Consider the following 230,686-nt stretch of genomic DNA (forward strand, 5'->3'; position numbering starts at 1 on the left):
GCCAACGACTACCCGACCTATGGCGAGCTGATCTTGATGCCGCGCTCCACCCTGACCCGCTACCCGGACGTGTTGTCTGCGGTCGAGGCCAGCGTGCATTACACGCCGCTGCTGATTGCCTATTTTGCCTATGTCGACCTGGCGCAGGCCAAGCCCGGGCAGAGCGTGCTGATTACCGATGCCAGCCACTGTGCCGGGCCTTCCTTCGTGCAATTGGGCAAGGCCCTGGGCCTGAAGGTGATTGCCGCGACCAAGGATGCCAGCGAACGCGAGTGCCTGCTGACCCTGGGTGCCGACCATGTGATTGTCACCGAAGAGCAAGACCTGCTGATGCAGATCAACAAGATCACCGACAGCAAGGGCGTGGATGTAGTGCTCGATGGTCTGGGCGGTCCGCAAATGTCGGTGCTGGGTGATGTGCTGGCACCGCGTGGCAGCCTGGTGCTGTATGGCTTGCAGGGCGGCAACCAAACGGGGTTCCCGGGCTGCGCGTGCTTCCAGAAGAACATCAAGTTTTTCGTCCACTGCATCGGCAACTTCACCGGCAAACCCGAGCTGGGCATCGCCCAGGACGAAGAAGCGATGAAACGTGCCTTGCGTGATATCAACCAGCTCACCGCCGACGGGGTGCTGACGCCGCTGGAGATCAAGGTTTTTCCATTTGAAAACTTTGTTGAAGCCCATCGCTATATGGACGATTGCCCTTGTCGCGGTCGGGTGGCCTTGCAGTTGGCTGCGGTCTGACAAGTACACGGTAATAAACGCGCCCCTGAACGCAGTGTTCAGGGGCGTTTTTTTTGTGCTGGCGAAAGTTGTATTTTTTTCCCTGTGTTGCGCTCAGCAGGCCAGGGCGAATACATGCATTTTAGTGTGGAAAGAAAGGGCAAAAGTAATTCATAAAGTTGTCATGTAGCACAATATGTATTTTTTCGAAGGTTTCCTTGTAGGGTTATTCCTGTGCGTATGTGCGCCTAGTCTGTTCTGACCAGCAGGGTTGATGTAAATGTGGGCGCGTCAAATCGGGCTGCCGATAATAAGACCCTCGATATGGAGGGATAGCCCATGAATAACTTTCATGAACAAGCCATGAGTTTTGTCTATCAACAAGTCCTGCACCGACTCCTGGGTTTTTTCAGCCGCCCCGAGCGCATTGCCTTGCAGTTGTTGATTCAACGTTTAATGGTGGCAGCCGGGGGGCTTGAGCGAATAGGGCGCTATCGGGTGATGGTTGTTCATGAAGGCGGCAAGGAGTGCGCTTATACCCTGGCGTTTTTGCGCGCGGCACAACTTAGTATTGCCGGGCGCTCGCCGCACACCTTTATATTGCGCATTGCAATACTGCGTCAGCCGCGGATGACGGCCAATGTGATGGAGCGCATCCAGACCCAATGCAGTGAGTTGTTTATTTATGACGATGATCGCGTGGAGTTATTGCTGGTCGATGAAAAGGGCCTTGGCAGGTTGCATAAGCCGGGTGCTTTTCAGAGCCAGGCATCGGAGCTGAACCGAACCCAGGTATTGATGTCGGGGCATTTGACCCAAGGCGACGCCCGGGCAACGTTCTTTTATGCCGACCTGCTGGGGCGCGCCAAGTTATATCGGCATGCCTGCGAGTGGGGAGGCAAGGTCGACGCGTTGATTGACCGCCGCCCGCCCAGCCATCTGGGCCAGTATGTAACCTGGATTCTGGAGGTCGCCCACCGACAGGGACACTGGCCAAAGGGAGGCGGGCGTGATGGCTTTGAAATGGCAGTCAAGTTGTGCAGCCAGCTGGATGATGACTACAAGCAGTTGTTGCATCTGGCCCCGGCGCACAGTGGCGAAGTGACGGTTGCCGGTGTCGGCACGGATATCAATGTGATCAATATATTTGATTGCCTGTGCCATGAAGTGGATGTGTTGCACTCGCAAGTGCTGATGTTTGTAGAGGGACCGTGGAATATCAAAGCGTTTGATATCGAAGAACCCCAGGCTGCCGTCGTATTATTGGCCGCCCATGTCCACGGTTTGCGCGGTACTTATCAATATGGTGTGGAATACAGCGTGGGGGCGGATGCGTATTTGCGCCGCGCTTCCCAGGAAAACAAGGCCAATGATCGCTTTAAAGGGCAGTTGATCAAGCAGTTGGGAGCAACCTTCAATACCCCCAAACGAATCCAAAAACTGCACGGGGTGGCCACGCAATATCTGAGCGAGTTGCACGGTGTCAATGATGAACAACTGGGTTGTTTTATCTGCTCGCCGTTTGTCAATCAGGCCCGTGGGCTGGAAGCCTTTTTACATAATTGTTACCCCGACAAACTGCGTTTTCTCCAGGACTTCCGTCAGTTGTTAATGGCGGCCGGCACCACGACGCAGGTGGATGCCGGTTGGCTCGAGTCCGTCAGCGGTTTGTCGCTGGCGTCGTTGCAGGCGCTGTATCAGATGCAAAGAATCGACTTCAAGCAATGCGATTCGTTGATCGCCAACCTGTCGGCACACGATCCGGGCAAGAAACCCTGGCAGACGGCACCGAAGGGTTGATACCCGCGTTCAGCAGGCCCGTTAGCCAGCCTGACGGGCTGCCCGCCTGTAAGCCGCTCATCCAATAGGATTTGCCAGAGTGCCGGGCAAGCTGGTATCTGTACGCATATCCAGTATTCAAAGCCAGTGGTCCGTTTTGCCCGTGATTTCCAATCCCCTCGAAGACCCGTTTTATTACCTGAAGAACTTCCAGCATGTTCTCGACTGGATCGCCGCCCGTTATGACGATGTCCTGAGCGTCGACGAGCAGTGTTTTATCGCGGGTTTTGCCCAGCTGCCCGTGGCCTCGCAGGCGTTGTGGGTGCGCATGGTGATGCGCAAGGGCGTGCATTTTCGGGCCAGCAAGCTCAATTACCCGGAGATCGGCGAGCCGTCACGGGCCGCAACGGCGTTGCTGGCGTTGGGCTGGCTGGACGAGCAGGCGCCCCTGGGGTTGGCCGAGGTGTTTGAACTGCTGCAAAAACCGGAGATCCTCGGCCGTTTCAGCGCACATATCACTCGGCCCAAGGCCAGGAAATCGGACTGGCTCGAGGAACTGGCCGGCGTTTTTCCACAGCAGCAGAGCCTGGGGCAATGGCATCCCGGGCTTGGCGAAGCACTTTATACCCTCAACCACCGGGCGCTGTGCGATCGCCTGCGGTTGATGTTCTTTGGCAACCTGGGGCAGAGCTGGTCGGACCTGGTGCTGGCAGACCTGGGCCTGTTCAGCTATGAAAGGGTCGAGTTCAGCCCTGAATCCCGGGCGTTGCGCTGTCGGGCCGATATTGAAGGTTACTTGCACCTTTACGCCTGTCGCGAGCAGTTTGAGCTCAGCGGCGATGCCGAGGCCGTGCTGCAACAGGTGCTGGACTACGAGGCGGATAACCGCTGGTTGCAGCGCCGGCGTGCACGTTTGCTGTTTCAGCTCGGCCAGCATCTGGAGCGGGCAGGGGAGCTGGACCGGGCATTGCAGTTGTACCAGCACAGCCAGCACCCTGAGGCACGCCAGCGCAGTATCCGCGTGCTTGAGCGCCAGGAGCTCTACCAGGCCGCGTTAAGCCTGGCGCAAGTTGCGCAACAGGGGCCAGTCAACGACGCAGAGCATCAGCATCTGTTGCGGATTATCCCGCGGTTGCGGCGCAAATTGGGGCTGGCAGCCCTGGCGGTGGTCAAATCGACAGCCCCGGATCGCCTCGACCTGTGCCTGCCACGGGACACTGCCAGCAGCGTGGAACAGCAGGTGGTGGCGCATCTTCATACTGGCCAGGCACCGGTGCATTATGTGGAGAACACCCTGATCAACGGCCTGTTCGGCTTGCTGTGCTGGCCAGCCATTTTTGCGCCGCTGCCGGGGGCATTTTTTCACCCGTATCAGGTCGGCCCCGCAGACTTGCACGAAGACGATTTTTATCATCAGCGTACCGAGTTGTTCGAGCGCTGCCTGGCGCAGCTCGATGATGGTCGTTATCGGGCCACGATTGGCGAGACCTATGCCGCCAAAAAGGGCCTGCAATCGCCTTTTGTCGCCTGGAATCACCTGCCCCCCGACCTGCTCGCAGAGGCGCTGGAGTGCCTGCCTGCGGCGCACTTGAAACTGTGGTTCCTGCGTTTGTTGCTGGATATAAGGGCCAATCGCACAGGTATGCCTGACCTGATCCAGCTGTACCCTGAGCAAAAAACCTACCGCATGATTGAGGTCAAGGGCCCGGGTGATCGCCTGCAAGACAACCAGTTGCGCTGGCTGGCCTTTTGCCAAGCGCATCAGATGCCGGTGACAGTGTGCTATGTGCAATGGCAGGAGCCAGCGCAGTGAGTTATCGCGTTGCAGTGCGTGCCCTGTGCGAATTCACGGCCAAGGCGGGTGACCTGGATTTGCGCTTTACCCCCTCACCTACGGCGCAACAGGGGATTGCCGGGCATCGCACGGTGGCTGCACGGCGCCATGCACAGTATCAGGCCGAGCTGAGCCTTGAAGGCCAGTTTGGTGCCTTGACCGTGCGTGGCAGGGCAGACGGCTACGACCCGGTGGCCAATGTGCTGGAGGAGGTGAAGACTTTTCGTGGTGAATTCACCGCGATCCCGGCCAACCATCGCCAATTGCACTGGGCACAGGCCCGGGTCTATGGCTGGTTGCTGTGCCAGAGCCTGCAACTGGCGCAGGTCGATCTGGCGCTGGTGTACTTTGATATCGTCAGCGAAAAGGAAACCCGCCTGCAGGAAACCTGGTCAGCAACGGCTCTGCAGCAGTTTTTCGAGCAGCAATGCGGACTGTTTCTGGCCTGGGCCGAACAAGAAATGGCCCATCGGCAGGCGCGGGATGATGCGGCCCGCACACTGGCCTTTCCCCATCAACACTTTCGTACCGGGCAACGGGCACTCGCCGAGGCCGTGTACAAAACAGCTAGTACCGGGCGCTGCCTGATGGCCCAGGCGCCGACCGGGATTGGCAAAACCATCGGCACCCTGTTTCCGCTGCTCAAGGCCATGCCGGGCCAGCAGCTCGACAAGCTGTTGTTCCTGACTGCCAAGACCCCGGGGCGCAAACTGGCGCTCGATGCAGCGCAGGTGCTCTATCCTCCCGGGCAACCGGTGCCCTTGCGGGTACTGGAACTGGTCGCGCGGGACAAGGCTTGCGAATATCCCGAAAACGCCTGCAATGGCGACGCCTGTCCGCTGGCCAGAGGCTTTTATGATCGCTTGCCCGCAGCGCGCATGGCCGCAGTGGCCCGCTCGCCGCTCGATCAACAGACCTTGCGCAGCGTCGCCCTGGCCCATGAAGTGTGCCCCTACTACCTGAGCCAGGAGATGGCACGCTGGGCAGATGTGGTGATTGCCGATTACAACTATTACTTCGATTTCACGGCGTTGCTCTACGGCCTGGGCCAGGCCAACCAATGGCGGCTGGCGACCCTGGTGGACGAAGCGCACAACCTGGTGGAGCGGGCACGGCAGATGTACAGCGCAAGCCTGGACCAGCAAACCTTGAACACTGTGCGGTACTCGGCCCCGGCGCCGCTGGACAAGCCCTTCAAGCGCCTGAACCGTGAATGGAATGCCCTGCACAAGGAACAGGTAGGTCCGTATCAGGTTCATTCGCACTTGCCTGGCAAATGGCTGGCGGCCTTGTCGCTGTGCATTACCGCCATTGGCGATTACCTCAACGATCACCCTCAGGGGCTGAGCGGCAATCTGCAGGCGTTCTACTTCGAAGCGCTGCAATTCAACCGGGTGGCGGAGTTGTTCGACGGGCATTTCCTGTTTGATATCAGCCTGCGCGAAGACGGCAAGCGGCGCCTGTCGCAACTGAACCTGCGCAATATCGTGCCCGCCGGTTTTATCGGGCCACGGCTGGCCAGCGCGCAGAGCAATGTGTTGTTCTCGGCCACCCTGAGCCCGCAAACCTATTACGCTAACCTGCTCGGCTTGCCTGCGGATACGGTGTGGATGGATGTGGAGTCGCCGTTTCAGGCCGAGCAATTGAAGGTACAGGTGGTGAGCCAGATATCCACCCGTTTTGTCCATCGCCAGGCTTCACTGGGGCCGATTGTGGAGTTGATTGCCCGCCAGTTCGAACAGCGCCCGGGCAATTACCTGGCGTTTTTCAGTAGCTTTGATTACCTGCAACAGGTGGCCGGGTTGCTCGCCGAACGCTACCCGCAGGTCACCCAGTGGGCGCAGGCGCGGCGCATGGACGAAAGCGCCCGCCAAGGTTTTCTTGAGCAGTTCACCCTGTCGAGCCAGGGCGTCGGTTTTGCCGTGTTGGGCGGGGCATTTGGCGAGGGCATTGATTTGCCCGGCGCGCGGCTGATTGGCGCGTTTGTCGCGACCCTGGGGCTGGCGCAGTTGAATCCGGTCAATGAGCAGATCAAACAGCGCATGGCCGCCCTGTTTGGGGCAGGTTATGACTACACCTACCTGTACCCCGGCGTGCAAAAAGTGGTGCAGGCTGCCGGGCGGGTGATTCGCACCCAGAGCGATGAGGGCACGCTGTTTCTGATCGATGACCGTTTTGCCGAGCCCAAGGTGCAGCAGTTGCTGCCGCGTTGGTGGCGATTGGGGTGAAATCGGTTGTCGGGGTTAACTTGGGTACCGGGTACTTGGCCGGCATTGGCGTTTGACTGGTAGCTGGGTAACGCCATGTTTTCTCTGTGGGAGCCGGGCTTGCCCGCGATGCAGGCACCTCGTTCTATATGGATGATCGAAGTGCTGCTATCGCGGGCAAGCCCGCTCCCACAGGGGGGGAGGTGTGTTGTTTCGGGCTTTTTGCTTTTGCTGCGCTTTAGTCGCGGTAAAACACCTGAACCAGGTGATAGCCGAACTTGCTCTTGACCGGGCCATGTACCACCCGCAGCGGCTTTTTAAAGATGATCTGGTCGATGATCCCGACCATTTGCCCCGGCCGCACTTCGCCCAGGTCACCGCCGCGCTTGCCCGAAGGGCAGGTGGAGAATTTTTTCGCCAGCACATCGAAGGCTTCGCCCTTGGCGATGCGTTGCTTGAGCGATTCGGCCTCTTCGGCGGTTTTCACCAGGATATGGCGGGCTTGAGCTTTCATGGGTCTTTACCTTGGAACTGTGGGGCATAGTGCGCGGGCGCGGATTATGCCTGAGTTTTCGCCTCGAAGTGGTGATGGCGCGGCAGGTACAGGCACACCCGGGTGCCACAGCCGCTCTTGCTGCTGATACTGACATGCCCACCCGACTGCTGGGCAAAGCCGTAAATCATCGACAGCCCGAGCCCGGTACCCTGGCCCACCGGCTTGGTGGTGAAAAACGGGTCAAAGGCCTTGGCCAGAATCTGCGGGCTCATGCCGGTGCCGTTGTCGCTGACCTCCAGCATGACGTAGTCCCCCGAACTGACTGACTCCAGCGTGCCCAGGTCAGTGGCATCGAGGTAGTGATTGGCGGTCCTGACCCGCAGTGTGCCGCCGTCGGGCATCGCGTCACGCGCATTGATCATCAGGTTGAGTAGGGCACTTTCCAGCTGGCCGGTGTCGGTGTTGACCGACCAGATGTGTTGCCCCAGCTCCAGGATCAGCTCGATATGCGCGCCTTTGGTGCTGCTGAACAACGCCAGCAGCGACTTGACCAACTGGTTGGGGTCCAGTGGCTTGCGGTCCAGTGACTGGCGCCGGGAGAAGGTCAGCAGGCGGTTGGTCAGCGCGGCGGCGCGCTGCGCTGAGTTGACGGCGGCATCGGCAAAACGCTCGACCTCGTCAATGCGGCCTGCGGCGATATAACGCTTCATCAAGTCCAGGCTGGCAATGATCCCGGTGAGCATATTGTTGAAGTCGTGGGCGATGCCACCGGTAAGCTGACCCACGGCCTCCATTTTCTGCCCGTGGCGCAGGGCCTCTTCGGCCCGTGCCCGCTCGAGGATCTCGCACTGCAATTGCAGGTTGGCCTCGGCCAGCGCCCGGGTGCGTTCGGCCACGCGCTGCTCAAGGGTTTCGTTAAGCTCAAGCAAGGCTTGTTCGGTGGCAGTGGCCTGCAGACGCTGGCGGCGCCTAGAACTCTTGATTGCCATGGTCGTTCCCGGGTTTGAATCTGTTAGTCAGTGTATGTAATGCCGGATACCGGCTCAAGGCTATAAACCTTGCTGCAAGGTGCAGTCTTGACCGTTCGACTAAGGTCGAATGAGGCTGGAGCTTAGCCTTTCGTACAATTGCGCCCCTTTTTTTGATTGCGCACGCCGAGTGTAATGCCGGGCGTGCCTGCGATCGTTTTCACCTTGCCAATGATTGGCTGCTGGAGCTTGTACATGGTTGTTCCTTTTTCATTGTTGGCGCAGAGCCGGGTAACACGCTTGGGCGCGCTGGCAGTGTGTGCCGGTTTTGCCGCACCGTCACAGGCCGGCGGTTTTTTTGAAGACAGCAGCGCCAAACTGGAAGCGCGTACGGTGTACTTCAACCGCGATTTTCGCGATGGCTCAAGCTCAAACCCCCAGGGCGCGTCCAAGCGCGATGAAACCGCGCAGGGTTTTATCCTCAATCTGCAATCGGGCTACACCGAAGGCACCGTGGGTTTTGGCCTCGATGCCCTGGGTATGTTGGGCCTGAAGCTGGATTCCAGCCCTGCCGACAGCAACAGCGGCCTGTTGCCTTCGACCGGTAACGATCCCCGTCGTTCCAAGGACCAATACGCCAAGTTCGGCCTGACGGCCAAGATGCGCGTGTCCGACACCGTGCTCAAGTACGGCGCGTTGCTGCCCGACCTGCCTTTGCTCAAGTACAACGATGGCCGTTTGCTGCCGAACATGTTCAACGGCGCGATGCTGGTGTCCCAGGAAATCAAGGACCTCAAGTTCATGGCCTCGCGCCTTGATCGCTATACCGCCCGGGATTCCACGGACTCCCAGGACCTGCGCCTTAACTGCAAGAACAAGCGCTATGGATGCAACATCACTGCCGATCACTTCACCATGTACGGCCTGGACTACAAGGTCAACGAGCGCCTGACCGCGCAGTATCATTATGGCGAGTTGCAGGACATCTACCGTCAGCAGTTTGTCGGTTTGCTGGCCACGCAGCCGGTGGGCCCGGGCGTGCTGTCAGCGGACGTGCGCTTGCTCAAAAGTGACGATTCGGGTTCGGCCAGGGCCGGGAATATCGACAACCGTGCCCTGGGGGCCATGCTCGGTTACTCCCTGGCCGGGCACAAGCTCAGTGCCGGCTGGCAGCGCATGAACGGCGACACCTCGATGCCGTACCTGGATGGCAGCAACCCGTACCTGGTCAACTACCTGCAGGTGAATGACTTCGCCAATGCCCAGGAACGTTCATGGCAGCTGCGTTACGACTATGACTTCAAGGCCATTGGCATTGACGGTTTGTCGTTCCTGACCCGCTATGTCAATGGCGACCATATCAAGGTGGTGGGCAGCACGCAGGAAGGCAAGGAGTGGGAACGTGACAGCGAGCTGAAGTACGTCGTGCAGAGTGGCACGTTCAAGGACGTCAGCCTGCGCTTGCGCAATGCCACCTACCGGACCAACTACGCCCAATTCGCCCGTGACGTGGACGAAACGCGCCTGATCGTGAGCTACAATCTGTCGATTTGGTAACCTCGCTGTGTAGTCGCTGACGAGTGCAGCGAGGCTCGTCAGCGGCTACAGACTGGGAAAAAGCGATCGCTGAAAGCCCCTCACCCCAACCCTCTCCCGGAGGGAGAGGGAGCTGATCAGTGGAGATATTGATTCCGCGTACGGTCAGTGCCCTCTCCCTCTGGGAGAGGGCTAGGGTGAGGGCTTTTGGGATGGACATATGAAAACACTCTTGCTGATTGGCATTGGCGCCGGCGACCCGGAACATATCACCGTGCAGGCCATCAACGCGCTCAACCGTGCCGATGTGCTGTTTGTGCTGGACAAGGGCCAGACCACCAACGACCTGGTACGCCTGCGCCTGGACATCTGCCAGCGCTATATCCGCGAACCGGGTTACCGGGTGGTGCAGGTCAGTGATCCGCAGCGTGACAGCTCGACGCCGTCCTACACCGAGGGTGTCGAGCATTGGCACGAGCAGCGGGCCGAGGTGTTCGCCCGTTTGATCGACGAGGAACTGGCTGACGGCGAATTCGGCGCATTTTTGCTGTGGGGCGACCCCGGGTTATACGACAGCACCCTGCGCATCCTTGACCGGGTGCGGGCCGGGGGCTGCGACGATTTCGACTATCAGGTGATCCCCGGTATCAGCAGTGTGCAGGCGCTGGCTGCGCGTCATCGGATTGCGCTCAACGGCATCGGCCAGCCGATCCGCATCACCACCGGGCGCCGGCTGCACGCCGGGGATCTGGACAATGTGGTGGTGATGCTCGATGCCCATTGCGCCTTCGCCGCGTATGTCGCCGAAAACGTGGATATCTACTGGGGCGCTTACCTCGGCACGGCGGACGAAATCCTGATTGCCGGCAAGCTGGCCGACGTGTGCGAGCAGATCAAGCAGGCCCGCGAAGCGGCGCGCCTGCGCAAGGGCTGGATCATGGATACCTATCTGTTGAGGCGCACCAGTCATTGACCCACCGGGCAAGTCCCGAGTGGTTCAAAGAGTGTGCGGGCGGTTCTTGGCCTCGATCCATTGCGCCATGTACTGGGTGCTCTTGTGCTGGTGGTGGCGCAGCATCGCCCCGGTGAAGTTGTTGCGCCGGTGCTGTTCCAGCCCGGTGCGGCAACGTTCGATGCATTCAACCAGGGCCGGGCCGTGGCTGGCTTGCAGATAGCGTTGCGCCAGCAGGGTCTGCCCGTGTTGTTGGGCTTGATGCCAGGCTTCGGCGTTCTGGTACAGGTGTACAGCCGCCGCGGCAATCGCAGAGGCGCTCTGTTCGATGGCACCGGCCCACGGCAGTTCGCCATGCATGCCTTCGGCACCTACCGGCGTGGTGACGTTGGGTGTGCCGCAGAGCATGGCATCGGCGATCTTGCCCTTGATCCCGGCACCAAACCGCAACGGCGCCATGCAGATACGTGCATGGCTCATCACCTCAAGGGCATCTTCGGCCCAGTTGAGCACATGAAAACCCTGCGCCGGGTTGTGCAGCGCCGTGGCCTTGGGCGGGGTGTAGGCGCCGTAGACATGCAGTTGCGCGCCGGGCAGTTGCTGGCGAATCAGCGGCCAGACAGTGGTTTTCATCCAGAGCACGGCATCCCAGTTGGGCGCGTGGCGAAAGTTGCCGATGCTCAGAAAGTGCTGACGCTGCTCAAAAGGCACGAACGTGGCGGGCACGCTGTCGACCATCAGCGGGCACCAGTGCAGCAGGGCCCTGGGCACGTTGAAGTGCTCAACCAGCAGGTCGATTTCGTACTCGGAGATCATTAGGCTCAGGTCGCAGCGGTAGATCGCGGCGATTTCCCGCTGGGCCAGATCGGTGTCGGCCATCTGCTCGAACGTGTCGCGCCGGGCCGGAGCGAACAGGCTGCTGAAGTCATCCAGGTCGGCACTGCTTTTGAGGCGCGCCTTGAGCTGTTGCTGGCGGGCGTCGCGCAGGCTTTGCAGGTCGGAGGTTTCCAGTACGCGCAGGGCGGCGGGGCAGTGCTTCTCGACGCGCCAGCCGAACTGCTCTTCCATCATGAAACGGTCGAACAGCACGATATCGGGGGTCAGCTGGCTGATAAAGGTATCGAAACTGCTGTTATTGAGCTCGATTCCGACTTCGTCGATGCCCAGGCTGGCCAGGTCAGCCTTGTGTTCGCCAATTCCGGCCGGGCTGCTGAACGTGATATGCCAGCCGCGCTGCAAAAAACTCTCGATGATCTGCATCATGTGCCCGCCGGCCGCCGAAGAGCGTGGCTCGGGCCACACGTAGCCGATAATCAGGACGCGGGTGGGGCGGGTGGACGGCATGGGCAGATCCTTGAAGCACTGTGGCTGAAAAAAGGCAGCAATTAGAACACATGTGCAACGAAATTCCTGTGTGGGAGCGGGCTTGCTCGCGATACAGGCGACCCGGTTTTGCGGGCAGATCGCAGTGATGCCATCGCGAGCAAGCCCGCTCCCACAGTCGATGGGTCAAAGCTGCGCATTGACCTGTTACAAAGCACTGCGTAGCCTTGCGCGTTCGAGGTTCTTCGCAGCGCGAAGCTAAGAAGGGAACGCGGTATGCCGCGGCTGCCCCCGCAACTGTAAACGGTCATTGATCTTGCACTGCCACTGCCAAACAGGCGGGAAGGCGCAAGGTAGGTATCAGCCGTAAGCCAGGAGACCTGCCTCGTGACAGATTCTTACTTCAACCGGGCGGGGTGATCCGGTGGCGAAGACTGACCGCGCACTGCCTGCGGTCGTCGTCCCGTATGCCCGCCGTTTTGCCAAAGGGCATCCGATGAAAACACTGGCCAAAACCCCCGTCACCATCGTTACCGGCTTTCTTGGCTCGGGTAAAACCACCTTGCTGCGCCATATGCTGGACAACGCCCAGGGCCGCCGCATTGCCGTAATCGTCAACGAGTTCGGCGAGCTGGGCATCGACGGCGAAATCCTCAAGCAATGCTCCATCGGCTGCACCGAAGAAGAGGCCAATGGCCGCGTCTACGAGCTGGCCAATGGCTGCCTGTGCTGCACCGTGCAGGAAGAATTTTTCCCGGTGATGCGCGAGCTGGTGGCGCGCCGTGGCGATATCGACCATATCCTTATCGAAACCTCGGGCCTGGCCCTGCCAAAACCGCTGGTGCAAGCCTTCCAGTGGCCGGAAATCCGCAGCGCCTGTACGGTTGACGCGGTGATCACCGTAGTCGACAGCCCGGCCGTGGCCGCTGGCACCTTCGCTGCCTTCCCGGACCAGGTAGACGCCCAGCGCAAACTCGACCCCAACCTGGACCACGAATCGCCGCTGCACGAGCTGTTCGCTGACCAGTTGGCCAGTGCCGACCTGGTGATCCTCAATAAAACCGACCTGATCACCCCTGAAGACCTGGCCCGTGTACGTGCCGAAGTCGCCGAAGAGCTGCCGCCTGCGGTCAAGATCATCGAAGCCAGCAGCGGTCGCCTGCCGCTGGACGTGCTGCTGGGCCTGGAAGCAGGTTCGGAAGACCATATTGATGGCCGCCACAGCCACCACGACCATCACCACGATGGCGATGATGACCATGACCATGACGACCACGATCATGATGCCTTCGATTCGATTTCCATCGAACTGCCCCAGGCCGAAGAACGCGCCCTGATGGAGGCCCTGACCCAACTGGTGGTCAAGCACGGCATCCTGCGGGTCAAAGGCTTTGCCGCGATCCCGGGCAAGCCGATGCGCCTGCTGATCCAGGGCGTGGGCACACGCTTTGACAAGCACTTCGACCGCGCCTGGGGCAGCGACGAGGCACGCACCACCAAGCTGGTACTGATCGGCCAGGATCTGGACGCGGCCCTGCTCGAGTCCACCCTGCGTACAGCGTTGAGCGTCTAAACCATGCATTTGCTCAGGACCCAGCCCGGCGGCTTTGTAGCGGACGACAATATTGCCGACCTCGGCCAGACCCCCGCCGAGCTGGTGATCCTGTGCAGCGGTGATTCAAGCCTGGCGCTGCTGGCCGAAGCGGCGCAGCAGTTGCCTGACGATTATCCAAGCCTGCGTCTGGCCAACCCGATGCAGGTGCAAAACCACGGTTCGGTCGACCTCTATTTCGATGAGGTCTTGCAACACGCCAAGGTGATTCTGCTGTCGTTGCACGGTGGTATCGGCTACTGGCGCTACGGCATCGAGCGGCTGGTGCAACTGGCCGAGCGTGGCGTGACCCTGATCCTGGTGCCCGGTGATGACCGCCCCGACCCTGAGCTCAGCGCCCTGAGCACTGTGCCCGCGGGGCAGGCCGAGCGGCTCTGGCACTTTTTGCGCCAGGGCGGGCGGCATAACGCCCTGCAGCTTTATCGTTGCCTGGCAGGCCAATGGCTGGGCCGTGACTATGCCTGGGACGAACCGCAGATCCTGCCGCGTAGCGCGATTTATCATCCGGCTCATTCCAGCCCGGCACTCAAGGACTGGCAAGCCGACTGGCAGCCGGGGCAACCGGTGGCCGCGCTGTTGTTCTATCGCTCGCACCTGCAGGCGGCCAACACCGCGTTTGTCGATGTGTTCTGCCAGCGTCTGCAGGCGGCGGGGCTCAACCCCTTGCCGATTGCCGTGGCCAGCCTTAAAGAGCCAGGCTGCCTGACGATGGTGCAGGATTTGCTCGACGAGGTAGAGGCCGGGGTGATTCTCAATACCACCGGTTTTGCCCAATCCAGCCCCGAAGCTCCGCACTTGCGCCCGTTTCGCCGCAATATCCCGGTGATCCAGGCCATCTGTGCCCAGGATAACCAGCCCGGCTGGCAAGCCAGCGAGCAGGGCCTGGGGCCGCGCGATTTGGCCATGCACATTGCCTTGCCGGAGCTGGACGGGCGGATTATCAGCCGTCCGATCAGCTTCAAGGACCTGGCATGGCGCAGCGAGCGTAGCCAGTCCGATGTGGTGTGTTATCGCGCTCACCCCGAACGCATGGATTTTGTCGCCGAACTGGCGCGGCGCTGGGTCGAACTGGCCCGGGTGCCCAACCCGCAAAAGCGTATCGCCCTGATCCTGGCCAACTACCCGACCCGCGACGGCCGTATCGGCAACGGCGTGGGCCTGGACACCCCGGCCGCGGCGCTGAATATCCTGCGTGCCTTGCAGGCCGAAGGTTATCCGCTGGAAGGCGAGTTGCCCGACAGCGGCACCGGGCTGATTCAGGCGCTGCTGGGCGGGGTCAGCAACGACCTGGACAGCCTCGACCTGCGCCCGTGCATGCAAAGCCTGGCGCTGGAAGAGTACCTGACGATGTTCGATCGCCTGCCCGAGGCCAATCGCCAGGCCGTGATCGAGCGCTGGGGCGAACCGCAAAACGATCCCATGTTCCGCAGCGGCCGCCTGATGATCGCCGGCTTGCGTTTTGGCTTGACCTTTGTAGGCATCCAGCCGGCGCGGGGGTATCAGGTGGATGCCAGCGCGGTGTACCACGACCCGGATCTGGTGCCGCCCCACGGCTATCTGGCGTTCTACTTCTGGCTGCGCAACAGCTACGGTGCCCACGCGGTGGTGCATGTGGGCAAACATGGCAACCTGGAATGGCTGCCGGGCAAGGGCGTCGGGCTTTCCGAGCATTGCTGGCCGGACGCCATATTGGGCCCCATGCCCAATGTCTACCCCTTTATCGTCAACGACCCGGGGGAGGGCGCACAGGCCAAGCGCCGCACCCAGGCAGTGATCATTGACCACTTGATGCCGCCGCTGACCCGCGCAGAAACCTACGGCCCGTTGCGCGACCTGGAGCTGCTGGCCGACGAATACTACGAAGCGCAACTGCTCGATCCGCGCCGGGCGCGGGAGTTGCAGCGCGACATTCTCAAGCTGGTGCGCGAGACCCGCATCGACCGCGAACTGCAACTGGACGGTGCGCTGGACAGTGAAGCCGATGCCGCCATCTGGTTGCCCCGGCTGGATACCTATCTATGTGATCTCAAGGAATCGCAGATCCGCGACGGCCTGCATATCTTCGGCGAGTCACCGGCCGGGCGCCTGCGCATCGACACCCTGTTGGCGCTGTTGCGTATCCCCCGGGGCGACGGGCGGGGAGCACAATCGAGCCTGCTGCGGGCGCTGGCCAAGGCTTTCGAGCTGGGTTTCGACCCGCTGGACTGCGCCCTGGCCGAGCCCTGGACGGCGCGTCAGCCTGCGGCCTTGCGTGCGGTCAGCGATGAACTGTGGCGCACCGCTGGCGATACCCGTGAGCGCCTGGAGTTGTATGCCGCGCAGTTGATCGAGCAAGCGCTGCAGGGCACCTTGCAACTGCCGGACACTGCGCTGTGGGATGAAACACGGAGCATTTTTGCCGCGTTGCTGGAACAGGTGGCACCGCGCCTGGATGCCTGCGGCCCGGCGGAAATGCAAGGCTTGCTGGATGCCCTCGGTGGCCGCTTTGTGCCGGCTGGCCCCAGTGGCGCGCCGAGCCGCGGACGGCTGGATGTGCTGCCCACGGGGCGCAACTTTTTTTCCGTGGATGTGCGCAACCTGCCTACGACCACGGCCTGGCGCATCGGCTTTCAATCGGCCAACCTGATTCTTGAGCGGCATTTGCAGGATCACGGCGACCACCTGCGCCAGCTCGGCCTGTCGGTATGGGGCACGGCGACCATGCGCACCGGCGGTGACGATATCGCCCAGGCGATGGCGCTGATGGGCGTGCGTCCGGTGTGGGCCACGGGCAGCCAGCGGGTCGATGACTTTGAAATCCTCCCGGTGAGCTTGCTGGACCGTCCGCGGGTGGACGTGACCTTGCGCGTGTCGGGGTTCTTTCGGGATGCGTTCGCCAATCTGATCCGCCTGTTCGATGCCGCCGTGCAGGCGGTGGCGGCGCTGGATGAGCCGGATGACCTCAACCCGCTGGCGGCCAGGGTGCGCAGTGAGCGTGAGCAGCTGGAACGTGACGGACTTGCCCCGGAACTGGCGGCGCGCCAGGCCGGTTGGCGAGTGTTTGGTGCCAAGCCCGGGGCGTATGGCGCCGGGGTGCAGAACGCGATAGATGGCCGCCTGTGGGAAAGCCGCGACGATCTGGCCGAGGTGTACATGAATTGGGGCGGCTATGCCTATGGCGGCGCCGATGAAGGTACGGCGGCCCGTGGCCAGTTTGCGCAACGCCTGGGGCAGATGCAGGCGGTGGTGCAAAACCAGGACAACCGTGAGCATGACCTGCTGGACTCCAATGACTACTACCAGTTCCAGGGAGGCATGCTGGCAGCGGTCGAAAGCTTGCGCGGTGAGGCGGCGGCCAGTTACCACGGTGACCATAGCCAGCCCGACTTGCCGAAGATCCGTACCCTCAAGGAAGAGTTGAACCGGGTGATCCGCTCCCGTGCAGCCAACCCGAAATGGATAGAAGGGGTCAAGCGTCACGGGTATAAAGGCGCGTTCGAAATGGCCGCGACCCTGGACAACCTGTTTGCCTTTGATGCGACCACGCATCTGATTGACGATCATCAATATGCGTTGTTGGCGGATGCTTATTTGCTGGACCCGGATACCCGTGAGTTCGTGCGTGAGCATAACCCGCATGCCCTGCGCGACATGACCGAGCGCATGCTCGAAGCGCAGCAGCGCGGGCTGTGGAGCGAGCCGGGGGAGTATCAAGCGGCGCTGGAAAATCTGCTGCTGGATATAGAAGAAGAATAACCAAGCAACCCTCACCCTAACCCTCTCCCAAAGGGAGAGGGGACTGATCGGGGGATGTTCAGGATTTGCGCCTCACCACAAATCGGCCCCCCTCTCCCTTTGGGAGAGGGCTGGGGTGAGGGGCTTTTGAGGCCGATCAATATTCTAAAATCTGGAGCCCGAAAACATGACTGACACCCCGCATTTCCCGTTATCGGCGGTGGTCGGCGCGGACTCATTGAAACTGGCGCTGTGCCTGACCGCCATCGACCCGAAAATCGGCGGTGTGCTGATCGAAGGCCCGCGCGGCATGGCCAAGTCGACCCTGGCCCGCGGGCTAGCCGATTTGCTCGCCAGCGGTCAGTTTGTCACCTTGCCGTTGGGCGCAACCGAAGAACGCCTGGTCGGCACCCTCGACCTCGATGCTGCACTGGGGCAGGGCAAGGCGCAGTTCTCCCCGGGGGTGTTGGCCAAGGCCGACGGCGGGGTGCTGTATGTCGATGAAGTCAATCTGCTCGCCGACCATCTGGTGGATGTGCTACTGGACGTGGCGGCCAGCGGCACCAATGTGGTCGAGCGCGATGGCATCTCCCATCGCCACGCCGCCCGTTTTGTGCTGATCGGCACCATGAATCCGGAAGAAGGCGAGTTACGCCCGCAGTTGCTCGATCGCTTTGGCCTGAATGTGGCCATGAGCGGCTTGCCGCAACCTGCCGAGCGCGGTGAAATCATTCGTCGGCGCCTGGACTTTGACGCCGATCCGCAGGGCTTTTGCGCCCGTTGGGACGCCGCGCAAACGGCTTTGCGCGAGCGCTGCCAGCAGGCCCGTGAACGCTTGGCCAGCATCGCCCTGGATGATCAGTCGCTGGCCATGATTACCGAGCGCTGTTTTGCTGCCGCGGTGGATGGCATGCGCGCCGATCTGGTCTGGCTGCGCGCTGCGCGTGCCCATGCCGCATGGCGCGGGGCAACCGCGATCGAGCTGGAAGACATCGATGCCGTGGCCGAGTTTGCCTTGCGCCATCGACGCCGTGAGCTGCCGCCCCAGGCACCAGCGCCCGAGCCGCAACAGGCGCCGGCAGGGACCTCGACCACCAGCGCGCAATCAGGCCAGGGGCAGTGGGGTGAATTGCCTGCAGCGCCCCAGCCGATGGGTGTACGCCGTGAAGTGCCGAGCTGGCCAAAAAAGCTTTAGGCATCCGCCCTCAAACTGTTACGGGGGCGGATGCCATACCCCGCGCCGGTCAGCTCGCCACGGGCAGGCAGGGTGCCAGTCGCAGCGCTGGCGACGGCCTCGTCGACTGGGTGCAAACCCTGCTTGGTGGTCGCCCGCAGCGGCGTGCCGATCTGGCCTTTAAAACCCGGCAAAGTGCAGCGCAGACGTTGTGGCTGGTGGTGGTGGATGCCTCTGCTTCAACCCGTCGGCATCAAGCGTTGAGCGATGCCAAAGGCTTGTTGGCCCAGCTGTTCGAAGATGCCTACCGCCAGCGCGCGCGGGTGGCCGTGATGAAGGCCAGCGGCAGTTCGCCTGTGTGGCAGGTCAGCGGGGAAAAGGCTTCGGCAGCGCTCAATGACTGGCTGGAACAGCTGGGCGCCGGTGGCGGGACTCCCTTGCTGCAAGCCCTGGAAGAAGTCTCGACGTGGCTGGCCATGCGGCGCAAACGGTTCCCGCAGGAACAACAGCGTTTTTTACTGGTGACGGACGGACGCTTGAAAGCCTGGTCGGCTCTACCGGCAATCGACTGTCCGGGGCTGCTGATCGATATCGAGCGGGGCCCGATTCGCTTGGGGCGCGCGCCTCAATTGGCGGCAGACTTGAATGCAGATTACCTGCACATTGATGGCTAACGGCTAACTAAATAGCCCGTGGGAGCTGGTCCGCTCCCACAGGGGCACGCAAACGGCTTTATGCAGGCATGACCCAAGGCTGCAGGGCATAGCCTTCGCTGCTGATTTCGGCACGGGCCTGGGCCAGCAGGCTTTCGAGCTGGGCAGCGTCTGCGCAGGCGCTGCGCGGGATCTGTTTGCGGCCGATACGGGTATTGGTACGGTCGATGACCGTAAGGCTCAACTCGCCGTGGCCATCCTGTGCAGCCCAGGCAACGCATTGAAACGGTTCAAAGGCGTGACCGGCAATCAAAAGAGCTTCGTTGAAACGGAGCGGGGCGTTCATAGGGTGTTCTCTCAAGTATGCCCATCAAGTGATTAACCGTCGGCTGGGCTTACCGTTCGGTTGGTTACTTGTACTGATGACCTCAGACCGGTATCAGGTCACACACTTTGCTCATTTTTTTAAAAGTTTTTTTATATGACTGATCCAGATCAATTTTCAGAGAGTGTACCCAGCGTCTTTCTACTTTGATCGGCCCTGCACAGTTTGATTGGCTATTAGCGTTATAAGCAAACAATCGAGAAAGCCCCCACTGCCTTGCTAAGGTTACGCGTAGGTATAACAAGGGACTGTTTTGAATGCGGTTTTATGTTTTTCTGGCGCCAAGGAACAGTCATGCTTGCAATGTCCTCTCCCCGACGTCTACTGGTGGTTGATCCCTGTGAAAATTGTCACGAGTTGCTCCCGGGCCTGCGCACCATCGGCTGGGCGGTAGACAGCTGCACGCTGGCAACGGTGGTCGACCGTTCTTGCGACGTTGGCCTGTTGAGGTTGCAACCTTTTCATCTGGAACGCCCTGAAGCCGTAAAAGACATGATCAGTCGCAGTGGCACCGAGTGGATTGCGGCGCTGACCCCTGATGTCCTGAAAATGAGCAATGTCGGGAATTTTGTCTGTGAATGGTTTTTTGACTTTCACACGTTGCCATTCGATGTCTCCCGGGTGCAGGTCACACTCGGCCGGGCCTTTGGCATGGCGTGCTTGCGCGGACAGGCGACAACCGCGCCCGATATACCACAAGATGAGCTGCTGGGTGACAGCCGCTCGATGCGCGACCTGCGCACGATGGTGAGCAAATTTGCACCCACCCAGTCGCCCATTCTGATTCGTGGCGAGAGCGGTACGGGCAAGGAACTGGTCGCCCGCACACTGCACCGTCAATCCCAGCGCAACGGCAAACCCTTTATTGCCATCAATTGCGGCTCGATACCCGACCATTTGATCCAGTCTGAATTGTTCGGCCATGAAAAAGGTTCCTTTACCGGTGCCCATCAACGCCGGGTTGGACGAATTGAGGCGGCCAATGGCGGTACGCTGTTTCTGGATGAGGTCGGAGACCTGCCATTGGAGCTGCAAGCCAGCCTGTTGCGCTTTTTGCAGGAAAAACACATCGAGCGAGTTGGCGGCAACCAGCCGATCCCCATCGATGTGCGTGTCCTGGCGGCGACCCATGTCGATCTGGAGACCGCGGTTGCCAATGGTCAATTTCGCGAGGACCTGTACTACCGCCTCAATGTGTTGCAAGTCACCACCTCACCCTTGCGCGAGCGTCATGGTGACCTGGCCATGCTGGCCAGTCACTTTGCCCGCTTCTACAGCCTGGAAACCGGTCGCCGCCCGCGTACGTTCAGTGATGAGGCCCTGATTGCCCTGGGCAATCATGCCTGGCCCGGGAACGTGCGCGAACTGGCCAACCGCGTGCGCCGCGGGTTGGTGATGGCCGAAGGACGGCAGATCGAAGCACATGACCTGGGTCTGGAATTGCGCCCGTTGCTCGTCGCCACGATGAACACCCTGGAACAATACAAGGACCGCGCCGAACGCCAGGCGTTGTGCGAGGTGTTGAACCTGCACAGCGATAATCTGAGTCTGGCTGCCAAGGTACTCGGGGTGTCGCGGCCGACGTTTTATCGATTGTTGCACAAGCATCACATCCGCTGAGCGGCAAAAAGGCCCGCAGCATTGCCATGCTGCGGGCCTTTTTTGTGAGCTAGAAGTAGTAAGGGAATTTCAGGCTGAACGTGAAGTCCGGCGCATCGTCGGTCATGCCAATCGACAGGTTGGGTACGATGGTCAGGTTATCGGTGGCCGCCACGGTCATGCCGATGTTGAAGTAACCGGCGTTGGCATCACTGGTAGTGACAGTTTGCCAGTCACCGCCATCCTGCTTGAGCTTGCTCTTTTTCTGAATCAGGTCGGATACGGAAAACGACATGCTCATTTTTTCGTTGAGGGCAAAAGCCACGCCGGCCCCAATCTGGAAGCTGTCACCCAGTTTGACCTTGCCGGGCTGCTTGAGGTTTTGCGTGGAACTGATGTCGTCAAATGACTCTTCGAGGTTGTGGGTGTACGACAGGGTGCCAAACAACACGGCCGGGTCGAAGGTCTTGACCAGGGAAATGGCGGGGCTGATCGACCATACACCGTTACCGGTAGGCAGGTCTTCAGGGGTAAATACGTTGGTATTGTCAACCGATTGAACCAGCTTGATCCCGAACGGATCCTTGCCGGTGGGTGCCTTGACGCGCACGCTGAACACCGCGTCCGGGGTATTGACCGATTCATCGAGGAACTTGTAGGCCACGCCGAAGTTGATATCACCGATGGTCGGGTCACGGGTGACCGTTTGCTCGGAAGTGGCTTGTGCATCACCGCCGTTGGCCCCGCCGGACTGGTAAGTACTCTCGCGGTAAATGACTGGCACGTTGACGTCGAACTGCCAGCGGTTGTCCAGGTTATAGCGACCGGTGAGGTCCAGGGTCCAGTTGTCGGCCTTGATCCGGTCCAGGTTCAGGTTGCCCAGGAAGATCGAGTCCAGGGCCAGGAAACCATTGAGGATCAACTGGCGGGTGTCATAGCGCGAATAAGTGATGCCGGTTTCGAAGCTGAACTTGCCACCGCCGAAGAACCCGCTGGCCTCATCGTAGAGGTTGACCACGCTTTGCGCCGGTGCGGAGTCATCCTTGAGTGCTTGCCCGTAAGAGCTGCCTGATACCGCAGCAGCGCCCCCTGCAGCACCACTGCTGGCTGCGGCTGCGGCAATACCCTGGTTGCCTTTCATGTCGGCCGGGGACTTGGCCAGGCGCTTGGGAGGAGGAGCCGCAGGCTGGTCCTCCACTTGTCGAACACGCTGTTCAAGTACAGCCAAGGCTTTTTGTTGTTGATCGTAACGCTGGCGTAGCTCCATAAGTTCTTTTTTCAGTAGCTCTACATCACTATCAGGGGCTGCAAAAAGCAGGGCTGACGGGAAAAGAGTGCTTATACATACAACTGCGCGAAAGGTAAGCGTTCGATGCATGAAATAGGCCGTCCAAAATAACTCGAATTATAAGAATTTGAGCCTAGTTCAATATCCCATGTTGCGAAGACCTTTTAGCGGACTCAAATCACAGTCCAGTGCGCCTGTACTGGGCAAGTTGTTGCGCAGCACCACATTAAGTTGGGTGAGGTTGTTAACCATATTGCTGCCGCCCAGTAGCGTGGTGTTCTGCAACACGCCGCCTTGGGCGATTTGTTGCAATGAACTGCCCTGGTTGTTGTTCGCCTGGATCGCTACCTGCACGCCACCACCGGTTGCAGAAACGGTCAGGTTACCTGCACCGCCCGTTTGGGTAACGGGGTTGTTGGCGCTCAGCAAGGTGCCTTGCTGGCTGACCACAGGGGCCTGGTTGGCCTCGCTGACATTGATGTCGACATTGTTATAGGCGCTGTTATTGTCACCCGCAGCCCTGACGCTCTGGGTTACGCCCTGGCCGGTGGTCAGCCCTGCGCCGCCGGTGACCGAACCAGTGCCGGCAGCGACATGTGCGCCGTTGCCGGGCGTGCTGTAGGTAGACACATAGAAGCGCGGTTCAACCGTGCTTTGCACCGTCATGGAGGCTTTGGCGCCGATAACATCGCCATTGCTGCTGGTCCAGGTGCTGTTCATCACCACGCCAAAACTGATGATCCGTCCGGGCATGACATAGCGGCCACGCAACTCGGACATTTCCTGGTCTTTCAATTCGACCGGTTTAAAGGCCGAAGCTGCCTGGACGGGCAGGCTGGTCGCAAGGCAGGCGGCAATCAGCCAGATGGGCATTTTCATGTGCTGCTCCAGGAGCCCTGGGCTCCGTAGTCATGCTGCGCACCTAAAAAAAGTCGCTTTGGATAAATCCGAAGTCCATAAGTTCTGCATCCTTTACCGGGCTGAAACCATCGAGCTGGTTTTTCGCCGTCAGCGGAGCAGGGGGCGTCAGTAATGCATTGGTCTTGTCGTAGCCGGGGCCGATGATGGCGAACACAATGCCATTCCAGCCCTTGAGGAAATCTTCATGGGAGTAGCGTTTGTGACCGAGCACCGGGTCGCCGATATACACCCAGTCTTTTTGCGTGCGCTGCAAGACCACAAAGTGCTTGTAGCCGCGAATGTCCAGCAGCACCACAACCGGTATATTCACACTTTCCAGGCTTTGGGCCGGAATCCGGTAACCGCGGGCGCGCATGCCGATGCTTTCGACGTAGCGTTTCATGTCGAGCATGGAAAACCCCTGGGTGCGCACCAGATCCTGATCGGCGTTTTGCAGCATGCCCTTGATGATCTGGTCTTCGTTGACATCCAGCCAGTAGGCCTGGCGCAAAATCGTGGCCAATGCAGCTGCGCCACAACTGAAGTCAGTTTTTTGCTCGACGATATCCGCAAAACGCCGCTCACGAATGCTCTGTACGTGCTTGAACACCAGGTTGCCCCCGGGCATGGCGGCGATCGGCATTTGCGCGGCCTGGCTCATACCGGTCAGGCAGAACAACAGGCTGAGGGCGACAATACGCATGATTGATACGCCTGGCAGGGGAGTGAAAAGGGTCTCGTGAACGAGACCCTTCGTGTGCTGTCGCGATTACATGCAGACTTTGCAGCCTGCCGCGATGGACAGCGAGTTGCTTTGCTGGTTGCCCACACCCGCTGCGATGTTGGCACCGCCATTGCCCGAAATGCCATTGAACGAATGGTCCATGGTGGCATTGTTGACGACTGGCGTTTTGTTGTTGTTCCAGCTTGGCCCTTGCGACCAGGTATTCACATTGCTCAGATAAGAGGCACCGGCCTCGTTGATCACCGACAGGTTGTTCGAGGTTTGGCTGGCAGTTGCGCCAGCGGTGGCGATGCGGCCATTGGAAACGGCGATGGCCAGGTTGTTTTTCTGTTGGTTGAAGTCGCCGGCAGCCACGTTTATACCCACGTTGCCCGAACTGCCGTTGCCGGAGCTTTTGAGCAGGGCGTTGTTTTGTGTGCCGTAATTGTGGTCGTTGTTGTGGCTGTTGGTCTGGGTGACGCTGGTCAGGGACGCGGCGGTACCAAACACAAAGGTTTCATCTGAGGTGGCTATTGCCGCGGCATTGTCTTGTTGGTTGCCGGAACCGGCGGCGGCGTTGACGCCCATGTTGCCTTCAGCACCTTTGACCGAGTCTTTGACGGTCGCGGTGTTTTTGATCGCCTTGTTGGTCACTTTGTTGTTGTGACTGTTTTGCGAGTCGATCACAACTGCAGCCGCCGACGCATTAGGATCCAGCGTATAAGATGGCGGGTTGGATGGCGGTGGTGGGCCATCGTTGTGGGCCTGTGCTGCAACGGACAGAAGGGCGGCCATGGCGAATGCCAGAGGTTTCAAAGCGCTTGAAGGTTTCATGGTGATTCTCCGTGCTTCATTAGTTGTGTTAAGTGTTGGCACTTTCTAATTGCACTGCGTTGTTATCGGGTCAATCAGCAACCCGGATATTCAGGGTGTTAGCCATGCGGTTCCCCACCCCGGCACTCTGGTTCAACTGCACCACCCCTCGGCTGCCGGTGAAGGCCTGATCGCTGTTGACGATCTGGCGACTGCCGCTGGCGGGGAGTGCGGTACCCGAGTTTGGTAGCGCCACGTTCTGTTGGGACAGGGCGCTGTCGTCGATGCCTTGCGGCTGGGCACTGATGCCGACCCGTACTGCATTAACCATTTGATTGTTGGCCCCGGCGGACTGGTTGATACCAATCGCGCCGCTGCCGTTACTGAAAGAGTTGCCGCCAATCGCGGCCCTGGCATTGAGCGCGGGGTCGGTCGCCGTGGTGATTTTTTGACTGACCGCAGTACTGGCCTTGGCCGCGGTACCGATGGCCACGGCGCGTACGTTGACCTGTTGCTGCTGGTCGCCAGCTGCCTGGTTGAGAGTCACGTTGCCGTGGTAACCGGCGCCGGAATTGTCGATGGTGGCGTTGTTATCAGAAGCTGCCAGCGCGCTGGACGTGGCTATCAGCGCGGCAATCAGCACAGGCAGGCGGCAGGCAGTCATGTTATTTCCCCTGACTCAGTGCAGAGAGCGGCCGCATGCCCTGTTCGATGCTGTTACCTATGGTGTTGGACAGGGTGCCGCCGCTGCCGCCACCGTGGCCGTTGCTCATGCCTGGCAGGCCGTTGCTGGTGTTGAGCCCGGGCAATGTGTTGCCAGAAGGCATGATGCTACGGCTGAGTGCAGTACCACTGCTGACGCTGGCAAAATCACCATCACTCAGCTCGCGGGTGGCACCCATGACCTGGACCAAGGGGCTGGCATTGACGGTGAGCGGGTCGGGATCTGGGTGCATGGGCGGATTGCCCACTGCATGGGGCTGCACGGTACGGGTCAGGATAATTTCGCCGTTGCCAGCGGCCTGAACAACGCTGCACCAGCCCAGCAAGACGCCGATGCTGCACGCCATCAGCAGCTGACTATGACCACGACTTGTATGCCCCATGAAGTGTGCTCCCTTTGCGCCGCTGACCCAAGTCAGCGTGATAAGGAGAGAGCATTAGCTGTGCCACTTTTAATTTAATCTTTGGAAACAACAGCACGCAGCGCGATGACTGTCAGGGGCTTGATCAGCTGTAACGAACTTGAGAGGGCGGGCAGCAGGCCACACGCTTGCGCAATAAGGGCCCAACTGTTTTTTGCGTAAAATGAGGGGGTGTTTCAAGAACTTTACAAATTCGCAAGTTGTGCTTCAGGCCCGTATTTTAGCGGCTTCACGAAATTTTCATGTATCAGCAACGGACATGGGCAGCAAGCTGAAACCATTAAGTGGTTTGTGTGCCAGTTGTTTATTGTAAACAACACAACTTAATGACTAATACTTGCGCAATAAGTTTCTGCGCAACTCAATAATTGTTCGACGGCGGCACAGGCATGCTGTTGCCGGGCATGCCAGTTTCCGGTTATCACCTGTACGGGTTGTTGATGATCGGTGAGCCATTGAAGGCTGGCCGCAAAAAACGCCTGACGTTCCGTAAGCGAGGGTTGGCAGCGCTGGCCGTCAGCGGTCCACTCCACATCGTCAGGGGACAGCAGCAAATGCAGGTCGTAGTGACGTTTGAGCAATTCGGCTTCAAGCCAAGCGGGGCAGTCGCCAAACAGGGTCTGGCTCCAGAGGATATTGCTGAGCAAATGAGTATCCAGAATCAGCAGTCCGGGTTGTTTGGCGCGCGCCTCGTCTTCCCATCGAAGCTGCCCGCGAGCGATGTCCGGAATATCAGCCAGGCAGGTATCGCGTGGGTTCTGCTCGATAAAGTAGCGCACATACTCGCCCACCATGGTGCCGCCAAAGCGCTGCTGCAAAAGCGCGGCGAGCCAGCTCTTGCCGCTTGATTCCGGCCCCGCCAGTACCACCACCTTCATGTGCGCAGCGCCGGGTCGCGGCGCCAGTCACGCCAGCCCTGGATGGCAATCAGGGTAAACAGCGCGTACAGGCCGGCGGTGAAGTACAGGTCCTGCCAGGCGAAAAAACCGATATAGAGCACATCGATTACGCACCACAGTGCCCAGCACTGCAGGCGCTTTTGTGCCATCCACAATTGCGCAACCAGGCTGAAGGCGGTCAGCGTGGCATCTGACCAGGGAAATGTGGAGTCGGTCCAGTGAGCCATTGCTGCGCCGAGCGCCACGCTGCCGATGGCGCCTGCAACCACGCCGCCGAGCACTTGCAAGGTACTTAAACGGCTGACCATACGGCCTTCGTGCTGCGCTCCCGAGCGGGTCCACTGCCACCAGCCATAGACTTGCAGCAGGGCAAAAAACACCTGCAAAAGCATGCCGGAATACAGCTTGATCTCAAAAAATATCCAGCTGTAAAGCAGCACCATCACCAGGCCAATGGGCCAGCACCAGGGGTTCTGTTTGACTGTCAACCAGACGGCAATGACGCCGAGCGCGGCGGCAAACAGTTCGAGCCCTGACATTGGGATTCCTGGGATAAGAGAGAAGGGCGGGGATTGTAACCGCAGGCGCAATGTTTGTGGTCTGCCGTTTTGCTGTAGTTGTGGGAGCGGGCTTGCCCGCGATGATATCGACGCGCACTGCCTGACAGACCGCAGCGCTTGCATCGCGGGTAAGCCCGCTCCCACAGGGTCAAGGCAGATGCAGCAACACGTAGTCGTTCTTGTCGAAGCGCCCGCTCAGTGCCGGTGCCAGATTGCCCAACGCGGTGCCTTGCAGGGCTTGATAATCCTTGAGGTCCATGATGATCCAGGCCGGGGGCGGCAAGGCGGCAAGCTCTGTTGGCGACTGGGTGAACAGTGGCAGCAGGTCACGGTTGACGTTGACCATGAACTTGATCGCCTTGGCGTCCTTGCCCATGCCGTGCAGCACCACCGGCGCCGGGGCCTGGTCGATCAGTTGCAGCGCCTTGAGGGTAAAGGTACGGGTATCGTAGAGGCTGCGTTCGGCAGGTTCGAAGACCATGATGTAGCTGCTCCACAGCGCCAGTACTGCGCAGGCTGCCAGCCCGGCAACACGCCATTTGGCCTTGAGCAACAAGGCAATGGCCAGAACCTGCAGAACCACCAGCACGACGAAAATGACCGTCAAGGACGGAAGTTCATCGCCAAAACGCTTGCGTACCACCATCAGGCCAACTATCAGCAAACCCGGCAGCAGCAGCAACAACCCTTGAATCAAGCCGCGCAGGCCAGCAAACACTCGCCCGTTCACGACCTGGAACGGGTAGGCCGCAATAATCGCGGCCATCGGCAACATGGGCAGCAGGTAGCGGGCTTTTTTCGCCTGGGGAATCGACAGCCCGATCATCACGACCAAAGCCGCGGCAACGCAGTATTTGACCAGTTGCAAGGCCGGGCCAGAGTGATGGCGCCCGGTAATCAGGATTGCCAGCAGCACCGCCACGGCGAGCGGATACGCCAGCGCGTAGTTGCCCATGGAGCTGGTGAAGTAGTACAGCACGCTGCTGGCGCCTTCGGTGCCGTCCATGCGCCCGGTGACTTGCATGCGGATCACTTCGTGTACAAAGGCTTCGCCGCCACTGAGCCAGGCCAGCAGCAACAGGGTGCCTATGCACGCTATCAGCAATACCAGCGCTTGCAGCCCGAAGCTGATCAGGCGGCGCCACTGGCCATTGAGCAGGTAATAACTGCACAGGATACCGGTGGGGATCACCAGGCCGATCGGCCCGCGAATGGCGAAGCCCAGCACCAGCAGGGCCAGCAGCCAGAAATGTCGGCGCGGTGCAGCAAAGTGATCATGGGAGTAGGCCAGGTAAAAGGCACTGAAACTGACGGCGGCGAGCATCTGGTCCAACGATACCGCACGGGTTTCGGTGACAAAGGTCATGCTCAGCAACAGCAGCGCCACGCTGACCAGCGCCCAGGTTCGCGATTGCGCCGCAACCAGGCGATACATCAAGGTCACAATCGTAGCGCTGGCAAAGGCCGAGGGCAGCCATGCGGTGAGGCTGGTGACTTTGCCGAAGGGCAGCGACAGCAACCAGGTGATCACTGTCGAGGTGGCGCTGTAATCCGCATAGGGCTGGCCGTAGGTGGTCGGGAAAAAACCGGGGCCGTTGCGCAGCATTTCGTTGGCAAACATGACAAAGCGCGAATCAAAGCCGATCGCTGCCTCCTGATGGTTGCCCAGGATAAACAGCAGCAGGGCGAGCGCGCCCAGCATCAGCGATTGCCTGCGCAGGGTGAGCAGGGCTGGGGAGGTGAAAGCGGCAGGCATGTCGAGTCTCCTTGACTCATCGCAGCGCACATGAAAACGCCGCCATTGTTGCCAATGGCGGCGCTGCTAGATCATTAAAGGGCTGTCGAGCCTACCGGCAAGTTGCAGGACTCGCCTCGCCCCATCGGGAAGTACTGCAAGCCGATCTTGGCCAGGCGCTCGCCGTCATACAGGTTGCGCCCGTCAAAGATCACCGGAGTATTCAGGCGCTGCTTGATCAGGTCGAAGTCCGGCGCCTTGAATTGCTGCCACTCGGTACACACGATCAATGCGTCGGCGCCGTTGAGGGTCGACTCTGGCGTGCCCATCAGGCTCAGGCGCGGCTCGTCGCCGTACAGGCGCTGGGTTTCCTGCATGGCTTCGGGGTCGAAAGCGCGCACATTGGCCCCGGCAGCCCACAGGGCCTCCATCAATACGCGGCTGGGTGCGTCGCGCATATCATCGGTGTTGGGTTTGAACGCCAGGCCCCATAACGCAAAGGTCTTGCCTTCAAGGTTGCCCTTGAAGAACGCGTTGATGCGTTCGAACAGCTTGTGCTTCTGCCGCTCGTTGATCGCTTCGACTGCTTGCAGCAGATCGCTGGAGCAATTGACCTGCTGGGCACTGTGGATCAGCGCGCGCATGTCTTTGGGGAAACACGAGCCGCCATAGCCGCAGCCCGGGTAGATGAAGTGATAGCCAATGCGCTGGTCGGCGCCAATGCCCAGGCGCACGGCCTCGATGTCGGCGCCCAGGTGCTCGGCCAGTTCGGCAATCTGGTTGATAAAGCTGATCTTGGTTGCCAGCATGCAGTTGGCGGCGTATTTGGTCAGCTCGGCGCTGCGCAGGTCCATGAAAATGATGCGGTCATGGTTGCGGTTGAACGGGGCGTAGAGGTCACGCATGACCTCGCGCACTTCATCGCGGGCGCAACCAATGATGATACGGTCCGGGCGACGGCAGTCGGTGACGGCGGAGCCTTCCTTGAGAAATTCCGGGTTGGACACTACGTCAAATTGCAGCGTGCGCCCGGCCTGTTCCAGGGCCTTGTTGATATGGGCGGTGAGGGCATCGCCGGTGCCCACGGGCACGGTGGATTTCTCCACCAGGATCAGCGGCTCCTTGCGGTGGCGGGCAACGGCGTCACCAACGGAGAACACCTGGCCCAGGTCAGCCGAGCCATCTTCGCTTGGCGGCGTGCCCACGGCGATAAACAGTACCTGGCCGTGTTCGACGGCGGTTTTTTCGTCGCTGGTAAAACGCAGGCGCTTGCTTTCGAGGTTTTCGCGCACCAGGGCGGAGAGCCCCGGCTCGAAAATACTGACGTGGCCTTGTTGCAGTGACTCGACCTTTTTCTGGTCAATGTCCATGCAGATCACATCGTGGCCGACTTCCGCCAGAACCGTCGCCTGCACCAGGCCTACATAACCACTACCAAATACACTGATTTTCATGCGCAGTTCCTGCGGGTACGTCGAGAATTGATGGTCAGCACCCCCAGAATGACCAGTGTCACTCCAAGGGTTTTTGAAAGGGTGAAGCTTTCATGGAATACCGGCAGGCTCGCCGCCAGCAGGTACACCAATGCATAGCTGATACTCAGCAGCGAATAGGCGCGGCCCAGCGGCAAGTCGCGCAGGGCCAGCAACCAGCACAGCATCGACAGGGCATACGCAACGATCGCGGCAAACACCACGGCCAAAGCCATCAGCGAGACATCGCCCTGGCTGATGGCGGCCAGCCATTGAGCCGGCTCAGGCAGGCGCGTCATGCTCCAGCGCATGCCCAGTTGGGCACCACTGACCAGCAACACGCTGCCTGAAGCAAAAGCAAATCCACGGTACAGGCTCATGCGTGTTGCCCCAGCAAAACCACCCCGGCAATCACCAGCCCGACGCCCAACCAATGGCGCAGGTCGATGGTTTCCTTGAACAGGTAGCGGGCCACCAGGGTAATCAGTACAAAATTCAGGCTGAGCATCGGGTAGGCAACCCCGACCTCAAGCCGTTGCAGCACCAGCAACCACACCAGCAAGCCCAAGCCCAGGCACAGCAGTGCCAGCCATAACCAGGGTGAGCGCAGTTTTTGCCCCACTCCGGTGTCAACCCCGCGCCAGCCTTCGACCGCGTACTTCTGGGCGATCTGGCCGGCACAGGTCAACAGGCATGCCAACAGCAATAGCGTCAGGGTCATGGAGCAATCTGCGGGTAAATCAGAATCACCATATTGCCTTCGTCATAGCGTTTGGCATCTTTGGGCAGCTCGTCCATTTCATGGCTTTCATCGCTGTCCTTGACGCGCATCACCACGCCGACCGGGCCTTTGCGGCGGGCATCCGCCATCCACTGGCCCACTTCGGCCAGGCCAATGCTTTTGCCCTTGGCATCGTCGTAGGTCAGGCCGTACTTGACCTCACCCTGGGTGTTGTAGAGCGTCACGTCGGGGCGGCGCAGGCGCCAGGCCAGGGCAGAAGCGGCGCCCAGGTCGTTGCTGAGGAAGGTTTTGGCCTGGGACAGCTCATCCTTATGTTCAAGGACAAACTGGTCAGGCATTTTGTTGTGCACCACGCTGGTCGGCATGGCGGCTGGCAGCAGCAGTACCAGAACACCCATTGCCAGCGCCGGCGCAGCCCACATTTTCAACGGTTTGCTCAATGTCAGCAGGCCGGTGATGATCCACGTCAGCAGCACCACGACCAGCAGGGCCATATGCAGCGGTTCGTTGTCATAGAACGGCTGCTTGACCTGGAAGTACACCAGGGCCAGCAATGCCGCAATGCCGCCGATCAGGTTGAGCGCGCCATTAAAGCGCAGGGCGCTGGTTTTGGCCTGTTCAACCCGTTGTATCATCGCGTGGCCCAGCAGCAGCGCCAGCGGCAGCATGCACGGCATGATATAGGTCGGCAGCTTGCCCTTGCTCAGGCTGAACAAGCCCAACGGCAGCAGCAGCCACAGCAGCAGGAACACAATGCTTGCATGACGCTTGTTGTTCCAGGCGTCCTTGAAGGCAACCGGCAACAGGGCTGCCCAGGGCAGGCTGGAGACCACCAGCAGCGGCAGGTAGAACCACCACGGGCGACCGTGCTGGGCGTCGTCACCGGCAAAGCGGCGGATATGCTCGTGCCAGAAGAAGAAACGCCAGTAGTCAGGCTCCTGGGCGTGTACTGCCAGCACCCACGGCAGCGAGACAATGGCCGCTACCAGCATGGCCACCAGGCCGTATTTGACCAGCTCCAGGAAGCGCTTTTGCCACAGCATGTAGGGCAGGGCAATCAGTACCGGCAGCAGCAGGGCCAAGAAGCCCTTGGTCATAAAGCCCATGCCGCAGGCAAAACCCAGTACCGCCCAACTGATCAGGCGATCACGGCTGGAGCTGCTGTCGACGGCAAACCACAGCGCTACCATACTCAGGTTGACCCACAGGGTGAACTGCGGATCGAGGTTGGAATAACCCGCCTGGCCGGCAATCAGGCCAAAGGTCATGTACACCAGGGCACAGGCAAAGCTCTTGCGCGGGTCATTCCACAGGCGGCGGGCCACGGCATAGGCCAGGAACACGCTCAAGCCGGTGGCAATGGCCGAGGCAATACGCACACCGAACAGGTTTTCGCCAAAAATGGCCTGGCCGATGGCAATCATCCAGTAACCGGCAATCGGCTTCTCGAAGTAGCGCAGGTCCATGAAGTGCGGCGTGACCCAGTTGCCATCGATCAGGATTTGCTGGCCGATCTGTGCATAGCGCGTTTCGTCAGGGATCCACAGGCCGTGGGTACCCAGCGGCAACAGGTAAAAGGCGATAAAGGCCAGAACCAGCAGCGGTATTGTCCAGCGTGACGTCATGGCTTCTGCACTCCCAACCAGCCTTCTCGGCCTTCCAGTACGCCACGGCTCAACTGCCCGGCGGGCAGGCTGTCGAGGTCGGCGGGGAGCAGGTCGCGCAGGGGGTGAAAGTGAATGTCTCGCGCACGGGCTTGCGCCAGCAATTGACGGAAGTCGTTGGCCATTAGAATCCCTTCTACTTCAGCGTGAATGGTGTACGCATTCAGCTTTTGCGGGCTGAAGCGATCAAGAATGAATGAATTGAAGTCGGCGGCACTCAGCTCTGGCCCGACCACTTCATCGAACGTGGGTAAATCCACAGGGATTTGCGGCGCGCCCAGCCTGCCGTCGGCCAACCTTGGCCGAAACAGACTGTGCCCGCGGCAATCACTGTTGTAGCGAAAACCAAAGGTTTCCTTGGCCTGGACCACGCGTTCGTCAGCACGCCAACCGGCGGCGGCCGAGCATTCGACAGCCTCCCCGGTGATGTCGCTCAGGGTGTCGACACCCCGGCGGATCTGGTCGATCAGCTGCGCTTCGCTCCAGCGTGCGGTGTTGGCCTGCCAGCCGTGGTGATCCCAGGCGTGCAGGCCGACCTCATGGCCAGCGGCCAGGGTCTGGCGCATCAAGTGCCCCAGATCCTTGCCGATCGGTTTGCCCGGCCAGGCGGTGCCGGCGAGCAAAATATCCCAGCCATAAAGGCTGGCGGCCTTGGAGCGCATCATTTTCCAAAAGAACTGGGGCTTGATCAGCCGCCATAAATGGCGACCCATGTTGTCGGGCCCCACGCTGAAAAAAAACGTGGCCTTGATCTGGGCTTCGTCGAGCAGCTCGAGTAACCGCGGAACCCCCTCACGGGTTCCGCGGTATGTGTCGACATCAATGCGTAGTCCAGCTTGCATCAGCGTTTTTCCGCGATTTCTACCATGGCTTCACGCAGGAAGAAGTCCAGGGTCTTGCCAATGGTTTCGCTCAGTTCTGTGGTCGGCGTCCAGTCGATCAGGCGACGGGCGTTTTCCACGCTTGGCTTGCGATGGCTGACGTCCTGGTAGCCAGTGCCGTAGAACGACTGGCTTTCAACATCACGGAAACCGGCAAACGGCGGGAAGTTGTCACGCAGCGGGTGCGCTTCGAACTGACGCAGCAATTCTTCGCCCAGTTGACGAATGCTGGCTTCGTTGTCCGGGTTGCCGATGTTGATGATCTGGCCGTCGCACTTGCCACCCTTGTTGTCGATGATGCGTGCCAGGGCTTCGATGCCGTCGGCCACGTCGGTGAAGCAGCGTTTTTGTTCGCCGCCGTCTACCAGACGGATCGGGGTGCCTTCCACCAGGTGCAGGATCAATTGGGTGATGGCGCGCGAGCTGCCAACCCGTGCCGAGTCCAGGCGGTCAAGACGCGGGCCCATCCAGTTGAACGGACGGAACAGGGTGAACTTCAGGCCTTTCTGGCCGTAGGCCCAGATTACGCGGTCCAGCAGCTGCTTGGAGACCGAGTAGATCCAGCGTTGCTTGTTGATCGGGCCAACGATCAGGTTGGAGGTGTCTTCGTCGAAGTTCTTGTCCTGGCACATGCCATACACTTCGGATGTGGACGGGAAGATCACGCGCTTGTTGTACTTGACGCAGTAGCGCACCAGCTTGAGGTTTTCCTCGAAGTCCAGTTCGAATACGCGCAACGGGTTGCGGGTGTATTCGATTGGCGTGGCGATCGCCACCAGCGGCAGGACCACGTCGCACTTCTTGATGTGGTATTCGATCCACTCGGTGTGGATGCTGATGTCGCCTTCCACGAAGTGGAAGTTGGGGTGGCTGCGCAGGCGGTCGATGGCGTCGGAGCCGATGTCCAGGCCATACACTTCGTACTGGTCGTCCTGCAGCAGGCGCTCGGACAAGTGGTTACCGATAAAGCCGTTGACACCCAGGATCAGCACGCGGGTGCGGCGTGCCGGGCGGCCGGACTCAGCGCCACGCAGGCGCGAACCTTCCACCAGGCCCAGCTCGCGGGCCAGTTGCGGGCCGCTCAGATACAGGCCATTGTCATTGCGCTGGCCGGCAGTGATGACCAGCGAGTCTGTGCCGCAGGCAATGCGCAGCGGGTCGCAACTGATGACCTGGCCAGGTGCATGGCCCTGGTTGCCGGCAACCACTTCGGCGCCCCAGACGATCAGCTTGTGCTCGCCCACGGCGCAGAAGGCGCCCGGGTACGGTTGAGTGACAGCGCGCACCAGGTTGAACAGTTCTTCAGCCGGGCGGGTCCATTGCAGCAGGCCGTCAGCCGGAGTGCGGCGACCGAAATAGGTGGCCTTGGATTCGTCCTGCGGGGTTTCGGTCAGCTTGCCTTGCGGCAGCAGCGGCAGGGCCTCGGCCAGCAGTTGGGCAGCGGTTTCGCGCAGCTTGGCGTGCAGGGTCAGGGCGGTATCCGAGCGTTCGATGCTGATGCGCTGCTGGGCCAGGATGTCACCCGCGTCGGCGCGCTTGACCATGCGGTGCAGGGTAACGCCGGTTTCGGTTTCGCCGTTGACCAGCACCCAGTTGGCCGGTGCGCGGCCACGGTAGCGCGGCAGCAGCGAACCGTGCAGGTTGAAGGCGCCCTTGCTGACGCTGGCCAGCAGCTCTTCGCCCAGCAGGTTGCGGTAGTAGAACGAGAAAATGTAATCGGCGTTCAGTTTGCGGATACGTTCGATCCACAACGGGTGGTTGGCGTCTTCAGGGGCGTGGACCGGGATGCCTTTACGCGCACACAGTTGCGCGACGGAACCGTAGAAGTTGTTTTCCTTGGGGTCGTCAGCATGGGTGAACACAGCAGAAATTTCATAGCCTGCACTGAGCAAGGCTTCGATGCCTGTGCAGCCAATATCGTGATAGGCGAAAACAACGGCTTTCAAACTCATGATTGGACCTGTGTCGAAGTAGAAGAAGTCGGGGTGCTAGTTGTAACCGAAGAAGTTGCAGGTTCGGCGCGCACGATTTTCTCGATGAAGAACCGTGGCCGTGCGCGAACATCGCTGTACATGCGGCCCAGGTATTCACCCAGAAGGCCCATGCCGATAAATTGGCCACCGGTAAAAACGAAGAGCACCGCAAACAGCACGAAAGTGCCGTCGCCTGCCCAGCTTGCACCGAAGATCAGCCGCAACATGATCAGCGCGACAGCGAACAGCGCGCCCAGTGCAGCCATGCTGAAACCGATGATGCTCAGCAGGCGCAGGGGGGTGGTGGTCATGCAGGTGATCAGGTCGAACATCAGGTTGATCAGGCGCATGGCGCTGTACTTGGAGTCGCCGTGCTCACGCTCGGCGTGCTCGACCAGCACCTCGGTGGTGTGGCGGGCAAAGCTGTTGGCCAGGATCGGGATAAAGGTGCTGCGCTCGCGGCAGGCCAGCATGGCGTCGACGATGCTGCGGCGATAGGCGCGCAGCATGCAGCCGTAGTCGCTCATGGCAACCCCGGTGGAGCGCTGCACGGCCAGGTTGATCAGGCGTGAAGGCCAGCGGCGCCAGGCAGAGTCCTGACGGTTGTTACGTACCGTACCCACCACGTCGTAGCCCAGTGCAGCCTGTGCCACCAGCCGTGGAATTTCCTCCGGCGGGTTTTGCAGGTCGGCATCCAGGGTGATCACCACGTCGCCTTTGGAATGCTCAAAGCCGGCCATGATTGCGGCATGCTGGCCGTAGTTGCGGTTGAGGATCACGGCAACCACCGGGCTGCCTTCACGCGCGGCGGCGTCTTCGAGGATTTGCGCCGATTTGTCCCGGCTGCCATCGTCGACCAGGACGATTTCATAGGCCTGGCTCAATTGGGCGCAGGCGGCTTCGGTGCGGCGCAAGAGTTCGGGAAGGCTTTCTTCTTCGTTGTAGACCGGAATGACGATCGACACACACTGGATTGGGTAGGGTTTCAAGGTATTCGTTCCAGTCAGTTTCAATGGCACAAGACGACATGTCTTTGTTGACCAAACTCGGGGCACTGCAAAGACTCTGGCCCTTTACGAGTAAAGCCGTTTTTTAACAAAGGTAAAGTCGTTCTAAAGCGTTATCTACATGATTTTGTTGCAAACTCTTCGGGCTTTGCCTGATGGGCTGTTGCATACGTTAAACGCCTCCTTGTGAAAAACCTATGAAAGTTGGATCAACAGCGCGTCCTTTCTAAACGCTAGACAGGTGCTATTCAGGAAAGTAATTACAGTACCCAAAGTTTGCATGACAGTACGATAGTGGTTTTCATGAATCAGAAGATTCTTACATTGCTTGAACGATTTTGAACAGTGACCTGGCGCAGGTTTTAAACTCTGTGAGTAATAAATACGGGAATAATGGCACAGCGCCAACCTGCGGATATGTGACGTAAGTCACATCGGTTGGCGCTGTAAAAAGCCTTGAATCAGTTCAAGCCAAGCTTGCCGCGCAGGGTCGACAGGTCTTCAGCCAGGGTATTGACCGGTCCGACAAGGGCCTTGCGGTCGTTTTCCTTGACCTTGTCGTAGGTCTCAAAACCGCCATCGGCGGTTTTGTATTTGGCCAGGATGGAGTTCACCGTGGCGAAGTTTTTATCCACCTTGGCAGCAAAAGCCTTGTCGCTTTGCTCGATTTGCGTGCGGAACAGGTCAAAGATTTTTTTCGCGCCGTCGACGTTGCCCTGGAAGTCATACAGGTCGGTGTGGCTGTAACGGTCTTCCTCGCCGGAAATCTTGGTAGCGGCCACTTCTTCCATCAGCGCAGCGGCACCGCCCACGACTTTCTCTGGCGGGAAGGTCAGCCCGGCCACGCGGGCTTGCAGGTCCTTGACGTCGCTGTTCAGGCCGTCCGCGAGCTTGTCGAGGCCCTGGGTGCTGTTCTGCGCGAACAAACTGTATTCGATGCGGTGAAAACCGGTGAAATCGAGTGCGGTGACGCCTTTTTCGTGGTCATCGACCCGTGAGTCTATCGAGGCGTCAAGGTCGCTGAACAGCTCGGCAATTGGCTCGATCGACTCGTAGTACACCCGGGTTGGCGCATAGAGTTTCTTCGCCGTGGCCAGGTCACCTTTTTTCACTGCATCGGTGAATTTTTGCGTGTTGCTGGCCAGTTCATCCAGTTGTTCGGTGACGTAGATCTTGTAGTCCGACACAGGTTGCACCAGGTCCAGTGGCGCAGTGGCGGCCAATGCCGAGAGCGGGGTGTGGAGCAAGCCCAGGGCCAGGAACAGCGCGAGCGGGGTCTTCTTCATGGGACTTTTTCCGGTGAGGTTAAGGTTCAGGTGCGTGTTGCAGCTTCAAGCAGCGAGCGGCCGATAAAATCCTGCCCGTCGCGTACACCCGGCAGGGTGAAGAAATAGCCGCCCCCTACAGGCTTGAGGTATTCCTCCAGCGGCTCGCCGTTGAGGCGGGTTTGCACGGCGATAAAGCCTTGCTCCAGGTCGCGCTGGTAGCAAATGAACAGCAGGCCCATGTCCAGCTGGCCGTTTTTGTTGACGCCATTGGAGTAATTGAACGGCCGGCGCAGGATCAGGCTGTTGCGCGTTTGCGCGGTGCGCGGGTTGGCCAGGCGGATATGGGCGTCGAGCTTGGTTAGCTTGCCGTGGGGGTCCTTGCTGTAATCCGGTACGTCGGTTTCCCGAGTCCCGTCCATAGGAGCGCCGCTGGCCTTGGTGCGGCCAAAGATGCTTTCCTGTTCCTGCAGCGGGGTGCGGTCCCAGCGTTCAACGAAATTGCGGATGATGCGCACCGCCTGATAGCTGCCATTGACTGCCCACTGCAGTTCGTCGCTGCCGGGCTGGACCCAGACAATCTGGTTCATGGCCGTGTTGTCGTTGGAGTCGGGGTTGGCCGAGCCGTCACGAAAACCCAGGAAGTTACGGGCACTTTGCGCCGGTTCACCGGGCTTGGCCGGGGCTTGGGGCGGCACGGTGCCTTCCTGTTTCCAGCGCACCAGCAGCAGGTCAGGCAGGTTTTTTACAATGTCGCGCAAGGCGTGGATATTGGTGTCCGCGGTATTGGCGCAAAACTGCAGGCTCAAGTCGCCGTGGCACTGGGCCGGATCCAGGGCATCGTTGGGGAAGCCTTGCATGCGGCTGAGGCGCTTGGGCTTTACCCTGGACAGGCCAAACCGCTCATCGAACAGGGACTCGCCCACGGATACGGTGATGGTCAGGTTGTCCGGGGTGACCACCGGGCCCAGGATGCCCGAGTCCACGGGCGGCAGCTTGGGGTCGACCTGGGCGACCGGCCCGCCTTTTACCAGAAAGGCGATGCGCTCATTGAGGGTGCGCAGCAGGCGTTCGAGGTCTTCGCGGTTCGTGGCCAACACATCAAAGGCCACCAGCATGCCTGCGGCCGGGCGCGGGGTGACGATGCCGTTCTGGTGCAGGCCGTAAAAGTCGTGGTGGTCCTGGGTCTTGTCGCTGCTGGGGGCCTGGGCGACCTGCGCATTGCCGGGGTTGCTGGCGGCCAGGGCCGGGCAGCTTAGCGCACCGCCGGCCAGGGCGGCACCGGCGACGCCCATGCCCATGAGAATGCGCCGGCGCTGAAGGTTGAACTCGTTCGGGGTGTGTTGTGAATCGCTCATGTGCGTCTCGTCTGCAATTACAGGCCGCTAAGGCCGAGGGCGGGATCGATTCCATCGAGTGCATCGGCCAGAGCCTTGGCCTTGTGACTGATTTGCTGGCGTTGCCCGGCATTGACCGTGTCGTAGGTGTTGAAGCCCTGCGCCGTTTTCAAACCGTCGAGCTCGGCGTCCAGCGCTGCACTGGCGTCATCAATGGTGCGCAGCAGATCGGCATTGTTCTTGGTCAACAGGGGGCGCAGCAGATCGACCACTTTGTGCGTTACCTGCAGGTTGGCGGCAAAGCCATTGAGGTCGATATGGCTGTAGCGTTCCTCTTCACCGCTGCCGGCACGGGTATCGGCCAGATTGTGCAGGGTGCGGGCGACGATGCTGACCAGTTGCTCGGGCGGCAGCGACTGGGCCAGCAACTGTTGCTTGAGCAGTACGCTATTGGCCTGCAACTGTTGCGCAATGGGCGTCAGGCCCTGGGTACTGCGCTGCTCGAACAGGCCGTACTCAAGGCGGTGGAAGCCGATAAAGCCCGGGTCCTGTTCGCGTTTTTCGAAATAGTCGGCGCGGGCGTTGATGCTGTTGTCCAGTTCGGCCAGGCGCTGTGCTGCCGGGGCCAGGCGCTGGTACGCCTCGCGAGCCGGTACATACAAGGCTTGGGCCTGAGCCAGGTCGCCTGTGGCAATGGCCTGGGACAGAGCATCAACGGCCTTGATCAGGGCATTGCCCTGGCTGCTCAGGTAAACCCGGAACTCCGACAGCGGGCCAATAAATGCCACCATGGCCGGCCGTGCCCTGGCGCTGGCTTCGGACGCTGCGGTTGGGGTTACATGCAGGGTGCCGCGTGGATTGCTGAGCAGGCCGCAGGTGATCGCGTAGTCGCCGGGGGCGAGTGTGGCGTTGATCACCTGGCTCAGGCCCGGGGCGATATTTTCCCGTTCTTCGACCACCAGCACGCCGTCGAGAATTTCCCATTCCACTGCGCGTTCGGAGGCATTGACGATACGAAAGCTGTTAAAGCCGGCAGGTACCGTCAGTGCGTTGGGTTCGCAACTGTGGGGGTTGATGGTCACGGTGACTTCATTGCCGTGAACCTTGCGCTTGGCCGCAGCCAGTTGCGAGGCGTAGTAGAACAACCCGCCGGCCGCGATCATCACGATCACCGAGCCGGCCACCGCCCAGCGCAAGGCGCGTGGCGGTGTACCGCTTGCAGGGGTAGGCATGCTTGACCTTATGGGGTTGTGACTGAAGAAGAGTGGGCGGTCTTGGGCGGTGCCGGCGAGCGAAAGAACATCACCAGCGTCACGACCAGATAAATCACATAAGCACCGAGCACGCTGACCGTGGGGGCGTCCTGGTAGCCGAACATCCCGGCGAGCACCGAGCCCAGCGGGCCATCCATCGGCAGGTGGGCACTGATGTCAAAGACCACGTCTTGCCAGTGGTTCCACAAGCCTGCCTCGTGCAGGGCCTGCACCGAATTGGCCAGGATGCCAGCGGCGACCACGAGGATAAACAGCCCGGTCCAGCGGAAAAACAGACCGAGATTAAGACGCATGCTGCCGCTGTAGATGGCAAAGCCCACGCCAATCGCCAGGATCAGCCCGAGCAGGGCGCCAATCGGTGCGCCGGGGCCTTCGCTTTGCTGGAAAACAGCGAGCAGGAAAAACACGGTTTCGAGCCCTTCGCGGGCGACGGCGAAGAAGACCATTGCGATCAAGGCCGTGACCTGATGCTTGGAGCCGGCGAGAGCGTGGTCGAGGGAGGTGTGCAACGAGTGTTTGATCGAGCGGGCGACCTTGCGCATCCAGAACACCATTGAGCTGAGAATGCCGACGGCGACAAGGCCGACAATGCCTTCAAACAGTTCCTGCTGCTTTTGCGGGAATTCGGCGCTCATCAACTCCAGCCCACCGCCCACCAGCAACGACAGGGCGGCAGCGAGGAAGACCCCGATCCATACAGCGGGCATCCATTGCCCACGACCGGTTTGCTTGAGATAACTGGCAATGATGCCGACGATAAGCGCGGCCTCAATCCCTTCGCGCAGCATGATCAGAAATGGAACCAGCATGGTGGGCTACCGCGTCACAAATTAGATAGGGTGCTAATTTGTAACATATTGATACGTATTGCCAAACAAGAATCGATTGCATTTGCTGAACGGTAGCTGAACGAAGATGGGTGTGTCTATTCAGCTTTTGTGGGGGAGGTCTGCTTGTGGGAGCGGGCTTGCTCGCGATGGAGTTACCGCGGTATGCCTGAGAGACCGCAGTGCCTGAATCGCGAGCAAGCCCGCTCCCACAGCAAGCCCGTTCCCGCAGGGTTGGGCCTGGGTCAAGTCAGGTAGTTCTACTGATCTTTGGTGAGCACGCTTTGTTCCGCATCCTTGTTTAACGCCTGCAGGCTTTCCAGTGCGGTTTCAGCCTTTATGGCGCGCAAGGAAAGGGCCGCGTGGCTTTCCTGGATCTGGGTGTGGGCCTGCTTCAACCCTTCACTTTCCTGTGCGGCCACGCGCAGGCGCTCTTGAAGCAGGGTGCGCTCACTCTGCAGTTGGCCTAGCTGGGCGGTGAGCTGTGCATTGAGGTTGCCCAGCTTGTGCTGCTGGTCGCCAGCCTGCTTCAGTTCCTTGCTCAGGGCACGGCTCTCGCTCAATACGCGCTCGTTGTCGCGATGCAGCTGGGTGATTTCGTCCTGACGCACCAGTGCGCTTTGTTGTGCCTGGCGTAGCTCCATCTGCACTTGCTGCAGCTGCCCTTCGTGGCGGCGCTGATCCTGCTCGCGCTGCTCCTTGACCGCGCTGCGGTAGTGCTCAAGGGCGTCGCGGGCGTGCAGGTGCTTCTCTTCCAGCGAACGGATCTGCTCGTCGCGGTCCTTGAGGCGCAGGTCAAAGTCGCTGCACGCCTGGTTCAGGGCGGCATTGCGGGTCTGCTCGGTCTGCAGCATGGAGCGGGTGGCGTCGAGGTTGGCGCTTTCCTGCTGCAGGGCCGTGCCCTGGATCTCCAGTTGCTGTTCCAGCTGAGCGCGAGCGTCCTGCGCCTCGCTCAGTTGCGCCTGCAGCTGCACCTTGAGCTGCTCGTAATGCGCCTGCGCCCGGTCGATGGGCTCTTGCGCCTGTTCTTGCAGGCGCTGGGCGAGGCGGGCGACCAGCTCGGTCAGTTCGTCATCGATCTGCTCGCGGGGCGCGCCACGGCGCGAATCTACCTCGTCCAGCTCTTTCAGGTAGCGGTGGATGGTGGTCTTGGACCCGGTATTGCCCATTTCGATACGTACCGCATCAATGCTCGGATGCTCGCCGCGGGCCAGGATCGCTGTGCGTGCAATTTGTACGACTGCCTTGTTTACACCGCCACGGGCCATGGCTATCTCCTACGATTATGTGCTGTGGTATGTATCATGTAATTACATACTATATTAGCACATTATTTTTGGTTTATTTTGTTAAAAATAACACGGGATATACTGGTATTATCCCGTGCTAGAGCCTTTGAACTGCTTTTAAGGCCCGTTTTCAGTACGCCAGACAAGAGAGCTGCCCCATGAGCGAGCTGGATCGCTATTTAAATGCTGCGACCCGCGACAACACCCGCCGCAGTTATCGAGCTGCCATCGAGCACTTCGAAGTGACCTGGGGCGGGTTTCTGCCGGCTACCAGCGAGAGCGTGGCGCGCTATTTGGTGGCCCATGCCGGGCAACTTTCGATCAACACCCTCAAGCTGCGCCTGTCAGCCATTGCCCAGTGGCACAACAGCCAGGGGTTTGCCGACCCGACCAAGGCGCCGGTGGTGCGCAAGGTGTTCAAGGGCATACGTGCCTTGCATCCGGTACAGGAGAAGCAGGCCGCACCGTTGCAATTGCAGCATCTTGAACAAGTGGTCGAGTGGCTGGAGGGTGAGGCCCTGTCTGCGCAAGCCTGCGGCGATCGGCCAGGGCTGTTGCGCGCAAGGCGCGATGGCGCCCTGATCCTGCTCGGTTTCTGGCGCGGGTTTCGCAGTGATGAGTTGTGCCGCTTGCAAGTCGAGCATGTGCAGGCAGTGGAGGGGGCAGGCATTACCTTGTACCTGCCGCGCAGCAAAAGCGACCGCGACAACCTGGGCAAAACCTTCCAGACCCCGGCGCTGCTGCGCCTGTGTCCGGTACGCGCTTACATTGAATGGCTCAACACGGCAGCCCTGGTGCGCGGCCCGGTGTTCCGCGGGATTGATCGCTGGGGCAACCTGGGGGAGGAGGGGTTGCACGCCAACAGCGTGATCCCGCTGCTGCGCCAGGCCCTGGAGCGAGCCGGCATCCCGGCCGAGCAGTACACCAGTCACTCCTTGCGTCGCGGTTTTGCAACATGGGCCCATCAAAGTGGCTGGGACCTGAAGTCGCTGATGAATTACGTCGGCTGGAAAGACATCAAGTCAGCCATGCGCTATGTTGAAGCCACCCCGTTTACCGGGATGAGCATCACCGCGCAAAAAAACATCGGCAACTGATCGACATCAAGTTGAAACCTGTTCAGGTGGATCATATTTAGTTTTCGGCTATTTATAGGTACGCCTGATAGCTAAAACCAATCGTCAGCATCAGCTTTGCCAATGAGCCAGATACGCAATGAGTTGTTAGGATTCACCCCATCAACTTTTCAACCATGACGGAGAGTCAACGATGCCTATCATCAACAGCCAAGTTAAACCATTCAAAGCAACTGCCTACAAAAACGGCAGCTTCGTGGAAGTGTCGGACGCTGACCTGAAAGGCAAGTGGTCTGTCGTGTTCTTCTACCCAGCCGACTTCACCTTCGTTTGCCCAACCGAACTGGAAGACCTGGCTGACAACTACGAAGAGTTCAAGAAACTCGGCGTGGAAATCTACAGCGTGTCGACCGACACCCATTTTGCCCACGCTGCCTGGCACAACACTTCGCCAGCCATCGGCAAAATCCAGTACACCATGATCGGCGACCCTACGCTGACCATCTCGCGCAACTTCGACGTGCTGATCGAAGAAGCAGGCCTGGCTGACCGCGGTACGTTCGTGATCAACCCTGAAGGTCAGATCAAGATCGTTGAACTGAACGACGGCGGCGTTGGCCGTGACGCTTCCGAGCTGCTGCGCAAAATCAAGGCTGCTCAGTACGTTGCTGCCCACCCAGGCGAAGTGTGCCCGGCTAAATGGAAAGAAGGTGAATCCACCTTGGCTCCATCGCTGGACCTGGTCGGCAAGATCTAAGTCTGTGATGAACCCTAGGGCGGTGATCCGCACCTGAGTTGCAAGCAGCATCGCCCTCAAAACGCCCGGGCGACATTCGCTCGGGCGTTTTTTTTACACAGAATTCAGTATTAAGGAGATCGCCCGTATGTTGGACGCCAATCTAAAAGCTCAGTTGAAGTCATACCTGGAGCGGGTCACGCAGCCGATCGAGATTGTTGCCTCACTCGACGACGGTGCGAAATCCCGTGAAATGCATGACCTGTTAAAAGAAATCGCCAGCCTTTCCAGCATGATCACCTTGCTGGACAACGGTAACGATTCGCGCAAGCCTTCGTTCTCGCTGAACCGCCCGGGCGGCGATATCAGCCTGCGTTTTGCAGGTATCCCCATGGGCCACGAATTTACTTCGCTGGTGCTGGCCTTGCTGCAAGTCGGCGGCCACCCATCGAAAGCCAGTCCCGAAGTGATTGAACAGATTCGCTCCCTTAAAGGCGAGTTCAACTTCGAGACCTATTTCTCGCTGTCCTGCCAGAACTGCCCTGACGTTGTGCAGGCGCTGAACCTGATGGCCGTGCTGAACCCGAATATTCGTCATGTGGCGATTGACGGCGCCCTGTTCCAGGACGAAGTCACCGAGCGTCAAGTGATGGCGGTACCTAGCGTCTACCTTAACGGTGTCAACTTTGGCCAGGGTCGCATGGGCCTGGAAGAGATTCTGGGCAAGCTCGACACCAGCGCCATTGAGCGTCAGGCCGAGAAAATCAGCGCCAAGGAAGCCTTTGACGTGCTGGTGATCGGCGGTGGCCCGGCAGGTGCAGCAGCGGCCATTTATGCTGCGCGCAAAGGCATCCGCACCGGCGTGGCAGCCGAACGCTTCGGCGGCCAGGTGCTGGACACCATGGCCATCGAGAACTTTATCTCGGTGCAGGAAACCGAAGGGCCGAAGCTGGCCACGGCACTGGAAGAGCACGTCAAGCAATACGACGTCGATATCATGAACCTGCAGCGTGCCGACAAGCTGATTGCCGGCAAGGCAGGGGAGTTGCACGAGGTGAAGTTTGCCAGCGGCGCTTCGCTCAAGGCCAAGACCGTGATCCTGGCAACCGGTGCGCGCTGGCGTGAAATGAACGTGCCGGGCGAGCAGGAATATCGCAGCCGCGGCGTGGCGTACTGCCCGCACTGCGACGGCCCGCTGTTCAAGGGCAAACGCGTTGCAGTCATCGGCGGCGGCAACTCTGGCGTTGAAGCAGCCATCGACCTGGCCGGTATTGTGGCCCATGTGACGTTGCTGGAGTTCGACACCAAGCTGCGCGCCGATGCCGTGTTGCAACGCAAGCTGCACAGTTTGCCGAACGTGAAGGTCATCACCAACGCACAAACCACCGAGGTCACCGGTGACGGTCAGAAGGTCAACGGTTTGCGTTACAAGGATCGTCAGTCGGGTGAAACCCACACGGTCGAGCTGGAAGGCATCTTTGTGCAGATTGGCTTGCTGCCAAACACCGACTGGCTCAAAGGGTCGGTCGAGCTTTCGCCTCGCGGCGAAATCGTGGTCGATGCCCGCGGTGAAACGTCCATCCCAGGCATTTTTGCAGCCGGTGACGTGACTACCGTGCCCTACAAGCAGATCGTGATAGCCGTAGGTGAAGGTGCCAAGGCCTCGCTGAGTGCCTTTGATCATCTGATCCGCACATCTGCGCCGGACTAAGCGCGCAGACATAAAAAAACCCATGAGCAATCATGGGTTTTTTTTGCGTCCGGTTTTTACATCGGTTGCGGCTGGATGATCTCGACCCAGTAGCCGTCCGGGTCCTTGACGAATGCCAGGGACTTCATGCGGCCGTCGTTCAGACGCTTCTGGAAGTCCACGCCCAGGGTTTCAAAACGCTCGCAGGCGGCGCGAATATCCGGCACCGAAATGCAGATATGGCCAAAGCCGCGCGGGTCGGTGTTGCCGTTGTGGTAAACCACGCTGTCGTCGGTTTCCGAGCCGTGGTTGTGGGTCAGCTCCAGAATGCCGGGAATCGACTTCATCCACAGTGTGCGGGCTGCGTCATCTGCCGGGATCTGTGCCTTGTCGACCAGCGCCAGAAAGTACAGGCTGAATTCGGCTTCGGGGAAGTCACGCTTCTCAACCAGGGAGAAACCCAGGACGCGGGTATAGAAATCCAGGGACTTCTCGATGTTCTTGACGCGCAGCATGGTGTGGTTGAATACGAAATTTTGCGTTGCGCTATCCGGGGCAGCAGTGACACCGGGGATGTTGTTCAGGTCTTGCAGGCTCATGAACCCTCCGAAAATGATGCATAGGTGATCGGTCGCTACGGTGAGCGTGATGGGCGAATGATACGGAATGTGACGTCTGGCGCCAAACCCGTTTTCAGCGGTGCAGGCGGTCTGCGGCAAGGGGCAGAGCAGGGTGTGGGGCAAATCCTGGGCAAAAAGAAGCCCGCCGAAGCGGGCATGGGGCGCTAATCCTTTAGCAGCCTCTATCCTGTGACCCTCGATGTGAAAAATTTGTGAAGTGTCGGCGCGTTTTCAGCCTTTTGGTCGCACGGATCGCACAACAGGACAATTCCTACAAGGTATTACTGCTTTAGACGTAGGGCATTGATTATGGGCGCACTGATGGGGGAGTTAATTACGCGGACATGTTCAACGAATGAAATAGTGCATGGGTTTAACGGGTGGGTATCTTCGAGTGTTGCACTCAAACAACCAGATGATAAGTAGGGGCTTGAGCGAAGCTGAATGAAGTTGAGTCTTTGTAATTAAACAACTTTAATGGCGTTGACGATAAAAAAAGCCCCGTACTGGCGCAATGCTGTTCACTTAAGAGCCACGCAGTTCAAGTGTGGGAGCGGGCTTGCTCGCGATGGTTTTCAGAGCACCGCATTTACTCAGTAAATACGCGTCTTCGTTCACGACCATCGCGAGCAAGCCCGCTCCTACAGATGCACAAATCGCTTAAGTGACAACATTGCCGCTTTGTCGGGGCCTTGATTGTGTACAGGCTTTAAGCGCGCAGCCAGCTGTCCACTGTGGCAGCACCGTACTCTTCTTTCCAGGCTTTCAGGCCGCGGTGATTGCCGCCCTTGGTTTCAATTAGTTCACCGGTGTGCGGATTCTGGTAGACCTTCAACACTCGTGCCTTGCGTTGTTTGGGGGCAGCAACCCCTTTTGCCGCAGCAGGGTTGGGGTCAAGAATGGCGATGATGTCCCGCAGGTTTTTGCCGTAGGTTTTCATCAAGGCTTGAAGTTTTTCTTCAAACTCGATTTCTTTTTTCAGTCCCGCATCATTTTTCAAGGCTTCCAATTGAGCCAGCTGTTCTTGTAGCGCTTTTTCAGCAGCGCGAAACTCAGCAAGTCTAGACAAAGTCATTACTCCATTCACAGGTTCGGTGGCATGTCACCGAAGCGAATTAATGATGTTTGGAATGCACAAGATTTACAGGGCTAACGTGCAAGTGCCATTCACTTGCTGCCGCGCCCGCTGATGCAAACATTTAAAAGTTCATGTTGACACAAAAAAATTGTAGATGTTAATTGCTGCGCTGCCAAGTGCTGCAGGCGGTCTATTGGAAAAAGTTTTATGGACAACGCCTGCCTTATATTAAGAGGGGGTTAAGCGTGCCTGCAAAGCCAGAATAAACTCGGCGGGCGGCATGGGCCGGGCAAACAGATAACCTTGTAAAAAATCAACGCCCTGATCAGCCAGGTACTGACTTTGTTCTTGTGTTTCTACCCCTTCGGCGACAATCCCCAAATCCAGCTTGGCACTCAGCTCGATGATGCTGTCCAGAATATGCCGGGACAATGCATCGGCGCCAATCATGGCGACGAAACTCTGATCGATCTTCAAGTAGTCGACATTAAACTCGCGCAAGTAACTCAAGCTTGAATGCCCGGTGCCAAAGTCATCAATTGCAATCATCACCCCCAGCGCGTGCAGTTGGCTGAACAAGTGGTGGGTGGTGCTGCTGGGCACGATCAATTCACGCTCGGTGAGTTCCAGCACCAGATTGATATGCCCGGGGGGGAACGCGGCAAGAAAACGCTGGCAGTCCTCAACCAGCTCAAGGTTTTGGCAATGGTGGGCGGCAATATTGAATGCCAGGTGAAAACCCGGTTCCAGTTCGCTGGCATGGGGGGCCAGCCACTGTGCGGTTTGGGCCATGAGCGAACGCGTCATGGGCACAATCAACCCTGAGTGTTCGGCAAACGGGATAAACAAGTCCGGCCGCACCAGGCCTTCTTTTGGGTGTTGCCAGCGCATCAAAACTTCTGCGCCGGCCCATTGTTTGGTATCGCCGCGAACAACGGGCTGGAAGTAAGGAATAAACTCGGCAGCGTCCAGTGCCCGTTGCATTTCATGGGTCGGGGAAGAGGAGCGTTTTTTAAGCCGGTTAACCGTGGCAGCAGAGATCAGCCCCAGGAAGATCAACAAACCCAGTAACCCCGGGTATTCAACAATAATGCGGCGCCATACTTCATCTTTATCAAATCCGGCGACAACCCGGTAAGGAAACGCTGGCGATGACACGGCAGTTAGTGCCGAAGGCGGTTGAGGCGTGGGCGTGTTGCGCACCTGGCCATAGCGGTCAATCCAGTGGTTACCGACTTCAATGATCAATTCGGTTTTAGGATTGATCAGGGCCAGTAGATTAACCAGATGCGAGCCATACAACACGATCAGTACGCCACGCTCGCCGTTGTTTTGCCGGTAAACCAGAACGGGGTCTTCGGGGGTTACGTCCGTGCCGTCCATCAGTGACAGCACGCCATCCTTATACAGGTCAGGGTTGACCGCCGCTTTAAAACTGCCAAACAAGGAGGTGCAGTAAACCTGGTTGTGCCAGACCAGAATCACCGAGCGTACAAACGGGCGCCGTACAACTTGTTCGCGCAGGGCCAGTTCAACCTGAGGGCACTCCTGGCCTGCCAGCGGCAAGACGATATCCGCGGCCAGTTTGGCATTGTCGAGCATCAGGTCGAATTGGCGCACGGCTTCAGTGGCGGTGCGGGTGGCTTCAAGTTCAAGCGAGCGGTGGGCCTGCCAGATAATGATCAGGACCCCCAGCACTACCGGCAACAGGCCACTGAGCACAATCAAAGCATAGCGGTCGGTCCATTTACGGCTCAGTTTCAAGGTGAGTGGCATTCAGAGTCCTGGTACACATTAGGAAGACTTGGGTGCAAGCTACAGAACAATAGTAAATGTCCAGCGTTGCCTGCGGGTATTTCACATGGGGTAGGACAAACCGGATTACGCCATGTAGAATCGGCTTACGCATACAAGAATAACGACTTCTGCCACCAGAAGCCCAACCGCGTAAGAGATGGATCGAAATGAAGCGATTCGGGTTGCAATTGATCTACGGAGATTTCCTCGCGCGCAGTGTACGCGGGATCTCCTGTGCGCCTCCTGCCAGCCTCGGCATTGTTAGTGAATAACCCCCTGTTAATTCTAAAAATGACCATGATGAGGCGCCGAAAATGGCAGATCTATACGAAAACCCGATGGGCCTGATGGGCTTTGAATTTATCGAATTCGCGTCCCCTGTTCCCAATACCCTTGAGCCTGTGTTTGAAATCATGGGCTTCACCAAGGTGGCGACCCACCGCTCCAAAGATGTCCATCTGTACCGTCAGGGCGATATCAACCTGATCCTCAATAACGAGCCCCACAGTGTTGCGTCCTACTTTGCAGCCGAGCACGGCCCTTCGGTCTGCGGCATGGCTTTTCGCGTGCGCAACGCGCAACAAGCCTACAACCGCGCGCTGGAACTGGGCGCACAACCGGTGCATATCCCTACCGGACCAATGGAACTGAACCTGCCAGCCATCAAAGGCATTGGCGGCGCGCCGCTGTACCTGATTGACCGTTACGGTGAAGGCAGCTCGATCTACGACATTGATTTTGTCTTTATCGAAGGCGTAGACCGCCACCCGGTGGGGGCGGGGCTGAAGATCATCGATCACCTGACCCATAACGTGTACCGCGGCCGTATGGCGTATTGGGCCAACTTCTACGAGAAGCTGTTCAACTTCCGTGAAATTCGTTATTTCGATATCAAGGGCGAATACACCGGCCTGACCTCCAAGGCTATGACCGCTCCGGACGGCATGATCCGCATTCCGTTGAACGAAGAGTCGTCCAAGGGCGCAGGGCAGATCGAAGAATTCCTTATGCAGTTCAATGGCGAAGGCATTCAGCACGTGGCATTCCTCAGCGATGACCTGATCAAGACCTGGGACGCCCTGAAGAAAATCGGTATGCGCTTTATGACTGCGCCGCCCGAAACCTACTACGAAATGCTCGAAGGCCGCCTGCCAAACCACGGCGAGCCGGTGGAAGCGCTGCAATCGCGGGGGATTTTGCTGGACGGTTCATCTGACTCGCAAGACAAGCGTCTGCTGTTGCAGATCTTCTCGGAAACCCTGATGGGACCTGTGTTCTTCGAGTTTATTCAACGCAAGGGCGATGACGGCTTTGGTGAAGGCAACTTCAAGGCGCTGTTTGAATCCATCGAACGCGACCAGGTGCGTCGTGGTGTGTTGAGCACTGACTAGCTGACTAAAAGCCGACTTGAATCACAACCCCCTCACCCCAGCCCTCTCCCAAAGGGAGAGGGAGCTTGATCGAGGGATATTTCAAGGTTGTGGCAGTCTGATAGTGCCGAGTTGAATCCTGCATCAACTCGGTCAGTCCCCTCTCCCTCCGGGAGAGGGTTAGGGTGAGGGGCTTTTTGTTGCCCCCTAAAACAATCCCGCCGCAATATTGATCGAAAACCCCAGCACGGCCGTGTTGAACAAAAACCCCAGTAGTGAATGCCCAAGCACTGCCTTGCGCATTTCGCGGGTGGCGATACTCACATCGGCTGTCTGCACCGCAACGCTGAGGGTGAAAGAGAAGTACATGAAATCCCAGTAGTCCGGGTTCAGCTCTCCCTCAGGGAAGCGCAGCGCCGGCTCGGTCCCTTCGTTGTTATAGAACAACCTCGCGTAGTGCAGGCTGAAAATAACCCCGATCATCAGCCACGATCCCACCACTGTCAGCCCGGTAAAACCGTAATGCATCAGGCGATCGCCATCGCTGAGCTTGTTGCCTGACAGTTCCAGTGTCACTGCCGCCAGGCTGGCAATCGAAGCAATGCACACGGTGATTAACACCATACTGGCGTTTTCATCTTCCACTTCAGCCGTGCTTTTCACGTCACAGGCTTTGGCGCGGATCACCAGCCAGAGCGTCATTGTCAGGTACAGCCAGACCCCGGCATTCCAGCCCAGCAGGAACTTGGTGGTCAGTGTGGAGGCGGGGGCAAAAATGCCGACCGCCACCCCGAGCAGGGTGGCGATGGTGAGGCGAGGATGGGTGCGAGCAAGGTGCGACATAAACAATCCCTGTTACCAAGTAATGCAGCACCTTAGCACGCACCGCGCTGGCTTAACGCTGGCGAGGCTTGCTTCTTGTCAGTTTCATGACGACCACGAAGAACACCGGCACAAACACCACCGCCAGGGTGGCGACGATCATGCCGCCGATCACACCGGTACCGATGGCCTGCTGGCTGGCCGAGCTGGCCCCCGTGGCAATGGCCAATGGCACCACGCCGAGGATAAACGCCAGCGATGTCATGACAATCGGACGCAAACGCAAGCGCGCGGCCTGCACGGTCGCATCCACCAGGTCATGGCCTTCGTCGTACAAGGTTTTGGCAAACTCGATGATCAGGATGGCGTTCTTCGCTGACAAGCCAATGATCGTGATCAGGCCTACTTTGAAGAACACGTCGTTAGGCATCCCGCGCAGCGTTACCGCCAGCACGGCACCGAGTACGCCCAACGGCACAACCAGCAGGACCGCAGTCGGTATCGACCAGCTTTCATAGAGTGCGGCCAGGCACAGGAATACGATCAGCAGCGACAAGGCCAACAGAACCGGAGCCTGCGCGCCGGACACCTGCTCCTGCAACGACAGACCGGTCCATTCCAGGCCCATGCCTGCAGGCAACTGGTCGACCAGACGCTGCACTTCTACCATTGCTTCGCCAGTACTGTGACCGGCCGCCGATTCACCGGAAATGCTGATAGCCGGGTAGCCGTTATAGCGCGTCAACTGCGATGGCCCCTGGATCCAGCGGGCTTCGACAAAGGCCGACAGGGGGACCATCTTGCCCTGGTCGTTGCGCACATTTATTTTCAGCAAATCTTCGACCTGGCTGCGCTGGTCTCCTTCAGCCTGGACCACGACCCGCTGCATGCGCCCCTGGTTCGGGAAGTCATTGATGTAGGCCGAACCCACGGCCGTCGACAGCACGGCACCAATGTCGGCAAAGGAAACCCCCAAGGCATTGGCGCGCTTGCGATCGACTTCAAGTTGCACCTGCGGGCTCTCTGCCAGCGCTTCTTCGCGGACATTGGCCAGTACCGGGCTTTTTTCCGCCAGTGCCAGCAGCTCGCTGCGGGCTTGCATCAATGCGTCGTAGCCAACCCCGCCGCGGTCTTGCAGGCGGAACTCAAAACCACTGGACGTACCCAGGCCACTGACCGGGGGCGGCAAGATGGCAAAGGCAATCGCGTCCTTGAGTTCACTGAAGGCCGCGTTGGCCCGGTCGGCGATCGCCGCTGCCGAATCGCTGGCTCCGCGCTGCGACCAATCCTTCAGGGTGGTGAAGGCCAGTGCCGCGTTTTGCCCGCTGCCCGAGAAACTGAACCCCAGAATCATGGTGGTGTTGCCCACGCCGGGCTCGCTGGCGTTGTGGGCCTCGATCTGCTCGACCACGTTGATCGTGCGGTTCTGGCTGGCACCCGGTGGCAGCTGGATGTCGGTGATGATGTAGCCCTGGTCCTCGACCGGCAAAAAGGAGGAGGGCAGGCGTGCAAAGCACACCACCAGTACCACCAGCAAAGCGCCATACAGCAGCAGATAGCGGCCGCTGCGCTTGATCAGATGCACCACCCAGTTTTCATACCCTGCGCTCAGGTGCTCGAACTTGCGGTTGAACCAGCCAAAAAAGCCGCCCTTGGTGTGATGTTCGCCCTTGGCGATCGGCTTGAGCAGGGTTGCGCACAGCGCCGGGGTCAATGACAGGGCCAGAAATGCCGAGAACAGAATCGAGGTCGCCATCGACAGCGAGAACTGCTGGTAAATCACCCCCACCGAACCTGGCATAAAGGCCATGGGGATAAACACGGCCACCAGCACCAGGGTGATGCCGACGATTGCGCCGCTGATCTGGGTCATCGCCTTGCGTGTGGCGTCGCGGGGTGACAGCCCCTCGCTGACCATGATCCGCTCGACGTTCTCCACCACCACAATGGCATCGTCCACCAGAATCCCGATGGCCAGCACCATGCCGAACATGGTCAGTACGTTGATCGAGAACCCCAGTACCAGCATGGTGGCAAAGGTGCCCATCAGTGCCACCGGCACCACCAGCGTCGGGATCAGGGTGTAGCGAATGTTCTGCAGGAACAGGTACATCACCAGGAACACCAGCACCATGGCCTCGACCAGGGTGTAGATCACCTTGGTGATCGAGACTTTGACGAAGGGGGTGGTGTCATAGGGGATGGTGTACGACACGCCTGCTGGGAAGTAGCGGCTGAGTTCGTCCATTTTGGCTCGAATCAGGTTGCCGGTGTTCAGCGCATTGGCCTCCGGGGCCAGCTTGACGCTGAAGGCGCTGGCAGACTTGCCGTTCAGGCGGGTGCCGTACTGGTATTCCTGGCTACCGATCTCAACCCGGGCCACATCGCTGACGCGTACCGTTGAGCCGTCGGGGTTGGCGCGCAGGACGATATCGGCAAACTCTTGCGGGGTTGAGAGCTGGCCCTTGACCAGTACCGTGGCGGTGATTTCCTGGGTGGAACGGCCCGGCAAGTCGCCGATGCTGCCTGCCGAAACCTGGGCGTTCTGGCTGGCAATGGCCTGGTTGACATCCGCTGGCGTCAGGTTGAAGCCAATAAGCTTTTGCGGGTCGATCCAGATGCGCATGGCCCGTTCGGCGCCATACAGCTGGGCCTTGCCCACGCCGTCGATGCGCTTGACCTCGTTCATCACGTTGCGCGCCAGATAGTCGCTAAGCGCGACTTCATCCAGGGTGCTGGTGCTGTCGGCGGTAAGGGTCACCAGCATCAGGAAGCCCGAGGAGATTTTCTCCACCTGCAAGCCTTGCTGGATAACCGCCTGGGGCAGGCGTGACTCGACCGCCTTGAGGCGGTTCTGCACATCTACCTGGGCCATTTCCGGATCAGTGCCGGGCTTGAACGTGGCGGTAATGCTGGCACTGCCCAAGCTGCTCTGGGATTCGAAATAAAGCAGGCCGTCGGTGCCGTTGAGCTCCTGCTCAATCAGGCTGACCACGCTTTCGTCCAGGGTTTGCGCCGAGGCCCCCGGGTAAATCGCGTACACCTCGACTTGCGGCGGGGCCACGTCGGGATATTTGGCGACAGGCAGCTGCGGGATGGCCAGGGCCCCCGCCAGCAGAATGAACAACGCAACGACCCAGGCGAAGACCGGGCGGTCGATAAAGAACTGCGGCATGCTCACCGATCCGTGGAGTGTGCGAGAGGGAGTGTCGGGTCATCGATTTGGACTTGTTCGCCCGGGCGGGCGTGTTGCAGACCTTCAGTGATAATCCGGTCACCGGCCTTGAGCCCCGACGTGACCGCCCAGCGATCATTTTGCGCGCCGCCCAGTTGTACCGGTTGCAACTGCACGCGGTTGTCGGCATCGATCAACAGCACTTGGGCGATACCGGCGCTGTCGCGCAGGATGGCCCGTTGCGGCACGCTGATGCCTTCCTTGTTGACGGCCTGCTCCAGCCGTACCCGCACAAAGCTACCGGGCAGCAAGTCATAGTCGGGGTTGGGGAATTCGCTGCGCAGGATGATCTGCCCGGTGCTCGGGTCAACCGTCACATCAGTGAACAGCAATTTGCCCGGCAACGGGTAAGCACTGCCGTTGTCGCGAATCAGGGAGGCCCTGGCCTGCTGCTTGCCGACTTGCTGCAGTTCGCCGGCGCGGAAGGATTCGCGCAGGTTGTCCAGGTCGCGGGTGGATTGGGTGAGGTCGACATGGATCGGGTTCAGTTGCTGGATGCGCGCCATCGGCGTGACTTCGCCCTGGCCGACCAGGGCGCCTTCGGTGACCAGCGCGCGGCCAATGCGCCCGGAAATCGGCGCGGTCACGGTGGCATAACCCAGGTTCAGTTTTGCGCGCTGCACGGCGGCCTTGTTGGCGGCCACATCGGCGTTGGCTTGCTGCGCTGCTGCGCGCGCGTTGTCATGGTCCTGGCGGCTGATGGCATTGATGCCGATCAGCTCGGCATAGCGCTGATCCTGCAGTTTTGCCTGCAGGGCCACTGCCTCGGATTTGCGCAGTGCTGCACTGGCGCTGTCCAGATCGGCCTGAAACGGGGCAGGGTCGATCAGGAACAGGACATCGCCCTGTTTGACTTCACTGCCTTCGGTGTACACGCGCTTGAGCACCACGCCTGCAACCCTGGCGCTGACTTGCGCCACACGCGGGGCGACCACGCGCCCGCTCAATTCGTTATTGACCGACAGGGGCGCCGTGGCGATGACTTCGGTGCGCACCTTGGCCAGAGGCGGCCGGGTTTCAGCGACCGGGCTTTTGTCACAGGCGCTGATGGCCAGGGCCAGGGCCGTTAGAAATAGAGGGGCGAAGAGCTTTTTCAACGATCGTGCCTTCTGAAATATGCGGGATGTTTCTGTTTGGCATGCTAAGCGCAGCACGCAAGGGGCGTTGTGAAGCTATGTAGAGGGTGTGTGAAAAAGTGTGAAGGTTATGCGGCTATCCCTGCCAGGTTGTATATCCTTCGGGTTTCCACCGGTTGTAAGCAGTTATTATGCCCACTATTTTGCTGGTCGAAGACGATGCCGCACTTTCGGAGCTGATTGCCAGCTATCTGGAACGTAATGGCTATCAAGTCAGCGTGATTGCCCGCGGCGATCAAGTATGTGACAGAGCAAGAAGCAACCCCCCGGACCTGGTCATTCTTGACCTGATGTTGCCGGGCCTCGATGGCCTGCAAGTCTGCCGATTGCTCCGTACCGAGTCGGCAAGCCTGCCGATCCTGATGTTGACGGCCCGCGACGATAGCCATGATCAGGTGCTGGGGCTAGAGATGGGTGCTGATGATTATGTGACAAAACCTTGCGAGCCCCGCGTCCTGCTGGCCCGTGTGCGCACTCTTTTGCGTCGCAGCAGCCTGGCCGAGCCGCAGATGGCCAGTGACCGCATCATTATCGGCAACCTGTGCATCGACCTGTCGGAGCGCACCGTCAACTGGCGCGGGCAGACCGTCGAGCTGTCCAGCGGCGAGTACAATCTGTTGGTGGTGCTGGCCCGCCACGCCGGTGAAGTGCTGAGCCGCGACCAGATTTTGCAGCGTCTGCGCGGTATCGAGTTCAATGGCACGGACCGCTCGGTCGACGTGGCTATTTCCAAACTGCGGCGCAAGTTCGACGACTGCGCCGGTGAAGCGCGCAAGATCAAGACCGTATGGGGCAAGGGCTATCTGTTCAGCCGCTCCGAGTGGGAATGCTGAGGCCATGTTCAAGATCCTGATACGCCTCTATCTGGTGACCATCGTCACGTTTGCCATGGCCAGTTACCTGGTGCCCGGGGTGATCGTGTCGCTGTTTCACGAGCGTTTCATGAACTACAACATCGACATGTCGCGGGGCATGCAGGCCCTGCTGGTCAAACAGTTCCACCATCTGCCCGCTGAACAATGGCCCGACCTGGCCCGGGAAATCGACACGCAGTTCCAGCCGATAAGAGTCAACCTGCTGCCCATCACCGATGCCAAGTTCACTGCCGGCGAGCAACAACAGTTGAAGCAGGGGCAGGGCGTGTTGCGCATTGGCGAGTGGGGCTGGCGGACGCTGGTGGTTTCACCGCTGGACGATCAGGTGGCAATCGAATGGGTCATGCCGCCTGATCCGTTTGACATGAATGTGCTGTACTGGAGCATCAACGTGCTGATCGGTGCCGCCATGCTCGGTGGCCTGCTGTTGTGGCTGCGGCCGCACTGGCGCGACCTGGAACGGCTCAAGCTGACGGCGGCACGCATCGGCCAGGGGCAGTTGAGCGAACGTACGCAGATCTCCCAGCGTTCCAATATTCATGGTCTGGCCACGGTGTTTGATGCTATGGCGCAGGATGTCGAGCATCTGCTCAACCAGCAGCGAGACTTGCTCAATGCGGTGTCCCATGAGCTGCGCACGCCTTTGACGCGCCTGGACTTCGGCCTGGCCCTGGTCTTGTGTGACGACTTGCCCGAAGCCAGTCGTGAACGCCTGCAAGTGCTGGTGGGGCATATCCGCGAACTCGATGAGCTGGTGCTTGAGCTGTTGTCTTTCAGTCGCCTGCAGAACCCGGCGTTGCTGCCGGAACGGGTCGACGTGTCGCTGGATGAGTTTATCGACAGCATCCTCGGCAGTTTCGATGAGGAGCTGGAGGCCCCGGAAATCGTCCTGGATGTGCTGTTGCACGGTACTCAGGAGCGCTTTGCCCTTGATCCACGGCTGACCGCGCGGGCGCTGCAAAACCTGCTGCGCAATGCCATGCGTTACTGCGACCGGCGCATTCAGGTGGGGGTCAACGTCACTGCGCAGGGCTGCGAACTGTGGGTGGATGACGATGGTATCGGTATTCCCGAGCAGGAGCGCGAGCGCATCTTCGAGCCGTTTTACCGTCTGGACCGCAGCCGCGACCGGGCGACCGGCGGCTTTGGCCTGGGCCTGGCAATCAGCCGCCGTGCCTTGCAAGCACAGGGCGGCACGCTGAACGTCGAGCAATCGCCCCTGGGCGGTGCCCGCTTCAAACTCTGGTTACCGGTTTGAAGCGGGATGTTGCGGCCTAGATGGAGCGGCGCTGGCGGCTCACGTGTTTCAAGCCTTCAATGATCAGTACCACCACCGCCAGCCAGATCGGCCCGTAGGTCAGCCATTGACCGTCCTGCAGGCTGTCGCCCAGCAGCAGGGCGACGGCGACCAGCAGTACCGGTTCGACATAACTGAGCAGGCCAAACAGGCTGAAGGGCAGCAGGCGGCTGGCCAGGATATACGAGAAGCCGGCGGCAGCACTGATGATGCCCATCAGCGGGACCAGCGCATACAGCGCCTGGCGTTGCTCGCCAAGGTCGATATGCGGCCCAGCCAGCACAAACCACAGGGACGCCGGAACCATCAGCAACATGTCCAGCCAGAGGCCACCCAGGTTGTCGATGCCGATCTTTTTGCGCAGCACGAAGTACATCGGGTAACCGATGGCGACCACCAGGGTCGTCCAGGAAAACCCGCCGGTGCGATACAGCTCATTGGCCACGCCGACCACGGCCAGGGCCGTGGCGATTTTTTGCAGGTGCGACAGGTGCTCGCCGTACACAATGCGCCCGGTGAGGATCATCGTCAGGGGTAACAGGAAGTAACCCAGCGATACATCCAGGCCGTGCCCGTTGAGCGGCCCCCACATAAACATCCAAAGCTGCAGACCCACCAGGAAACTGGTGAGCAGTACGCAAGGAATCAGTAGAGGTTTATCGCGTAAGCGCTTGAAAATGATAGGAACCCATTTCCAATCGCCAGAGAGGCAGATAAACAGGGTCATGAAAGGCAGCGAGATCAGTATTCGCCAGCCGAAGATTTCCTGGCCATCGAGGGGCCAGAGAAGGGAAGTGAACCAGTACAGGACGCCAAACAAGCAAGAAGCCAAAATCGATAGAACAATGCCTTTAGACACAACAACCTCAATGGATCTACAACGTTACTCATGTGAGTGGGCACATAGCTTGAGGCTGTTGGAGGCCATTGGCAAACGCCTTTTAAACCAGTTACTTGGGAGTGATTCTTGTTGGTGATGTTTAAGTTTAAAAAACGCAAGCAATTACTGGGCCAAAGTCGTTTAAAACGTGCGTTCGTGTTTTTCAAAAAAACTGATTAACGGTGTGTTTTGCGGCTGATTGTGGGAGCGGGCTTGCTCGCGATCGGAGCGACGGGGTGCATCGGGCAGACCCCATTGCCTGAATCGCGGGCAAGCCCGCTCCCACATGGAAACCGGGTCGCTACACCGATCGGCGCTGACGCACCAGGTGCTTGAACCCCTCATAAATCAGTACCAGCACCGCCAGCCAGATGGGCAGGTAGGTCAGCCATTGCCCCGCGCTGATGCTTTCACCCAGCAGCAGCGCCACCAGTACCAGCAGCACCGGCTCAACGTAACTGAGCAAGCCGAACAGGCTGAAAGCCAACATTCGGCTGGCGAGGATGTAGCTGATCAGTGCCAGGGCACTGATGCCTCCCAGCATCGGGATCAGCGCATACAGCGCCGGGCGATGGCTGGCCACGTCAAAGCCTTGCTCACCGCTTTGCACAAACCACCAGGCCACCGGCATCAGCAGCAACATGTCGACCCACAGGCCGCCGAGGTTGTCGGTGCCTGCGCGTTTGCGCAGCACAAAGTACAAGGGATAGCCGATGGCCACCACCAACGTCGTCCAGGAGAACCCGCCAACCCGGTACACCTCGTTGGCGACCCCGAGCGTGGCCAGTGCCGCAGCGATTTTTTGCAAGTGGGACAGTTGCTCGCCATACACCAGGCGCCCGGTGAGCAGCATGGTCAGCGGCAACAGGAAATACCCCAGGGATACGTCAAGGCTGTGGCCATTGAGTGGCGCCCAGAGGAACAGCCAGAGCTGCACACCCACCAGTGCACTGGATGCCACCAGCACTGCAGCGAACCGGGGTTGCTGGCGCAGCCGCGAGAAAATCGCCGGAATCAATCGCCAATCGCCGGAAAAGCACATGAACAGGGTCATGCAGGGCAGGGTCAGGAGCATCCGCCAGCCGAAGATCTCGGCGCCGCTCAAGGGCCAGAGCAGGGATGTGAAGTAATACATGACACCGAACAGGCTCGATGCCAGAACAGACAGAACAATACCTTTGGACACAACAGCCTCGTTGAAACACGCATTTTGATTATTAGAAGTGCGTAGCTTGAGGCTCGGCGGGCTGTAGGGCAAATCCTTGATTGATTGTGGGCGCCAGAGCATCTGTGGGAGCTGGCTTGCCTGCGATGCAGACGCCGCGGTCTGTCTGTCAGACCACGGTGTTGCCATCGCGGGCAAGCCCGGCTCCCACAGGTTGTGCTTGATTAAGCGTTCTTGATCCCGCGGGTCATGCGCAGTGCCAGCAGGCTGCCACCCACGATCACCGCCGCCAGCAGGTACAGGGCCACATCAGTGGAGCCTGTAGCGTCTTTGACAAAACCCACCAGGTACGGGCTAAGAAAGCCGGCCATCTGCCCCATTGAGTTGATCAGTGCTAGCCCGCCGGCTGCCGCGCCAGCGCTGAGCATCGCTGTGGGCACGGGCCAGAACATCGGCAAACCGGTCAGTGCGCCCATAGTCGCAATGGTCAGGCCGAGAATCGCAATGGCCGGTTGGGTGGCGAAGTTCACCGCAATCACCAGCCCCAGCGCGCCCATCAGCATCGGCACCACCAGGTGCCAGCGGCGTTCCTTGTGCAAGTCGGCCGAGCGCCCGACCAGCAGCATGAATACCGCTGCCAGCAGGTAGGGAATGGCGCTGATCCAGCCAATCACCAGGGTGTCGCTAAAGCCCAGGTTCTTGATGATCGACGGCAGCCAGAAGTTGATCGCATACACGCCACTCTGGATGCAGAAGTAAATCAGGCCAAAGGCCCAGATGGCCGGGTTCTTGAATACCGCCAGCAGGGAATCGGTGGAAGAGGCCGGTTTGCTCGCCGCATCCAGCCGGTGGTCAGCTTCCAGTACCGCCCGCTCGTGGGCGCCCAGCCATTTGGCATTGGCAAAACTGTCACTGAGCAGGTAGATCGCCAGCACGCCCAGCAGTACGGTAGGCACGCCTTGCAGCAGGAACATCCACTGCCAGCCGGCCAGACCGCCCTGGCCGGCAGCGAAATGGCTGAGGATCCAGCCGGAGAACGGCCCGCCAATCAGGCCTGAAACCGGAATGGCGCACATGAACAGGGCCATGATCCGGCCACGGCGAAAGGTCGGGAACCACTGCGACAGATACAGCACCACACCCGGGAAAAACCCCGCCTCGGCGGCGCCGGTCAGCAGGCGCAGCAGGTAGAAGCCGGTGGGGGTGGTGACAAACATCAGGCAGGTCGACAGCGTGCCCCAGGCGATCATCATCAGCGCGATCCAGCGCCGCGGACCGAACCGGGTCAGGGCCAGGTTGCTCGGCACGCCGCACAGCACATAGCCGATAAAGAAGATCCCGGCACCGAGGCCGTAGACGGTTTCGCTGAACTTGAGTGCGTCGAGCATCTGCAGTTTGGCAAAGCCGACGTTTACCCGGTCAAGGTAATTGAACAGATAGCAGATAAAAATAAACGGGATCAAACGCAGGGTGATGCGCTTGTAGATGGCGTTTTTATCGTCATCGCTGATCAGCGATGCGGTGGCGCTCTGTGACATCTTATGTCTCTCTTTATTATGTTTTTTCACGATCCAGGGGTAACGTTGACCGCAGCTTGAGTCTCGGTCACCACAACGCCGCTGTCTTTGTGCTGTCGCACAGCATTTTGCTCCGTCGACTGTGCCCGTGAACAAATGTATCCAAGGATAGTCACCCCATGTTTGAACTGGACCACGATTTGGCGCAGGACATCGTTGACCGCGCCATGGCCATCTTGCCTTACAACGTAAACGTTATGGACAGCCAGGGCTTGATCCTGGGCAGTGGTGAACCTGAGCGTATCAATACCCGGCACGAAGGGGCGCAATTGGTGCTGGCCAATGGACGGGTGGTGGAAATCGACGCGCAAACCGCCAAGTGCCTCAAGGGTGTGCAGCCGGGTATCAATTTACCGTTGCTGCTCGACCAGCGCCTGATCGGGGTGCTGGGCCTGACCGGCGAGCCCGAGCTGCTGCGCACCTATGCCGAACTGGTGCGCATGACTGCTGAAATGCTGGTGGGCCAGCGCTTCCAGCAGGCCGAGCAACAATGGCGACGCCAGCGTTGTGATGATCTGGTGGCGTTGCTGCTTAGCGAGGGCGGTGACTCCCCGCGGCTGATCGATGAAGCGCAGCAATTGGGGCTCAAGCCGCAGTTGTCGCGCATTCCCTATCTGTTTGAATTGGGCCAGGGGCAGAGTGCCGAGGCCCTGAGTGCCTGGCTGCAATCGCGCTACCCCGACAGCTGGTGTGTGTGCCCTGCAACCGGATCCCTGCTGTGGTGTCGGCCTGCAACGGCTGCACTGGATGATCTGCGTTTGCTGGAGAGGCTCGACGGACACGGCTGGAAGGTGTTGCGCATTGCTGCAGGCGGGCAGGCTGATGCCCTAAAGGGCTTGCGCCGCTGTTACCGCCGCGTGGGTGACTTGTTGGCCTATGGCCGTGATGTGCTGCCGCAGACCCGCTTGCTGACCCTCAATCGTTATCGCTTGCCGGTGATGCTGTGGCGCCATCGTAATGACGACGCCCTCGAAGAGCTGCTCGGGCCGCTGCACAAAGTGGTGGCCAAGGATGCTAACGGGCAACTGATCGCCACGCTGCGCAGCTGGTGTGAGCACGACGGCCAGAGCCAGGCCTGCGCCGATGCGCTGGGGATCCATCGCAACAGCCTGCGTTATCGCATGGAGCGTATCGCGGAACTGAGCGGGGTTGATCCGTTGAGCCTCAATGGCATGCTGGCCTTGTATCTGGGGGTGCAGTTGCTGCCCCAGGGTTGAGCGTCTTGTCCAAATGAACAACAAAGCCCGTGATTGCTTGTGCGCCCGACTGGCGTGTTTTCGCCCCGTTGCTGGCAGCATGGAAGGCATAAGAACTGGAGATTCGCCCCATGAAAATCGTGATTGCCCCCGACTCGTTCAAAGACAGCCTGAGCGCCGAAAAAGTCGCCGACGCGATCGCCGCAGGCCTGGCTGATGTCATGCCCCACGCGCAGTTGGTTAAATGCCCGATGGCCGATGGTGGTGAAGGCACGGTGGAAGCGATTGTCGCTGCCGGTAATGGCCAGTTGCGCCGCAATCATGTGCAAGGCCCGCTGGGCGCACCGGTAGAGGCCCATTGGGGCTGGTTGCCGGACAGCCACACGGCCATTATCGAAATGGCTGAAGCCAGTGGCCTGCAGCTGCTCAAACCGGAGCAGCGCAATGCCTGCATCACCAGCACCTTTGGCACCGGCGAACTGATCAAGGCCGCGCTGGATGCCGGCGCTCGCCGGGTGATCCTGGCCATCGGCGGCAGTGCCACCAATGACGCCGGGGCCGGCGCGCTACAGGCCCTGGGCCTGGGGTTGTTCGACGCCCAGGGCAACAGCCTGCCGCGCGGCGGCCTGGCACTGGCCCATGTGGCGCGTATCGAACTGGCGGGCCTGGACCCGCGCCTGGCCGAAGTACGCTTTGAAATTGCCGCCGACGTGAACAACCCGCTGTGCGGCGAACACGGTGCCTCGGCGATTTTCGGCCCGCAAAAGGGCGCATCGGCCGAACAGGTGCGCTTGCTGGATCAGGCGCTTGGGCACTTTGCCGATCACTGCGCAAATGTGCTGCCCAAGGATGTGCGCCACGAGCCGGGCTCGGGCGCTGCCGGAGGTTTGGGTTTTGCTGCCAAGGCGTTTTTTGGCGCGCAGTTCCGCGCTGGGGTTGAAGTAGTGGCCGAGCTTGTGGGGTTGGCAGAAGCGGTGAAGGGCGCTGACCTGGTGATCACCGGGGAGGGCCGTTTTGATGCCCAGACCCTGCGCGGCAAAACCCCCTTTGGCGTGGCGAGCATCGCCCGCGCTGAAGGTGTCCCGGTGGTGGTATTGGCCGGCACGTTGGGCGAGGGTTATCAGGCGTTGTACGAGCACGGGATCAACGCTGCGTTTGCAATTGCCAGCGGCCCGATGACCCTGCAGGATGCCTGCACCCGGGCGGCGCCATTGCTCACCGACCGGGCGCGGGACATTGCCCGGTTGCTGATCCTGGCCCGGGGTTAAATAAACCTCCCCCTGTGGGAGCGGGCTTGCTCGCGAAGGCATCGCTGCGGTTTACCAGACAGACCGCGTCGCGCGCATCGCAGGCAAGCCAGCTCCCACAGTTTCAGCGGCGTACTCAAGGTCTGATGCTGACCTGATTCCCCTGTGGGAGCGGGCTTGCTCGCGAAGGCATCGCTGCGGTTTGCCAGACAGACCGCGTCGCGCGCATCGCAGGCAAGCCAGCTCCCACAGTTTCAGCGGCGTACTCAAGGTCTGATGCTGACCTGATTCCCCTGTGGGAGCGGGCTTGCTCGCGAAGGCATCGCTGCGGTTTACCAGACAGACCGCGTCGCGCGCATCGCAGGCAAGCCAGCTCCCACAGTTTCAGCGGCGTACTCAAGGTCTGATGCTGACCTGATTCCCCTGTGGGAGCGGGCTTGCTCGCGAAGGCATCGCTGCGGTTTACCAGACAGACCGCGTCGCGCGCATCGCAGGCAAGCCAGCTCCCACAGTTTCAGCGGCGTACTCAAGGTCTGATGCTGATCTGATTCCCCTGTGGGAGCGGGCTTGCTCGCGAAGGCATCGCTGCGGTTTGCCAGACAGACCACGTAGCCTGCATCGCAAGCAAGCCAGCTCCCACATTGAGGTCACTTATCACAGAATCGTGTAAGCTTTGCGGCTCTTCGCATTCGACCCTTAGCGAGCCCTATGCCGTCGCTCTTCAAACGCTCCTTGCTGCCTAAACTGCGCAGCTTTCCGTTGTCCGCCGATGCGCTAAGCATCCTGCCCAGCCCTGCGGACTTTCGTCGCTGCCTGCTGGAGCACATTGCAGGTGCACGCCATCGCATCACGCTGGTGGCCTTGTACCTGCAACAGGACGAAGCCGGGCAGGAAATCCTCGATGCCCTGCACGCGGCCAAGGCTGCACGCCCCGAGCTGGAGATTGCAGTGGTGGTTGACTGGCTGCGCGCCCAGCGCGGGCTGATCGGTGCCGGTAAACAGCCCGGCAACGCGGCCTGGTACCAGGCACAGACCGCAGCACACCCGACCCAGGTACCCATTTATGGTGTGCCGGTACAAACCCGGGAACTGTTCGGGGTGTTGCACCTCAAGGGCTTCATTGTCGACGACTGTGTGATCTACAGCGGCGCCAGCCTGAACAACGTGTACCTGCACAAGCTCGACAAGTATCGCTTCGACCGTTACCACCTGCTGCACAACAAGCAGCTGGCCGACACCATGCAGCGTTTTGTCGAGCACGACCTGATCGCCAGCAAGGCCGTGCATCGTCTCGACCTGCCCACATTGCCGACCACCCGCAGCCTGCGCAGCGCCATCGGGGATTTTCGCAGCCACCTGAAAAAAGCCAGCTACGACACCAGCGCCGGAACGGTCGGCCACTTTGGCCTGTCGGTCAGCCCGCTACTGGGGGTAGGCAAGAATAATCAACTGAGCCGGGTGATTTGCGAACTGATTGCCAGCAGCCAGCAACAGCTGACCATCTGCACGCCGTATTTCAACTTGCCCTTGCCGGTTACCCGGGAAATCAATCGCGCCCTGGAGCGTGGGGTGCGCATTGATATCGTGGTCGGTGACAAGACCGCCAACGACTTCTATATCCCGCCGAGCGAGCCGTTCCGGGTTATCGCGGCGTTGCCGTACCTGTATGAAATGAGCTTGCGCCGGTTTGCCAAGAGCCATCAGCGGATGATCGACAATGGCCTGCTTAACCTGCATCTGTGGCGCGAAGGTGACAACACCTACCACCTCAAAGGCATGTGGGTGGATGACCGCTACACCTTGCTGACCGGCAATAACCTCAATCCACGCGCATTCCGTCTGGATCTGGAAAACGGCCTGCTGATCGACGACCCGCGCCGTGAATTGCTGGAACCGCGCCGCAAGGAGCTGGAGGCGATCTTCGCCCACACGCAGCGTATCGACAGCTTCAAGAACCTGGAAACCCTGGTCGATTACCCGCCAGCGGTGGCCAAGTTCCTGCGTCGCGTAAGCCGGGTGCGAATCGAACGCCTGCTTTACCGGATTCTCTAAATATCTGTGGGAGCGGGCTTGCTCGCGATTCAAACGGCGCGGTCTGTAAGGTAAACCGCGTCGATGCCATCGCGAGCAAGCCCGCTCCCACAGTATGCCGAGTCGGGTCAGGGCGTTTGCGGGATATACACCACGCTGCCACCCTCACGCTGGTGCAATAACCGGTCGCCGTTGTCCGGCTGGCTGGTGAGGGTTTGGTGATCCACGCTCAAATAGCCAAGGGGCAGGGGATCGCCACTGCGATATTGGGCAAAGATCAGCGTGCGCTGCGGGTTGAAATGCTGGCCGCTGGTTTTGTCCAGCCAGGCCATCAAGCCGGCACTGTCGCCAGTGCGGGGGTAATCCTGGCTCTGGTCGACATAGAAAAACGGTTCGCCGCCGTTCTGCACATACATCGGCAGCTTGTTGTCCACATCGATCATCACCATGCGCCATTGGTCCCAGGGCGCCTGCTTGCTGGCCTGCGCCTTCACGTCCTGGCCAAACTGCACAACTCCGCCGCCACCGTTGGACCACGGATAGAACACCCCCAGCACCAGCAGCAGTAACGTCGCACTCATGCCGAAACCGATGTTCCAGCGGCGCGGGGAGGTTTTGCCTTGCGCCAGGCGCCGGGTCACCCACCAGGCGGCCAACAACTGCGCAAAAGGCACCAGCGGCAACACGTAATAACTGCGCCGACTGCCGCTGGCGGTAAAGAACACAAACAACAAACCCAGCCCCCATACCAGCCAGCGCGTATTGGGCTCGATATGGCGCCACTGACGCAGGGCAACCCACAGCCCGATCATCCAGAACGGCGCCCAGGGCAAGGTGTACGCCGGCAGGTAAATCAGGTACGTGTAAATCGGCCCCATATGGTCAAAGGGGTTGAAGAAACGCACCACGTTTTCACGCAGCACCAGCCCCAGCCCGCTCTCGCCATAGGTGGGCGCGCCATACAGGCGCGATAGCGCGAAGGGCAGCATGTACACGGCCCCGGCAATGACCAGGGCCAGCAACAGTCGCCCGTTGAGATGGCGTTTCCAGCGTTGTTCGCTCAGCAGATGAGGCAACAGCACCAGCCCTGGCAGGATAAAACCGATCAGGCCCTTGAGCAGCGAAGTCAGGGACAGCAACAGGAAAAATACACAGTAGCGACTCAAACGCGTGTCATCAGGTCCGCGCCAGTACCACCAGACGGCCGCAAGCAGGCCGAACACGGTAAGGATGTCCGCCGTGGCCACCCGTGCCCAGAATACAAAGTAGAAGGTCGTGGCCAGCATCCAGCCAGCGATCAGCCCGGTACCCTTGCGAAACAACTGTTCGCCGATCAGGTACACCAGCCATACGCTCAGCCAGGCGGCAAGCACTGAAGACAGGCGCAGTGACCAATGCCCCAGCCCGCCCATCAGCCCGGCACTGGCCGTGATCAGCCAGTACGAGGGCAGGGGCTTGTCGTAGTAGGGCGAGCCCTTGAGATAAGGGTCCAGGTAATCACCGCTTTGCAGCATCTGCAGGGCGATATTGGCCCAGCGGGTTTCCGGCCCCCACAGCTCCCGTGAACCCAGGCCCAGCAACAAGAGCAGGGCAGACACGGCTAACAACACCAGCAAGGCTTTTTGCTCGCTGTTCCAGCGTTTGATCAGAGTCATTCAGGCTGAACCTTGGGGAAGATAAAAATCGCCAGATCGCCGCGTTCGTAGCGCTTGCCGCCCTGCGGCAGCAACTCGACTTCGTGGGTTTCCAACGCCGAATGAACCCGCATGACCACGCCGACCGAGCCGCGTAAACGTGCCTCCTTCATCCAGCGATCGATGTTATCCATATCAACCTGACGCCCGGCTGAATCGGCATAACCCAAACCATATTTAAGCTCGCCGGTGGTGTTATAGAGCGTAATTTCAGGCCGGCCCAGGCGCCAGGACAGGGCCGATGCCGCACCCAGGTCATTGCTGAGCAGCGTGCCGGCCTGGCTCAGCTCCTGCACATGCTCGGCAATAAACTGATCGGGCATTTTGCTGTTGACGATCACCCCGGGCATCGCGGCGGGCAACAGCGCCACCAGCACTCCCATGCCCACCGCAGGTGCAGCCCACAGCAGCAGCGGGCGCAAAGCTTGCAAGGCATTGCTCAGCAGCCAGCCCAGCAACACGATATAGGCCAGCGACAGGCTGAACACCTCGGTGTTCGCATACACCGCACGACTCAATTGCAGGTAAGCCAGCCCCACCAGCCCGGCCACCGCCAACAGCACATTCAACAGGCCGTTGATACGCAGGATGCGGCCCTTTGCCTGCTCCCTCCACGAAACCACGGCATGGCCCATCAGCAGCGCCAAAGGCAGCAGGCACGGCATGATGTAGGTGGGCAGCTTGCCCTTGCTGAGGCTGAAGATCGCCAGTGGCAGCAGCAGCCACAGCAACAGAAAACCTGTCACCGGTTCGCGCCTTTGCTTGCAGGCATCGATCAGCGTGTTGGGTAGCAGGGCAGCCCAGGGCAAGCTGGCGGCCAGCAGGATCGGCAGGTAGAACCACCAGGGCTGGGTGTGTTGCGCATCGGCCGCGCTAAAACGACGGATATGTTCGTTCCAGAAAAAGAACTGCCAGAAGTCCGGCTCCTGATGATGGATCGCCAGCGCCCACGGCAGGCAGATCGCCACTGCCACAAGGATCGCCAGCGGGCCATAGCTCAGCACCTCCTTGATGCGCCGCTGCCACAAGGCATAGGGCACGGCGATCAATACGGGCAGTAACCAGGCCAGAAACCCCTTGGTCATAAAGCCCATACCGCAGGCCAGTCCCAGTACGGCCCATGCGCACAGGCGCGCACGCCGAGCGCTGCTGTCGAAGGCGAACCACACGGCCACCAGGCTGAGGTTGACCCAAAAAGTGAACTGCGGGTCGAGGTTGGCATACCCGGCTTGCCCGGCCACCAGGCCGAAGCTCATATAGATCAGGGTACTGGCGAAACGCTTGCGCGGGTCGCGCCATAACCGCCCGGCGATCAGCCAGACCAGCCACACGCTCAGCCCGGTACTCAGCGCCGAAGCGATACGCACACCGAACAGGTTGTCACCGAATACGGCTTGCCCGATGGCGATCATCCAGTAACCGGCAATGGGCTTTTCGAAATAGCGCAGGCCCATAAAGTGCGGGGCCACCCAGTTGCCGCTATGGAGCATGTCCTGGCCGATCTGGGCGTAGCGGGTTTCGTCAGGAATCCACAAGCCGTGGATCATCAGGGGCAACAGGTAAAACACCACAAACGCAAGGATCAATCCGGGTATTGCCCAGCGTTCAAGACCTTGAGTGCGGGTAGTGTGAGGTACAACGCCAGCCATGCTTTCCATCTGCGCGCCTGTTATCGACGTAAGTTATGGCCGGCACGTTAATCGGGAGGAGGTGGCAGGGAGGTGAAGCCGATGTGAAAAAAATGCGGGTCAAGCGGGGGTTACCCGATACACGCAACGGCGACTGCCGGCGATCATGTGTTCTGTGCGCTCAACCTGCCCGTAGTCACCGATGGCCGCCTGGAACACTTGTAGCTCTGCCCGGCAAAAACCCTGGCATTGCTGCGCCGCAACACAGATCGGGCAGTGGTTTTCGATGATCAGCCAGTTGTCGCCTTCAGCCTCCATGCTCGCCATATACCCGGCGGTGTCGCGTATGGCCACCAGTAATTGAACCTTTTCTTGCAGAGTTCGCCCTTGCTCACAGGCGGCAACGTATTCGCGGGTATTGGCCAGCTCCATGCTCTCGACCACTTTGTCGATCCCTTCATTGCCGTAGATCAGCTTGATTGAGTCAATCAACTGCGCCGTGAGCTGTGCATGGGTGTTGGGGAATCTGGCTTGAGCGGCATCGGTCAAAACCCATTTTTGCGAAGGGCGCCCGGCCCCAACCGGCGGCATCAGGCAGCCAACGATCATGGCGCCGTCTACCAGCTTCTGGACCTGCTGGCGCGCAGCTTCCGGGGTGATATTGAGCATGGCCCCAAGATCCGCGGTTTTCAGCGGCCCGCGGGTTTTGAGCAGAAACAGGATGCGCTCGGCAGTGGCGCCGGTGTTGCGTGCGGCATCAGGGGAGTCGGTCACGGGCATAGAACAAAGCCACCAGGGTCATAAGGTTTGTGGGCTGGGATCATACCGCCCGGATGATAAATTAATTACCAAAGACTTTCCTTTTATAATAGGCTGATTGCAATAAAATGGCATTCAAGGAAGGCAAATGACAACGGCATCGGGATGGTCTGCATTGCTATGGGGCAGTAACGGGCTGCGCTCAGCGGCACTGGCAGGCGGGGTGGCGCTGCATGCCATCAACGTCTATCTGGTGACAACCATTTTGCCCTCGGTGGTCAAGGATATCGGCGGGCTGGACTATTACGCATGGAACACCACGCTGTTTGTGGTGGCCTCGATCATCGGCTCGGTATTATCGGCCAAATGCCTCTCGGCCCTTGGCCCCAGGCTCGCGTACAGCCTCGCCGGGCTGGTGTTTGCGTTGGGTTGCGGGGTTTGCAGCAGTGCTCCGGACATGGCCGTGCTGGTGTTGGGGCGAACCATACAAGGCTTGGGTGGCGGGCTGTTGTTTGCCCTGCCGTATTCAATGATTCGCCTGGTGTTCGACGAAGGCCTGTGGCCTAGGGCAATGGCCCTGATTTCAGGTATGTGGGGCGCCGCGACCTTGATTGGTCCGGCCGTGGGCGGGGTATTTGCGCAGTACGATGCCTGGCGTGCAGCATTCTGGGCGCTGATCCCGGTGACCCTGCTGTTTATGCTGCTGGCCTGGGCCATGCTGTCCGGCAAAAGCGTCGAGGCCCCCCCTCGTCTGGTCTTGCCCTGGCTGCAACTGGTGCTGTTGACCGGCGTGGTGCTGGCGATTGCCCTGGGCAGCATCACGCCATCGCCGCTGTATAACGCGCTCGGCCTGATGTGCGGGCTGGTGCTGTTGTATGCCGTGTACCGTGTCGAAGGCAGCGACAGGCATCGCATGTTGCCCAAACACAGCTTGACCCCTGGCAGTGCCCTGTTGCCGATCTATCTGTCGATGAGCCTGATGGTCATTGGCATGACCAGCGAAGTGTTTGTGCCGTACTTCTTGCAGGTCCTGCATCTGCAAACGCCGCTGGTGGCGGGCTATATTGCAGCGTTGATGGCGGCGGGCTGGACCTTGGGCGCGCTGTACAGCAGCGGCCTGGCACCGGCATCCGCGAATCGGGCCATCCGTTGCGGCCCGCTCTTTGTGGCGTCGGGGTTGGCACTGGCAGCTCTCAGCGTGCCGCAAATTGGCAGTTCATTGCTCAGCCTGGCCGGTGTATGCCTGGCAATGATGGCCGTCGGTACAGGTATCGGGCTGGCGTGGCCGCATTTGCTCACTCGCGTATTGGCCAATGTGCCAGACAGTGAAAAGGACATTGCCGGTGCGTCCATTACCACCGTGCAACTGATCGCCACGGCGATCGGTGCAGCATTGGCGGGGATGATTGCCAATATGGCCGGTTTAACCACGCCGGGTGGCGTGACAGGGGCCGCCAGGGCTGCCGCCTGGCTCTTTGGCCTGTATGCCGTGTTGTCGGCGTTGCTGTTTATTACGGTACGGCAGGTGATTGCCCATAGCGCAAAGCGCTAAATCCGCCAGAAATCAGACCTGTGTCGATTTGTCGCAGGCCTTGCTGTACCCCGCGGTTTTACGGGCTGGCGACGTGGCCATGCACCATTGAGGGGCATGGCTGCCGTGCGACAGACCTGCGACAGTGGTAAATTCCATGCCCATGCAACACGTCTACCCCACAGCAATCGTGCGCACTGAGCCGGTCACTCCAGGCATCGGGCAGCGTACACACCTGCCTGACAGTGCGCAGGTTAAAGGCCTTGTTCGTTGGAAAAGGCCGCTTAAAGGAACCTGACATGAATGATTTACTGACTCGCCGCCGCGTAGTCACCGGTCTTGGCTTGCTCAGCCTGGGGCTGATCGCAGGTTGCGACCCCGGCAGCGGTTTGTCATACAAATACGGCAAAGACCTCAGCAATGAAATCCTCGGGCGTAAGTTCAAGCTCAGGGATGCGCAAGGCAACGAAATGATGCTGGGCAGCTTTCGCGGGATGATGCCGATGATTTTCTTCGGCTTTACCCAGTGCCCGGCCGTGTGCCCGACAGCGCTGGCCCGTGCCGCCCAGGCGAAGAAAATGATGGGCCCCGACGGTGACCGCCTGCAGGTGGTGTTTATCACCCTGGATCCTGAGCGCGACAAGCCGGCGATGCTTGATGCCTATGTAAAAGCCTTCGACCCGAGTTTTATCGCCTTGTCCGGCACCCTGGAAGAAACCGCGGCTACGGCCAAGGAATTCAAGGTGTTTTACGAGAAAATCCCGACCGGCGATTCGTACACCCTGTCGCACACCGCGACCAGTTTCGTTTTCGATTCCCGTGGTGTATTGCGCCTTGGCCTGTCGCCTTCGCTGTCCGCCAAGCAGTGTGCCGAAGACCTGCTGACAGTGATGTCAGTCTGCTGATCCTGTGCCCTTTGGAATGAGCCAACCCTATGAAACCTGTTAAGTATCTGTTGTTGTCACTGCTGGGCATGAGCCTGCATGTTTCTGCGCAAACCGTAGTGGACGATGCCTGGGTGCGTGCCACCGTGGCCGGCCAGCCTTCGACCGGTGCCTTTATGCACATTACTTCGAGCACCGACAGCAAGCTGGTTGAAGTCCGCTCGCCGGTGGCCAGGACGGTGCAGATCCACGAGTCGAAAATGCAAAACGATGTGATGAGCATGAAGCCGGTGGCAGCGGTAGCGTTGCCTGCAGGCAAGAGCGTGGCCATCGAACCTGAGGGCTACCATGTGATGCTGATTGACCTGGTGAACCAGGTTAAAGCCGGTGATCAAGTGCCCTTGACCCTGATTGTTGAAGACAGCAAAGGGGTCAAGGAGCTGATTGAGGTCAAGGCCGAGGCGCGGGCACTCAACAGCATGCCGATGCACCACGACCATGGTGCGATGCACTGAAACACGGTTAAAAGCCTGTAGCCGCTGCCGAGGGACGAAGGCTGCGACCGGGTGCGTAGCGCCCGTGAACCCTGAGCACTCGGTGTACCGCACTGCCCGATCTTACGGGCGCTGCGCACCCGATCGCAGCCTCGCTTCGCTCCTCAGCGACTACAGTTTTATAGGCCGTTAATCATCAAAACCGCCCCGTCAGCGGGTATTCGACCGCAAGGCGAATCTGGTCCGCATCCAGTTCGGCCTGTGCAGTGTTGCCACGATGCACATTGTGTCGCAATGACATGATGGTGCCCTTGGCCACACCACTCTGCACCACATAGCGCGCTTCCAGATCCCGTTCCCAGTGTTTCCCGCCTTTGCCATAGCCCAGATACGCATAGCCGCCCCGCGGGTCAACGTGCGTACCGTCAATCTGGCTGCCTCGTACATACGCAGCGCTGAACACCAGCCCCGGCATGCCCCAGGGGGTCATCGCCAGGTCGTAGCGCGCTTGCCATGATTGTTCGTTGGGGGCGTTGAAGTCAGACAATTGCACCGCGTTGGTCAGGAAAATCGCGCCCCGCGTCACATAGTCAAATGGCGTGTCGCCATGCACTTTCTGATACCCCAGGCTGAAGCTGTGCGGGCCCTGGGCGTAGGTGCTCAACAAGCTCCAGGTGGTGTTGTCGATAGTGCCCGACAGCGCCTTGCCTTCATCGGTGGTGCGGTACAGGTTGAGGTTCAGCGACAGCGAGCGGTTTTCATCCAGCGCGTGGCTGAAGACGGCGCCCAGGTAATGCTGGTTCCAGGTGTTCTCGTAGCGCGAGGTGTAGAGGCTGGCGCTGAGGTTTTTGCTCGGGGTGTACACCAGCCCGGCCAGGTCGAATGCATCGCCCTTGGGGCCATTGGAATAATTGACCACGAACCCCTGGTCGTGGCTGCTGGCATTGCGGTCGGTGCTTTCGGTGAAATGCCCACCGACCATTTTCAGGGCGTTGAACTCGTTGCTGGTGAGGAACACCCCGGTGGCAGTCTCCGGCAGCAAGCGGCTGTCGGATGAACTGAACACCGGGGTCTTGACCCGTTGTTCGCCCCAGGACAGCACCGTATTGGACATCCGCAGCTTGAGGGCCGCGCCGCCGCGGCCGTAGTTGTCCTTGGGGTAGCCGTCGTTATCCAGGCCCAGCAGGCGAGCCTTGCCGGCGCGACCACCACCGCTGTCCAGCTTGAGGCCTATATAGGCATGGGCATCCACCCCGACACCGATCAGGCCCTGGGTAAAACCGGACTGCAAGGTGCCCATCAGGCCGTAGGCCCATTCTTCGGCATAGCCATTGCGTTCGGCGCGTGGTTTGTATGCATTGCGAGCGCCGCTGTTGCTGGCGCCGTGGCGATACTCACGATTGTCGTAGACCGTACGGTTGACCAGGCTCCAGGTACTGTCTTCGATCAAGCCCTTGGCCTGCTCCTGGGCCGACTCCGCCAACGCCAGGGGGCTGGCGAGGGCGATCAGGATCGCGGAGCGCGTGCTTACGGCACTCATTTCGCCACCTGCTGTTGCAGTGCTGCATTCAAGCGGTCAAGTGCGCGTTTGGGCAGCGTGGCGGGCAGTACCGGGGGCTCGGCAGCAGGCTCGCCCACCTGGATCAGCATGACCATGCCCATGGCCAGGTGCGGAGTACATTGAATGCCGTAGAGGCCGGGCACGCTGAAGGTTTGCTCCACCTCCTGATTGATCTTGCCCTTGAACGGTTGTGCGCCTTCAGGCAGCAGCCCGGGCAGGGTCGCAGCATTGTGGCCGCTTTGCGTGGGGATGAACTTGACCGTGTCACCGGGGGCAATCCGCAGGTAATCCGGTTCATAGACCATTCCCGCATTGGCGCTGCGGGTGAGCATTTTGACTTCGTGGGTTTGTGCCAGTGCCGAGGTGCAGAGCAGGGCAGTGGTCAGTAGCAGTGTCAGGGATGAAATACGCATGTTGGGTTCTCTTAAATAGTGTTCAAACGCGCATGCGCAGGATCTGCGCGCCGTCAAAAGGGTCAGTCAGGTAGTGCGCCTGTACCCCGAATGTGGCCTGCAGCCGTTGCGGGGTCAGGACTTCAAGGGGTTTGCCAAGCGCCATCAGGCGGCCCCGCTCAAGAATTGCCAGGCGATCACAGCTCAAGGCCTGGTTGAGATCGTGCAGGGCAATCAGGGTGGTCACGGGCAGGGCCTGTACGGTTTTTAAAATGCTCAGCTGATGCTGGATGTCCAGGTGATTGGTGGGTTCATCCAGCAACAGTATTTGCGGGCGCTGCGCCAGGGCCCGGGCGATATGCACGCGTTGGCGCTCACCCCCCGACAGCCCGCGCCAGCTGCGGTCGCGCAGGTGAGTGGCATCCACATCGGCCAGTGCCTGCTCGACGATGGCTGTGTCCTTGGCCGACCACGGGCTTAGCGCCGACAGCCAGGGTGTCCGGCCCAGGGCAACAGCATCGAACACGCCAATGGCGTCATGGGTGTCGGCATGCTGTTCGACCACCGCCAGTGTTTGCGCAATAGTGCGCTGGCTTATTTTGCGCAGCGCCTGGTCGTGCAGTAACACCAGGCCCTCGCCGGGCACCCGCAAGTTGGCCAGCAACTTGAGCAATGTGGACTTGCCCGAGCCATTGGGTCCGACAATCCCCAGGGTCTCGCCGCGCTGCACGCTGAGGGTGATGCCTTGCAACAGGTTTGCATCACCCACGCGGTAACCCAGATCGCTACAGCTAAGTACCGTCATCGTGCATGTCTCCTGCCGATCAGGATCAGTGCAAATACCGGCGCGCCCACCAGGGCGGTGACCACGCCGACAGGAATCACCTGGCCTTTTATCAGGGTGCGCGACAGTACATCGGCGGCGATCAGGAACAACGCCCCGCCCAGTGCGCTGGCGGGCAACAGGCGACCATGCCCGGTACCTGCCAGCAAACGCACGGCGTGGGGTATGACCAGCCCGACAAAGCCGATGGAGCCGACAATCGACACCATCACCGCCGTGACCAGCGCCGCACAACTGATCAGCAACAGCTGTACCCGGCGCACCGGGATGCCCAGTGACGCCGCCGAGTCCGCACCAAAGGTGAAGGCATCCAGCGCCCGCCGATGCCACAGGCACACGGCCAGCCCCGCCACGGCCACGGGAACCGCCAGCCACACTGCAGGCCAGCGCACGCCACTGAGGTTGCCGAGCAACCAGAACATGATCCCGCGGGCCTGCTCGGAGCTGGCCGACTTGGTGATCAGGAAGGCCGTGATTGCGTTGAACAACTGCGAGCCAGCGATGCCTGCCAGGATGATCTGGGCACTGGCGCCGGTGGGCCCGCTGGCGCGTGCCAGCAAAATAACCAGGGCGAAGGCGCAAATCGCTCCGGCAAAGGCCCCGGCCGAGAGTGATACCGCCCCCGCGCCCAACCCCAGCACCGCCACCAGCACGGCACCGGTCGAAGCACCGGCGGATATCCCCAACAGGTAAGGGTCGGCCAGCGGGTTGCGCAGCAACGACTGCAACACCACGCCACAGGTGGCCAGCCCCGCACCGCAGGCAGCAGCCACCAGGGCTCGGGTCAGGCGGTAGCTCCAGACAATCCCTTCGTCGATCGGGTCCAGCACATGCCCGGCGGCCCACAGCTTGTTGGCCAGAACCTGCAGCACGACCCCGGGTGCGATCGGAGTTTCACCGATGGCCACTCCGGCGAGCACTGCCAGTAACAGTGCAACACAGGCTGCCAAGGCCAGTAGCGAGCGTGCAGTCATTTAGGCAGGTCGTGTTGGCGGATGGCAGTGGCGAGTGTTTCGATCCCGTCGAACAGACGCAGGCTGGCCTGCATCGCATGGGCATCGAGGACGATGATGCGGTTGTTTTTTACGGCATCCATAGTGCGGGTTACCGGGTCGGTGCGCAGGAATTCGAGTTTTTTCTCGACGTCATCCGCCGGGAAACGTCGGCGGTCCATACGCGCGATCACCAGAAACGTCGGGTTGGCCTTGGCCAGGGTTTCCCAGCCAACAGTTGGCCATTCCTCATCGGACTCCACGACATTACGTACACCAAGGGTGTTGAGCATAAAGTCGGGGATGCCTTTGCGCCCGGCAACATAGGGGTCGATATCCATGTCCGCACTGGAGAACCAGAACAATGCGCTGGTGGAACTCAGGTCCTTGCCCTTGAGTGAGGCGATGGATTTTTCCAGGCTGGCCTTGAGCTGATTGTTGAGTTGTTCGCCGCGCTGCTGCACATCGAAGATCTCGGCCAGCTGGCTGATGCTCTTGTAGACGCTGTCTATGCTGAACGGCTGCAGGCGTGTGCCGTCGGCCCCGACCAGGTTGTCCTTGCCTTCGCAATCCGAAGGCATCAGGTAGGTGGGGATGTTCAGTTCGTGAAACTGCTCACGGGTACCCACAACCCCCTGCGGCCCCACCATCCACTCCAGTTGCACGGCCACCAGCTCCGGGCGCTTGGCAATGACGGCTTCAAAGCTCGGGTCGTTGTCGGCCAGGCGTTCAACCTTGTCGTTCTGTGCCTGGTATTGCACGGGGACATCGTTGAACCACAGCGAAGTGCCCACCAGCCTGTCGCCCAGCCCCAGGGCATAGAACATTTCGGTGCCGGCCTGGCCGATGGTTACCGCGCTTTTCGGGGCATGTTGAAATGTCAGCGGGCTGGCGCAGTTCTGCAGGGTCAGGGGGTAGTGTGTGGGGGCGGCATGGGCCAGTGCCGGCAACGCCAGGGTGGTGATGAGGGTAACAACACGGTGCAACAGCATGGTGCAATCTCCATTTGATCGTACACGGGGCACAGGTGCACGGTCGGGAATGCATCATCGGGTACTGCTGCAGCAACAGTACTAAGCAGGATGCCTCCCCGGACACCCCGCCGGTTAGTTTTTGGACTTTGCCGGCAGGTCTCCTGACTGATGGGTCATCGCCTGCACCAGCCTTCCCGGGGGGCTCCCAGTGGCAATTTTGGTGCAGGCTCGTCATCTACAGTTGCGGGGGCAGTTCCGTTGGGTGCTGTAACAGCACTGCGGATTCCCTTTTAACCCCCCGCGTGGGGGGACCGGCGGCGGGATGATAATCGATCTTGTTTGCTAATGGGGCCGCCGTCAGAATCAGAAATACTTAAGCCAGGTGATATCCCGGCGTCGGGCTTTCAGGTTGGCGAACCAGCGAACCGGCAAGTACAGCGAAATGGCCAGCAGCACTGCCGTTAGCCACACCGCACCGATGCTGTCGAAGCCGAAATAGGTGGTCTGATTCAGGCCAAACAGGGCGACGCAGGCCAGGTACAGTACTTTGAGTGCATACAGATGCAACAAATAGAAAAACATCGGCGCCGCGCCAAATACGGCGAGTGTGCTGATCCACTTGCGTTGTTGTACCCGCTCAAAAGCCAGTAGCAGCAACAGGCCCACGCCCAGGGTCAGGGTCAGAAACAGCAGGGAAGGCGGGTACTTGGTGATATTGAAAAAGCTCATCAAGGTTTGTGTGGTATCGGCATGGCTGGCCCAGGGCGCCTCGCCGTAACCGTTGAGCAAACGCAGCGCAACAAAGCCGAGCAGGGCACCGCTGCCTGCCAGCAATAAATAACGCTGGCGCAAGGCCGCCGGAGCGGAGCGGGCAAACCAGGGCCCCAGGCAATAGCCCAGTGCGATAACGCCGATCCACGGCAACACCGGGTAGGAGGTGCGCATGCGCAAGCTGTCACCCACTTCAATCCAGCCGCGATCATGCAAAATCGCCCAGGGCACATGCATCACTGACCCCCGGGCAAAATGCAGGGTGTCGAGCAGGTTGTGCCCGGCGATGATCACCAGGCCGAGTACCAGCAGTACCGGGCGCGGCAGCCACACCAGGGCAGCAAGGGCGATCATGCTGACGCCAATGGCCCAGATCACCTGCATGTAGATCACCGACGGCGGCAACTGGAAAGTCCAGGCAAAGTTGACCAGGGTGAATTCCAGCACCACCAGAAACAGCCCGCGCTTGAACAGGAACGCCGAGACATCGCGTTTGCCCTGATACTTTTCGCCATACAGATAAGCCGACAGGCCAGTGAGCAATACAAACACCGGCGCGCACAGGTGGGCCAAGGTACGGCTGAAAAACAGGGCAGGGTCGGTGATCTCGATATTCATCGGGTCAGCCACCTGGCGGTGCAGGAAAAACGTTTCGCGCACGTGGTCCAGCAGCATAAACAGGATAACCAGCCCGCGCAGGGCATCGATGGACAGCAGGCGCTGGTGTGAGGGAGGGGCAGTGGCAGTCATTGAGGGATCGCTGGCAAGGGAATGTTATATAGTATTGATACTGTATAACATTCCTCTTTGCCCTGTCATCCCTTCGAGAAACATTCGCAAATGTCGGCGGGGTGTCTAGTGCCGCACTTTCACCCATGCCATCAGCAGTGCTGAAGACAGCACCCCGGCGGTCATAAAGATATAGGCTGCGCCCGGATTGCCGGTCAGACCGATCAGATAGCCCACGATCCACGAACCGACAAAAGCCCCCAGCGCACCGCAGGCGTTGATCAGGCCGATGGCGCCGCCAAACACGTTGGCCGGCAAAATCTCCGGGATCAGCGCGAAAAACGGCCCGTAGGGTGCGTACAACGCGCCCCCTGCCAGGGTCAGCAGGGCGAACGACAGCCAGAAGTGCGAAGACCCCAGCAGGTACGAGCAAAAGAACGCCAGAGCCCCCAGTGCCAGCAGCGGCCATACAAAATGCTTGCGCTGCTGGGTCTTGTCGGAGGCCCATGACACCACCAGCATGGCTGCCACCGCCGCCACATAAGGCACCGCACTCAACCAGCCAACGGTGACGATATCCGCAGCGGCCGCCTGTTTGATAATGCTCGGCAGCCACATGATAAAACCGTACACGCCGATGCTCCACAGCGCATGCACGCAGCACAACTGCACCACCACCGGGCTGGTGAAGGCCTGGCGGTAATTGCGCACCTGCTTCATGCCTTTCTGTTCATCGGCCAGGGTGGCAGCTAGCCGGGCTTTTTCCTGTGCGCTCAGCCAGTTGACCTGCTCGGGCTTGTCCCGCGCCATGCGCCACCAGACGAAGGCCCAGAGCACCGCCGGCGCGCCTTCAATAACAAACATCTCGCGCCAGCCCCAGGCCTGGATCAGGTAGCCGGACACCACCGACATCCACAGCACGGTCACCGGGTTGCCCAGCACCAGAAAGGTATTGGCCCGCGAACGCTCTTTGCGGGTGAACCAGTTGCTGATAAAGATCAGCATGGCCGGCATCACGGCCGCCTCGACAATCCCCAGCGACACGCGGATAACCATCAGCATCGGGATATTGGTCACCAACCCTGTGGCCATGGCGCAAAAGCCCCACAGGATCAGGCTCCAGAACACCAGTTTGCGCACGCTGTACTTCTGCGCGTAGATCGCCCCCGGGACCTGGAAGAAAAAGTAGCCCAGGAAAAACAGCGCGCCGATCAGCGAGGACATGCCCTTGGTAATACCCAGGTCCTGCTCGATGCCCGCCGCACTGGCGAAGCCGTAGTTGGCCCGGTCGAGGTAGGCGAGGCTGTAGGTAATGAAAATCAGCGGGATCAGGTACAGCCAGCGCTTGGTCGCGAAGCCCTTGCCCGTTGCTTGTGCGCTGCCAGGGTCGAGTGCCGGCAGGGCCTGTTCGTTAAGGTTGCTCATGGGTGTTCCTTGTTATTGTTTTTTTGCCGGTGCGGGTCAAACAACGCTGGTCAGGCCTCCGTCCACAAACAGGGTTTGACCGTTGATAAAGTCAGAGGCAGGGGAGGCCAGAAACACAGCTGCGCCGCACAGTTCGTCAACCCGCCCCCAGCGACCTGCCGGCGTGCGTTTGCACAGCCACTCGGAAAACTCCTGGTTATCGACCAGGGCGCGGTTCATTTCGGTGGCGAAATAGCCGGGAGCCAGGCCATTGGCTTGAATACCGTGGCGGGCCCATTCGGCGCACATGCCCTTGGTAAGCATCTTTACCGCCCCTTTGGAGGCGGCATAAGGGGCGATGGTGGGGCGTGCCAGCTGGCTTTGCACCGAGCAGATATTAATGATCTTGCCGCGACCACGGGCGATCATGTGCCGCGCCACGGCCTGGGACACATGGAAGACCCCGTCCAGGTTGGTGCGCATCACATCGTGCCAGTCGCTGGCGCTGAAGTCCTCCAGCGGCGCGCGGCGCTGAATACCGGCGTTGTTGACCAGAATATCGATGGCACCGATATCGGCCTCGAACCTGTTGATCGCAGCCAGCAATTGTTCGCGGTCGGTGACATCGAAGGCCACGGATTCAGCCTTCAGGCCTTCATCGCGCAATTGAGCGGCAACCGCCAGGGATTTTTCGATATTGCGAGTGTTGATCACCACGGTAGCGCCCGCAGCGCCCAGTCCACGGGCCAGCTCCAGCCCGATACCCTGGCCTGAACCGGTAATCAGGGCACGGCGACCCTCCAGCTGAAAGCTGCTGATATTGAATGACATGTTGTTCTCCACATACGGCCGCTTATTATTTTGACCGGCCCTATGGTTACTTCACCCCAGGCTGGCGGTGCAGTCCAATCGTCATTGCTGATATGGTGATCAATATTTTTGATTATCGCGGTGGAACGTACTGCAGCGCCCGCTTGTCCATTGAGCCTGTACTCCCATACGTTGAGGTGAACATGCGCAGCTTGATTTCTGCATCGATAGTGGCTGGTTTCCTGTGTGTCGCGCCTTATGCCGCGCAGGCTGATGATGCCAAACCCGCAGACTGCAACCCCGGGCAGATCCTGGCCGAATCAATGGACCTGAGCAGTTGCTATGGTCACGGCGACAAGGCACCTGATCAATACACGCGGGACGATGTTGCGATCAGCGACTGGAAGGCCAAAGGGCTGCCCCAGCCCGATGAGCATGAACAATGGGTGCAAATCAGCGGGCATTATGTGCTGGTCAATCGGGTCAATGCCGTGATCAAGGAAATCCGTACCCGGGACGGCAAAGTACTGGGTAAATAGTCACAGCGCGGCGCGTTCTTGCTCGCGATGGCCGGAACGCGCCGTACCTGCCAGTTTGCGCTTAACCCGCCTCGCGGCCGTGGGCAGCAGTGGCCAGTTGCCCGGTATCGACGCGCACAAAAATCGAGTCGCCCAGCGCTGTCAGCACATCCCCGGCATACACTTCGCAGAGGATCCGCGTCTTGCGCCCGACATCGCCCTCGACCCTGGCCCGCAGGGTCAGCGGCACGCCCATCGGCGTCGGCTTGATAAACTTGATCCCCAGATTCCCCGTGACACAACTGATGCGTGGCAAGCTGGCCACTTCGCGGTGCTCCATGCGGTAGTGATAGGCCATTGCCGTCCAGTTGGAGTGGCAGTCGACCAGCATGGCGACCAGGCCGCCATACACCAGCTCGGGCCAGCCGCAGTACTTGGGGTCGGGCAGGTACTCGGCGCGCACATGCACGCCGTCTTCATCCCAGAAGCTCTTGATATGCAGGCCGTCGGGGTTGCTGCTGCCGCAGCCGTAGCACACGCCATCCGGCGCAGCGGTGTCTTGTAGCGAAGGGGTAAGCTCAGGCATGGCGTGATCGTCCGTGGAATGAAGGATGCCTTACGTTAACGTAAACGTTGGTATGAGTGCACGGCTTTGATGTGTGTCAGGCAGGGGCAGGGCAAGCGGGGCCATACTGCGCAAACCCGGCGTGACAAGCGGCCGCAGATAGGCCAGATCTTTTGCAATTGCAGGATCAATCCTGTATTTGTTGCGCCATAGAGCCAAGGCTCGTCTGTTTTTTGAATCTGCCCATCAGGAACCATGATGCCTAACCAGTTCCCCGCTGTACGCCCGCGCCGCCTGCGCCGTTCCCAGACCCTTCGCGACATGTTCCAGGAAACCGAATTCAGCCTCAACGACCTGGTGCTGCCGATTTTCGTCGAAGAAGAAATCGACGACTTCGTGCCTATCACCAGTATGCCGGGGGTGATGCGTATACCTGAGTCGAAACTGGCGGGTGAGATCGAGCGTTATGCGCGGGCGGGGCTCAAGTCGGTGATGCTGTTCGGCGTGTCCCATCATCTGGACGCCACTGGCAGCGATGCCATGCGCGAAGACGGCCTGGTGTCGCGTATGGTGCGCATCAGCAAGGATGCCGCGCCTGACATGGTGGTGATGAGCGATACCTGCTTCTGCGAGTACACCTCTCACGGCCATTGCGGCGTGATGCATGACCACGGTGTCGACAACGACGCGACCCTGATCAACTTGGGCAAGCAGGCGGTCGCCGCCGCGGCGGCAGGTGCCGACTTTATCTCGCCTTCGGCAGCAATGGACGGCCAGGTGCAGGCCATTCGCAGCGCCCTGGACGGTGCCGGCTTTAGCGACACGTCGATCATGGCGTACTCGACCAAATTCGCCTCGGCTCTCTATGGCCCGTTCCGTGAAGCGGGCGGCAGTGCGCTCAAGGGCGACCGCAAGTCCTACCAGATGAACCCGATGAACCGCCGCGAGGCCATCCGCGAGTCGCTGCTGGACGAGCAGGAAGGTGCAGATGTGCTGATGGTCAAGCCCGCCGGTGCTTACCTGGACATCATCCGCGACATTCGCCAGGCCTCGCACCTGCCATTGGCGGCTTACCAGGTCAGCGGTGAGTACGCAATGATCAAGTTCGGTGCCCAGGCCGGTGCCATTGACGAGGCCCGCGTAGTACGCGAGAGCCTGGGTTCGATCAAGCGTGCAGGTGCCGACATGATCCTCACCTACTTTGCGATGGATCTGGCGCTGCAGGGCATCTAAGCTGCAGGCGGCAAGCAATCTCGTGCTGGCTTGCCGCCCCTCTTCCAAAGGAGAACTCCATGCCCCACGCCCGACTCGAACGCATCCTGATTACCAACGACGACGGGATTGACGCCCCGGGTCTGGCCGCACTTGAGGCCGTGGCCCACGAGCTGGCGGACGAAGTCTGGGTAGTGGCACCGGACCATGACCAAAGCGGTATCTCCACGGCCATCAGCATTCACCACCCGTTGCGCGTCACCCAGCGCGGCGAGCGCCGCTTCTCGGTTTCCGGAACCCCGGCCGACTGTGTGGCGATGGCCTTGCAGCAGCTGCTGGACAAACCGCCGCAACTGCTGCTGTCAGGTATCAACAAAGGCGCCAACCTGGGGGTTGAAACCTTGTTTTCCGGTACCGTAGGCGCGGCCATGACCGGTTTGTTGATGGGCGTGCCGTCCATCGCCTTGAGCCAGTACTTTACCCGTCGCAGTGCCGTGCGCTGGGATACCGCCCGCACCCTGGCCCCCGGCGTGATCCGGCAGTTGCTCGGCAAGGGCTGGGAACAAAGGGCCTGCCTGAATATCAACTTTCCCGACGTACCAGCCGATGACGCCGGGCCGATCCAGATCACCCGCCAGGGTGCCGGGCGCATGGACGGTGTGGAAGCCATCGAGCGCACCGACTTTCGCGAGGCCAAGTACTACTGGCTCAGCATCACCCGCCATCAGCACGCCGAAGCCATCGACACCGAAACCCAGGTGGTAACCCAGGGCGGGATCTCGGTCACGCCACTGGAGTTCGATCGCACCGCCATGCCCCTGCGCGAGCAACTGCGCAGCGCGCTGCAAGCCAGTTAAGCCCAATGGGCCGGGTCATCGACGATGGCCTGGTGCCCTTCAAGCACCTTGGGGATTTCCTGCTTGAGGAACTCCACCCAGGTCTTGACCTTGGCATCCAGAAACCGCCGTGAAGGGTAGAGCGCGTAGATGCTTTTTTCGTGCAGGCGGTAATGTGGCAGCAGACGCACCAGCGAGCCGCGCTGATAAGAGCCTACCGCCACATAATCGGGCAACAGGCACACCCCGAGCCCGGCCTCGGCCGCTTTGGCCATCGCTTCCGCCACGTTGACCTGGAACACGTTGCCGGGGCGGATCACTTGTTCGCCCTGATCATCGCGAAAGGTCCAGCTGTCGGTAAACAACGGGTCGACCAGGTGCAGGCAGCGGTGCTGGTGCAGATCGTCAGGTACCGTCGGGATGTCCCGGCCCTTGAGGTAGGAGGGGGCTGCACTGATGACACTGAAGATGCTGCCCAGCGGCTGGCCGATCAGCTCCGAATCCGGCAGATGGGCCGACAGGGTAATCACCAGGTCATGCCCCTCTTCAAGCAGATCGGGCTGGCGTTGTGACAGGGTGAGGTCGACATGTACCTGCGGATACAGCTCGGTGTAGCGGGCCACCAACGGTGCCAGCAGCTGGATGCCCAACCCGGTGGTGGACTGCACACGCAAATGGCCACGGGGGATCAGGTGCGCACCCGCCGCTTCGGCATTGGCATCCTCGATCTCGCCCAGAATCATCCGGCAGCGTTCCAGATAACGCGCACCCACCTCGGTCAGGGCCAGGCGCCGTGTGCTGCGTTGCAACAGCCGGGCTTGCAGCGAAGACTCCAGCTCGGACAGCAGCCGCGAGGTTTGCGCCGTTGAATAACCCAGCGCCTGCGCCGCCGCGGTGAAGCTGCCGGTTTCGACTACGCGGACAAACACCCGCATCGCCTGAAAAATATCCATCCTGATTATTACCCCACACGTAAGCGTGCTTTCTTGTGGCGGCAATAATTACACAGTCCGGGCCACTGTGCCGTGGTGACGTGTGCTTTCCAGGAAAGCGGCGCAAATACGTTGTGACTTTACCCTGTTTTTTGTGAGGTAATTCTCATTAGAGCGCAGGAGATATCCTATTTTAAATAAAGTAGTTGGATATCATTTTCTAATTACTTGCTTTTGTTGTTCTATGTGCTTGATTTATATAGAAGCGAATTTTCCTAGGAATAGCCTGTCAAACACATTGCGTCATCATGTGGTCGATACGCCCTCAGCAGCCAGCTTGACTAAGCTTTATTTACAAGGTGCATTCATTTGACTATTCATCAGTACCCAAAAGGACGAAAAGTTGACGCTGAGATCGATTTGTTTGAATTGATCCATTCTTTTTGGCGACAAAAAAAACTGATTGCAGCCACTGCGGTAATTACCGGATTAGTGGCAATTGGCTATGTTTCCTTTGCGCAAAAAATCTATCAAACCAGCAGCCTGCTGCGCCCTGCAGCCATCAACGAACTGGATGCCCTGAATCGTTCCGAGGTCTACACCCTGCCTGCGGCAGAGGCTTTAGGTAAAGTAGGGCTGGCACTTGATTCCTATGAAAACCGCTTGAATTTTTTTCGCGATCACCCGGAGTTATTCAAACCCCTGGAACAGCCCGGCAGATCACTGGAGCAAAGCTTCGAAATGTTTAACCGGGATGCCATTACCCTGGTACAGCCTGCTGCGAACAAGGGTGATTCAACCAATCCTTATATAAGGCTGGAACTTACTTACCCTTCCTCGCTTGATGGGGTGGCGATTCTCAATGGTTTTGTTGACTACGCGATCAATAACCAACGTGAGCAAATTAGTGCCGACCTCAAGGTTATTATCAGTAACCGGCTCAGGGAACTGGATACCCAGATAAATGCTGCGCGATCAAGCTATCACTCTGAAAAAGAAGGAAAAATCGCAACTTTGGTCGAAGCTGACACGCTGCAAAAAGCCCGTCTGGAAGATGAGCTGAAGGCGTTGCGCCTGCAGCTTAAAATGGAGCGCGAATCGCGAATCCAACAGCTCAACGAGGCCATTTCGATTGCCAAGTCACTGGGCATTACCCGCCCGACCACGCCGGCAGCTATGGCCGATGCGGCACAGGGCGCCTCATCGAGAGTAGTGCGCACCGAAATCACGTCGCAAAGCACGCCCTTGTATTTTATGGGCTCCCAGGCCCTGGAAGCCGAGCGCGCAGCCCTGCTCAAGCGTACGACCGATGACTTTACCGACAACCGCATTTCGCAGATTCATAAAAAGATGCAGTTGCTTGAGGTCAATCGCCAGGTCGAAATGCTCGGTAAGCGCTCGAACGAAGATGTGTTCCTCAAGGATATCGAGCCATTGCGTGCCGAAGTGGTACGCCTTGGCCGGCTCAATACGGACATGAGCCATCTTGGCCTGGTCAGCATTGACCGCAAGGCCCAGGCCCCGACGGAAGCGGTCAAGCCGAAAAAGGCACTGATTGTCGGGCTGGCCGTGGTGCTGGGCCTGTTGCTGGGGCTGACGATTGCGACCGTGCGCTTCCTGATCCAGCGCCGCCAGCAAGGGGTCAAGCCAGCACTGCCACCGACTTGATCTGTGCCCATAGCCATTGCCCGGGGTGCAGGCCCAGTTGGTCCCGGGAATAGCGGGTTATCCGGGCCAGCAGGGGAGTGCCGTCGGCATCCAGGCGTATCAGCACATGGGCCTGGTTGTCGGCGACAGTTTCGCTGACCACCGTTACCCGCAAGCTATTGAGGATGCTGCTGTGTTCGGCCGGGGTCAGGCTCAGGCTGATATCCCGGGCCTGTACCTTGACGCGTAGCGGCCGGCCAACGGCCATTGAGGCATGGGTCACCCTCAGATGCTGGGCGCTGCCAGGCAACTGCAGGGTCAACAGCTGATAATTGAGGTTATAAGCACCCACTTGCCCCTCAATCACCACCCCGGCGTCATCCCCTCGCGCCAGGGGCAGGTCGAGCCTGGCCAGGGTCTCGCCAATCGGGCCGCTTGCTATTACTTTGCCTTCACTCAGCAGCACTATATGGTCCGCCAGCCGCGCCACCTCGTCCTGGGAATGACTGACGTAGAGCACGGGTATGTCCAGCTCGGCGTGCAGGCGCTCGAGATACGGCAAGATCTCGCTCTTGCGCTGGCTGTCGAGCGCAGCCAGGGGCTCATCCATCAACAGCAGCCTGGGGCTGGTGAGCAAGGCCCGGGCGATACCGACCCGCTGGCGCTCGCCACCGGACAAGTTGTGCGGCGCCCGTTGCAGCAGGTGGGTGATGCCCAGCAGCTCGCTGGCATGGGCCAGGTCCACCCGCCGCTCCTGGCGGGCGATGCGCTTGAGGCCGAACTCCAGGTTGGCCCGCACCGACAGGTGCGGGAACAGGCTGGCTTCCTGGAATATATAGCCCAGCGCCCGCTGGTGTACCGGCACAAAGTGCTTACGCTGGCTGTCTTGCCAAACCTCGTCATTGATCTGGACATAGGCCTGGCTGGCCCGTTCGAGCCCGGCGATACAGCGCAGGCAGGTGGTCTTGCCCGAGCCCGAATGACCGTAGAGCGCAGTCACCCCTTTGCCTGGCAGTTGCAGGTCGAGGTCCAGGGCAAAACCTGGATAGTGATGCTGCAAGCGAAGGTTGATCTGCGACGTCATCTTCAGCTCCAGCTGGTTTGCGATTTGCGACTGGAATACAACGCCAGCAACACCAGAAAGGAAAACACCACCATTGCCCCCGCCAACCAGTGTGCCTGGGCATACTCCAGCGCCTCGACGTGGTCGTAGATCTGCACCGAGACCACGCGGGTTTTTTCCGGGATATTGCCGCCAATCATCAGCACCACCCCAAATTCACCCACCGTATGGGCAAAGCCGAGAATCGCGGCCGTGATAAACCCGGGCCGGGCCAGGGGCAGGATTACGTTGAAAAAACTGTCCCAGGGGGTTGCCCGCAGGGTGGCAGCGACTTCCAGCGGCCTGGGGCCGATGGCGGTAAATGCGTTCTGCAAAGGCTGGACGACAAAGGGCATGGAATAGATCACCGAGCCAATCACCAGCCCGGCAAAACTGAAGGTCAGTGTGCCCAGGCCCAGAGACTGGGTGAGCTGGCCGATATAACCGTGCGGGCCCATCGCCAGCAGCAAATAAAAACCGATAACGGTGGGCGGCAGCACCAGGGGCAGGGCGACGATCGCCCCGACCGGCCCACGCAACCGCGAACGCGTATGGGCCAGCCACAGGGCAATGGGAGTGCCGACAATCAGCAGAATCACTGTTGTCAGTGACGCCAGTTGCAGGGTCAGCCAGATGGCAGCGAAGTCAGCACTGGTGAGCGGCATGGTTACAGGTGATAACCGTAGGACTTGATAATGGCAGTGGCTTTTGGCCCTTTGAGGTACTCGGCCAGGGCCTGGGCAGCAGGGTTGTGCTCGCCTTTTTTCAGGATCACTGCATCCTGGCGGATCGGGTCGTGCATGGCCTCAGGGACAATCCAGGCCGAACCCTCGCTGACTTTGCCGTCCTTGTAGATCTGCGACAAGGCCACAAAACCCAGTTCGGCATTGCCGGTGGAAACAAACTGGTACGCCTGGGTAATATTCTGGCCCTCCACGATCTTGGCTTTGACCTTGTCGGTCAGGCCCAGTTTGGCCAGCACCTGGGTGGCCGCCAGCCCGTAGGGCGCTGCCTTGGGGTTGGCAATGGACAGGTGCTTGAACTGATTGGCCAGCAACACCTTGTCAGTGCCGTCAATATAGCCGTCTTTGGCGGACCACAGTGCCAGGGTGCCAATGGCGTAGGTGAAACGTGAACCAGGGACAATATCGCCTTCTTTCTCAAGCTTTTCTGGGGTGCTGTCATCCGCAGCCAGGAACACTTCAAAGGGCGCACCGTTCTTGATTTGGGTATAGAACTGGCCAGTAGCCCCGTAGGCGGCAATCAGCTTGTGCCCGGTGTCCTGTTGAAAATCACGGGCAATGGCCTGAATGGGGGCGGTGAAGTTGGCGGCCACTGCCACCTGCACCTCATCGGCCTGGGCCGAAGCGAACGCGAAACAACCGATCAGGGCGGCAAGCGCGGTGGGAATAAAGGTGCGGGCACATGAATTCATCGCAAAACTCCGTTTTTATTGGTGTGTCGGGCGCAGGGAAGATAGCCGCTATATATAAATATTTACAGCGCTTTGTAAACCTGTGGCCGTAGAGGAGGGGGCAACGATCAACGTTGGCTCAGCCAGCCTGGCGCAAGGTGATATTGATTCGCTGCTCGCCCAGCAACCCGTGCCGCGCTGGCTTGATCGGCATTACGCCGTGAAAACGCAAGCGGTCAACACCGCCCCAGACCATCACATCACCATGAAACAGGGAAATACGTTGGGTCGGGTCGCTGCGCGCGAAGCCGCCAAACTGAAAGATCGCGGGCAGGCCCAGGGACACGGAGACAATGGGGGCGGTATAAGAACGCTCGTTTTTGTCCTGGTGCAGGGACATTTTGGCGCCCGGGGCATAGGCATTGATCAGGCAGGCATCGGGCACAAAGTCACTGAAGCCAGCCACGCTCGCCGCGGCGTCTGCCAGGCTCAGGAACACCTCGGGCATGGCCGGCCAGGGCCGGGTACTAAGGGGGTCGAGGGGGCTGTAGCGGTAACCGTCGCGGTCTGTGGTCCAGCCCAGGGTGCCACAGCTGCTCAAGCGGGCAGACATGGCAAGGCCGCCCGGGGTGTGCATCTGGCGCAAGGGGGATTGCTGTAAAACACCCCTCAGGGCTGCCAGCAGTTCGTCGACCCGGGGCAAGGCAAACCCGCGCAACACAAACCCCTGGGCGCTGATACGCTCGACGCGAGCGGGCTGCTGCAGGTCCTGCTCGGTGAACAGGTCCACTGTTACAGCGCCTTGCTGGCCTTGATCTCAGTGATCACATCATCGGCATCGCCGTGAATCTTCTCCAGGGCGGCGCGGGCCTCTTCTTCCGAGCCCGACTGCAACTGGGCAAACTCGAAGCGACGCTCGCCGTTGAGCTTGTACTTGATGACGTACTTGGTGGTTTGCACGGTAATTCCTGCCTGAGGTTTAGCGAAGTTTGGAGCTGGAGCGGCGCACGATCTTGATCGTCGGCTTGAAGCTGGGCTTGCGGGTGACGCTGATGGCCCGGGTGGTCACGGTATCAATGGTGATGTTCCAGAAACCGGTGCTCGGCGCCGTGATACGGGCCGGGAAGTCCTTGAAGGCACCGCCATGATAGGAGTGGCGGCCACCATTTTTAAAGCTGCGAAAGTGCGCATCGCTCATCAGGCGGATGTTGCAAGGCTGGGAGCACTCGATGACGACAATGTCGTCTTCGTTGAGGTGCTCGCGCTGGTGAATAAATTTCATGGTGTCTCCAAAAACGTGAATCTGCTGAATAATCAGCACGATAGCATGTGCTTTAGCCCTGTCAGGGGGCTAAAGCCGGGTATTATGCCGTGATGCGGGTGAGTTTGACGTAAAACGTGGATAATCCGCCACTATTGAGTATTTATTCACGATGGCCCGGGAGAAATTTCGGATATCCATTGTCGTAGTGTCTTTAACGGAGAATGTCTATGAAGTGGGGCTTATTGGCGGCGTTGCTGGCCTTGGGTGGCTGTGCATCAGTGACGGATATTGAGCAGACGCTGCCGACCATGAGTGTGATTTCGGGCAAGAAACCCGATGCCTATGCACAATGCGTGGTGCAACAACTGTCCAGCACACGCAGGGCGCCGCAGATTGAACCGCATAAAGACGGTTTTCGGATTATCGTGCCGCAAAAGCTGACCTCCAATCCAACGGCGGTCATTGATATTGAAGAACGTTCCGGCGGCAGCAGCATCAAGGTCTACGAAAGCATGTCCAATGTACCGGTGCGCCCGGGCGATATTCGCAAAGCCGCCACACACTGCATTTCCGGTGACTGACGCTTATCTCGGTCACCCCCCGACCTGACGATTGCCCTGCGCAACGTCAGGTTTTTTTTCGCCCCGATATCGGTATCGGATCCAAAGTAGTGTTGTGACCGAGTGGGAATTCTCCTAGGATCTATAGGCTTATATTTTATAGGCCTAAGCATATAACAATAATGGAGCTGGTCATGATTCCACTCAAGCGAACGCTATTGAGCAGCCTTGTGCTGCTCGCCGTGAGCAACGCCCAAGCGCAGCCTTCCCCCAACATCTACCTGCAAGGCGGGGCGCAGCCTGGCGCCACGGCCTGCGTGGCGTGCCACGGGGCAGATGGCATGGGGCTGGCACCCGCCGGGTTTCCGCGATTAGCCGGTATTTCTGCCGATTACCTGAGCAAGCAGCTGCACGACTTTCAAAGTGGCAAGCGGGTCAGCCCGGTGATGCAACCGCTGGCCAAGGCGCTTTCCGATCAGGAAATTGCCTCGGTCACGGCCACCATTGCCGCCATGCCGGCCCCAGCAGTGCCAGCCATCAACCGCAGCAGCCTGCCCGCAGGCCTGGGTGAAAAGCTGGCCCTGCGCGGCGCCTGGGATCGCCAGATCCCCGAGTGCGTCAGCTGTCATGGCCCGGGCGGGGTGGGCGTGGGGAGCGCCTTCCCGCCACTGGCCAATCAACCGACCCTGTACCTGACGGCGCAGCTCAATGCGTGGCGCGACGGCACCCGGCACAACGATCCCAATGACCTGATGGGGCATATCGCCAAGGCCATGACCGAGGATGAAGTCAAGGCGGTTGCTGACTATTTCAGCACTGTGGGGCACACGGAGGCCAAGCCATGAAGCGTCTGATACTTACCTGCGCGGCGTCCGTGCTCCTCAGTGGCGCAGTTCATGCGGCGACCATCGCGATGGAAGACCAATCGCAGATAAAAGTGCCTGCGCCTGCCGAGCACATCACCTACTTTCAGCCACCGCAACAAAGTGATTTGCCTGACAACGCCTACGGCAAAATGGTGCTGGATGGCTACGCCCTGTTTGTCGACACCAAGCGCCAGGCGCCACAGTTTGTCGGCAATGGCCTCAACTGCACCAATTGCCATCTGGATCAGGGTCGGCTGGCCAACTCGGCCCCGCTGTGGGGGGCGTACCCCATGTACCCGGCATACCGCAAGAAAAACGACAAGGTCAATACCTTTGCCGAGCGTCTGCAGGGCTGCTTTCAGTTCAGCATGAATGGCGGCACCCCACCGGCTGCCGATAGCCGTGAGATTACGGCGCTCTCATCCTATGCCTATTGGTTGTCGACCAAGGCGCCTACAGGGGTTGAGTTGCCGGGACGGGGCTATCCCGATGTGCCCGCACCCAAGGGTGGCTACAACCTGACCCGTGGTGCGGCGCTGTACAAGGATCAGTGTGCCATCTGTCATGGCGACAACGGGCAGGGGCAAAAGGCGGGGGCGGATTACGTAATGCCGCCGCTGTGGGGCAAGGATTCCTACAACTGGGGCGCCGGCATGCACCGGATCAACACAGCTGCATCGTTTATCAAACACAACATGCCACTGGGTAAGGCCAACAGCTTGAGTGATGAGCAGGCGTGGGATGTGGCGGCCTACGTCAACACCCACGAACGGCCACAGGACCCGCGACTGGTCGAGGGTTCAGTGGAAAAAACCCGGGTGAAGTTCCACGCCAATGACGGCGTCAACGTCTACGGGCAAACCGTTAATGGAGTGTTGATCGGCCAGGGCACCGAGTAACCGTCTATACCGCTAAAGCCAAGCACTTTAGCGGTATCCACTTACTTGCAGGCCACCACGATCGTGCGGCTTTTGAAATTGCCTACATCTGCACCCAGGGTTTTCTCGCTGTCTGCAAGCGCAGGCGTGCCATCGGTGGCAATGATGTTGTAGCCCGTACCGGCACAAGACGCTTCAGCTTTCTCGTAGCACTTGGCCCAGGACATGGCCTCGCCCGAACAGTCTATGCTCAACCCTTGTTTGCCGTCGGCCAGGTAAGTATTGGAAGCAGTCGCGCAGCCACCCAAGGTTACCAATGCGAGCAGTGTCAGAACTTTGTTCATCGGGGTAACCATTACATAAGTGGAGTTGAAATTAGTTTTTACCGCGGCGTGCTGCTGGCTCAGGTTGGTCCTGAAACACCGAGGCAACTTCTGCTGCGGCCTGTTGCGAACTGAAAGGCCCGGCAACGTTTTCGCCGCTGGCTGAAAATACGCACCATTGGCCCGATGCATCGGGTTTGATCTCGTAACCGTTAACGCTGATTGTTGCTGACATCGAAAAGCTGCCTGATTGGCTGGATTAATGGCGTGATAATAGCGCAAGGGCATCACGGGTAGTGCTAAACACGATGGAGTACCCATCAAATTCAATCGCCAAGGAACTAACGGGCAAAATATTTATCTAGGTTGGCATCAGTTTGCTATCGAGAAGCATTGTAACGTCGATGCTGCCTGATTAGACTGCGCCAAATTTGGAACGTACAGCCCTTTAAAGGACTCATATGATCAAGAAATGCTTGTTCCCAGCAGCCGGTTACGGCACTCGCTTTTTGCCAGCGACCAAGGCCATGCCAAAAGAAATGCTGCCGGTGGTGAACAAGCCACTGATCCAGTACGGGGTTGAAGAAGCACTGGACGCTGGCTTGACTGAAATTTCCATCGTAACGGGCCGCGGCAAGCGCGCCTTGGAAGACCACTTTGACATCAGCTACGAGCTGGAAAACCAGATCAAGGGTACTGACAAAGAGAAGTACCTGGTTGGTATTCGCCGTCTGCTGAGCGAGTGCTCGTTCTCCTACACTCGCCAGACCGAAATGAAAGGCCTGGGCCACGCGATCCTGACTGGCCGCCCGCTGATCGGTGACGAACCCTTTGCCGTAGTTCTGGCAGACGACCTGTGCGTCAACCTGGAAGGCGACGGCGTGCTGACGCAAATGGTCAAGCTGTACAACCAGTACCGCTGCACCATCATCGCGATCCAGGAAGTTGACCCGGCTGAAACCAACAAGTACGGCGTGATCGCTGGCGACCTGATTGGCGACGATCTCTACCGTGTACGCAACATGGTGGAAAAACCGGCTCCGGAAGATGCACCTTCCAACCTGGCCATCATCGGCCGTTACATCCTGACCCCGGACATCTTCGACCTGATCAAGCAGACCGAACCGGGCAAAGGCGGCGAAATCCAGATCACCGACGCGCTGATGAAACAGGCGCAAAACGGTTGCGTGATTGCCTACAAGTTCAAGGGCAAGCGCTTTGACTGCGGCGGCGCCGAAGGCTACATCGAAGCAACTAACTTCTGCTTCGAAAACTTCTACAAAACCGGCAAAGCTTACTGATAGCAGCCCGTTGTAGAACGCTTCAAGACAAAGCCACCCTCGGGTGGCTTTTTCGTTTTTTTGCTGTCGGCAACCTCCTGTGCTGGTCAATCGCGCTGGAGCGATTATGCTGATGGCCTGCTTAGGAGAGTGAAATGGCCTACGAATTTGATCTATTTGTAATTGGTGCGGGTTCCGGTGGCGTGCGTGCTGCACGTTTTGCCGCTGGTTTTGGCGCAAAAGTGGCCGTAGCCGAAAGCCGTTACTTGGGTGGCACCTGCGTCAACGTGGGTTGCGTGCCGAAAAAGCTATTGGTGTACGGCGCACACTTTGCCGAAGACTTCGAACAGGCTTCGGGTTTTGGCTGGAGCCTGGGGGAGGCCGATTTCGACTGGGCGACCCTGATCGCCAACAAGGACCGCGAGATCAACCGTCTCAACGGTATTTATCGCAACCTGCTGGTCAATAGCGGCGTCAGCCTGATCGAGGGCCACGCGAAAATTACCGGCCCCCATGAAGTTGAAATCAACGGTCAGCGCCATACTGCCAAGCATATCCTGATCGCGACTGGCGGCTGGCCGCAGATCCCGGAAATCCCGGGCCATGAACACGCCATCAGCTCCAACGAGGCGTTTTTCCTCAAGGAACTGCCCAAGCGTGTGCTGGTGGTGGGCGGTGGCTATATTGCCGTCGAATTCGCCGGTATTTTCCACGGCCTGGGTGCCAAAACATCCTTGCTGTATCGCGGCGAAATGTTCCTGCGCGGCTTCGACGGTGCGGTGCGCAAGCATTTGCACGAAGAGCTGGTCAAACGCGGCATGGACGTGCAATTCAACGCCGATATCGAGCGGATCGACAAGCAGCCCGATGGCAGCCTGAAAGCCACGCTCAAGGACGGTCGCGAGCTGATCGCCGATTGCGTGTTCTACGCCACCGGGCGCCGGCCGATGCTCGACAACCTGGGCCTGGAAAACACCGGGGTCAAACTCGACAAGCGCGGTTTTGTCGAAGTGGATGATTTGTACCAGAGCGCCGAGCCGTCGATCCTGGCCATTGGCGATGTGATTGGTCGTGTGCAGCTGACGCCGGTGGCGCTGGCTGAAGGTATGGCCGTGGCCCGTCGCCTGTTCAAGCCCGAGCAATATCGCCCAGTGGATTACCGGATGATCCCAACGGCAGTGTTCAGCCTGCCCAACATTGGCACCGTAGGCCTGAGCGAAGAGCAGGCTGTTGAAGCGGGGCACAAGGTGCAGATTTTCGAAAGCAGCTTCCGGCCGATGAAACTGACACTCACCGAGTGCCAGGAGCGTACGCTGATGAAACTGGTGGTGGATGCTGACACCGACAAGGTGCTCGGTTGCCATATGGTCGGCCCGGAGGCGGGGGAGATCGTGCAAGGGCTGGCGATTGCCCTGAAGGCCGGGGCGACCAAACAGCACTTCGACGAAACCATCGGGGTTCACCCGACGGCAGCCGAAGAACTCGTGACCATGCGCACACCGGTCAAACGCTGACTTTCACTGTGGGAGCGGGCTTGCTCGCGATACAGGCGGCGTGGTCTATCGATAAAACCGCGTCGATCCAATCGCGGGCAAGCCCGCTCCCACACTGCAGCAATTCGACAAAGCCATCGGGGTACTCCCGACGGCTGCCGAAGAATTTGTGACCATGCGCACACCGGTCAAACGCTGACTTTCACTGTGGGAGCGGGCTTGCTCGCGATACAGGCGGCGTGGTCTATCGATAAAACCGCGTCGATCCAATCGCGGGCAAGCCCGCTCCCACACTGCAGCAATTCGACAAAGCCATCGGGGTACACCCGACGGCTGCCGAAGAATTTGTGACCATGCGCACACCGGTCAAACGCTGACTTTCACTGTGGGAGCGGGCTTGCTCGCGATGCAGGCGGCGCGGTCTATCGGTTAAACCGCGTCGATCCAATCGCGGGCGAGCCCGCTCCTACAGTTAACGATTACCTGAAATCCGCATACGGGATCAAAGGCTGCACCGGCATCGGCAAGTTGCCTTGCCACACGTCGAAAGTGTAACGCAGATACAGCATGGCCCTGCTTGGCGCGTAGTCATCACTGTGTTGATAGAGCACTCCGCCGCCCAGTACCAGGTGATCCGACAGCCTGCGCTCTACCAGTCCCTGTACGCGATAACCGATGCCCGTGCTGCTGCCGCTGGAGGTCTGCCCCAGACCGTCGGACAACTGGTAGCCAGCATCATCGAGGCGTTGCAACAGTTTGCTGTTCAGCCCGTCCAGCGGGTAGAGGTCGTTGGCATCGGTTTTCGCATACGACCAACTGACCGAGCTTTCCAGTGCCACTGACCAGTTAGCGGTGCGGAAGGCGTAGTTGAGCGGTACACCAATCGAGTAGTACTTCTGCGGGCTGTAGTAACCACCCTGGCCCAAGGTGTATTCACTTGAGTCCTTGTCATACCCCCAGTACATCAGCGTCAGACCGGTGCGCAAACGTTCGTCGGCGCGCTCCACCAAGCGATAGTAGTAACCGGCCATGGCCGTACTCTTGTGGTTGTCTTCGACGTTCTTGCCGCACAACCAGTGCTGACCGAAACTGGCCCATACACCGTCCACGCCACCTTCGTCGTGGCTCAGGCTCAGGGTCACGCCGTTGGAGGTGACACCGCCCCAGGTGACGCCGGTATTGAGATCGGTGGCACCGGCATAGGACAGAATCGAATTGCTCAAAGGCCGACGTGAACCGGTCAGGGTCCAGCCCAGTGAGCCGATCTTGCTGCTGTAGGCTACGCCACCGAGCCAGTTGGGCACTTTGAAGTTGTCCGGGGTGCGGCCGATATCGACATTCCATACCTCGTTTTTCCAGCCCGCAGCCATCATCGTGCCGTTGACCGATTGCGAGCGGTCTTCACAGCCTGAAAAGTCCGGGCCATCGGTGCCCTTGCGTTTGACCGCTACTGCACAGGTACCGTAGTTCTCGCGCACCAGCCCGTCAGGATCCGCATCGAACTTGCCCGCATCCATATTCAGCTGTTCTGCACGCAGAAACCCGGTGCCATCGGCCACCGGCAAGTCCAGTTGCAGAATGGTGGTGCGGGTGTCGGTGTCCGACGTACCGGCCGAAGCGTTGTCCGAGCGCCAGCCATAGTCGGTATACAGATGCAGGGTCGGGGTTTGCCGCTGATAAAGCTCGTCCACGTCACTGCGCAGACTGCGGGCCAGCCACTGGTCATCGTCTTTTTCGCGACTGGCCAGGGTCATGGCACGGTTGTCCCGGGGGTTGGCCTGCCCGGGCTCGATCAGGCCGGCGGCAGCCATGCTTTTGGCGTAGTAATCCAGAGCTTGTTGCGGGTCCTTGGCGGCATTGAGCCGCGCGGCATCGCGGTACATCAGCGGGTCAACCTGGGGTGACTGCAGCAGCTGAGCGTAGATGGCCTGAGCTTTGTCGGGTTCGCCTACGCCAGCCCAGGCATTGGCCACGCGCCGTTGCTGGGACGGGGTCAACGGCGTGGCGGGGGCAGGGCTGAACTGCACCAACTGCTGGCGCGCTGCAGGCAACTGCTTGCTGGCAATCAGGGTTTCGATCTGCCCCAGTTGCGCCTCGGTATTGCCCGGGTCTTTTTTCAGCACCTGGCTGTACAGGCTTTGCGCCTGAACATAGTCACCGCGCTCCTGGGCCCAGCCGGCAATGGTCATCTGGTCGTCGGGGCTGTTGTCCTGCATCAGCAAGGCAATGGCCTGGGGTTCCTGGCCAGCGGCGCGCAGGCTTTCGGCACGGGCCACCAGAACGTTGCGCTGCAGGCGCGCGTCCAGTTCACGCATGGAGTCGGTCCATTGCGCCCGGGGCAGTTGCGCCATTACGTTAAGGGCGCTGGCATCGCGGTCGCTGGAAGACAGGTAAAGGGCGTAGGCATACACCGCTTCAGGGTTTTTCCCCTGGCGGGCCATCAGTTGCTTGAAGCTGTCGTCGGCAGCTGCGGGCTGGTTGATCTGGCGCTGGGCGTTGGCCAGGCGGTAGGTCACCCAGGGCTCGTCGGGGCTCAGGTTGCGAATCTTGCCAAGCAAGGCCACTACTTGCGGCCAGTCCTTGCGCTCGGTGGCGGCGTCGGCTTGCTTGTTCAGGTCGTCCAGTTCCATGCTCTGGCGCAGCCCGGCGAATTCCTTCTGGCTGGAGGCGGGCAGGCTGGCGAGAAATGCCTTGGCCTTCTGCGGGTCTTGCGCGCTATACAAGCGCACCAGGCCACGCACGGCACTGCCATTGTTCGGCTCCAGGCGCCGGGCCTGCAACAGCAGGGCTTCGGCCTGGATATCGTCGTGTTCGGCGCGAGCGACACCGGCCAGGCCGATCAGCGGGTCGGCATCGCCAGGCTTGGCCTTGCGGGCCTGGGCAAATGCGTTGCGCGCCGCCGTCAGGTTGTTCTGCTCCAGGGCCTTGTCACCCTGGCTGAGCAGCATGCGGTAGCGGCTAGCGTCCATCAGGTCTTGCCACTTGCTGATATTGGAGGTGTCCTGCTCCTTGGCGCGTGCCGTGGTGAAGTTGGCGTTGGCTTCGGCATAGCGGCTCTGGCGGAACTGGGCCATGCCCAGGGCACCGTAGAGGGTCGGGTCGTCGGGGTATTGCTTGAGGGCGCGGCGCAACTGCACCTCGGCTGCGGCCGGGTTGCGCGACTGATCGATCATCTGTTTGCCCTGGGCCCCGGCGGTCCACGCCGGGTCATTGAGCAACTGCTCCTGCTTTTTCAGGTTCTGATTGGCCTGGGCGATCAGTGGCGAGTTCGGGTAGCGGTCGATAAAACCCTTCCAGGCCTGCGCCGAGCTGCGGTCCACCGGCAGGGTGCTGAGGTAGGTGAACTCACGCTCGGCTGCCTGGTTGCTGGCGACCGGGTCTTTGGCCAGTTGCTGCAGGACGACCAGGGCTTCTGGCGCCCGGTCTTCGCGAAACAGCAGGTCGGCCAGGGTTTGACGCAGGCCGGGATTGCCCGGGTACTGCTTGTCGAGGGTACGCAATTGCTCGATAACCTGCGGCCGTTGGCCCTGGATATTGCTGCGAATACGCAGGTATTCCAGTGCCGTGGCGAAATCCGGCGGGGCATTGCCAAACAGGCGCTCGAAGATCGCGGCGGCTTCTTCAGGGCGGCCGGCAGCGGCAAACAGGCGCGCCTGTTGCAGGTCTTTCTGGCTTTGCGGGTCCTGCAGCTTCATCAGGCTCTGGGCCTGACGCAATGCCGCCGACTCCGGGGCGACACTTTGCAGCTGGGCCAGGCGCTGCTTGGCCAGCTCGGGATTTTTCTCCAGCAAGGCCTGGCGTATGGACGCCACCAGCGCTTGCGGGTTGTTGGGTGAGATCAATTGCAGGCGTGCCAGCGAGTCACGTACCAGATCTTCGCGGTACATGGCTTCGCCGATGCGCACCTGCTCCAGTAGCCATTGTTGCTGTTCCTGCACCGTGGTCGGTTGTGCAATGGCTGCAGTGGACAATCCACCGAGCAGGAACGCCCAAGTTGTTATTTTTGGCATGTTTTGATCCACGAAGGTAGAAGCTGTCCATCCTTGTCAAAGCGATAGCGTTGTTCATCCCAGCCCTGGCCAAACAGCAGCAGCGACTGGTTGTAATAAGCATCGGCCGCAGGCGGCTGTTGCTCAATCCTGGCTTTTTGTGTGGCCAGGGCGGGAGACTCCAGGCTGGCCAGCAGTGGCAGCATGGCGGCAGAGAACCCTACCGGCCCCGTGCCGGTGTATTTGCCGGTGACGGCATTGACGCTTTCCGGCACATACCCCAGGGTCTGGGTGAGGCTGGCCATCGGTGCAAAGTGCTGTTGCAGGGTCTGGCGATTAGCCGCGTCCTGGGCCAGCATGCCAACCCACAGGTAGACACGAATGGCATCGTAGTCGCCCAGCGAACCTTCCTTGCTGTCCGCAGCCCAACCGCCAGCGGCTTTCCACACCAGCCAGTCCGGGGCAAAGCCCTTGGGTGAGGTCTCGATCAACATGCGTTGCTGGTTGCTCGCCAGTTCGGCCCAGATCGGTGAGATCCGGGCAAAGCGGGCCAGCAGTTGCGGTGGCAAATAACTGGGGTTCAGGCGCCAGCCCTTGGTGTTGTCAAAGCCAACATCGCCGGGCAACAGCATCAGGCCCAGCCCGGGCAGTTTGCGCAGGCTTTGTGCCGCGCTGCGCCAGAGCATGTTCTGCCCCAGTGCCACATATTCGGGCCACTGCCACAGCCGCCCGGCTTCGAGCAGGCTATAGGCGATCCACAGGTCGGCATCGCTGGCATTGTTGCTGTCCAGGATCTGCCACTTGCCGTTTTTCGCCAGGCCCCATTGCCAGGCCGGCAGGTGTGCCTCCAGGCTGCCACCGGCAAGGTTGTTGCGGGTCCATTCGAGAATGCGGGCAAAGCTTTTTTTGTCATTGCCCAGCAAGGCAAAAAACAACCCGTAACTCTGACCTTCCGAGGTGGTGATCATTTGCGCCGACGAGCCATCGATAATGCGCCCGTCGCTGCTCATCATGGCTTTCTTGTAGCTGTCCCAGGCGGGCCAGTTACAGGATTGTGCACTCGCACCCTGGGGCAAAAGCCCCAGGGTGGAGGTGATGGCGAGTACCGCCAGCCGCTTCATGGCCTTAGTCATGCTTGTTCAGACGACGGTTGGCTGCCCAGCTCAGGGCACGCCACAGCAGGAAGGCGCTGAGCAGAACGCTGATCACGGCCAGTACGGTGAGCAGTACCGGGTGCTCGGACAGTTGGTACCACAGCAGCAGGTACCACGGCAGGTTACCGACAAAGTACTGATCACCGACCAGTTGGCTGTACACACCGCTGCTGCGGATCAGGGCCGCCGAGCCCGCCACGGCATCCAGCTTGCCGCTGTCGGACAGGACTTCGCGCAGCAGGTTGTAGTCCGCATCATCATTGGCCAGCAGTGCCACGACACTGCGCTGGTTATGGGTGGGCGACTGCATGCCCAAGATAGCGGCAATCGGCGCCTGGGCGGTGACTTCCACTTTGTTGGCAGGCACGTTGCGCGCGTCGGTTGACGGCGTGCGACGGTTGTTGGCGTCAATCCCGCTGGTGCCATGAGGTTGAACCAGCATGTCGCGCTGACGTTGCAGCAGCACGCTCAAGTCCGGGTTGTCACGCAGGTCAGGCGCCATTTGTCCCAGTACCAGCAGGTCGGCATCGGCCTTGGAGGCTGCTTGCCAGTCATCGGTCAGGCGCAGGCCGAAAGCCGGGTAGCCGGAGCGTGCAGAAATGCTGGCCACGGTTTCCAGCAGGGTGCTGATTTGCGTCGGCGTGGTGTCTTTGGGGACGACCACGATGGATTCAGACATGTCGGCCATGCGGCTGAACGGGAAACCACTGCGGGCAAAGGCCTTGAGGTCGGGCATGCTGATGTAGTGGTAGTAGCCGGACATATCGATGGTGGAGTCTTCATCGATAATTGCCTGGGTATTGGCCGGCAGGATGGTCTGGCAGCGATCTTTCTGCGAACTGCCCATGGTGCTGGCAAAGTTGAAGTCAAAGCGCAGGCGGTTACGGTCGCCAATTTTCAGCGAAGGCACGATCAGCTTGTCGTTGACGTTGGCCGAGTCATTGGACAGGACCGCCAGGCGCAGTTCTTCCAGGTTGCTGGTGTCTTTGCGCAGCAACGGCAGGCTGGTGAGGAACTGGTCGTTGAGGCTGATATTCAGGCGCGAATCATCATTGGCCGACGGTGCGGTGTAGCGGTACTGGGTGCGCAGCGGGATGCCCTGGTTGCGCCAGACAAACAGGTCAGGCGGCAGGTTGACGTCCAGGGTGATGGCGCGTGGCACCAGCCCGCTGACTTGCAGTTGTTGCGGGTAACTGACCAGTTCGGCAAAACGAACCGGGCGGTCGGTACGCATCCAGGCCGGTGCATCGTAGGGTTTGCGTGGCTGCAGCTCCTGGACCTTGTCGATGGTCACGCGCGAACCGCGCAGCAGGTTGCCGCCCAGGGCCAGGGCCTTGGCGGCCGTGGCCAGGTCTTCTTCGTTGCGGCCCATGACCAGCAGGATTTTGCTGTAAGGCGCATCCGGGTGGTTGATCATCTCCACTACCGGCGCAGTCACGGCCGGGAATTTCTCCAGATCGCTCATGAACGCAGGGCGGTGATCGTTGGTGGCAAATACTACAGTGGGCTGGACGGCGTCCTTGTCCTGCACGTTGGGCAGGGTATCGAACACTACCGGGAAATTGGCCCCGCGCCAGTTGGACTGGCTACCGAAGTAGGAGGCCAGGATCGCAGCGGCTTTCTGCTCGCCCAGGGTCGGGTTGGCAGCGAAGACAAACGGCAGTTCCAGCTTGCCGCTGTTACGCGGGTCGAAAAACGGCAGCGGGAAAAACGCCAGGTCGTTTTGCAGGCTCAGCGCCTGCTCTTGCAGGGTGATGCTGCTGCCACGGCTGATATTGACCCACAGGGTGCTGTTGGCCGGGTCTTCGCAGAATTCGGTGTAATGGCCGACAAACTCCAGGCGCACGCGGTTGAAGTCCGAAATCAGTCGCGGATCAAGGGCCATCTTTTGCGTGGTTTTACGCCCCAGCTGGTCCTTCTCGATCGGCAGCACGCCCATCAGCACATCGTTAAGGTAGACCCGGATATGGGAAACCGTCGGGATCAGCGAAGGCGAAGGCGTGTATTCCAGCTGCAGGCTGGCGTCGCTGGCAATGCGGTCGCGACGCATGCCGAATTCCACCTGGTCGGCGCTGTTGATACCCAGCAGCAATGAATCGCCGGGGCGCCCCAGTTGCTCAAAGGTATAGGTCACCGGCCAGCTTGGCAGCACCTGATCGGTTTGGGCGAACGCAGGCTTGGGTAGCGTTTCGGCCACCGGCGAACTCCCTGGTAAAGGCAGGGTGGCCGACATCAGCTGTGAGGCAAAGGTCATCAGCGCAAGGCTGGCGAATATAGTTTTTTTGGTTATACGACTCATGATCTGCTCACTGGCCGGGAAGTAAGAGGGGTGGAGGTGGGCATGCGCGGCAGGAAGCTGCCCAGCCACTGAAAGATGTGCAAAAAGGGTTTTGCCAATACGCGGATCCACGCCGGCAGGTATTCATACAAGCGGTAATAGCCCTTGATGCCCAGGGCCAGGATTTCCTTGAGGCTCTGGATCGGCTTGTCGGCTTCAAATCCGCTGTTGTGATCAAGCCATGCATCGGCGCGGCCAAAGGTGCATTGCACAAAGGCAATCTTTTCTTCAGCCGGCAACTGGGCAAAGCTCAAGCCGATAAAGCGCTCGTTGGCCCGGGTCAGGGTGCCGGTGAACACAAACTCGCGATTGCCGCGTTGCAGAATCAGCGACACCGGGCTGCCGACCGGCAGTTGCAGGGCCTGGCTCAATTGCAGGCCGACGCCGCCGTCGGAGTAGTCCACCAGTTCACAGGGGTAGCTGTGCCCGTCAGCCAGTTTCACCGCCCCCGGCAAGCGCGCGAGTACGCGGTGGGTGTTGCGTACCTGGCGCACCTCGGCGGCCACCGCCACCGCGGCACCGATGATCAGCAGGTTGTAGATGACCCACAGCACGCTGACGATCACGGTGAAGATTTCATCCCGGGGGCCATAGAACAGGCGCCAGACGGCAAAGCCCAGGCCGAGCACGTTCAGCACTGACAAAATCAGGTACGGCTTGGCGGTCTGCCAGTCGAACTGGTTTTCTTCCATCATGCCGCCCTTGGCGGTGACGTTGAACTTGCCCCGTGACGGGCTGAACAAGGCCACCGTGGTGGGCCGGGCGATATACCAGGCCAGTACGGTTTCATACACTTCGCCCCAGAAGGTCTGGCGATAGGCGCCTTGCATCCGCGAGTTGGTCAGGCTGGCGTGGATCATGTGCGGCAACACGTAGAGCAGGATCATCACGGCCGGGGCGTAGATGATATAGGCGTGAAAGAACAGAAAGGCCAGGGGCGCGGTGAGGAACACCAGCCGCGGCAGCCCCACCAGAAAGTGCATCATGGCGTTGGTGTAGCAGATACGCTGGAAGATCGTCAGGCCCTTGCCCAGCAGCGGGTTGTCGGTGCGGAAAATCTGCACCATGCCCCGCGCCCAGCGGATGCGCTGGCCGATATGCGCCGACAGGCTCTCGGTCGCCAGCCCTGCTGCCTGCGGAATGCGCAGATAGGCCGAAGTCCAGCCATTCCGGTGCAGGCGCAGGGCGGTGTGGGCATCTTCGGTCACGGTTTCCACCGCAAAACCGCCAATCGAGTCAATCGCGGTACGCCGCAAAATGGCGCAAGAGCCGCAGAAGAACGCTGCGTTCCACATGTCGTTGCCGTCCTGGATCAGGCCGTAGAACAGCTCGCCTTCATTGGGACGGTTACGGAAAGTGCCCAGGTTACGCTCGAAAGGGTCCGGCGAAAGGAAGTGGTGCGGGGTTTGCACCAGCGCCAGTTTCGGGTCACGCAGAAACCAGCCCACGGTCAGTTGCAGGAAGGAGCGGGCGGGCATGTGGTCGCAGTCAAAAATCGCCACCAGATCGCCGTCGAGCAATTTCAGCGCATGGTTGAGGTTACCTGCCTTGGCGTGACGGTTGTCGGTGCGGGCGATGTAGTTGATGCCCACTTCCTCGGCAAACGTCTTGAAGCTTGGACGGTTGCCGTCATCGAGCAAATGGATGCGCAGCTTGTCTTTAGGCCAGTCGATGCCCAGCGCCGCATACACCGTGCCACGGGTTACGGACAACTCTTCGTTGTAGGTGGGAATCAGCAGGTCGACCACCGGCCACTGGCTGGTGTCTGCCGGCAGTTGGGCCGGTTTGCGATTGAGCGGCCATGAGGTTTGCACATACCCCAGCAGCAGGATCAGCCAGGTGTAGGTTTCAGCCACCAACAAGGTCAGGCCGCAAACCAGGTCGAACGTGTCGTTCCAGTTCAGGGTCGAGGTGTAGCGCCACCACAGATAACGGCACGACACGATGACCGACAACACGATCAGCAACAGGGTCGGGAAGCGCCCCGGCATGCGCCGCACCAGCATCGCCAGCATCCACAGCAACACCACAAACACCAGTTGCGCGAGGAAACCGAAGGGTTCGGTAATGCACAGCACAATCAGCGCCAGGGCCAGCACGCCCATGGCGATATACAGGCCCTTGCGCAGCGGCCAGTGAATGTTGTCCCACCAGTGCGAGCCTTTGGTCACTTGCGGGCTGAGGGTGGTGGGCAAATGGGCAAAGGCATTGGACAGCAGGTTCCACGGCCGTTGCACGATCATCAGCAAGGCCGAGAAGAAGCTGGCTGTACGCTGGCGAAAGCGTTGGCGGCCGATCTGGTTCTGGTTGGGCGTGCGCACCAGCAGCAGCCACAGGGTTTGCACCGTGTAGCGCAGCGGGTCACCAATGGTCGAGGGCTTGTCGGCCAGGTGCGGATACAGGCGCCGATGCTGTGCCCGCAAGGCTTGCCAGCGGGGCGATTCCAGGCGCAAAAACATCCAGCCCAGCGCTTGAATCAAGGCCAGGGTGAAGGCGGTAAAACGGGTGCAGTTCTGCTCACGGCGCAAGCGTGTATAGGGGAACCAGTGCCTGATCATTCGAGCCTCCTGCCGCGCAGCAGGCACCAACTGGCCAGGCTGATGATATCCAGGGCTATCAGGCTGGCGGGCGCATAACGCCCGGCAGGCTCGCTTCTGGCCAGGGCTTCGCCCATCGCTTCATCGGCATGCAGGTTGACGGGTACCAGGGCGTGGGCGTAACGCTGTTGCCAGATCAGCAGCAGATCGCGTTGCAACTGGCTGGCGGCATCGAAGCGATTGACCAGAAACAGCGGGGTCTGCGCCAGTTGCGGTTGCAACAGCACATGGCAGGCCGCGTCCGCGTTGATTACCATCATCGCGAGGCTGCAGTGCGGGTTGCTCATATGGCCAGGCAAGCGTTGTGGCAAGTCGAAGATAATCCAGTCGAAGCCGTTCGCCAGCGCAGCCTTGCGCTGGGTCCAGAGTTTGGGCTGCTCGATCAGCAGGGCATCGAGGGCAAACACTTCGCTGGGCTTCAATTGCCCATAGGGCAGCACGCACAGGCCTGGTTCCACCACCCAGGCATGTTCGTGCCAGGATTGCTGGTCCAGGGTCGCTCGTGCCCAGCCTTCGCGGGGGGCAAGGTCCATATTGAAGTGCAGGCCCAGGGAGTTCTCCGGGCACATATCCACCAGCAGCACTTTCTGCCCCAGCGCATGCAGCGCATGGCCCAGGGCCGCCACCGTGGAGCTGGTGCCCACGCCACCTCGAACACCACGCAAACTCATGGCGATCATGGGGTTTGCTCCGGGTCTTTGGCCAGATCCAGGGGCTGCTTGTACTGCGCCTCAAGATAAGCCAGCAACGGCCAGCGCTCGAAGGCCTGCAACAGCTCCATATGTGCCGACACATCGACATATTCCAGAGCGTGCAGCTCCATCATGGATTTAAGCCGGGCAATATCATCGGCCCGCTCTTTGCGCGAAAGGATATCGGCGCTTATTTGAACCGCTGTGGGTAAGGCAGCCATCCGCCGTTCTCCTTGATTCGCACATAGGGTTTGCCGTTGTAATCGAGTACCACGGTCCCTGAGTTTTCCGAGACTTTCGGGGTTTTGGGCAGATCGGTCAGCAGTTTCGACCAGTCCACGGTCTGCCCATTGCTCAGCGCCGGGTCGGCATACAGGCGGGCAATGATCTCTGCCACGGCCAGGTAGCTGCTTGGCTCGCTGACATGAATCGGCTGGGTTTGCGCGTTGTCGCCCATATTGATCAGCTTGATGCCCACCGGTACATGGGTGATGGAGTCACTGGGGATTTCGCGCATGCCGGCGATCTGCATGCGGTCACCGTGCAGCGCTGCGCCGTGTTCGGGCACGATGGCAACCACCACGCGACGGCCGCTTTTTTCCAGCTCTTTAAGGAAGGCATTAAGGTCGTCGAGCAGGACCTGTGCCCGGCTGCGGTAGTCCGCCGCCTGGGTGCCGCCGTCGGACTGCACCTGGCGGTTGCCGTCGTGCAGGCTGGTGGTGTTGTAGAACAACGCCATATTGGGTGTGTCTTCAGCCATGCGGTGTTGCCACCACTTGCTCAATACATCCCGGTCGCGCCAGATCGGTGAACCGTCAAAACCGACATAGGTGCGTGGCAGCCCGGCGGGCACCACTCCCAGGGCAGGGGGCGGCAACTGGCCCTGTTCGCGCACTTCCTGCAGGAAGCCGTCGAATTCGCCGGTGTGGTTGAGCATCAGTTCATTGGCAAAGCCCAGCTTGCGCAAGTCATCGAACAACAGGCACTGGTCGGCCGGTTGCTTGTACAGCTGCGTATGGGACGTCTGGCCGCAACTGGCGCGCAGCAAACGAATCGCTGCCGGGCCGCTGTAGGCCGTGGCCGAGTTGAAGTTGTCGAAGATCACATCCATCTGGCTGAACAATGGATTGTCACGCAGGCCCACGGCATCCAGGTCATCCCAGGCCATCGAGCAGATATTGATTACCAGCAGATCGAACGGCGGCGGCTTGACGGCCGGCTCCTTGAACTCGACCTTGCGCGTGGATTCGTTGAGATAGAACTTCTCCAGGTAGCCATTGAGCGTTGCATCGTCCGGCTCGCCCACGCTGGTAGCTGGCCCGCCCGTGGCAGTCTGCGTGCCGGCCATTTGCGGTTGCACGGAAGGTGGCAACAGCCATTGCAGATTGCCCATGCCCAGCCAGGCAAAACCCAGCAGGGTGAGGGTGGTCAGGCGCAGCCACTGGTTAAGGAACAGATAGGCGACAAACAACAGCAGCAACAGGGCGCACACTTGCCAGTCGATAAACCGCCCCAGCAGCTCGACGATATAGTCGAACGAAAAGTTCAGCACACCCGGTTGTGCCAGCAGGCGGCTGAAGGGCGGGAACCAGGTGTCCTGATACAGCAGGGCCACGGCCACCGGGATGGCAATCAAGGTGCGCAGGCGGCGCAGCGCCGGGCTGGCGATCGGGATCAGCAACACGGCAGCAAAGATCAGGTTGGGCAAAATCTGGATATTCAGATGGCCCGTCCAGGCCAGCAGGAACTTGGCCAGGAAATACAGGTTCCAGGCGCCCAGGCCGCTCCAGGATCCGGCAACTTTTTGCGCCGGTGCGTCGGACTTAAACAGACTCATCAGGCGTTCTCTGAGCAGGGCTGGCTGGCATGCGACGGCGAACGCCACACGATTTCAAATAGCGGGGTGACAGGTACTGCTCGAAATGATTTTTCAAGTACAGGCGCATGCGCTGCCAGAACAGCGTCAGCAGCACGGTCACCACACAGGTCAATGCAATGACATCGAGTAGCTCAAGGAACGTCATGACTGTGGCTCACTGATAGGCAGGATGAATCTTTGCGGGTTTAACGGCGCACGTTCGCCCGTAGCCGATACCGCCTGCGTGGCATGGGTCTCGACGGGGATATGCAGGTGTGCAGGCACGGCGCCTGCTTTCATAAAGGCCTCGGCCGGCAGATCGGACAAGCCGCTGAGCATGCGCCGCTGGCTGAACATGTCGCGCCAGGGCAGGCGGCACACATTGCCCAGCGCCGGTTCCAGGCCGTCAGCGCGGCAGGCAAACAGAAACAGATACAGCTCACCGTCCAGCAGGCAGGCAAAATCGCCGAAGCGGCGCAGGCACATCTGATTGAGGAACAGTTCTTCGCTGATGCCAGGCATCGGTTCGAACTTCATTAACTGGTGGGTCACTTCGCCCGAGCTGTCCCGGTAGATCTGCGCCACCGCTTCGAAGAACTCACGGGGGCTTACCAGCCCGCGAATTTGCGGTGGCCGCTGGCGTTCAAGGAGTGTCTTGAAATCAATGTTCTGGGTGTACTGCCAGCGCTGGCCCTGGATGCTTTCGATCATGCTCAGGAAGCGTGAGAGCAGGGTGCCGTCGGGCACGATCAGGTTGGCCCCGCACGCCAGCAGCAGGCGTTCATCGCGGTAACGCACCGAGGGCTCCATTTCACGCATCACGATCTTCAATTGCGGGCCGCAATGCTCGCGCAAATCGTGCAACTGCTGGGCAAGCTCAAGTAACTGGTAGCTGTTGTCGATGCCCACAATCACGGTCGCGGCGCTGGCGGACTGAGCCGCTTCGAGCAATGCATCACGGTTTTCGAACAGGTACCAATGCTTGGACATTGACGGCGCGCCTTCCAGCACGGCGCGTTCGGCCAGGTAGACGTGCTGATCGTCGGCCACCCGCGGTTGGGTGTCGACCTCGGATTGCGGGATCAGGCGCAAGGTGGCGCCCTGGTCCGACAGCTTGAATTCCTGGCCGGCAGAAACCCCCAGGTCACTGTGCCAAAAGTGCAACTGATAGCGCAGGTCACCGTTATAGCGATACAAGCGGCTTAAGCCGCTGAGCGTCTGATTGATTTGCAACAACTGCGCGTGCAACAGCGCCGCTTCGTCGTGGATGATCACCAGCAAGGTTGCATTGCGCTCCTGCAACCAGGCGCGCATGCGCTCGACCCAGCGTTGCAGTTGCGCGGCCGTGGTGGTTTCGGCCCAGCTGCTTGCAGGCAGGAACAACAGGATCTGGCTGGAGGGGGCGACGCCGGCACGGGCAAAGTCGCGGGTCAAGGTGGCCAACCCGGGCTCGATGACGCGTGGCGCGATCTCGAACAACTTGAGTTTTTCCGGCCCGCGATCCGGAGCCATCTCGCTGACCAGATCTTGCACGCAACCGCTGCTGGCAATCAGCGTGGCCGGCACGCTGGCGGGTATGGATTCAAGAAATTGCCGGGCAAGCAGTTTTGCATCAGCACAGTGGTCGACCGTGACCCAATACAAGCCGCCTGCGCGCAACACGATGTGTTGATCCGGCAATCCGCCTATGGCCAAACTGATATGAACCAAGCGTAACGTCCCCCCCTGGGTAAAGCTTGTCGTAAGGCGTTTGGGTGCTGTCATGAATAAACAATCACTCTTTGCCGCCCTCAGGTTTAACCTTTTAGGGCGCCAATAGAATGACTGTCAACATCTAACCCTTCACGTCCCGGCTGTTTATTCTTGTACTGTGCGGTCTGCATCATCTAGAACAAGCGTAGTACTACACTAGAATGCATGTAAGAAAGTGCGCAGCTTATCACCGGAAAATTGCCAAACACATGGCATTCAGCGAATAAATGTCAAAAAAATAGCACCAGCTCGATACTAGTCATTAAATTGGCACGCAGGCGGGAGAGGGCGACGCAAAAGGGCCGGGCACTTGGCCCCAGGTGTCGGACCTGTAAAACCCATGAGAAAACCGCCGGCAGGAGCAGGAAAGTACACGCCTGGCTTTCTGATAAACCCATTGCGTGCTATTGCTTACGGGTGTTCATAGTGAACTGAGCAGTTTTGATCAGGTTCGCCCTCAGAACCTGACCCCGCCACTGAACTATCCATGAGGTGCAGATATGCCAGTCAAGCACGACTTGTTACAGGACTTGGGGCTCACTAAAGAGGCCGTCAGCAAGTTTCGCAGCGAAAACCCGCATCTGAATCAGTTGTTTGTCCAGTACGGCGAAAAAGATGCCGAAGTCGTTGAAGCAGAAGCCAACGATGCCATCGGCGTACCGGATGATGCATTGCGCGCGCTCAAGGAGCAGCGGTTGCAGATCAAGGATAAGATTGCGCAAATCTTGAGCGCCTAAGTCACCGCAAGCTGCAGGAAGTCGATATGTCCCAAATCATCAAAATTGTTGCCACATTGCGTGCCAAGCCAGGCCAGGGCAAAACCGTCGAGCAGGCCCTGCGCGCCTGTGTCGAAGGTTCGCGAGCCGAGCCGGGCTGCCGCTTCTATGACTTGCACGTGGATCGTACCGACCCCGAGCGCTTTGTGTTTATTGAAGGTTGGGCCGACATGGAGGCCATTGAACATCACAAAACCACCCCGCACTACCAGGCAATGGCCCAGGCCGTGGGTGATCTTCTGGCGCATCGCGAAGTGTTGCTGCTGGACGAAGTGAGCGTTTAAGCCACGGTTCCCAAGTGCAACAGCCTGCGGCGGCCCTGAACGGGCCGCCGTTTTTTATGGGCGGGTTTAAAAGTGGCTGGCGTCCAGTTCGAACAGTGATTCGCTGCCAGCCCGTATCCCTTGCTCCAGGCTCAAGGTGCGGGGCAACAGGCGACTGAAGTAGAACTGTGCGGTGGCCAGCTTGGCGCCATAAAATCCGGGGTCGGTGCTGTGCGAGCGCTGCGCCACATCGGCCATGCGTGCCCATAGCCAGGCATATGCCACATAACCGAACAGGTGCAGGTACTCGACGCAGGCAGCACCCGTTTCGTTGGGGTTGGCCTTGGCCCGCACCTGCAACCAGTCGCTGACCTGTTCAAGACGCGCTACGGCGTCCAGCAGTTCGCTGGCGTAAGGTTTGCCGGGCTGGCTGGCGAACTCACGGATTTGCCCGGTAAACAGGCGCAGGCTCTCACCGCCATTGGCGATGACTTTTCGGCCCAGCAAATCCAGAGCCTGAATGCCGTTGGTGCCTTCATAGATCTGCGCAATGCGCACATCGCGCACCAGTTGTTCCTGGCCCCATTCGCGGATATAGCCGTGGCCACCGAACACCTGCTGGCCCAGCACACAACTGTCAAACCCGGTATCGGTAAAAAAGGCCTTGGCCACAGGGGTGAGCAAGGCCACCAGCGCCGCGGCGTGCTGTTGTTCCTGTGGCTCGGTCGAGAACTTGGCCAGATCCAGTTGCTGGCCCACATAACTGGCAAAGGCCCGGCCCCCTTCGGTCATGGCCTTGATGCTGAGCAACATGCGCCGTACATCGGCATGCACGATAATCGGGTCGGCGACTTTGTCAGTTGCCACCGCCCCGGTGGCGGCGCGACCTTGCAGGCGTTCGCGGGCGTAGCTGCGTGCATTCTGATAGGAGGCCTCGGCGCAGCCGATACCCTGGATACCGATCGACAGGCGTTCGTAATTCATCATGGTAAACATCGCGGCCAGGCCTTTATTGGCCTCACCAATCAGCCAGCCCCGGGCACCGTCAAAATTGATCACGCAGGTGGCCGAGGCCTTGATCCCCATCTTGTGCTCGATGGAGCCGCAGTTCACGGCATTGTTCTGGCCGAGCGAGCCATCGTCATTGACCAGCACCTTGGGCACCAGGAACAGTGAGATACCGCGTGGCCCGGGTGGCGCATCCGGCAGTTTGGCCAGCACCAGGTGGATGATGTTGGCGGTCAGGTCCTGATCACCTCCGGTGATGAAAATCTTGCTGCCAGTGATATTGAAACAGCCGTCCGCCTGCGGCTCGGCACGGGTACGGATAATTCCCAGGTCAGTGCCGGAATGCGCCTCGGTCAGGCACATGGAACCGGCCCAGCGGCCTTCATACAGGGGCGGCAGGTAGCGGCTTTTAAGCTCTTCGCTGGCATGGGCGTCGATGGCCAGGCAAGCACCGCTAGTTAGCGCTGAATACAGGGCAAAGCTTGAGTTGGCACCGTAGAGCATTTCTTCAAATTGCACAGCGAGCATTTTCGGCATGCCCATGCCGCCGAACTCGGGATTGCCCGACAGACCGACCCAGCCACCTTCGATATAGGTGTGGTAGGCCGCCTTGAAACCTTCGGGAGTGGTGACCTTGCCGGCATGCCACTGCGCGCCTTGCTCGTCGCCGCTGCGGTTGAGCGGGGCGATCAGTTGGCCGGTGACCTTGGCGGCTTCTTCGAGAATGGCGTCGGCGGTATCGGCATCCACATGATCGGCAAGTGCCGGCAGCCGGGCCCACAGTGCCGGGGCCTCGAAAACTTCGTGCAGGACAAAGCGCATATCGCGCAGGGGAGCGTTGAATTCAGGCATGAGAAACCTCGTTGTTACAGCGGCAGGCATCCTGTGGGAGCGAGCTTGCTCGCGATTTGGGCGCCGCGGTCTGTCTGGGTAACCGAGGCGATACCTTCGCGAGCAAGCTCGCTCCCACAGTGGGTCTATAGGGGGCAGTTACAGCGCTTTGGCCATATCTCGCAGCACGAACTTCTGGATCTTGCCCGTGGAGGTCTTGGGCAACAGGGTAAACACCACGGTGCGCGGCACTTTGAACCCGGCCAGGTGATCGCGGCAAAAAGCGATGATTTCGGCCTCGCGCACCTGCTGGTGGTCGGCCTTGAGGGTGATAAAGGCACAGGGGGTTTCGCCCCATTTTTCGCAGGGCCGCGCCACCACGGCCGCTTCCATCACGCCGGGGTGGCGATAGAGGACGCCCTCGACCTCAATGGTGGAAATGTTCTCGCCACCGGAAATGATGATGTCCTTGAGCCGGTCGCGAATTTCCACATAACCGTCCGGGTGGCATACGGCCAGGTCCCCGGTATGGAACCAGCCGCCTTCGAAGGCTTCGGCCGTGGCACTGGGGTTCTTCAGGTAACCCTTCATTACCGTGTTGCCGCGCATGAATATCTCGCCCATGGTTTCGCCGTCGCGCGGGGTGGGCTGCAGGGTTTTCGGGTCGGCCACCATCACGCCTTCCAGCGTCGGGTAGCGCACACCCTGGCGGGATTTGATCTGTGCGCGTTCGGCCAGAGGCTGCTCATCCCACTTGGCATGCCAGGCGCAGATGGTCACCGGGCCATAGACCTCGGTCAGGCCATACACATGGGTGACCTTGATACCCATTTCCTCTACCGCACCAATCACCTTGGCCGGCGGCGCCGCGCCTGCGACCATCGCATGCACCGGGTGGTCGATGGCGGCCTTGGCGGACTCGGGCATATTGACCAGGGCATTGAGCACAATCGGCGCACCGCACAGGTGGGTGACCTGGTGCTCGCGGATCAGTGTGAGGATTTTTTGCGGGTCAACCCGGCGCAGGAACACATGCACACCGGCCAGCGCCGTGATAATCCACGGGTAGCACCAGCCGTTGCAGTGGAACATCGGCAAGGTCCACAGATACACCGGGTGATTGCCGATGGCCCAGACCATCTGGTTGCCCAGGGAATTGAGGTAAGCACCGCGATGGTGATACACCACACCCTTGGGGTTGCCGGTGGTACCGGAGGTGTAGTTCAGGGCAATGGCCTGCCACTCATCTGCGGGCCATTGCCAGTCATAGTCGGGGTCGCCTTCACCCAGCAGCGCTTCATAGTCCAGCTGGCTCACCGGTAGGCCTTCACCGTACTCGGGGTCATCCACATCGATGATCAGCGGCGGGTGATCGAGCATGGCCACGGCGGCATGCACCACATCATGGAATTCACGGTCGGCAATCAGTACCTTAGCTTCGCCGTGGGCGAGCATAAAGGCGATGGCTTCGGCATCGAGGCGCACATTGAGGGCATTGAGCACCGCACCGATCATGGGTACGGCAAAGTGGGCTTCGAGCATGGCCGGGATATTAGGCAGCATCACCGCCACCGTGTCGCCCTGGCCAATCCCGCGTCCGGCCAGGGCACAGGCCAGGCGGCGGCAACGGCTGTAGGTCTGTGCCCAGGTGCGGCGAATGGAACCATGAATCACGGCAGGGTAATCAGGGTAGACGCTGGCCGTGCGCTCAATAAAGCTCAGCGGGGACAGGGCAATATGGTTTACGGCAGTCGGCTCAAGGCCGTGCTCAAAAATCGACATGAAGGTCATTCCGGTGGCTGATTGTTAGCTCTATGGCTGCCTGCTCTGCCGGTGGCGAGCGGGTCAGTTTTATGTCCGGTCTGACTTATAGCTCACTCAGTGTTTGATATGGAAGTAATACCTAAGCACTATAGTGCTTGTACTATATGAAAAAACCTTGCCCAAACGCCTGGATACCGAATGTCGCTTGCACTGCTCACGCATGACCCACAACCCACTGCAGTGCTCGACGCAGACGGCTCGCCGCGTATGGTAAACCCTGCGCTGAGCCGTTTACTGGGCGGCAAGGCGCTGGATCACGCCCGTGCGTTACTGCCCGGCAATTTGCCGGAGCTGGTGCGTGCCTGCCTCGGGCAGAACCGGGCAATCGAGCAGGTAGAGGCGCAATGCGGTCAGCAGGTGTGGCTCTGGACCCTGATCCCCGACCCCGACAGCCAATGCGTGGTGGCTCGCGGGCGTGAAGCGAGTGGCGAGCTGCTGGCCGGGCGTGAGGCGGCCAAGGCCCGGCGCCTGTACCGGTTGATTACCGAAAACACCACAGACCTGATTTCGCGCCATACCCCTGACGGGCGTTTTCTGGATGCCTCGCCCGCGTCCTGGACCTTGCTCGGTTACTGGCCCGAAACCCTGCGCGGGACCCTGGCCCAGCGCCTGTTCCACGGCCATGACATGAAGCTGGCGCTGCGTCAGGCCCGTGATGCCTTGCAACTGGACGGCTATCACACCATGACGTACCGCATTCGCCATCAGGCGGGGCACTACCTGTGGTTTGAAACAGCCAGCCGGGCAATACGCGAAACCTATACCGGGGCGGTGGTCGAGGTGATCAGCGTATCTCGGGATATCACCGCGCGTATCCAAGCTGAAGAGAACAAGCGGCGGCTGGCGGATGTGGTCGAGGCCAACCCGGATCCGGTGCTGTTTATCGACCCGGCTGGCGGGGTGTCGTATCTCAACCCGGCAGCACGCAGCCTGCTGGGCTTGCTGCCCGCACAGGGCATGCCGGCATTGGCCGATTTTTTCAGCGCGCAAGTCCTGGCCACCCTGGAGAGCAGTGGCTGGCGCAGTGCCGAGGAGCAAGGCCTGTGGAGTCTCGAAACCCGCTTGCTGCCCATGAATGGCGAGCCTTCGGTGCCGGTGTCGTTACTGCTGCTGGCCCATCGTTCGACTGCGGGAGAGCGGTTTTTCTCACTGATGGCCAGGGATATGCGCGAACGCGAATTACGCGAAGCCCAGCAGCGCCATCACCAGGATGAAATGGCCCATACAGCGCGGTTGGTGACCTTGGGTGAGCTGGCTTCCGGGATTGCCCACGAAATCAATCAGCCGTTGGCGGCCGTGGTCAATTACGCCAATGCCAGCCAACGTTACTTGCAAACCCTGGGCAGTAATCCTGCGGCGGTCGAGCGCGTAGCCCAAGGGCTGGAGCGGATCAATCTGCATGCCAATCACGCCTCGCAAGTGATCAAGCGCCTGCGCGGCTTTTTGCGCAAGGGACGGCGTAACCTGCAAGCGCTGGATATCAGTGAGGTGGCACGCCAGGCCGTCAGTCTGTGTGCCTGGGAGGCCGGGGAACGGCATGTCACCATTGAACTGCAATTACCCGGCTCCCTGCCACGGGTCTACGCCGACCGGGTGTTGCTGGAGCAGGTGCTGCTCAACTTGCTGCGTAATGCTATAGACGCCAATAACGAACAACTGCCGGGCCAGCCTTCACGGATCCTCCTGCAGGCTCAAGCCCTTGACGCCGTCACCCTGCAAATCAGCGTGCAGGATCAGGGCCCCGGGGTCAGCGCCGGGCAGCTTGAGCACTTGTTCACGCCGTTTTACACCAGCAAGGCCGATGGCCTCGGCCTGGGCTTGTCGATGAGCCGCAGCATCGTTGAAGGCTTTGGCGGTGAACTCAATGCCCGACCACAAGCCAGCGGCTTGCTGATGTGCTGCTGCCTGCCCGTGATGGCTTCACTCAACCCAACAAGAGAATAACGATGACAACCCCGACCCGCTCAGTGGTGTATGTGGTGGATGACGATCAGGGCATGCTCGATTCGACTGTCTGGCTGCTGGAGTCCGTGGGCCTCAATGCGCTGGCGTTCACCAGCGGGCAGGCCTTTCTGGACGCTTGCGACCCGGCGCTCAGTGCCTGTGTGGTGCTGGATGTGCGCATGCCGGGCATGGGCGGCCTGAATGTGCAGCAGGCGCTGCAAGCACGCGGGGTCAAGATGCCAGTGATCTTTGTCAGCGGGCATGCCGATGTGCCCATCGTGGTGCGGGCCTTCAAGGCGGGGGCTTATGACTTTATCGAAAAGCCCTACAACCAGCAGTTACTGCTCGACAGCGTGCAGCAAGCCCTGAGCGGTGGCAGTACGCAGCACACGGCCAGCCAGGATCAGACTGAACTTGACGCCCGCCTGCACAGCCTGACCCCCCGCGAGCGCGATGTATTGATGCCCTTGGTCAAGGGTTACACCACCCGGGAAATTGCGCTGTTGTTGGGGGTCAGTGTCAAGACCATCGATCTGTACCGCTCCCGGGTGATGAAACGCATGCAGGCCCAGCACTTGCCTGATCTGGTGGGCATGGCCATTGCTGCCGGACTGGTTGATCCACTCAGGTTGCGTTAGCCAGTAGCGCCTCGACGCCTGCCATGACGGCTGGGGTGTCAGTGTGGGCAACGTTGAAGCGCATGCAGTTGCGTAAATGGGGATCGAGGCCGAACAGGATCCCCGGCGCCAGTACCAGGCCACGGGCAAGCCCCTGCTGCGCCAATGTTTCGGCATCCAGCCCGGCAGGTAATGTGGCCCAGATAAACATGCCGCCGGTATAAGGCACATCCAGGGTGAAGCCCAGGCCCTGCAGCCAGCTCGACACCCGTGCGCCACTGGTCTGCAGGCCTTGCACCACGCGCTTGCGATGTTTGTGATAGGTGCCGTCAGTGAGCATCGAACACACCACCTGTTCGAGCATCTCCGACGTAATCCCGCCACAGATCAGTTTCATCTGGGTCAGCTCGGCGGCCCGCTGCGGCGGTGCCACGACAAAGCTGACGCGCAGGTTGGCACTGAGGGTTTTCGAAAAACCGCTCAGATAAGTCACTTGCTCAACGCCTGCCAGCGCTACCAGCCGGGGTGGCGGCTCAGGGTGCAAGTCACCGTAGAGATCGTCCTCGATAATCGAGCAGCCATAGCGCTTGGCCAGTTCCAGCAGCCCGTAGGCCTGGCCGGGTGTGAAGGAGTGCCCGGTGGGGTTATGCAGCAGCCCGGTGGTCAGGTAGAGCGCGGGGCGGTGCTGGATCAACAGTGCTTCCAGATTATGCAGGTCCAGCCCTTGGGCAGTGCGGGCCAGAGTCACCACGTTGACGCCGTGCAAGGCCAGATTGGCGTGAAAATTGAAGTAGCAGGGCGTGTCCAGCAGCACCGTATCGCCGGGGCGTAAATGCAGGCGTAACAGCATGTCCAGAGCAAGCACGGTATTGGCCGTGGTGATGATCTGTTCGACCCCCACATCCAGGCCCTGGCCCAGGAGCTTTTGCTGCAAGGCCTGACGCAGCGGCAGATAGCCCGCCGGGTCGCCATAGCCGGTCAGGCGCAAGGCCGGCGAGCGGCTGAGCTGACGCAGGTTGGTGCGCAGGGCGCTGGCGTCCAGCCAGTTCTCCGGCAAATGCCCGCTACCGGGTCGCAGGGCCCCGCTGGCACCGGTCAGGGAGCGGCGCAAGACGCTGTTCAAGTCTTGTGGCAGCAGGTCCAGGCCGACGGCGCGCCTGGCTGGCGGCGTGGTCGTTGCAACAAAGTAGCCCAGGCCCTGACTGGATGTGATCCTGTCCTGCCCACGCAGGCGATCCAGCGCCTCGATCAGGGTGAACTTGCTGACCCCCCAGTGCGCTGTCATCTCACGCGCAGAGGGCAACTTGCTGCCGGGGCCAAGCTGGCCCTGATCGATAGCCTGGCTCAAGGCATTCACAATCTGCTGGACCTTGGACAGGCCGGGTTGGAACACAACGGTAGGTAGGTGCATGCAGGGCCTCGTACTTTGCCGGTCATGCTACCAGTAAAGGTCGGTAAAGTTTGCCGGTGCTTGATCTGCCAATGTTCGGCAGGGCCTGCCTAGACTGCGCGACCGAATTGACTGGATTGAACCACGGTAATGGCCACGCAACTGACACTCGCTTCATTTCTATATTTTCTGATGTTCTGCGCCACCATGACCTTCAGTCCCGGCCCCATGACCCTGCTGCTGATGGGGTTTGGCATGCAGGAAGGCTTGAAACGGTCAATGCCGGTACAGCTGGGTGCCAGCGCAGCGTATCTGGTATCGATGCTGATTTTTGCCGTGGGCTTTACCGAGCTGATCAAGGGTAATCCGTTGATCAGTCGCGCCCTGCAGTACATCGGGGTTGCCTACCTGCTGTATCTGGCCTGGCGCCAATGGAACAGCAGCGGGCTGGCGCTGGAGCGTACCGCCACCCTGGACAGTGGTTTGCGGGGGCGCTTTGGCAAAGGCTTGCTCACCGGGTTTTCCAACCCGAAAACCATCGTCATGTTCAGTGCCGTGTTCCCGCAGTTTGCCGGGCAGGGCAGTGCCACCCACGCGCAGGACTTGCTGGTACTGGGGCTGACCTTTCTGCTGCTGCAGTTCGCCAGCGGTTGCCTGTACTGCTACTTCGGCCAGCGTATTCGCCGGGCGCTGCAAAGCCCGTCGCGACAGGTGTTGTTGCAACGGGCTACAGCCTGCATGTTACTGGGGGTTGCAGTAATGCTGGCGCGAGGTTTCAGCCAGAGCTGACCCTGCCAGGCGCTGGCGCCATCACGCCGCCAGAGGCTTGCTGTTCAGGGATTTTTTGTACTCGGCTTTCATCGCCTCCATCTGTTTGCCCAGTTCCTCGAGCACTGCCTTGCCAAGCAACTTGCGGGCCTGGGGAAACATCTCGGTTTCCTCTTCTTCGATATGGTGCTCGAGCAGCTCCTTGACCACCTTTGCCCGACCGGAGAACTCCAGAGAATCGGGGGCGGTTTTCTTCAGGTCAGGCAATACCAGGGAGTCCACAGTGCGGTGTTCTTCCTTCGCTTCGTGGTACATGACGGCTTGCTCTTTACCACCGGCTTTCTTGAACACCGGGTAGAGGATTTCCTCTTCAAGGCGGGTGTGGATAGTAATTTCCATTTCAAGCTTGTTGAGCAGTTCAGTGCGTTTTTTCACGGCGCGCTCGGTGGAATCACTGAGCTGGTTCAAGATGGCCTTGACGCGCTTGTGGTCTTCCAACAGCAAATCGATGGCATTCATATTCACTCACCTGTCTCTTTCACGGATAGGGATGGGCCTTTTTGCATGCGACCCTCAGGGATGAACGTTGCATTAGCTGTACCAACTTGAATGAACGATATGAAATCAATAAAAATCAATTGGTTAGGTTTTAAGGCTGACATTTTTATTCGTGCAGAATGCATGTATGCCATGACCGGGCCATGCAAATCGCGAGTGGGTGGGCGTTGATGCGCTAAACGCGGAAATCCCCGGCGCATGGGGTATATTGCGAACTGTTTCTGCCTGTAATGAGATTGGTTTTGTCTACGATTGACTCCCCGCTGCCGTCGCTTTCGCCCTCGCTGTTAAACCCGGTGCAACCCCCCGTGGCGCTTTACCTTCAGCGACTTGCCCCCTCCAGCCGCCAGACCATGCGCTATGTCTTGCAGGAAGCGGCGGATCGCCTGGGCGCCGAAGATGTGGCGATTGATGAATTCCCCTGGCATCAATTGCAACCGGGGCATATCACCGCGCTAGTGGCAGCGTTGCGTGAGGACGGCTACGCGCCGAATACCTCGTCGCTGTACGTCAATGCCATTCGCGGGGTGATGAACCAGGCCTGGCAACAAAACCTGATCACCCAGGATCATTTGCTCAAGATCCGCGCCGTCAAGGCGGGGGGTGGTTCGCGGCTGGTCAAGGGGCGTAACCTGCGGCGTAACCTGATTCGCGAATTGATGGATGCCTGTGCGGCAGACCCGCGTCCCCAGGGGCTGCGGGATGCGGCAATCATCGCGATTCTGTATGGCTCGGGGATGCGCAAGTCCGAGTCGGTGAACATGGACCTGTGGCAGGTCGATGTAGAACAGCGCAGCTTGCAGGTGCTGGGCAAGGGCAACAAGGAGCTGATCAAGTTCGCCCCGGCCTGGGCCTTTGAAAAACTTGAAGCCTGGCTGGCATTTCGCCGGGCCAATCTGCCAGATGGAGTGGAGGATGACAGCTTCCTGTTCAATCGCATCCGACGTGGCAATCACATCACCCGTGACCGCCTGACCAAACACGCCATTTACTACATTGCCAAGCAGCGGGGCAGGCAGGTGGGTGTCGACATCATGCCCCACGACTTTCGTCGTTCGTTTATTACCCGGGTGATCGAAGAGTACGACGTGTCGATCGCACAAAAGCTGGCGCACCACGCCAACATTGCTACCACGGTCAGCTATGACGTGCGTGATGACAATGAGCGGCGCAATGTGACAGACCGTTTCTTGTTGTGACCCTCGTGGGGGTGGGGCACTGAATTAGCAGACGCAGTGTGGGAGCCGGGCTTGCCCGCGATGGCGTACACCGCGGTCATTCAGACAAACCGAGGCGCCCGCATCGCGGGCAAGCCCGCTCCCACAATGATCCCGCGCCACATACGACGCGGTCTGTCAGGTATTGGTCTTGAGCTTGGTCCACAAACGGGTGCTCAGACGGGCGATTTTGGCCGGCAGGTCTTCCACGGTGAACAGGGTGTCGATCACGGCACTGGACGGGTAGATCGCCGGGTCCTGTTTCACGTCCGGCGCCAGGTACGCGTCTGCCGCCTGGTTGGGGTTGGCGTAGTGGATATGATTGCTGATATTGGCAATCACTTGCGGGGTCAGCAGGTAATTCATGTAGCTGTAGGCATTCTTCTCATGGGGCGCGCTTTTAGGCATGACCACCATATCCAGCCATAACGTCGAACCTTCCTTGGGGATCGAGTAGGCGATATCGATCCCGTTCCTGGCTTCCCGGGCACTGGCCGCAGCCTGGACCACATCACCGTTAAAACCGATCACCGCGCAAATATTGCCGTTTGCCAGATCACTGATGTATTTGGATGCATGAAAATACTGAACATAAGGTCGTATTTTCAGCAGCGCCGCTTCGGCTTTCTTGTAGTCCTCAGGCTCATGACTATGGTGCGGCAAGCCCAGGTAATTGAGGGTGATCGGCAGTACTTGCGTCGGATTGTCGATGATCGCCACACCGCACTGGCTCAGTTTTTTGATGTTGTTTTCATCGAAAAACAAGCTCCAGGACTGGGTGACATCCGTGGTGCCAAAAATCGCCTTGATCTTCTCGACGTTGTAGCCGATCCCCGCCGTACCCCACATATAGGGGTAGCCGTACTGGTTGCCGGGGTCGTTGACTTCCAGCTTTTTCATCAACACCGGGTCCAGGTTCTTCCAGTTGGGCAACTGGCTCCTGTCCAACTTTTGGATGGCACCGGCCTTGATCAGGCGCGACATAAAGTGGTTCGAAGGGCTGACCACGTCATAGCCGGTATTGCCGGTCATCAACTTGGATTCCAGCACTTCGTTGCTGTCGTGAATATCGTAGGTAGCCTTGATCCCTGTTTCCTTGGTGAAACTGGTCAGGGTGTCGTCGGCGATATAGCCGTTCCAGTTGGAAATATTCACACTCTCGTCGGCCTGGCTGATCGCCGGAAACGCTGCGAGCATGACCGCAAGGGATAGCGTGTTGATGTGCATGTTCAATCACCTTTTCAAGGAGCTTTTATTCTTCTGTGCTGTGAGAGTGTTCAGATTTCTGTTTTGGCTCTGACGGCTTCCATGCGCATGCGCAGTACGGCGCCGATATCAAAGAACGGACGGGGTGGCAGCCAGCCCGGTTTGGCTCGCGCCATAACCGACTGCAACAGGGCAGAGCTGGCGCCAGATGCCAGCTCGGCGAGCAGACGACCCCACAGCGTGCCGCGTGCGACTCCGGAGCCATTGCAGCCGGCCACGGCATAAATACCTTCTTCGACCTTGGCAAAGTAGGGCTGGCCGCTACGGCTGGCGCTTAGATGGCCGGTCCAGGTGTAGGCAATATCCTGCTCGTCAAGCCCTGGAAAACGCCGTTGCAAGCCCAGCACATGGTGCTTGCGCCGTTGCAACAGGTCACGGTTGGACAGGTCCCTGGTGCGGTATTCCGCGGTGTTGCGGATCATCACCCGGCGATCGGGTGTCAAGCGCACTGTGGCGCCCAGCGGCCGGGTCGACAGTACCCCCCAGGGCTCGACACTGCCGATGGCCTCATACTCCTTGTCTGTCAGTGGGCGGGTGAGGCTGGCGCTGAGTTCCATCGGGAAGGTTGCGCCAGTGTCGATCCCGGCGCGGGGGATAAAGGCATTCAGGCAGACCAGTACCTGCGCAGCTTCAATGCTGCCCTGGCTGCCGCTGGCCCGGATGCGCCCGCCACTCAGGCGTTCAAGCCCGCTGATGTCGGTGTTTTCAAACAGACTGACATTGGCCGGCAAGGCATCCAGCAGGCCCTTGACGTATTTCGCCGGATGTAACAACGCATTGCCATTGCCGCACCAGATGGCCGCCTGGTAATGGCGGGTACCGAGGGTCTGTGCCAGTTGCGCGCCTTCCAGAAAGTGCGCAGATGCGCCCACTGCCTGCAGGGTTTTAAGCTTGGCCTCAACCTGAGTCAATTTGCCCGGGTCGTTGACGGCGAAGTAGTAGCCCGAATCCCGGTATTCGCAGTCAATGCCGTGGCGCGCAATGCGCATGCGCACTTCATCAGCGGCCGCCTGGCCGATGGTCGAGTCCACGGCATAGCCGGCAAAACCGCTGTTGCCGATGAGTTCGTCATCAGCCGGGTTTTCATGGGCCACCGCGTAGCCGGAGTTGCGTGCCGATGCCCCTTGCGCAGCCCGTTGCCTGTCGACAATCACGATACGAGCTTGAGGGTGCAATTGCGCCAGGGAATGGGCCGCACTGAGACCGGTAATGCCCGCACCGATAATCAACCAGTCGGTTTTTTCAACGCCCTTGAGGTGATCGCGCACAGGGGAACTTCCTGCCAGGGCAATCCAGCCACATTCATTTTTCACGTTTCACCTCATTTGCCGGTCAGGATGCAGCGCGGCGTCTGCATACATGCGCTATTTGCATGGCTGGCCGCTGCTGGCACGGGTTATGGATAGAATTTATGCTGTGGCAAGTGATATAACCAACGCTATTAATTCATTGATTGATGCATAAAACACATGGACAAGGTTCGTCATGTACCGTCATTGCAGGGTTTGCAGGCATTGATTGAGGTTGCCGAATCGGGCAGCTTCACCCTGGCCGCGCAAACGCTGTGCCTGACGCAAAGCGCAATCAGCCGGAAAATCCAGCAACTTGAAGCTCACTTTGGCGTGACGTTGTTGGCCAGAACCAGTCGCAGCGTGCGCCTGACGGTCGAAGGCGAGCAGGTACTGGCCAGTGCCCGCAGCATGCTTGAGCAGTTAAAGCTGCTGGAAGATCGTTTATCGCCGCAAAAGCGGCCGTTTCGTATCCGCATGCATGTGTCGCTGGCCGTGCGCTGGTTGCTGCCAAAGCTCAGTGACTTCTACTTGCAGCACCCGGACATCGCCTTGTCGATTGAAACGGTGGCCACCGAGATAGTCGAACCGGCCAGCGACAGCGATGCCTATATCCTGTACTTGCCTCGACCCTCCACTGATCCGGCCTGCATGGCTTTATTCGACGAGGCTCTGGTACCGGTGTGTGCACCTGATCTGGGGCCGCTGACGTCAATGGCGGACCTGGTGTGCTTCGCGTTGTTGCATCGTTCGGCCGACCAGCAAGCCTGGATCGACTGGCTCGCGGCCAATGACGGCAAGCCGTTGCACAGTTACCGGCATATCCCGTTCAATCTCGATGAACTGGCCCTCGACGCTGCCGCGCGTGGCCTGGGGGTTGCAGTCACGGACATGACCCTGGCGGCCGAGTCCATTCAACGCGGGGTACTGGTGATTCCCTTTGGCGAACCGTTGAAAACCGGTGGCAACTATTCGTTGTGCCTGCAACCTGCTGCAGCCTCGCACCCGGCGTGTGCCGCGGTGTTGCAATGGTTTGCCAGGCAGGTCGAGCAAGGCGGGGCAGGGAGGACTTGTTAAATTTTGTAATAAGTCCGCTAGCAGGAATTGAGGTTAATCGCTGTAGGATTGCATCCCCAATTCACTAAAGGCTTGTATGAACACCCTTCAGGAACCACCCAGTCGCAGCTCTGAACCTGCGCCCCTTCTTCGCTTGATCACCTCTGTCGAGCGTGCTTTACCTTTCTCCAGCCCTCCGTTTTGCGTTAGCACATCCGCTGCTACGCTTGCCCGCGCGCGCTCGTCGTTAACCCTGAACCTTCGTGAGATTGACTGATACCTATGGAATGGATTGCAGATCCCACGGCCTGGCTCGGCCTGTTGACGTTGATTGTGCTGGAACTGGTACTGGGCATTGATAACCTGGTGTTTATCGCCATCCTGGCGGACAAGTTGCCGCCGGAGCAGCGCGACCGTGCCCGGGTGATCGGTCTTACGCTTGCACTGGTAATGCGCCTGGGCCTGCTGGCCAGCATCTCGTGGATCGTCACGCTGACGGCGCCGTTGTTTGAAGTGTTCGACAAATCGTTCTCGGGTCGCGACCTGATCATGCTGTTCGGTGGTCTGTTCCTGTTGTTCAAGGCGACGATGGAGTTGCATGAACGACTGGAAGGGCATGTGGCCGAACGTACATCAAACATGGGCTACGCCATGTTCTGGCCGATCGTGGCGCAGATTGTGGTGCTCGATGCCGTGTTCTCCCTGGATGCGGTGGTAACTGCTGTGGGCATGGTTGAACACCTGTCGGTGATGATGATCGCGGTGGTGTTCTCGATCGGCTTGATGATCATTGCCAGCAAACCCCTGACCAAATTCGTCAACAGTCACCCGACGGTGATCATGCTGTGTCTGGGCTTCCTGATGATGATCGGCTTCAGCCTGACCGCCGAAGGCCTGGGCTTCCACATTCCCAAGGGCTACCTGTATGCGGCCATCGGCTTCTCGATCCTGATCGAAGTGCTGAACCAGATTGCCCGTGCGCGCCGCAAGAAAAGCGTGCAGGGCCTGCGCCCGATGCGCGAGCGTACGGCTCATGCAGTGTTGCGTTTGCTGGGCGGTCGTACCTTGAATGCAGATGAAGTGGGCGAAGACATTGCTGACATGCTTGAAGGCGGCGAAGACAAGGAAGTTTTCCACCGACGCGAACGCGTGATGATCAGTGGCGTACTGCAACTGGCAGAGCGCCCGATTCGTACCGTGATGACGCCTCGGGCCGAGATCGATCATATCGACCTCGCGGATTCAGCAGACACCATTCGTACGACGCTGATGCACTCGTCGTACTCTCGACTGCCGCTGATCCGCGAAGGCCGGGTTGACGAGCCGCTGGGCTTTATTCATAAAAAGGAATTGCTCAAAGAGCTGTTGGCAGGTCACGAACCTGATCTGGAAGCCATGGCCCGCAAGGCCATCAACCTGCTGGACAGTTTCACGATACTCAATGCTCTGGAACAGATGCGCAAAGAGTCGACGCACATTGCGTTCGTCATCAACGAGTTCGGTGACTTTATCGGGCTGCTGACCATGACTGACATTTTGGAGTCCATCGCCGGCGAGTTGCCGGATGCCAGTGAGATAGCAGGACCGAATATCGTGGCCCGAGAGGACGGGTATCTGGTCAGTGGTGCCTTGAACCTGAGCCAGATCCGCCAGCACACCGGCTTTTTGGCCAAGGCGACAGACGACTACCAGACGATGGCCGGGATGGTGATGAGTTTGCTGGATCGTCTGCCAATGATTGGCGACAAGCTAACGTGGGAAGGCTGGACCTTGACCGTAGTCGAGGTAGAAGAGCGGAGGGTGACGCGGGTGTTGCTGAGCAAGGCTGGTTAGAAGCTGTGGTAGCGGTGCTGCCATCGCGGGCAAGCCCGCTCCCACAGTTTCAGAGGCTGTACCCAGGGTAAAAAGCTCCCACATTATTAGGGGGTGTACCCAGGCTAAAAAGCTTGCGCGATCATTGTGGGAGCCGGGCTTGCCCGCGATGCAGGCACCCCGGTCTGTCTGAATGACCGAGGTGCTGCCATCACGGGCAAGCCTGCTGCCACAGGGCATGGCAGTGCTTAGTTGTTGTCAGGCAACGCGTAAGCGATCACATAGTCACCGCGATCCGGCGACTGACGGGCACCACCGGCGGTGATGACGACATATTGCTTGCCTGTTTTGGGCGAAACAAAGGTCATCGGGCCGCCCTGGCTGCCAACTGGCAAACGGGCTTTCCAGGCTTCTTCACCGTTGGCCGAGTTAAAGGCGCGCAGGTAGAAGTCTTGAGTGCCGGCAATAAAGATCAGGCCACCTTGGGTGGACAGCGTACCGCCCAGGGTCGGCATGCCAATCGGCAGTTGCAGGCCCATCTTGATACCCAGCGGGCCGGTGTCCTGCACAGTACCGACCGGTACTTGCCAGGCGACTTTCTGGGTCTTCATGTCAATGGCGGTCAAGGTGCCGAAAGGCGGCGCCTGGCAAGGGATGCCAGCAATCGACAGGAAGCGGTTCTTGTTCACGGCATAAGGCGTGCCTTTAAGCGGAACTGCACCCATACCGGTGTTCAGCGCTTCGCCGCCGGAAGAGGCCTTGGCGTCTTTTTGCTGCGGTACCATCTGCACCCACAAGCCCAGGCGCATATCGTTGACGAAGATAAAACCGTGTACCGGGTCAGTCGACAGGCTGCCCCAGTTCATGCCACCCAGCGAACCCGGGAAGCTCAACGACACGTCAGTGCCCGGCGCAGTGTACAGACCTTCGTAACGCATTTTCTTGAAGGAAATACGGCACAGCATCTGATCGAACGGGGTGGCGCCCCACATGTCCGATTCGGTCAGGGTCTGCGCGCCAATCTGTGGCATGCCCACGGATTTTGGCTGGGTAAGCGAGTAGGGCTCGTCCGGGATGTTCGAGGCCTTGACCGGTACTTCTTCAACTTTGGTCAGCGGCTGGCCAGTATGGCGATCAAGCACAAAAATCTGCCCGGCCTTGGTGCCGATCACCAGCGCTGGCACTTTGCTGCCGTCGGCGACAGTGAAGTCCATCAGGGTGGGCTGCATCGGCAGGTCGAAGTCCCACAGGTCATTGTGAACGGTCTGGTAGACCCACTTTTCGTCACCGGTAGTGGCATTGAGTGCCAGCACAGAGGCGCCGTACTTGTGGTTCAGTTCGGTACGTTCAACACCATAGATGTCGGTGGACGAGCTGCCCATTGGCAAGAACACGGTGTTCATCAGCGGGTCATAGGACATCGGCGCCCAGCTGTTGGGCGTGCTGCGAACGTAAGTCTTGCCGTCTGCCGGTGCTTGCTTGTCCTGCGGGTTGCCCGGGTCGAAGGCCCAGCGCATGGCGCCGGTCACCACGTCAAAACCACGGATCACACCACCTGGCATATCGGTTTGCACGTTGTCAGCCACGCGGCCGCCAACTACCACCGTGGTGCCTGCCATCAAGGGTGCCGACGACAACTGGTAGTAGGAATCAGGCACATTGCCCAGGCCAGCCTTCAGATCAACCTGGCCATTGCTGCCGAAGTCCTGGCAGAACTTGCCGGTGTCCGCATCGACAGCAATCAAGCGGGCATCGATGGTGTTGGTCAGCAGGCGACGCTGGCAGGCTGCGCCCGGTGCAACGGTGACAGCTGCGGCCGGGGTGCTGCCATCGGTAGGTGCGGCGACTGGGGCGCTGGCATCAAAGTACGCCAGGCCACGGCAACGCTGCCAGACGGCGGCCTTGGCATTGATGTTGTTCTTCCACAGCTCTTTGCCGGTGTCGGCATCCAGTGCGATCAGGTTGTTGTGCGGCGTACAGATAAATACTTTGTCGCCCACTTGCAGCGGGGTCATCTGGTCTTCAGCACCGTTGCCATCGCTGATAGCGACGTCGCCGGTCTGGTAGGTCCAGGCCGGTACCAGCTTCGACACGTTGCTGCGGTTGATCTGGTCCAATGCAGCAAAACGGCTGCCACCTTCGTCATTGCCGTAGTGTGCCCAGTCTTTCTGGGCCTTGGACGGGTCGACCTGGGTCAGGCCTGGGCCGTCACCGGTGGGGGCGATCGAAGCGTGAGGCTGGAACATGCCCCAGAAACCGGCAGCGATGGCCACGGCCAGTACCGCGCCCAGCGCATAACCGCCGTTGCCGCCCAGGCCATTGGCCTTGCGCAGTGTCGGGTAAGCCAGCGCCACGACCAGGCTGAGCACGGCCAGGGCAAACAGACGCGACACCAGCGGCCAGAAAACCAGCCCTGCATCGACCAGCGCCCAGACAAGACTGGCGACCATCACGGCCGCGAACAGCCAGGCACCCGCCAGGCGGCGCTTGAACAGCAGCACGGCCGAGACCAGCATGCCCAGGCCTGCGATCAGGAAGTACAGGCTGCCACCGAGCGTGGCGAGGTAACCACCACCGGCGATAAAGAGTAATCCGAAGACCAGCACACCGAGAGCTGCGACCCAGATGGGCCAACGGCTTACGGCTGCCGAAGGTTGAGGCTTATTCATGGTGCATGACCCTATTGATACATGAACGGTTGGAAGGAGGGCATCGTCTTTGACTGTAGCTGTTTGCAGCGCAGCCCTAGACGCAGCCGGCGTTTCTGCCCGCCGCCCAGGCCTTATGCAGGCAGTAACGACAGAGCGGAAAACGTCCGGAATTGGAATGTACTAAACGGTTAGTTTTATAACTTTAACAAAAACACAGCCCTGCGACAAATTGTCAGTGCAGGGCGTGCCAGAGGGGGAGTGGGGCTAGAAGCGCCAGTCCTGTGCCTGGACCAGTTGGCAGAAGGGCCCGGCAAGGCTGGCATTGTGATGAGCAACAATCTGTTCGGCCTTGAGCTCGGCGGTATCCGAGCATGTATGACCGTCAGCTATCAGCACGGCATCAAAGCCCAGGTCTCGAGCCGCCCGGCAGGTACTGTCGATGCAATACTGGGTTTTCATCCCGGCAATCACCACACCGGTAGCGCCGCAAGCACGCAACTGCTCGGCCAGCCCGGTCATGGCAAAGGCATTGGGCCTGTGTTTTTCAAAGACCACTTCACTGCCCAGCAACGTCAGCTCCGGTGCCAGCAGGGTCAACGGGCTGCCTGGCTCAATGGGCGAGCCAACGGGACCGATATGCCGAGCCAGAAAAATCCCCGCACCGGCACTGCGCGCCTTATGCAGCAGGGCATTAACGGTTTCCAGCAACTCAGGGCCGCGCCAGGGGCGGTCCGGGCCGTGAACAAGTCCAACCTGCATATCAAGAACCAAGAGGGCGTACATGGGTGCATCTCCTTGCGTTAGAACCAGCGAGGCAAGGGCATAAAAAAAGGCCCTGTCCATCGCTGGCGGGCCTTTGAAATTCGTTTGCCATCGGCTCACGACACTTCGCACGCTCCGCATTCAGCGGTCGTGGTGGTAGTGGTCGAGGTGAGGCGATAAGAAGTCATTGCCCGACACTAGCAATGTCGTCGAGCACAGGCAAGCCGCAGTGGGCAGGGGGTGGCTTTGGCCAGTGTGCAGGGTGAGAATCAGCGCACTAAAAACCCCCTATTAATAACTATACTAAATAGTTCTTTAGTTTAGTTATATCAAAAGCGCATATCAAACCAAGGCTACACGCAGCGGAAAAGGTCGCGAATACGCAATATTGAGGCCGGTTCCCATGGAGTCATCGCCACAAAACACTCGATTTGCCATTTTTGAGACTGCACGGCCTGGCGGGCTGCAGGCTGGCTCCAGGGCGGATAAACCCGCAAAGCGCGCTTGCCGCCGCGACCATTGATGGCAAAGACACCGCGTGACAACAAGGTTTCACGATCAAAAATGAACTGCCCGCATTGTCCTTCAGAAGAGACATGAACCACCACGAAATCGATATCATCCGCGCTATCCAGCGGCGTAATTTCGCCGCCTGGACAGGGCCGTTTCCACAAGGTGACGAACTGGCCGACCTTGGTTGGCGTGACTTTGGCGACCCTGAAGACGACTTTGCGACCTGCAAGGGTAAAGCGCACACCGCCATATTCCCGGGCGGCACTTTCTACTGAGTAATCAGCCGGATACGCCAATGCTGCGGGCAAATACAGGGTCTCGATGGCTGTCAGCAAAGGTTGTGGGAGGATCAATTACTTAACGCCATCAGGTATTCAGCATGGCCTGTCTGCGCGTCAATTTGCTCGCGCAGCACCGCAAAGCCCTGTGAGCGATAAAAGGCCAGGCTGGGCGCATTCTCTTTATAAACCGCAAGGGTCAGCTCGCCACGAAGGTTTTTCGCGTGTTCAAGCAACTGCTTGCCCAGACCTTTGCCTTGATGGACCGGGTCAACAAACAGCGCGGCCAGTTGATTGCCCAGCAAGGAGCAAAACCCCTGGACACCGGATTGATCTTCGAGCACATAAGTCTCTGATGCAGGGATGTAAACATCACGCATCGTTGCTGTATGGGATTGCCAGTAAGCCGCGTCGATAAAGTCATGGGCCTTGATCGATGCGCTCAGCCAGATTTCCAAAACACGCTCCATGTCGTGTTGTTCAAATGCTCTGATCATTTGTCATTCCATTGTGGCGGGTGCAGTACGAAGGTGGTGATTATGCCGTAACGCAATCAATCAGGGATCGGTACAGAATGGGCGAATTATGACGCCTTGAAATCTGACCTCCACTGGCCCTGATACATTATGCGTAATTACGCATAATGTATATTATGTTAAATCATAAGTTATGTTAGAAATGCTTATGAACCTCGTAAGGCACTAGCGCTTACTGAAAATTAAACTAACGAGCCACCAACCTCGACACTGATGAAATACTATTTACCATTTGACTAGATTGGAGCTCGCGCCGATTTTATACGTCGAGCTTCGGCCCTCCCTTCTGTGTTTCAAAAAGGCCCCACTTTGCGGGGCCTCTTGTCACTTGAGTTTGCCTTGCAGCATCTTGAACATTGCTTCTTTGGCGCGGACCACGAATTCATCCTCTGTCTCACCGGACTTCGGAAGCCCGATTTCGCTCTCGAGCTCACCTAAGAATTGTTTGTCAGTCACGAGGTTTGCTGCCTCCTCAGCGAATGTCGATGCCTTGGATACTCCCAGCGTCGCACCCAGGATGGCGACCGCCGCAACTTTAATTCCCGCCTGAGTGCTAACCGCCAGTGATTCAGATGCAGGCTGTCCGGCATCCGTCTTGGCGTATACAACATCTACGAGAGACTTCATTGTGCAGCCCCTGAGTTAGCCTTGAAAAATTCTCGGAAGGCTTTGTCCATGAGATCTACGAAAGCTTGGCATATCGAGTCTTTTTGCTCTTGAGAGAGCGATGACCATATCTGTGAGATGAAGCTGTAGATCTTCAGAAGAATATCAAGCATTTAACGCTCCCTGTGGTACTGGTTTAAACCTAAGGATATCGGGCAACTCAACCTTTCCTTGAGCTCTAGAGCGACATTGGAGGCCAACAGGAAATTCAGATCCTGCTCGGCCTGCTGCAAGGCTACTCAGTTCGAGTGCTCTGATAGATGACTGCGATGTGTCAATGGGTGCCGCTTGCAGCGGCCAGCGCATAGAGGCTAGATGTGACGACGAAGCCGACTGCAGGCTAACAGGCAAGCCCCCTTCGATTGAACTCGCCGCTCGACATCAGCTGACGCATGTTGTCCACCCTCTTCTGCTCTCTACGCCTTATGGACCACTTGTAGAACTCGTTGCAATCCCAGCTTTCTAACCTATGCGGTAAGTCGGGAGCTGGCTTTCAATGAAGCCATCTTGGCAGCCCGTTTTGAGGCGATTTTCAACTACCTGCACCCGACCTGTTTTTGTGATGCTTCAACACAAACCAGACCAACAGGCTCAATGCCCCGACCAGTGCAGCCGCCGTCAGTAAAACCATGCTGTGGGAAGCACTAAAAGCCTTTTGCCCCGCTGCAGCCAGCTGCTGGCCTTGAATGCCTCCAAGTGTTTTGGCCGCAATCATCGTTTCACCAATAGACCGGACGGCTGTCTCGGCCATGGCAGATGGAATGCCGTCAGGCAGCTGTATGGATTCTTCATAGGTGGAAACTAGGAGAATACCGAAAACGGTTATGCCCAATCCGGTGCCAAGGTCGTAACTGGTGGCCTCAAGGGCTCCGGCCGAGCCCGCCTTCTCCATTGGAATACTGTTCATGATCGCCACCGACGAGGCGGTCAAGCCGATGCTGAGGGAAAGCCCCAGAGCCACCAGCATCACAATAACGGCCACCCCGGCGCTGCCCAGGTGTATTTGGGCCAATCCGACCAGACTTGCAGCGGACACCAGCAACGAGCAACTCGCAACCCACCTCAGGCCAATCGCCCGCAGGATAACGCCTGCAAGAGGCCCACCGATTGCAGCCGCAATCATCAGCGGCATCATGAAAATACCGGCTTCCAGGGGGGTACGGCCCATGACGAACTGCAGTTCTTGAGCCAGCAGCAATTCGAACCCGGCAAGCGCACCCATAGTGACCAGCGCCATGACGATACCCGTGCTGACCGCCGGAATGGCAAAAAGGCTCAGGTCAAGCATCGGGGTCAAGGTATGACGTTGCTTGCGTACAAACCACACCAGCATCAGTGCTCCGAATACAAAACAGGCACCGGTTACGAAATGAGAGCTGTTGGTTTTGAAACCCGATTTAAGGGCGTAGACACTTGCCATGACACCCAGGATCAGAATCACGGACTGTCCTATGGTCCAGTTTCCATCGCCGACCACACTGCGTCGCGGTATCCAGGCGATCACCAAGGGTATGACCAGCAGCATCACGGGCACATTAATCAGGAAGACCGCCCCCCACCAGAAGTGCTCAAGCAATGCGCCCCCTACCAAGGGCCCGATGGCGGCTCCCGTGGAGGCAACAGCGCCCCAGATACCCAGCGCTACGGCTTGATCGCTCTGGTCTTCAAACGTCTGTCGAATAATCGCGAGGACACTGGGCATGATCATGGCGCCGCCGAATGCCATGAACGCCCGTGCCCCGATCAACGCTGCGACATTGGGAGAAAAGGCCGCCAGTACGGAGCCTGCGCAAAAGATACCCAGCCCGGCCAGCAGCATTCGGCGATGGCCGACCCTGTCCGCAAGCGTGCCCATGGGAATCAGCAGGCTGGCCATCAACAACGGATAGATGTCGATGATCCACAGAATCTCGGTACCCGTTGCTTGCAACGCAAGGGTCAGTGACGGAACCGCGACATGGAGAATGGTGTAATCCAGGACAATCGGCATAAAAGCCAGAATGACCGACATAAGGACTAACCAACGGTTTGACTTGCCTGTACGCACAATAAAGAGACCTTTTAACCGGGATCCCGGCTTTCAAACGCTTGTCAGGCATTTTAAGCCGTTGCTGTCAGCACGCTTGCGCCCCAAGGCAGCGCCGCGATGCTAACCCATATCCCCGCCCTTTCCCGCCGTGCAAATGTGAAGCTTTGTGAAGTCGCAGGTATGAATCAGGACGGTCCATACTGGGCCCAGGCCACGCCCTGCCCGCCCTCTATGCCTCGGTCAAATGCTGACGGGTCAAATCAACCGCCCTCACCCTTGGCTCAGCACCACATCCAGCGCCATGCGCGCGTCTTCGAGCTGTACCAGTGTGGCCTGGCGCGCGCCCAAAGCGTCGCGGCTTTCGATCGCGGTCAAGATTGCCTTGTGCCGTGGCAGTGCAAGTTCGTGCAGGTTGGGTCGACGGTTGGAGTGCTTCATTGCTTCGCGCAAGGCCAAGGACAGCATGTTGCACAAGTTGGCCAGCAAGTCGTTATGGGTTGCGTCGGCAATCCGGCTGTGAAAGTCCAGGTCGGGTTGCAGCAGCTCTTCAGGGCTGGAGGCACTTTCCATGCGTTGGTAGGCTTCATGGATCGATGCCACATCCTCTGCAGTTGCATGCTGGGCTGCGAGCGCTGCCACGGCGGGCTCGATAATGCTGCGCACGGTGGTCAGCAAGCCAAAAAATTCATTTTGGGGCGAGGCCTGCAGCAACCAGTGCAATACATCAGGGTCGAGCATGTGCCACTCGCGGCGTGGCTTGACCACGGTGCCCACGCGCGGCCTGGAGTACACCAGGCCTTTGGCAACCAGCACCCGGGTGGCTTCGCGCAATACCGGGCGGCTGACCGCATATTCGGCGCAGAGCAAGGCTTCGGCAGGCAGTTTGTCATCGGGTTTGAAGCGCCCGGAGACAATCTGCAGGCCGAGTTCCTGAACGATGCGCGTGTGCATGCTTTTGCGGTCGGAGGGCTGACGATAATCCATGGGGCGCAGGTCGATCCTTTCGGTTGAAAGCGCGGATCATAGCAGGCGCGGGTTGAATCGCGCCCGCTATGATTGTCATGGCGGGCGCGCTTGGCCGGTGGCGCCACTCAGTGGGAATGACGGGGTACTTGCGATCCTCGGCAGCCCACCAGGAAATCGAAGTCGCAGCCTTGGTCAGCCTGCATGACATGGTCGATGTAGAGCTGGCGATAGCCGCCAATCAACAGGTTTTTTGGCGGCTCGATATCGGCCAGGCGAGCGGTCAGTTCGGCCTCGCTGATATCCAGGTGCAGGCGTCCAGTGGCGCAGTCCAGTTCAATCCAGTCACCTTCCTGCACAGCCGCCAGTGGCCCGCCGGCCGCGGCTTCCGGTGCTACGTGCAGCACCACTGTGCCGTACGCCGTGCCGCTCATGCGGGCATCGGAAATGCGCACCATATCGGTCACGCCCTGAGCCAGCAGCTTGGCGGGCAGGCCCATGTTGCCCACTTCGGCCATGCCCGGGTAACCCTTTGGTCCACAGTTCTTCATCACCAGAATCGAGTCGGCAGTGACCGCCAGCTCAGGGTCATTGATGCGGGCCTTGTACATGTCGAAGTTCTCGAATACCACGGCCTGTCCGCGATGCTTCATCAGGGCCGGGGTCGCAGCGGATGGCTTGAGTACCGCGCCCAGAGGCGCCAGGTTGCCGCGCAATACACAGATACCGCCGTCGGCCACCAGCGGGTTATCGATTGCGCGGATAACTTCGTCGTCACCATAGATCGGTGAGTTTTTAACGTTCTCCCACAAACTCTTGCCGTTGACGGTCAACGCGTGTGGATTGGGTATCAGGCCGTTCTCACCCAAGCGCCGCAACACGGCCGGCAGGCCTCCGGCATAGTAGAACTCTTCCATCAGGAAACGACCCGACGGCTGCAAGTCCACCAGGGTCGGTGTGCCCTGCCCTATGCGGGTCCAATCATCCAGCTCCAGGTCCACGCCGATCCGCCCGGCGATGGCCTTGAGGTGAATCACGGCGTTGGTCGAACCGCCAATGGCGGCATTGACCCTGATCGCATTTTCAAAGGCTTCCCGGGTCAACACTTTGGACAGGCGCAAATCTTCGCGGACCATCTCGACGGCGCGCATGCCCGACATATGGGCCAGCACATAGCGGCGCGAATCCACCGCCGGGATGGCCGCGTTATGGGGCAGCGAGGTGCCCAGGGCTTCAGCCATGCAGGCCATGGTCGAGGCCGTACCCATGGTGTTGCAGGTGCCCGCCGAGCGCGACATGCCGGCCTCGGCCGAGAGGAATTCGTCGAGGCTGATGGTGCCGGCTTTGTAGGACTCGTGCATCTGCCAGACGATGGTCCCGGCGCCGATGTCCTTGCCTTTGTGCTTGCCGTTCAGCATCGGCCCACCGGTGACCACAATGGCCGGGACATCGCAGCTGGCCGCGCCCATCAACAGCGCCGGGGTGGTTTTGTCGCAACCGGTCAACAGCACCACGCCATCGATCGGGTTACCGCGAATGGCTTCTTCCACATCCATGCTCGCCAGATTGCGCGTCAGCATGGCGGTAGGTCGCAGATTGGATTCGCCGTTGGAAAACACCGGGAACTCGACCGGGAAACCACCGGCCTCGATCACACCGCGTTTGACGTGCTCGGCGATGGTCCGAAAGTGCGCATTGCAAGGCGTCAGTTCCGACCAGGTGTTGCAGATACCGATGATGGGTTTGCCCTGGAACTGATGATCGGCAATGCCCTGGTTCTTCATCCAGCTGCGGTACATGAAACCGTTTTTATCAGCGCTGCCGAACCATTGGGCAGAACGCAGGGGAGGAAATTTGTCTGACATTATGGCGGGCTCTTATTGTATGACTAATTATTTTCCGTACCGCTAAATTAGCCTTAAAAAAGCCATTGTGGAAGTGTTGTTGGTTAAATAGTAATACTATATAGTCGCTTTCACTGAGAGCTGATCCTGGCGATAACCCGCTTGAGGCCACTCCAGAGGTGCCATAACAAAAACAATGGGAGACCGTCTCATGAGCCAGGAACTCCGGCTTATTCGTCGCATTACGCTTAAACTCATTCCCTTCCTGATCCTGCTGTACCTGATTGCTTATGTAGATCGTTCCGCGGTGGGCTTTGCAAAGCTGCACATGGGCGCGGATATCGGCATTGGCGATGCCGCCTATGGCCTGGGCGCCGGGCTGTTTTTCATTGGCTATTTCCTGATGGAAATCCCCAGCAACCTGATGCTCGAGCGTTTCGGCGCCCGGCGCTGGTTTGCCCGGATCATGGTCACCTGGGGCGCCATCACCATTGGCATGGCCTTTGTGCAGGGGCCGCACAGCTTCTATGTCATGCGTTTCCTGCTGGGGGTCGCCGAAGCGGGGTTCTTTCCTGGCGTGCTGTACTACATCACCCAATGGTTTCCGGTCCGCCATCGCGGCAAGATCCTGGGCCTGTTTATCCTCTCGCAACCAATCGCCATGATGATCACCGGGCCCGTGTCTGGCGGCTTGCTTGGCATGGATGGCATCCTTGGCCTGCATGGCTGGCAATGGCTGTTTATTGTGATCGGCACGCCCGCCATTCTGTTGACCTGGCCCGTACTGCGTTACTTGCCGGACGGCCCGCAACAGGTCAAGTGGATGGATCAGGGTGAAAAGGACTGGCTGCAAGGCGAGCTGGAAAAGGACTTGCAAGCCTACGGCCAGACCCGTCATGGCAACCCGTTGCATGCTCTGAAAGACAAGCGCGTATTGCTGCTTGCGCTGTTCTACCTGCCCGTCACCCTGAGTATTTACGGGCTGGGGCTGTGGCTGCCAACGTTGATCAAACAGTTTGGCGGCAGTGATTTGAGCACCGGGTTCGTGTCTTCGGTGCCCTATGTCTTCGGCATTATCGGCTTGCTCATCATCCCTCGCAGTTCCGACCGCCTCAATGATCGCTATGGCCACCTGGCAGTGCTCTATGTGCTGGGCGCCATCGGGCTGTTCTTCAGCGCCTGGCTGACGGTGCCGATGCTGCAACTGGCGGCCTTGAGCCTGGTGGCATTCTCGTTGTTTTCCTGTACCGCCATCTTCTGGACATTACCGGGACGCTTCTTCGCCGGTGCCAGCGCCGCCGCCGGCATTGCCCTGATCAACTCGGTGGGCAACCTGGGTGGCTACATCGGACCGTTTGTGATCGGTGCGCTCAAGGAATACACCGGCAACCTCGCCTCGGGCTTGTACTTCCTGAGCGGGGTGATGCTGTTCGGGCTCTTCCTGACGTTCGTGGTGTATCGCACCCTCGAGCGTAAACACGTGCTCCAGTCGAGCGAATTTGCCGCCAGCGCCCGCGCGGCGACCCATCTTTAATCAAGGGACACCCGTTATGCGTTTAGTACAATTTGAACTCACCACCGGCGAGCGCCGCGTCGGCCTGGTAGACGGTAACCTGGTACATGAAGTGTCGGGGGCCAACAGCGTGCGTGATTTGGCCCTCGCTGCCATCGAAGCGGGCGTGAGCCTGGCACAGCAGGTCGACCAGCACGGCCTGGGCATTACCCATGACTATCCCGCGTTGTTGGCCGAGTTGCGCATCCTGCCCCCTCTGGATCACCCGGACCCGGCCCATATGCTGATTAGCGGTACGGGCCTGACCCACCTGGGCAGCGCGTCTGCGCGAGATAAAATGCACCAGCAGGCCGGTGACGAAGCGGCGCTGACCGACACCATGCGAATTTTCAAATGGGGAGTGGAAGGCGGAAAGCCCGCCGCTGGTCAAGCGGGGGTGCAACCGGAATGGTTCTACAAGGGCGATGGCAGCATCGTTGTACGGCCTGGCGCTGCATTCCCGCTGCCACCCTTTGCCGAAGACGCGGGCGAGGAGCCGGAAATCGGCGGCCTGTATGTCATCGGCCATGACGCAAAACCCTATCGACTGGGGTTCGCGGTAGGCAATGAATTCTCCGATCACGTGATGGAACGCAAGAACTACCTGTATCTGGCACATTCCAAATTGCGCAGTTGCTCGTTTGGTCCGGAACTGCGGGTCGGTGCACTGCCCCAGCATTTGTCGGGCCGCAACCGGATCCTGCGCGATGGCGAGGTGCTGTGGGATAACGAGTTCTTGAGTGGCGAAGCCAACATGTGCCACAGCCTGGAAAACCTTGAATACCATCACTTCAAGTACAGCCAGTTCCTGCGCCCGGGTGATGTGCATATCCACTTTTTCGGCACGGCGACCTTGTCGTTCGCCGACGGCATTCGCACACAACCGGGGGATCGCTTCGAAATCAGCCAGGCCGAGTTCGGCGCGCCTTTGATCAACGGTATCACCCCGGTCGATGGGGTGTTCGCGCCCGGCGGCATGGGCACACTTTAAAGGAGACCCCCAATGACTCAGATTCTCGGTCACAACTACATCGGTGGCCAACGCAGCGCCCTGGGCAGCGTCATCGTCAAGAGTGTCGACGCCAGCACCGGCGAGGCCCTCGCCTACGACTTTCACCAGGCCACCGCCGAGGAGGTTGACCATGCCGCCGCGGCTGCGGCGTCGGCATACCCGGCCTACCGCGGCTTGAGTGCGGAGCGCCGCGCCAGCTTCCTGGACGCGATCGCCGATGAGCTGGATGCCCTGGGCGATGACTTCGTGGCGGTTGTCTGCCGGGAAACGGCATTGCCTGCGGGTCGTATTGTGGGTGAGCGCGGGCGCACCAGCGGACAAATGCGCCTGTTCGCCAAGGTGCTGCGCCGTGGTGATTTTTATGGCGCACGCATCGATCAGGCACTGCCGGATCGCACTCCCCTGCCTCGTCCCGACTTGCGTCAGTACCGCATTGGCCTGGGGCCGGTGGCGGTGTTTGGCGCCAGCAACTTTCCCTTGGCGTTCTCCACAGCGGGCGGTGACACCGCCTCGGCACTGGCAGCCGGCTGCCCGGTCGTGTTCAAGGCCCATAGCGGGCACATGGCTACTGCAGAATGGGTCGCCGATGCCTTGCTGCGTGCCGCCGAACGCACCGGCATGCCCGCCGGTGTCTTTAACATGATCTACGGCGCTGGCGTGGGTGAGGCGCTGGTCAAGCACCCGGCAATTCATGCCGTCGGCTTTACCGGCTCGCTCAAGGGCGGCCGCGCGTTGTGTGACATGGCAGCGGCACGCCCCCGGCCTATCCCGGTGTTTGCCGAGATGTCCAGCATCAACCCGGTGATCGTCCTGCCCCAGGCCCTTGTGGTACGCGGCGCCAGCATCGCCCGCGAACTGTGCGCCTCGGTTGTGCAGGGTTGCGGGCAGTTTTGTACCAATCCGGGGCTGGTCATTGGCCTGCGCTCGGCAGCATTCACGACCTTTATTGACCAGTTAGCCGGGCAAATCAGCGAGCAACCCGCGCAGACCATGCTTAACCCCGGCACCTTGCGCAGCTACGGCGAGGGGCTGGACAAGTTGCTTGCCCATGACGCTATCCAACACCTGGCCGGGCAGGCGCAGCAAGGCAACCAGGCATGGCCGCAGCTGTTCAAGGCTGATGTCAGCCTGTTGCTCGAAGGGGATGAAGTGTTGCAGGAAGAAGTCTTCGGGCCAAGCACCGTGGTGGTTGAGGTTGAGGATCAGGCTCAGCTCAGTGCCGCGATAAACAGCTTGCATGGCCAACTGACGGCCACCTTGATCGGCGAAGTGACTGACATTGAGCAGTTCGGCGAATTGACTGCGCTACTGGAGCAGAAAGTCGGACGCATCCTGCTCAATGGTTACCCGACCGGCGTGGAAGTCTGCGACTCGATGGTCCACGGCGGACCGTACCCGGCCACCTCCGATGCCAGGGGCACTTCCGTGGGCACCCTGGCGATCGATCGTTTCCTGCGCCCGGTGTGTTTCCAGAACTACCCCGACAACCTGTTGCCTGACGCATTGAAAAACGCCAACCCTCTGGGCCTTCACCGCCTGGTGGATGGCCAGTTGTCTGACCGCTCGCTGGGTTGATCCTGGCATAACAGAGGGGATCGCCGAGACCACACAATGATGTGCGCAGATGCCAGGGTGTCTGCGTTACATCTGCGTGCCTGCTCGGGCCAGAGTTTCTACTCCGAGCCCCCTGACTGTTCGTCGAGTTCACGCTCAAGCTTCAATGCACGTTTCCAGCTGTCCAGTTCAGCCAGACGTTGCAGGTAAGCCTGCAGATGCGGGTATTGCGCCCCGCATTTCATCTGTTCGACCACCGTGATGGCAACAAAGGCCAGCATAAAGTCAGCCCCTGACAATGTGTCCCCCACAATAAAGGTTTTGTTCACAAGCGCACTGTCCAGATACCCCAGGACTTTATCAAACTCAGTCCGGGTGTAGCCGTCCAGGAACTTGAGCTGAGTCCCTGCATTGGTCTCAAACTGGGTGAACAGCTTGAGTAGCACCGGCACCATCGCCGAGCTTTCTGCAAAGTGAATCCATTGCAGGTACGGAAGGTAATCCGGTGAGCTGAACGCGGGTTCCAGCCGGGGCGCAAACCGGCGGATCAGGTATTCGACGATGGCGCCGGATTCAACCAGCACCTGCCCGTCCAGCTCAATCACCGGTGACTTGCCCAGCGGGTGAATGTTTTTCAGTGAAGCCGGAGCAAGACGAGTGGCAGGATCGCGCTGATAGCGAACCAGGGTATAAGGCTCTCCCATTTCTTCGAGAAGCCAAAGAATACGCAGCGATCGGGACGCGTTGAGGTGGTGAAGTGTGATCATGAAAGTCTCTCTCTGATTAGGGTGGATGATTAGAAGTTCTTTTTATATATTTTCCCGCCTTTCATGATCAGGCTGATGGTTGCATCCGGGGTCTCCAGAAACGCCAGGCTTACCGTGGGGTCACCCTCGACAACCAACAGATCGGCCAATGCACCTGCTTCTATCCGGCCAATTTTACCGGGATATGGATTACGGGCGCCCGACAGTCCCAACAGTTCCCCATTCATCTTTGTCGCCATGTTCACGACGTCGTGCGCAGCGTAAAACCGGGTCAACTTTGCAAGCTGTCTTCCCTGAGTGGATGTTTTTTGCGGATTAAATAAAACATCAGTCCCCCAGGCCGTTTTTATATTGAAGCGCTGAGCAAATTCATAAGCCCTCGCGGTGCCCTCAGCCACCACGCGCTGGCGCTCACGCCGAACAGGATCAGGGTAAACACTGGCATCTTCATCCTGCAGGAAAGGCTGAAGACTCCACCAGATATCGTTGTCGGCCATCATGCGCACGGTTTCTTCATCCGCCAGTTGGCCATGCTCGATCGATTTCACCCCGGCGCGAATGGCACGCTGGATACTTCTGGGCGTATACGCATGCACCATCACATAGGTGCCCCAATCGGCAGCGGCTTCAACCGCCATTCTTAATTCCGACTCCAGAAACTGGGTGCTATCGAGATGATCATAAGTAGACGCGACGCCACCCCCAGCCATCAGTTTCAGCTGTGATGCCCCGAGCATTAGCTGCTCTCTGGCCCGCCTGAGCACTTCGGCATCGCCATCGGCTATGGCTGCAGCCCCCAGTTGCTCAGTCACGCTCAGTGGCCTGAGTGAGCCGCGGGGAATCTCGGATCGCATCCTGAAATCACCGTGACCTGAGGTTTGTGAAATCATGGCGCCGGAAGGATAAATGCGAGGCCCTGCAATAACGCCCTCATCAATGGCACGCTTCAATGCAAACGAAGGACCCCCAGGGTCGCGTACCGTGGTAAAGCCGCGCATCAAGGTGCTTTCTGCTTCGCGGGCGGCGATTAAATGGATATAGCCCGGGTCTGCACTCATGGCGTCAAGTTGCGTGATGCCCGCTAACGTAGTGTGCCAATGGGCATCGATCAACCCCGGCATCACCACCCTTCGCTCGCAGTCGATAACCACGGCGCCTGCAACCTCTGTATTGGCGGGGAGCAGTGAGTCGATCACGCCATCCTTGATCAGGATGCAGACGCTATCGTCGAGCACAGCGCTGCCGTTGAACAAGCGAAGATTCTTGAGCAACAGCGTGCTCGCGCTGGGTTCAGCGTTGTTACCTTGCCCTGAAGTACTCGATGGGCGCACTTGAGAAAGCTGCGCAGCTGTGGGTTTGATACCGCCATAAACGTCACGTCGAGACAGATCGTGCATCATTCTGGCGTGGAAATCCTGTATAGCCGGCGAGCTACAGGTGCACAGGTCATGTACTTCAGGTTCAACAGGATGACAAGGTGTAAAACGCGCATTGGCCCTGGCCGATTTAAGCCTCATATCGTGCGTTCCGTAAGCATTTTCGGGAACAGAGACTATAGATCGAATTAAAAACACGGATCGAAAAACGCACATTCCTTGTTAACGCGGCAAGGTCACGCTGCTTTCAACCGGGCCGTGAAATACCGTGGTGGCGCAGTTTGCGATAGAGCGTATTGCGGCTAATCCCTAGGCGCGCTGCCACATGGGCGATATGCCAATGTTCTGCCTCGATCAACGCCAGCAGCGTCTGCCGTTCGGATACGCCAAGTGGATCTTCGGCCAATGCGACTGTCACGGGTACTGCCGGTAGCAACTCCGTCAAGTCGTCTTGAGTGACACGCCCCTCCAGCGACAAGGCGACCAGCGTGCGCAGGCATGTACGCAGTTGCCGGACATTGCCCGGCCAGGGTTGTTTCAGCAGGCGCTCCCTGACGCCCGCCTCCAGCCGAATTTTTGAACCTTTGCTCTCTTCGAGCAGCAGAAGGTCAAGCAAACGGCCCTTGTCTGCTCGGTCGCGCAACGGCGGTAGCTGCACGGTGAACCCGGCAATGCGGTAAAAAAGATCTTCACGAAAACGCCCTTCGGCCACACAGGCATGCAGATCCTGGTGACTGGCACTGATAAGGCGCAGGTCAAGAGGACGTGCCGTCGCGCCACCGAGCGGCACCACCTGACGTTCCTCCAGTACTCGCAGCAGGCGAGTCTGTAACGCCAGTGGCATGTCGGCGATCTCATCGAGAAACAGGATGCCGCCATCGGCCTGCTCCAGTTTGCCGATCATCCCGTCCTTGCGTGCGCCAGTGAAGCTGCCGCCGCGATAACCGAACAACTCGCTCTCGATCAGCGTTTCCGGAATGGCCGCGCAGTTGATCGCCACAAACGGCTGCTTCGCCCTGCCGCTGGCTCGGTGCAGCGCTGCCGCAAAAGCTTCTTTGCCGGTACCGGTTTCGCCTTGTAAAAACACCGGTACGTCATGTTCCAGAACACGTATTGCACGGGTAAAGCCGCGTTGCAGGCGCGGGTCTTCCAGGCACACATGCACGTCGTTGATCATGGGCGCTGGTGGCGTGACCAAAGGCGCCGGCTGCGTGGGTTCGCGCAACTGTGCGTAGAACAGGCGTCCGTCCACCAGGCGCATTGGCCAACAGACACTCGACTGGGCGCTGGCCTGGCTCATCAACTGATCGACGGGTGTTTCCAGCAGCATGGTCAGGGATTGCCCAAGCACCTGGTCACGGCCGAGGCCCAGCAGATCCAGCGCAGCATGATTGATGGAACAGATACGGGCACTCTCGTCGAAACTGAGCAGCCCTTCACCCAGCAGCCCGACGAAGCCAGCTTCAGGGTGAAAACGCAGCAAATAGCGCTGCGGATCCTGGCCCAGGAAAAAACAGCTCTCAATCAGCCTGGCTGACAGGTGGGTCAATGCCACGGCCTGGAAATGTTGCTGAAGGCTGAGGTCATCCCGCACAGAGGAGAGGTTAAGCACGGCCAGCAACTCACCACTGGCATCAAATATCGGGCTTGCCGAACAGGTTAGACCGACATGCTTGCCACGGAAATGTTCATCACGGCGGATGGTGACGTGCTGTCGCTCGACCAGGCAGGTGCCGACCCCATTGGTGCCTTCATATTCTTCACTCCATACCGATCCGAGCCACAACCCGGAACGCTGAAGCTGCGCTCGCTCGGTTTCGTTGAACACACTGTCGATTGCTACGCAGCGGGCATCGGTGAGAAGCACAACGTGGCCATCACGGCCGAGTTGCTGGTGCAGGTTGCCCATCTGCCAATGCGCGCCAGCGATGATGTGTTCCAGGGGCGCGCGGTGGTCCTGCAAGCGTGGATGCTCAAGCACGTTGGGTGCGCGGCGGCTGGCAGGGTCGAGCTGATGCTGATCCAGGCAGCGGCGCCAGGATCGGGTGATGGCCAGGTCAGCATCGGGGCTGTGGCTGGCGATAGTGCCCTGCACGGCTTGTAGCACTTGTTGTGCATGGGCGTTGATCAAGGCCGGTTTCATTATTCTTGTTCTCCGTTACGGTCAGGATACGGGGCTGTTTGCAGCTTATATCAAAAGCTCGCAACGGGCGCTTTTCGTACCGGGTGACACTCTGTCATCCACCCTTTCCAAAAACGTGACAGAGATCCGCGTCCGGGCCTGAGCATTACAGCAGCCGCCGCTCTGCAACGGGGCTTTGACAAAGATGGCCCGGGCCTTGCTCTGGTCTGGTTGTTACCAAAACAACAAGATCGGGAGAAACCCCATGAACATCGCTGTCGAAACACCTCTGCACACGCCAACGGCTCAGCTTGCGGCCTGGGTCGAAAGCCTCAACGAGCGTCTTGCCCAACGTGATCTGGACGGCACGCTGGAATTGTTCGCCAGCGAGTGTCACTGGCGTGACCTGCTGCTGTTCAGCTGGAATCTGCTGACCCTGGAGGGCAAGCCTGCCATCCGCGAGATGCTTGAAACACGCCTCGACCAGACGCGCCCTGAGCGGTGGCAAGTGGAAGGCGAAGCGACGCTCAATAACGGTGTGCTCGAAGGCTGGATCAGCCTGGAAACACAAGCGGCGCGAGGTAAAGGCTATGTACGCCTGAAGAATGGCCTGTGCTGGACGCTGCTGACGACCATGCGGGAACTCAAGGGATTTGAAGAGCCCAGCGGTCGCCGTCGCCCGATGGGTGCCAGCCATGGTCACGCCCACGCAGACAAACGCAACTGGCAGGAGCGTCGACGTGATGAAGAAGCAACGCTGGGTATCTCCACGCAACCCTACTGCCTGATCGTGGGCGGCGGCCAAGGGGGGCTGGGGCTCGCTGCGCGGCTCAAGCGAATGGGCGTACCTACCCTGATCGTCGACAAGGCTGACCGGCCTGGCGATCAATGGCGCGGTCGCTACAAGTCGCTGTGCCTGCACGACCCGGTCTGGTACGACCATATGCCTTACCTGCCCTTCCCCGATCACTGGCCGGTCTTCACCCCAAAAGACCAGATTGGCGACTGGCTGGAAATGTACAGCAAAGTCATGGAGCTCAATTACTGGCCGCGTACGGAATGCGTCAGCGCCAGCTTTGACGAGCAAAGCGGCACCTGGACGGTTGAAGTGCTGCGTGATGGCGAACGTGTGACGTTACAACCGACCCAGCTGATTCTCGCCACCGGTATGTCTGGCGTACCCAATGTGCCAAGTTATCCGGGAGCCGAGGTTTTCAATGGCCAGCAGTATCATTCCAGCCGCCATCCCGGTGGCGACGCCTGGAGCGGCAAGCGCGCGGTGGTCATCGGCGCGAACAATTCGGCTCACGACATCTGCGCCGACCTGGTAGAGAACGGCGCCGAGGTGACCATGGTGCAACGCTCCAGCACCCATATCGTGCGCTCCGACAGCTTGATGGAACTGGTCTTCGGCGGGCTCTACTCGGAAGATGCCCTGGAATCGGGTTTGACCACGGACAAGGCCGACATGCTGTTCGCCTCGATCCCGTACAAGGTGATGCCAGGCTTTCATCAGCCCATCTTTGCCGCGATCAAGGAGCGCGACAAGGACTTCTACGAGCGCCTGACCAAGGCTGGCTTTATGCTCGATTTCGGTGACGACGAGTCCGGGCTTTTCATGAAATATGTACGCCGTGGTTCCGGGTACTACATCGATGTCGGCGCCAGCGAACTGATCGCTGACGGTACGATCAAGCTCAAGAGCGCACCTGGCCTTGGCGTCGAATGTATCGAAGCCGATGCCGTCGTACTCACCGATGGCAGTCGACTGCCGGCAGACCTGATCGTCTACGCCACGGGCTACGGTTCAATGAATGGCTGGGCGGCGAAGCTGATTTCCCGGGAAGTAGCGGACAAGGTCGGCCGTTGCTGGGGCCTGGGGTCTGGAACCACGAATGATCCCGGCCCGTACGAGGGCGAACTGCGCAACATGTGGAAGCCGACGCAGCAGGAAAACCTCTGGTTCCACGGTGGCAACTTGCATCAGTCACGGCATTATTCGCTGTATCTGGCGTTGCAGTTAAAAGCGCGTTTCGAAGGGCTCAACCCCTGCGTCTACGGTCTTGCCAAGAGCCACCATACGGGGTGAATCAAATGGCGCCCGGCCGTGGCCGGGCGCCTCTGCACAATGCCTGGACGCAGCATCCAGGCCCTCTCGTTCTCCATCGGTGGCCATGTAGTCGTGCGTATAATGTGTTTTCTCTCAAACACTTAAGCTGTCCAATGAAAAAACTGCTTGCTGTAGTAGCGCTGTCCCTCGCGGTCATTACCCCTGCCTTTTCAAGCCCTCCATCGACATTTTCCGAAGCCAAGGTCATCGCAAAGCAGAAGATCTATCTCGACCAGGCCAACAGTGCTACGGGTGAGCTGTATTGCGGCTGCAAATGGACATGGGTAGGCAAGTCAGGTGGCCGAATCGATGCCGAGTCTTGCGGCTATCAAACCAGGAAACAACAAAGCCGCGCGCAACGCACAGAATGGGAGCATATCGTTCCTGCCTGGACTTTCGGTAACCAACGCCAATGCTGGCAGAACGGTGGGCGAAAACAGTGCGTGGATGATGATCCCGTATTCCGGGCGATGGAAGCCGATCTGTTCAACCTCTACCCCTCTGTTGGCGAGGTGAATGGCGATCGCAGTAATTTCAACTACGGCATGGCCACCGGGGTAGCGCCACAGTATGGGCAATGCAAGACGCGGGTTGATTTCGATCAACGTGCTGCGGAGCCGCGTGACGAGGTCAAGGGGCTGGTCGCCAGAACCACCTTTTACATGTTCGACAGATACCGGCTGAGCATGTCTCGTCAGCAGCAACAGCTACTGATGGCCTGGGACAAGCAATACCCGGTGTCGTCCTGGGAGAAAGAGCGAGATCGGCGCATTGCAGCCGTCATGGGGCACTCCAATCCTTTCGTAACGGGCGAGCGTCGATGGAGCCAAGGGTACAAGGCGGTGGGTGACGGGGTGGTCAGTGCCATTGCGCTTGATCCTCAACGTGTACCCGTGCAGCCAACCCTGGCGAGTGCGAGTGGCGCAACTACGATCAAGGGCAACCGCAAGAGCCAGATCTACCACCTGTCTACGGGGTGCCCTGGTTATGCCCAGGTGTCCGCGAAAAACCAGATAGCTTTCGGCTCTGAATCAGAGGCTCAGGCGGCGGGATATCGAAAGGCAGGCAACTGCAAATAGTTGCCTTTCGGTGAAAACCGGCCTCACGAATTCATGAGGCCGGTTCAGCTCCGCGCAACGGCTATTTCAACTGAATCAACACCGGTGCAGCCAGCTTCGTCTACGGAGCATTGAAGCACTCTATAGATCTGCGAAATCACCTGCATCGTTGCTACTTCAACGGTTCCTTCATTACGACATAAAACCCAGCCGTGATCGGTGATCGCCCGTTCGAACGCCTGAGTAGAAGCGACATGTTCCTCCAGCTTATGCATCACCGTACTGCCCAACCCGCGTGACCGTGCCGCGGCCCTCGCCCATGATATTTCAGGGGCCGTGACCACCCCGACATGCAGATCCGGGACTTGCACGTTGCGATCGATATTCAACTGCAGAATCTCTGCAAACGGGGTTAGCCGGCGAAACGCGGCATCAGACGGGTACCAGCGATCGATCAGGATGATGCTGTCTGAGGGCTGTCTAGCCAATACGTGCCGGGAAATCCAGCTACGGCTATCGGCAAGGCGCTCGCAAACCCGTAACTCCAATTCCCGGTCGGGATATCTGACGAGCTGGTTCACCAGGGCCATTGTTGCACCCCGACCGGGATCGCTTTTTTTCTCGCAAAGCCGGATGACCTTTTTGTTGTCTGCCCTCAGTACTTGGGTGACGGCTTCCAACAGTGTGGTTTTACCGGCGCCCTTGGGCCCATCCAGAGAAACAAACAGCGCACGATTCATTCTTCACATAACGATTGATTGGGTGATGGGCACTCTAACCTGATTACTGGCTAACCGGTCGCAAAATAGATGGCACAGCCGCTGCAGCCGATAGCCTGGAGCCGCGCATAACCCTTGCGGGGCAAAGTTTCCTCTATTGGCGGTTGCATCGGGTTTGGATTAACGTTCAATCCACCTGCCAACGTGACTTGAAGCCAGTCACTGCGTGCCCTTTCAGGAGGGCTGCTGGATGTCCCGGCGCCTGCCGCTGAGCCTGTTGTTGATTGCCCTCGCCGGTTGTACCGTGGGGCCGGACTTCGTGCGGCCCGAGCTGGCTGCGGATGCCGACTACGCACAACAGGCATTCACCCGCACCGTGCAGGCTGATATTGGCGCAGGGGGCGCTGCGCAACGGCTGATCGCCGGCATGGACATCCCCGGGCAATGGTGGACGCTGTTCCGCTCGCCGGAGTTGAACGCACTGGTCGAAGAGGCGTTGCGCGCCAACCCGGATGTCAGCGCCGCCCAGGCAGCCTTGCGTCAGGCCAATGAGCTGGTCTATGCCGATCAGGCGTCATTGTTTCCCTCGGTGGGCGCCAACCTGTCGAAAACCCGTGAGAAGGTCTCCGGGGCCAGTACCGGCGCTGCGTCTGCGCCGATTCTGACCCTGAGCTCCGCATCCCTGAATGTGTCGTATGCACCGGATGTCTTCGGCGGTACGCGCCGGCAAATCGAATCGTCCACGGCGCAAGCCCAATACCAACGCTTTGCGCTGGAGGCCACCTACCTCACGCTGTCCACCAATGTGGTCAATACTGCGGTGAACCTGGCGTCCCTGCGCGACCAGATCGCGGCGACCGGGCAAATCATCCAGCTACAAAGCGACCAGCTCGACCTGCTGCAGGCGCAGCGACGCCTCGGCGCTATTGCCGATACCGATGTGCTGACCCAGCAAACCGCCCTGGCGCAAACCCGCGCGACGCTGGCACCGTTGCAAAAGCAGTTGGCGCAAACCCGTAACCAGTTGATGGCCTACCTGGGCAGGTTCCCCAATCAGGACAAGGGCGAGCGTTTCAACCTGGTCTCTCTGCATCTGCCACAAGAATTGCCGGTGAGCCTGCCCTCGGCACTCGTCAGCCAGCGCCCGGACGTGCGTGCCGCTGAGGCGCAACTGCATGAGGCGAGTGCCAATATTGGCGTGGCGGTGGCCAATCAATTGCCACAGTTCAGCATCACCGGCTCATTGGGTTCCACGGTGGCCAGTGGCAACACGCTGTTTTCCGCAGGCTCGGGCGTGTGGAGCCTGGCCGGGGCCATCGCCCAGCCGCTGTTCGATGCCGGTGCGCTTGAACACCGCAAACGGGCGGCGGTGGCGGCGTATGACCAGTCGGCGGCGCAGTACCGGGGTACGGTGATTACTGCGTTCCAGGATGTGGCCAACGTGCTCAGGGCGCTGGAGGCCGATGCCGAGGCACTCAAGCAGCAAGTGGCCGCAGAACGCTCGGCCCAGGCCAGCCTTGCGCTGGTGCAGGCGCAGTACCGCCTGGGTGCGGTGGCTTATATCAACCTGCTCACGGCGCAGCAAACCTACCAGAACACCGTGCTCACCCGGGTCCAGGCCCAGGCCGTGCGCTACAGCGACAGCGCAGCGCTGTTCCAGGCGCTGGGCGGTGGCTGGTGGAACCGCCGCGACGTTGACCCTGGCAGCAAGGGTCACCCTGACCGCTTCGGCCTGCCAACCCGGGAAGAACTGATGCCGGCCCATAACAAGACCATGCCTGCCGCCCCCACCCGGTTCGACTGACCGGCTCACTGAAACAGCGAGTACCCCCATGGCTGATGACAAGACTGCCTCTGCCCTGCCTCCCCAGCCCACTGCACCCGGCGGCCCGCGCAAGCGTCGGCTGTGGCGGCCGATGATCATCATGATCGTGGTGGTGCTGGTTATCGTGGCGATCATCGCCGGGGTCAAGTTCACCCAGATTTCAGCCCTGATCGCCCAGTCGAAACAGCCCTTGCCCGCCGCCGTAGTCACGGCCCTGAAGGTACCGTTCGACGACTGGCAGCCAACGGTCTCCGCCATCGGCTCGATAAAGGCCGTGCGCGGGGTTGATGTGACCACCGAAGTAGGCGGCATCGTGCGCAGCATCGGCTTTGCCCCGGGCCAGGAAGTGGCCGAACAGGCGCTGCTTGTGCAATTGAATGCCGACTCGGACATCGCCCTGCTGCACTCGCTGGAAGCCACCGCGGACCTGGCCGCCATCGTCCTCAAGCGTGACCGTGCGCAACTGGCGGTCAACGCCGTGTCCCAGGCACAAGTGGACAGCGACAGCGCCGACCTCAAAGCCAAGCTGGCCGCTGCAGAGCAGCAGCGCGCACTGGTGGCGAAAAAAACCATTCGCGCCCCCTTTGCCGGGCGTATCGGGATTACCGCCGTCAACCCCGGGCAATACCTCAACCCGGGCGACAAAATCGCCACGCTGCAGACCTTCGACCCCATTTATATCGACTTCAACATGCCCCAGACCCAACTGGAAGCGATTGCCGTCGGGCAAACAGTATCGGTGAGCGCCGATGGCCTCTCCAACCAGACATTCAAGGGGCGCATCAGCACCATCGACACCCGGTTCGACCCGACCACGCGCAACATCACGGTCGAAGCCAGCGTGGCCAACCCCGGCAAAAAACTGGTGCCGGGCATGTTTGCGCGTGCGGTTGTCGACTCGGGGGCGGTGCTGCGCTACCTGACCGTGCCACAAACAGCGGTCACCTATAACCCCTACGGCACCACCGTTTTTATCGCGTTGTCGAGCAAGAACGACAAGGGTGAAGAGGTACTTACGGCGCAACAGACCTTTATCAAGACCGGCCCGACCCGTGGCGACCAGGTCGCCATCCTGTCCGGCGTGAAGGAAGGCGACCTGTTGATCACCAGTGGCCAGATGAAACTCAAAAATGGCTCGCCGGTGCACATCGATAACAGTGCTGCGCCGCTCAACGATGCGGCACCAACGCCTCAAGAACACTGAAGGTGACCCATGAAGCTCACCGATACCTTTATTCAGCGCCCGGTCTGGGCTGTGGTCGTTTCGCTGTTTATTCTTATCCTGGGGCTGCGTTCGATCTTTGAGTTGCCGGTCAACCAGTGGCCACGCACCGAAAATGCGGTGGTGACCATTACAACCGCCTACTACGGCGCCGATGCGGCCACAGTCGCCGGGTTTATCACCCAGCCCCTGGAGTCGGCGATCGCGCAGGCCCAGGGCATCGATTATCTGTCGTCGTCGAGCATTACCGGGGTCTCGACCATTACCGCCACGCTGCGGCTGAACTTCGACGCCAGCAAGGCCCTGACCGAGATCAACACCCAGGTCAACTCGGTGAAGAACCAGCTACCGGCCCAGGCCCAGGAGCCGGTGCTGTCGGTTGCCGTCGGGCAAACCACGGATGCCATGTACCTGGGGTTCTACAGCGACACCCTGCCCACCAATAACATCACCGATTACCTGGTACGGGTGGTCAAACCCAAGCTCGACTCGATCCAGGGCGTGCAAACCGCAGAAATCCTCGGCGGGCGCCAGTTCGCCCTGCGCGCCTGGCTGGATCCGGACAAACTGGCCGCCCATGACGTCAGCGCCCAGGACGTAGCCACGGCCCTGGCCAACAATAACTACCTGTCTGCCGTCGGCTCGACCCGCGGGCAGATGGTCACAGTCGACCTGACCGCAGGGACCGACTTGCACACGGTGGATGAGTTCAAACGGCTGGTGATCAAGAACAACCAGGATGCCCTGGTGTACCTGGAAGATGTCGCGACCGTGACCCTGGGCGCAGAAAGCTACGACAGCAGCGTGGCGTTTTCCGGCAAGCGTTCGGTGTTTATCGGTATCAAGGCCGCGCCCAATGCCAATATCCTCAGCGTCGCCACCAGCGTGCGCAACGCCTTCCCTGAACTGCAGGCGCAATTGCCTGCCGGCGTGCGCGGCGAAATCGTCTATGACTCCACGGCGTTCATCAACACGTCCATTGTCGAGGTGGTCAAGACCCTGGCGGAAGCCATGGTCATCGTGTCTGTGGTCATCTACCTGTTCCTCGGCTCATTGCGCGCGGTGATCGTGCCGCTGGTGGCGATACCGCTGTCGTTGGTCGGTACCTTCTTTGTCATGTACCTGCTGGGTTATTCGATCAACCTGCTGACCTTGCTGGCACTGGTTCTGGCCATTGGCCTGGTGGTGGACGACGCGATTATCGTGGTGGAAAACGTCGACCGGCATATCAAGGAGCAAGGCAAAGGCGTATTTGAAGCCGCGCTGGTGGCAGCGCGGGAACTGGGCGGCCCGATTATCGCGATGACCGTCGTGTTGATTGCCGCCTATGTACCGATCGGGCTGCGCAGCGGCCTGACGGGGGCACTGTTCAAGGAGTTCTGTTTTTCCCTGGCCGGTGCGGTAACCGTATCGGCGGTGGTGGCCTTGACGCTGTCGCCGATGATGACCTCCCGGCTGTTGAAACCCGGGCAGGATGAAGGTCGCTTCGCACGCTGGCTCGATCAGTGTTTTGACTGGTTGCGCGGGCGTTACCATCGCGTCCTGTCAGCTGGCCTGGACGTCTGGCCGGTGCTGGTGATATTTGGTTTTGTCCTGTTTGTGCTGGTTGCTGCCAGTGGCATGACCGCCAAGAGCGAACTGTCACCGACCGAGGACCAGGGGCTGGTGTTCATGATGATCAAAGGCCCGCCGACGGCTGCGCCCCAGCAGATGGAGCGCATCGCCGACCAGGCGTTCCAGATCGCCAACAAGGAACCTGAATACGCGCAAATGTTCCAGTTGACCGGGCTGCCGGCCCTCAATCAGGGCCTGGGCGGGGTCTTGCTCAAGCCCTGGAACGAACGCACACGCTCCCAGGCCGAGCTGATCATGGACCTGCAGAAAAAATGGAATCAAGTGCCGGGGGCTACCGTCGCCGCCTTTCCATTGCCTTCGTTACCGGGCGCCCAGGGCTTGCCGGTGCAGTTTGTGATCACCACCACCGACTCGGTAGAAAACCTCAATGAAGTGGCGCAGGCGGTGATGGCCGAGGCCCAGAAACAACAGCTGTTCTGGTTTGCCGACATGGACCTGAAACTGGACAAGCCGCAGGCCAGGCTGGTGGTCGACCGGGAAAAAATTGCCGCACTGGGCATGACCCAGGCTGATGTCGGTGCCGCCCTGTCCGCGGCTCTGGGTGGCAACTACGTAAACTACTTCTCCACCGCCGGGCGTTCGTACAAGGTCATCCCGCAAGTGCTGCAGGTTGACCGGCTCAACCCCGGGCAGATTCTCGATTACTACATCCGCACGCCCGCCGGGGTCATGATCCCGGCGCGCACCGTGGCGCATATCGAGACCTCGACCCAACCCGAGTCGATCAACCACTTCCAGCAGTTGAACTCGGCGACCCTCTCGGGCGTCAGCGGTGTGTCCCAGGGCGAGTTGCTGGCGAAGCTCAACACCATTCTTAGCAACATTGCGCCCTCCGGCTACACCTCGGACTTTTCCGGTGAGTCGCGTCAGTTCATCCAGGAGTCCGGTGGTTTTGTCGGCTTGCTGCTGTTTTCGATTTTGATCGTCTACCTGGCGCTGGCCTTCCAGTTCGAAAGCTTTCGCGATCCGGTGGTGATCCTGTTCTCGGTGCCGCCAGCACTGTTTGGTGCGCTGGCCTTTATCACCATGGGCTTTGCCTCGATCAATGTTTATACCCAGGTGGGCCTGGTGACATTGCTGGGCTTGATCACCAAGCACGGGATCCTGATCGTGCAGTTTGCCAATGAACTGCAACGCGCTGGCCGCAGCAAGCGTGAGGCCATTGAGGAAGCCGCCGGCGTGCGTCTGCGGCCGATCCTGATGACCACGGCTGCGATGGTACTGGGCGTAGTGCCACTGGTGTGGGCTTCCGGCGCCGGCGCTGCAGGGCGCCATGACATGGGCCTGGTGATCTTCGCCGGGCTGTCCATCGGCACCCTGCTGACGCTGTTTATGGTGCCGGCGATGTACCTGTTTATCGGTTCCAGCCATCACCTCCAGGCGGCACAGCCATCGACCGACCCGCACGCCTGATGAATACGGGGGGCAAGGTTGACAGGTTCGCATACGTGCTCTAGGTTGACGCAAACGTAAACGGAAGCCATCCCGACCCCGTTTACCAAAACAATAATTATAAGAGAGTCACCCATGAGCACGATGGCGATACTGATATCCCTTCTGTTGTTGATGTTTCTCGCCTATAGGGGCGTGACGGTGTTGATCCTGGCACCGCTGATGGCCGCCCTGGCGGTTCTGCTCAGCGGCGCCGCCGCCGATATCATGCCCACCTATACCCAGCTGTTCATGAAAGAGCTGGGGCTGTATGTGATCAAATTTTTCCCCCTGTTCATCCTCGGTGCCCTGTTCGGCAAGCTGGTCGCCGACTCCGGGGCGGCGCATACCATCGCTGACTGGTTTATGCGCAAACTGGGCCATCGCCATGCCATTCTCACCGTGGTCCTGGCCTGCGCACTGCTGACCTACGGGGGCGTGTCGCTGTTTGTGGTGGCCTTTGCCGTATACCCCATCGGCGCCGCGATTTTTCGTGAGTCCGGCACGCCAAAACGTTACATGCCTGCCGCCATCGCGCTGGGGGCCTTTACCTTCACTATGACCGCGCTGCCGGGCGCGCCGTCGATCCAGAACTCGATTCCAACCGCGTATCTGGGCACAACCACCTTTGCCGCCCCGGGCCTGGGCATTATTGCCTCGATCGTCATGCTCTGGATGGGCAGCTGGCTGCTGCAGTCACGGGCCCGCAAGGCCATGGCCAACGGTGAAGGCTACGGCCCCCACGACGACGAAATACCGGCCAGTGACGGGGTCAAAAGGCCCGGGCTGCTGGTCGCCCTGCTGCCGATTATTGTGGTGATCGGCCTTAACGCGGCCTTCAGCTACTGGATCCTGCCTGCGCTGGACCTCAGCGTGTTGCGTGAAGAACGCTTTGGCAATATCGACCCGCTGAGCGTCGTAGGCCTGTGGTCGGTGCTGCTGGCACTGATGTGTGCGATCGTCTTTGTGATCCTGCTCAACTGGCGGCGCTGGGACAACCTCACGGTCACTATCAACAAGGGCACCATTGGCGCACTGCTGCCAATCTTCAACACCGCCTCGGAAGTGGCTTACGGCGCAGTGATCGCCGGCATGGCCGGGTTTGCGGTCATCAAGGACACCATCCTCAATATCTCGCCGGAGCACCCGCTGATTTCCGCCGTGCTGAGCATGAACGTGCTGGCGGGCATCACCGGTTCTTCGTCCGGCGGCCTGAGCATCGCCTTCCGTACCCTGGGCAGTGACTATCTGCGCATGATCGAGGCCGCCGGCATCAGCCCGGATCTGTTCCACCGGGTCGCCACCATTGCTGCCGGTGGCCTGGACACCCTGCCCCATTCGGGCGCGGTGATCACCTTACTGGCGATTTGCAATCTCACCCATCGCCAGTCATATCCGCAAATTTTCATGATGACGACCGTTGTGCCCATGACCGCCTTGCTGGTGGTGATGGTGCTGGGTTCAACGTTCGGCAGCTTCTGATCATGGCGCATAACAACAAGGACTCGACCATGCACACAGCGCACGTCTCTGCCCGCTACCCGCAATGGGATGCCCCGCAGCGTTTCAATATTGCCCGGGCCTGCTGCGACCGCTGGGCAGAGGACCCCGCACGCATTGCGATCATCGAAAAAAACGCCGATGGTTCGGTACACCACCACAGTTTTGCAACCCTGCAACAGCACGCCAACCGCCTGGCCAATAGCCTGCGTGAACACGGTGTGCAGGCGGGGGACCGGGTCGGGATCATGCTGCCACAGGGGCTGGAGGCCGGCACCGCGCATATTGCCCTGTACAAGCTGGGTGCCATCGCAGTGCCGCTGTTCAAGCTGTTCGGCAGCGATGCCATCGAACATCGCGCGTCGAACTGCGGCATGCGCGGGCTGATCACCGATCTGAGCGGCCTGCACAAGATCGACGGGGTACGCGCCAACCTGCCGCAATTGCAGCTGTGCTATGTCATCGATGCTCCCGCGCAGCGTTCCGATGTGCTGGATTATCACACCCAGCTCAAGCGCCAGAGCGACCGTTTCGAGACCCTCGACACCGCAGCCCAGGACCCGGCCCTGATCATCTACACCTCCGGCACCACCGGCCACCCCAAGGGCGCGCTGCATGCCCATCGCGTGCTGCTTGGCCACCTGCCGGGGGTATGCAGCTCCCATGACGACTTCCCCCAGCCTGGCGACCGCATGTGGACCCCGGCGGACTGGGCATGGATCGGCGGTTTGCTCGACGTGCTGTTGCCCGCCTGGTACCACGGTGTGCCCGTGGTGGCCTACCGGGCCGACAAATTTGTCGCCGAAGACGTGTTCGAGCTGATCGCTAACTTGCAGATCAAAAATGTGTTCTTCCCGCCCACCGCGCTCAAGCTGCTGCGCAGCGTGGAAAACCCGCGCCAGCGCTGGCCACTGGCGCTGCGTTCAGTGGCCAGTGGCGGCGAGTCCCTGGGTGATGAGCTGCTGGCCTGGGGCGATCATGCACTGGGGGTGCGCATCAACGAATTCTACGGCCAGACTGAATGCAACCTGGTGGTGTCCTCCTGCGCCAGCCAGGGCATCTACCGTGCCCACGCCATAGGCCGTGCAGTCGAGGGTTTCAACGTGGCCATCGTCGACGACTATGGCGTGGTCGTGCCCGCAGGTGGCTCAGGGCATATTGCCGTGGCCACGCCCAACGGCAGCCAGATGCTGCGCTATTGGGAAAACAGCCAGGCCACCGAGGACAAATACCTCAATGGCTGGCTGGTGACCGGCGACAAGGGCTCGATGGATGACGACGGCTATATCTACTTTCTCGGGCGCAATGATGACGTTATCACCAGCGCCGGCTACCGCATTGGCCCCACCCCGATTGAAGACTGCCTGATCAAGCATCCGGCGGTAAAACTGGCCGCGGCCATCGGCAAGAAAGACCCGATACGCACGGAAGTGGTCAAGGCCTTTGTCGTGCTCAACCACGGCTACGCCGCCAGCGACGATACCGTGCGCCAGCTGCAGGCCCATGTCCGCGCCCAGCTCGCCGCCCATGAGTACCCGCGGGAAATTGAGTTTCTCGATGAACTGCCCATGACCACCACCGGCAAAATCATCCGCAAGGCCCTGCGCGAGCTTGAAGAACAACGCACTGCAATGGAGCTTGATACATGAACTTTCTAGGCAAGGCATTCGACGAAATCAGTGAAGGCGAAACCTTTGGCCAGTCACTGACCATTGATGCATCCCATATCAGCCGGGCCTGCGGCATGTTTGGCGATTTCAACCCGCTGCACAGCGATGCCGAATTCTGCGCCAACAGCCGTTTTGGCCGCCCGATCCTCCACGGCCCGATGACCAGCGCTTTTATGTCGGCCTCCATCGGCATGTACTTCTACGGCACCGCCGTGGCCTACCTTGAGCACAATTGCCGGTTTGTCGCCCCGGTGTTCGCTGGCGACACCCTCAGCGTGCAATGGACCATCACCCAGACCCTGGACAAACCCCGCAGCAATGGTGGCATTGCCGTGCTGCGCGGCGAGTGCAGCAACCAGCGCGGCGAACAGATCGCCGAGGCCAGCGGCAAGATTCTGCTCAGTAACCGTGCCCTGCTCGACGTGGTGCAGGCAGGCGGGTAAACCGCACGCGGCCAGGCGGGCCTGTGCTGCTGCCTCAAGGCGCCAGCTCAGGTCAGTTGCAGGCCTGGGCAGCCCTTGAGCCGACTCTGCGCCCTCCACACCTGGAGCCTTGAACATTTCGTAAAAAAGCGTAGCATCCCCTCCATGATTCTCGAACAGCTCAAAGCCCTGGGCAATGACACTCGCATGCAAATGATGGAGTGGCTCAAAGACCCGCTCAGCAATTTCCCGCCCCAGGACCACGGTGATCCTGCGATCGGTGTGTGCGTCACCCATTTGCAGCACAAGGCCGGCCTGTCGCCTTCTACCGCGTCGGCGCATCTGGCCATTTTGCAGCGCGCCGGGTTCGTTCTGACCACGCGTATCGGCAAGTGGACTTACTACCGACGCAATGAGCAGGCGATTAATGACTTTGCGGCTAGGCTGAAAATCGAGTTGTAATTTTTACCTATACATTTCGTTATTTCGCGCAATGTAAAAACATGAGGAAGCCCCATGAGCACTAAAGCAATCTTCGTCAAACCCGGCGGCGGCTATCAGAATGTAGTGGTCGGCCACAGCGAAGCGCCTGCGCCAGGTGCCGGTGAAATCACGGTGCGTTTGCATGCCAACTCGCTGAACTATCACGACTTTGCGGTGGTTAGCGGCATGTGGGGGCCGAGCGAAGAGCGTATCCCGATGGCCGATGGCGCGGGTGAAGTGATTGCCGTAGGCACGGATGTGAGTGAATTCAAGGTCGGCGATTCGGTAGTCAGCACCTTCTTCCCGCAGTGGATAGACGGCACCCCGCTGGTAGAAGGTTTTGTCACCGTGCCGGGTGACGGCATTGACGGCTATGCCCGTGAGCAGGTCACCGCCAGCGCCGCATCGTTTACCCACGCCCCGGCCCGCTGGAGCCATGCCGAAGCAGCGACCCTGACCACCGCCGGCCTCACCGCCTGGCGTGCGCTGATGGCCGACGACTCGCTCAAGCCGGGCGACACGGTTCTGGTGCAAGGCACCGGCGGTGTGTCGATCTTCGCCCTGCAATTTGCCAAGATGGCGGGTGCCACCGTGATTGCGACCTCCTCCAGTGACGAAAAACTGGAGCGTCTTAAGGCGATGGGCGCCGACCATGTGATCAACTACCGCAAGGACAGCCAGTGGGGCGCAACCGCCCTGGCCCTGACCGGCGGGCGCGGTGTCGATCACATCATTGAAGTCGGCGGCCCGGCAACCCTGGAGCAGTCGATGATTGCCATCCGGGTGGGCGGGCATATCTCGATCATCGGTATCCTCAGCGGCGTCACCGGGGCGATGGACTTTGTACCGATGCTGATCAAGCAAGTGCGCCTGCAAGGTGTGCTGGTCGGCAGCCGCAGCCAGCAGCAGGCGATGATCCGGGCCATCGATGCCAATGGCATGCGCCCCGTAATTGATCGCCACTTCCCGCTTACCGACATCGTCGAAGCGTTCAAGTACCAGGAAACCAATCAGCACTTCGGCAAGATCATTCTGGACATCTGACCCACCCTCGCCGATGGCGCATTGACAGTGCGCCATCGGCTTCTCTAGATTCAGGCTTTTGCCCAGAGAGTGAGCCTGATGAGCCTTGAATCCGTACGCGCATTTTTTCACGCCAACGCCCCCGACCTGCACATCATCGAATTGGCCACCAGCACCGCAACTGTCGCGCTGGCCGCCGAGGCCCACGGCGTGGAGCCCGGGCAAATTGCCAAGACCCTGGCCTTTCGGGTGGGTGAACGCAACGTGTTGCTCGTGGCACGGGGTGACGCACGTATCGACAACAAAAAAATCAAGGACGCCTTGGGCAGCAAAGCCAAAATGCTTGATGCCGAAACGGTCGTTGCCTTGACCAGCCACCCGGTGGGGGGTGTTTGCCCATTCGGCCTGGCCACCGATCTGGCGGTGTACTGCGATATTTCCCTGCAAAGCTTCAGTGAAGTCATGCCCGCCGCCGGCGCCACGCATACAGCGGTGAAGATTTGCCCGACGCGCATGGCCGATCTGGTCAAGGCGCAATGGGTCGATGTCTGCCAGCCCCTGCCGGCCGCCTGAGTTCACAGCGAAGGCTCTGGAACAGGCATCTGCGCGAAGATGATTGTCTGACAATGTAGAAAATACAGTTGCGATCGATTATCATCCGCCGTTCGCTCAGCATCCTGCAAGCGTGTATCGACATAACTAAAACGTCGCAGGGTGCTGTTTCAAGGGAACGACCTGAGGCGCTCATGCACCGCTTTACTTTCAGCAAATCTTTGATTTGCGCAACACTGGGGATTATCAGCCTGCCGTCTTTTGCGGCATTGCAACCGGCATCAGAGGCCGCACTGGCGGGCGAAACAACCAAGACCTGCCATTTCAACCAAGACACCAGCAGCGATTGCAGCACCACTTACCGTTACACCATCCTGACCAACAATGGCCGCGAGATGCTGTCGCGCATCGACTTCAGCTTTCCCGAAACTGATCAGCTGGAGATCATCGACGCCCAGTCGACGCAACCCGGCGGCAAACCGGTCGCCCTGGCCCCCACGCAAATCGATACGCGCATGGCGCCCAACCCCGACCAGGGCTTCCAGCGGGCGCGGCAAACCTCGATCGCGTTCCCCAACCTGCGCATCGGCACCCAAATCAGCTACACCGTGCGTGAACATACGGTGGCCAAACCGCTGATGACGCACTTCCATTACCCGATGATGTTCGGCCCTGCCCCCGTGCGTTCGGATGCCTTCAAAAGCACTTTCACCGCCGAACAGCCCATCGTCTGGCGCAGTGAATTGATGGAGGACTTTACCTTCAGCCCGTCATCCGACAACAAGACCTTGGTGATCGAGCAGAAAACACCGCGCTTCGTTAACTACATCAACGAAGCGGGCAACGCCTATATCCGCCAGATGCCACGGGTTGAAATCGCTAGTTCCGGCCAGGTGCAGGATCATCTCGCCAGCCTGGCCACGCGCTATCACCAAATCCTCGCCGCCAACCTGCCAGCGGGCGCCGCCAGGGTCGTCTCAGGCCTCAAGGGTTTGCCTGCTGCCGGGCAAGTGGCCGGGGTGATGCAATACATCCACGAGCAATACCGGTATATGGGCGACTGGCGCGCCACGGATCGTGGCTATGTGCCGTTTACCCTGAATGAAATCGAAGAACGCGGCTACGGCGATTGCAAGGATCTGTCAGTGCTGCTGACCGCCATGTTGCAGGCCAGCGGCATAAACGCCCAGACCGCCTGGGTCAGCCGTGGCAGCAACCCGCTGGGGTTGCTGCTGCCTGGCATCGGCGCGGCCAACCACGCCATTGTCAAGGCGCACGTCAATGGCCAGGTCTGGTGGCTGGACCCGACCAACCCGGTGTTTATGCCGGGGCGCAGCATGCCCGACATCCAGAATCGCTGGGCGCTGGTCATCGATGCCGAGGGCAAGGTGTACCAGGACCATATCCCTGAAGAACAGCCAAGCCTGAGCATGGCCGTGAAGAAGTTCGAGCACTTCAACCGCGACGGTCAGGCCCGCACCACGGCTGAGGTACAGATGGGGCAAATGACCCTGATGCAGCTCAGCTTTGCCGACACCGACTCCGGAGTCAGCGCGACCGACCTGAACCTGTGTAACCATTTCGGCAAGGAAATCAGCGACTGCAAGATCAACCGCGAGAAAACCGCTTTTGTCGTGCCTGAGCGCTACAAGGTGCAGGCCACGCTGACCAACCTTCGGCCACTGGACAACCTGTCAGGGCAACTGGTGTACAAACCGGCCTTTGCCAGCGAGCGCTGGGACAGCCTGATGAACTATCGACGCACCGGACAACTGGCGGATTTGTACATGGCCGATCCGGAAACCGTGACCTACGACATCACCCTCTCAGGTGCCAAGGTGGGCAAGGCGATCAAGGCCTGCAAGGTGAACTCGCCGTGGTTCGATATGACCTTGAGCAGCCAACGCAGCAAGGATGAGTACCGCTACCTGTACACCATGACGCAAAAACACAGCTGGTTGAGTCATGACGAGATCATGAGTGCACCGTTCGAGGCAATGCTCCAGCAAGCCCGGGCCTGCAACGAGAACATGCAGCAAGTGGTGCAACTCAACGCCAAGGGCTAAGCGCTTTGCGCCCAGCCACAAAAAAGCCCGACCCCTTGCGGGGCCGGGCTTTTTATTGGCTTAGGCGATGGCGGTATCGACCAGCACTTGTGCTTCCTCAACCAGGCGGTTGAGGTGCTCGTCGCCGATAAAACTCTCGGCGTAGATTTTGTAGATGTCTTCGGTGCCCGAAGGGCGTGCCGCAAACCAGCCGTTTTCAGTCATGACCTTGAGCCCGCCGATGGCCTGGTTGTTACCCGGTGCATGGCTAAGGATCTGGGTAATGGCTTCGCCTGCCAGGTGAGTGGACTTGACCTGCTCGGGCGACAGCTTGCCCAACAGCGCTTTTTGCTGCGGGGTGGCCTTGGCGTCAACGCGGGTGGAGAACGGCTGGCCCAGTTCCTCGGTCATTTTCTGGTACAGCTGGTAAGGGTCACGACCGCTGCGCGCAGTCATCTCGGCAGCCAGCAGCGACGGGATCAAGCCGTCCTTGTCGGTGGACCAGACGCTGCCGTCCAGACGCAGGAACGAGGCACCGGCGCTCTCTTCGCCACCAAAGCCCAGCGAGCCGTCAAACAAACCATCGGCGAACCACTTGAAACCTACCGGTACTTCGTACAGGCGACGGTCCAGGCGCGCAGCGACACGGTCAATCAGGCCGCTGCTGACCACGGTCTTGCCCACGGCAGCATCGGCGCGCCATTGCGGCCGGTTGCGGAACAGGTAGTTGATGGACACGGCCAGATAATTGTTCGGCGCCAGCAGCCCGCCCGATGGGGTAACGATACCGTGGCGGTCGTGGTCCGGGTCACAGGCAAACGCCACGTCGAAGCGCTCTTTAAGGCCGATCAGGCCTTGCATGGCATAGCTGGATGACGGGTCCATGCGGATGCGGCCATCCCAATCCACGCACATAAAGCGGAACGTCGGGTCGACTTCGGTGTTCACCACGTCCAGGTTCAGGCCGTAGTGCTCGCCGATCGCCGACCAGTAGCGCACACCGGCACCGCCCAGCGGGTCAACGCCCAGGCGCAGGTTGGCGCCGCGCAGGGTGTCCATGTCGATCACGTTTCGCAGATCGGCAACATAGGTGTTCAGGTAATCATGGCGGTGGGTGGTGGCGGCTTTCAGGGCCTGCTCGTAGCCCATGCGCTTGACCCCGCGCAGCTTGTCGGCCAGCAACTCGTTGGCCTTGGCCTCGATCCATTTGGTGACATCGGTATCGGCCGGGCCACCATTGGGCGGGTTGTACTTGAAACCGCCGCTTTCTGGCGGATTGTGCGACGGCGTAATCACTACTCCATCCGCCAGGCCGCTGGTGCGGCCACGGTTGTAGCAGATGATGGCGTGGGAAATGGCTGGCGTCGGCGTGTATTCATCGCCCGCTGCGATCATGGTCTCGACACCATTGGCAGCAAACACTTCCAGGGCACTGGCGCCAGCAGGCGTCGACAATGCGTGGGTATCGATGCCTACAAATAGCGGGCCATTGATGCCCTTCATTTGACGGTACAGGCAGATGGCCTGGCTGATAGCCAGTACATGCCACTCATTGAAGCTCAGCTCGAACGAACTGCCGCGGTGCCCGGAAGTACCAAAGGCAACACGCTGGGTGGCGATGGCGGCATCGGGTTGACCGGTGTAATAAGCGGTCACCAGTCGCGCAATATCGACCAGCACGTTAGCCGGAGCCGGTTTGCCCGCAAGAGGACTGAGTGTCATGCAAAACCTCGGGAAATATGTGATTCGGAGGAAAAAAGGCAGTTTACTGGCAGTTCGACACTGGCGCGATGCAATCTATCCATGCCAAGTGATCTGTTTTGCACTTTAATGCACTCTGCGTTGTCTGTAGTTGCTCCAGACACGTTGTTTTGTACATCTTCAGATCTGAAATAAGGAAAGCACCATGAAATCACTGGTGAACAGTGCGGCTGTACTACTTGCCCTGGGTACACTGTGCAGTGCGGCCAACGCCGCCAAACTGGAAGACGTCGCCCCCTATCCCAAAGCCGAGGCAGGCTTTAGCCGCCAGGTCATTCATTTGCCCAAGCAGAAGAATGAAGACGATTACAAAGTCCAGATCATCGCGGGCAAGACCCTGCAGGTCGACTGCAACCAGCAGCGCCTTGGCGGTAAACTGGAAGAAAAAACCCTCAAGGGCTGGGGCTACCCGATGTATCGCCTTAACAAGGTCAGCGGGCCGATGAGCACGATGATGGCCTGCCCCGATGGCAAGGCCCACCCCGAATTCGTCCCCGTGATCGGTGAAGGCTTTATGCTGCGCTACAACAGCAAACTGCCGATCGTGGTGTATGTACCCAAGGATATCGAAGTGCGCTACCGCATCTGGTCAGCCTCCAAGCAGATCAAGCAGGCTGTAAGCGAGTAAGCGCTTGGTCTTTGCCTTGTGGGAGCTGGCATGCCTGCTCCCACAAGGGTTGAGGGTTATTGCAAGCCCACTCGATACAGCACGCCATTGTCCTCATCGGTCAGCACATATAAATAGCCATCCGGCCCCTGGCGCACATCACGAATACGCGCCTTGAGTTCACCCAGCAAGCGCTCCTCATGCACCACCTTGTCATCCTTGAGCTGCAGGCGGATCAGGTTTTTATCGGCCAGGGCACCGATAAACAGGTTGTGCTGCCATGGCTTGAACCGGTCTGAATCGTAAAAGGCCATGCCACTGATACCTGGCGATTTCTCCCAAACGTGATACGGCCCCACCGTACCTTCGACAATTGTGCCCTGCGCCTCGGAAATCGGCCTGGAAGAGTAGTCAATGCCGTGGGTCGCCAACGGCCAGCCGTAGTTTTTACCGCGCTCGATCAGGTTGATTTCATCCCCCCCTTTTGGCCCATGCTCATGGGTCCACAAGGTGCCGGTCCAGGGATTAAGTGCCGCGCCCTGCTGGTTACGCTGCCCGTATGACCAGATTTCCGGCCTTGCGTCCTTGTTGCCGACAAACGGGTTGTCATCCGGGATGCGGCCATCCGGGTAGATGCGCACGACCTTGCCCTGCAGTTTGTCCAGGTCTTGTGCTGTCGGGCGCTGATTGTTTTCGCCCAGGGCGATAAACAGATAGCCGTCGCGGTCGAATACCAGCCGCGAGCCAAAGTGGTTGCCAGTGGAGAGCTTGGGTTGCTGGCGGAAGATCACTTCAAAATTGGTCAAGCGAGTCAGGTCATCCGACAGGCGCCCACGGCCCACCGTAGTGCCCGCCTTGCCGTCTTCGCCGCCTTCGGCGTAGGACAAGTACACCAGCCGGTCTTCACCGAAACTGGGCGACAGCACCACATCGAGTAAACCGCCCTGCCCTTTGGCCCACACCTGGGGCACGCCTGAGAGCGGTGCCGAGAGTTTGCCATCAGGGCTGACGGTTCGCAGGTTGCCCGGGCGCTCGGTCACCAGCATGCCTTGCTTGTCAGGCAAAAAGGCCAGTGCCCAGGGATGGTCAAGGCCTTCTACCACTGGGGTTACGGTGACGGTTCCGGATTCGCTGGCAAAGGACTTTTGCGGATCGGCATGGGCCGTGAAGGCCGTAGTGAGTAGCGAAGAGGCGCACAAGGTGGCCAGCAAGGTTGTTCTCAACATCAGCAATTCCTTGTTTTGTTAAGGTTTGTCTCGCGGCTGGAGCGATGGAGCTGTCGGTTTGCGGGTGGGTGGCGGCGCCTGGTGACGTGGGTAGCCATTGCCGATGGCTCCATTTTCCAGGCTCGGTGCTCGCGGCACAGGGGCTGTTGACGGGCCTCCTGCCCCTGGAACGGATGCGCCCGTGCCCTGGCGGCTATTGGGGTTGATGCGGCGGATGGCATCATTGGCCGGCGGGGTATTGGTGATCGGCGTATTCTGCGCCAGCAGCACTGGCGAACCTGGCGGGGTGTGCGCCTGCGCCTGGCCAGCCAGTACGCCGCCGATCAACATGAGTAAACAACTGTATTTAAGCGGATTCATTACGCCCTCCGGATCACGTCTCGATGTCGGGGCCAATCTCAATCACCGTCGACTCCCGCGCTTGCGCCAGCAATGCTTCGCGGCAGACCTGGTAGCAATCTTCGATATGACCGTTGCCGACCACTTTCATCACGCCGAAGCTGATGGTGGCCGCCACGGCCTGCCCCACAAAAGGAACAAAACGAATCACCGACTTGGTGGCCACCTTGGCGCCCATTTTGCGCACCAGCGACATCACCAGGGTGCGGCTGATAAATTTGCCGATCACTTCACTGCCAATACCGGTGACTGCCACCACGATCAGGCGTTTGGAGCGTGAGTCCATCTGCTCGATCTGGTGCGGGGTCAAGCCGAACTTGCTGTTGATAGCCGGCAGCATCTCTACCAGCAGCGCCACGTCGGTGCCGATGTCCAGCCCCGGTATCGGCAACGCAGCCGCACCTGCCGACACAGCCGAGCGCTTGGTGACCATGGCACGACACTCGTCACGAATACGGTCAAGTTCGGCTAATGATCTGATTAACATAGGATTCCCCCGACAGATAGAGATAGAACCAGCGTAGTTTACTACGCTCTTGCAACCAGCAAGGCAGGCCTGTCTTTATGTAGAGGGGTTACAGCGCAGGAAATTCACAACAACGGGGATGTTTTTGCCCGCAAGGGCCGCGCAGGCCCACAGAGGGGGTAGCCTGTACTCTTGTGAAGTACAGGCCGGGCGTGGCTTACACGTCTTTCTTGACCTTATCCCACTCAGCCTTGAGCTTGGAAACAAAGGATTCTTTCGGGGTTTCCTTGCAGGCCGTCACCACCAGCGGTGTGATTTTGGCGATACCGTCAACATCCAGTACGGCATCTTCAACCCTGCCCTTCTTGTTGATGGCTTCACCCAAGCCAACCGCAGTTGGCTGGAAGCTCTCGTCCACGGCCAGGAAATCCGCGCATGTCCATTTTGCCACGGGCTGCTTGGTTTCAGCTTGAGCCAGTGTGGAAAGTGCCGCCAAGCCAACGACGCCCATAAACAGAATGTGCTTTTTCATATGCCAATATCCCTATTATCAACGATTAAGTAACATGAGTTCTGCCACAAACAACATAGTAGTGGAAGGGGTATCTGTCTATTTTTGAGACAGGATAACCTTCATGGCCTTCTCCTTGGCCGCATTGCCGAACACCTCATAAGCCTTGAGGATATCCGCCAGCGCAAAGCGGTGGGTGATCAACTTGCCGGCGTCGACTTTCCCCGACTGCACGGTCTTCATCAACAACGGCGTGGTATTGGTATTGACCAGTCCGGTGGTAATCGTGACGTTCTGGATCCATAGCTTTTCCAGGTGCAACTCGACACTTTTGCCATGCACGCCGACGTTGGCAATGGTCCCGCCCGGGGCAATCACCGACTGGCAGGTGTCGAACGAGGCCGGGATGCCTACCGCTTCAATCGCGACATCCACGCCAACGCCATCGGTCAGCTGGAAAATGCGCTCAACCGCATTTTGCGTGTTGATATCGATTACATCGGTCGCGCCAAAACGCTGTGCAACTTCCAGCCGATTGGTATCGCCATCGACCATGATCAACTGGGCGGGTGAATAGAACTGAGCGGTCAGCAACGCCGCCATGCCCACAGGCCCGGCACCGACGATCACCACGCTGTCACCCGGTTTGACCTTGCCCGCCAGTACGCCGATTTCAAACCCGGTGGGCAAGATATCGCTGAGCATCACCAGGGCTTGCTCATCGGCCCCGGCAGGCACGGGGTAGAGGCTGTTGTCCGCATGGGGGATGCGGACATATTCGGCCTGGGTGCCGTCGATCGTATGGCCCAGGATCCAGCCGCCATCAGCGCAGTGCGAATACATCTGGCGCCGGCAATTGGCGCAACTGCCGCACGAGGTGATACAGGAAATCAGCACATGATCGCCCGGTTTGAAATTGCGCACCGCCGAGCCTACCGACTCGATCACGCCGACCCCTTCATGCCCAAGCACCGTGCCAGGGGTCACCTCTGGCACATCGCCCTTGAGGATATGCAGGTCCGTGCCGCAGATGGTGGTGTGCAGGATTCGGACAATGGCGTCGGTCGGTTTGTCGATGACCGGATTCGGGATCTCGGCCCAGGCTTTTTCGCCTGGCCCCTGATAGGTGAGCGCTTTCATGATGGCTTTCCTTTATCTGATCAAAAATCATCAGCGGCTGCCGTTGAGGTGGCAGCCCCCCAAAATCATTGATGCAGTTAAGCAGCCTTTTACCGACTCACCCTTGCCACAGGTCATAAAATGCCCTTTCGGACTAACGGTGCGGGTGAACCGTAAACGCCACCAGCTTCATCACAATGGGTCGCACGACCAGGATGCACAGGAAGGCTACCGGCATTGCCAGTTGATAGGCATGCAGGGCATTGCTCAGGTAATCCCCCTCAATGCCGGAGTTTGCCGCAGTAATCACCAGCGACATCAAAAAAGCCATGATCGCTGACATGTAAAACGCAAATACATATGGGGTAACCCGGGCCGAGAGTTTGAAACGCCGGCCACCCAGGGTGTTTTCAGTGTTATGTGACGTCATATACAGACCTTTTTTCAGCTTGGATTTCAGGTGTAGCGCACCTTAGCAAGATCGAAAACCGGCAACTAGACGCCCGGCAACAGTTACTTTATAAATAAAAACTTACGAATGCCTGCGAGTGTGCCCACAGTGAATTTGTTAGCAGCGATTGCCAGTTTTATCAAAGTGGTGGAAACCGGCTCCATCGTGGGCGCAGCCAGAAACCTGGGGCTCAGTGCGGCAGCCGTCAGCCAGACCCTCAACCGCCTGGAAGAACATCTGGGCACCCGCCTGCTGCAACGCACCACCCGGCGCATGGCCCTGACCGAAAACGGTGCACTGTATTACGCCAAGGTACGACGCATCGCCTCCGACCTTGAAGCCGCGCAAATGGCCATTCGTACTGACGATAACGAACTGCAAGGGCGCCTGTGCATTGCGTCTACCTCTGCGTTCGGTCGGCATGTAGTCGCCCCGCTCATCGCTGGCTTTGCCGCGCGTTATCCGCGCCTGGCACTGGAACTGTGTACCAGCGACGGCAAGATCAATCATATTCAGGACAATATTGACCTGAGCCTGCGCATCAAGCCGCAACTGGAAGACGGCATCGTGGCGCGCAAAATAGCCTCGGTGCCGTTTATTGTCTGCGCCGCGCCGGCCTATCTGGAGCGCGCCGGCATCCCCCGCACGCCGGAAGACCTCCAGCACCATGCCTGCCTGGGTTTTCGCTACCCCCTGGACGGGCGGCTGTTGCGCTGGGGGTTTACTCGCAATGGCCAGCACGCTTACGCAGCCTTGACCTTCAGCGCAATCAGCGACGATATCGACGCGCTTACGCAAATGGCCATTTATGGCGCCGGGGTGGCACGCCTGGCCGAGTTCCTGGCGGCGCCTTACCTCGAATCAGGCCAACTGATAGCGCTGCTCAAACACAGCCATGAGCCCAATGAATCCAGCGCGCAGCCGCTGGACATCTATGCTTGTGTCCAGGATCGCGCAGCCATGACCGCAAAAGTAAAAGCATTTATGGACTACCTGACCGAACATCTGGATAAAAGCTGGATACAGACCAGTGCTGTAATAACAAGGCCCAACTCACTGCACGACTTAAGTGCACCGAATTAGTGCAAACTCATTTGAATTAACTTTAACTTTTATACATTCAAAACAGTATAAAATCGTACTTTGTTATCCATGGCAACACAGATTATCGAGAAAAAACACCCCTATAGGGGGTAGTTGAATTTTTTAATGTACTGATACACTTGTCTGTAGAAACCATTCAAGGACGAATAAAAATGAGCGCCTCAACTAAACGTGGATGGACATGGGCCTACCGCAAGATGCGCGACCTGCACTGCAGCCGCAGCTCCGCCTTGTACAGGGCGACGCGTTACTGGCTGCGCGGGGATACGGGTACATTTATTTGTGAACTAACGCACAAAAAAATCCGTATTAATCGTTAACTTATAATTATTACCAACGCGCCCCACTCGTTAAGCAAAAGTGTGAACTCACGCACGCTTTGGTTTTTACCAAATCAAGGCAGGCCTGTGCAGCCAGGCCAGTGACTTTATATGATGCCTTGGCAGTTGCTTATACCAAGTTCAACTACCTGCCAACGTCTGCGCCTGGCAGGGCCAATCGTTAATGTGCGGTTTTTTTTGCGTGGCCCGGCATGCGTCGCAATGTCGCAAGTAGCACCACCGCAAGCCCTGGAAAAAACCGTACCTGCACCGCCCGTTGTCGCTGGGCGAGCCTGCCTCTGGACTGCTGATTCGGGCAAACCCCTGGAAACACCCTTAATCAGTCATCGCCTGCCGTACAACTGTCGTCACACCTATGCGACAATACGCGTAATGTCCGGTTTGAATCCCGCCTTCATTTCCCAGCAGCTTGGCCATAGCGTCCAAATGTTGCTGTCAACGTATGCGCATTGGTTCGACTCAAGCTCAGATTGGAGCGAGCTGGAAAAGCTCCAAATTGGTCCCAAATGGGTACCGGCTGAAACCAGCGAACTCTAAGCTATTGATAGGTAAAGTAATTGATCTCCACAGCAAATATCACGATGCAGTTCGGCGCAAAGCCGCTATTCGAGAACGTTTCAGTAAAATTTGGCGCCGGTAACCGCTACGGCCTGATCGGTGCCAACGGTTGCGGCAAGTCCACCTTCATGAAAATCCTCGGTGATGACCTTGAGCCGTCCGGCGGCCAGGTCATGCTGGAGCCGAACGTGCGTCTGGGTAAATTGCGCCAGGACCAGTTCGCCTACGAAGAATTCACCGTGATCGATACCGTGATCATGGGCCACGAAGAGCTGTGGAAGGTCAAAGCCGAGCGCGATCGCATCTATTCGCTGCCGGAAATGACTGAAGAAGACGGCATGGCCGTTGCCGAACTCGAAACCGAGTTCGCTGAAATGGACGGTTACACCGCCGAATCCCGTGCCGGTGAGCTGCTGCTGGGCCTGGGTATCGGCATCGAGCAACACTTCGGCCCGATGAGCGAAGTGTCGCCAGGCTGGAAGCTGCGCGTATTGCTGGCGCAAGCGCTGTTCTCCGATCCTGAAGTGCTGCTGCTCGACGAACCGACCAACCACCTGGATATCAACACCATCCGCTGGCTGGAAAACATTCTGACCCAGCGCAACAGCCTGATGATCATCATCTCCCACGACCGTCACTTCCTGAACAGCGTGTGCACCCACATGGCTGACCTGGACTACGGCGAGCTGCGTCTGTTCCCGGGTAACTATGACGAGTACATGACCGTCGCTACCCAGTCGCGCGAGCAACTGCTGTCGGAAAACGCCAAGAAGAAAGCGCAGATCAACGAACTGCAAGCGTTCGTCAGCCGCTTCTCGGCCAACGCCTCGAAATCCAAGCAGGCCAGCTCCCGCGCCAAGGCGATCGACAAGATCACCCTGGCCGAGGTCAAGCCTTCGAGCCGGGTCAGCCCGTTCATTCGCTTCGAGCAGAACAAGAAGCTGCACCGCCAGGCGGTTATCGTCGAGCAAATGGCCAAAGGCTTTGATGGCAAGACCCTGTTCAAGGACTTCAGCTTCACCGTTGAAGCCGGCGAGCGCGTTGCGATCATTGGCCCGAACGGCATCGGTAAAACCACCCTGCTGCGTACCCTGGTCAACGAGCTGACCCCGGATGCAGGTACAGTGAAGTGGACTGAAGCCGCCGAACTGGGCTACTACGCCCAGGACCATGCGCACGATTTCGAAGATGACATGACCCTGTTCGACTGGATGGGCCAGTGGACTCAGGGCGAGCAAATGGTGCGTGGCACCCTGGGCCGCATGCTGTTTTCCAACGATGACATCCTCAAGTCGGTAAAAGTCATTTCCGGTGGTGAGCAAGGTCGCATGCTGTTCGGCAAGCTGATCCTGCAAAAGGCCAACGTGCTGGTCATGGACGAACCGACCAACCACCTGGACATGGAATCCATCGAGGCGCTGAACCTGGCACTGGAGAACTACCCGGGCACCCTGGTATTCGTCAGCCATGACCGTGAGTTCGTGTCCTCGCTGGCCACTCGTATTATCGAGCTGAGCCCAAGCGGTGTGATCGACTTCAGCGGCACCTACGATGACTACCTGCGCAGCCAGGGCGTGACGTTCTGATTCAGACGCAGCCCTGCAGGTTGTAACGAAAACCCCGTCCTGGTGACGGGGTTTTTCGTTTCTGGCCTTTTAATCACTCGCGGGGGGCCTGATACAACGCAGCGCTTTTATCGCGGGCAAGCCCGCTCCCACAGGTTGTGTGCCTGGCTCACTATTACCGTTAGCCTGCTTTCTTTTATGCCGGGGCCACGCCATCATGGCGGTTACCGATCGCCAGCCGGACTCCCCGCTCATGCCTGTGCAACACCCCTCTTCCCCGAGCAGCCTGTCGATCACCCTGCAAATCCTGTCGATCGTGTTCTACACCTTTATTGCCTTTATCTGCATTGGCTTGCCCATCGCCGTATTGCCGGGCTATGTGCATGACCAACTGGGCTTCAGTGCCGTGGTCGCCGGGCTGGCCATCGCTTCACAATATCTGGCTACCCTGCTGAGCCGCCCGTCAGCCGGACGCCTGGTCGACAGCATCGGCACCAAGCCTGCCATCGTCTATGGCCTGGCTGGCATCGCCATCAGCGGCGTGCTCACGTCCTTGGCCGTTGCGCTGCAAGACTGGCCCCTGCTGAGCCTGGGCATTCTGATCGTCGGCCGGGTATTTCTCGGTGTTGCCCAGGGCCTGATTGGCGTCGGCACCATTTCCTGGTGCATTGCCCGGGTAGGCTCACAACATACCGCCAGAGCCATTGGCTGGAATGGCATTGCCTCCTACGGCGCGATCGCCATAGGTGCACCGCTGGGCGTGGTGATGGTCGAGCGGCTGGGCTTCGCCATGCTGGGTGTGACCCTGTTGTTGCTGGCCCTCGCCGCCCTGGGGCTGATTCGCAACAAACCGGCAATCGCCGCGATCCCGGGCGTGCGCCTGCCTTTTTGGTCGGTATTCGGCCTGATTGCCCCCTATGGCATCAGCCTGACCCTGGCCTCGATTGGTTATGGCACGCTGACTACCTTTATCACCCTGTTTTATATCGACCAGGGCTGGGAAGGTGCGGCGTATTGCCTGTCGGTATTTGGCGTGTGCTTTATCCTCGGCCGCCTGATCTTTACCAACAGCATCAGCCGCTTTGGTGGCTACAACGTGGCAATCGCCTGCATGAGCATCGAAGCGGTGGGCCTGGTCATGTTGTGGCTGGCACCCAGTACCGCTTTTGCCCTGGCAGGTGCCGGGCTGACCGGTTTTGGCTTGTCCCTGGTGTACCCGGCGCTGGGGGTCGAGGCAGTCAAGCAAGTCCCGGTTTCTAGCCGCGGCGCGGGGCTGAGTGCCTATGCCGTGTTTTTTGACCTGGCACTGGCCATTGCCGGACCCATCATGGGGGCCATTGCGCTGAACCTGGGTTATCCGTGGATTTTCTTCAGTGCGGCAGTCATGTGCTGTATGGGTTTGTTGTTGACCTTAGGGCTGTCAAACCGAAAATCCGATTAAACCAGCAAAATTTGCCATGCAACAGTTTGTCCTGGACGGCTGCGTGGTTGTACCGGGAAACACTTGGAAAAAGTTAAACCTGTTTGCCATTATTGTAATAAACATATTGAATAATATTATTCACTGCGCTGTAAGAACGATAACAATCCAATTGATATTGGTATAAAAACCTACAGGGCATTACATGAAGAATAATCTTAAAACAGTCGTCACTCCTTTTTTACTGCTGGTCCTGAGCACGGCGGCCCAGGCGGACTCGAAGGACTATTATGACTTCCCGCCGGGCTGGCCATGCTGCCCTTTCAGTGATGAGAACCTGAAAACCAATATCAACCCACTGACAAATTCCACTGACACGTTACTGCAAATCCAGGGCGTGACTTTTGAATGGAAGGAAGGCGGTCGCAAAGACATCGGCGTCCTTGCCCAGAACGTTCAAGAAGTTTACCCGCAACTGGTACGTGAGGATAACAACCAGTTGCGCGTCGACTACGAAAAACTTGTTGCCCCCCTGATCGAATCAGTTCGGGAAATGGATGCGCGCATCAAACAACTTGAAGCGGCACAAAAACACTAAAGCTAGCAGTGGTGTAAGCCAAACCGGTCAACAGGGCACGCCTGATGACCGGTTGACGCTGTCCTGCTCAGCGTTGCAGGTTCCAGCACGTTGCTGAAAAACCGCCCTGCCTCGTAAATCAGGTCGCGATGGATGTCGACCCGATCAACCCCTTGCGCATCGGTGCACAAGCCGGGCATGGCCGCCATTTGCTCGTCATTGCAGGGGGCCATAAATACAAAATGGCCGGCACCGGGTATCACCTTGAACTCCGGTTCCACTGGCAACTTGCGAGCCAGGGCATCAGCGTTCTTGTCGGGGAACACCAGCCTGTCGTTTTCGCCGCTGTACAGCAGCACAGGCACATGCACATCGGCCAGGGTCTGGCGGCCAAACATCAGGCTCAAGGGTGCCATCAGCAGCAGCGCGTGTACCCGGGGGTCGGCAACTGGCATCAGGTCATCACGGTCGGCGATCAGCTCCCCTTTTGTGGTGCAGGCATCACGGTCTTCGGGGCGCTCCTGGCAGTAGCGGCGCAGGCGATCCAGGTCAGGCTGGGCGCCTGCCAGGATCAACGCAGTTTCGCCACCTGCCGAATAACCGATCACCCCTACCTGGTCGTCATGCACATAGGGTGACAGCTCAGGGTCGTCCAGGGTTGCGCTGATGGCGGCCGATATCTGCATCGGCCGCCCGTAAAGGTTACTCAAGGTACCCAGACGGCTGTGGTCCTTGTAATTGTCGCCAGGGTGCAGCACCGCCACCACCACAAAGCCCTTGCGCGCCAGCGAGGTGGCCAGGTCATGCAGCGCCAGGGGCGTGCCGGTATTGCCATGGGACAGCATCAGCAGCGGGTAACGGCCGATGGCAATTTTTGCACCCTCGGTCGCCGCCACTTCATAACTACCTATTTTGGTCAGCCCCTGGGCCTCACTGGACGGGTAAAAGGCGATGGCCCGCATGGGTTGATCGTCCAACGGGTCGAGAAAACTCAAACGGTGAAAACCCACGCCCCATTGCAAAGCGGGCTCGGCCTGCACCATCACGGGGCAACATGCCAGCCACAACATCAGTACCGCCCTGAGACCCATCATCGAGGTTCACCTGCAATGGCGCGTGGCTTGAAATCGGCTGTGCCAGAAGCTTTCGCCAAAAGCAGTGCATAACCTGGGCCAAACGCAAAAAAACTCCGTACTCCGGTCTTGGCAAGACACCCGGAGTACAGAGTTTAGCCGGTGAAGCGCTGCACAGGCTTACGCGGCGCTGAACAGATCCTGCTTAATCTGCGCATGGGCATCGTTCATCGCTTTGCTGCGTACTTCGTCGCCATAGGCCAGGCCGTGGGCGCGGACAAATTCAACGTCGGTGATGCCGATAAAGCCCAGCATCACTTTCAAGTAATCTTCGTGGGCTACGCCAGTTGCCTGACCGGCATGCAGGCCGCCGGAGGTGGAGACCACAATGACTTTCTTGTTGCCGCACAGGCCTTCAGGGCCGGCTTCGGTATAACGGAAGGTCTGACCGGCTACGGCGATACGGTCAATCCAGGCCTTGAGTTGGGTCGGAATGGTGAAGTTGTACATCGGCGCTGCAATCACTACTGCGTCAGCTGCCAGAAACTGCGCCAGGGTGTCGGCGCTCAGTTGGGCTTCGTGTTTCTGCGCGGCATCACGCAGCTCGGCGGGTGTGCCGGCAGCCACCAGGGTCGCGGCCGAGAAGTGGGCAATGGCTTCGCTGGCCAGGTCACGGTAGCTGACTTCAACCTGTGGATCCGCTGCCTGCCAGGCTTTGACCACTTCGCCGCTCAACTGACGGGATGCCGAGTTGTCGCCCAGAATGCTCGAATCGATATGCAAAAGTTTCATGGTGATCTCCAGATGATGACCGCCTCTGGGCGATCTCGATGGAATGGATACTACCGATGAAAGCAATCGACGATAAGTTAGCCATTATGCGATAGTTCGTCCCACCTGCAGGACAGTGAGCACGCCATGCAAGACCTCAACGACCTTTACTACTTCGCCAAGGTGGTCGAATCCGGTGGCTTTGCCGCTGCCGGGCGACTGCTGGGCATCCCCAAATCACGCCTGTCACGCCGTGTGGCCGAGCTTGAGGAGCGCCTGGGCGCCCGCTTGCTGCAACGCACCACGCGCCAGTTGAAGCTGACCGCAGTGGGTGAGCGTTATCTGCGCCATTGCCAGGCCATGCTGCTGGAAGCCGAGATGGCGGACGAGGCCGTGGCCAGTATGTCCAGCGAACCGCGCGGCCCCTTGCGCGTGTCATGCCCGGTGGGGCTGGCCCATGAATTCATGCCCGGGGTGATCAGCTCATTTTTGCAGGCTTACCCCCTGGTACAGCTGGAGGTCAACCTGCTCAACCGCCGGGTGGATCTGGTCACCGAAGGCATTGATGTGGCCTTGCGCGTGCGCGAGGAAGGCGACGAAGACCCGTCGCTGGTCACGCGGCGCCTGCGCCAGGCCCGCACCGTGATGGTGGCCACTCCCGAGTTTGCCAGCAAGTGGCCAGTCGACCGCCCCGATGACCTGAAAAGCGTGCCGCTGCTGGGGGCGCTGGAGGCCGATCGCATGGTGCATTTGCGCATGCTCGATGAGCATGGCCAGGCCAGCACCCTGGTACTTGAGGCGCGGCTGGGGATTGACGATTTTATCGTGCGCAAGGCCTGCACCCTGGCTGGCCTGGGTTTTACCGTGCTGCCCATGATGTATTGCGAGCAGGAACTGCAAGACGGCCAACTGGTGCAACTGCTGCCCAAATGGACCCTGCCGGGGGGCTGGCTGCACGCGGTGTACCCTCACCGGCGCGGAGTGATGCCGGCGGTGCGGGCCTGGATCGATCACCTGGTCGAGTCATTTGAACGTTGTGGAGAGAAACTGCTATGAGCCCGATGAGCAAGCAGGAAGTCGCCGAGTTCTGCCGCAACCTGCCGGGCGCTCAGTACGCGGTGAAATGGGGTGGGGTCGAGGTGTTTTTCGTCGATGACAGCAAGATGTTTGCCCTGTTCAACCTCAACAGCGACGGGCTTTCATTCAAGGTCGAGAAAGACCTGTTCCTGGGTTATATCGATCGCCCGGGTATTCGCCCCTCGCCCTATCTGGCGCGCGCGTACTGGATCAATATGCAGGCGCCCTACCCGATGGGCGCTGCGGAACTCCAGGACCTGTTGCGCCGTTCCCACCAACTGGTGGTGGGAAAACTGGCGAAAAAGCGTCAGATCGGTTTATTGCTGTAGCTGCAACAGGTGGAGAATGGAGCGGTTGAGGAACAGTGCGTCAATCCATACCACCTGATGCACAGCCACAATCAGCCAGAACGACAGTTGATAGGACAGCTTGCGGGTTTTGTGGCGAAACATCTGTTGCGCCAGCAAAGCCCCTGGCCAACCGCCCAGCAGCTCAACCCCGTGCAACACCTTCTCCGGGGTTCGCCATTGCCCTGCCCTGGCTTGCTGCTTGTCATGCCAGTACAGGCCATACGCCAGAACACTGGCAACCCCATAAGCGAGCAAGGGCAGCCAGGTGCCCCCGGTGAGCCACAGGCTCACCGAGCCGCCGACCGGCAATGCACACAGCACAACCCAGGCCAGCAGCTTGAGCTTCAGGGCGCGAACCGGCGCACCCTGTCGTTCAGGCAAACCTCTCAAGCCTCGGCCCAGTTGATCCAGCCAAACTGCCAGGTGGCCAGGATCAGCAGACCAAAGGCAATGCGATACCAGGCAAAGGCGGCATAGCTGTGGTTGGAAATAAACTTGAGCAAGGCCCGTACTGCGATCATCGCGAAGATAAACGAGGTGACGAAACCGATGGCGAACACCGGCAGGTCATCAGGCTGGAACAGATGACGGTACTTGTAGCCCGAGTACACCGCAGCACCGACCATGGTCGGCATGGCCAGGAAGAACGAGAACTCGGTGGCCGCCTTGCGCGACAGGCCAAACAACAGGCCGCCGATAATGGTCGAACCCGAACGCGAAGTGCCGGGGATCATCGCCAGGCACTGGGCGAAACCGATTTTCACCGCGTCTTTCCAGGTCATGTCATCCACGGTTTCGGCGCGAATCACATGCTGGCGACGCTCGGCCCACAACATGATCACACCACCAATCACCAGGGCCGTGGCCACGGTAATCGGGTTGAACAGGTACTCGTGGATCACATCGGCAAAAATCACCCCCAGCACCACCGCCGGCATCACCGCGATAATCAGGTTGGTGGTAAAGCGGCGTGCCTCGGGTTTGGTGGGCAAACCGACGACAACATCGATGATCTTGCGGCGAAATTCCCAGACCACAGCCAGAATCGCACCCAGCTGGATGATGATGTTGAACGCCATCGCCCGCTCGCCGCCAAAGTTGAGCAAGTCGGCCACAATAATCTGGTGGCCCGTACTCGAGATCGGCAAAAACTCCGTCAAGCCTTCAACGACGCCCAGTATCAACGCCTGAGCGGCAGTCCAAAGATCCATTATTCCCCCATAAAGCCCTGCCTCATGCAGAGCTGATTAGTCTTGATTAAGGTGTTGCAACCACGGCCCTGGAGCAGGTCAAAGGTGCGACATGTTCCCCAGAACGCTGTGAAAAAACTGTCAGAAATCAATAAAGATGAAGCTTTGCCAATTTCGGCCGAGATCCTATCAGACACGTTCTACTTTCGCTGCTATGACATGACTTCGGTTTGGTCTGACAGACAAGTCTGGAAAAAGTTGTCCTGTGAAACACCACAACAAGAAAAACAAGGAGTCGCCCTTTATGAATACCCTGCGCGGGTTATCCATCAGCCGCCGTTTGTGGCTGATCCTGATTGTGGCCATGGCCATGTTGCTGGCGTTGGGCTTGCTGATGCTAAAGCAGATACATGACGATTTGTATGAAGGCAAAGCCCAGAAGACCCAACATGTGGTGCAGGCCGTCAGTGGCGTACTGGGCTACTACCACGGCCTGGAAACCGCCGGCAGCCTGAGCCGGGAAGCCGCGCAACAGCAGGCGCTGACCGTGATCAGCACTCTGCGCTATGACCACGATGACTATTTCTGGATCAATGACCTGCGCCCTTATATGGTCATGCACCCGACCAATGCCAAGCTCGACGGCAAGGACCTGTCGGCCATCAAGGACCCGGACGGCTTTGCGATCTTCAACGAGATGGCCAGCCTGGCGAAAACCCGGGGCGCGGGCATGGTCGACTACCGCTGGCCAAAACCCGGCGCCCAGGAGCCGGTGCAGAAAACATCCTATGTGCAATTGTTCGAGCCCTGGGGCTGGGTCATTGGTTCAGGGGTGTATATCGACGATATGCAGGCCGAGTTTCGCGCCCAGGCCTGGAAGGCCAGCTGGGCGGGCCTGGGCATTGCGCTGATTATGGCCGTACTGGTCACCCTGATCGCCCGCAGCATTGTGCGACCGCTGCAAGAGGCCGTGCAGGCAATGGCTAATATTGCCAGTGGCGAAAGCGACCTGACCCGTAGCCTGGATACCCACGGCCGTGATGAAGTAACCCTGCTGGCGCATCATTTCAATGCCTTTACCGCCAAACTGCGCAACGTCATCAGCCATTTGCAAGCCACTGCCAGCGCATTGGAGCAGTCCTCGACCGAGATGGGCAGCGACGCCAGCGACGCGCAACAGCGCAGCCAGCAACAGGCCCTGCAAATGGATCAGGTGGCCACGGCGATCAACGAAGTCACCTACGCCGTGCAGGAGGTGGCTAAAAATGCCGAACACGCTGCCAGTGAAATGCGCGGCGCCCAGTCGCAAGCTGAGCAAGGCCAGCAGAACATCGACAGCAGCTTGCAGCAGATCGACCAATTGTCCGGCACCATTAACCAGGCGGTCGAGGTCATCCGCACCCTGGCCGCCCAAAGCAGCGAAATTGGCAGCGTACTGGAAGTGATCCGCTCGATTGCCGAGCAAACCAACCTGCTGGCCCTTAACGCGGCAATCGAAGCGGCGCGGGCCGGTGAACAAGGCCGCGGTTTTGCCGTGGTGGCCGATGAGGTGCGCTTGCTGGCCCAGCGCACGCAAAAATCCACGGCCGAGATTCAGACGATGATCGAGGGCCTGCAAAAGCATTCCGAAGCCGCCGTCGATGTGATCGGCAGCAGCAGCCGCGCTTCGCAACTGACCATCGAGCAGGCCACCCAGGCCGGGCAGAGCCTGACCAGCATCGGCCAGGCGCTGACTAACCTCAACGACCTCAATGCCTCCATTGCCAGCGCCACCCTGCAGCAGGCCCATGTGGTGGAGGACATCAACCAGAACGTGACCCAGGCCGCCGAGCTGTCCCAGGGCACCGCCCAGGCGGCAGAACAGTCGAGCGCCGCCAGTGTCCACCTCAAGGAATTGAGCGTTCAGCTCAATGGGTTGTTGCGTCAGTTCAAGGTGTAGAGGCAGCGGCCAGCGGCAGCTGGCCGCTGGCTGTCAGGCGATGACGATGTCGGTGCCCGCCAGTGTGGCCAGGGCAACGCCCACCAGGGTCACCGAATCGTTGCCAAAGCTGAGCACGGTGTCATGCCCCACGGCGCTGGCATGGGCGCGGTAATCGCTGTGATGCCCGCCCTCCACGCCCAGGAACACCAGCGTGTCAGTGGGTTGGTAGCCCAGCAGCGTATCGTTGCCAAAATGCCCGCTGAACACGAAGGTGTTGCTGGTGCCTGCCGATTCCAGCAGGTCGTTGCCTGCACCGCCGACAAACACGCTATTACCGTGCAGGCCAATCAAATGATCGTTGCCGCCCTGGCCCAGCAACCAGCCTGCGGGGCCTGGCGCCGTGACAGTGCTGTCCCCGGCCCCGGCCTTGAGCGAGTGGGTGTACTCACTGCGGGTATTACCCGCCCACAAGCCATCGTCAGCCACTCGATGGCTGACCGGGCGATGGCTCAAGCCCAACCACGCGGGTTCGTCACTTAACAGCACGCTGATATCGCGGGCTAGGGTGATGCCGCCGTGGCTATCGCGCACATACAAGGTGCCCTGCCCGTCATTGACCACCTGTGTGCGGCTCAAGGATTGCTGCAGGTCGAGGGTGTTGACGCCCTTGCCGCCCAAAATGATGTTGTAGCCGCCACTGTCACGGAAGGTGTCATTGCCGTCGCGACCTTCGAGAAAGTCATTGCCGCGCCCCCCTTGAATCAAGTCATTGCCGTCACTGCCGATGATAAAGGTGCTGCCCTTGTGCGGCTCGGCGTTGCGATTGAGGTCCTGGACCCAGGTGTTTTCCCGCGCCGGGTTGGACAGGTTGGCGAGCACGAGGGTCGAGTCCCTGGTCGTCAGGTCATAGAACGCCGAATCGAGGATGCGCGTCATCGCGCTGTCATAGCCATTGGGCAAGTGGCTGATCCAGGTCGAGACATTGGCAATCGAAAAAGGCATCAGATTCCACGCGGTGGAGGCGTAGTGATCGTTGAAACTGACAATGTTGTTGGTAGCGGACGGTTGATGCGCGTCATGCACACCCAGCGACGACAGATTAAAGTCCGAACCGTCCAGGGCGCGAAACACCGGGTCGTTCTCAAAGCCGATATTAAGCACGTTTTCCGTGGTTTCGCTCTGGGTGGGCGAAGCAAAGGCAATGTAATTGGCATCGCGGTAAAACCCTGCCCAGTGCTCGCCACTCAAATCTGCCAGGCTGTTGACGGCCAGGCCGCCCAGGCTGTGGCCACTGACCAGCACGTCCTTGCCGCTCAACCCTTGCGCGCTGGCAAAGGCAGCCACTTTGCCCAGCAGCAGGTCAAAGGCGTTGGCGCTGTAGTTTTTCGCATAATCGGCAGGGCCGATCGCGGCAAGCAAATCGCTGATGGCATCGCCAATGGAATCGCTGATCAGCGACTCACGCGGGCCACTGGTGCCGCGAAACCCGATGCCGATCGAGGTCAGTTGGCCATCGGTGCCGTACTTGCCGAGGATTTCCACTTGAGCACTGCCATAGCCCGCTTGCTCACCGAAAAAGGTGCCGCGCTGATCGATCTTGCCAGCGTACCCCAACTGATCAGCACTGATGGGGGTCCAGCCGGCTTTTTCGACGGCTTCGCGGGCGAGTTTTTCCGAGTCCGGGTTCCACGGAATGCCCGGCACCACGCCCTGGGAATCAGTGCCACCGAGCACGGCCTTGACCAGGGTGGCGGGCAGCCCAAGGCCCATGCCGTTCTTCTGGTAGCCCACGGCAAAGCCATTATCGAGGTTGTGATAGCTGTAAAGGGTGATAGCCAGAGCATCGGCGACCAACGCCGTTGAAGCCTTTGATCCCACATCCATGTAGTCAAAAATCGCCATGACTGCTTACCTTCTTCGTTGATAAAACTGTCGCGCGCTCGCGCGGCACAAAGACTTCGTCGACCCGGGCCAGATCCTGCTCGCCCAAGGTGCCGGCGTAGAAGTGCAATTTGGTCCAGGCCAGCAGGTAGTCGTAACGGGCCTGGGCCAGGTCGCGCCGGGTGCTGTACAGCTGCTGCTCGGCGTTCAGCGCATCCAGGTTGACCCGTTCACCGCCGAGGATGCTCTGGCGCGTCGACACCACCAGCGCTTCGGCCGAGACCAGGGCTTTTTGATAAGCCCGCAATTTGCTCACCCCCGACTGGCACGCATTGAACTGGCGGCGCAGCTCAATCAGGGTTTCGCGGGTCTTGCCCTCCAGCTCGTACTCCACCCGCGCCAGATTGCTGTTGGCCTGGCGCACCGACGCGGCCACCCCGCCCCCCGCATACAGTGGCAGGCTGATCTCGATACCGATGGTGTTGGTGTCATAGCGCTGGTTGTAGGTGTTGCCGCTCTCGGACTCCATCTTGCGCACGCTGGCATAGGCATTGAGTTTGGGCAGATGCCCTGCCCGGTTGCGTTCAACTTCGTACCGCGCCACTTCCAGCGCCTCACGTTGCGAGGCCAGCAGCGGATTACTCTCCAGCGCCATTGTGTGCCAGCTCGAAAAGCTCGCCGGTTGCAGCGGCAAAGCGCTGAAGCTGGCGGGCAATGGCGTCAACTCGTCGATATTCACCATCGCCACGCCAATCAACGCGCCCAGCTCGCGCAGGGCAGCGTCCTGTTCATCCTGAGCCTGGAGTTGTTCGGCGGTGGCCAGCTCGTAACGGGACTCGGCCTCAAGAATGTCTGTGCGCGTGCCCTCGCCCTGGCGAAACAGCTGCTCATTTTGTTGAAACTGCTGCTCGTAGGCGTTTTTCTTGGCCCGGGCATTGTCGATCTGATCCTGCGCAAACAGGGCCTGGGTGTAATGGGTCAGCACCCGCACCAGCAGTTCCTGGCTTTTGCTGCGAAAGGTCTCATCGGCAAACAGCGCCTGCGCCACGCCTTTGCGGTAATTGGCGTACGCCTCGTAATCAATCAATGGCTGCTGCACCGTAAAGGTCGAGCCGTAGCTGTTGTAGTTGCGGTCTTCGTGGCTGTTACCGCGCTCATTTAAATAAGTGGCCCTGGAGTTGTTGCGGCCTTTGTTGTAGTTGTACGACAGCTTTGGCAACAGCCCCGCACGACCGATGGTGCGGCTCTCCTGGCCGGCATCGCGCTCCTGGAGGGCGGCCAGGAACTCGGGATCATTGCGCAACGCCTGTTCGTACACCTGAAACGGGCCCAGCGCCTGGGCATTGCCTGCCCACAGGGCAAAACCCAGGCCCAACAGTGCAGTAGTTCTCATAAAAGGCAGCATCCTAGCGCTCAGTCAACGCAGAACCTGCGCGGTCCAGCAGGGGTTTGAACAGGTAGTTGAGCAGCGAACGCTCGCCGGTGCGCACAAACATCTCGGCCGGCATGCCGGGCTTGATCACCAGCCCGTTGAGCTTCTCCAGTGCCTGATCACTCACCGAGCTGCGCAGCACGTAGTACGGCATCCCGGTTTTCTCATCGAGCAACTGGTCGGCCGACACCAGGTTCACCTGGCCCGACACCCGCGGCGTGCTGCTTTGATTGAAGGCCGTGAACAAAATGTCCACCGGCAACTGGCTGCCCACCCGGTCCACCAGATTCACCGGCAAGCGCCCTTCCACCTCAAGGCGCGTGCCCTGGGGCACGATCTCCAGCAGGGTTTCACCCGCTCGCACCACCGCGCCCTCGGTGTGCACACTGAGGTTGACGGCGATACCATCGGCTGGCGCATTAATCTCGCTGTGCAGCAGGTCAAACCCGGCCGAGGCCAGTTGCTGCTCAAGGGTCAGGGTCTTGAGCTGGGCATCGGCCAGCTGGCTGCGCACGTCCTTCTGATATTCATCGTTGTGCTGTGCCAGTTTGAGCCGCGATTCCACAATGCCCTGCTCGATACGCCCGCTTTCACCGGTGTTCTGCGCCAGATCCTGCTGAACCCGGGACAACTGCCGCTCGTACTCCATCAAACGATTGCGCGGGATATAGCCTTTTTCAGCCAGGGGACGAAGATTGTTCAATTGATCACGCAGGGAATCGGCCTGGGCCATTTGATCGCTGCGAGCTTGACGCATCCCGCTCAATTGCCGGGTAGCGCCTTCGATACTGGCCTTGAGCGCAGCCTGTTCGCGGGCAAAGGCTTCGCGCCGGCTACTGAACAACTGCTGCTGGCCCTCCAGGACCAGGGCCAGGCGCGGGTCAGCGGCCTGGCTTAATTGCGCAGGGAAACTCACCCGTGCCAGGTTGTCACGCTCGCTTTGCCAGCGGGCCTGGCTGGCCCAGGCCATGCGGTACTGCGCACGCAACGATTGCACGTCGGCTTCGACCTGGGTCTGGTCCAGGCGAAACAATGGCTCGCCCTGCTGCACCCTCTGGCCCTCGCGCACCAGAATCTGGCGCATCACCCCGCCGCCCAGCGATTGCACCGCCTTGCGCTTGCCGGACACCACCACCGTGCCTTGCACCGCAATGCCCTCGTCCAGCGGAGCCAGGCTGGCCCACAGGAAAAAACTGCCCGCACCGACCAGGGTCAGCACCCAGCCTGCGCGCACATAAAAGCCCGCACTGCGCTCAGGCAATGGCGATTGAGTGTGCTTGTTTATCAATGCAGCGTCCTTGCTCATGCGTCAGCACTCTGACGGTGGATACTGGCCGCCTGCGGCGCGGCCTGTTGCGACTGGGCTGCGGACAGTGCCTTGAGCACCTCGGCACTGGGGCCGAACACCTGGCAGCGACCTTCATTGAGAACCAGCAGCTTGTCGGCCTGGGCCAGCGACGCTGAACGATGCGTGACCAGCACCACGGTGCAGCCCTGCCCCTTGAGATGGCCAATGGCCCGGGTCAGCGCTGCGTCGCCGACGGCATCGAGGTTGGAATTGGGCTCATCCAGCACCACCAGCCGCGGGTTGCCGTACAAGGCCCGGGCCAGCGCGACCCGTTGTTTTTGCCCGCCCGACAGGCCACTGCCCTCGTCCCCCAGAACCGTGTCGTAACCTTGCGCCAAACGCAAAATCATCTCGTGAACCCCAGCCTGCTGCGCCGCAGCAACCACCTGCCGGGGGTCTGCGTCGCGAAAGCGGGCGATATTCTCGGCAATGCTGCCGCTGAACAGTTCGATATCCTGGGGTAAATAGCCTATATGCGGCCCCAACTGCTCACGGTTCCACTGGTGAATGTCCGCGCCATCCAAGCGCACCGTGCCCGCCAGCGTCGGCCATACCCCCACCAGTACCCGGGCCAGAGTCGACTTGCCAGAGCCCGAGGCCCCCAGCACGCCGAGCACTTCGCCGGCATTGAGGCTAAAACTGACGTGCTGCAAGGTGGGCTGGCGCTTGCCCGAGGGGGCCGCACTGACCTGTTCAAAGCTCAACTGGCCCTTGGGGGCGGGTAGCGGCAGGCTGTCCTCACTGGCCGGATGCTCGCGCAGCAGGCTGTCCAGGCGCTGATAGGCCAGCTTCGCCGAACTCCATTGCTTCCAGACCGCAATCAACTGATCAATGGGGCTCAACACGCGGCCCATCAAAATCGAACCGGCAATCATCATGCCCGCGCTCATGTCGCCCTGGATCACCAGCAAGGCCCCCAGGCCCAATACCAGCGATTGCAGGCACAAGCGCAGGGTCTTGCTCAGCGAACCGATCACCGCACCGGTGTCGCTGGCCTTGTTTTGCTCGGCCAAAAAGCGCGAGTGCAGAGCAAACCAGCGTTGGCGCAACACGCCCAGCATGCCCATTGCCTGAATGGTCTCGGCATTGTGCAAATGGCTGGTAGCCAGCTGGCTGGACTGCATGGAATACAGGCTGGCGCGGCCCAGGGCTTTACGCGTCATCACTTCATTGATCCACGCCAAAGCGATCAGCAGCAGCGCACCCGCCGTTGCCATCAGCCCGAGCCAGGGGCTGAATAAAAAAATCACCCATAGATACACCGGAAACCACGGCGCATCAAAAAAGGCGAATAACGCAGGGCCGGTGACAAACTGGCGGATCAGGGTCAGATCGGCCAATGCCTGGCCAGCATGGGCCTGGCCGCTGAACAGGTTGCGCTCAAAGGCGGCGCGGTACACCTGCTGGTTGAAGCGGCGCTCCAGCTGACTGCCGACGCGAATTACAATAAAACTGCGCACGGTTTCCAGCGTACCGATAAAGATAAAGAACCCCACCACCATCAATGACAGCATGGCCAGTGTTGTGGTGTTTTGCGACGACAACACCCGGTCATATACCTGCAGCATGTAAATCGATGGCACCAGCATCAATATATTGATCAGGGCCGTAAAACAGCCAACGCTGATCAATATGCTTTTATAGTCGGCCAGTGCATGTATCAGCGGCGCAACGGGGCTGTTTTTCAATCGCCTCATGAATCTTCCTTGATCGACAAAAACGGCAGGCAGGCCTGAACAAAACAGCCAGGCACACTTGAACCGTACTGTTCAGGTATCGGCTCAGGTATTGAGAACTCCTGCTGAACGGCCACACTCTTTATTCAGGGTTACGCACCATGACCAAGACCGTTTCGGTTTTGACCTGCGCTTCATAGTGCCCCGGCTCGATACGGTTCATATGCACCAGCGCCGTGCCGTCCGGTCCCATCAGATAAATACCGTCGGGGGTTGGCGACCAACTTTTGGGTACTTCGCCCAACCATGTTTTCAGGCACTTGACTTCACTGTTGAAGGTTTTGTGTTCGGCCACCAGCTGTACCGTACAGCGGTGCGTTGCATCATCCTGCGGGTAAAACGTCCAACTGCCCGCCAGTTGCGCGGGGCTCAGCAGCAGCAAGGAACTGGCCATGGTGCTCTCCGTGGTAAATGTCAGTAATGCGGCGATACAGCCCATTACCTTGAAATTTCTGCATGCCATAGGGCTCATCCATTGACACTGTCCGGCAGAGGGCAGCGCTTGCGCACTGCCCCGGTACCGGCAGGCTTAAACGACGATGTCGTAAGTTGCCACTTGTCCCACGGTATTCACCAGGAAATCGGCTACAGCATGACCGCTGAAGTCGACCGCAAAGTGGCCCAGGTTGCTGGCCGTGTCATAGCTGACAATCGCTTCACCGGCGCGGCCGGTAAAGGCATCGACAAAGTTCAGCCCCGCCAGCTTGGTGATGGCCGAGACATCGATTTTGTCGATGCCGGACTGGAAGTCCATGATGATATCGGCTGCACCCGGCGCGGAGTCAGACACTGCGCCAAACACAAAGACATCCGACCCGGTGCCGCCCCACAGCGTGTCAGCCCCGCCACCGCCATAGAGGATGTCGTTGCCGGCACCGCCCTTGAGCACGTTATCGGCGTCGTTGCCGATCAGCAGGTCATTGCCTGAACCACCAATGGCGTTTTCCACGGTCACGCCCTGGGCAATCGACACGTTACCGGTCATGCCGCCCACATCGGAGAACGAACCGGCCGTAAGGTTGATCTTCTGGTTTTGGGTGAAACCGGAGAAGTCCAGCGTGTCGTTGCCGCCGCCATCCCACACCGAAAAAATCAGCTTGGAACTGGCAGACGTTGCGCTGTAGTAATCGCGATCAGCGGTGGAGTTGAAACCGTAGACGGTATCGCCCGAGCGGGTTTCGAGATTGGCGCCATAGAGCTTTTGCACCGCGGCGATATCATCCAGCAATGGCGCCGATGCGTAGGCACCTTCGCCGCTGTTGGTGAAGTGCTGACCGGTGTTGCTTTCGCTCCAGTAGCTCATGACGCTGTAGGCACGGGTGTCTTCGCCATACACCGCATCGCGGTAAGTAGGGTTGCCATTGCCGGCGTTGTAGTCTCCCGGGTGCGACAGCCCAAGGGTGTGGCCGATTTCGTGGGTCAGGGTCTGGCGACCGTAGTTGCCTTCACCCGGGGTTTTGTTGACCGCATAGTCCTTGTTGATCAAGTACCACGATTCGCCTTTGCGCGCACTGCTGGGCAGGTAGGCAAACGCCGCGCCGCCGTTGCTGGCACTGAAATTGGCAAAGGTCATGTGGCCATCCCCGCCACGGGCTGCCGGGCCTTCGGTGAACGTCACCTTGGCGACATCGGCCCAGGACTCCAGCGACAGCTTGGCCTGTTCCTTTTGCAGCGAAGAAAACTGGCTGAACGTGCCCAGGCCACGGGTGGCGTAACCCACCGGCGGCGCCGTGAGGAAGGTATAGGTGAGGTTGATCACACCATCGCCGTTGAGGTCATGCCAACTGGCCCCGGAACGCGTGAGCTGATCCGCGGCCTGGTCGGTGGTGAGCGAAGGTTTGCCATTGACCAGATGATCACCGCGATCATAGAAATGGCTGAAGTTATCAATCTGAGTGAAGGCAGAACTGCCGGTGTTTGCCGCTTGCACCTGGCCAACGGACAATGCTGCTTTCTCTTTAAGTTTCGACATGTAAACATTTCCTTGTTTAGCAGTAGAAAGTTTTTTGACAGACCACGACGACCCCTTGGCGAGATCGTCCTATCACTCGCCGTTTTATGGCGGAGTGAAACTGACACAATCTGAAATATTTAGTCCAGCACTTTTTCAGGGCTCATTTGCGCAAACGCCGGAAGTTACCGGAAACATTGAATGTTCAAGAAAAAGTATTTTTTAATGCGCAAACGGCCAACAACTGACTGCACGGTCTAAATACAAAAAGTTAAATCGAGGGGCTTCTCATCCGTCTTAAACTTGGGCCGATACTGTATTTATATAACACTCGTCATATAACTTTCGTATCACTTCCAGCTCTTGATTGTTATATGCGAGATGTCGCTTATTAATAAGTTTTCGTCGTGACTTGAAAGTTGCCTGACCGTTGTAGCAGCTGACGAGTGGAACGAGGCTGCGTCCGGCTGCGCAGCAGTCGTAAACCAGGCGGCTCGATCTCTCAGGCACACCGTAATTGCCGGTTTTACGAGCGCTGCGCACTCGGACGCAGCCTCGTTCCACTCGTCAGCTGCTACGGGGCTACCCTTCCTTAAACCATTGTCACTTGACGCCACCCGGGCATTTGGGTTTCCATGAAACCGGTTTCAGCGTCCACTCGCGAAATCGCCTGCGATAACACCAATAAAAGGTTTCAGGCCGTGAACAGTTTTTCCGCAGCTCAGCGCACCCGCGTGACCATGCTCGATGTTGCCCTGCGCGCCGGCGTTTCCAAAGCCAGCGTGTCGCGCTTTATCGGCGAAGACCGCGCCTTGCTCTCCGAAGCCATCGCCGAACGGATCGAGCGCGCCATCAATGACCTGGGCTATCGCCCCAATCAGATGGCCCGAGGCCTTAAACGCGGGCGCACACGGCTGATCGGCATGCTGGTGGCCGATATCCGCAACCCCTACTCCATTGCCGTCATGCACGGTGTCGAAACCGCCTGCCGCCTGCACGGCTATAACCTGGTGGTGTGCAACACCGACCGCAATGACGAGCAAGAGCGCCAACATCTGGCTGCTCTGCGTTCCTACAATATCGAAGGCTTGATCCTTAACACTCTTGGCCATCACCCGGACGCACTGCAAGAGCTGCATCAGGAAATGCCCATCGTGCTGATCGACCGTAAAGTCGAACAACTGCACACCGACCTGGTGGGCCTGGACAATGCCGACGCGGTACGCATGGCCCTGGAGCATCTTGAGCAGCAAGGTTATCGCGATGTGCTGATGGTCAGCGAACCGGTCGATGGCACCAGCTCGCGGATCGAGCGCATCAACAATTTTACCCGCCAGCTTGCCAGCCACCCCACCCTGCGCGGCGCCGTAGTGAACACCGGTGCGGGCCTGCGCGACGCACTGCACCATTTCCTGCAAAGCCCCGGCAGCGACGCCAAGGCTATATTTTGTGCTAACGGCCTGGCCGCGCTGGCCTGCACCCAGGCACTGCGCGACTTGAACTGCCGCTTGTTTGAAGACGTGGGCCTGATTGCCCTGGATGACCTCGAATGGTTCCCGCTGGTGGGCAACGGCATCACCGCCCTGGCCCAGCCCACGCAACAAATCGGTGCCAGTGCCTTTGACTGCCTGCTTAAACGCCTGGGCGGCGACAAATCAGAGCCTCTGGCGCTGGATTTTGCCCCGCGACTGATTGTTCGCGGCTCCACCCGACAGCCCCTGACTGCCTGACACTTTAGCGGCTGGCAACCTTGACCCGGTTGCCAGCCGTTTGACACACAACAAAATGAAACCGGTTTCAGAGAATAATGACAATGACTACATTTCCCGTTTCCATCAGTTTGTCGAGCTACGGTGCCGATCTGGTTCGCCAGCGCGGCCAGGCCAGCTTTATTGAAGTGTTGGCCAACGCCGGTGTGTCACGCATCGAACTGCGCGAAGAACTGCTGACCACAGAAGATCCGCTCGCCTTCAGCCAGGCCGTACAGGAACAGGGCCTTGAATGCGTATTCTCATCGCCACTGGAACTGTGGGAAGCCGGGCAGTCACGGCCCAACACCCAATTGCAGGCCACCCTGCAGCGCGCCCACGCGTTCGGCGCCCAATGGCTGAAAGTGTCGCTGGGCTATTTCACCGAACACTGCGACTTGCAAAACCTCGCGGCCCTGCTCAACCAGCAGCCGGTGCGGCTGCTGGTGGAAAACGACCAGACCTCCTATGGCGGGCGCATCGAGCCCATGCAGCGCTTTTTCGATCAGGTCGAGCAGCAGCAGGCGCCGATCAGCATGACTTTCGATATCGGCAACTGGCACTGGCAGGATCAGTCGGCCAGCACCGCAGCCCGCCTGCTGGGCCGCTATGTCACCTACCTGCACTGCAAAGGCGTGAGCCGTCGCCCGGACGGCAAGCTAGTCGCCACCCCGCCGACCGACACCGACCTGCAACACTGGCAACACCTGATGACCCATATGCCCCACGGCCTGACCCGGGCCATCGAGTATCCGCTGCAAGGTTCGGATCTCGACGGCCTGACCCTGGAGCACGTCGCCGTACTGGCGCGCTTGAGCCACAAGCAACAGGAGCTGAGCCATGTCTAAGGTCGAAGTGCTGTCGTTCGGCGAAACCATGGCCATGCTGGTGGCCGAAGAAACCGGTGACCTGGCCCTGGTCGAACGTTTTCACAAGCGCATTGCAGGGGCCGACAGCAATGTGGCCATTGGCCTGGCACGGCTGGGCTTCAATGTCGCCTGGTTGAGCCGCGTAGGCGCGGACTCCCTGGGGCGTTTTGTGCTCAATACCTTGCAAGCCGAAGGCCTGGACTGCCAGCACGTAGCCGTCGACCCGCAACATCCGACAGGTTTCCAGCTCAAGTCTCGCGTCGACGACGGCAGCGACCCACAAGTCGAGTACTTTCGTCGCGGTTCGGCGGCCAGCCACCTGAACCGCTCTGCGCTCAACCCGCAGTTGCTCGGCGCCCGCCACTTGCACGCCACCGGTATCCCGCCGGCGCTGTCGGCCAGTTGCAACGAGTTGTCCTTTGAACTGATGAAATCGATGCGTGCCGCCGGCAACAGCGTGTCGTTCGACCCCAATCTGCGCCCGTCACTGTGGGCCAGCGAACAACAGATGATTCGCGACATCAATGCCCTCGCTGCCCACGCAGACTGGGTACTGCCGGGCCTGAGTGAAGGCCGTCTACTGACAGGCTTTGACGACCCGTCCGATATCGCCGCCTTCTACCTCGACCAGGGGGCTGAGGCCGTCATTATCAAACTGGGGGCCGAAGGCGCGTTTTACCGCACCGCCCAGGTTGAGCAATTTGTCCCGGCGGTGCCGGTGGCCAATGTCATCGATACCGTGGGGGCCGGCGACGGCTTTGCCGTCGGGGTGGTCAGTGCCCTGCTGGAAAACCTCGGCTTTGCCCAGGCCGTACAGCGCGGCAACTGGATCGGCAGCCGCGCCGTGCAGAGCCGCGGCGATATGGAAGGCCTGCCCACCCGCGCCGAACTCGACCACTACAACGCGCTGCGCGCACCTGATGAAACAACGCAATCTGCTTGACCTGTCACCTGCTGCGAAAAAACAAAAACAAGCTCAGGAGCACCCTCATATGCAATCGCTAAAACTCGCCGCCCGTCGTTGGTGGTACATCATGCCGATCGTGTTTATCACCTACAGCCTGGCGTACCTTGACCGCGCCAACTACGGCTTCGCAGCGGCCTCCGGCATGGCCGAAGACCTCAATATCACCCCCGGCCTGTCATCGTTGCTGGGCGCGTTGTTCTTTCTGGGTTACTTCTTCTTTCAAGTACCCGGGGCGATCTACGCCCAGAGAAACAGCGTGAAAAAGCTGATTTTTGTCAGCCTGATCCTCTGGGGCAGCCTGGCCACCCTGACCGGTGTGGTATCCAACGCCTACTGGCTGATCGTGATCCGTTTTACCCTCGGCGTGGTCGAAGCGGCGGTGATGCCAGCCATGCTGGTGTACCTGTGCCACTGGTTTACCCGTGCCGAACGCTCACGCGCCAACACCTTCCTGATCCTCGGCAATCCGGTAACCATGCTGTGGATGTCGGTGGTATCGGGTTATCTGGTGCAGCATTACAGCTGGCGCTGGATGTTTATCGTCGAGGGCCTGCCAGCAGTGCTCTGGGCCTTTATCTGGTGGCGCCTGGCCGATGACCGCCCAAGCGAAGCCAAGTGGCTGAGCCATCAGGAGAAGCAAGACCTGCAAAGCGCACTGGACGCCGAGCAAGTGGGCCTCAAGCCGGTGAAAAACTACGCTGCGGCGTTCCGTACCCCCGCCGTGATCCTGCTGGCCTTGCAGTTCTTCTGCTGGAGCATCGGCGTCTACGGTTTTGTCCTGTGGCTGCCGTCGATTCTCAAACAAGGCGCGCAGATGGACATGATCGAGGCCGGCTGGCTCTCGGCCCTGCCGTATCTGGCAGCCGTGATCGCGATGCTGGTGGTGTCGTGGGGCTCGGACAAGATGCAAAAGCGCAAGCGCTTCGTCTGGCCGCCGCTGCTGATCGCCTCTATCGCGTTCTACGCTTCCTACATGCTGGGTGCAGAACACTTTTGGTGGTCCTACGCACTGCTGGTGATTGCAGGTGGCTGCATGTACGCCCCTTATGGTCCGTTTTTCGCCATCATCCCGGAAATCCTGCCCTCCAACGTGGCCGGTGGCGCGATGGCGCTGATCAACAGCATGGGCGCACTGGGCTCGTTTGCCGGTTCGTACCTGGTGGGTTACCTGAACAGCTCCACCGGTTCGACGGGCGCGTCCTTTCTGTTGATGAGCGGCGCGCTGCTGATTTCGGTACTGCTCACCCTGATGCTTAAACCCGCAGCCAAAGATCCTGCTGCATCGCAGCACAGCACCTCACAACGCCTGGCCCACTCTTGAATTCAATGTCGGTGAATCCCTTGAAAAAGAATGTCGTGCTTTACAAAGAACTCTCCCCGCAACTGATGCAGCGCTTGCAGGCCCAGGCCAATGTCACGCTGATCGACAAGCTGGACGCAGCGGGCATGGACCAATTGCGTGCCGCCCTGCCCCAGGCCCAGGGGATTTTGGGCGCCAGCCTGAAACTGGATGCGCAACTGCTGGACCTGGCACCCAACCTGGAAGCAGTGGCCAGCGTGTCGGTGGGTGTCGACAACTACGACATCGACTATATGACCGAGCGCAAGATCCAGCTTACCAACACCCCTGACGTCCTCACCGAAACCACCGCCGACACCGGTTTTGCCCTGGTTCTGGCCAGCGCCCGGCGGGTGGTGGAACTGGCCAATATGGTGCGCAACGGGCAATGGGTGAAAAACGTCGGCCCCGAGCAGTTCGGTACCGACGTGCATGGCAAGACCCTGGGTATTATCGGCATGGGCCGCATCGGCGAAGCCCTGGCGCAACGCGGTCACTTTGGCTTTGGCATGCCGGTGATCTACCACAGCAACTCGCCCAAGCCCGCAGTCGAAGCGCGTTTCAATGCGCAGTACCGCAGCCTCGACGCGTTGCTGCAAGAAGCCGACTTTATTTGCCTGACCTTGCCCCTCACCGCACATACCGAAGGTTTGATCGGTGCCGAGCAATTTGCCCTGATGCGCCGCGAGAGCATCTTTATCAATATCTCGCGGGGCAAGGTGGTGGACGAGGCGGCGTTGATCAACGCCCTGCAGCAAGGCCAGATTCGCGCGGCCGGGCTGGACGTGTTCGAGCGCGAGCCTCTGGAGCCGACCTCGCCGCTGCTGCAACTGGATAACGTGGTGGCCACCCCGCATATCGGCTCGGCGACTTTCGAAACCCGCGAAGCGATGGCCCGCTGCGCCGTCGAAAATCTGCTGGCGGCATTGGCCGGTGAACGCCCGGCCAACCTGGTCAACCCGCAGGCATTGCGCTGATTATTTGCCGCTTTTGATATTGGTCCAGACGCGCGTGCGAACCCGGTCAATATTCAGCGGCATGGCCTCCAGGGCAAACAGCTTGTCCATCATGGCGGGGGTTGGATAGACCTTGGTGTCAGCCTTGATTTCAGGGCTGACCAGGGCATCGGCCTGTTCGTTGCCATTGGCGTAGTGCACATAGTTGCTGATCCCGGCCATCACGTCCGGGCGCAGCAAATAGTTCATAAAGCTGTAAGCGGCTTTTTCATCCGGCGCATCGGCGGGCATGGCAACCATGTCAAACCAGATCGCTGCACCTTCCTTGGGGATCGAATACCCGATCTCAACGCCATTTTTGGCCTCTTTGGCCCGGGTTTCGGCCTGCAAGATATCGCCTGAGAAACCTACCGCTACGCATATATTGCCGTTGGCCAGGTCACTGGTGTACTTCGATGAGTGAAAGTAGCTGATATAAGGTCGGACCTTAAGCAGCAACTCTTCAGCTTTCTTGTAGTCAGCCGGGTTTTTGCTGTGATGAGGCAAGCCCAGATAGTTGAGCGCCGCAGGCAAGACCTCCGGGCCATTGTCCAGAATCGCCACGCCGCAGGACTTGAGCTTCTGCATGTTTTCGGGCTTGAAGATCAGGTCCCAGGAGTCCACCGGCGCATCTTCGCCCAGCACGGCCTTGACCTTGGCGACGTTGTAACCAATCCCGGTGCTGCCCCACAGGTAAGGAAACCCATGCTCGTTGCCCGGATCGTTGACCTCCAGTGCCTTGAGCAGCACCGGGTTGAGGTTTTTCCAGTTCGGCAACTGGCTCTTGTCGAGTTTCTTCAGTGCCCCGCCCTGAATTTGCCGCGCCATAAAGTGGTTGGACGGAAATACCACGTCATAACCCGATGAACCCGTCATCAATTTGCCATCCAGCGTCTCGTTGCTGTCGAACAGGTCATAGCTGAAGGCAATGCCGGTATCACGCTGGAAGTTCTTCATCGTGTCGGGAGCAATGTAGTCCGACCAGTTATAGACCTTCACGGTCTCGGCGGCCTGACACAGCGTACCGGCCAGCATCAGGGGCAACAGGGTCATACGGATCATGATTCGATTCCTTGCATGTTTGGGGCAGCTGTTTTTATAGGCAGGTTTCGGCGATCAAAGGATCAATACATAAGTCTTGCGCACGGTCTCCTGGATATCCCAGATGCCGGTGCTGTTTGCAGGCAACATCAGTGCATCGCCCGCTTCTATGGTCAGGGTTTCACCGTTATCCGGGGTGAAGGTGCAGCGGCCTTGAATGAAGTGGCAGAACTCCTGCTCCATGATCTGCCGGCGCCAACGACCCGGGGTGCATTCCCAGATACCGGTTTCGACACCGTCGTTGCGCTCGACGCAGGTCACCGACGTCACGGCCACCGGCGTACCCAGCGGCACGGCGACGGGGAAAGATTCCTGCAAGGTGACGTTGGCGGTGTTTTTAAACTGAGTGATGCTCATGGCATGCTTCCTGTTAAGCGCACGTGGTGGTTAATGCATGAAGCCTTCCATAAACCCGGCCATGCGGCTGGCAAACTGCCGACGCCAGGGCGGGCTGTGTGGATTGGCCAGGGTTTTGTCTTCGTACACAAAGCTGCGAATGATCGCGTTGTAGCCCAGCCAGCGGCACGGCTCGGGTTCCCAGGCCTTGAGTGCGCCAAGCCCGCCCGCGGTCAATACCCACGGCTGCCTGACCTCAAGGGTGTCGCGCTGCAAAATCAGGTCGGCCAGGGTGCGCCCGCCCAAATGACTGGCGCCTACCCCCTCACCGCCGTAACCCCCTGCCAGGGCTATGCCCTGCTGGTGATCACAGAGCATGTGCGGCTGAAACCGTCGCGACATGCCCAGATTGCCGCCCCAGGCATGGCTGATCTCGACGTCTTCAAGTTGCGGGAACAGTTCGCGGAACAGATAGCGGCGCAGTTCGATTTCGTCACTGCTGAGGTCAAAATTCTCACGCAGGCGCCCGCCGAACTGATAGCCACCCCGGGCACCGAATACCAGGCGGTTGTCTGCCGTACGCTGGCCGTAGGTGACCTGCCGGCTGCTTTCACTGAAGGCCTGGCCATGACACAGACCAATCTCGTTCCAAGTGGCTTGAGACAATGGCTCTGTTGCCACGATCAGACTTTGTACCGGCAGTTGATAGCGCCCCAAAGGCGCCAGGGTGTTGGCGTAGCCTTCCACGGCAGGCACCACCCAGCGGCTGCGCACTTGTGCCCTGGCGGTGCGGGCAAAGCCTGCACGCCATTCAGTGACCGGGCTTTGTTCGAAGATTTGCACCCCCATGCGCTCAACGGCACGGGCCAGTCCACGCACCAATTTGGCAGGATGAAGGGTGGCGATATGGGGGGTGAAAATTCCGCCATACGGTTTTGCCACGCGGATTTGCTCTGCCAGTTCGGCGGAGCTCAACCAGCGGTAGTCGGATTCATTCAAGCCTTCGCTATACAGGTTTGCCAGATAGCGGCGCAAGCTGGCTTCCTGCTCCGGGTAGCGTGCCGCGCAATACAGCCCGCCGCCCTTGCGATAATCGCAGTCGATGCCTTCACGATCGATGACGTTTTTCACCTCATCGGGAATGCCGTGGAGCAAATCGAAGGATTGGCGCCGCTGTGCTGCAGGCAGGCCTGCAAGCAAGCGGTCTTCGCCCAGCAGGTTGCCCATCAGCCAGCCGCCATTGCGCCCTGATGCACCAAAACCGGCCGTTTGCGCTTCAACAATGGCAATGCTCAGTTCAGGCGCATGGCGCTTGAGGTAATAGGCCGTCCAGAGCCCTGTGTAACCGGCGCCGATAATGGCCACATCGACATCCAGATCATGCTCAAGGGACGGGCGAGGCGTCAGGTCCTCCCCGAGCTGGTCCATCCATAAACTGATTGAACGCCATGCTGGCATTTGCGACTCCACACCGATCCAGGAATGGCTCGATCCTAGTCGCTGGCATCAGGGCGCGTCTTGCGTGCGTGCCCGCAAAGAAATTTGTTTGGCGTAAGCCTTGGGCGATTGCCCGGTGTGCTGGCGAAAACAGCTGTAAAACGCCGAAATCGAATTGAAGCCTGCCGCAAAGGCCATTTCATCCACCTTGGCCGGAGTTGCAGCTGCGTCCATCGCCGCCAGCACATGACGCAGGCGCGCCTGATTCACATAGCGGTAAAAGCTTTGCCCGAGCACCTGATTAAGCAGGTACGACATCTGGTTGCGCGTGTAACCGCAGGCCCTGGCGACTTGCTGCAGGTCAAGTTCGGGGTCAAGGAAGGGTTGCTGGCGTTCAAAGTAGGTTTGCAGGTCTTGCGCCATAAAGCTCAGTTGCCGTGCCGACAGCCCCAAGCGGCTCACCGCCGGGCGCAACGAGCCCTGCCGGGCCGGGCTGGCCGCCGTTTCGTGAACCAGCGAGGCGTACTCATTGACCTGCCAGATCAGCCCGTCGCGCACGGTAATCGCCTCACTGGCGCGAAATGACACCAGGCCCTGGCTGCCACGCAAAGTCATGCGGTATTGAATAAACGCGGTGTTGCCATCCAGCCGGATACGGTCGCTATGCTCAAGGGCCTCGTCCGGCGCCCTGGGCATGGACGACTGCACATATTCGCGCAGTTCATCGAGCAGCATGACCCGATTCTGGAAGAAGTCGTTGTAGGTCACATCGGGGTGATACAGCGCCATGACCCCGTCCAGATCCCGATGCTTCCAGCACAGGTGGTAACGCAGCACGGTTTCGCCAGTGGCGCGGGTATTTTCGGGGCCGTCGTCTGGGGCTGGCATGGCAGGCTCAAGGGCAAAAAACACAGAGTGCCGAGTTTGCGCGTGGCCTTCAATGGGGACAGGCAGCGGATAAATCACCTAAGTGCATGATTCACATCAAAGTACGGGTAAACAACCAGGTTGCAGGGTAAAAAAGGCTTAGCAGCAATGCTTTTGGGTGCTAGGTTTGAACTCGAAATACTCGATATACAGATGCGGTCAGAAACAACCGCCCGATACCTTGAGCTAAAGGAATTGCTCTATGTACCCGATGGACAACATCAACAAGGTCACCTTCCCCAATGCCTGCCAACTGATGCGCTGGCATTTCCACCCGATGGGCTTCGAGGCGACCATGGACGCGCCCAGCAGCATGGTGGCCAGGCTGTTTGACCGCGCCAGTGGCGAAACCGTGATTGCCGTCGCCGGCATCCCCTGCTCGGCAGTCATGACGCCCGGCCAGGTGGGGCGCATCATCCAGTGCGTTGAAGACGAGCTAGAAAGCTTTGTGCCGCCAATGGCGTGGCAGGCACAAGCCTGAGTTTGCTGTAGCCGCTGAGGAGCGAAGCGATGCTGCGATGGCGTGGTACTCCGACGTCGCCTCGTTCCTTCGGCAACTGCTACAGACATCAATCCCCCAATGCAGTGCCTTCACGGCGCGGATCGGCACCGCCCACCCAACCGTCCTTGCTGCGCATGATGATTTGCGTGCCACTGGTCATTTCAATCAGCGCAACCTTGTGCCCACGGGCCTGCAGCTGCTGCACAAGGGCCGGGCTGAAGCGGCCTGTCTCCAGTTCGGTGTCGACATTGCGGCTGCCGAAATTGGGCAGGCTGATGGCGTCCTGAGGGTTCAGTTTCCAGTCCAGCAGGCCAACCACCGACTTGTTGACGTACTCGATGATCTGCGAACCACCCGGCGAACCAATGGTTGCGACCAGTTCGCCACTGTTGCGGTCGAACACCAGGGTCGGGGCCATTGAAGAGCGCGGGCGCTTGCCGGGCTCGATACGGTTGGCCACCGGCTTGCCGTTTTCTTCGGGAACAAACGAGAAGTCGGTGAGCTGGTTGTTCAAAAGAAAGCCATTGGTCATCACATGCGAACCAAACGCGGCTTCAACCGAGGTGGTCATGGATATGGCCCCGCCATGATCGTCGACAGCAGCTATTTGTGAGGTAGAAATGCGCAGTGGCGATCGATCGGGGGCCAGGGCCAGGTGAATACCCGCCGGTACCCCCGCCTCGGCGCGGCCCATGCTCCTGTCACCCATCAACGCCGCCCGGGTCTTGAAATAGCCCTGGTCTGTCAGACCTTTCACATTGACCGGTACATAGTCGCTGTCCGCCAGGTACTGTGCCCTGTCAGCGTAAACCAGGCGCTCGGCTTCGGCGATCAGGTGTACGGCTGCAGATGAAGGCTCAAGGCCTGCTCCGGTGCTGCTCGGTACAGGTGGCATTGTGGCCAGGTCAAAGGCCGGGGATTGCTGTTGCAGGGCCTCAAGTATGCCCAGGGTCTGGATCACGGCCACACCGCCCGAGGACGGTGGTGGCATGCCACAGATTTGCCATTGCTTGTAGTCACCACATACCGGCGTGCGCTCCCGGGCCTGGTAACCGCTGATGTCAGTCAGGGACAGAGTGCCGGCTCGCGGGTGGGAGCGCACCTTGTCCACCATCGCCCGGGCCACTGGCCCCTGGTAAAACCCGTCGGCGCCGCGCTCTGCAATGGTTTGCAGGGTGTGTGCAAGTTCCGGGTTTTTCAGCAAGGTACCCACCGGCAAGGCTTGCCCTTGCGGTGTGAGGAAATACCGGGCCATTTCCGGGGAGCCGGCGATAAACGGGTCGGCGGCGATTTGCGTATGCAAGCGTTTGGACACAGGAAAGCCGTCGCTGGCCAGTTTGATTGCGGGTTGGAACAGCTCACTCCAGGGCAGTTTGCCATGTTGCTGATGGGCCATCTCCAGCGCCCTGAGCACCCCGGGCACACCGACGGAACGCCCGCCTATCTGGGCCTGCGCGAAAGGTATCGGCTGGCCATCAGCCCCCATGAACATGCCCGGGGTGGCACCTGCCGGGGCGGTTTCGCGACCGTCGAAGGCCTGCACCCGCTTGCCGTCCCAATACATAATGAAAGCACCGCCGCCGATGCCGCTGGACTGCGGTTCGACCAGTGCGAGTACGGCCTGCATGGCGATCGCTGCATCTATTGCCGAGCCGCCCTTGCGCAGCATTTGCTGGCCAGCCTGCGTGGCCAGCGGGTTGGCGGCGGCGGCCATATGCCGGGTAGCCTGTACCGTAGCCATATCGGTGCGCAAACCCGAGGCTATTTCGGGTGCTGGAGGCAACTCGCTGGGCGGTTGCAACCCCGGCTGCACGGTACTGCATCCCCCCGTCCACAGGGCCAGAGCTGAAAGTGCGAATACACGGGCACGGTTGTTTTTGGCAAACAGGGCATACATCAAAAGGCAGTCCTTTAATTATTGTGGGTGAGGCGCAAATCCTCGAAAAACGCCTTGCCCTGGGGCACGCGGTCCGAGGCTCTGGGGTTATTCGGCCCTTGGCCATCCTGGCTTTCCACATACCAGTAGCAATGCTTCACGGCCCGGGTGATGCCGACATAGGCCAGGCGCAGGATTTCGTCTTTCTGGGCATTGTCGTACGGCTCGGGGTCAACCTCCTTGCCCAGGCCTGCCATGCGGTACACCTGGTTTTTGTAAGGTGAGGTTGTCAGATGCTGACAATCCCCCAGCAGGAAAACAGCATCGGCCTGCAGGCCCTTGGAACTGTGATAGGTCAGTTGCTTGAGCCTGCGCTGCTCCGGCGCCAACCTAGAATCCACATTAACTACTGACTGTATATCCTTTTCAATCAACAACTTGTCGCTGCTTTTTCGAAACAACATCAAGATACTGTCGCCGGCGTTGTAATGTTCGATCAACTGCGCGGCCAGGGCCTGATCATCGCGATTGAGCACATTCACCGGGACCGCCAGCTTGGGCTCACCGCTGGCTTTGGCCCGCTTGCCGGCAATCGACGGCGCGGCACGGACGATATGCTCGGCAGCATCGATGATGTGCTGATGACTGCGAAAGTTGTCGCTGAGCATCACCCGGGTAGTGGCGGGCGACAGGAATTGCTTGTCGAACTCCATAAAGTACTTGGGTGAACTGCCCCGCCAGCCGTAGATCGATTGCCAGTCATCGCCCACGCACAATAGCGAAGAACGCTGGGCTCCACGGCCAACATGCATGGCCGGGCCACGGCTGCGGATCTCGCGCAGGCTGGCGCGCAGCCAGGACACAATCTGCGGCGAGACATCCTGGAACTCATCGATCATCAAGTGCGACAGCGGGCGCAGCTGCTCGTGGCTGAGCAGCTTGAAGTTCTGCGGGGTGTTTTCGCCAAACAGGGAGAACATGCGGTTGTACGTCATCACCGGCGGGGTCTGTGCCAGCAAATGGTCTTCCAGCGCTCGCCAGAACAGGCTCAAGGCCTCAAAAAAGAACCGGTCCGGGTCATCCTTGGCAAAGCGCATGTCGCCCACGGCAGCGGCCACGTCCAGCCCCAGGTTTTCGATAAAACTGGCGGCCGCGACAAAACTGTCGAGCAAGGGCGCTGAACCCAGCTCGCCCTTGAGCTTGTAATCAAACCCGGGGCCTGCGCTGGCATCCCCTGCCAGGGCACTGACCACACGTTTGGCTGCGTCATAATTTTCAAGCCATATCAATGGCTTACTGCAAAAAGCTTGAAACAGCGTGCGCTTGACTGCCCATTCGGCGCGCACGCTGAGCTTGGCCCCGGGGCGGCAGATCTGCGGGTTCTCACGCGGGTCGAAACCCAACACCACCCAGGCATCCAGCTCGGCAATATAACCGTGGCAATGGAACTGCGAGCCATTGATCTCAACGGTTTCGCGATTGGGCTCGATGCCCTTGATCGGCCACGCGCCGGCGGCAAACCAGAGGTCTTCGAGGGTGTCACACAGTTCTTCGTCACGCCTGGCGGCCAGCTCGGTCACCGCCATGCGTTTTTGCACATCCGGGTGATCGCGCTCCAGCTCCTTGAGCTGCAAGGCATGCAGGCGCAGCGGTGCGAGGGTCTGGCGGAAACGCTCATCACGGTTATGCAGCGCGTGGTAACAGGCGTTGAGCTGCTGGCGTTGGGCGTCGTTGATGCGCAAGTCAAAGGGATTGCTGTCGGTATCGTCGTCGTTGAGCAGGTTGCGGTTATTCAGGGTCTCGAAGGCCTGTAACTGGCTATAGCCGGGCAAGCTGCGCACCATAGGCAAAATCCGCGAGTGAAAGGTGCGTACTACATCACGGGCTTCCTTGAGCGACAGATCGCGCCCCCACAAGGCGAAGACTTCCTGCAGCTTCTTGATAAAGTCCTTGCGTGACTCGCGGGTGAAGGTCACCACAGTCATCGAATCGAGCTCAAAGCCCAGGTAATGGGTCAGCAACAGAATGCGCAACACCAGCGAAGTCGACTTGCCAGCACCGGCGCCTGCAACCACCGAGGTTGACGGGGTATCGCTGAAGATCATCTTCCACTGTGCCGCACTGGGCTGGGCGTGCCCGGGCAGATTGGCGGCCACGTCGGCCTTGATCAGTTTCTTCAGTTCCGGGCCCAGCGGCAGACGCCAGTCATCGAACAGGTTATCGTCGATCCCGGGGGCACGCAGTTCCTGCGGGCGCATGTCGCTGATAAACAGCACCGGGCGGCCCTCTTCCAGCCCTTCGGCATGGCCCTCCTTGAAGCCGTAATCCACCCCGGCACTGTGCCCGCTACGAAAGCCGTCCGCCTGCCCCTGCAACCAGGACGGCGCATGCTGTGCGTGCAAACGGCTCAGGCCCCTGCCAAACAATCGCGCCGCCAGGCGCTTGAGCAAAGGCAATTGAGCAATGGGGGCAAGTTGTTCAGGCAGTTCGGGATTGTGTTGCGGCACGCTGACTCCAGGTGTGAGGCTGTCCGGGCGGAAGGGCTATGGTCGCCCCATTGCCCGCCAATTTCTAGCTAATTGCTTGGGCATCAGCCGTTTAGAGCTTGTTTTGAAGGTTAATAGCGATTTAATGGCTCAGAAACACATCAATCAAATAGATGGGTTTAACGCATTTTTTCAGCTTTTTATCGATAGGTTTCGGGTGGAGAATCATCCCATCGCCAACCGGGCAACCCTTGGCAGCCTACTCAGGAGAAGCATCATGCTTGAACTCAGACCTTTCAACACACTGGGCGCAGCTAACCACGGCTGGCTGGACGCCCATCACCACTTTTCGTTCGCCGAATACCACGACCCGCAGCGAATGAACTGGGGCAACCTGCGGGTATGGAACGACGACGTGATCGCCCCGGGCACCGGTTTCCCGAAGCATCCGCACCGCGATATGGAAATCATCACCTACGTTCGTGAAGGGGCTATCAGCCACGAAGACAACCTGGGTAACAAGGGCCGTACCGAAGCAGGCGACGTACAGGTCATGAGCGCCGGTACCGGGATTGCCCACAGCGAATACAATCTGGAGCCGACGCCGACCAGGATTTTCCAGATCTGGATCATCCCCAACCAGCAAGGGGATGCTCCGTCCTGGGGGGCCAAGCCTTTCCCCAAAGGCCAGCGCGAGGGTTTTGTGACCCTGGCCAGCGGCAAGGATGGCGATCAGCAAAGCCTGCGCATTCGTGCCGATGCGCGACTGGTAGCGGCCAACCTCAAGGCCGGTGAGACTGCCGAGTATCGCCTGGACAGTGGCCGCCGCGCCTATCTGGTGCCTGCCACCGGGGTGATCGAGGTTAATGGTCTACGGGCCAGCGCACGGGACGGTGTGGCCGTTGTCGATGAGACCGTGCTACGGGTCACGGCAATTGAAGACAGTGAGATTGTGCTGGTGGATGTGGCTTGACGAAGTGTGCGCTGCGCAACTTCTGTAGTCGCTGTCGAGGCACGAAGGCTGCGTACGGCTGGCCAACAACACGCGCCTGATTGGCTACAGGCGCGTTGTTTTGACTCGTTGGTGTCGGGAAAAACTGACCCACCGTGTACATATCCGGCATTTGCGTTTAACCGGAAGATGGGTTTCGCTCTTACAGCGAGTCACTTTGCAAAAGCGGCAAAGTAACCAAAGCGCTTTCGCCCCATCGTACGGCCTTCGCTTCGCTCAGGTTCCCTCGCTACAGTCCTGCTCCGTGGGCACGCCGCCACGGGCCATCCATGGCCCATCGCGGCTCTCCCGGCATCCATGCCGGTCGACCCACTCCACAGAACTTCCTCTCGGCCTCCCGGGAGGGCTGGCAGATCAAAAGCACTGCACCCCGAGGCGGCCGACCGGCCGGCCTGTTGGCATGGGTGGCCTACCCTCACTCTTTTGTGGCTCGCGCCTGATGGGTGACAGGTGCGTCACGGGAAGTTTCTTGAGTCAAGACGCCGCCAACACCTCGGCATTCACCTTGCGCCGCTGAATCAAATACCCCAGCACCGCCAGTGGCGCCGTCGCCAGCATCACTTCAACCGTGATTTGCAGCGGCTGGCTGATAAAACTCGACACCAGCAAGCTGCCCAAAAAACACAACCCAAGCTGCAAGGTGTTCTGCAAACCTGCGGCCTTGCCGGAGTTTTGCGAAAACGGCTTCAATGCACTCGCTACAACAATCGGATAGCTCGCACCATTGACCAGCGCCATTAGACAAAAGGGTATCAGCAAGGTAGTCAACGTCGGCACGGTCTGGGTCGCAACTACATACAACCCGACCATGCTCGCGCAGTACGCCACCAGCAACCAGGGCAACAGCACCCGTCCGCTGATGCGCTGCAGCGCGCTGCGACAGCTGTAGCCACCCACCATAAACGCAACAGTAGGCAACGCGTAGCTCAAGCCGATATCGCTTGGGCTATAGCCCATGTCACCCAAAATAAAAGGTGAGGCCGTCAACCAGGCAAAAAAGCTGGCCGAGCACGCGGCGAAGATCATCACGTTGCCACTGAAAGTTGCAGTGCTCAGCAGTTGCCAGTAACTCACCCTGGCCTTGACTGCCTTGGACGCTACGCGAGGGGGCTCCTTGAGCAGCAGCGTCGGAACGATTAACAGCAACGCCAAACCCAGCAACACCGCAAAAATTGCCTGCCAGCCCAGATGCCCCAGCACCACGGCCCCCAGTAACGGTGCCAACGCAGGTGACAGGCCCATCAGCGGCATGATCCCGGCAAACACGCGGTTGGCCTTGTCAGCCGGGTAGCGGTCAATGACCAGCGCCTGCCAGGTCACCGCCGCCGCGCAAATGCCGATGGCCTGAATAAACCGCAGGCTCAGCAGCAGCACACTGTCCTGAACCCAGAACATGCCCGCGCATCCCAGGGCAAACAGCGACAGCCCCGCCAGCAACACCGGCTTGCGCCCCCAGCGATCCGACAACGGCCCCCACACCAACTGGCCCAGGGCAAAACCGGCCAAAAAGATGCTCAGGCTTGCGCCCACCGCCCCCGCAGAGAGCCCCAGCTCACTGCGCAACGTGCCGAATGCCGGCAAGTACATATCCATCGCCAGATAACCCAGCATGCTGAGCCCGGCGAGGTAACAGGTAAATCCAAAAGAGTTCTTCATGTGCACCCAAAACTTGCCATCAAACAATTTGTTGACTGACGCGCATTATCCAGTTGAGCATTGGCTTGTGAAGCGATAATAATTGCCAACTGACATCGAATTTTTTGAAGGCAAAACCGTGTGGTCTGAATACTCCCTGGATGTGATTGACGCTGTCGCCCGCCACGGCAGTTTCAGTGGCGCAGCCCAGGAACTGCACCGCGTACCCTCCGCCGTGAGTTACACCGTGCGCCAACTGGAGCAGTGGCTGGCAGTGCCATTGTTTGTGCGTCGCCACCGCGACGTGGAGCTGACGCCCGCCGGGCAGATGTTTGTCAAAGAAGCCCGCGACGTGATGAAAAAAATGCTTGGCACCCGCCGCCTCTGCCAGCAAGTTGCCAATGGCTGGAGCGGCCAGTTGCGGGTGGCCGTGGACTCAATCATCAAAAAGCCGCGCTGCCAGCAAATGATCATCGACTTCTATCGGCACTTTCCTGATGTGGAGCTCATCGTTCAGTACGAGGTGTACAACGGTGTGTGGGATGCCCTGGTGGATGGCCGCACAGACCTGGTGATCGGCGCCACCCGTGCCGTGCCGGTTGCAGGCAGTTTCGCCTTTCGCGATATGGGCTTTCTGCACTGGTTGTGCGTTGCCAGCCCGCAGCATCCGCTGGCGGCCATTCCCGGTTTGCTCGGTGATGAGGACCTGCGGCCCTACCCTGCGCTATGCATGGATGACACCTCGCGCAGCCTGCCCAAACGCGACACCTGGACCCTGGATAACCAGCGCCGGATGATGGTGCCCGATTGGGCTTCGGGGCTGGCCTGCTTGAGTGACGGCCTGTGTGTGGGCATGGTCCCGGCCCATCTGGCCCAGCCCCTGATCGACCAGGGGCAACTGCTTGCACTGAATCTGCAGCGGCCCTTCCCCGCCAGCCCTTCGTGCATTGCCTGGGCACAGAAAAATCACTCCCCGGCCATGAGCTGGCTTTTGGAGTATCTGGGAGACACCGCCACCCTGAGCCAGGAATGGCTCAATGAACATCAAACAGAATCGGATACAGCGACACCACCAGCAGCATCGCCATCGTCAGGTTGAATGCCAGCAGCCACCTGGGCCTGGTCAGCACGCTGCGCAACGCACTGCCGCAGCCTGCCCACACGCACACGCTGGGCAAGTTGATGATGGCGAACACCAAAGCAATGATAAACACGTTGGCGATATAACCCTGGGACGGCGTGTAGGTGGTAATTGCACCAATGGCCATGACCCAGGCCTTGGGGTTGACCCATTGAAAGGCCGCCGCGCCCCAAAAGCCCAACGGCCTGCCGTGGGCCGCCTCCGATGGCGAAACTGGCCCCGAAGTGGCGACCTTCCACGCCAGATACAACAAATACGCCGCCCCCAGATAACGCAGCACGGTGTAGGCCACGGGGACGGCCTTGAATACCCCGCCCAACCCCAGGCCGACCGCAAGCACCAGGAACATAAAGCCGAAACTGATCCCCAGGGCATGGGGGATGGTGCGCCTGAAACCAAAGTTGACCCCTGATGCCAGGAGCATGGTGTTATTCGGGCCAGGGGTGATGGAGGAAACGAAGGCAAAGAGCGCGAAGGCAGAGATCAGTTCAAGGGAGAACGGCATAAGGTTATCCGACAGTCAGGGAGCAGTAGCTCCACCCTATCGGATTACCGTGCTGGCATTGCGCTACAGATGGGCACTATTTTCACCACACACCTTGGCAGTGGCTTGCGTCATTACAGCAAGGCTTTCACATCAATTTCACATCATTGCGCCTAGATTGGATCCACTCCTTTAGTGAATCCCATTTAGGCCCGCTCCCCCAGCGGGCCTTTTTTTGCCTGGCATTCAGTCATCCAGTGCCTGCACCGCTTTGCCCGGCTTAACCGACTTGCCCGCCGCGCTGCCTTTGGCGGGCGGCTCCACGGCGACCGGAGCCTGGGTCTCCTTCTCGGCCACGGGCAAGGCATCAATGGTTTTGAACAGCTCGGCGAGGTCAACATCACCCACTGTCTCGACTTTCTTTTCGCCATCCTTGCCGATCAGGATCACTTTGGCCTGGTCGATGATCATCCCCGGCTTGAGCCCGCGAATCAGCGACATGGTGCTCTGGGGTTCAAGGTCCTTGCCATCGCGTTTGCCGGTAATGCCCACAATCGTATAGAGCACCATATTGCGCTGGTCAAAAGCCTGCTTGTTGGCCGGGTCCTCAAGGGCTTTCTTGAGGTTGACCAGGGTTGGGTCGGCCTCGGCACGCGCAACGATAACCAGCGGGCGAAACTTGCCGCGGTCCTGTTCGAGCGGGCTTGGAACTTCAACGGCCTGCGCCGTGCCAGTGACCAGCACAGAGGCAAGGATCAATAAACGGATAAACATCCAGATCTCCTTTTACTATCGGACCGGCTTCGCGAGCGTGTTACCAATGCCTTGAAACCCTTGGCATTGAGCCTGTAGTTCAAAGCGTAGGCCAAGGGATCAGTCACGCAACCGGGTTCCCGGACTTTGCCTTTCATGTTTATTTTTTGCAACTGCATCCCGGGCGGGTATTGCCCATCCCCAGCGCACGCGACCCTCCCGACACACGCCAGAACATCAACGCCACCCCCTTGATCAGCCTGCCCCTTGCTCCCGCCAGGCTGACGGCAGCAGCGGGCACCTGGAGACCGTCGAGCGAGCCCGAAAACATTAGAGATCGTGGCGCTCACAAGATGGCAACAACGACAGTTGGCGCAGGAAAATTCCTCTATGAGCGCGAGTAAAATCCAATTTACCGAAAGGCATTTGGTGTTTTTTGACAGGACAAAAAACCCGGTTCAAAGACACAAATGGTAAACAAGTAGGCCGCGGATCAACTCGATTTGACGGCCTTGGTTTTCGCCCTGTAGTGACGGGCCACGGCCACCACCACCATCAATGCCACGACGCCCAGGGCAATCGGCAAGCGGTAGGGCTTGAGGTCGCCCAGCATGCCTTCGAGAAACTCCCCGGCCCAATATCCGCCACTGGCAAACAGCGTTGCCCAAGCAGCAGCGCCCAGGGCATTGATACAGAGAAACTTCAACGGCGACACCTTGCTGGCACCGATCACCATAGGCCCGATCAAGCGCATGCCGTACAAAAACCGCACCGAGAAAATCGACACCGTCGGATACCGGTTAATAAGCTGCGTCACGCGATCGATGGCGGCCTGCTGCTTGTGCAGGCGCGGCAACAGGCGAGCACCGAAATAACGCCCGGCCCAAAACAACAACTGATCCCCCAGCATCCCTGCCAGGCTGGCATAGCCAATCACCGGCAACAGCTTGAGCACATGCTGGTGCGCCGCCATCCCCCCCAGAATCAGAATGGTTTCACCTTCGAGCAGACAGCCGATAAAAATGGCCAGGTAGCCATAGGTTGCCAGCAGGTAATTAAAATCGATGTGTTCAAACATGCGCAGTCCATAGCTCCATTAAATCAGGGTGCAAAATGCAGCGACTCAGTGCCGGTGGCGATGATGGATATCCGGGAAATGCGGGTGGTTGTGGCTGATCACAGCATGCTGATGCGTGTGGCTGTGGGCCTTGCCGGCCGGCACATCCTCGGCATGTGTGTGCTGGTGGTGTTCATCGTGGGTATGGCGATGGGAGTGCTCCAGCGGCTGATGTTCATGCTCATGCTCATGGCTTTCGGTCAGGTGTAGCCAGACCCCGACCATCATGCAGGCTGCAGCCAGCCAGAACAGCAGCGACACCGACTCGCCCAGCAGCACAATGGCAATCGCTGCGCCCAGAAAAGGCGCCGTCGAAAAATACGCCCCAGTGCGCGCCGCCCCCAGGCCGCGCAAGGCCAGGACAAAAAGCACCAGGCTCACACCATAGCCTAAAAAACCGATCAGCAGGGTCGGGCTCAGCACCCCGGGCGCCGGGATCTTCGCCCCCAGAATCAAAGCAATCGCACAGTTCACCAGCCCCGCGAACAGGCCTTTGGCGCCCGCGATATAGAGCGCATCTGAAGCAGACACCTTGCGCGTCAGATTGTTATCGACCGCCCAACAGAAACAGGCCAATGCCACGGCCAACGGCCCAAGCCAGGACCGCGACACAACCGCGCCGCCCCCCGCCGGCCAGGACAACACCACGCCGCCGACAATGATTGCCAGCATGCCCAGCACAATCCGCCGATCGGCGTTTTCCTTGAAGACCACCCAGGCCAGCAGCGCAGTCAGCACCGGCTCCAGATTGAGCATCAGCGAAGCCGTCGCACCGCTGGTGAGGGTCAAACCGAACATCAAGGCGACAGGCCCCAGGATCCCGCCAAACACAATGGCCCCCAGCAGCCAGGGCCATTCACCGGCCCCCAGGCCCGAGCGCTTCCAGCCCCGATCGCGGACACAGCGCACCAACAACAACCCCAGGCCACTGCCCAGGTACAACAGCCCGGCCAGCATCACCGGCGAGACTTCAGTCCCCAGCACCTTGGCCAGTGGCGTACTGGCCCCGAACAGCGCAGCGGCTGCCAATGCATAAATTACACTCGTATTCATCACGCCCACTCATGTCCCGGCTGTGCAAGCAGCCTAGCCTACTCGGGAATACGCGCCGCAGCAGCGCGGCAAATGCCTGCGCCAGCACGGGCGCAAACCCGGGCCTTTACTTATATCTATGATTTTTCGACGGTTTTGGCCAGCCAACGGAAAAAAAATGTCGCCAAATACGCGTTATCGAACTTGCCTCATGGGCGCAGGCTCTATATATTCGTCCACCTGTTGCGCGGGCCTTGAGTACTTTGTTCGTTAAAGCACCGACCTTCGTGACCCGCTTTACAGCGCTACCGCCCGAATGGCGAAATTGGTAGACGCATGGGACTTAAAATCCCCCGTTCGTAAGGACGTGCCGGTTCGATTCCGGCTTCGGGCACCAAACAAATCAAGGGCTTGCATGAGATTCTTCGTGCAGGCCCTTTGTTTTTTGCACCGCAAAATTCAGACTGCTGCGCAATTCTGGCCCCCTCCTCAGGCCATCTCCTCGACAGCAACGGCCCGGCGCTTGCCCCGCCGCCGCTCAAACCACAGGTACACCACCGGCGTGGTGTAGAGCGTGAGGATCTGCGACACCAGCAAACCGCCCACTATCGCAATCCCCAACGGCTGGCGCAGTTCTGCGCCAGCACCATGACCGAACGCCAGCGGTACGGCGCCGAGCAAGGCGGCCAGCGAGGTCATCAGGATCGGCCGCAGGCGCAGCAGACAGGCTTCGCGCACCGCATCCCGGGGCGACAGGCCCCGCTGCTGCGCCTGCAAGGTGAAGTCGACGATCATGATTGCGTTTTTCTTGACGATGCCAATCAGCAGGATGATGCCGATCATGCCCAGTACCGACAGGTCCTGCCCGCTCAGCATCAGCGCCAGCAGCGCGCCAAAACCCGCGGACGGTAAGGTCGAGATGATGGTCAGCGGGTGGATGGCATTCTCGTACAGCACGCCCAGCACGATGTAGACCGTGAGGATGGCCGCCAGGATCAGCCAGGGTTGCGATTTGAGCGAGTCCTGGAAGGCCTGGGCGCTGCCCTGGAAGCTGCCGACCACGCTGTCGGGCATGGCCACGGCCAGTGAGGCCTGGTTGATGGCGCTCACCGCTTCGCTCAAGGCATGCCCGGGCGCCAGGTCGAACGACAAGGTAATAGCCGGGAATACCCCCTGGTGGTTGATGATGATCGGCACTTGCTCGCTCTTGACGCTGGCCAGCAGGCTCAACGGCACCAGCGCCCCGCTGTCGGCGCGGACAAATAAATGTTCCAGGGTCGCCGTGGACGCTTGCCAGGCTGGGTCGAGTTCCAGGATCACATGGTTCTGGTCCAGTTGGGTAAACAGGGTTGCGATCTGCCGCTGGCCAAAGGCGTCATAGAGCACGTCGTCGATGGCCTGCACCGTGACGCCCAGGCGCGCGGCCGTGGGGCGGTCGATCACCAGGGTCGACTGGGCAATGGCCTGTTGCTGGTCCGAGGTGACGTTTTGCAGCGGTGCCAGGGTCTTGAGCCGAGCCAGGAGCACGCCGCTCCAGTGATCCAGTTCGGCGCTGTCCGGGTCCTGCAGGGTGTACTGGTACTGGGTCTTGCTGGCCCGGCCACCGATCTGGATGTCCTGGTTGGCCTGCATGAACACCTTGACCCCGTCCAGCCGGTCCAGCGCCGGCTGCAGGCGACTGATGACCTGCCCCGCGCTGGCACTGCGCTCGCTGAACGGCTTTAGGTTGATCATTATCTTGCCCTGGCTCACGGTCGGGTTAGGCCCGATCCAGAAGTACACCCGGGCCACATCCGGGTCCTGGCCGATGATCTCGGCAGCACGGTTGACCTGTGCCTGCATGGCGGTTGGCGAGATGTCTGCAGCGGCCTCGGCAACGCCCTGGATCAGGCCGTTGTCCTGTTGCGGGAAGAAGCCCTTGGGGATGGCTGCATACAGCGCCGCGGTGACGACCAGGGTAGCCACGGCCACTGCCAGGGTGATGCGCTGGTGGTCGAGCACCCAGTCCAGGCTGCGCCGGTAGCGGTTCTGCACGCCATCGAACAGGCGTTCGCAGGCTTTGGCAAAGCGCCCCTCCTCGCTTTCGGCATGGGGTTTGAGCAGCCAGGCGCAGAGCATCGGGGTGATGGTCAGGGACACGATCCCGGACATGATGATCGCCACGCTCACCGTCACCGCGAACTCGCGCATCAGTCGCCCGACAATCCCCGACATCAGCAGGATGGGCAGGAACACGGCAATCAGCGACACGGTCATCGAGACGATGGTGAACGCCACTTCGCGCAGGCCGTCGACCGCCGCCTGCAGCCGTGACTTACCCATCTCAAGATGGCGCACGATGTTCTCCATCACCACGATCGCATCGTCCACCACAAAGCCCACGGCAATTGCCAGCCCCATGATCGACAGGTTGTCCAGGCTGTAGCCCAGCAGGTACATGACCCCGAACGTGGCCGTCAGCGACAGCGGGATGGTCAGGCTGGGGATCAGCGTGGCCGTTGCCTTGCGCAGGAACACGAAGATCACCACGACCACCAGGGCAATGGACAGCAGCAAGGTGAACTGCATGTCATTGACCGAGGCTTCGATGGTCTGAGTACGGTCACCCACCACCTGCACCTGCACGTCCCGGGGCAACGAGGCGGTCAGCTCCGGCAGGCGGGCCTTGATCGTGGTGATGGTCGACAGCAGGTTGAAACCCGGCTGTTTATGAATGTCGACAATCACCGTGGGCTCGGCGCCCAACTGCGCCGCCTGCTGGGTGTCTTCGGCCCCGGCGATCACCCGCCCGAGGTCGCCGAGCTTGATGGGCATGCCGTTTTTATAGGCCACCACCTGCTCGCGATAGTGTTGCGGGTCGAGCAATTGATCGGTAGCCCCCAGGCTGATGGAACGGGTCGGGCCGTCGAGGGTGCCCTTGGGCTGGTCGAGGGTGCTGACGCCAATGATGCTGCGCACATCCTCCAGGGTCAGGCCACGGGCCGCCAGGGCATCGGGATCTATCTGCACCCGCACCGCCGGTTTCTGTTCACCATGAAAATCCACCATGCCGACCCCGGGGATTTGCGACAGGCGCTGGGCAATGTAGTTGTCGGCGTAGCGGTCCAGTTCAGGCAAGGTACGGGTGGGCGAGGTCACGGCCAGGGACATGACCGTGCCTTCGGCCGGGTTGACCTTGTTGAAGGTCGGCGCGCTGGTCATGGTCCGCGGCAGGTTGGGCGTGGCGGTGTTGATCGCCGTTTGCACGTCCTGGGCGGCGCCGTCGATGTCCCGCGACAGGTCGAACTGCAACACCACCTGGGTTTTGCCCGCCGCGCTGGACGAGGTCATCGAGGTCACTTGCGGCACTGTGGCAAACGCACGCTCCAGGGGCGTGGCCACCGAGGACGCCATGGTTTCGGCACTGGAGCCGGACAACTTGGCGGTGACTTGTATCGTCGGGAAATCCACGCTCGGCAATGGCGCGACCGGCAGTTGAAAATAGGCAAACACTCCCAGCAGCATGACTCCCAGGGCCAACAGGCTCAGGCCCACACGGCGCTGGATCAATCCGGCAAGCCCCTTCATGGCGCCACCTGCGCCAGCTCGGCCGTGCTGTCAGTGTTGACCGGCGTGACCTTGAGCCCCGGGGCGATGCGGGACTGGCCCTGCACCACAACGGTTTCACCCGCCGCCAGGCCCTGGCGGATCCACTGTTTGCCATCGACCACCGTGGCGGCGTCGACCCGGCGTGGCTGCACCCGCTGCGCGGCATCCACCACATAGACAAAATGGCCGTCGCGGCCCAACTGCACGGCATCGCTCGGCACCACGGCCACATCATGGTGGGTCTGCACCAGCAACCGCGCACTGACCAGCTCGCCGGGCCACAGTTTGGCGGCGCTGTTGTCGAACTGCGCCTTGAGCTGCACCTGACCGCTGGCCGGGGCCACCTGGCTGTCGATAAAACTCAAGTGGCCACGGGCGATTTCCTGCTGGCCGTCACGGCTCATGGCGACCACCTGCAGCGCGCCCTTGGCATTTTCTTCAAGAATGTTCGCCAGCGCGTCCTGGGACACGGCGAACGCCACCGAGATCGGGTTCATCTGGGTAATGGTCACCAGCCCGGTGGCCTCGGCGCCGTGGGCGATGGCGCCGACATCCAGCTGCCGCTGGCCGGTACGCCCAGTGAACGGCGCCTTGACCCGGGTGAACTCCAGTTGCAGGCGCGCCGTGTCCAGCGTCGCCTGATCGGCCTGCACCGTGGCGTGCTGGGCCGCCAGTTGCGCGCGATAGGTGTCGACATCCTGGGTCGGCCCGGCCTGGGCGGCGGCCAGTTTGCTGGCGCGGTCGAGGCTGACCTTGAGGTTGGCCAACTGCGCCTGGTCCTTGGCCACCAGGGCTTGCGCCTGGGCCACCTGGGCCTGATACAGGCGCGGATCGACCACCGCCAGCAGGCTGCCCGCAGTGACGGTCTGCCCCTCATCGAAGAGCACTTGTTGCAACTCGCCGTCCACCCGCACCCGCACATTGACGCTGTTGAGCGGCTGCACATTGCCAATGGCGCTGATCCATACGGGCAGGTCCTGACGGCTGACCCGGGCCATCTGCACCGGCACGGCGTCCTCCCCGGTCTTGACCGGCGCGGCCTGGGCCTGCCGCAGCCAGTAGGCGCAGGCAAAAGCCACGGCGAGGCCCAGCACCGCCAGCCCCCAGAAAGTGACGCGAGGATGTGATTTCAAGGCATTCATGGCTGTGCCACCTGAGCTGGAGAATGGGAAGCGAGGGTCTGGGGCGCGAAGTCGCCGCCCAGGGCGCGGAACAGCCCGACAGCGGCCTGCAAGTGCTGCAGGCGCACCTGCAACAGGGTGTCTTCGGCCTGGTACTGGGTGCGTTCGACGATCAGCAGGGTCTGGAAGTCGGTCGAGCCGAGCCGGTAGCGAACCTGCGCCAGGCGTGCCGCCTCCCGTGCCGAATCGACCGCAGCCCGGTTCAGGTCGTAGCTTTTGTCCAGTTCGCGGGCGGCGCTGAGCTGGGTTTGCACATCCTGCAGGGCTTCGATGATGGATTCGCGGTAGCTCGCGGTCAGTTCCTGCACATGGGCCTGATCGAAATGCAATTGCCCCTTGAGCTGACCACCGGCAAACAGCGGCTGACCAAGGGTGCCGATGGCGCTCCAGATCTGCCCGCCACCCAGGGTGTCGAGGCCGCCGAGCAAGTCCAGCGACAGGTTGGGCAGGAACGCCGCGCGGGCGACGCCGACATCGAAGTTGGCCGATTGCAGCCGCGCTTCGGCGGCCTGGATATCCGGGCGCTGGCGCAGCAGGCCGATTGGCAGCCCGGCAGCAGGCTGCGGCACTTGCAGATTGTCCAGCCCGCCCGCTTGCAGATGAAAGCCCGCAGGCTGCTCACCCACCAGCACGGCCAGTTGATACAGGGCCAGATCCCGTTGCTGACGCAGGGGCGTCATCGCGGCCTCGAAGGTTTGCATGGCGTTGCGTTGCTGGGCGACTTCCAGGTTCGACACCGCGCCCTGGCTGGCCTGCACTTGCACCAGCGCCAGTACCCGCCGCGCATCGTCGGCAATGGCCTGGGCCAGGCGCAAACGCTCTTCGAGGGACAGCACCTGGAAGTAACTGTCGGCAATGCTGGCACCCAGGCTCATGCGCAGGGTCTGGGCATCGAACAGCGTGGCACTGGCCAGGGCATCGGCAGAGTCGGCCGCAGCCCGTTGCTTGCCCCAAAAGTCGATCTCATACGTGGCCTGGGCAAACACGCTGCGTTTTGCCGTGGTGCCGTAGTTGTTCTGGCGCTGGAAACTGCCGCCCAGGTTCAGCGCCGGATACTGCCCCGCACCCGCCACCTGCGCCGAAGCACGGGCCTCATCGATGCGGCTGGCGGCAGCCTTGAGGGTGTAGTTGCCGGCCAGGCCGCGGGCGATCAACTGGTCCAGTTCAGCACTGTGGAACTCACTCCACCATTGCCCGCCACGGGCCGCAGGGCCAGCTGTCGCGCCCTCCCACTGCGGGGCCAGGGGCAGTTGCGGCGAGTGGTAGGCGGGCACCATCGAGCAGCCGGCGAGCAGCAACCCGCCGAGCACGGCCAGGGAAAAAGGGAAAACACGCACGCGGCGCCATCTGCGCGCCGCCAGGGTTGGAACCGACATGGGCAAGCCATCTCCCGCTTGAGCCTGTGTGGAACACTCCACGAATGCGGCCAAGATAGCGGGGGGCGCCTGCCAGAGCGTTCGTCGGCAGGTAAACTTTTATTTAGCCGGGCGCCGCCGGTGCCTCGAAGCTGTAGCCGGCACCGGGCACGGTCCTGATCAACGAATAATCGAAGCCTTCATCGAGTTTGCGGCGCAGACGATGGATATGCTTGTCGATCACATTGTCGTTGGGGTCGAAGGCGTAATCCCAGGCACTGTCGAGCAACATGTCGCGGGTCACCACCTGGCCGCTGTGGCGCATGAGTTTTTCCAGCAACAGTGCCTCGCGATGCTGCAACGCAATCACCCTGCCCTGGCGCACGGCGGTGCGGGTGGCGCAATCCAGTTGCAGTTCGCCCACTTGCAGCTGGCGTGTCGGGCCGCTGCCTTGCTCACGGGTGCGCAACAGGGCGTCAAGGCGCGCCAGCACTTCGGCAAAGGCATAGGGTTTGGCCAGGTAATCGTCGCAGCCGGCCCGCAGGCCTTCGACCTTGTCGGTGGTTGACGCCTGGGCGCTGAGCATCAGTACCGGCACCCGCAGCTGCTGGGCACGAAGGGCCTTGACCAGGGCGATGCCATCGAGGCCGGGCAAGCGGCGATCGACCACCAGCACGTCATGAATGCCCTCCAGGGCCATGCCCAGCCCCGTATTGCCGTCGCTGGCGATATCCACCACATGACCGCTTTCGCTCAGCCCGCGCAGCAGGTAGGCCGCCGTGCGAGCGTCATCTTCAACCACGAGAATGCGCAAGGTAGTGTCTCCGCCCGTCAAAACTAAACTTTTATTTAGCCGACGACGACGTGGCGCCGCCGCAGGCTCTGCCACACTATGCCATCTCTGCCTGATGATGCGAGCGGTGCAACTGCCATGCCCCATGTACTGGTCGTCGAAGACGACGTGCCGACCTGCCGTGAAATCGAAGCGGCCCTGTGTGACCACGGCTTCACCGTGAGTTGCGCGCACACCGGCCGCGACGGCCTGCTCAAGGCCCTGAGCGAGCCTTTCGACCTGATCGTGCTGGACCGCATGTTGCCCGGCGGCCTCGACGGGCTTGGCCTGCTCACCGCCTTGCGCGCCGCGGGCGTGAGCACCCCGGTGCTGATCCTCAGTGCCCTCAGCGCCCTCGATGAACGGGTGCGTGGCCTGCGCGCCGGCGGTGATGATTACCTGACCAAGCCCTTCGAATTTATCGAACTGACGGCACGCCTGGACGCCCTTAACCGCCGGCGCGCCGAGCCGGCTGCCGAGGCACGGCAAACCCGCCTGCGCGTAGCCAGCCTGGAAATCGACCTGCTGAGCCGCACCGTGCGCCGGGGTGACCGCGTGATCGAACTGGTGCCCCGGGAATACGCCCTGCTCGAATACCTGATGCGCAACGCCGGCCAGGTGGTCACGCGCACCATGCTGTTTGAAGCCGTGTGGAATTACCGCTTTGACGAACGCACCAACGTCATTGAAGTGCATATGGGCCGCTTGCGGCGCAAGGTCGACGGCGAAGGTGAAGCGCCGATGATCCATACCATTCGTGGAGCCGGCTATGTCCTTCGTTCGCCTGAGTGAAATCCCGCGCACCATCAGTTTTCGCACCGGCCTGGTGTTTCTCGGCCTGTTTGGCTGCTCGTTCCTGGCCCTGTTCGGCTATGTGTACTGGCAGACGGCGGTGTACCTGAAAACCGAGGCCGACACCCTGCTCTATCGTCAGGTCGAAAACCGCAGCGCGCAGGACCCGCAGCTGCAACTCAGGGAAATCCGCAACCACGCCGCGCAGGACGCTGACGGGCGCATGCCCCACAGTCTGTTCGACCAGCAGGGCCAGTTCCTCGCCGGGGCCATCGAGCAACTGCCACCGTTTACGGCCTACGACAAACCCCAGGAATTCCGCTGGAAAAAAGCCAACGGGCACCATCGCCCCGTGCGCTTTATCGTCCATCGCCTGGCCGACGGCAAGACCCTGCTGGTGGCCCAGGATATCCACGACATCCGCGAATTCGACGAACTGCTGATTCGCGCGCTGGTGTCCGGTGGTGTGCTGTTGCTGGTGGTGGGCCTGTTCGGCGCCGTGGTGCTGGGGTATTCGGCGCACCGGCGGCTGGACAAGGTCAGCCGCTCGATCAAGGGCATTATCGAAGGCGACCTCACCGGGCGCCTGCCGGTGCGGGGCAACAACGACGACATCGACCGCCTGGCCACCGTGGTCAACGGCATGCTCGATGAACTGGAGCGCTTGATGAGCGAGGTCAAGGGCGTGTGCGACGACATCGCCCACGACCTGCGCACCCCGCTGACCCGCCTGATCGCCGGCCTGGAGCGCACCCAGCGCCGTGGCCTGGATGAAGCGCAATACGCCGCCAGCATCGACGCGGCGTTGAACGAAGCCAAATCCCTGCTGCTGACCTTCAAGGCCCTGCTGCGCATCTCCGAAATCGAAGACAGCGCACGGCGCAGCCACTTCGCCCCGCTGGACCTGAACCTGATCAGTGCCGACGCCGTGGAGCTGTATGAACCCCTGGCACAGGAGCGCGACATCAACCTGACCCTGGAGCCCGCCCGGTTCCCGGCGGTGATGCCCGGCGATGCGCAGCTGCTGTTCGATGCCATCTGCAACCTGCTGGACAACGCCATCAAGTTCTGCCCGGACCACAGCGCAGTGCGGTTGACCGTGATCAGTGAACCGAACCGGGTCGGGCTGTGCGTGACGGACAACGGCCCGGGTATCGCCCAGGCCGAGCAGGAAGCGGTGCTGCGCAGGCTCTACCGTGCAGAAGCCAGCCGCCATACCCCGGGCAATGGCCTGGGGCTGAGCATGGTTTCGGCGGTTGCGCGCCTGCATGACATGAAACTGAGCATCAGCGACGCGGCGCCGGGCTGCCGTATCGAATTGACCACCCGGCGCACGGCCTGAGCTCAATTGGAGCGGGCGGTTTCGCTGCTGGACGCGGCCTGAGTGCTGGCCGTGGCGGTCTTTGTTGCCGACGGCTGCGCGCTGGCCTGGGCGGACGCCGTGGCTGCGTCCATCCGCGCCATGACCCGATCGGCACCGCCTTCGGCCATCGCAGCCACAGAGGCGGTCATCAGGGTTACAAGCAACAGGCTTTTGAGGGTATTCATGGGGCAAACTCCAGTGATAAATGGCGCCAACCCACAATTGGCTGGCTTGAACCTATCCTGAGGCCCCGGGCCTTACGGCCTGTTCTGCGCAACATGAATTTTTTGACAGGTACAGGTGGGAGCGGGCTTGCTCGCGATGGCAGCACCTCGGTCATCCTGCTGGGACGAGGTGCCTGCATCGCGGGCAAGCCCGGCTCCCACAAGGAAAACATGTCACTCGCAAACCCTGCATCCAGACAGCACCTGCGTTCGGTCGGCTGCGCAACTACAACGTCTGAACGGACGATGAGGCAACCCCCGCCCAGGTCGAGCATCAGCCTGGCCGGAACACTGCTGGCACACCGATAATCAAGGGGGCAAGATGGACATCGAACACCTGCTGCTTGAGCACCAGCTCAATGAAGTGCTGGCTCGCTATGCACGGGCCTGTGACCAGCGCGACTGGGCCGCGCTGGATGAGGTTTTTGTGCAGGAGGCAACCGCCGACTATGGCGGCTCCCTTCACCTGCAAGGGCGCGGGCCGATTGTGGCGATGATCCGCGCCCATCTCGGCGGTTGCGGCCCCTCCCAACACTTGCTCGGCAACCTGCTGGTCGAGGCCCGCGACGGGGCTGTGGCAAGCCGCGTGTATGTGCGCGCAGCCCATCGCGGCACCGGCAACCTGCACAGCATGACTTATGAATGCCTGGCCGAATACCAGGACCGCTGGGTGTCGACGCCCAACGGCTGGCGCATCGCCCATCGGCGCATGGATATCAGCCATGAGCTGGGATCGCGCGACGTCCTGCGTCCGGCGCTGGCCTGACAGATCAGTGGGCAAAGTCCCGTTGCGACTGGGTCTGGGCAGCTGCCTGCAGGGTGCCCAGACCCAGCCATACGATCAGCACCATCACCACCCCTGCGGCGATGGGCACGGCAAAACCGGCGCGGGCGCCATAGGCATCGATCACCAGCCCGGCCACCACCCCGCCCAACGCCACGCCGATGCTGATGCCGGTGGACATCCAGGTCAGGCCCTCGGTGACCCGCTCCGGCGGCAGTATCAAGGTGCCAAGGTTCATCACAATCACCATCGTCGGCGCAAATGACACCCCGGAGATAAACAGCATCAACGCCAGGAAATACACCCCCGGTGAAAAAATCGGCAACACTGCAGTGATCGCCGTGACCAGAATGCCGATGAAAAATTGTTGAGCCATAGGCATGGCAACCCTGAAGGCGCCAAAGGCCAGGCCGGCGATCAATGAGCCCAGGGCATAGGCGGCAAGGATAAAACTGGCGGATGCCGGCCAGCCATGGGCGTTGGCAAAAGCGACCACGGCCACGTCGACGGCGCCGCCAATCACGCCCATGCCCAGCAGGGCCAGCACAATGGTGCGCAGGCCCGGCAAGCGCCAGGTCGAACCTGCTTCAGTGTTATCGACCTTGATCACCTGCGGCTCGGTCTGGCGCTGCAGCACAAACGCCGTGACGCCAACTGCCAGTAGCACCGCCACCGCCAGCGGCCCGGCTTCGGCAAACAGCCCGGTACTCAGGCCAATCGCCAGGGGCGGACCGAGGATAAAGGCCATTTCCGTCAGCACGGTGTCCAGGGAAAAGGCCGTATGCAGCAGCGGCTTGCCGCGAAACAGTTGCGTCCAGCGCGCCCGGGTCATGGCCGGCATGCTGGGCATGGTGCCTGCCAGGGCCGCCAGCACAAACAACAACGGCGCATCGGCACGCAGATGTGAAGCGGCGATCAACCCCAGCAGCATCGCGATGCTGAACGCAGTAAACACCGGCAACACCCGGCGCTGGCCAAGGCGGTCGACCCGTTTGGAAATCTGCGGTCCTGCCACGGCATTGGCCAGGGTAAAGGTGCCGGCCACTGCCCCGGCCAGCCAGTAAAGCCCGGTTTGCTGGACCAGCATGGTGATGATGCCGATACCGATCATTGCCTGCGGCAAGCGGGCGATGGAGCTGGCGATCACCAGCCCCATGACGCCGGGTATGGCCACAAGGTCGCGGTAAGGATTGGCCATGAACACTTCCGTTTCAAGAGGCTTCAGATAAGCAATCAAGCATCGTATCCTGCATGCATTAAGTCAAAGCCTGCGGCCTTGATACCCCCTGCCCATTTGCGGAGCCCCAATGCCTGATCACATTGCAGCCGTCCCACTGGACAAAGCCTACCGACTGCTCAACCACGGCCCCACCGTTCTGGTCTCGGCCCGCCACGGCGGCGAACAGAATGTCATGGCGGCGGCCTGGGCCTGTGCGCTGGACTTTGCCCCGCCCAAACTGACCGTGGTGCTGGATAAAAGCGTGAAAACCCGCGAGCTGGTGGAAAACAGCGGCACCTTTGTCATCCAGGTACCTACGGTAGCCCAAATCCACCTGACCAGCCGGGTCGGCAGCGTCAGCCTGTTCGATGACCCGGGCAAGCTTGGGCATTGTGGAGTGCAATTGTTCGAGCGGGAGGGCCATGACCTGCCCTTTGTCGAGGGGTGCTCAGCCTGGCTGGCGTGCAAGCTGATCCCCGAGCCGCACAACCAGACTGCCTATGACCTGTTTATCGGTGAAGTGGTCGCAGCCTGGGCTGATACCCGTGTGTTCAGCGAGGGCCACTGGCATTTTGAAACTGCCGCCCCCGCCTTGCGCAGCCTGCATTACATCGCCGGCGGGCATTACTACGCCATCGGCGAAGCGCTGGATGTGGATGAAAACAATATTTAGCGTCGGGTGATAGCACGGAGGGAACTGGCATCTGGCAGGCACACCGTAGCGCTACCATCGCGGGCAAGCCCGCTCCCACAACAGAGCATCAAAGCCTGGCCATTTCCTGCAACAGGCGATCATCCTCGCCAATCGCGCCAATCACCTGCAGCCCTACCGGCAGGCCCCTCACCTGCCCGGCAGGCAGGCTGATCGCCGGCAGGCCGGTAAGGTTCCAGGCACTAGTGTGGCTGAGCACCGCGGCGCGCACGTCGATATCCTGCTCGCCCACCCGCACATCCCGCGCATCAACCGCCGTGGCAGTAATCGGCACGCTGGGCGATACCAGATAGTCATAGCGCTCGAACAACCGCGCCAGCTCGGTCTTGAACAACGCCTGGGCAGCCTGGGCGCGGATGTATTGCCAGCCCCTGACTTCCTGCGACAACACCAGCCGCTCGCGCACTTCCGGGTCGAACAATTGCGGTGCCTCGTGCATACGCTCGGCATGCACGTCATAGGCCTCAGCGCGCTGCAAGGTCAGCAGGGTGTCTTTCATGGCCGCCGCCAGCGGTGCCAGTTCGACAACCTCTTGCAACCCGTCACCGAACCACTGCCGCGCCACCTGCCGCACTTGCCGATCCACTTCGGCGTCAACCGGGCCGAAGGTGCCCGTGCTGATCCAGCCCACCCGTAGCGGTCGAACACGGTGCGCAGCCACAACCGCGCGCCCGGCGATCACGCCATACAGCAAACGCGCATCCGCGACGTTGCTGGCGATGGGCCCCACATGGTCAAGGCTCGACGACAGCGGGAACACCCCTTCCAGCGGCACGCCGCCAAACGACGGCTTGAAACCGACCGCGCCGCACAAGGCAGCCGGAATCCGGATCGAGCCGCCGGTGTCGGTGCCCAGCGCCAGCGGCACCATGCCGCTGGCGACCGCTGCGGCACTGCCGGCGCTGGAGCCACCGGTGATGCAGCGCTCATCCCAAGGGTTGCGTGCCGCTCCGTGCAACGAGCGGTCGCCAGTGGGGCCATAGGCGAATTCGTGGGTCAGGGTCTTGCCCACGATCACCGCCCCCGCCTCGCGCAGACGCTGCACGCACAGCGCATCCCGGCCCGGCCGGTGCCCTTGAAAATGCGCCGAGCCATAGGTGGTGATGTAATCAATGGTATCGATATTGTCCTTCACCGCCACGGGTATGCCTTGCAGCGGCCCCAGGTCCTGCCCCTGGGCAAACAGCGCATCGGCCTTGCGCGCCTGGGCCAGGGCGACGGGGGCATCGACCTCGACAAAGGCGTTAAGCGTCGGGTTCAGCCGCGCGATGGTGTCCAGGGCGGCTTGGGTCAGCTCGACGCTTGTCAGGCCGCCCGCGCGCAGGCGTTCGGCCAGCGCCGTGACCGATTGGCCACAAAAATATCCAGCGTGAACAGGCTTCACCAGGCTCATGCAAACAACTCCATCAAACAACGGCGGGAATAGGGGAACTGGCTGCCTGACGACCGCCCGGGCGCACCATCAGCATGGCGCTCATGCCCAGGGCCGTGGCCACTGCAGCGGCCACGAACATCGACGAATAGCCGTATCGCACGGTCAGGTAACCGGTGAGCATGGGCGCGATAAACGAAGCGGTGTTGGCAATAAAGTGGGTCATGCCGCTGTAGGCGCCTACGCGGTTGGATGGCGCGGTGTCGATCACTACGGCCCAGTAGACCGAGTTGGGCAGCGCGTTCAAGGCATTGGCCAGGGTCATCAGGGCAATCACGCCCCATACGGTCTGGGCTTGTGACACCAGAATGAAATACAGCGTGGTCAGCAACAGGCAGGTCGCGGCCAGCCAGCTGCGTGCCACTTTCAGGTTGCCGGTGCGGCGCAGCAGCCAGTCGGAAATCTTGCCGCCCAGCAGCACGGTGAAGCAGGCGCCGGTCCACGGGATCATGCCCATGTACCACAGCGAAGAGAGGTTGTAGTGGAACTCGTCCTGGAGGTACTTGGGCGTCCAGGTCAGCAGCAGGAAGGTCACGTAGACAAACGCGAAGTAACCGACGGCGTTGAGCAGCAAGTCCTTGTTCTTGAAGAAGTGCCACACCGGCGCCACGGTGGAGGTCGGGGTTGAAGCATTGACTGCTTCGGCACGCTCCTTGCGCAGGAACTCCAGCTCGGCTTTGGACACCCGCGGGTTTTCATCGGGGGTGTTGGTAAAGCGGGTCATGAAGAAAATCAGCAGCGCCAGGCTGACCACACCCAGTACGACAAACATGCTGCGCCAGTCGCCCGTCAGGGTTTGCAGGCCGACAGCCACCGGCGCGGTGAGCAATGCCCCCAGCGGGGTGCTGAGCAAGCCCACCGACACGACAAAACCGCGCTCCTTCGGGGTCGCCCAGTTAGCCACGCTCTTGTTGATCACCGAGTACGCCGGGCCTTCGGCAAAACCGAACATGACGCGAATCGTGGCAAAGCCGGCCATGGCCGAGCCACCGAGAAACGCCAGGCCAAAATCACCGGCAAATGCGGTGGCAATTTCAAAGATCGACCAGGTGCCTCCGGCAATCAGCCACACACGTTTGGCACCGAAACGGTCGGCCAGAATGCCGCCCACCAGCGCGCCGAGGATATAACCGTAACCGAAGTAACCCAGGACATTGCCCCAGTCGGCCTTGTCGAAACCGTACTCGGGAAGGATGCTCGCCGAGGCATAGGCAATCGCGCCACGGTCGATGTAGTTGAGCAGCGCCATCAGCATGATCAGGAAGAAAATCTGGTAGCGAAAAGACGGGATCACTGGGGTGTTCATAGGAATCTGACTCTTGAAGTGATGGCAGAAGTCAAAAAGTCGGCCGTAATCGGCGTATTTTTATTAGTTACCCAAACGTTTGGGTTGACGGAATGTAGAGCGCCGAAAAACTTTAGTCAAACGTTTGGGTAAAAATTTAATTCCGGGGCTAGGGCCTCTGTTCGGGTAGAATTCGCGCGTTGAATAACGGACTGCCGGAAGCCTTGCCACCATGTCGAATCAATCTCGCCCCGCCACTTTGAAATCCATGGCGACCGCTCTGGGTATTCATGTGTCCACGGTGTCGCGAGTGCTCAATGGCGACCCCGCCGCGGTCGAACGGGCTGCGTCTGCCGAGGTGGTGGAGCGGATTCGCGCACTGGCAAAAGAGCTGGATTATCGGCCGAATACCCAGGCATCCAACCTGAAACTGCGCAAAAGTCAGGAGATCTGCGTGCTGATGCCGCGCCTGACCGATCTGGTGATGGCGACCATCTACGACAGCATCGACAGCAACGCCGAACAGGCTGGCTACCTGACCTTTGTGTCCAATACCGACGACCAGCAACCCCGGCAAATGGCCCGCGCCGAACACGCCCTGCGCCGCTCGGTGGCCGGGCTGATCGTGGGCGACTCCCATGTGGGTGACACCCAGCCCCTGCTTGACCTGCTGACGCGCAAACACATCCCCTATGTGTTGGTCAGCCGGCAGATTGCCGGGCACCTTACGGCGGGCAGTGACGATGAACTGGGCGGCTGGCTGGCGGCAGAGCACCTGTTCCGCCAGGGTTTTACCGATGTGGCCATACTGGCGGGCGAGCGGCATGCATCCACGGGGGCAGACCGCACCCGAGGCTTTACCCGTTACTACCGCGAGCAAGGCATCACCCTGCGCCCGGAGTGGACCCTCAACGGCCCGTTTGACAGCTTGACCGGGCACCAGCAAGGCGAATACCTGCTGGGGCTCGAGCCGCGGCCGCAGGCGTTTTTCGCGGTCAACGACTTTCTCGCCATCGGCCTGATGGGCGCGGCGCGGGACAAAGGCCTGGTGCCGGGCAAGGACATTGCCGTGGTCGGTTTCAATGACATCCCGCTGGCCAATGAATTGAGCGTCCCCCTGACCAGCGTGCGCCTGCCGCTGGCCGAGATGGGTCAACGCGCCGTTGAGTTATTGCTCAAACGCATCAAGGGTGAAGCCTGCGAGTCGATTATCCTCCCGCCGCAGTTGCAGGTGCGGGCGAGTTCATCGGTAGTGCGCCGCACTGAATGAGAAAAACGCCAGGTACTGGTTAAGGCATACGACGCCAGGCTCGCTCCCACCGCCTTGATTGTGGAATTCAGCGCCACAATGTTTGGAATTCATAGCTGATTATCCATCCGTGGCTTCGCAGTATAGTGACTCTGATCGGCGCCACACCGCGCCCCACTTCAGAGGTCACAGCCCTATGAGCATGCTTTTTTCCCCCTTCAACCTGTCGGGAATCGCGCTGAAGAACCGTGTCGTGATGGCGCCGATGACCCGCGCCCGTGCCCTCAACGATATCCCTGACGCCCTGACCACGCTTTACTACCGCCAGCGGGCCAGCGCCGGCCTGATTATCAGCGAAGGTGTGCCGGTGTCCATCCAGGGGCGCGGCTACCTGTTCAACCCCGGCCTGTACAACCAGGAGCAAGTGCAGGGCTGGAAGCAGGTTACCGACGCCGTCCACGAAGAAGGCGGCAAGATATTTGCCCAGCTCTGGCATGTGGGACGGGTCTCGCACACCACCTTGCAGCCTGGGGGCGGCGCGCCGGTGTCATCGAGCGACAGGCTGGCGGCCAACTCCATGACCTATGCCTGGGATGAAAACCGCCAGCCGGGCCCGATCCAGGCCAGCACGCCGCGGGCGCTTTCAACCCTTGAGGTCGAAGGGCTGGTCCAGGACTTCGTACTGGCCGCCCGCCGGGCGATGGAAGCCGGTTTTGACGGTGTGGAGATTCATGGCGCGAACGGCTACCTGTTCGAGCAATTTATCAACCCGGGCGTCAACGACCGTACCGACCGTTACGGTGGCTCGATCGACAACCGCATTCGCCTGCTGCTGGAAACCATCGACGCCGTGGCCGAAGAAATTGGCGGCAGCAAGGTTGGGGTGCGCATCTCGCCCTTTGGCCGTCTCTTCGACATGGCCCCCTTTGCTGACGAAGCGCAGACCTGGGTTACCGTTGCCCGGCAATTGCAGGAGCGGCACATCGCCTACGTTCACTTGAGCGACCAGTTGACCATTGGCGCCGAGCGCATGCCCGAAGGCTTTGCCCAGGCGTTTCGCGACTCGTACCAGGGCACCCTGATTGCGGCCGGCGGTTTTGACCGGGACTCGGCACAGGCGACGCTGGAAGCCGGCGAGCTGGACCTGGTTGCGTTTGGCAGACCCTTTATCGCCAACCCCGACCTGGTGGCGCGCATGCAAAACGGCTGGCCGATCGCCCTGCCCGACCGTGCCACTTTCTACGGCAACAGCGGCGAAAAAGGTTATGTCGACTATCCCTGCCATGCATCTGCGCGATAGGTTTACCTGAACCCTTTGTGGGGGCGGGCTTGCCCGCGATGGCAGCGCTGCGGTGCATCAGCCAGACCGCGTCGCCTGGATCGCAGGCAAGCCAGCTCCCACAGGTGATGCATCGCCACCAGAATCCGCGCCTTGCCAGGCCCCTTTGTGGGAGCGGGCTTGCCCGCGATGGCATCCCTGCGGTGCATCAGCCACACCGCGTCGCCTGGATCGCAGGCAAGCCAGCTCCCACAGGTGATCCATCGCCAACAGAATCCGCGCCTTGCCAGGCCCCCTTGTGAGAGCGGGCTTGCCCGCGATGGCATCCCTGCGGTGCATCAGCCGCACCGCGTAGCCTGGATCGCAAGCAAGCCAGCTCCCACAGGTGATGCATCGCCAACAGAATCCGCGCCTTGCCAGGCCCCCTTGTGGGAGCGGGCTTGCCCGCGATGGCAGCGCTGCGGTGCATCAGCCAGACCGCGCCACCGGCATCGCAGGCAAGCCAGCTCCCACAGGTGATGCATCGCCAACAGAATCCACGCCTT

The 230,686-nt window shown here is 59.9% G+C and carries 194 protein-coding genes, 1 tRNA gene, 2 pseudogenes and 2 riboswitches (1 of these 199 only partly in view); of the genes and pseudogenes, 79 read left to right on the plus strand and 118 right to left on the minus strand.

All coding sequences use genetic code 11. The features are described 5' to 3' along the window. The 4 genes from BLU25_RS02795 to BLU25_RS02810 form a co-directional block, all read left to right on the plus strand. On the plus strand, positions 1–744 hold the 3' portion of the coding sequence (locus tag BLU25_RS02795) for a zinc-dependent alcohol dehydrogenase family protein (RefSeq protein ID WP_016780854.1). It extends 279 nt beyond the left edge of the window; only the last 744 of its 1,023 coding nucleotides appear in the window; its start codon lies beyond the left edge, outside the window; its stop codon occupies positions 742–744. 318 nt (positions 745–1,062) lie between these two features. Continuing rightward, complete coding sequence (locus tag BLU25_RS02800) at positions 1,063–2,523, plus strand: hypothetical protein (RefSeq protein WP_016780855.1); 1,461 nt, start codon at positions 1,063–1,065, stop codon at positions 2,521–2,523. A 142-nt stretch (positions 2,524–2,665) separates the two neighbouring features. Further along, positions 2,666–4,315: a VRR-NUC domain-containing protein gene (locus BLU25_RS02805; protein WP_029611401.1), complete on the plus strand. Its 1,650-nt coding sequence runs from the start codon at positions 2,666–2,668 to the stop codon at positions 4,313–4,315. Further along, positions 4,312–6,564: an ATP-dependent DNA helicase gene (locus BLU25_RS02810; RefSeq protein ID WP_016780857.1), complete on the plus strand. Its 2,253-nt coding sequence runs from the start codon at positions 4,312–4,314 to the stop codon at positions 6,562–6,564. Before BLU25_RS02805 ends, BLU25_RS02810 begins: the two co-directional genes overlap by 4 nt. A gap of 217 nt (positions 6,565–6,781) precedes the next feature. Here BLU25_RS02810 and BLU25_RS02815 read toward each other — a convergent pair whose 3' ends face one another. Both BLU25_RS02815 and BLU25_RS02820 read right to left on the minus strand, forming a co-directional pair. Next, the gene (locus BLU25_RS02815; RefSeq protein WP_083369510.1) at positions 6,782–7,057 is read right to left on the minus strand and encodes a peptidylprolyl isomerase; all 276 of its coding nucleotides are present in this window, start codon (positions 7,055–7,057) and stop codon (positions 6,782–6,784) included. A gap of 71 nt (positions 7,058–7,128) precedes the next feature. After that, positions 7,129–7,980, minus strand: a pseudogene (locus BLU25_RS02820) (sensor histidine kinase); the annotation flags it as partial. 282 nt (positions 7,981–8,262) lie between these two features. Here BLU25_RS02820 and BLU25_RS02825 point away from each other — a divergent pair. Together BLU25_RS02825 and cobF are read left to right on the plus strand one after the other, a co-directional pair. Further along, positions 8,263–9,564 (plus strand): OprD family porin, encoded by a 1,302-nt coding sequence (locus BLU25_RS02825; protein WP_016780861.1) that lies wholly within the window; start codon positions 8,263–8,265, stop codon positions 9,562–9,564. A 199-nt stretch (positions 9,565–9,763) separates the two neighbouring features. Further along, complete coding sequence (gene cobF, locus BLU25_RS02830) at positions 9,764–10,516, plus strand: precorrin-6A synthase (deacetylating) (RefSeq protein WP_016780862.1); 753 nt, start codon at positions 9,764–9,766, stop codon at positions 10,514–10,516. 24 nt (positions 10,517–10,540) lie between these two features. Here cobF and BLU25_RS02835 read toward each other — a convergent pair whose 3' ends face one another. Then, positions 10,541–11,839: a glycosyltransferase gene (locus BLU25_RS02835; RefSeq protein ID WP_016780863.1), complete on the minus strand. Its 1,299-nt coding sequence runs from the start codon at positions 11,837–11,839 to the stop codon at positions 10,541–10,543. Positions 11,840–12,039: 200 nt separating this feature from the next. Beyond that, positions 12,040–12,220, plus strand: a riboswitch (cobalamin riboswitch). Between the two features lie 94 nt (positions 12,221–12,314). On the opposite strand from BLU25_RS02835, the gene cobW reads away from it, so the two are divergent. The 4 genes from cobW to BLU25_RS02855 all read left to right on the plus strand — a co-directional run bounded on the left by cobW (position 12,315) and on the right by BLU25_RS02855 (position 18,992). Then, the gene (gene cobW, locus BLU25_RS02840) at positions 12,315–13,391 is read left to right on the plus strand and encodes a cobalamin biosynthesis protein CobW (RefSeq protein WP_016780864.1); all 1,077 of its coding nucleotides are present in this window, start codon (positions 12,315–12,317) and stop codon (positions 13,389–13,391) included. Between the two features lie 3 nt (positions 13,392–13,394). Next, positions 13,395–17,165 carry a cobaltochelatase subunit CobN gene (cobN, locus tag BLU25_RS02845; protein ID WP_016780865.1) on the plus strand — a complete coding sequence of 1,257 codons (3,771 nt, stop codon included), beginning with the start codon at positions 13,395–13,397 and terminating at the stop codon, positions 17,163–17,165. A 166-nt stretch (positions 17,166–17,331) separates the two neighbouring features. Beyond that, positions 17,332–18,339 carry an ATP-binding protein gene (locus BLU25_RS02850; RefSeq protein WP_016780866.1) on the plus strand — a complete coding sequence of 336 codons (1,008 nt, stop codon included), beginning with the start codon at positions 17,332–17,334 and terminating at the stop codon, positions 18,337–18,339. Positions 18,340–18,449: 110 nt separating this feature from the next. Further along, positions 18,450–18,992, plus strand: coding sequence for a vWA domain-containing protein (locus BLU25_RS02855; protein WP_016780867.1), 543 nt, complete (start codon positions 18,450–18,452; stop codon positions 18,990–18,992). A gap of 58 nt (positions 18,993–19,050) precedes the next feature. Here the strand turns inward: BLU25_RS02855 and BLU25_RS02860 are convergent, their stop codons facing one another. Beyond that, on the minus strand, positions 19,051–19,317 hold the full coding sequence (locus BLU25_RS02860; RefSeq protein WP_016780868.1) for a hypothetical protein: 267 nt from the start codon (positions 19,315–19,317) through the stop codon (positions 19,051–19,053). Between the two features lie 333 nt (positions 19,318–19,650). Between BLU25_RS02860 and BLU25_RS02865 the strand changes: the two genes are divergently transcribed. Next, positions 19,651–20,976 carry a sigma-54 dependent transcriptional regulator gene (locus tag BLU25_RS02865; RefSeq protein ID WP_029611403.1) on the plus strand — a complete coding sequence of 442 codons (1,326 nt, stop codon included), beginning with the start codon at positions 19,651–19,653 and terminating at the stop codon, positions 20,974–20,976. Positions 20,977–21,025: 49 nt separating this feature from the next. Here BLU25_RS02865 and BLU25_RS02870 read toward each other — a convergent pair whose 3' ends face one another. From BLU25_RS02870 to BLU25_RS02970, 21 genes are all read right to left on the minus strand, one after another. Further along, on the minus strand, positions 21,026–22,333 hold the full coding sequence (locus BLU25_RS02870; protein WP_029611404.1) for a hypothetical protein: 1,308 nt from the start codon (positions 22,331–22,333) through the stop codon (positions 21,026–21,028). A 48-nt stretch (positions 22,334–22,381) separates the two neighbouring features. Beyond that, a complete protein-coding gene (locus BLU25_RS02875) occupies positions 22,382–23,122 on the minus strand; it encodes a hypothetical protein (protein WP_016780871.1) in 741 nt (246 codons plus the stop codon). 43 nt (positions 23,123–23,165) lie between these two features. Then, complete coding sequence (locus BLU25_RS02880) at positions 23,166–23,846, minus strand: C39 family peptidase (protein ID WP_016780872.1); 681 nt, start codon at positions 23,844–23,846, stop codon at positions 23,166–23,168. Between the two features lie 66 nt (positions 23,847–23,912). After that, positions 23,913–24,701, minus strand: coding sequence for a hypothetical protein (locus BLU25_RS02885; protein WP_016780873.1), 789 nt, complete (start codon positions 24,699–24,701; stop codon positions 23,913–23,915). A gap of 70 nt (positions 24,702–24,771) precedes the next feature. After that, complete coding sequence (locus tag BLU25_RS02890; RefSeq protein WP_016780874.1) at positions 24,772–25,344, minus strand: hypothetical protein; 573 nt, start codon at positions 25,342–25,344, stop codon at positions 24,772–24,774. Position 25,345: 1 nt separating this feature from the next. After that, positions 25,346–25,786, minus strand: coding sequence for a hypothetical protein (locus BLU25_RS02895; RefSeq protein WP_016780875.1), 441 nt, complete (start codon positions 25,784–25,786; stop codon positions 25,346–25,348). A 362-nt stretch (positions 25,787–26,148) separates the two neighbouring features. After that, the gene (locus BLU25_RS02900; protein WP_016780876.1) at positions 26,149–26,703 is read right to left on the minus strand and encodes an AAA family ATPase; all 555 of its coding nucleotides are present in this window, start codon (positions 26,701–26,703) and stop codon (positions 26,149–26,151) included. Next, the gene (gene pnuC / locus BLU25_RS02905) at positions 26,700–27,263 is read right to left on the minus strand and encodes a nicotinamide riboside transporter PnuC (RefSeq protein ID WP_016780877.1); all 564 of its coding nucleotides are present in this window, start codon (positions 27,261–27,263) and stop codon (positions 26,700–26,702) included. The genes BLU25_RS02900 and pnuC overlap by 4 nt, the downstream gene beginning before the upstream one ends. Before the next feature lie 169 nt (positions 27,264–27,432). Beyond that, complete coding sequence (locus BLU25_RS02910) at positions 27,433–29,040, minus strand: ArnT family glycosyltransferase (protein ID WP_083369512.1); 1,608 nt, start codon at positions 29,038–29,040, stop codon at positions 27,433–27,435. 74 nt (positions 29,041–29,114) lie between these two features. Then, on the minus strand, positions 29,115–30,473 hold the full coding sequence (locus BLU25_RS02915) for a UDP-glucose dehydrogenase family protein (protein WP_083369513.1): 1,359 nt from the start codon (positions 30,471–30,473) through the stop codon (positions 29,115–29,117). Beyond that, complete coding sequence (gene arnF / locus BLU25_RS02920) at positions 30,470–30,871, minus strand: 4-amino-4-deoxy-L-arabinose-phosphoundecaprenol flippase subunit ArnF (protein WP_016780880.1); 402 nt, start codon at positions 30,869–30,871, stop codon at positions 30,470–30,472. Before arnF ends, BLU25_RS02915 begins: the two co-directional genes overlap by 4 nt. Then, entirely contained in the window at positions 30,868–31,212 is a 345-nt protein-coding gene (gene arnE, locus BLU25_RS02925) for a 4-amino-4-deoxy-L-arabinose-phosphoundecaprenol flippase subunit ArnE (RefSeq protein ID WP_016780881.1), read from the minus strand. The genes arnF and arnE overlap by 4 nt, the downstream gene beginning before the upstream one ends. Further along, entirely contained in the window at positions 31,209–32,858 is a 1,650-nt protein-coding gene (gene arnT, locus BLU25_RS02930; protein WP_083369514.1) for a lipid IV(A) 4-amino-4-deoxy-L-arabinosyltransferase, read from the minus strand. Before arnT (BLU25_RS02930) ends, arnE begins: the two co-directional genes overlap by 4 nt. Next, on the minus strand, positions 32,855–33,739 hold the full coding sequence (gene arnD / locus BLU25_RS02935; RefSeq protein WP_016780882.1) for a 4-deoxy-4-formamido-L-arabinose-phosphoundecaprenol deformylase: 885 nt from the start codon (positions 33,737–33,739) through the stop codon (positions 32,855–32,857). Before arnD ends, arnT (BLU25_RS02930) begins: the two co-directional genes overlap by 4 nt. Beyond that, positions 33,739–35,730 (minus strand): bifunctional UDP-4-amino-4-deoxy-L-arabinose formyltransferase/UDP-glucuronic acid oxidase ArnA, encoded by a 1,992-nt coding sequence (gene arnA, locus BLU25_RS02940; protein ID WP_016780883.1) that lies wholly within the window; start codon positions 35,728–35,730, stop codon positions 33,739–33,741. The genes arnD and arnA overlap by 1 nt, the downstream gene beginning before the upstream one ends. Continuing rightward, the gene (arnC, locus tag BLU25_RS02945; RefSeq protein WP_029611405.1) at positions 35,727–36,740 is read right to left on the minus strand and encodes an undecaprenyl-phosphate 4-deoxy-4-formamido-L-arabinose transferase; all 1,014 of its coding nucleotides are present in this window, start codon (positions 36,738–36,740) and stop codon (positions 35,727–35,729) included. The genes arnA and arnC overlap by 4 nt, the downstream gene beginning before the upstream one ends. Positions 36,741–37,219: 479 nt before the next feature. Then, on the minus strand, positions 37,220–38,044 hold the full coding sequence (efeO, locus tag BLU25_RS02950) for an iron uptake system protein EfeO (RefSeq protein ID WP_016780885.1): 825 nt from the start codon (positions 38,042–38,044) through the stop codon (positions 37,220–37,222). Between the two features lie 26 nt (positions 38,045–38,070). Continuing rightward, positions 38,071–39,381: an iron uptake transporter deferrochelatase/peroxidase subunit gene (efeB, locus tag BLU25_RS02955; RefSeq protein WP_016780886.1), complete on the minus strand. Its 1,311-nt coding sequence runs from the start codon at positions 39,379–39,381 to the stop codon at positions 38,071–38,073. Positions 39,382–39,398: 17 nt separating this feature from the next. Then, a complete protein-coding gene (efeO, locus tag BLU25_RS02960) occupies positions 39,399–40,592 on the minus strand; it encodes an iron uptake system protein EfeO (protein ID WP_016780887.1) in 1,194 nt (397 codons plus the stop codon). Positions 40,593–40,600: 8 nt separating this feature from the next. Continuing rightward, entirely contained in the window at positions 40,601–41,443 is an 843-nt protein-coding gene (gene efeU, locus BLU25_RS02965) for an iron uptake transporter permease EfeU (RefSeq protein WP_016780888.1), read from the minus strand. A 278-nt stretch (positions 41,444–41,721) separates the two neighbouring features. Continuing rightward, positions 41,722–42,729 carry a DNA-binding protein gene (locus BLU25_RS02970; RefSeq protein ID WP_016780889.1) on the minus strand — a complete coding sequence of 336 codons (1,008 nt, stop codon included), beginning with the start codon at positions 42,727–42,729 and terminating at the stop codon, positions 41,722–41,724. Between the two features lie 179 nt (positions 42,730–42,908). Here BLU25_RS02970 and BLU25_RS02975 point away from each other — a divergent pair, with 179 nt between their 5' ends. The 3 genes from BLU25_RS02975 (at position 42,909) to ahpF (ending at position 46,273) form a co-directional block, all read left to right on the plus strand. Then, complete coding sequence (locus BLU25_RS02975; RefSeq protein WP_083369515.1) at positions 42,909–43,847, plus strand: site-specific integrase; 939 nt, start codon at positions 42,909–42,911, stop codon at positions 43,845–43,847. Between the two features lie 172 nt (positions 43,848–44,019). After that, positions 44,020–44,583, plus strand: a complete 564-nt coding sequence (ahpC, locus tag BLU25_RS02980) for an alkyl hydroperoxide reductase subunit C (protein WP_016780891.1) — start codon at positions 44,020–44,022, stop codon at positions 44,581–44,583. 127 nt (positions 44,584–44,710) lie between these two features. Further along, positions 44,711–46,273 carry an alkyl hydroperoxide reductase subunit F gene (ahpF, locus tag BLU25_RS02985; RefSeq protein ID WP_016780892.1) on the plus strand — a complete coding sequence of 521 codons (1,563 nt, stop codon included), beginning with the start codon at positions 44,711–44,713 and terminating at the stop codon, positions 46,271–46,273. A 56-nt stretch (positions 46,274–46,329) separates the two neighbouring features. On the opposite strand, the gene gloA is transcribed toward ahpF, so the two are convergent. The 3 genes from gloA to BLU25_RS03000 form a co-directional block, all read right to left on the minus strand. Beyond that, entirely contained in the window at positions 46,330–46,851 is a 522-nt protein-coding gene (gene gloA, locus BLU25_RS02990; RefSeq protein ID WP_016780893.1) for a lactoylglutathione lyase, read from the minus strand. Between the two features lie 730 nt (positions 46,852–47,581). Continuing rightward, positions 47,582–47,941, minus strand: a complete 360-nt coding sequence (locus tag BLU25_RS02995) for a histone-like nucleoid-structuring protein, MvaT/MvaU family (protein WP_029611406.1) — start codon at positions 47,939–47,941, stop codon at positions 47,582–47,584. 237 nt (positions 47,942–48,178) lie between these two features. Next, a complete protein-coding gene (locus BLU25_RS03000; protein WP_016780896.1) occupies positions 48,179–49,726 on the minus strand; it encodes an EAL domain-containing protein in 1,548 nt (515 codons plus the stop codon). A 335-nt stretch (positions 49,727–50,061) separates the two neighbouring features. On the opposite strand from BLU25_RS03000, the gene hppD reads away from it, so the two are divergent. Beyond that, a complete protein-coding gene (hppD, locus tag BLU25_RS03005) occupies positions 50,062–51,138 on the plus strand; it encodes a 4-hydroxyphenylpyruvate dioxygenase (RefSeq protein ID WP_016780897.1) in 1,077 nt (358 codons plus the stop codon). A gap of 186 nt (positions 51,139–51,324) precedes the next feature. Here the strand turns inward: hppD and BLU25_RS03010 are convergent, their stop codons facing one another. Genes BLU25_RS03010 through BLU25_RS03020 form a run of 3 tightly spaced genes read right to left on the minus strand, consistent with a single transcriptional unit; the run spans position 51,325 to position 56,271 of the window. After that, complete coding sequence (locus BLU25_RS03010; protein ID WP_016780898.1) at positions 51,325–51,960, minus strand: DUF1345 domain-containing protein; 636 nt, start codon at positions 51,958–51,960, stop codon at positions 51,325–51,327. Between the two features lie 52 nt (positions 51,961–52,012). After that, complete coding sequence (locus BLU25_RS03015; protein ID WP_083369516.1) at positions 52,013–55,114, minus strand: efflux RND transporter permease subunit; 3,102 nt, start codon at positions 55,112–55,114, stop codon at positions 52,013–52,015. A gap of 2 nt (positions 55,115–55,116) precedes the next feature. Then, positions 55,117–56,271, minus strand: coding sequence for an efflux RND transporter periplasmic adaptor subunit (locus BLU25_RS03020; protein WP_016780900.1), 1,155 nt, complete (start codon positions 56,269–56,271; stop codon positions 55,117–55,119). 170 nt (positions 56,272–56,441) lie between these two features. On the opposite strand from BLU25_RS03020, the gene BLU25_RS03025 reads away from it, so the two are divergent. Both BLU25_RS03025 and BLU25_RS03030 read left to right on the plus strand, forming a co-directional pair. After that, on the plus strand, positions 56,442–57,143 hold the full coding sequence (locus tag BLU25_RS03025; RefSeq protein ID WP_016780901.1) for a response regulator: 702 nt from the start codon (positions 56,442–56,444) through the stop codon (positions 57,141–57,143). A 4-nt stretch (positions 57,144–57,147) separates the two neighbouring features. Beyond that, positions 57,148–58,443, plus strand: coding sequence for an ATP-binding protein (locus BLU25_RS03030; protein WP_016780902.1), 1,296 nt, complete (start codon positions 57,148–57,150; stop codon positions 58,441–58,443). Positions 58,444–58,459: 16 nt separating this feature from the next. Here BLU25_RS03030 and rarD (BLU25_RS03035) read toward each other — a convergent pair whose 3' ends face one another. The 3 genes from rarD (BLU25_RS03035) to BLU25_RS03045 form a co-directional block, all read right to left on the minus strand. Further along, positions 58,460–59,341, minus strand: coding sequence for an EamA family transporter RarD (gene rarD / locus BLU25_RS03035; RefSeq protein ID WP_029611407.1), 882 nt, complete (start codon positions 59,339–59,341; stop codon positions 58,460–58,462). A gap of 322 nt (positions 59,342–59,663) precedes the next feature. Then, positions 59,664–60,548 carry an EamA family transporter RarD gene (gene rarD, locus BLU25_RS03040; protein ID WP_016780905.1) on the minus strand — a complete coding sequence of 295 codons (885 nt, stop codon included), beginning with the start codon at positions 60,546–60,548 and terminating at the stop codon, positions 59,664–59,666. Between the two features lie 203 nt (positions 60,549–60,751). Beyond that, complete coding sequence (locus BLU25_RS03045; protein ID WP_016780906.1) at positions 60,752–62,065, minus strand: MFS transporter; 1,314 nt, start codon at positions 62,063–62,065, stop codon at positions 60,752–60,754. Positions 62,066–62,223: 158 nt separating this feature from the next. Between BLU25_RS03045 and BLU25_RS03050 the strand changes: the two genes are divergently transcribed. The 3 genes from BLU25_RS03050 to pssA all read left to right on the plus strand — a co-directional run bounded on the left by BLU25_RS03050 (position 62,224) and on the right by pssA (position 66,599). Then, positions 62,224–63,321, plus strand: a complete 1,098-nt coding sequence (locus BLU25_RS03050) for a sugar diacid recognition domain-containing protein (RefSeq protein WP_016780907.1) — start codon at positions 62,224–62,226, stop codon at positions 63,319–63,321. Between the two features lie 110 nt (positions 63,322–63,431). Continuing rightward, positions 63,432–64,568 carry a glycerate kinase gene (locus tag BLU25_RS03055; protein ID WP_016780908.1) on the plus strand — a complete coding sequence of 379 codons (1,137 nt, stop codon included), beginning with the start codon at positions 63,432–63,434 and terminating at the stop codon, positions 64,566–64,568. 687 nt (positions 64,569–65,255) lie between these two features. After that, positions 65,256–66,599 (plus strand): CDP-diacylglycerol--serine O-phosphatidyltransferase, encoded by a 1,344-nt coding sequence (gene pssA / locus BLU25_RS03060; RefSeq protein WP_016780909.1) that lies wholly within the window; start codon positions 65,256–65,258, stop codon positions 66,597–66,599. 107 nt (positions 66,600–66,706) lie between these two features. Here pssA and BLU25_RS03065 read toward each other — a convergent pair whose 3' ends face one another. The 3 genes from BLU25_RS03065 to BLU25_RS03075 form a co-directional block, all read right to left on the minus strand. Further along, entirely contained in the window at positions 66,707–68,233 is a 1,527-nt protein-coding gene (locus BLU25_RS03065) for an ArnT family glycosyltransferase (protein ID WP_083369517.1), read from the minus strand. Next, positions 68,230–69,930 carry a lipid IV(A) 4-amino-4-deoxy-L-arabinosyltransferase gene (arnT, locus tag BLU25_RS03070; RefSeq protein ID WP_086797119.1) on the minus strand — a complete coding sequence of 567 codons (1,701 nt, stop codon included), beginning with the start codon at positions 69,928–69,930 and terminating at the stop codon, positions 68,230–68,232. Before arnT (BLU25_RS03070) ends, BLU25_RS03065 begins: the two co-directional genes overlap by 4 nt. 90 nt (positions 69,931–70,020) lie before the next feature. After that, complete coding sequence (locus BLU25_RS03075; protein WP_016780911.1) at positions 70,021–70,680, minus strand: helix-turn-helix transcriptional regulator; 660 nt, start codon at positions 70,678–70,680, stop codon at positions 70,021–70,023. Between the two features lie 127 nt (positions 70,681–70,807). Here BLU25_RS03075 and BLU25_RS03080 point away from each other — a divergent pair, with 127 nt between their 5' ends. The 3 genes from BLU25_RS03080 (at position 70,808) to BLU25_RS03090 (ending at position 73,589) form a co-directional block, all read left to right on the plus strand. Then, the gene (locus tag BLU25_RS03080) at positions 70,808–72,211 is read left to right on the plus strand and encodes an MFS transporter (RefSeq protein ID WP_029611409.1); all 1,404 of its coding nucleotides are present in this window, start codon (positions 70,808–70,810) and stop codon (positions 72,209–72,211) included. 278 nt (positions 72,212–72,489) lie between these two features. Then, a complete protein-coding gene (locus BLU25_RS03085; RefSeq protein WP_016780913.1) occupies positions 72,490–73,095 on the plus strand; it encodes an SCO family protein in 606 nt (201 codons plus the stop codon). Between the two features lie 29 nt (positions 73,096–73,124). Next, on the plus strand, positions 73,125–73,589 hold the full coding sequence (locus BLU25_RS03090) for a copper chaperone PCu(A)C (protein ID WP_016780914.1): 465 nt from the start codon (positions 73,125–73,127) through the stop codon (positions 73,587–73,589). Between the two features lie 175 nt (positions 73,590–73,764). Here BLU25_RS03090 and BLU25_RS03095 read toward each other — a convergent pair whose 3' ends face one another. The 8 genes from BLU25_RS03095 to BLU25_RS03130 form a co-directional block, all read right to left on the minus strand. Further along, a complete protein-coding gene (locus tag BLU25_RS03095; RefSeq protein WP_016780915.1) occupies positions 73,765–75,108 on the minus strand; it encodes an OprD family porin in 1,344 nt (447 codons plus the stop codon). Continuing rightward, positions 75,105–75,542 (minus strand): pseudoazurin, encoded by a 438-nt coding sequence (locus tag BLU25_RS03100; protein WP_016780916.1) that lies wholly within the window; start codon positions 75,540–75,542, stop codon positions 75,105–75,107. Before BLU25_RS03100 ends, BLU25_RS03095 begins: the two co-directional genes overlap by 4 nt. Before the next feature lie 22 nt (positions 75,543–75,564). Further along, positions 75,565–76,326: an ABC transporter ATP-binding protein gene (locus tag BLU25_RS03105; RefSeq protein ID WP_016780917.1), complete on the minus strand. Its 762-nt coding sequence runs from the start codon at positions 76,324–76,326 to the stop codon at positions 75,565–75,567. Then, entirely contained in the window at positions 76,323–77,339 is a 1,017-nt protein-coding gene (locus tag BLU25_RS03110) for a FecCD family ABC transporter permease (protein ID WP_016780918.1), read from the minus strand. Before BLU25_RS03110 ends, BLU25_RS03105 begins: the two co-directional genes overlap by 4 nt. Beyond that, positions 77,336–78,349 (minus strand): ABC transporter substrate-binding protein, encoded by a 1,014-nt coding sequence (locus BLU25_RS03115; RefSeq protein WP_016780919.1) that lies wholly within the window; start codon positions 78,347–78,349, stop codon positions 77,336–77,338. Before BLU25_RS03115 ends, BLU25_RS03110 begins: the two co-directional genes overlap by 4 nt. Positions 78,350–78,465: 116 nt before the next feature. Continuing rightward, positions 78,466–78,662: riboswitch (cobalamin riboswitch) on the minus strand. Between the two features lie 32 nt (positions 78,663–78,694). Next, the gene (locus BLU25_RS03120) at positions 78,695–79,852 is read right to left on the minus strand and encodes a DUF1624 domain-containing protein (protein ID WP_016780920.1); all 1,158 of its coding nucleotides are present in this window, start codon (positions 79,850–79,852) and stop codon (positions 78,695–78,697) included. 105 nt (positions 79,853–79,957) lie between these two features. Beyond that, a complete protein-coding gene (locus BLU25_RS03125) occupies positions 79,958–81,256 on the minus strand; it encodes an MFS transporter (RefSeq protein ID WP_016780921.1) in 1,299 nt (432 codons plus the stop codon). A 36-nt stretch (positions 81,257–81,292) separates the two neighbouring features. Next, a complete protein-coding gene (locus BLU25_RS03130) occupies positions 81,293–82,066 on the minus strand; it encodes an SDR family NAD(P)-dependent oxidoreductase (RefSeq protein ID WP_016780922.1) in 774 nt (257 codons plus the stop codon). Between the two features lie 182 nt (positions 82,067–82,248). Between BLU25_RS03130 and BLU25_RS23705 the strand changes: the two genes are divergently transcribed. After that, positions 82,249–82,584 carry an RcnB family protein gene (locus tag BLU25_RS23705; RefSeq protein WP_029611411.1) on the plus strand — a complete coding sequence of 112 codons (336 nt, stop codon included), beginning with the start codon at positions 82,249–82,251 and terminating at the stop codon, positions 82,582–82,584. A 61-nt stretch (positions 82,585–82,645) separates the two neighbouring features. Here BLU25_RS23705 and BLU25_RS03140 read toward each other — a convergent pair whose 3' ends face one another. Then, entirely contained in the window at positions 82,646–83,149 is a 504-nt protein-coding gene (locus BLU25_RS03140) for a PaaI family thioesterase (protein WP_016780924.1), read from the minus strand. 237 nt (positions 83,150–83,386) lie between these two features. On the opposite strand from BLU25_RS03140, the gene hemB reads away from it, so the two are divergent. Next, positions 83,387–84,361 carry a porphobilinogen synthase gene (hemB, locus tag BLU25_RS03145; protein ID WP_016780925.1) on the plus strand — a complete coding sequence of 325 codons (975 nt, stop codon included), beginning with the start codon at positions 83,387–83,389 and terminating at the stop codon, positions 84,359–84,361. Between the two features lie 59 nt (positions 84,362–84,420). Further along, on the plus strand, positions 84,421–85,197 hold the full coding sequence (gene surE / locus BLU25_RS03150) for a 5'/3'-nucleotidase SurE (RefSeq protein ID WP_016780926.1): 777 nt from the start codon (positions 84,421–84,423) through the stop codon (positions 85,195–85,197). Here the strand turns inward: surE and BLU25_RS03155 are convergent. Beyond that, a complete protein-coding gene (locus BLU25_RS03155; RefSeq protein ID WP_083369518.1) occupies positions 85,194–86,129 on the minus strand; it encodes a LysR family transcriptional regulator in 936 nt (311 codons plus the stop codon). The two genes, surE and BLU25_RS03155, sit on opposite strands and share 4 nt — an antisense overlap. A gap of 399 nt (positions 86,130–86,528) precedes the next feature. Between BLU25_RS03155 and BLU25_RS03160 the strand changes: the two genes are divergently transcribed. Beyond that, entirely contained in the window at positions 86,529–87,776 is a 1,248-nt protein-coding gene (locus BLU25_RS03160; RefSeq protein WP_016780928.1) for a GNVR domain-containing protein, read from the plus strand. On the opposite strand, the gene modC is transcribed toward BLU25_RS03160, so the two are convergent. From modC to BLU25_RS03185, 6 genes are all read right to left on the minus strand, one after another. Beyond that, positions 87,751–88,839, minus strand: a complete 1,089-nt coding sequence (modC, locus tag BLU25_RS03165; protein WP_083369519.1) for a molybdenum ABC transporter ATP-binding protein — start codon at positions 88,837–88,839, stop codon at positions 87,751–87,753. The genes BLU25_RS03160 and modC overlap by 26 nt on opposite strands. Before the next feature lie 2 nt (positions 88,840–88,841). Further along, positions 88,842–89,522, minus strand: coding sequence for a molybdate ABC transporter permease subunit (modB, locus tag BLU25_RS03170; protein ID WP_016780930.1), 681 nt, complete (start codon positions 89,520–89,522; stop codon positions 88,842–88,844). 2 nt (positions 89,523–89,524) lie between these two features. Continuing rightward, positions 89,525–90,292, minus strand: a complete 768-nt coding sequence (gene modA, locus BLU25_RS03175) for a molybdate ABC transporter substrate-binding protein (RefSeq protein WP_016780931.1) — start codon at positions 90,290–90,292, stop codon at positions 89,525–89,527. Between the two features lie 118 nt (positions 90,293–90,410). Beyond that, entirely contained in the window at positions 90,411–91,061 is a 651-nt protein-coding gene (gene alkB, locus BLU25_RS03180) for a DNA oxidative demethylase AlkB (RefSeq protein ID WP_016780932.1), read from the minus strand. Positions 91,062–91,063: 2 nt separating this feature from the next. Beyond that, positions 91,064–91,231: a hypothetical protein gene (locus BLU25_RS23555; protein WP_016780933.1), complete on the minus strand. Its 168-nt coding sequence runs from the start codon at positions 91,229–91,231 to the stop codon at positions 91,064–91,066. A gap of 19 nt (positions 91,232–91,250) precedes the next feature. Then, positions 91,251–91,553, minus strand: coding sequence for a DUF1883 domain-containing protein (locus tag BLU25_RS03185; RefSeq protein ID WP_016780934.1), 303 nt, complete (start codon positions 91,551–91,553; stop codon positions 91,251–91,253). 209 nt (positions 91,554–91,762) lie between these two features. Between BLU25_RS03185 and BLU25_RS03190 the strand changes: the two genes are divergently transcribed. The 3 genes from BLU25_RS03190 to BLU25_RS03200 all read left to right on the plus strand — a co-directional run bounded on the left by BLU25_RS03190 (position 91,763) and on the right by BLU25_RS03200 (position 93,860). Beyond that, positions 91,763–92,116, plus strand: coding sequence for a hypothetical protein (locus BLU25_RS03190; RefSeq protein ID WP_016780936.1), 354 nt, complete (start codon positions 91,763–91,765; stop codon positions 92,114–92,116). A 173-nt stretch (positions 92,117–92,289) separates the two neighbouring features. Beyond that, positions 92,290–92,940 carry a c-type cytochrome gene (locus BLU25_RS03195; RefSeq protein WP_016780937.1) on the plus strand — a complete coding sequence of 217 codons (651 nt, stop codon included), beginning with the start codon at positions 92,290–92,292 and terminating at the stop codon, positions 92,938–92,940. Then, a complete protein-coding gene (locus tag BLU25_RS03200; protein ID WP_016780938.1) occupies positions 92,937–93,860 on the plus strand; it encodes a c-type cytochrome in 924 nt (307 codons plus the stop codon). Before BLU25_RS03195 ends, BLU25_RS03200 begins: the two co-directional genes overlap by 4 nt. A 41-nt stretch (positions 93,861–93,901) precedes the next feature. Here the strand turns inward: BLU25_RS03200 and BLU25_RS03205 are convergent, their stop codons facing one another. Both BLU25_RS03205 and BLU25_RS03210 read right to left on the minus strand, forming a co-directional pair. Continuing rightward, positions 93,902–94,183, minus strand: a complete 282-nt coding sequence (locus tag BLU25_RS03205) for a hypothetical protein (protein ID WP_016780939.1) — start codon at positions 94,181–94,183, stop codon at positions 93,902–93,904. Positions 94,184–94,214: 31 nt separating this feature from the next. Beyond that, positions 94,215–94,397, minus strand: coding sequence for a hypothetical protein (locus BLU25_RS03210; RefSeq protein ID WP_016780940.1), 183 nt, complete (start codon positions 94,395–94,397; stop codon positions 94,215–94,217). Between the two features lie 226 nt (positions 94,398–94,623). Between BLU25_RS03210 and galU the strand changes: the two genes are divergently transcribed. Together galU and gorA are read left to right on the plus strand one after the other, a co-directional pair. Then, complete coding sequence (gene galU, locus BLU25_RS03215) at positions 94,624–95,463, plus strand: UTP--glucose-1-phosphate uridylyltransferase GalU (protein WP_016780941.1); 840 nt, start codon at positions 94,624–94,626, stop codon at positions 95,461–95,463. A 134-nt stretch (positions 95,464–95,597) separates the two neighbouring features. After that, positions 95,598–96,956 carry a glutathione-disulfide reductase gene (gene gorA / locus BLU25_RS03220; protein ID WP_016780942.1) on the plus strand — a complete coding sequence of 453 codons (1,359 nt, stop codon included), beginning with the start codon at positions 95,598–95,600 and terminating at the stop codon, positions 96,954–96,956. Between the two features lie 458 nt (positions 96,957–97,414). On the opposite strand, the gene bcsC is transcribed toward gorA, so the two are convergent. From bcsC to bcsE, 9 genes are read right to left on the minus strand one after another with little or no spacing between them, the layout of a single operon-like run. Next, entirely contained in the window at positions 97,415–100,945 is a 3,531-nt protein-coding gene (gene bcsC / locus BLU25_RS03225; RefSeq protein WP_029611413.1) for a cellulose synthase complex outer membrane protein BcsC, read from the minus strand. Beyond that, the gene (gene bcsZ / locus BLU25_RS03230) at positions 100,933–102,045 is read right to left on the minus strand and encodes a cellulose synthase complex periplasmic endoglucanase BcsZ (protein WP_016780944.1); all 1,113 of its coding nucleotides are present in this window, start codon (positions 102,043–102,045) and stop codon (positions 100,933–100,935) included. Before bcsZ ends, bcsC begins: the two co-directional genes overlap by 13 nt. A gap of 4 nt (positions 102,046–102,049) precedes the next feature. Further along, positions 102,050–104,377 (minus strand): cellulose biosynthesis cyclic di-GMP-binding regulatory protein BcsB, encoded by a 2,328-nt coding sequence (gene bcsB, locus BLU25_RS03235; RefSeq protein WP_016780945.1) that lies wholly within the window; start codon positions 104,375–104,377, stop codon positions 102,050–102,052. Beyond that, positions 104,374–106,974, minus strand: a complete 2,601-nt coding sequence (gene bcsA, locus BLU25_RS03240; RefSeq protein ID WP_016780946.1) for a UDP-forming cellulose synthase catalytic subunit — start codon at positions 106,972–106,974, stop codon at positions 104,374–104,376. The genes bcsB and bcsA overlap by 4 nt, the downstream gene beginning before the upstream one ends. Then, positions 106,971–107,693, minus strand: coding sequence for a cellulose biosynthesis protein BcsQ (bcsQ, locus tag BLU25_RS03245; RefSeq protein WP_016780947.1), 723 nt, complete (start codon positions 107,691–107,693; stop codon positions 106,971–106,973). The genes bcsA and bcsQ overlap by 4 nt, the downstream gene beginning before the upstream one ends. Then, positions 107,690–107,926, minus strand: a complete 237-nt coding sequence (bcsR, locus tag BLU25_RS03250; RefSeq protein WP_020467787.1) for a cellulose biosynthesis protein BcsR — start codon at positions 107,924–107,926, stop codon at positions 107,690–107,692. The genes bcsQ and bcsR overlap by 4 nt, the downstream gene beginning before the upstream one ends. Next, entirely contained in the window at positions 107,896–109,542 is a 1,647-nt protein-coding gene (gene bcsG / locus BLU25_RS03255; protein ID WP_016780949.1) for a cellulose biosynthesis protein BcsG, read from the minus strand. The genes bcsR and bcsG overlap by 31 nt, the downstream gene beginning before the upstream one ends. Beyond that, on the minus strand, positions 109,529–109,729 hold the full coding sequence (bcsF, locus tag BLU25_RS03260) for a cellulose biosynthesis protein BcsF (RefSeq protein ID WP_016780950.1): 201 nt from the start codon (positions 109,727–109,729) through the stop codon (positions 109,529–109,531). The genes bcsG and bcsF overlap by 14 nt, the downstream gene beginning before the upstream one ends. After that, complete coding sequence (gene bcsE, locus BLU25_RS03265) at positions 109,726–111,273, minus strand: cellulose biosynthesis protein BcsE (protein ID WP_029611414.1); 1,548 nt, start codon at positions 111,271–111,273, stop codon at positions 109,726–109,728. The genes bcsF and bcsE overlap by 4 nt, the downstream gene beginning before the upstream one ends. A gap of 542 nt (positions 111,274–111,815) precedes the next feature. On the opposite strand from bcsE, the gene BLU25_RS03270 reads away from it, so the two are divergent. Next, positions 111,816–112,052, plus strand: coding sequence for a YdcH family protein (locus BLU25_RS03270; protein ID WP_016780952.1), 237 nt, complete (start codon positions 111,816–111,818; stop codon positions 112,050–112,052). A gap of 26 nt (positions 112,053–112,078) precedes the next feature. Beyond that, complete coding sequence (locus BLU25_RS03275) at positions 112,079–112,375, plus strand: putative quinol monooxygenase (protein WP_083369520.1); 297 nt, start codon at positions 112,079–112,081, stop codon at positions 112,373–112,375. A 66-nt stretch (positions 112,376–112,441) separates the two neighbouring features. Here BLU25_RS03275 and BLU25_RS03280 read toward each other — a convergent pair whose 3' ends face one another. Together BLU25_RS03280 and BLU25_RS03285 are read right to left on the minus strand one after the other, a co-directional pair. Next, positions 112,442–114,214: an acyl-CoA dehydrogenase C-terminal domain-containing protein gene (locus BLU25_RS03280; protein ID WP_016780954.1), complete on the minus strand. Its 1,773-nt coding sequence runs from the start codon at positions 114,212–114,214 to the stop codon at positions 112,442–112,444. A 138-nt stretch (positions 114,215–114,352) separates the two neighbouring features. Beyond that, positions 114,353–115,975 (minus strand): acyl-CoA synthetase, encoded by a 1,623-nt coding sequence (locus tag BLU25_RS03285; protein ID WP_020467788.1) that lies wholly within the window; start codon positions 115,973–115,975, stop codon positions 114,353–114,355. A gap of 180 nt (positions 115,976–116,155) precedes the next feature. Here BLU25_RS03285 and BLU25_RS03290 point away from each other — a divergent pair, with 180 nt between their 5' ends. Together BLU25_RS03290 and BLU25_RS03295 are read left to right on the plus strand one after the other, a co-directional pair. Beyond that, positions 116,156–117,961: a PAS domain-containing sensor histidine kinase gene (locus tag BLU25_RS03290; RefSeq protein ID WP_016780956.1), complete on the plus strand. Its 1,806-nt coding sequence runs from the start codon at positions 116,156–116,158 to the stop codon at positions 117,959–117,961. Between the two features lie 2 nt (positions 117,962–117,963). After that, positions 117,964–118,599 (plus strand): response regulator transcription factor, encoded by a 636-nt coding sequence (locus BLU25_RS03295; protein WP_016780957.1) that lies wholly within the window; start codon positions 117,964–117,966, stop codon positions 118,597–118,599. On the opposite strand, the gene BLU25_RS03300 is transcribed toward BLU25_RS03295, so the two are convergent. Then, positions 118,586–119,989 carry an aminotransferase-like domain-containing protein gene (locus BLU25_RS03300; protein ID WP_083369521.1) on the minus strand — a complete coding sequence of 468 codons (1,404 nt, stop codon included), beginning with the start codon at positions 119,987–119,989 and terminating at the stop codon, positions 118,586–118,588. The two genes, BLU25_RS03295 and BLU25_RS03300, sit on opposite strands and share 14 nt — an antisense overlap. A gap of 129 nt (positions 119,990–120,118) precedes the next feature. On the opposite strand from BLU25_RS03300, the gene BLU25_RS03305 reads away from it, so the two are divergent. Next, the gene (locus tag BLU25_RS03305; protein WP_016780959.1) at positions 120,119–120,757 is read left to right on the plus strand and encodes a LysE family translocator; all 639 of its coding nucleotides are present in this window, start codon (positions 120,119–120,121) and stop codon (positions 120,755–120,757) included. A gap of 21 nt (positions 120,758–120,778) precedes the next feature. Here BLU25_RS03305 and BLU25_RS03310 read toward each other — a convergent pair whose 3' ends face one another. Next, entirely contained in the window at positions 120,779–121,255 is a 477-nt protein-coding gene (locus BLU25_RS03310) for a hemerythrin domain-containing protein (RefSeq protein ID WP_016780960.1), read from the minus strand. A 269-nt stretch (positions 121,256–121,524) separates the two neighbouring features. Here BLU25_RS03310 and BLU25_RS03315 point away from each other — a divergent pair, with 269 nt between their 5' ends. Next, the gene (locus BLU25_RS03315; RefSeq protein ID WP_371838203.1) at positions 121,525–122,493 is read left to right on the plus strand and encodes a site-specific integrase; all 969 of its coding nucleotides are present in this window, start codon (positions 121,525–121,527) and stop codon (positions 122,491–122,493) included. Between the two features lie 156 nt (positions 122,494–122,649). Here the strand turns inward: BLU25_RS03315 and BLU25_RS03320 are convergent, their stop codons facing one another. Further along, positions 122,650–123,738, minus strand: a complete 1,089-nt coding sequence (locus BLU25_RS03320) for a polyamine ABC transporter substrate-binding protein (RefSeq protein ID WP_016780962.1) — start codon at positions 123,736–123,738, stop codon at positions 122,650–122,652. A 50-nt stretch (positions 123,739–123,788) separates the two neighbouring features. After that, positions 123,789–125,090 (minus strand): NAD(P)/FAD-dependent oxidoreductase, encoded by a 1,302-nt coding sequence (locus BLU25_RS03325; RefSeq protein ID WP_016780963.1) that lies wholly within the window; start codon positions 125,088–125,090, stop codon positions 123,789–123,791. A 156-nt stretch (positions 125,091–125,246) separates the two neighbouring features. On the opposite strand from BLU25_RS03325, the gene BLU25_RS03330 reads away from it, so the two are divergent. Continuing rightward, on the plus strand, positions 125,247–126,143 hold the full coding sequence (locus BLU25_RS03330; RefSeq protein ID WP_016780964.1) for a LysR substrate-binding domain-containing protein: 897 nt from the start codon (positions 125,247–125,249) through the stop codon (positions 126,141–126,143). A 261-nt stretch (positions 126,144–126,404) separates the two neighbouring features. Beyond that, complete coding sequence (locus BLU25_RS03335; protein WP_016780965.1) at positions 126,405–127,955, plus strand: TerC family protein; 1,551 nt, start codon at positions 126,405–126,407, stop codon at positions 127,953–127,955. A gap of 227 nt (positions 127,956–128,182) precedes the next feature. On the opposite strand, the gene BLU25_RS03340 is transcribed toward BLU25_RS03335, so the two are convergent. From BLU25_RS03340 to BLU25_RS03375, 8 genes are all read right to left on the minus strand, one after another. Further along, positions 128,183–130,603 carry a glucose/quinate/shikimate family membrane-bound PQQ-dependent dehydrogenase gene (locus tag BLU25_RS03340; RefSeq protein WP_016780966.1) on the minus strand — a complete coding sequence of 807 codons (2,421 nt, stop codon included), beginning with the start codon at positions 130,601–130,603 and terminating at the stop codon, positions 128,183–128,185. A 246-nt stretch (positions 130,604–130,849) separates the two neighbouring features. Further along, positions 130,850–131,368, minus strand: coding sequence for a cysteine hydrolase family protein (locus BLU25_RS03345; protein WP_016780967.1), 519 nt, complete (start codon positions 131,366–131,368; stop codon positions 130,850–130,852). 332 nt (positions 131,369–131,700) lie between these two features. Further along, positions 131,701–132,213, minus strand: a complete 513-nt coding sequence (locus BLU25_RS03350) for a MepB family protein (RefSeq protein WP_016780968.1) — start codon at positions 132,211–132,213, stop codon at positions 131,701–131,703. Beyond that, positions 132,210–132,635 (minus strand): N-acetyltransferase, encoded by a 426-nt coding sequence (locus BLU25_RS03355; protein WP_016780969.1) that lies wholly within the window; start codon positions 132,633–132,635, stop codon positions 132,210–132,212. The genes BLU25_RS03350 and BLU25_RS03355 overlap by 4 nt, the downstream gene beginning before the upstream one ends. A 363-nt stretch (positions 132,636–132,998) precedes the next feature. Then, positions 132,999–133,301, minus strand: coding sequence for a hypothetical protein (locus BLU25_RS03360; RefSeq protein WP_016780970.1), 303 nt, complete (start codon positions 133,299–133,301; stop codon positions 132,999–133,001). 571 nt (positions 133,302–133,872) lie between these two features. After that, positions 133,873–135,351 (minus strand): MFS transporter, encoded by a 1,479-nt coding sequence (locus BLU25_RS03365; protein ID WP_016780972.1) that lies wholly within the window; start codon positions 135,349–135,351, stop codon positions 133,873–133,875. 288 nt (positions 135,352–135,639) lie between these two features. Beyond that, complete coding sequence (locus BLU25_RS03370; RefSeq protein ID WP_016780973.1) at positions 135,640–136,353, minus strand: FadR/GntR family transcriptional regulator; 714 nt, start codon at positions 136,351–136,353, stop codon at positions 135,640–135,642. Between the two features lie 107 nt (positions 136,354–136,460). After that, positions 136,461–138,197 (minus strand): IlvD/Edd family dehydratase, encoded by a 1,737-nt coding sequence (locus BLU25_RS03375; RefSeq protein ID WP_016780974.1) that lies wholly within the window; start codon positions 138,195–138,197, stop codon positions 136,461–136,463. Between the two features lie 190 nt (positions 138,198–138,387). On the opposite strand from BLU25_RS03375, the gene BLU25_RS03380 reads away from it, so the two are divergent. From BLU25_RS03380 to BLU25_RS03390, 3 genes are read left to right on the plus strand one after another with little or no spacing between them, the layout of a single operon-like run. Then, positions 138,388–139,710, plus strand: a complete 1,323-nt coding sequence (locus BLU25_RS03380) for an MFS transporter (protein ID WP_016780975.1) — start codon at positions 138,388–138,390, stop codon at positions 139,708–139,710. A gap of 16 nt (positions 139,711–139,726) precedes the next feature. Continuing rightward, positions 139,727–140,719, plus strand: a complete 993-nt coding sequence (gene araD1 / locus BLU25_RS03385) for an AraD1 family protein (protein WP_016780976.1) — start codon at positions 139,727–139,729, stop codon at positions 140,717–140,719. 12 nt (positions 140,720–140,731) lie between these two features. Continuing rightward, a complete protein-coding gene (locus BLU25_RS03390; protein ID WP_016780977.1) occupies positions 140,732–142,315 on the plus strand; it encodes an aldehyde dehydrogenase (NADP(+)) in 1,584 nt (527 codons plus the stop codon). 98 nt (positions 142,316–142,413) lie between these two features. Here BLU25_RS03390 and BLU25_RS03395 read toward each other — a convergent pair whose 3' ends face one another. The 3 genes from BLU25_RS03395 to BLU25_RS03405 all read right to left on the minus strand — a co-directional run bounded on the left by BLU25_RS03395 (position 142,414) and on the right by BLU25_RS03405 (position 146,580). Next, positions 142,414–143,061, minus strand: coding sequence for a glutathione S-transferase family protein (locus BLU25_RS03395; RefSeq protein ID WP_016780978.1), 648 nt, complete (start codon positions 143,059–143,061; stop codon positions 142,414–142,416). A 29-nt stretch (positions 143,062–143,090) separates the two neighbouring features. After that, complete coding sequence (locus tag BLU25_RS03400) at positions 143,091–144,461, minus strand: metal-dependent hydrolase family protein (RefSeq protein ID WP_016780979.1); 1,371 nt, start codon at positions 144,459–144,461, stop codon at positions 143,091–143,093. Between the two features lie 223 nt (positions 144,462–144,684). Beyond that, positions 144,685–146,580 carry a sigma-54-dependent Fis family transcriptional regulator gene (locus tag BLU25_RS03405; RefSeq protein ID WP_016780980.1) on the minus strand — a complete coding sequence of 632 codons (1,896 nt, stop codon included), beginning with the start codon at positions 146,578–146,580 and terminating at the stop codon, positions 144,685–144,687. Positions 146,581–146,824: 244 nt separating this feature from the next. Between BLU25_RS03405 and BLU25_RS03410 the strand changes: the two genes are divergently transcribed. Then, complete coding sequence (locus BLU25_RS03410) at positions 146,825–148,648, plus strand: NAD(P)/FAD-dependent oxidoreductase (RefSeq protein WP_016780981.1); 1,824 nt, start codon at positions 146,825–146,827, stop codon at positions 148,646–148,648. A gap of 134 nt (positions 148,649–148,782) precedes the next feature. Beyond that, positions 148,783–149,748: an endonuclease gene (locus BLU25_RS03415; protein WP_016780982.1), complete on the plus strand. Its 966-nt coding sequence runs from the start codon at positions 148,783–148,785 to the stop codon at positions 149,746–149,748. Between the two features lie 44 nt (positions 149,749–149,792). On the opposite strand, the gene BLU25_RS03420 is transcribed toward BLU25_RS03415, so the two are convergent. Further along, positions 149,793–150,467 (minus strand): dTMP kinase, encoded by a 675-nt coding sequence (locus tag BLU25_RS03420; protein WP_016780983.1) that lies wholly within the window; start codon positions 150,465–150,467, stop codon positions 149,793–149,795. A gap of 229 nt (positions 150,468–150,696) precedes the next feature. On the opposite strand from BLU25_RS03420, the gene BLU25_RS03425 reads away from it, so the two are divergent. The 10 genes from BLU25_RS03425 to BLU25_RS03470 all read left to right on the plus strand — a co-directional run bounded on the left by BLU25_RS03425 (position 150,697) and on the right by BLU25_RS03470 (position 164,275). After that, positions 150,697–152,250 carry an efflux transporter outer membrane subunit gene (locus BLU25_RS03425; RefSeq protein ID WP_016780984.1) on the plus strand — a complete coding sequence of 518 codons (1,554 nt, stop codon included), beginning with the start codon at positions 150,697–150,699 and terminating at the stop codon, positions 152,248–152,250. Positions 152,251–152,362: 112 nt separating this feature from the next. Further along, the gene (locus BLU25_RS03430; RefSeq protein ID WP_085984382.1) at positions 152,363–153,475 is read left to right on the plus strand and encodes an efflux RND transporter periplasmic adaptor subunit; all 1,113 of its coding nucleotides are present in this window, start codon (positions 152,363–152,365) and stop codon (positions 153,473–153,475) included. 9 nt (positions 153,476–153,484) lie between these two features. Next, positions 153,485–156,541 carry an efflux RND transporter permease subunit gene (locus tag BLU25_RS03435; RefSeq protein ID WP_016780986.1) on the plus strand — a complete coding sequence of 1,019 codons (3,057 nt, stop codon included), beginning with the start codon at positions 153,485–153,487 and terminating at the stop codon, positions 156,539–156,541. Between the two features lie 114 nt (positions 156,542–156,655). After that, positions 156,656–158,041 (plus strand): GntP family permease, encoded by a 1,386-nt coding sequence (locus tag BLU25_RS03440; protein ID WP_016780987.1) that lies wholly within the window; start codon positions 156,656–156,658, stop codon positions 158,039–158,041. A 29-nt stretch (positions 158,042–158,070) separates the two neighbouring features. Then, on the plus strand, positions 158,071–159,708 hold the full coding sequence (locus tag BLU25_RS03445; RefSeq protein ID WP_016780988.1) for an AMP-binding protein: 1,638 nt from the start codon (positions 158,071–158,073) through the stop codon (positions 159,706–159,708). After that, on the plus strand, positions 159,705–160,172 hold the full coding sequence (locus tag BLU25_RS03450) for a MaoC family dehydratase (RefSeq protein ID WP_016780989.1): 468 nt from the start codon (positions 159,705–159,707) through the stop codon (positions 160,170–160,172). The genes BLU25_RS03445 and BLU25_RS03450 overlap by 4 nt, the downstream gene beginning before the upstream one ends. A gap of 144 nt (positions 160,173–160,316) precedes the next feature. Further along, the gene (locus tag BLU25_RS03455; protein ID WP_016780990.1) at positions 160,317–160,613 is read left to right on the plus strand and encodes an ArsR/SmtB family transcription factor; all 297 of its coding nucleotides are present in this window, start codon (positions 160,317–160,319) and stop codon (positions 160,611–160,613) included. 54 nt (positions 160,614–160,667) lie between these two features. Next, positions 160,668–161,678, plus strand: a complete 1,011-nt coding sequence (locus BLU25_RS03460) for a zinc-dependent alcohol dehydrogenase family protein (protein ID WP_083369522.1) — start codon at positions 160,668–160,670, stop codon at positions 161,676–161,678. 78 nt (positions 161,679–161,756) lie between these two features. Beyond that, entirely contained in the window at positions 161,757–162,230 is a 474-nt protein-coding gene (locus tag BLU25_RS03465; RefSeq protein WP_016780992.1) for a YbaK/EbsC family protein, read from the plus strand. Between the two features lie 173 nt (positions 162,231–162,403). Further along, positions 162,404–164,275, plus strand: a complete 1,872-nt coding sequence (locus tag BLU25_RS03470; protein ID WP_016780993.1) for a DUF3857 domain-containing transglutaminase family protein — start codon at positions 162,404–162,406, stop codon at positions 164,273–164,275. Positions 164,276–164,335: 60 nt separating this feature from the next. Here the strand turns inward: BLU25_RS03470 and pgm are convergent, their stop codons facing one another. Next, positions 164,336–165,976, minus strand: coding sequence for a phosphoglucomutase (alpha-D-glucose-1,6-bisphosphate-dependent) (pgm, locus tag BLU25_RS03475; RefSeq protein WP_029611417.1), 1,641 nt, complete (start codon positions 165,974–165,976; stop codon positions 164,336–164,338). Between the two features lie 184 nt (positions 165,977–166,160). Here pgm and eco point away from each other — a divergent pair, with 184 nt between their 5' ends. Beyond that, positions 166,161–166,643: a serine protease inhibitor ecotin gene (gene eco / locus BLU25_RS03480; RefSeq protein ID WP_016780995.1), complete on the plus strand. Its 483-nt coding sequence runs from the start codon at positions 166,161–166,163 to the stop codon at positions 166,641–166,643. Positions 166,644–166,699: 56 nt separating this feature from the next. On the opposite strand, the gene BLU25_RS03485 is transcribed toward eco, so the two are convergent. The 6 genes from BLU25_RS03485 to BLU25_RS03510 form a co-directional block, all read right to left on the minus strand. After that, positions 166,700–167,848: a PQQ-dependent sugar dehydrogenase gene (locus tag BLU25_RS03485; RefSeq protein ID WP_016780996.1), complete on the minus strand. Its 1,149-nt coding sequence runs from the start codon at positions 167,846–167,848 to the stop codon at positions 166,700–166,702. Between the two features lie 18 nt (positions 167,849–167,866). Further along, positions 167,867–168,208, minus strand: a complete 342-nt coding sequence (locus BLU25_RS03490) for a hypothetical protein (RefSeq protein ID WP_029611418.1) — start codon at positions 168,206–168,208, stop codon at positions 167,867–167,869. Between the two features lie 13 nt (positions 168,209–168,221). Then, positions 168,222–168,680 carry a hypothetical protein gene (locus BLU25_RS03495; protein WP_016780998.1) on the minus strand — a complete coding sequence of 153 codons (459 nt, stop codon included), beginning with the start codon at positions 168,678–168,680 and terminating at the stop codon, positions 168,222–168,224. A gap of 250 nt (positions 168,681–168,930) precedes the next feature. Continuing rightward, positions 168,931–169,245, minus strand: a complete 315-nt coding sequence (gene hdeA, locus BLU25_RS03500; RefSeq protein WP_016780999.1) for an acid-activated periplasmic chaperone HdeA — start codon at positions 169,243–169,245, stop codon at positions 168,931–168,933. 78 nt (positions 169,246–169,323) lie between these two features. Further along, on the minus strand, positions 169,324–170,364 hold the full coding sequence (locus BLU25_RS03505) for a zinc-dependent alcohol dehydrogenase family protein (RefSeq protein WP_016781000.1): 1,041 nt from the start codon (positions 170,362–170,364) through the stop codon (positions 169,324–169,326). A 133-nt stretch (positions 170,365–170,497) separates the two neighbouring features. Beyond that, entirely contained in the window at positions 170,498–170,773 is a 276-nt protein-coding gene (locus BLU25_RS03510) for a DUF2798 domain-containing protein (protein ID WP_016781001.1), read from the minus strand. A 129-nt stretch (positions 170,774–170,902) separates the two neighbouring features. Here BLU25_RS03510 and BLU25_RS03515 point away from each other — a divergent pair, with 129 nt between their 5' ends. The 5 genes and pseudogenes from BLU25_RS03515 to BLU25_RS03535 all read left to right on the plus strand — a co-directional run bounded on the left by BLU25_RS03515 (position 170,903) and on the right by BLU25_RS03535 (position 176,380). After that, positions 170,903–171,877: a LysR family transcriptional regulator gene (locus BLU25_RS03515; RefSeq protein WP_016781002.1), complete on the plus strand. Its 975-nt coding sequence runs from the start codon at positions 170,903–170,905 to the stop codon at positions 171,875–171,877. Positions 171,878–172,557: 680 nt separating this feature from the next. Next, a pseudogene (locus BLU25_RS23710) lies at positions 172,558–172,776 on the plus strand (hypothetical protein); the annotation flags it as partial. 20 nt (positions 172,777–172,796) lie between these two features. Further along, the gene (locus BLU25_RS03525; RefSeq protein WP_029611422.1) at positions 172,797–174,383 is read left to right on the plus strand and encodes an ABC-F family ATPase; all 1,587 of its coding nucleotides are present in this window, start codon (positions 172,797–172,799) and stop codon (positions 174,381–174,383) included. A gap of 232 nt (positions 174,384–174,615) precedes the next feature. After that, entirely contained in the window at positions 174,616–175,803 is a 1,188-nt protein-coding gene (locus BLU25_RS03530) for an MFS transporter (RefSeq protein ID WP_029611423.1), read from the plus strand. Positions 175,804–175,987: 184 nt separating this feature from the next. Continuing rightward, positions 175,988–176,380, plus strand: a complete 393-nt coding sequence (locus tag BLU25_RS03535; RefSeq protein ID WP_016781005.1) for a tail fiber domain-containing protein — start codon at positions 175,988–175,990, stop codon at positions 176,378–176,380. 2 nt (positions 176,381–176,382) lie between these two features. Here BLU25_RS03535 and BLU25_RS03540 read toward each other — a convergent pair whose 3' ends face one another. Both BLU25_RS03540 and BLU25_RS03545 read right to left on the minus strand, forming a co-directional pair. Continuing rightward, a complete protein-coding gene (locus BLU25_RS03540) occupies positions 176,383–177,453 on the minus strand; it encodes an alpha/beta hydrolase family protein (RefSeq protein WP_016781006.1) in 1,071 nt (356 codons plus the stop codon). 159 nt (positions 177,454–177,612) lie between these two features. Beyond that, positions 177,613–178,224 carry an FMN-dependent NADH-azoreductase gene (locus BLU25_RS03545; RefSeq protein ID WP_016781007.1) on the minus strand — a complete coding sequence of 204 codons (612 nt, stop codon included), beginning with the start codon at positions 178,222–178,224 and terminating at the stop codon, positions 177,613–177,615. 126 nt (positions 178,225–178,350) lie between these two features. On the opposite strand from BLU25_RS03545, the gene BLU25_RS03550 reads away from it, so the two are divergent. Continuing rightward, a complete protein-coding gene (locus BLU25_RS03550) occupies positions 178,351–179,259 on the plus strand; it encodes a LysR substrate-binding domain-containing protein (protein WP_016781008.1) in 909 nt (302 codons plus the stop codon). 5 nt (positions 179,260–179,264) lie between these two features. Next, on the plus strand, positions 179,265–179,609 hold the full coding sequence (locus BLU25_RS03555) for an MmcQ/YjbR family DNA-binding protein (protein ID WP_029611424.1): 345 nt from the start codon (positions 179,265–179,267) through the stop codon (positions 179,607–179,609). Here the strand turns inward: BLU25_RS03555 and BLU25_RS03560 are convergent. Then, a complete protein-coding gene (locus BLU25_RS03560; RefSeq protein ID WP_016781010.1) occupies positions 179,598–180,011 on the minus strand; it encodes a DUF1294 domain-containing protein in 414 nt (137 codons plus the stop codon). The two genes, BLU25_RS03555 and BLU25_RS03560, sit on opposite strands and share 12 nt — an antisense overlap. 5 nt (positions 180,012–180,016) lie before the next feature. Further along, on the minus strand, positions 180,017–180,841 hold the full coding sequence (locus BLU25_RS03565) for an undecaprenyl-diphosphate phosphatase (RefSeq protein WP_016781011.1): 825 nt from the start codon (positions 180,839–180,841) through the stop codon (positions 180,017–180,019). A 283-nt stretch (positions 180,842–181,124) separates the two neighbouring features. Between BLU25_RS03565 and BLU25_RS03570 the strand changes: the two genes are divergently transcribed. Continuing rightward, the gene (locus tag BLU25_RS03570) at positions 181,125–182,759 is read left to right on the plus strand and encodes a methyl-accepting chemotaxis protein (RefSeq protein WP_016781012.1); all 1,635 of its coding nucleotides are present in this window, start codon (positions 181,125–181,127) and stop codon (positions 182,757–182,759) included. 33 nt (positions 182,760–182,792) lie between these two features. Here the strand turns inward: BLU25_RS03570 and BLU25_RS03575 are convergent, their stop codons facing one another. From BLU25_RS03575 to BLU25_RS03600, 6 genes are all read right to left on the minus strand, one after another. Beyond that, a complete protein-coding gene (locus tag BLU25_RS03575) occupies positions 182,793–184,643 on the minus strand; it encodes a polyurethane esterase (protein ID WP_083369523.1) in 1,851 nt (616 codons plus the stop codon). Beyond that, positions 184,630–186,015 carry a TolC family outer membrane protein gene (locus tag BLU25_RS03580; protein WP_050901287.1) on the minus strand — a complete coding sequence of 462 codons (1,386 nt, stop codon included), beginning with the start codon at positions 186,013–186,015 and terminating at the stop codon, positions 184,630–184,632. The genes BLU25_RS03575 and BLU25_RS03580 overlap by 14 nt, the downstream gene beginning before the upstream one ends. Positions 186,016–186,028: 13 nt before the next feature. Continuing rightward, the gene (locus BLU25_RS03585) at positions 186,029–187,360 is read right to left on the minus strand and encodes an HlyD family type I secretion periplasmic adaptor subunit (RefSeq protein WP_016781015.1); all 1,332 of its coding nucleotides are present in this window, start codon (positions 187,358–187,360) and stop codon (positions 186,029–186,031) included. Continuing rightward, entirely contained in the window at positions 187,357–189,099 is a 1,743-nt protein-coding gene (locus tag BLU25_RS03590) for a type I secretion system permease/ATPase (RefSeq protein WP_083369524.1), read from the minus strand. Before BLU25_RS03590 ends, BLU25_RS03585 begins: the two co-directional genes overlap by 4 nt. A gap of 121 nt (positions 189,100–189,220) precedes the next feature. Next, the gene (locus BLU25_RS03595) at positions 189,221–189,532 is read right to left on the minus strand and encodes a protease inhibitor Inh/omp19 family protein (protein ID WP_016781017.1); all 312 of its coding nucleotides are present in this window, start codon (positions 189,530–189,532) and stop codon (positions 189,221–189,223) included. Positions 189,533–189,667: 135 nt separating this feature from the next. Beyond that, positions 189,668–191,110 carry a serralysin family metalloprotease gene (locus BLU25_RS03600; RefSeq protein WP_016781018.1) on the minus strand — a complete coding sequence of 481 codons (1,443 nt, stop codon included), beginning with the start codon at positions 191,108–191,110 and terminating at the stop codon, positions 189,668–189,670. Between the two features lie 680 nt (positions 191,111–191,790). Between BLU25_RS03600 and BLU25_RS03605 the strand changes: the two genes are divergently transcribed. From BLU25_RS03605 to BLU25_RS03625, 5 genes are all read left to right on the plus strand, one after another. Continuing rightward, a complete protein-coding gene (locus BLU25_RS03605; RefSeq protein ID WP_029611425.1) occupies positions 191,791–192,819 on the plus strand; it encodes a LacI family DNA-binding transcriptional regulator in 1,029 nt (342 codons plus the stop codon). Between the two features lie 83 nt (positions 192,820–192,902). Then, entirely contained in the window at positions 192,903–193,685 is a 783-nt protein-coding gene (locus tag BLU25_RS03610; protein WP_016781020.1) for a sugar phosphate isomerase/epimerase family protein, read from the plus strand. Then, positions 193,678–194,649, plus strand: coding sequence for a sugar kinase (locus BLU25_RS03615; RefSeq protein WP_016781021.1), 972 nt, complete (start codon positions 193,678–193,680; stop codon positions 194,647–194,649). The genes BLU25_RS03610 and BLU25_RS03615 overlap by 8 nt, the downstream gene beginning before the upstream one ends. Positions 194,650–194,698: 49 nt before the next feature. After that, positions 194,699–195,994 (plus strand): MFS transporter, encoded by a 1,296-nt coding sequence (locus BLU25_RS03620; RefSeq protein ID WP_016781022.1) that lies wholly within the window; start codon positions 194,699–194,701, stop codon positions 195,992–195,994. Between the two features lie 5 nt (positions 195,995–195,999). Next, positions 196,000–196,989 (plus strand): 2-hydroxyacid dehydrogenase, encoded by a 990-nt coding sequence (locus BLU25_RS03625; protein ID WP_016781023.1) that lies wholly within the window; start codon positions 196,000–196,002, stop codon positions 196,987–196,989. On the opposite strand, the gene BLU25_RS03630 is transcribed toward BLU25_RS03625, so the two are convergent. The 4 genes from BLU25_RS03630 to BLU25_RS03645 are packed head-to-tail and all read right to left on the minus strand — an operon-like array spanning position 196,990 to position 200,769. Then, positions 196,990–198,069: a polyamine ABC transporter substrate-binding protein gene (locus BLU25_RS03630; protein ID WP_016781024.1), complete on the minus strand. Its 1,080-nt coding sequence runs from the start codon at positions 198,067–198,069 to the stop codon at positions 196,990–196,992. A 54-nt stretch (positions 198,070–198,123) separates the two neighbouring features. After that, positions 198,124–198,465: a cupin domain-containing protein gene (locus tag BLU25_RS03635; RefSeq protein ID WP_016781025.1), complete on the minus strand. Its 342-nt coding sequence runs from the start codon at positions 198,463–198,465 to the stop codon at positions 198,124–198,126. Positions 198,466–198,495: 30 nt separating this feature from the next. After that, on the minus strand, positions 198,496–199,902 hold the full coding sequence (locus BLU25_RS03640; RefSeq protein WP_029611427.1) for an NAD(P)/FAD-dependent oxidoreductase: 1,407 nt from the start codon (positions 199,900–199,902) through the stop codon (positions 198,496–198,498). Positions 199,903–199,950: 48 nt separating this feature from the next. Continuing rightward, positions 199,951–200,769 (minus strand): helix-turn-helix domain-containing protein, encoded by an 819-nt coding sequence (locus BLU25_RS03645; protein WP_016781027.1) that lies wholly within the window; start codon positions 200,767–200,769, stop codon positions 199,951–199,953. Between the two features lie 241 nt (positions 200,770–201,010). On the opposite strand from BLU25_RS03645, the gene BLU25_RS03650 reads away from it, so the two are divergent. After that, a complete protein-coding gene (locus BLU25_RS03650; RefSeq protein ID WP_016781028.1) occupies positions 201,011–201,289 on the plus strand; it encodes a DUF1652 domain-containing protein in 279 nt (92 codons plus the stop codon). Positions 201,290–201,377: 88 nt separating this feature from the next. Here the strand turns inward: BLU25_RS03650 and ggt are convergent, their stop codons facing one another. Both ggt and BLU25_RS03660 read right to left on the minus strand, forming a co-directional pair. After that, positions 201,378–203,207 carry a gamma-glutamyltransferase gene (ggt, locus tag BLU25_RS03655; protein ID WP_016781029.1) on the minus strand — a complete coding sequence of 610 codons (1,830 nt, stop codon included), beginning with the start codon at positions 203,205–203,207 and terminating at the stop codon, positions 201,378–201,380. Positions 203,208–203,221: 14 nt separating this feature from the next. After that, positions 203,222–205,693 (minus strand): UvrD-helicase domain-containing protein, encoded by a 2,472-nt coding sequence (locus BLU25_RS03660; protein WP_016781030.1) that lies wholly within the window; start codon positions 205,691–205,693, stop codon positions 203,222–203,224. A gap of 256 nt (positions 205,694–205,949) precedes the next feature. Between BLU25_RS03660 and BLU25_RS03665 the strand changes: the two genes are divergently transcribed. After that, positions 205,950–206,645, plus strand: a complete 696-nt coding sequence (locus BLU25_RS03665) for a pirin family protein (protein WP_016781031.1) — start codon at positions 205,950–205,952, stop codon at positions 206,643–206,645. A 513-nt stretch (positions 206,646–207,158) separates the two neighbouring features. Here the strand turns inward: BLU25_RS03665 and punC are convergent. Further along, entirely contained in the window at positions 207,159–208,340 is a 1,182-nt protein-coding gene (gene punC, locus BLU25_RS03675) for a purine nucleoside transporter PunC (RefSeq protein ID WP_083369856.1), read from the minus strand. 118 nt (positions 208,341–208,458) lie between these two features. On the opposite strand from punC, the gene punR reads away from it, so the two are divergent. Further along, positions 208,459–209,418, plus strand: coding sequence for a DNA-binding transcriptional activator PunR (gene punR, locus BLU25_RS03680; RefSeq protein ID WP_083369857.1), 960 nt, complete (start codon positions 208,459–208,461; stop codon positions 209,416–209,418). Here the strand turns inward: punR and BLU25_RS03685 are convergent. From BLU25_RS03685 to BLU25_RS03700, 4 genes are all read right to left on the minus strand, one after another. Next, positions 209,354–209,965, minus strand: coding sequence for a LysE family translocator (locus BLU25_RS03685; protein WP_016781033.1), 612 nt, complete (start codon positions 209,963–209,965; stop codon positions 209,354–209,356). The genes punR and BLU25_RS03685 overlap by 65 nt on opposite strands. 225 nt (positions 209,966–210,190) lie before the next feature. Beyond that, complete coding sequence (locus tag BLU25_RS03690; RefSeq protein WP_016781034.1) at positions 210,191–210,718, minus strand: DUF4174 domain-containing protein; 528 nt, start codon at positions 210,716–210,718, stop codon at positions 210,191–210,193. A gap of 472 nt (positions 210,719–211,190) precedes the next feature. Further along, positions 211,191–211,775, minus strand: coding sequence for a DedA family protein (locus BLU25_RS03695; RefSeq protein ID WP_016781035.1), 585 nt, complete (start codon positions 211,773–211,775; stop codon positions 211,191–211,193). A 45-nt stretch (positions 211,776–211,820) separates the two neighbouring features. Further along, positions 211,821–212,867, minus strand: coding sequence for a DMT family transporter (locus tag BLU25_RS03700; protein WP_016781036.1), 1,047 nt, complete (start codon positions 212,865–212,867; stop codon positions 211,821–211,823). Between the two features lie 289 nt (positions 212,868–213,156). On the opposite strand from BLU25_RS03700, the gene BLU25_RS03705 reads away from it, so the two are divergent. Next, a tRNA-Leu gene (locus BLU25_RS03705) sits at positions 213,157–213,243 on the plus strand. Positions 213,244–213,335: 92 nt separating this feature from the next. Here BLU25_RS03705 and BLU25_RS03710 read toward each other — a convergent pair. The 4 genes from BLU25_RS03710 to BLU25_RS03725 all read right to left on the minus strand — a co-directional run bounded on the left by BLU25_RS03710 (position 213,336) and on the right by BLU25_RS03725 (position 219,784). Beyond that, complete coding sequence (locus BLU25_RS03710) at positions 213,336–216,413, minus strand: efflux RND transporter permease subunit (protein ID WP_016781037.1); 3,078 nt, start codon at positions 216,411–216,413, stop codon at positions 213,336–213,338. Further along, a complete protein-coding gene (locus BLU25_RS03715; RefSeq protein ID WP_016781038.1) occupies positions 216,410–217,576 on the minus strand; it encodes an efflux RND transporter periplasmic adaptor subunit in 1,167 nt (388 codons plus the stop codon). Before BLU25_RS03715 ends, BLU25_RS03710 begins: the two co-directional genes overlap by 4 nt. Further along, positions 217,573–218,991 carry an efflux transporter outer membrane subunit gene (locus tag BLU25_RS03720; protein WP_016781039.1) on the minus strand — a complete coding sequence of 473 codons (1,419 nt, stop codon included), beginning with the start codon at positions 218,989–218,991 and terminating at the stop codon, positions 217,573–217,575. The genes BLU25_RS03715 and BLU25_RS03720 overlap by 4 nt, the downstream gene beginning before the upstream one ends. Positions 218,992–219,094: 103 nt before the next feature. Continuing rightward, positions 219,095–219,784, minus strand: a complete 690-nt coding sequence (locus BLU25_RS03725; RefSeq protein WP_016781040.1) for a response regulator transcription factor — start codon at positions 219,782–219,784, stop codon at positions 219,095–219,097. 117 nt (positions 219,785–219,901) lie between these two features. On the opposite strand from BLU25_RS03725, the gene BLU25_RS03730 reads away from it, so the two are divergent. Continuing rightward, positions 219,902–220,594: a response regulator transcription factor gene (locus tag BLU25_RS03730; protein ID WP_029611429.1), complete on the plus strand. Its 693-nt coding sequence runs from the start codon at positions 219,902–219,904 to the stop codon at positions 220,592–220,594. Beyond that, the gene (locus BLU25_RS03735; protein WP_016781042.1) at positions 220,572–221,936 is read left to right on the plus strand and encodes a sensor histidine kinase; all 1,365 of its coding nucleotides are present in this window, start codon (positions 220,572–220,574) and stop codon (positions 221,934–221,936) included. The genes BLU25_RS03730 and BLU25_RS03735 overlap by 23 nt, the downstream gene beginning before the upstream one ends. A gap of 2 nt (positions 221,937–221,938) precedes the next feature. Here BLU25_RS03735 and BLU25_RS03740 read toward each other — a convergent pair whose 3' ends face one another. Then, positions 221,939–222,142, minus strand: a complete 204-nt coding sequence (locus BLU25_RS03740) for a co-regulatory protein PtrA N-terminal domain-containing protein (RefSeq protein WP_016781043.1) — start codon at positions 222,140–222,142, stop codon at positions 221,939–221,941. Between the two features lie 361 nt (positions 222,143–222,503). Between BLU25_RS03740 and BLU25_RS03745 the strand changes: the two genes are divergently transcribed. After that, positions 222,504–222,947: a nuclear transport factor 2 family protein gene (locus BLU25_RS03745; protein WP_016781044.1), complete on the plus strand. Its 444-nt coding sequence runs from the start codon at positions 222,504–222,506 to the stop codon at positions 222,945–222,947. A 4-nt stretch (positions 222,948–222,951) separates the two neighbouring features. On the opposite strand, the gene BLU25_RS03750 is transcribed toward BLU25_RS03745, so the two are convergent. Further along, a complete protein-coding gene (locus BLU25_RS03750; protein ID WP_029611430.1) occupies positions 222,952–224,163 on the minus strand; it encodes an MFS transporter in 1,212 nt (403 codons plus the stop codon). 109 nt (positions 224,164–224,272) lie between these two features. Here BLU25_RS03750 and BLU25_RS03755 point away from each other — a divergent pair, with 109 nt between their 5' ends. Continuing rightward, positions 224,273–224,857: a flavin reductase family protein gene (locus BLU25_RS03755; protein WP_083369525.1), complete on the plus strand. Its 585-nt coding sequence runs from the start codon at positions 224,273–224,275 to the stop codon at positions 224,855–224,857. A gap of 88 nt (positions 224,858–224,945) precedes the next feature. On the opposite strand, the gene BLU25_RS03760 is transcribed toward BLU25_RS03755, so the two are convergent. Beyond that, positions 224,946–226,289: an amidase gene (locus tag BLU25_RS03760; RefSeq protein ID WP_016781047.1), complete on the minus strand. Its 1,344-nt coding sequence runs from the start codon at positions 226,287–226,289 to the stop codon at positions 224,946–224,948. A 13-nt stretch (positions 226,290–226,302) separates the two neighbouring features. Next, positions 226,303–227,634 (minus strand): MFS transporter, encoded by a 1,332-nt coding sequence (locus BLU25_RS03765; RefSeq protein ID WP_016781048.1) that lies wholly within the window; start codon positions 227,632–227,634, stop codon positions 226,303–226,305. A 211-nt stretch (positions 227,635–227,845) separates the two neighbouring features. Here BLU25_RS03765 and BLU25_RS03770 point away from each other — a divergent pair, with 211 nt between their 5' ends. Then, a complete protein-coding gene (locus BLU25_RS03770) occupies positions 227,846–228,883 on the plus strand; it encodes a LacI family DNA-binding transcriptional regulator (RefSeq protein ID WP_029611431.1) in 1,038 nt (345 codons plus the stop codon). Between the two features lie 175 nt (positions 228,884–229,058). Further along, positions 229,059–230,162 carry an alkene reductase gene (locus BLU25_RS03775; RefSeq protein ID WP_083369526.1) on the plus strand — a complete coding sequence of 368 codons (1,104 nt, stop codon included), beginning with the start codon at positions 229,059–229,061 and terminating at the stop codon, positions 230,160–230,162. The last annotated feature ends 524 nt before the right edge of the window (positions 230,163–230,686 follow it).

The organism is Pseudomonas fragi, assembly GCF_900105835.1.
In the GTDB taxonomy this organism is placed as follows: Bacteria; Pseudomonadota; Gammaproteobacteria; order Pseudomonadales; family Pseudomonadaceae; genus Aquipseudomonas; species Aquipseudomonas fragi.

What these genes read in the sequence shown, in the direction of transcription:
- BLU25_RS02800 (WP_016780855.1), top strand. Translation starts at nt 1,063, where the DNA reads ATGAATAACTTTCATGAACAAGCCATGAGTTTTGTCTATCAACAAGTC.
- BLU25_RS02815 (WP_083369510.1), bottom strand. Translation starts at nt 7,057, where the DNA reads ATGAAAGCTCAAGCCCGCCATATCCTGGTGAAAACCGCCGAAGAGGCC.
- BLU25_RS02825 (WP_016780861.1), top strand. Translation starts at nt 8,263, where the DNA reads ATGGTTGTTCCTTTTTCATTGTTGGCGCAGAGCCGGGTAACACGCTTG.
- cobF (WP_016780862.1), top strand. Translation starts at nt 9,764, where the DNA reads ATGAAAACACTCTTGCTGATTGGCATTGGCGCCGGCGACCCGGAACAT.
- BLU25_RS02835 (WP_016780863.1), bottom strand. Translation starts at nt 11,839, where the DNA reads ATGCCGTCCACCCGCCCCACCCGCGTCCTGATTATCGGCTACGTGTGG.
- cobW (WP_016780864.1), top strand. Translation starts at nt 12,315, where the DNA reads ATGAAAACACTGGCCAAAACCCCCGTCACCATCGTTACCGGCTTTCTT.
- cobN (WP_016780865.1), top strand. Translation starts at nt 13,395, where the DNA reads ATGCATTTGCTCAGGACCCAGCCCGGCGGCTTTGTAGCGGACGACAAT.
- BLU25_RS02850 (WP_016780866.1), top strand. Translation starts at nt 17,332, where the DNA reads ATGACTGACACCCCGCATTTCCCGTTATCGGCGGTGGTCGGCGCGGAC.
- BLU25_RS02860 (WP_016780868.1), bottom strand. Translation starts at nt 19,317, where the DNA reads ATGAACGCCCCGCTCCGTTTCAACGAAGCTCTTTTGATTGCCGGTCAC.
- BLU25_RS02865 (WP_029611403.1), top strand. Translation starts at nt 19,651, where the DNA reads ATGCTTGCAATGTCCTCTCCCCGACGTCTACTGGTGGTTGATCCCTGT.
- BLU25_RS02870 (WP_029611404.1), bottom strand. Translation starts at nt 22,333, where the DNA reads ATGCATCGAACGCTTACCTTTCGCGCAGTTGTATGTATAAGCACTCTT.
- BLU25_RS02875 (WP_016780871.1), bottom strand. Translation starts at nt 23,122, where the DNA reads ATGAAAATGCCCATCTGGCTGATTGCCGCCTGCCTTGCGACCAGCCTG.
- BLU25_RS02880 (WP_016780872.1), bottom strand. Translation starts at nt 23,846, where the DNA reads ATGCGTATTGTCGCCCTCAGCCTGTTGTTCTGCCTGACCGGTATGAGC.
- BLU25_RS02885 (WP_016780873.1), bottom strand. Translation starts at nt 24,701, where the DNA reads ATGAAACCTTCAAGCGCTTTGAAACCTCTGGCATTCGCCATGGCCGCC.
- BLU25_RS02890 (WP_016780874.1), bottom strand. Translation starts at nt 25,344, where the DNA reads ATGACTGCCTGCCGCCTGCCTGTGCTGATTGCCGCGCTGATAGCCACG.
- BLU25_RS02895 (WP_016780875.1), bottom strand. Translation starts at nt 25,786, where the DNA reads ATGGGGCATACAAGTCGTGGTCATAGTCAGCTGCTGATGGCGTGCAGC.
- BLU25_RS02900 (WP_016780876.1), bottom strand. Translation starts at nt 26,703, where the DNA reads ATGAAGGTGGTGGTACTGGCGGGGCCGGAATCAAGCGGCAAGAGCTGG.
- pnuC (WP_016780877.1), bottom strand. Translation starts at nt 27,263, where the DNA reads ATGTCAGGGCTCGAACTGTTTGCCGCCGCGCTCGGCGTCATTGCCGTC.
- BLU25_RS02910 (WP_083369512.1), bottom strand. Translation starts at nt 29,040, where the DNA reads ATGCCTGCCGCTTTCACCTCCCCAGCCCTGCTCACCCTGCGCAGGCAA.
- BLU25_RS02915 (WP_083369513.1), bottom strand. Translation starts at nt 30,473, where the DNA reads ATGAAAATCAGTGTATTTGGTAGTGGTTATGTAGGCCTGGTGCAGGCG.
- arnF (WP_016780880.1), bottom strand. Translation starts at nt 30,871, where the DNA reads ATGAGCCTGTACCGTGGATTTGCTTTTGCTTCAGGCAGCGTGTTGCTG.
- arnE (WP_016780881.1), bottom strand. Translation starts at nt 31,212, where the DNA reads ATGACCCTGACGCTATTGCTGTTGGCATGCCTGTTGACCTGTGCCGGC.
- arnT (WP_083369514.1), bottom strand. Translation starts at nt 32,858, where the DNA reads ATGACGTCACGCTGGACAATACCGCTGCTGGTTCTGGCCTTTATCGCC.
- arnD (WP_016780882.1), bottom strand. Translation starts at nt 33,739, where the DNA reads ATGCAAGCTGGACTACGCATTGATGTCGACACATACCGCGGAACCCGT.
- arnA (WP_016780883.1), bottom strand. Translation starts at nt 35,730, where the DNA reads ATGAGTTTGAAAGCCGTTGTTTTCGCCTATCACGATATTGGCTGCACA.
- efeO (WP_016780885.1), bottom strand. Translation starts at nt 38,044, where the DNA reads ATGAAGAAGACCCCGCTCGCGCTGTTCCTGGCCCTGGGCTTGCTCCAC.
- efeB (WP_016780886.1), bottom strand. Translation starts at nt 39,381, where the DNA reads ATGAGCGATTCACAACACACCCCGAACGAGTTCAACCTTCAGCGCCGG.
- efeO (WP_016780887.1), bottom strand. Translation starts at nt 40,592, where the DNA reads ATGCCTACCCCTGCAAGCGGTACACCGCCACGCGCCTTGCGCTGGGCG.
- efeU (WP_016780888.1), bottom strand. Translation starts at nt 41,443, where the DNA reads ATGCTGGTTCCATTTCTGATCATGCTGCGCGAAGGGATTGAGGCCGCG.
- BLU25_RS02970 (WP_016780889.1), bottom strand. Translation starts at nt 42,729, where the DNA reads ATGGCCCGTGGCGGTGTAAACAAGGCAGTCGTACAAATTGCACGCACA.
- BLU25_RS02975 (WP_083369515.1), top strand. Translation starts at nt 42,909, where the DNA reads ATGAGCGAGCTGGATCGCTATTTAAATGCTGCGACCCGCGACAACACC.
- ahpC (WP_016780891.1), top strand. Translation starts at nt 44,020, where the DNA reads ATGCCTATCATCAACAGCCAAGTTAAACCATTCAAAGCAACTGCCTAC.
- ahpF (WP_016780892.1), top strand. Translation starts at nt 44,711, where the DNA reads ATGTTGGACGCCAATCTAAAAGCTCAGTTGAAGTCATACCTGGAGCGG.
- gloA (WP_016780893.1), bottom strand. Translation starts at nt 46,851, where the DNA reads ATGAGCCTGCAAGACCTGAACAACATCCCCGGTGTCACTGCTGCCCCG.
- BLU25_RS03000 (WP_016780896.1), bottom strand. Translation starts at nt 49,726, where the DNA reads ATGCCACTCACCTTGAAACTGAGCCGTAAATGGACCGACCGCTATGCT.
- hppD (WP_016780897.1), top strand. Translation starts at nt 50,062, where the DNA reads ATGGCAGATCTATACGAAAACCCGATGGGCCTGATGGGCTTTGAATTT.
- BLU25_RS03010 (WP_016780898.1), bottom strand. Translation starts at nt 51,960, where the DNA reads ATGTCGCACCTTGCTCGCACCCATCCTCGCCTCACCATCGCCACCCTG.
- BLU25_RS03015 (WP_083369516.1), bottom strand. Translation starts at nt 55,114, where the DNA reads ATGCCGCAGTTCTTTATCGACCGCCCGGTCTTCGCCTGGGTCGTTGCG.
- BLU25_RS03025 (WP_016780901.1), top strand. Translation starts at nt 56,442, where the DNA reads ATGCCCACTATTTTGCTGGTCGAAGACGATGCCGCACTTTCGGAGCTG.
- BLU25_RS03030 (WP_016780902.1), top strand. Translation starts at nt 57,148, where the DNA reads ATGTTCAAGATCCTGATACGCCTCTATCTGGTGACCATCGTCACGTTT.
- BLU25_RS03045 (WP_016780906.1), bottom strand. Translation starts at nt 62,065, where the DNA reads ATGTCACAGAGCGCCACCGCATCGCTGATCAGCGATGACGATAAAAAC.
- BLU25_RS03050 (WP_016780907.1), top strand. Translation starts at nt 62,224, where the DNA reads ATGTTTGAACTGGACCACGATTTGGCGCAGGACATCGTTGACCGCGCC.
- BLU25_RS03055 (WP_016780908.1), top strand. Translation starts at nt 63,432, where the DNA reads ATGAAAATCGTGATTGCCCCCGACTCGTTCAAAGACAGCCTGAGCGCC.
- pssA (WP_016780909.1), top strand. Translation starts at nt 65,256, where the DNA reads ATGCCGTCGCTCTTCAAACGCTCCTTGCTGCCTAAACTGCGCAGCTTT.
- BLU25_RS03065 (WP_083369517.1), bottom strand. Translation starts at nt 68,233, where the DNA reads ATGACTCTGATCAAACGCTGGAACAGCGAGCAAAAAGCCTTGCTGGTG.
- arnT (WP_086797119.1), bottom strand. Translation starts at nt 69,930, where the DNA reads ATGGAAAGCATGGCTGGCGTTGTACCTCACACTACCCGCACTCAAGGT.
- BLU25_RS03075 (WP_016780911.1), bottom strand. Translation starts at nt 70,680, where the DNA reads ATGCCCGTGACCGACTCCCCTGATGCCGCACGCAACACCGGCGCCACT.
- BLU25_RS03080 (WP_029611409.1), top strand. Translation starts at nt 70,808, where the DNA reads ATGACAACGGCATCGGGATGGTCTGCATTGCTATGGGGCAGTAACGGG.
- BLU25_RS03085 (WP_016780913.1), top strand. Translation starts at nt 72,490, where the DNA reads ATGAATGATTTACTGACTCGCCGCCGCGTAGTCACCGGTCTTGGCTTG.
- BLU25_RS03090 (WP_016780914.1), top strand. Translation starts at nt 73,125, where the DNA reads ATGAAACCTGTTAAGTATCTGTTGTTGTCACTGCTGGGCATGAGCCTG.
- BLU25_RS03095 (WP_016780915.1), bottom strand. Translation starts at nt 75,108, where the DNA reads ATGAGTGCCGTAAGCACGCGCTCCGCGATCCTGATCGCCCTCGCCAGC.
- BLU25_RS03100 (WP_016780916.1), bottom strand. Translation starts at nt 75,542, where the DNA reads ATGCGTATTTCATCCCTGACACTGCTACTGACCACTGCCCTGCTCTGC.
- BLU25_RS03105 (WP_016780917.1), bottom strand. Translation starts at nt 76,326, where the DNA reads ATGACGGTACTTAGCTGTAGCGATCTGGGTTACCGCGTGGGTGATGCA.
- BLU25_RS03110 (WP_016780918.1), bottom strand. Translation starts at nt 77,339, where the DNA reads ATGACTGCACGCTCGCTACTGGCCTTGGCAGCCTGTGTTGCACTGTTA.
- BLU25_RS03115 (WP_016780919.1), bottom strand. Translation starts at nt 78,349, where the DNA reads ATGCTGTTGCACCGTGTTGTTACCCTCATCACCACCCTGGCGTTGCCG.
- BLU25_RS03120 (WP_016780920.1), bottom strand. Translation starts at nt 79,852, where the DNA reads ATGACTGCCACTGCCCCTCCCTCACACCAGCGCCTGCTGTCCATCGAT.
- BLU25_RS03125 (WP_016780921.1), bottom strand. Translation starts at nt 81,256, where the DNA reads ATGAGCAACCTTAACGAACAGGCCCTGCCGGCACTCGACCCTGGCAGC.
- BLU25_RS03130 (WP_016780922.1), bottom strand. Translation starts at nt 82,066, where the DNA reads ATGTCATTCAATATCAGCAGCTTTCAGCTGGAGGGTCGCCGTGCCCTG.
- BLU25_RS23705 (WP_029611411.1), top strand. Translation starts at nt 82,249, where the DNA reads ATGCGCAGCTTGATTTCTGCATCGATAGTGGCTGGTTTCCTGTGTGTC.
- BLU25_RS03140 (WP_016780924.1), bottom strand. Translation starts at nt 83,149, where the DNA reads ATGCCTGAGCTTACCCCTTCGCTACAAGACACCGCTGCGCCGGATGGC.
- hemB (WP_016780925.1), top strand. Translation starts at nt 83,387, where the DNA reads ATGCCTAACCAGTTCCCCGCTGTACGCCCGCGCCGCCTGCGCCGTTCC.
- surE (WP_016780926.1), top strand. Translation starts at nt 84,421, where the DNA reads ATGCCCCACGCCCGACTCGAACGCATCCTGATTACCAACGACGACGGG.
- BLU25_RS03155 (WP_083369518.1), bottom strand. Translation starts at nt 86,129, where the DNA reads ATGGATATTTTTCAGGCGATGCGGGTGTTTGTCCGCGTAGTCGAAACC.
- modC (WP_083369519.1), bottom strand. Translation starts at nt 88,839, where the DNA reads ATGACGTCGCAGATCAACCTTCGCTTGCAGCATCACTATCCAGGTTTT.
- modB (WP_016780930.1), bottom strand. Translation starts at nt 89,522, where the DNA reads ATGCCGCTCACCAGTGCTGACTTCGCTGCCATCTGGCTGACCCTGCAA.
- modA (WP_016780931.1), bottom strand. Translation starts at nt 90,292, where the DNA reads ATGAATTCATGTGCCCGCACCTTTATTCCCACCGCGCTTGCCGCCCTG.
- BLU25_RS03185 (WP_016780934.1), bottom strand. Translation starts at nt 91,553, where the DNA reads ATGAAATTTATTCACCAGCGCGAGCACCTCAACGAAGACGACATTGTC.
- BLU25_RS03190 (WP_016780936.1), top strand. Translation starts at nt 91,763, where the DNA reads ATGAAGTGGGGCTTATTGGCGGCGTTGCTGGCCTTGGGTGGCTGTGCA.
- BLU25_RS03195 (WP_016780937.1), top strand. Translation starts at nt 92,290, where the DNA reads ATGATTCCACTCAAGCGAACGCTATTGAGCAGCCTTGTGCTGCTCGCC.
- BLU25_RS03200 (WP_016780938.1), top strand. Translation starts at nt 92,937, where the DNA reads ATGAAGCGTCTGATACTTACCTGCGCGGCGTCCGTGCTCCTCAGTGGC.
- BLU25_RS03205 (WP_016780939.1), bottom strand. Translation starts at nt 94,183, where the DNA reads ATGAACAAAGTTCTGACACTGCTCGCATTGGTAACCTTGGGTGGCTGC.
- BLU25_RS03210 (WP_016780940.1), bottom strand. Translation starts at nt 94,397, where the DNA reads ATGTCAGCAACAATCAGCGTTAACGGTTACGAGATCAAACCCGATGCA.
- galU (WP_016780941.1), top strand. Translation starts at nt 94,624, where the DNA reads ATGATCAAGAAATGCTTGTTCCCAGCAGCCGGTTACGGCACTCGCTTT.
- gorA (WP_016780942.1), top strand. Translation starts at nt 95,598, where the DNA reads ATGGCCTACGAATTTGATCTATTTGTAATTGGTGCGGGTTCCGGTGGC.
- bcsC (WP_029611413.1), bottom strand. Translation starts at nt 100,945, where the DNA reads ATGCCAAAAATAACAACTTGGGCGTTCCTGCTCGGTGGATTGTCCACT.
- bcsZ (WP_016780944.1), bottom strand. Translation starts at nt 102,045, where the DNA reads ATGAAGCGGCTGGCGGTACTCGCCATCACCTCCACCCTGGGGCTTTTG.
- bcsB (WP_016780945.1), bottom strand. Translation starts at nt 104,377, where the DNA reads ATGAGTCGTATAACCAAAAAAACTATATTCGCCAGCCTTGCGCTGATG.
- bcsA (WP_016780946.1), bottom strand. Translation starts at nt 106,974, where the DNA reads ATGATCAGGCACTGGTTCCCCTATACACGCTTGCGCCGTGAGCAGAAC.
- bcsQ (WP_016780947.1), bottom strand. Translation starts at nt 107,693, where the DNA reads ATGATCGCCATGAGTTTGCGTGGTGTTCGAGGTGGCGTGGGCACCAGC.
- bcsR (WP_020467787.1), bottom strand. Translation starts at nt 107,926, where the DNA reads ATGGCTGCCTTACCCACAGCGGTTCAAATAAGCGCCGATATCCTTTCG.
- bcsG (WP_016780949.1), bottom strand. Translation starts at nt 109,542, where the DNA reads ATGAGTCTGTTTAAGTCCGACGCACCGGCGCAAAAAGTTGCCGGATCC.
- bcsF (WP_016780950.1), bottom strand. Translation starts at nt 109,729, where the DNA reads ATGACGTTCCTTGAGCTACTCGATGTCATTGCATTGACCTGTGTGGTG.
- BLU25_RS03270 (WP_016780952.1), top strand. Translation starts at nt 111,816, where the DNA reads ATGCCAGTCAAGCACGACTTGTTACAGGACTTGGGGCTCACTAAAGAG.
- BLU25_RS03275 (WP_083369520.1), top strand. Translation starts at nt 112,079, where the DNA reads ATGTCCCAAATCATCAAAATTGTTGCCACATTGCGTGCCAAGCCAGGC.
- BLU25_RS03280 (WP_016780954.1), bottom strand. Translation starts at nt 114,214, where the DNA reads ATGCCTGAATTCAACGCTCCCCTGCGCGATATGCGCTTTGTCCTGCAC.
- BLU25_RS03285 (WP_020467788.1), bottom strand. Translation starts at nt 115,975, where the DNA reads ATGTCGATTTTTGAGCACGGCCTTGAGCCGACTGCCGTAAACCATATT.
- BLU25_RS03290 (WP_016780956.1), top strand. Translation starts at nt 116,156, where the DNA reads ATGTCGCTTGCACTGCTCACGCATGACCCACAACCCACTGCAGTGCTC.
- BLU25_RS03295 (WP_016780957.1), top strand. Translation starts at nt 117,964, where the DNA reads ATGACAACCCCGACCCGCTCAGTGGTGTATGTGGTGGATGACGATCAG.
- BLU25_RS03300 (WP_083369521.1), bottom strand. Translation starts at nt 119,989, where the DNA reads ATGCACCTACCTACCGTTGTGTTCCAACCCGGCCTGTCCAAGGTCCAG.
- BLU25_RS03305 (WP_016780959.1), top strand. Translation starts at nt 120,119, where the DNA reads ATGGCCACGCAACTGACACTCGCTTCATTTCTATATTTTCTGATGTTC.
- BLU25_RS03310 (WP_016780960.1), bottom strand. Translation starts at nt 121,255, where the DNA reads ATGAATGCCATCGATTTGCTGTTGGAAGACCACAAGCGCGTCAAGGCC.
- BLU25_RS03315 (WP_371838203.1), top strand. Translation starts at nt 121,525, where the DNA reads ATGAGATTGGTTTTGTCTACGATTGACTCCCCGCTGCCGTCGCTTTCG.
- BLU25_RS03320 (WP_016780962.1), bottom strand. Translation starts at nt 123,738, where the DNA reads ATGCACATCAACACGCTATCCCTTGCGGTCATGCTCGCAGCGTTTCCG.
- BLU25_RS03330 (WP_016780964.1), top strand. Translation starts at nt 125,247, where the DNA reads ATGGACAAGGTTCGTCATGTACCGTCATTGCAGGGTTTGCAGGCATTG.
- BLU25_RS03335 (WP_016780965.1), top strand. Translation starts at nt 126,405, where the DNA reads ATGGAATGGATTGCAGATCCCACGGCCTGGCTCGGCCTGTTGACGTTG.
- BLU25_RS03340 (WP_016780966.1), bottom strand. Translation starts at nt 130,603, where the DNA reads ATGAATAAGCCTCAACCTTCGGCAGCCGTAAGCCGTTGGCCCATCTGG.
- BLU25_RS03345 (WP_016780967.1), bottom strand. Translation starts at nt 131,368, where the DNA reads ATGTACGCCCTCTTGGTTCTTGATATGCAGGTTGGACTTGTTCACGGC.
- BLU25_RS03355 (WP_016780969.1), bottom strand. Translation starts at nt 132,635, where the DNA reads ATGATCAGAGCATTTGAACAACACGACATGGAGCGTGTTTTGGAAATC.
- BLU25_RS03360 (WP_016780970.1), bottom strand. Translation starts at nt 133,301, where the DNA reads ATGAAGTCTCTCGTAGATGTTGTATACGCCAAGACGGATGCCGGACAG.
- BLU25_RS03365 (WP_016780972.1), bottom strand. Translation starts at nt 135,351, where the DNA reads ATGTCGGTCATTCTGGCTTTTATGCCGATTGTCCTGGATTACACCATT.
- BLU25_RS03370 (WP_016780973.1), bottom strand. Translation starts at nt 136,353, where the DNA reads ATGGATTATCGTCAGCCCTCCGACCGCAAAAGCATGCACACGCGCATC.
- BLU25_RS03375 (WP_016780974.1), bottom strand. Translation starts at nt 138,197, where the DNA reads ATGTCAGACAAATTTCCTCCCCTGCGTTCTGCCCAATGGTTCGGCAGC.
- BLU25_RS03380 (WP_016780975.1), top strand. Translation starts at nt 138,388, where the DNA reads ATGAGCCAGGAACTCCGGCTTATTCGTCGCATTACGCTTAAACTCATT.
- araD1 (WP_016780976.1), top strand. Translation starts at nt 139,727, where the DNA reads ATGCGTTTAGTACAATTTGAACTCACCACCGGCGAGCGCCGCGTCGGC.
- BLU25_RS03390 (WP_016780977.1), top strand. Translation starts at nt 140,732, where the DNA reads ATGACTCAGATTCTCGGTCACAACTACATCGGTGGCCAACGCAGCGCC.
- BLU25_RS03395 (WP_016780978.1), bottom strand. Translation starts at nt 143,061, where the DNA reads ATGATCACACTTCACCACCTCAACGCGTCCCGATCGCTGCGTATTCTT.
- BLU25_RS03400 (WP_016780979.1), bottom strand. Translation starts at nt 144,461, where the DNA reads ATGATGCACGATCTGTCTCGACGTGACGTTTATGGCGGTATCAAACCC.
- BLU25_RS03405 (WP_016780980.1), bottom strand. Translation starts at nt 146,580, where the DNA reads ATGAAACCGGCCTTGATCAACGCCCATGCACAACAAGTGCTACAAGCC.
- BLU25_RS03410 (WP_016780981.1), top strand. Translation starts at nt 146,825, where the DNA reads ATGAACATCGCTGTCGAAACACCTCTGCACACGCCAACGGCTCAGCTT.
- BLU25_RS03415 (WP_016780982.1), top strand. Translation starts at nt 148,783, where the DNA reads ATGAAAAAACTGCTTGCTGTAGTAGCGCTGTCCCTCGCGGTCATTACC.
- BLU25_RS03420 (WP_016780983.1), bottom strand. Translation starts at nt 150,467, where the DNA reads ATGAATCGTGCGCTGTTTGTTTCTCTGGATGGGCCCAAGGGCGCCGGT.
- BLU25_RS03425 (WP_016780984.1), top strand. Translation starts at nt 150,697, where the DNA reads ATGTCCCGGCGCCTGCCGCTGAGCCTGTTGTTGATTGCCCTCGCCGGT.
- BLU25_RS03430 (WP_085984382.1), top strand. Translation starts at nt 152,363, where the DNA reads ATGATCATCATGATCGTGGTGGTGCTGGTTATCGTGGCGATCATCGCC.
- BLU25_RS03435 (WP_016780986.1), top strand. Translation starts at nt 153,485, where the DNA reads ATGAAGCTCACCGATACCTTTATTCAGCGCCCGGTCTGGGCTGTGGTC.
- BLU25_RS03440 (WP_016780987.1), top strand. Translation starts at nt 156,656, where the DNA reads ATGAGCACGATGGCGATACTGATATCCCTTCTGTTGTTGATGTTTCTC.
- BLU25_RS03445 (WP_016780988.1), top strand. Translation starts at nt 158,071, where the DNA reads ATGCACACAGCGCACGTCTCTGCCCGCTACCCGCAATGGGATGCCCCG.
- BLU25_RS03450 (WP_016780989.1), top strand. Translation starts at nt 159,705, where the DNA reads ATGAACTTTCTAGGCAAGGCATTCGACGAAATCAGTGAAGGCGAAACC.
- BLU25_RS03455 (WP_016780990.1), top strand. Translation starts at nt 160,317, where the DNA reads ATGATTCTCGAACAGCTCAAAGCCCTGGGCAATGACACTCGCATGCAA.
- BLU25_RS03460 (WP_083369522.1), top strand. Translation starts at nt 160,668, where the DNA reads ATGAGCACTAAAGCAATCTTCGTCAAACCCGGCGGCGGCTATCAGAAT.
- BLU25_RS03465 (WP_016780992.1), top strand. Translation starts at nt 161,757, where the DNA reads ATGAGCCTTGAATCCGTACGCGCATTTTTTCACGCCAACGCCCCCGAC.
- BLU25_RS03470 (WP_016780993.1), top strand. Translation starts at nt 162,404, where the DNA reads ATGCACCGCTTTACTTTCAGCAAATCTTTGATTTGCGCAACACTGGGG.
- pgm (WP_029611417.1), bottom strand. Translation starts at nt 165,976, where the DNA reads ATGACACTCAGTCCTCTTGCGGGCAAACCGGCTCCGGCTAACGTGCTG.
- eco (WP_016780995.1), top strand. Translation starts at nt 166,161, where the DNA reads ATGAAATCACTGGTGAACAGTGCGGCTGTACTACTTGCCCTGGGTACA.
- BLU25_RS03485 (WP_016780996.1), bottom strand. Translation starts at nt 167,848, where the DNA reads ATGTTGAGAACAACCTTGCTGGCCACCTTGTGCGCCTCTTCGCTACTC.
- BLU25_RS03490 (WP_029611418.1), bottom strand. Translation starts at nt 168,208, where the DNA reads ATGAATCCGCTTAAATACAGTTGTTTACTCATGTTGATCGGCGGCGTA.
- BLU25_RS03495 (WP_016780998.1), bottom strand. Translation starts at nt 168,680, where the DNA reads ATGGTCACCAAGCGCTCGGCTGTGTCGGCAGGTGCGGCTGCGTTGCCG.
- hdeA (WP_016780999.1), bottom strand. Translation starts at nt 169,245, where the DNA reads ATGAAAAAGCACATTCTGTTTATGGGCGTCGTTGGCTTGGCGGCACTT.
- BLU25_RS03505 (WP_016781000.1), bottom strand. Translation starts at nt 170,364, where the DNA reads ATGAAAGCGCTCACCTATCAGGGGCCAGGCGAAAAAGCCTGGGCCGAG.
- BLU25_RS03510 (WP_016781001.1), bottom strand. Translation starts at nt 170,773, where the DNA reads ATGACGTCACATAACACTGAAAACACCCTGGGTGGCCGGCGTTTCAAA.
- BLU25_RS03530 (WP_029611423.1), top strand. Translation starts at nt 174,616, where the DNA reads ATGCCTGTGCAACACCCCTCTTCCCCGAGCAGCCTGTCGATCACCCTG.
- BLU25_RS03535 (WP_016781005.1), top strand. Translation starts at nt 175,988, where the DNA reads ATGAAGAATAATCTTAAAACAGTCGTCACTCCTTTTTTACTGCTGGTC.
- BLU25_RS03540 (WP_016781006.1), bottom strand. Translation starts at nt 177,453, where the DNA reads ATGATGGGTCTCAGGGCGGTACTGATGTTGTGGCTGGCATGTTGCCCC.
- BLU25_RS03545 (WP_016781007.1), bottom strand. Translation starts at nt 178,224, where the DNA reads ATGAAACTTTTGCATATCGATTCGAGCATTCTGGGCGACAACTCGGCA.
- BLU25_RS03550 (WP_016781008.1), top strand. Translation starts at nt 178,351, where the DNA reads ATGCAAGACCTCAACGACCTTTACTACTTCGCCAAGGTGGTCGAATCC.
- BLU25_RS03555 (WP_029611424.1), top strand. Translation starts at nt 179,265, where the DNA reads ATGAGCAAGCAGGAAGTCGCCGAGTTCTGCCGCAACCTGCCGGGCGCT.
- BLU25_RS03565 (WP_016781011.1), bottom strand. Translation starts at nt 180,841, where the DNA reads ATGGATCTTTGGACTGCCGCTCAGGCGTTGATACTGGGCGTCGTTGAA.
- BLU25_RS03570 (WP_016781012.1), top strand. Translation starts at nt 181,125, where the DNA reads ATGAATACCCTGCGCGGGTTATCCATCAGCCGCCGTTTGTGGCTGATC.
- BLU25_RS03575 (WP_083369523.1), bottom strand. Translation starts at nt 184,643, where the DNA reads ATGGCGATTTTTGACTACATGGATGTGGGATCAAAGGCTTCAACGGCG.
- BLU25_RS03580 (WP_050901287.1), bottom strand. Translation starts at nt 186,015, where the DNA reads ATGAGAACTACTGCACTGTTGGGCCTGGGTTTTGCCCTGTGGGCAGGC.
- BLU25_RS03585 (WP_016781015.1), bottom strand. Translation starts at nt 187,360, where the DNA reads ATGAGCAAGGACGCTGCATTGATAAACAAGCACACTCAATCGCCATTG.
- BLU25_RS03590 (WP_083369524.1), bottom strand. Translation starts at nt 189,099, where the DNA reads ATGAGGCGATTGAAAAACAGCCCCGTTGCGCCGCTGATACATGCACTG.
- BLU25_RS03595 (WP_016781017.1), bottom strand. Translation starts at nt 189,532, where the DNA reads ATGGCCAGTTCCTTGCTGCTGCTGAGCCCCGCGCAACTGGCGGGCAGT.
- BLU25_RS03600 (WP_016781018.1), bottom strand. Translation starts at nt 191,110, where the DNA reads ATGTCGAAACTTAAAGAGAAAGCAGCATTGTCCGTTGGCCAGGTGCAA.
- BLU25_RS03610 (WP_016781020.1), top strand. Translation starts at nt 192,903, where the DNA reads ATGACTACATTTCCCGTTTCCATCAGTTTGTCGAGCTACGGTGCCGAT.
- BLU25_RS03615 (WP_016781021.1), top strand. Translation starts at nt 193,678, where the DNA reads ATGTCTAAGGTCGAAGTGCTGTCGTTCGGCGAAACCATGGCCATGCTG.
- BLU25_RS03620 (WP_016781022.1), top strand. Translation starts at nt 194,699, where the DNA reads ATGCAATCGCTAAAACTCGCCGCCCGTCGTTGGTGGTACATCATGCCG.
- BLU25_RS03625 (WP_016781023.1), top strand. Translation starts at nt 196,000, where the DNA reads ATGTCGGTGAATCCCTTGAAAAAGAATGTCGTGCTTTACAAAGAACTC.
- BLU25_RS03630 (WP_016781024.1), bottom strand. Translation starts at nt 198,069, where the DNA reads ATGATCCGTATGACCCTGTTGCCCCTGATGCTGGCCGGTACGCTGTGT.
- BLU25_RS03635 (WP_016781025.1), bottom strand. Translation starts at nt 198,465, where the DNA reads ATGAGCATCACTCAGTTTAAAAACACCGCCAACGTCACCTTGCAGGAA.
- BLU25_RS03640 (WP_029611427.1), bottom strand. Translation starts at nt 199,902, where the DNA reads ATGCCAGCATGGCGTTCAATCAGTTTATGGATGGACCAGCTCGGGGAG.
- BLU25_RS03645 (WP_016781027.1), bottom strand. Translation starts at nt 200,769, where the DNA reads ATGCCAGCCCCAGACGACGGCCCCGAAAATACCCGCGCCACTGGCGAA.
- BLU25_RS03650 (WP_016781028.1), top strand. Translation starts at nt 201,011, where the DNA reads ATGTACCCGATGGACAACATCAACAAGGTCACCTTCCCCAATGCCTGC.
- ggt (WP_016781029.1), bottom strand. Translation starts at nt 203,207, where the DNA reads ATGTATGCCCTGTTTGCCAAAAACAACCGTGCCCGTGTATTCGCACTT.
- BLU25_RS03665 (WP_016781031.1), top strand. Translation starts at nt 205,950, where the DNA reads ATGCTTGAACTCAGACCTTTCAACACACTGGGCGCAGCTAACCACGGC.
- punC (WP_083369856.1), bottom strand. Translation starts at nt 208,340, where the DNA reads ATGAAGAACTCTTTTGGATTTACCTGTTACCTCGCCGGGCTCAGCATG.
- BLU25_RS03685 (WP_016781033.1), bottom strand. Translation starts at nt 209,965, where the DNA reads ATGCCGTTCTCCCTTGAACTGATCTCTGCCTTCGCGCTCTTTGCCTTC.
- BLU25_RS03690 (WP_016781034.1), bottom strand. Translation starts at nt 210,718, where the DNA reads ATGTTTATCCGTTTATTGATCCTTGCCTCTGTGCTGGTCACTGGCACG.
- BLU25_RS03695 (WP_016781035.1), bottom strand. Translation starts at nt 211,775, where the DNA reads ATGTTTGAACACATCGATTTTAATTACCTGCTGGCAACCTATGGCTAC.
- BLU25_RS03700 (WP_016781036.1), bottom strand. Translation starts at nt 212,867, where the DNA reads ATGAATACGAGTGTAATTTATGCATTGGCAGCCGCTGCGCTGTTCGGG.
- BLU25_RS03710 (WP_016781037.1), bottom strand. Translation starts at nt 216,413, where the DNA reads ATGAAGGGGCTTGCCGGATTGATCCAGCGCCGTGTGGGCCTGAGCCTG.
- BLU25_RS03715 (WP_016781038.1), bottom strand. Translation starts at nt 217,576, where the DNA reads ATGAATGCCTTGAAATCACATCCTCGCGTCACTTTCTGGGGGCTGGCG.
- BLU25_RS03720 (WP_016781039.1), bottom strand. Translation starts at nt 218,991, where the DNA reads ATGTCGGTTCCAACCCTGGCGGCGCGCAGATGGCGCCGCGTGCGTGTT.
- BLU25_RS03730 (WP_029611429.1), top strand. Translation starts at nt 219,902, where the DNA reads ATGCCCCATGTACTGGTCGTCGAAGACGACGTGCCGACCTGCCGTGAA.
- BLU25_RS03735 (WP_016781042.1), top strand. Translation starts at nt 220,572, where the DNA reads ATGTCCTTCGTTCGCCTGAGTGAAATCCCGCGCACCATCAGTTTTCGC.
- BLU25_RS03740 (WP_016781043.1), bottom strand. Translation starts at nt 222,142, where the DNA reads ATGAATACCCTCAAAAGCCTGTTGCTTGTAACCCTGATGACCGCCTCT.
- BLU25_RS03745 (WP_016781044.1), top strand. Translation starts at nt 222,504, where the DNA reads ATGGACATCGAACACCTGCTGCTTGAGCACCAGCTCAATGAAGTGCTG.
- BLU25_RS03750 (WP_029611430.1), bottom strand. Translation starts at nt 224,163, where the DNA reads ATGGCCAATCCTTACCGCGACCTTGTGGCCATACCCGGCGTCATGGGG.
- BLU25_RS03755 (WP_083369525.1), top strand. Translation starts at nt 224,273, where the DNA reads ATGCCTGATCACATTGCAGCCGTCCCACTGGACAAAGCCTACCGACTG.
- BLU25_RS03760 (WP_016781047.1), bottom strand. Translation starts at nt 226,289, where the DNA reads ATGAGCCTGGTGAAGCCTGTTCACGCTGGATATTTTTGTGGCCAATCG.
- BLU25_RS03765 (WP_016781048.1), bottom strand. Translation starts at nt 227,634, where the DNA reads ATGAACACCCCAGTGATCCCGTCTTTTCGCTACCAGATTTTCTTCCTG.
- BLU25_RS03770 (WP_029611431.1), top strand. Translation starts at nt 227,846, where the DNA reads ATGTCGAATCAATCTCGCCCCGCCACTTTGAAATCCATGGCGACCGCT.
- BLU25_RS03775 (WP_083369526.1), top strand. Translation starts at nt 229,059, where the DNA reads ATGAGCATGCTTTTTTCCCCCTTCAACCTGTCGGGAATCGCGCTGAAG.